Here is a 229,536-nt window from a genome sequence, read left to right on the forward strand (position 1 = left end):
CGCCGGTGCCGATGCCGGGCCGCCGGGTGCCCGTGTGGGCGCCCGGCGGCTTCGGGCGCACGGCGACGGGCTCGGTCACTCCTCCTCGGGCGCCGGTGTGCCCCGGGTGCGGCCGGGGGGAGGTGCGGCAGCCTGATGGGCGCGCAGATGCAGCACGTCGCCGACGAACAGGTCGTAGACGAGCGCGCCGACCACACCGCCGACGAGCGGTCCGACGATGGGAATCCACCAGTAGTGGCTGAACGAACCCGCCAGGGAACCCGGCAGCGCGAGATCGCCCCACCCGGCGGCATACGCGAACAGGCGCGGCCCGAAGTCGCGGGCGGGGTTGATGGCATACCCGGCGTTGGCGCCGTAGGAGATGCCGATGGCGCCGACGGCGAGGCCGATGAGCAGCGGCCCGAGATTGCCCTTCGGGGCCATGTTGCGCATGTCGACGATCGCCAGGATCAGCAGCAGCAGGAATGCGGTGCCGACGATCTGGTCCACGAGCGGTCCCCAGACGCCGCCGTGGAAGTAGGGTGCCGGGAAGGTGGCGAAGATGGAGAACGAGGCCAGGGTGTGCCCGTTGGTCTTCGGGCCCTGCGACGCCTGGTCGAAGGTGTTGATGGCGTCGTGGTAGACGGCGTACACCAGGGCGGCACCGGCGAAGGCGCCGACCAGCTGTGACAGCCAGTACGGTGCGACCTTCGCCCAGGGGAACCTGCGCCGGAGGGCGAATGCCAGTGTCACGGCCGGGTTGAGATGGGCGCCGCTGACACCACCGGCCACATACACGGCGAAGGCCACGGCGAACGCCCAGCCCCAGCCGATCAGCAACCAGTCGCCGGCCCCCAGGAAGAAGGTCGTGGGGCCCTCCGTCCGGCCGGAACCGGGCAGGGCCGCGACCGCCATGGCGACCACGCCGTCACCGAAGGCGACGATCACCAGCGTCCCCAGGAATTCCGCCAGGCACTCTCCCCACAACCCTCCGCGTCGCCGGAGGTGCGAGGGTTTGATCAGGGGCGGGATGTCTACGGCCATGTCGGCCCTCTCGACGAACGGTCCGGCGGATGAGCAGGCATGCCCGGCGTCGGGCGGCTCCGCATCACTCCAGGCGCCGACGGGCGGCCCGGGCGGCGGACGACGACGCCGTGCGTCACTGCTCAGTGTGCGCGCACCCGTCGGCGGGAGCCACTCGGCCGCGGCCGGTCACCGGACGCCACCCCACACCCCGTCAACTTCCTACACCACGCACACTCACCAGAGTGAAGGCCATTCGGGTGACACGTGTCGCGACCGGCACCCACGATGACCGGCCAATGTGCCGAAACCGGCCGGTGGCGGCGGCAGGGTGCACCGCCGATTTGGTGGCAACTCCGCGATGTGCGGACAAGACTGGTCCATGGCTTTTGTCGTCGAACACCGCACGATCCCGGACACCCGCCGTCCTGGACGACGGACGGCGCCGAACACCGCACACCTCGAGCCTCGAACACCGCACGATTCGAACAACGCTCGGTCCCGGGGACCGGCCGCATCGGCCGGCCGTTCTCGACCTTTCAGGGAGTTCGCATGGTGGAGAAGTCTGCCGACATCCTAATGCCCGGACCGGACGGATCCGCGATCACCCCGCGTGCGCAGCCCGCCCCGGCGGCGGCCGACATCGAACGGGAACTCACCGCCGTGCTGGCGGACCTCGTGCACGCCGACCAGGTCGGGCCCGACGACCACTTCTTCACCGATCTCGGCGCCAACTCCATGGTGATGGCGCAGTTCTGTGCCCGGGTCCGCAAACGGGAGGGCCTGCCGTCGGTGTCCATCAAGGACATCTACCGGCATCCCACGATCCGCGACCTGGCGGCCGCGCTCGCCGTTCCCGCCGACGCGCAGGCCCAGGCACCCGCCGACGCGCAGGCGCCGGCCGCCGAGGACGGCCGGCCGGAGCAGCCGGAGCATGCGGAGTCGGCCGCACCACCGCGCCGGGGGCAGCACCTGGTCTGCGGTGCCGCGCAGTCGCTGCTGTTCCTGGGGTACACGGGTGTCATCGGTCTGGTCACCGCCGAGGCCTACGAATGGGTGGCCGCGGCCGACGGCCTGTGGCACATCTATCTGCGCTCCCTGCTGTGCGGTGCCGCCGGATTCCTCGCCCTGTGCGCCGTCCCGGTCGCGGCGAAGTGGATTCTGGTGGGGCGCTGGACCCCTCGCGAGTTCCCCGTGTGGAGCTGGGCCTACCTGCGGTTCTGGATCGTCAAGTCGCTGCTGCACGCCAACCCGATGGTGCTGTTCGCCGGCAATCCGCTGTATGTGATGTATCTGCGGGCGCTGGGCGCGCGGATCGGCCGGGACGTGACGATCCTCTCCCGCTCCGTCCCCGTCTGCACCGACCTGCTCACCATCGGCTCCGGCACGGTGATCCGCAAGGACTCGCTCTTCCTCTGCTACCGGGCCCATGCGGGGCGGATCCAGACCGGCCGCGTCACACTCGGCCGGGACGTGTTCGTCGGCGAGCGGACCGTGCTCGACATCGACACCGCCCTCGGCGACGGAGCACAGCTCGGCCACTCCTCCGCCCTGTACCGGGGGCAGGAGATCCCGGCCGGGGAGCGCCGGCACGGGTCACCCGCCCAGCCCACCGAGGTGGACCACGTACGGGTCCCGCCGGCCCGCTGCGGCAGGCCGCGCCGCCTCGGCTTCGCCCTGACCACCCTGGCGCAGCTGATCCTGCTGTATCTGCCGCTGACCGTCGGCGGGGTGTACATGGTGTGCGCGGAGGTCCCCTCCCTGCGCGAGCAGCTGGACCCCGCGGCCCAGGGCGCCTCGGCCGCCGCACTCGTCGCGGACGCGCTGCTGGTGGCCACCGTGGTGTACTTCGGCGGCGTCCTGCTCGGCCTGTTCACGCTGTTCGGCGCCTCACGGCTGCTGCGTCTGGCCGTCCGCCCCGACCGGGTGTACCCGCTCTACGGCTTCCACTACGCGCTGCACCGCGCGGTGTCCACCCTGACGAACATCCGCTTCTTCACCTGGCTTCTCGGTGACAGCTCCTACATCGTCCCCTACCTGCGCGGCCTGGGCTACGACCTGTCCACGGTCGAGCAGACCGGCTCCAACTTCGGCACCGAGGTGCAGCACGAGACGCCGTTCCTGGTGAAGGTCGGCAGCGGCACCATGATCGCCGACGGGCTGTCCGTGCTGAACGCGGAGTACTCAAGCACCTCCTTCCGGGTGTCGCAGGCGACGATCGGGGCCCGCAACTTCCTCGGCAACAACATCGCCTTCCCCGCCGGTGCGCGCACCGGCGACAACTGCCTGCTGGCGACGAAGGTGATGGTCCCCCTCGACGGCGAGATCCGGCAGAACGTGGGGCTGCTCGGGTCGCCCTGCTTCGAGATCCCCCGGTCGGTGGAGCGCGACGCGCGCTTCGACCATCTGCGCACCGGTGCGGCACTGCGCCGCAGTCTCGCCGCGAAGAACCGTTACAACCTGCGGTCCATGGCACTGCACCTGACGGTGCGCTGGCTGCACACCGTGCTGCTGGCCCTGCTCGGCCTGCTGACCGCCGGCCTGTACGGCACGCTTGGGCACGTGGTGGTCGGCAGCTGGCTGGCGGTCAGTCTGGTCGTCAGCGCCGGCTACTACGTCCTGCTGGAACGGTGCATCACCTCCTTCCGGCCGCTGCAGCCGAAGCTGTGCTCCATCTACGACCCGTACTTCTGGTGGCACGAGCGGCTGTGGAAGGTGCCCGATCACTATCTGAACCTGTTCAACGGGACGCCGTTCAAGGCACTGGTGTGGCGGCTGATGGGTGTGCGCATCGGCCGCCGGGTGTTCGACGACGGCTGCTACATCACGGAGCGCACGCTCACCGCCATCGGGGACGACTGCACGCTGAACGCCGGCAGCAAGATCCAGTGCCATTCGCAGGAGGACGGCACCTTCAAGTCCGACCACACCAGGCTCGGCGCCCGCGTCACCCTCGGTGTGGCGGCACATGTGCACTACGGCGTGACGGTGGGCGACGGTGCGGTCCTGGCACCCGACTCCTTCCTGATGAAGGGCGAGGAAGTGGCCCCGGACGCGTACTGGGCGGGCAACCCGGCCGCCCCGGCCACGGCGACGGCGAAGTGAGAGAGGGTCATCGATGGGAACGCTCACGGCAGCGGACAGAGACTTCTGGGCCGAGGTGCTGACCGCCGGCGGTGCCACCGCCGTCCCGCGGTGGGCACGCGATCCGGTGCCGGGTGTGGCCGAACACGAGGAGCCGGTGCCCGAGGAGGTCGCCGGGGCGGTGCGTGCCCTGGCGGCCCGGACCGGGGTGCCGGCCCGCACGGTGCTGCTGGCCGCGCACGCCAAGGTGCTGGCGGTGCTCAGCGCGGACGAGGACGTGGTGACCGGCCTGGTCACCGGCACCGCACTCGCCCCGCTCCCCTGCCGTCTCCCGCTCGCCCCACGCACCTGGCGCGAGCTGCTCCTCGCCGTCCGGCGCGCCGAGACGGACCTGCTGACGCACCGGGACTTCCCCGTGGCCGCCCTGCGCCGGGAGCTGGGCCTGACCGGACCCGCCTACGAGGCGGTGTTCGACCCGGAGGACAGCGCACCCACCCTGCCCGAGGATGCCGTGCTGGCGGTGGGGCACCGCGAGCACAGCGGCCGCTGCGTGCTGCGGGTGCGGTACCGCACCGAGGTGCTGGACGCCCCTGCGGCGGCCCGGATCGCCGGGTATCACGTGGCCGCGCTCGGCCGGATGACCGCCGACGTGGACGCCGAGCACGCCGGGCAGAGCCTGCTGTCGGCGGCGGAGGTGCGTGCGCAGCTGGAGGACCTGGCCGGACCGCACCGCGAACTGCCTGACGCCCGCGCCCACGAGCTGTTCGAGCAGCGGGTGCGGGAGCATCCCGGCACGGTGGCCGCGGTGTTCGGTGAGCGTTCCTGGACGTACGGGGAGCTGAACGCCCGCGCGAACCGGCTGGCACGGGCGCTGCGGGCGCGCGGGCTGGGCCGCGAGGACGTGGTGGCCGTCGTCACCGAGCGGAACCTGGACTGGCTGGCGGCGGTGCTGGCGGTGTTCAAGGCCGGCGGTGTCTATCTGCCCGTCGAACCGCACTTCCCGGCGGGCCGCATCGCGGCGACGCTGTCGCGGGCCGGCTGCCGGCTGGTGCTGACCGAGCCCGGCAGCACCGCCTGCCTGGACGAGGCCCTGGCCACCCTGCCGGAGGACGTCGAGAAGCTGCTGATCGAGACCGCGTACGCGGAGGGGCACGCCGAGGACGACCTCGGGGTGGAGGTGGCCCCCGGGCAGCTGGCGTACATCTACTTCACCTCCGGCTCCACCGGGGAGCCGAAGGGTGCGATGTGCGAGCACGCGGGCATGCTCAACCACCTGTTCGCCAAGATCGACGACCTGGGGATCGGGCCCGGGACGGTGGTGGCGCAGACCGCCCCGCAGTGCTTCGACATCTCGCTGTGGCAGCTGCTGGCGGCTCTGCTGGTCGGCGGGCGCACCCTGCTGGTGGAGCAGGACGCGGTCACGGACATGGAGCGCTTCGTGGACACCCTGGCCCGCGGTCGGGTCACGGTGGCCCAGGTGGTGCCCTCCTACCTGGAGGTGCTGGTGTCGTATCTGGAGCGGCACCCGCGCGACCTGCCGGACCTGGCCTGTGTGTCGGTGACCGGCGAGGCGTTGAAACGGGAGCTGATCCAGCGGTGGTTCGCGCTGCGGCCGGGGATCCGGCTGGTCAACGCCTACGGTCTGACCGAGACGTCCGACGACACCAATCACGAGGTCATGGAGGCGGTGCCTCAGCGGGTGCTGCTCGGCCGTCCCGTGAACAACGTGCGGGTCTATGTCGTCGACACCCGCCTGAATCTGGTGCCGCTGGGCGCCCCCGGGCTGATCGCGTTCTCCGGGGTGTGCGTGGGACGCGGCTACGTCAACGACCCCGAACGCACCCGGGAGGCCTACCGCGAGGATCCCTACCGGCCCGGCGAGCGGCTGTACCTGGGCGGTGACTGGGGGCGCTGGCACCCGGACGGAAAGCTGGAGTTCCTCGGCCGCCGGGACAGCCAGGTCAAGATCCGCGGTTTCCGCATCGAGATCGGCGAGATCGAGAACACGCTGCTGCGGGTGCCGGGTGTACGGGACGGCGCGGTGGTCGTCACCGGACAGGCGGGCGGCAGTGCGCGTCTGGTCGCCTTCTACACGGGCCGGCGGCTCCAGCCCGAGGAGTTGCAGCAGGTGCTGGGGGCGGCGCTGCCCTCGTACATGGTGCCGGCGGCGTTCCACTGGCAGGAGGCGCTGCCGCTGACCGCCAATGGCAAGATCGACCGCAAGGCGCTGACCGCGCTGGCCGCACACGTGTCCGGCCCGGACACCGCCTCGCCGCCGGACGGCGAGGAGCAGGACCGGGCGCCGCGCACCCCGGCCGAGCGGAGGCTGGCAGCCGTCTGGGCGGACGTGCTCGGCGTGCCCCGGCACCGCATCGGCCGCCACGACCACTTCTTCGACTCCGGCGGCACGTCCTTGTCGGCGGTGAAACTCACCATCGCCCTGAACCGCGCGGTGTCCCTGCGGGACATCACCCGCCATCCGCGGCTCGCCGACCTGGCCGCGCTGCTGGACGGTCCGGCGGAGCGGCGCACCGGACTGCTGCAGCCGCTCGCCCGGCCGCGCGGCACGGCGCAGGGCACCCTGGTGTGCTTCCCGCACGCGGGCGGCAACGCGGTGAACTTCCAGCCGATGGCGGGCGCTCTCGCCGGCCGCGGCCTGGCGGTGTACGCCGTGGATCTGCCCGGCCACGACCCGGCCGCGCCCGACGAGCGGTTCGCGCCGCTGCAGCAGGTGGCCGAGCAGGTCGTCGACGAGATCGCCGGGCACGGGCTGCGGCGGGTGCTGCTGTGGGGCCACTCCGCGGGGACCGCCCTCGCGGTGGCGGCGGCACGGCTGCTGCACGCACGCGGGGTGGAGGTGCCGCGGCTGTTCCTCGGCGCGCAGCTGCTCGGCACGACCGCCGAACGGCGCGCCCACGCCGTGGAGTTGAAGCAGCGGAGCAACGCCGAGATCGCCGCCCGGCTGGCCGCGGACGGCGGGCACCGCGAGCTGGGCGAGCTGACCGCGGCGCAGGCCGAGCGGGTCGCGGCCGCCTACCGCCACGACTGCGTGGTGGCGGACCACTACTTCGCCGCCCTCCTGGACGATCCGCCCGCGGACAAGCCGGTCGCGGCGGTCACGGTGGTCGTCGCCGCCGACGACCCGCACACCGCCGGCTTCCGCGACCGCCATCAGGACTGGCGGCTGCTCGCCGACCACGTGGACCTGCACGAACTGCCCGCCGGCGGCCACTACTTCGTCCGTACCCGGCCGGCCGAGGCGGCCCGGGCCGTGCTGGGCGCCGCCGAACCGGCGGCCCTGTGACGACAACCACCGCAGCAACGGAAGGAAAACCGTGATGTCGTTCTCGTCCCCGGCCTCCCTGCTGGAGGTGGACCTGCGACCGGACAGGCCACCCGTCCTGCGGGTGGCCCCCCCGGCCGATCCGGCCGGCTGGGCGGCCGGACACCGCCAGGCGCTGCGCGCGCAGGTCACCGAGCACGGCGCGCTGCTGGTGCGCGGCCTGGGGCTGCGCGACAAGGAGCAGGTCAGGGCCGTGTTCGCCGCGCTGGCCGGTGACCTCATGGCCGAACGGGAGGCGTTCGCGCCCCGGACGCCGTACGGCGACGGGCTGTACTCCTCCACCGCGTGGCCGGACAACCAGCCGATGTGCATGCATCACGAGCTGAGCTACGCGCAGCGCGTGCCAGGTCTGCTGCTGTTCGCGTGCCTGACCGCGCCCGCCGAGGGCGGCGCCACGGGGGTGGCCGACGCCGAGGAGGTGCTGCGGGCGCTGCCGGCCGAGGTGCGTGAGCGGTTCGAGCGGGAGGGCTGGCTGCTCACCCGCAGCTACAACGACGAGATCGGCGCGTCCCTGGCCGAGTCGTTCGGCAGCGACGACCGGGAGACGGTCGAGAACTACTGCCGTGCCCACGGCATCGACTTCTCCTGGCGGCCCGACGGCACGCTGCGCACCCGGCAGCGCCGCCCCGCGGTGGTCCGGCATCCGGTCACCGGCCGCACCTGCTGGTTCAACCAGATCGCCTTCCTCAACCAGTGGACGCTGGCGCCGGAGGTGCGCGAGTACCTGGTCGACGAGTACGGCGAGGACGGGCTGCCGTTCAACACACGCTACGGCGACGGCGGCGAGATCGGCGAGGACGTCGTGGAGCTGCTCAACACCGTCTACGAACGTCACACCCGGCGCGAGCCGTGGCAGGCCGGCGATCTGATGCTGGTCGACAACATCCGCACCGCGCACAGCCGGGAGCCCTTCACCGGGGCGCGGGAGGTGCTGGTGGCCCTGGCCGAACCGCGTGTCCTGGCCGAGAGCCGCGCGCAGGAAGGAGAGCGGCGATGACCTCTGTGACCTCCCCCGCCACCGGGCCCGCCGCCGCGGGACCGGACCGCACCGTCCCGGCGTTCGCGGTGATCACCGGCGCGCAGGTGCAGCGGGCGCTGCACGGCCGGGAGAAACAGATCACGGAGCTGGTCGAGGCGGCCTACCGGCTGCACGGCGAGGGCCGGACGGTGAACCCGCCGTCGTACTTCCTCCGCTTCCCGGACCGGCCCGCGTCGCGGATCATCGCGCTGCCCGCCTCCGTGGGCGGCCAGGTGGCTGTGGACGGCATCAAGTGGATCTCCAGTTTCCCGGACAACGTGTCCTCCGGGCTGCCCCGGGCGTCGGCGGTGCTGATCCTCAACGACCCCGTCACCGGCTACCCGTTCGCCTGCCTGGAGAGTTCCATCATCAGCGCCACCCGGACCGCGGCCTCCGCCGCGCTGGCCGCGGACCGCCTCACCCGCACCCGGCAACGGCCCCGGCGCGTGGGGTTCTTCGGCACGGGCCTGATCGCCCGCTACATCCACACGTATCTCACCGGAACCGGCTGGAGCTTCGACACCGTCGGCGTGTACGACGTGTCCGCCGACAGCGCCGCCGGGTTCTGCGGGTATCTGCGGCAGGCCGGCACACCCGGCGAGGTCACCGTGCACGACGGCCCGGAGGCGCTGATCCGCTCCAGCGACCTGATCGTGTTCGCCACGGTCGCGGGCACCCCGCACGTCACCGAGACGTCCTGGTTCGCCCACCGCCCGGTGGTGCTGCACGTGTCGCTGCGCGATCTGGACCCGCGGATCCTGCTGGAGTCGGCGAACTTCGTCGACGACGTCGAGCACTGCCTGAAGGCGGAGACCTCCCCGCACCTGGCCGAACAGCTCACCGGCGGGCGGGACTTCCTCGACGGCACCCTCGACGACGTCCTGACCGGACGTGTCCGGCCGCCCGCCGACCGGACCATCGTCTTCTCCCCGTTCGGTCTCGGGGTCCTCGACCTCGCCGTCGGCAAGTACGTGCACGACGAGGTCGCCCGGACCGGCGAACTCCATGTCATCGACGACTTCTTCCACGAGCTGCGCCGGTACGGCTGATCGCCGCCTCGCCGGCTGATCGCCCCGTGTCCGGCCCACGCATCAGGAGGCCCTCGTGCCCGTCATCTCCGCACCCCACCACTTCAACGAAGGCCAGCTGTACGTCGATCTGAAGCCGATCATCGGGCGCTCGCTCTACCTGAAGTGCGAGGGTTTCAACTTCGCCGGCTCGATCAAGCTGAAGGCCGCGGTCGAGATGGTGGAGGCCGCGGAGCGGGACGGCCTGCTGACCAAGGACTCGATCCTGATCGAGTCCTCGTCCGGCAACCTCGGGGTGGCTCTCAGTGTGATCGCGGCCAGCAAGGGCTACCGGTTCCTGTGCGTCACGGACTCCCGCTGCAACCTGTCGACCAGGCTGCTGATGGAGGCGCTGGGCAGCGAGGTGCATGTCATCGCCGACCTGGACGCCAACGGCGGGTTCCTCGGCGCGCGGATCGACTATGTGCGGGCGCTGTGCGCCTCCGACGAGCGGTACGTGTGGCTGAGCCAGTACACCAACCCGGGCAACTGGCAGGCGCACTACCGCACGACGGCGCCGGAGATCGCCGCCCAGTTCCCGCAGCTGGACGTGCTGTTCGTGGGGGCGGGCACCACGGGCACCCTCATGGGGTGTGCGCGGTACTTCCGCGAGTGGCACCGGCCGGTGCGGATCGTCGCCGTGGACACCGTCGGCTCGGTGGCCTTCGGCGGCCCTCCGGGCCGGCGGATGATCCCCGGCCTGGGCATGAGCATGCGCCCGCCGCTGCTGGACGAGTCCTTCGTCGACGAGGTGATCCGGGTGGAGGAGGCGGACACCATCCGCGCCTGCCACCGGCTGGCCCGGCGGGGTTTCCTGTTCGGCGGCTCCACCGGGACGGTGGTCAGCGGCGCCAGCGGCTGGCTGGACCGTCACGGCTCCCCCGGCCTGACCGCGGTGGCCATCGCCCCCGACCTCGGCGAACGCTATCTCGACACCATCTACCAGCAGACCTGGCTGGAGGATCTCTACGGCGACCAGGTGCTCAGCGACGACGGCGACGGCAAGGCCGCCGGCGAGGACCGCGACGAGAGCGGGCGCGCGCAGGAAGGAAACAGCACCCTCGGCTCCCGGGAGGTCACGGCCGGCTCCGGGCGCGCGGAGTGTCCGTCCCGCCGGAGCGACGGACAGCGCCGCAAGGCCTGAATCGTGTCCGCGAAGTCGCGTCGTCCGCCCGCAGGGCGGACCGAGCGGCGTCCGCTGCGTCCTGGGGGCCCCGCTCGAAGAGTTCGAGGGAGCATGCCGGGCGTCGGACGGCAGACGGGACTTCACGGACACACTCTCGGGCCGGGGGCGCCGGCTGCTTCTCCAGCCGGCTTCCGGACGTTCCGCGGCCGGGCTCAGGAAGAGGTCCGGCCGGTCTCTTGCAGCCGGTTGCTTGCAACCGGAAGGTGAACCTGAGGGCGGACCGACAGGTGTGACCTGATCCGCCGGTTGCGTTCCGATCCAGCTTTTCGTGGCGCGCCGGCTCCCCGCAGGTGCTTCGGACGGCCGGCGTCGACGACGCTGTCGCAGACGCCGGACGGCCAGGTCGCTGTGCCCTGGCGGAAACGCCGTCGCACCCGCCGGCGCCTGCGGACGAGATGTTGTCTCGGTCGTCTGCCGAGAGCGCGGCGCGCCAGGCACGGGCGGCACCGGGCCGCTTCGGTCCGGCATCCCCGCCACGGGCGCAGCCAGTGCTCCGGTCAGAGACTCGGACTGCTCGAGGCGTTCCGTTCCTGGCGTTTCGACGCAGGACTTCACTCGCTTCCGGCGGCGCCTGTGCGAACCGCGTGATTCCGCTTGTGAATGAACACCTCTCAACTCTCGGTGCTGGACGGAAAACGGTTCGGATGGTGTTTCGGCCTGTCCGTACTATGCCTATGGGCGACCGCATGGTTACTTAATCGGGCCGTTACCAGCGGAGGGACGATCCATGCTGAGCACGTCCAGCGGCGAGACGCCGCAACCGAGGACCGGCCCGCTCACGACGCAGGCCACGGTCCGTACCCGGGTCGAGGTGCCGGTGCGCCGAAGTGACGGAAACTGGCGCACCGCCGAAATGGTCAGCTTCACCGGACTGGCCGACGGGCGCGAACACATTGCCGTGGTGTTCCCGTTCGCCCAGGCGGTTCCCCTGGTGCGGGTGCATTCGGAATGTCTCACGGGGGATGTGTTCGGCTCCGCTCGCTGCGACTGCGGACCACAGCTGACCGAGGTGGTCGACCTCTTCTCCGACCGCGGGGGCATCCTGCTGTACCTCCGGCAGGAAGGGCGTGGCATCGGGCTGTACAACAAACTCGACGCCTATCGGCTCCAGGACGACCGGGGCCTCGACACCTTCGCCGCGAACCGGGAGCTGAACTTCTCGGACGACCTGCGCGACTACCGCGTTGCCGCGCAGATGCTGCGCGCCCTCGGTGTGACACGCATCCGGCTGCGCACCAACAACCCCGACAAGGTCCACCAGTTGGAGAACTACGGCATCACCGTGGAGGAGGCCCTCCCCACGGGCGTCCACCGGACCGAACGCAATCACGAGTATCTGCGGGTCAAGGCCGAGCAGGGACACACCATACTTCTGGGGGAATCTTCGTGATCCAGCATCGCGGACCGATCAGTGGCATAGCCGCCTGGCGGAACGAATACGTGGCCACGGCCGGCTACGACAACCAGGTCATCTGCTGGGACCAGCGCACCGGACGTGCGGTGGCTCGCGCCTTCCACGACCACCTGGCCAACCAGTGCCAGTTCTCCCCGGACGGCAAGCACCTGCTGACCTCCTCCTCCGATTACACCGCCCGCCTGTGGACCGTGCCCGACCTTCGCCTGGTGGCGGTCTTCGCGGACCAGGAGGACGACGTGGAGATGTCCGTCTTCCATCCGCGCAAGGAGCTGATCGCCACCGCCTCCCGTGACCACCGGGTGCGGGTCTACGACGTCACCGGTCGGCTGCTCCACCGCTTCGAAGGACACACCGCCGACGTCATCTCTGTCGAATGGGTGCGGACCGCCGACGAGTTGATCTCCTCCAGCGACGACGGCACCATCAAGCGCTGGTCTCTGGAAACCGGCGGCTTGATCGCCGACCTGGACATGGACGGCGTGGAGACCGACACCGTCGCCATCTCCTCCTCCGGTACCGTCTTCGCCGGCAACGACGAGGGCCGGATCATCGTCGTCGGCCCCGGCGAGCGCAGGACGGTTCCCGCGCACGACGCGGGCATCAAGCGCCTGGTCCTCGACGATGCCCGCCACCTGCTGGTCAGCCTCTCCTACGACCGCACCATGCGCCTGTGGGACGTCTCCTCGGGGACACCTGATCCGCTCGACACCACGGCGCTGCCGGACGACGTCTGGCCTCGCTCGTGTGCCTTCGCCGGCGGCACCCGGCTGGTGTTCGCCACCTTCGGCGCGACGTACCGTGGGTACGACTACCGGACGCGCAGCTGGGACACGGCCGTGGTGCCGCCCACCGGAGGCGTCAACGCGGTGCTGCCGCAGGGCGGCGGCGCGACACTCACCGTCGGCGACGCGGGCGTGGTGAGGCGCGACGGCGAACCGGTGGCCGAGACCGGCAGCCTGTGCAACTTCCTCACTACGCTGGGCGGCCTGGTGCTCTCCGGCGGCCAGCTGGGCAAGGTGTTCGACGCGCTGACGGGCCGTGAACTCTACCAGCACCGCTCGCCGTTGAACTGTGGCGTCGCCTTCGAACGGGACGGCGACCGGTACGCCGTCGTCGGCGCGTACACCGGCGAGGGGCTGCTGCTGCGGCTGGCCGGCGACACCGTCGAGCACGTGACGGACCTGCCGCTGCACATCAACGCCGTCAAGAGCGTCGCGGTCTCCGGCGATCTGCTGTTCTCCGTCGCCGCCGACGCGTCCGCCACCTGGTACGACATCTCCGGCCTGAAGAAGATCGCCACCGTCGAGGACGCCCACGACAAGATCGCCAACGGCTGCGCGGGCCTCGGCGACGGCTGGTTCGCCAGCGTCAGCCGCGACCTGAAACTGCGGATCTGGAACCCCGACCGGACCGCACAGGTCCTGCCCACGCCGCACACCCACTCCATCAAGTGTGTCGCCGCCGACAGCGACGGGCGTCTGATCGCGACCGGCAGCTACAACGGCCGGCTGGCGGTCTACGACCGGGCCGACGGCCGGTGGACCACGATCGACCGGCCGACCACGGCCGGCATCTCCTCCCTCGCCTACGACGCGGCCCGCAAGGTCTTCGTCGCCGGCTCGTACGACGGACAGGTCTACACAGTCGCCGGCTGACCGGCGGCAGAAGCGGGGCCGCCGCCGGCAGCCCCGCACACCGCGCCCGGGATCTTGCGGCACCGGGCCAGCGCTGGGCCCGTGCACTCCTGGGCCTGCGCCCCTGCATCTCACGCACCCGCAGTGTGCCGTGCCCATGCGGCGACGACGCCTGGACACCGTCGCACTACCGGTACCGCCGGCGCGCACGGCCCGCTTCCGCCGCCCTGCCGACCCGCATTCCCACACAACAGGAACGATCACGCATGCCCAGCCACCGGATAGCCGACCGCTACTCCGTCATCCCCGCTTCCGTCCCGCCGGTCGACGCGTCGGCATACGCGGACGTGCTGCGCTCCGACTTCCGCGAGCATTACGCCCACGGGCGCGACGTCTGGACCGCCGAGGAGGCCATGCGCGAGGCACCACGCCTGCTGCTGCGCGCCCTCGGGGACCGGTCCGATGCGCACGTGCTCGACATCGGTGCCGGACACGGCCGCGACGCCGCCCTCCTGTACGCGGCCGGATGCCGGGTCACCGGCATCGACCTCGTCGAATCCCCCGAGTGGGCCGCGCTCACCGCCCGCAGCGAGGGACGGATGCGTTTCATGGTGTGCTCGCTGACAGACCTGGACGGCACGGCCGTGCACGATGCCGTGCTCGACAACGGCTGCCTCCACCACCAGCATCCCGACACCTACGGCCGGTATCTGCGCCGTGTCCGCGAACTGCTGCGTCCCGGCGGGCTGTTCACGGTGTCCGTGTTCCGGTCGGCAAGCGGTCCGGGCCGGCTCTTCGCCAACGAGGCGCAGCGCCTGTACCGGGAGTTCACCGAGGAAGAGCTGACCGGGCTGGTCGCCGCGAACGGCTTCACACCCGTCGACGTGCGGACGGTGCCGCGTGGGACATCCGGGCTGCACTATCTCGTCGGCACCTACCGCACCGCCGACGTGGACAGGGCCTCGGAGACCGGCTCCGGCGGCACGACGGCCGGGGACGGCGACCGGTGAACGGCGCACGCCGAGGCCGCGGCCGACTGTCCGTCCTGCTCACGGTGACGGCGACGGCCGCCCTTCTCCTGGGCGGCACTCCGTCTGCCACCGCCCGCTCCGGCGCTCGGCCGACCGCGGTGGCCGGCGAAGGCGTGTGGTCCGGTACCTGGGGCACCGCACCCGCGCCCGCGGCACCGGACGGTATCTCGCAGACCGGCTTCGACAACCGCACCGTTCGCATGATCGCGCACACCTCCGTCGGCGGTGAGGAGCTGCGGCTGCGGCTGTCCAACGCCCACGGCACGCGGGATCTGGAGCTCGGCCGGATCACAGTGGGCTTGGCGACCTCGCCCGGCTCGGCGGCCGCTGTCCCGGGCAGTCTCCGCCCGGTCACGTTCAAGGGCTCCCCGAGCACCATCGTGCCCGCCGGGGCGGAGACCGTCAGCGACCCGCTGCCCTACGACGTCCCCGGCGGAGCGGACCTGCTGATCAGCGTCTATCTGCCGGAGCCGACCGGCCCCGCCACCTGGCACTGGCTGGCCCAGCAGACCGCCTACCTCTCCGGGCCCGGCGATCACACCGACGACCCGGGCGCGGCGGCCTTCACCGGCACGGAGACCTCCTGGTTCTTCCTGACCGGCGTCGACGTGCGCGGCCCGGCCACGCGGGGCACCGTCGTCGCGCTCGGCGACTCGCAGACCGACGGGTCCGGCTCCACCCTCAACGGCAACGGCCGCTGGACCGATGCCTTCGCCCGCCGGCTCTCCGCCGACCCCGCCACTGCGCGACTCGGAGTGCTCAACAAGGGCATCGGCGGCAACCGCGTGCTGCGGGACGGAACCGAGACCGAGCGTCCGCAGCGCGGCACCAGCGCGCTCGGCCGGCTCGACCGGGACGTGCTGAACCAGTCCGGGGTGCGCGCCGTCGTGCTGTACGAGGGCATCAACGACCTCCAGCTCGCCCCGTACGCTTCCGCCGAGGAGGTCCTCGACGGACTGCGCACCCTCGCCGAGCGACTGCGCGCCCGCGGCATCCGCGTCGTCGTCGGGACGCTCACCCCGTTCAAGGACTCGCCGCTGTGGACGGCCGAGGCCGAGCGGCAGCGCATCGCCCTCAACACCGCGCTGCGCACCTGCCCCGCCTTCGATGCCGTCGCCGACTTCGACGCGGCCGTACGCGATCCCGCCGACCCGCAACGGGTGCGCGCCGCCTACGACTCCGGCGATCACATCCACCTCAACGACAGCGGCTACCGTGCGGTGGCCGACGCCGTCCCCACCGATCTGCTCGCCGCCGGCGACCCGGCGGCGACTGCTCCGCGAGCCGACGGGAGGCACGCATGACCGGCAGTCCGGTGATGGCCAACCCCAACACCCTCCCCGACCGGGCGGCGATGGGGCTGCCCGATCGCTTCGCGGCCCGTTCCGGCCCGTGGCCCGTGCGGGCCCACCGCGACCTGCTCGGCCTGCCCGCCGACGTGCTCGTCGGGATCGCCGAGGATCCCGGGCAGTCCTTCGAACGCCGTTGTGCGGCGGGGTACGTGCTCGGACTGATCGGTGATCCCCGCGTCCGCGGTGACGATCCCCCGATGGCGGACATCCCCGCCGGCCGTGTCCGGCTCGGCTCGGATCCGAGCGAGGTGGGCCGGGTGACGGACCGGTGGCGTCATGCCGGGGTCATCGAGGACTGGATCGCCAAGGAGTGCCCGGCTCACGAGGTGGACGTCCCGGCGTTCCGCATCGCCTTGTACCCGGTCACCAACGCCGAGTACCGGCGCTTCCTGGAGGAGACCGGAAGCTCCGCGCTGCCGAGTTCCTGGCGGTTCGGCTGCTATCCGGACGGACTCGGCAACCATCCGGTGTGGACGGTGCCGCCCGAGGCCGCCGACGCCTATGCCGCCTGGCTGGCCGAGCGCACCGGCCGCGGCTTCCGGCTGCCGACCGAGGCCGAGTGGGAGTACGCGGCGGCCGGACCCGAGGGGCGGGAGTTCCCCTGGGGCGACGCGTTCGAGCCGGACCGGGCCAACACCGTCGAACACGGGCCGCTGTCGACCACGCCCATCGGCGTGTACCCGGCTGGACGGTCGCCGTTCGGAGTCCACGACATGGCGGGCAACGTCGAGGAGTACACCGCCGACGACTACCGGCCCTACCCCGGTGGTGCCGCTGTCGCCGACGACCTGGCCGTCACCCGGGGTACCTACCGCGTCGCCCGGGGCGGCAGCTTCACCCGCTTCGGCGACCTGGCCCGTACCCGTCGCCGTCACGGCTGGTACGACCGCGCCATCTACGCGATGGGCTTCCGGCTCGCGGAGACGCCGTGACCGCCCCGGTGACGGGCCGGGAACCGGACGGCCGCGTCCGGCCGGCGTCGGCCGCGGAGGAGTCCGCCATGCGCCGCGCCGTGACGCCGGCCTCGACCGCTCCGGGTCGCACCAGCCCCAACCCCCGTCGTCGGATGCGTGATCCTCTGCGGCTGCGGCTGGACGAGGTGACCCGTCGTGGCGACGACGTACGGCTGCTGCTGCGCGCACGGGGCCTTACCGGCGGGGACAGCGGGCCGGAAGGAGGCGAGACATGAGCCACCGGGTCGCGGTGGTGTATCACAGCCGGCACGGCACCGTGCGCGCCCTGGCGGCGCTGGCCGCCGAGGGGGCGCAGCAGGCAGGTGCCGAGGTGCGGCTCCTGCGCGTCGCGGACGAAGAAGGCGTCGGCCACCGCTGGCCGGAGCGGGAGGCCGTCCAAAATGACGTGCTGTGGGCGGACGGGCTGGTGCTGGCCTGCCCCACCTATTACGGCAACGTGTCGTCGCCCTTCAAACGGTTCCTGGAGTCGACCTCGCCGCTGTGGCAGCAGGGGCTGCTCGCCGACCGGGTGGCGACCGCCATGACCGTCTCCGCCCAGCGCCACGGCGGCCGGGAGGCGACGCTGACGGCCCTGCATCACACCCTGTACCACTGGGGCTGCTGGGTGGCCGGGGCCGATCCGGCCGACCCGGTCACCCGGGCGGCGGGCGGAACACCGTACGGTCTGGCCGCCGACAACCGCCAGGGCGAGCCTGCCCCGCACGAACGCGCCGCCGCGCGCGCCCTGGGTCACCGCCTGGCCACCCTGACCGCCCGGTCCCGCGCCCGGTTCCTCGTGTCCCCGGCGTCGGCCGCCATGTCGGCGCGAGGGACGGACCGGCCCGCTCCCGAGGGCCGGACGGACGACGCCACAGCGGACGCACCGGTTCTCACCGGGCGGGCGGATGCCGGCGCGCCCCATGCCTCACTTCCCGGCGACGCCTCCCGTCCCGTCCGGCTCGCCGTCGTCCACCACGGGGAGGATGCCGCCGTCCGGGTCCTGGCTCAGGAGATCGCCGCAGCGGCGCGGGCGGTCGGGGCGCGGGTGCGGTTGCGCAGGGTGCCCGGCGGGAGCGGAGCGCCGTCCGCCGCATGGCTGGGACCCGCAGCACTGCCGGCCACCGTGGAGGACATCGCCTGGGCCGATGCCGCGGTGTTCGGTGCGCCGGTCCGGCTGGGCGTGCCGGCCGCGCCGCTGCTGGACTTCGTACAGGCGCTGGAACCCGCCGAGGGCGGTCGGGGTCCGCTGTGGGGCAAGGCGGCGGGCGGTTTCGCCGTCGCAGCGGCGCGGCACGCGGGGTGCGAGACGGCTCTGCTCGACCTCGGGCACATGCTGCTGCACGGCGGCGCGGTGCTGGTGCCGCCCGGCTACACCGACCCGTCCGTCAAAGCGGCGGGCGGCAACCCGTACGGCACGTCGCACTGCCGCTCCGAAGGCCCCCTGCCCACCCCGCAGGCCATGGCCGCCGCGGCTCATCAGGGCCGGCGCACCGCCCTCGCGGGCGACCTGCTGCGCCGTGCCCCGCGTCCCTCCCGCACCTCGCGGAGAAGCTCCGCGGACGCCGACACCAAGCCTGTGGGGCTCGTCATCCGGTCCACTGGAAGGAGCACGGCATGAGTGTGCGGCAGTACGACGCGATCGGTGAGACCTACGAGGGTTTCAAGACGCTGCCCCTGGCCCGCTACGCCGAGTCCGCCAGCTTTCTGGCGCTGCTGGGTGACGTGCGCGGCATGTCGGTGCTCGACCTGGCGTCCGGCACCGGCTTCTACACCCGGCAGATCAAACGTCTGGGGGCCGCCGAGGTACTCGGCGTCGACGTGTCCGCCGAGATGGTCGCCGCCGCCCGCGAGATCGAGCGGCGCGCTCCGCTCGGCGTGCACTACGCCGTCGCCGATGTCGCCGAACTTCCCGTTCCCGCACGGACTTTCGATTTGGCGAGCGCCGTGTACCTGCTCAATTACGCCGAGGACGCCGCCGAGATGGAGCGGATGTGCCGGGCGGTGCACCGCAGTCTGCGGGCCGGTGCCCGGTTCTGCGTGCTGACCCAGGCACCCGCCTTCCGCTTCGACGGCTCGTCCATGGCCAAGTACGGCTTCACGTACGAGCCGGTGGGGGAAGGCCCGATCGGTCCCCTGGTGCGCATCACGGCGCTGCTCGACCCGCCGGTGCGCTTCGTCACGTCGTACCCGCGCCGCGAGGTGTACGAGCAGAGCCTGCGCCGGGCCGGGTTCCGGGACGTGACGTGGGCGCCGCTGCATGTGTCGGAGGACGGTCTGCGTGACCGGGGCGCCGACTACTGGGCGGACTTTCTGGCCAATCAGCCGCTGATCATGCTCCAGTGCCGGGCCTGACCGCGCGCAACGGGGCAGGCGGAAGTCCTCGCCCGGCCGTGTCCGACGGCAGGGCGAGGACTTCCTTGTGCCGCCCGAGCGGCCGGGGCGGTCCGAGAGCGCGAGACGGGGGACGGATGACGCGCCCCGGCACGCCCCGGTTCATCTCCGGCGGCAGTCCAGGGGAGCCCCGCAGGGCGGGCCCGCGCGGGCGTGGGGCGGGGCCTTCGGCGACCGGTCCGGTGAAGCGTGCCGGGGGCCGGGCGTCCGGTGGCGGCAGTGCTCCGCCACGGCCCGCGCGGCGGAGCACTGCCCCGGCACGGTGCCGTCGGTCCCGTGGTGCCGGCACCGGCCGTTCCCGGACGTGGTGGCGGGCCGCGGTGCTCGGCCGGGCCGGGACACCGTCAGCCGGCCGCGGTGGCGGGCCGCAGGCGCCGGGAGAGCAGCAGACCGGCCAGGGCCAGGAGCGCCGTGAAGGCGAACAGCCCGGCCAGTGCCGTACGGGTGGTGGAGTCGTAGTGCTGGGCGATGGCCAGCGACGCGCCGCCGAGCCCTGCGACCACACCGGTGGCGAGCGTCTGGGCGAGTTGCAGCGCCCCGCTCATCTCGCCCTGGCGCTGCGCCGGTGCCTGCTCCAGGGTCTCCGTGGTCGCGGCGTTGAACGCCACTCCCATGCCGATGCCGCCGACGGCCCAGCCCACGACCGCGATCCAGGCGGGCAGCGACTCGGTCAGGATCGACAGGGCGATCACCCCCACTCCCAGCAGCAGGACGAGGAAGCCGAGGGCCACGCTGCCGGTGCGTCCCGCTGTGGCGTCCCGCTTGGCCTGCCAGGCCGAGCCGAGCACCCAGGCGATGGCGCCCGCCGACAAGCCGAGACCGGCCGCCCACGCGCTCAGTCCGCGCAGTTCCTGAAGGCCCAGTGGCAGGTACGCCTCGCTGCCGAAGTAGGTGCCGCACAACAGGGCCCGGATGACCACACCGGCCCCCAGCCCCGCGCGCACCGTCAGGGTTCCCTCCGGCGTGACCCGGCGCAGTGCCGGCAGGGCGACGGCGATGCCCACCACCGCGAGCACGACGAGCAGAATCAGGTTCTTCAGCAGCAGCGCCTGGAGCAGCACACCGGTTCCCACCGTCAGCAGCACCGAAGAGGCCAGCGGACCTTTCCACCACGGCTCGGCCGGCGCCGTCCGCCGATCGGCCTCCGGACGTTCCAGGCGGCGCAGCCCGGGCAAGGTGAGCAGCGCCGCGCCCGCCGCGATGGGCAGCATGAGCAGGAACACCGCGCGCCAGGTGGTGCCGTCTGCCAGCGTGCCCGCGACGACCGGGCCGATCAGCGACGGGATCGTCCAGGCCGAGGAGAGCAGGGCGAACATCCGGGCCCGCAGGTGCTCGGGGTAGGCCAGCCCGATGACCGTGTAGGCCATGGCCATCACGGCGCCCACGCCCAGGCCCTGCAGGAAGCGGCCCACCAGGAACAGCGGCCAGGAGGTGGCCGCCCCGGCCACCGCGCAGCCCACCGCGAAGACGGCCGTTCCCGCCGCGACCGGACCCCACGGGCCGCGGCGGTCGGCGGCACGTCCGGCGAGCACGGTGCCGATGATGTTGGCGAGCATCAGCGCCGACAGACCCCATCCGTAGGCGCCGAGCCCGTCGAGGCTCCGGGCGATGTCCGGCAGGACCGTGGCCACGCCCAGCGACTCGAACGCGACCATGCCCACCGACAGGATAACGCCCAGACTGAGCGCCTGGTAGGGACCGGAGAAGACGCTCTCGGTGCGCGCCGGGGCTGTCTGACTCCCCGTGCCTTCCGGTAACCCGCCGACGTGTCCAGACATGGTGTCACCTCACGTGAAGGATTTACGTTCCGATGCGGAACGGAATGATAAATATACTGAGGGCATGGTGACGACGCGACAAGAAGCCGCGGGTACCGCCCCACCGGCCGCACAGCGCTCGCGAGGACGGCCACGCGACACACGGATCGACGCCGCCGTCCGGAGCGCGGTGATGGAGATCCTCAACGAGGTCGGCTACGGCCGGCTGACGCTGGAGGCGGTCGCCGCACGGGCGGGCACCAGCAAGCCGACCCTGCGCCGCCGGTGGCGTTCCCGTCAGCACCTCGTCGTCAGCGCGCTCGTGCAGACGATGGGCGTCTCGCCCACACCCGACACCGGCTGCACGCACTGCGACCTCATCGCCGGGATCCGCACCCTGAGTCACGCGTTCACCACCACCGTCGGGCGGCGCGCGCTGCCCGCGCTGATCGCCGACCTCGCAGACGACCCGGAACTGGAATCGGAGTTCCTGAATCAGCTCTTCCACCCACGCCGCGCCGCCACGGCGGCCGCCCTGCGCAGGGGCATCCGGCGCGGTGACATCCGCCCCGACGCCGACATCGACCTGCTGCTGGACATGCTCGCCGCCACCGCCTACTACCGGGTGCTCTTCGGCCACCTGCCGCTCACGCCGAGCCTGGCCGAGGACGTGGTCGAGGTGGTCCTGGCCGGTGTGGCCACCCCGCAGTGGCGCAGTCGGCACGGTGCCTTGGACAGCGTCTGAGGGGGGCGGCGTCCGCATCCGGACGCCCGCTTCCGGACCCTGCTCCGGCCGCCCGGCCGTGCCGGCCGCGGGCGTCGCACGCCGCCGCGCGGGCCGCAGGAGCCGCGTCGGTCTGGCCATACAGACGAGGAAGGGAGTCACGTGCTTAGCCGCGACTGTGAACTGTCCGATTTACAAGGGGTTCTGGCCTCGGCCGCCTCGGGCGTGGGTGCCAGCCTCCTGCTGGAAGGAGGCATCGGGTCCGGCAAGTCGTACCTGGCGCGCACCGCTGTCAGAACCGCCCGCACCGGCGGACTGCACGCGGTCTCCCTCCGCGCCCGGCCGTCCGGCACCGCCCTGGCATGTGACGCGCTGCGCCAGCTGCAGCACGGCGTGGCGGCCGTGCCGTCCCCGGCGGACGCAGCCGCACGGCACACCGCGGGACGAGCGCACAGCCCCGAGGCCGCCGCCGACTGGCTCGACCGGTTCGTCGCCGCCCTCACCCCTCGGACTCCGGTGCTGATCGCCGTGGACGACCTGCACTGGGCCGACGAGGGCTCGCTGCACTGGCTGGAACACCTGATGGCTCGCCTGGAGGGGCTGCCGGTGGCCCTGCTGGCCACGATCACCCCCGGCCTGTCCTCCGCCCGCGACGACGGCCCCGGCCACGGCCGGAACGCCGCGCCGCCGGCGGACGACCACGCGGCGGGCGCAAGGGGCAACGGTGCCCGGGGCGTCGGCACCCACACCGAACGCGCCGCCGTCCTCGCCCGGGTCGTCTCCGACTTCCAGCAGCGCACCGTACTGCCCGGTCTCAGCCCGGCCGCCGTCGGCTACCTGCTGACCTCGTTCTTCGGCGGCCCCGTCGCCGACGCCGTGGTGAGTGCCTGCCACCGCGTCACCGGCGGCAACCCTCTGTTGGTCCACGCCCTGCTGCGCGAGCTGAAACGCGGCGGCAAAGCCGCCGGACCGACCTGCGAGCAGGTCGACCGCCTGGGCTCGGTGGAGATCGCGGAGACCGTCCTCGCCCGTTTCCGGGACCGGTTCCCCGCCGCGGGCCGGACTCTGGAAGCCGTCGCCGTCACCGGCCGTGCCGACAGCGACGCCGCACTGGTCGCCGACCTCGCGGGCATCCCCCGTCCCGAGGCCGCCGACATGCTCCACGCCCTTGCGCGCTGCGGGGTGCTCAAGGAGAGCGGCGGGGACGTCGTCTTCGCCCAGCCGATGATGCGGACCTCGTTCCTCGCCGCGCTGCCCCCGAGCGAACACGACCGGCTGCACACCGCTGCCGCCCGCGCCCTGCACGCCGCCGGAGCCCCCGCGCAGGAGGTGGTCCACCACCTGCGGCACACCCCACCCATCGGTGGACGCTGGGCCTACCGGCTGCTGTTCGACTCCGCCTGCGCCGCCCTCGCGCGCAACGACCTGAAGGAGGCTCGCATCCTGCTGGAGCGGTGCATCCAGGAGGGCGACGCGGGGGACCGGCCCGAACTGCTGCGCCTGCTCGGCTACGTGGACGTCGTCGCCGACGCCCCGGCCGCCGCCGTCCGGCGGCTGCGCACCCTGGAGCGGCCCTGCCACGGCGACGACACCACGACCCTCACCCTTTTGGTCAACCTCGTCCAGGCCATCGCCCTCGACGGCGACCTCGACGGCGCCGAACGCACCGCGCGGGCCGGGCTCACCGGTGTCGAACCCGTCGGCCCCGCCCAGGAACCGGCCGCGGGAGCCTTCGCGGTTCTCGGCGTGCTCGGCCTGCTCACCGGCCGGCAGCGCACGGCACCGTCCGTCCCGGCCGCCTTCGCCACCCGCACATCCTGGGTGCGCTGTGCTCAGGCCGCGCTGTCCGCACTCACCGCCCGTGCTCACAGTGGGCAGCGCGCCGAGGTGCTCCACCACGCCCGAGCCGGACTCCGGGAGCCCGTCTTCTCCGCCGACGTGCCCACCACGCCCCTGCGCCTGCTGCTCGCCCACCTGCTGTGCGAGGCGGGGGAGCACGACGAGGCGCTGGCGGCCTGCCGCAGGCTGGCCGCCGCGGCACACGCGCAGGGCGCCCGCACCATGGCAGCCCTCGCCGAGACCGTCCTGGCCATGTGCGGCTACCGGGCCGGGCGACTGTCCGAGGCGGCCAGGGCGGCCCGCTCCGCTCTTGCGGAGGGACCCCCCGGGATCTGGCTGGGCAGCGCCCTGGCCCGCTGCTGGCTCGGCGGCATCCTCGTGGAGAGCGGCGACCTGGACGGCGCCCGCCGGCTGCTGCTGGACAACCTGTCGCCGACCGACCTGCCCCAGGCGGCCGTGCCTGACCTGCTGTTCCACCGCGGCCGACTGCACGCGGCGCTGGGTCACACCCACGCCGGGATCGCCGACCTGGAGGAGTGCGGCCGGCGACTGCCGCGCAGCCCGCACGGCTACGACCGCCACCCGTGGCGCACGGCCGCCGCCGCCCTGTACGCCGACGTGGACGACCGGGCGGCAGCGAAGCGGCTGGCCCGCGAGGAACTGGAGCTGGCCCGCGCCTGGGGCGCTCCGCACACCGTCGCCACCGCGCTGCACACACTGGCCCTCATCACCCGGAGCGGGCACCGCTTGTCTCTGCTGCGCGACGCGGACGGGCTGCTCCGGGACTCGGGAGCGTGGCTGGAACACGCCCGGGTGCTCCGTTCGCTGGGCCACGAACTGCTGCGGCTGAGCAAGATCCGCCAGGCCCGCGAGCAGCTGCGTGCGGCACTCGCCCTGGCCGAGAAGTGCGGCGCCGGGCCCCTCGTCGACGGCTTGCGGGCCGATCTCACCTCGGCGGGCGCCCGGCCCCGGCGCGTCGAGACCGGCCTCGACGCCCTCACGCCGGCCGAATACCGCACCGCCGTGCTGGCCGCCGAGGGGCTGACGAACAAGGAAATCGCCGACCGCCTCTACGTCACCCGGCGCACCGTCGAACTGCACCTCACCCGCGTCTACCGCAAACTCTCCCTCTCCGGCCGCGCCGCCCTCCCCGCCGCGGTCGCCGGGCGGGTGACCGACCCGGACCGCCGGTCCCTGCGCCGCGTCGGCACCGACGGCCCGGCGAGTTCGCCGAAGACCGCTCGCCGTTCGACGAGACTCCGTCCGGCCTCCTGAGTGCCGGGCGGGGCCGTCAGCCGCTCGGCGAAGAGGAACGGGACCGCAAGGAGGCAAGCACCAGATCGACGCTCTGTTCGGTCAGCTGCGAGGTGACGGAGCCGTGGCCGAACAGAGCACGGTAGTACACGGGAGCGGCCAGGGCATCCAGGACGAACTCCATGTCGAAATCGGAGCGGATGTCCCCGCGCTCGGCCGCGGCGCGCAGGCGGCGCGCGGTGGAGGCGCGGCGGGGCTGGAAGACCGAGTCGAGGAAGTCCTGGCGCAGATCGGGTTGCCGGGCGAGATCCGCGACCAGAGCGGGCAGCACCCGGCTGACGCTCGTCGCCGTGAAGGCCTCGACCAGCGTTCCGACACCGGTGAGCAGGTCGGCCCGCAGATCACCGGTGTCCGGTGTCGGCTCGTCGCCGAGAGCCGAGGCGACGGCCGCCGCGACCAGGTGCTGCTTCGACGGCCAACGGCGGTAGATGGCGGGCCGGTAGACCCCCACCCGGGCAGCGACCTGGCTGATGGACGTCTCCGCGTACCCGACCTCTTCGAGCAGCTCGAGCGTGGCGCGGAGTACGGCCTGGTCGATCTGCGGGTCCTTCTTCCGGCCGGCCGTGCGCACGGCACGGTCCGGGTGTGTCGAGCTGCGTGGCACGAGGCTGCCTTCCGGTGCGATTCACGAGTACGTCCTGCTCAGTCTGCCGGGTCCGGCCGTCGTTCCCTGCCGGTCCGTGCCGAACGGTTCCGGGGGGAGCGATCCGCGCGGGGAGCCGGAGCCGCCCTCGCCCGGGAGCGACCTTCGAAATGATTCAGTACGTACTGTATCGTAATGCCGACCCTCTTCATCCTCAGATCGGACAGCGCCATGCGCCCCAGCTCCCCTGCCTTACCGCACCGGACACACCGGACTCCGGCGGTGAAGCCGCCCGCCCGCCGCACAGCCCTGTTCCTCGTGGCCCTCGTCCTGCTCGCGCTCAACCTGCGCGCGCCTCTCACCTCCGTCGCACCTCTGCTCAAGCCGCTCCGTGACGATCTGCACATCGGCGACACAGCGGTGGGCGTCCTCACTTCCCTGCCGTTGCTGTGCCTGGGCCTCTTCGCGTTCGTCGCGCCACGGCTCGGCCGCCGCCACGCCGCCCGCACCCTCCTGGCCGTCTCGCTCGCCGTCCTCGCCGTGGGCGGACTTCTGCGGGCCGGCACCTCACCCGTCGCGGTTTTCGCGGGCACCGTGCTGGTGGCGGCACCGATCGGGATCGCGAACGTCCTCATACCAGGACTGATCAAGCGCCGGTTCCCACGGGCCGTCCCCCGTGTGTCCGCCCTGTACTCGGGCGCGCTCACCGCCGGCGCCGCCGCGGGCCCTGCGGTGGCGGTGCCCCTCGCCGAGGCCACCGGATCGCCCTGGCGGGTCCCGCTGCTGCTGCTCGTGGTGCCTCTCGCGCTGGTGACCGCCGTGGTGGTCCTGATCGCTCTCGGCCGACAGCGGTACGACGGAGCCTCGGCCGCGTCGCCCGCCCTCGGCGGGGGGCCGTCGGCCCTGTGGCGCAACGCGCTGGCCTGGCAGGTGACCGTGTTCTTCGGTGCTCAGGCGCTGCTGTCGTACACCGTCTTCGGATGGCTGCCGACCATCTGGCAGGACCGAGGGACGAGCCAGGCATCCGCCGGACTCTCGCTGTCCCTGTGCAACGCCGTGGGCGTTCTGGGTGCCTGGCTGCTGGCCGTCTGCGAGCGGCACCTGCCCGATCAGCGGGCGGCCGGGGTCGCTGTCGCCTGCCTGACCGCCGTCGGCCTCACGGGAGTGGTGGCGGGGCCGCGGAGCCTGCTGTGGCCGTCGAACACCATTCTCGGGCTCGGACTCGGAGCCGGATTCGCTCTGGCTCTCAGCCTGTTCGCCCTGCGCTCACCCGATGCGCCGACGACCGCCGCGCTGTCTGCCATGGGCCAGGGCATCGGCTACCTGATCGGCGTAATGGGGCCCTTGGCGGCGGGGGCGCTGCACGACATCACCGGCAGCTGGGCCTGGCCGCTGGCCGCGCTGCTGCTCGCCTGCGCCGTGCAGATCACGGTCGCCTTTGCCGCCGGCAGGTCCCGGGTGATCGCCAGGGAACCGCGCTGAGCCGGTCTTCGGCGGCGGCACCTGGCGCTCTGGCCGACCCCGGCGGCGGACGACGACCCATGCCCGACGCCGTGACGGCACGGCGGACCGGCCGCGCCGGCGGGGGACCGGAGCACGCCGTGGCTCCGCCCCGCACCGACGGGCCGGTCCGCTGCCGGTGACGGTGCCGGGGGTGTCCCGACCGGATCGGGTCCGTCTTCGCCGACCCTGCGACAAGGGCACCGCAAGGATCACCGACAGGAGTCCTCGAGGCCCGGGTGACCGCCGTTGTCAGCCCTCGTACACCTCGGAGGCGGGGACGACCTCGCGGTGCGGTCCGCCGAGGACGACCTTGATCGCGCCCGTCTCGGCGGGGTGGGCGAACACCTCGTAGGCCTCCTCGATGCGCTCCAGCGGGAACAGGTGCGTGATCAGCTGCCCGGTGGGCAGCCGGCCGGTGGCGGCCATCTTCAGCAGCGTGGGTGTGGAGCGGGTGTCGACCAGGCCCGTGGTGACGGTGATGTTCTTGGCCCACAGCTCCTCCAGGTGCAGGGTCGCCGGCCGGCCGTGCACACCGACGTTGGCGATCCGGCCGCCGGGCCGCACCATGCGGGTGCACAGCTCGAAGGTCTCCGGCAGGCCCACCGCCTCGATCACCACGTCCGCGCCGAGATCGCCGGTGAGGTCGGCGACCAGCTGCTCGGGCTCCTCCCGGGCGTCGCACACCACGTCGGCCCCCAGTTTGCGGGCGATCTCCAGGCGGGTCGGTGCGACGTCCACCGCGACGACCCGCTCGGGCGCGAACAGCCGGGCGGTGGCGATCGCGGCGAGCCCGACCGGGCCGGCACCCACCACGGCCACGGTGTCCCCGGGGGCGACCCGGCCCGCGAGGACGCCGACCTCGTAGCCGGTGGGCAGGATGTCGGCCAGCAGCACGGCCTCCCGGTCGCTCACCGAGGCGGGCAGCGGGTGCAGCGACGTGTCGGCGAAGGGCACCCGCACGTACTCGGCCTGGGTGCCGTCGATGTGCCGGCCGAGCAGCCAGCCTCCGCCGCCCAGGCACTGGCCGTACATGCCCTCGCGGCAGAAGCGGCAGCGCCCGCAGGCGGAGATGCAGGAGATGAGCACCCGCTCCCCCGGCTGCACCGCCCGCACGTCGGCGCCGATCTCGACGACCTCGCCCACCGCCTCGTGGCCGAGGACCGTGCCGGGGCGCACCTCGGGCACGTCGCCCCCCAGGATGTGCAGATCCGTCCCGCAGATGGTGACGGTGTCGACCCGCACGACGGCGTCGGTCGGGTCCTGGACGTCCGGGTCCTGGACGTCCTGCCAGGCGGAGCGCCCGGGGCCCTGGAAGACGAAACCTTTCATGCCGATCTTCACCCTTTCGTCCGGCATCGTCCGGTAGCTCCAGTGTGGGCGCGCACGCCCGGATGCGCGCGGGCGGCGGCATGCCGCCGCGGGCGGGCCGGGCCGCGGCGGTGCCGTGGTGCGCGGCGGCGCGGCGCGGCGTGTCACGGCCGGGCAGGCGGGCGGACACGTAGAAGCAGCGCGACGGGGGTACTCAGGGGCTGGTCACGATGGCCTCGCTCGAAGGGATGTCCGGTCATGGCCGACGACACGAGCGGCTCCGTCCGCGACCAGGCGCGCCCGGCGGATCCGCAGGCGCGGGCGCACGCCGATCCCGCGCCGGTGGGCCTGGCGGGCCTCGCGCTCACCACCCTGCTGCTGTCCATCGTCAACACCGGCCTCATCGAGGAGACCGGTGCGCTGGTCCCCGTCCTCGGACTGGCGGTCTTCTACGGCGGTCTGGCCCAGTTCGTCGCGGGGCTGTTCGAGTTCCGCAGGGGCAACACCTTCGGCGCGACCCTGTTCATGTCCTACGGCGCTTTCTGGCTGTCCTACGGGTGGATCGTGCCGCACCTGCTCGGTTCCGGTGCCGTCGCGCAGAACACGCTGGGGCTGTATCTGCTCGGCTGGGCGATCTTCAGCGCGTACATGGCGGTGGCGGCGGTGCGGACGAGCGTGGTGATGCTGGGCGTGCTCGTGCTGCTGACGCTCACCTTCGTCCTGCTGGCCGTCGGGCAGTACGTGGGCGGAGTGTCACCGCATGTGACGGTCCGGTTGGGCGGCTGGTTCGGTGTCGCGGCCGCTCTGCTCGCCTGGTACGCCTCCGCGGCCGCCGTCATCAACGCCACCCACCGGCGGACGCTGCTGCCGACCGGGCCGCGTTGAGGCCTGCGCGCGGTACGCCCGCGCGGCCGCCGTCGCCGGCGGTGACGGTCAGGGCACCGGCTGCGCCGGCCGCTGTGAGGACCGCTCCGGCTGCGGCGCGAACCGGGTGCGGTACAGCCGGGCGTACCGGCCGCCCGCCGCGAGGAGTTCGTCGTGCGTGCCGCGTTCGACGATCCTGCCGGCCTCCACGACCAGGATGAGATCCGCGGCCCGCACCGTGGACAGCCGGTGGGCGATCACCAGTGCGGTGCGCCCGTGCAGCGCCTCGGTGAGGGCCTCCTGCACGGCGGCCTCGGAGACGTTGTCCAGGTGGGCGGTGGCCTCGTCGAGGATGACGACCCGCTGGCGGGCCAGCAGCAGCCGGGCGATGGTCAGGCGCTGGCGTTCGCCGCCGGACAGCCGGTAGCCGCGCTCCCCCACGACGGTGTCGAGGCCGTCCGGCAGCAACCGGACGAGGTCGTCGAGGCGGGCCCGGCGCAGCGCCTCCCACAGCTCCTCGTCGCCGGCCGTGGGGCGGGCCAGCAGCAGGTTGGCGCGCACCGTGTCGTGGAAGAGGTGCCCGTCCTGGGTGACCATGCCGACGGTGGCCCGCAGGGAGGCGGTGCTCAGGTCGCGCACGTCCGTCCCGCCGATGCGCACGGCCCCTTCGTCCACGTCGTACAGGCGCGGCAGCAGCTGGGCGATGGTCGACTTGCCCGCGCCGGAGGGGCCGACCAGGGCGACGGTCTGTCCTGGCTCGGCGCGGAAGGAGATGCCGTGCAGCACCTCGGTGCCGTCGCCGCCGTCCAGGCTCGCCACCTCCTCCAGGGAGGCCAGGGAGACCTTGTCCGCGGCCGGGTAGGCGAAGCGGACACCGTCGAACTCCACGGAGACCGGCCCGTCCGGCACCTCGCGGGCGTCCGGTTTCTCCTCGATCAGCGGTTTCAGGCCGAGCACCTCGAAGACCCGCTCGAAGCTGACCAGGGCGCTCATGATCTCCACGCGTGCCCCGGCGAGGGCGGTGAGCGGCGCGTACAGGCGGGTGAGCAGCAGCGCGAGGGAGACGACCGCGCCCGGCTCCAGGGTGCCGCGCAGGGCCAGCCAGCCGCCCAGGCCGTAGACCAGGGCCAGCGCCAGCGAGGAGACCAGCGTGAGGGCGGTGATGAAGGCCGACTGTGCCGTGGCGGTGCGGATGCCGATGTCACGGACCCGCGCGGCGCGGGCCGCGAACTGGGCCGACTCCTCCTCGGGGCGGCCGAACAGCTTCACCAGGGTGGCGCCGGGGGCGGAGAACCGCTCGGTCATCCGCGTGCTCATCGCCGCGTTGAGCGTGGCCGCCTCCCGCTGCATCCGGGCCATCCGGCGGCCCATCCGGCGGGCGGGGACCACGAAAACCGGCAGCAGGACCAGCGCGAGCAGGGTGACCTGCCAGGACAAGGTGAGCATCACGGCGAGCGTGAGCAGCAGGGTGACGACGTTGCCGACCACGCCGGACAGGGTGTTGCTGAAGGCGCGCTGGGCGCCGATGACGTCGTTGTTCAGCCGCGAGACCAGCGCTCCGGTGCGGGTGCGGGTGAAGAAGGCGACGGGCATGCGCTGCACGTGGTCGAAGACCGCGGTGCGCAGGTCGAGGATGAGCCCCTCGCCCAGCGTGGCCGACAGCCGCCGGCCGAGGATGCCGAGGGCCGCCTCGGCCACCGCGATCAGGGCGATGAGCAGGGCCAGGCGAACGACGGTGCCCTGGTCGCCCCGGGAGACGATGGCGTCGACGACGCGCCCGGCGAGCACCGGGGTCGCGACGGCGAGCAGCGCGGTCACCACGCCGAGGGCGACGAACCGGACGATACGGCGGCGGTGCGGCCGCGCGAAGGCCCCGATGCGGCGCAGCGTCGCGCGGGCCAGGGGGCGCTGCTCCTGCTGGGCGTACAGGACGCTGTGCAGCTGGGTCCAGGCGGTGGTCTCCATGCTCATGAGACCGACGCTAGAACCTCGAGCAATGTCGAGGTCAAGCGCCGGCGGAAAAGGAGGGCCTGCGCTCTTTTGTCCGCCGGCGCGCCACCGCACCGGCCGGTCTTCCCGTGGTCCGCGCCGGGCCGGGAGAGCCCCGCGCCCCGATCGTGGACAGGCCCGCGACCCGGTCAGGGAGAGGTCCGCCTGTCCGAGAGGCCCGCGTGTCCGGACTCACACCTTCGGGGCAGCCCGCCTGAGCGAACTGCCGTCCGAATACGGCAGGATGAGCGATCACGCCGGACACCGTTCCCGCCCACCGGCGGGACGGGACGGCGCAGCTCACGCATTCCGGAATCCGAACAGGTGACACCCGTGACACGACCTCACTTCCCGCCGTCGGCGGCCCGCCGCGCCGCAGATCGTCCGGGCGGAGGTGGCAGATGAACCGCGCCGTGACCTGGGACGACCTCGTCCTGGCCGGTATCTCGCTGGCCGCGGGGCTGGCACTGGCGTTCCTGTCGCGCACCCTGCTGCGGTGGCTCGCCAAGTACGCCAAGCGGACCCGCTGGAGCGGCGACGACGTCCTCGTCGACGCGCTGCGCACGGTGGTGCCGTGGGCGGCGATCGCCGCAGGCGTCGCGGGCGCGGCGGCCGCGCTGCCGCTGGCCCGGACCCTGCAGCACCATGTGAACCAGCTCCTGACCGTCTGGCTCATCGCCGTGGTCACCCTCTCGGCGGCCCGGGTGATCGCCGGCCTGGTCCGGACGCTGACCCAGTCCCGCTCCGGTGTGGCCGGCTCGGCCACGATCTTCGTCAACATCACCCGGATCCTGGTGCTCGCCATCGGTTTCCTGGTGGTGCTGCAGACGCTGGGCATCTCCGTCGCACCGCTGCTCACCGCCCTGGGTGTGGGCGGTCTGGCCGTCGCCCTCGCACTGCAGGACACCCTCGCCAACCTCTTCGCCGGCATCCACATCCTGGCCTCCCGGACCGTCCAGCCCGGCGACTACATCCGGCTGAGCACCGGCGAGGAGGGCTATGTCGAGGACATCAACTGGCGCCAGACGGCGGTCCGCCAGCTGTCCAACAACCTGGTCGTGATCCCCAACGGGCAGCTCGCCAAGACGAACATGACCAACTACACCCGGCCCGAGCAGAGCCTGACGGTGCTGGTGCAGGCCGGGGTGGGCTACGACAGCGATCTGGAGCACGTGGAGCGGGTGACCGTCCAGGTCGCCTCCGAGGTGATGCGCGAGATCACCGGCGCCCTGCCGGAGCACGAGCCGGCGATCCGCTTCCACACCTTCGGCGACTTCCGGATCGACTTCACGGTCATCCTGGGCGTCGGCGAGTTCAGCGACCAGTACCGGATCAAACACGAGTTCATCAAGCGCCTGCACAAGCGCTTCCGGCAGGAAGGCATCAGCATTCCGGCACCGGTCCGGACCGTGCAGTACCAGCAGGGCACGGCGGCCGTCCCGCAGCCCCGGCGCCCCGAGAACCAGCAGCTGCCCGCCTGAGCCTCGGTCCCGGCGGCGCGGGCCGGCCCGGACGGGACCGACGAGCCTGACGGGTCCGACGGGCCTGACGGGTCCGACGGGCCGGCCGGGCACGGGGTTCGGCCCTGTGCGCGGGCAGCCGGCCGGGGCAGCCGAGGCGGGGGGCGTCGCGTCCGGGCCGCCGTCGTCCAGCCGCCGCCCCGCCGTCTCCCGGCCGTTTCCCCGCCGTTTCCCCGCCGTCTCCGGCCGTTTCCGGCCCGTCTCGCGGCCCTGCCGGGCCCCGGCGCCGCCCGCTCAGGGCGCGTGGCCCCGGCCGCCCGGCCGCGCCCGTCGGCGGGATTCCACGGGATTCCGGTCCCCCGCGGCGGCTGCGGGCCGACCGCTGTCGAGCCGGGCCCGATCAGGGGATATCTTGATGTCGAGCAATGTTGCAGACGTGGAGCGGAGCACCCGGTGACTGACTCGACCATCATCTACACGCACACTGACGAGGCCCCGGCCCTGGCCACGTACTCCTTCCTGCCGGTGGTCCAGGCGTACGCCGCCAAGGCCGGTGTTGCTGTGGAGACCCGTGACATCTCGCTGGCCGGGCGCATCATCGCGGTGTTCCCGGAGTACCTGAACGATGACCAGCGGATCCCGGACGCCCTGGCCGAGCTGGGCGAGCTGGCCAAGCGGCCCGAGGCCAACATCATCAAGCTGCCGAACATCTCGGCCTCCATCCCGCAGCTCAAGGCCGCCATCGCGGAACTGCAGAGCAAGGGCTACGCGCTGCCGGACTACCCGGACGACCCGAAGACCGACGAGGAGCGCGAGATCCGCGCCCGCTACGACAAGGTCAAGGGCTCCGCGGTGAACCCGGTGCTGCGTGAGGGCAACTCCGACCGCCGTGCCCCGGCGTCGGTGAAGAACTACGCCAAGACCCACCCGCACCGCATGGGCGCCTGGACCGGCGAGTCCAGGACGAACGTGGCGACCATGGGCGCGGACGACTTCTGCTCCACCGAGAAGTCCGTCGTCATCGCCGAGGACGGCGCGCTGCGTATCGAGCTGAAGGGCGACGACGGCTCCACCACCGTGCTGCGCGAGTCCGTGCCGGTGCTCAAGGGCGAGGTCGTCGACGCCTCCGTGATGCGCGTGGCCGCGCTGCGCGAGTTCCTCGCCGCGCAGGTCGCCCGCGCCAAGCAGGAGGGCGTGCTGTTCTCCGTGCACCTGAAGGCCACGATGATGAAGGTCTCCGACCCGATCATCTTCGGTCACGTGGTGCGCGCCTTCTTCCCGAAGACGTTCGCCCAGTACGGCGAGACGCTGGCCGCGGCCGGTCTGACCCCGAACGACGGTCTGGGCGTCATCTTCAGGGGCCTGGAGAACCTGCCGAACGGCGAGGAGATCAAGGCCTCCTTCGACGCCGAGCTGGCCGAGGGCCCGGACCTGGCCATGGTCGACTCCGACAAGGGCATCACCAACCTGCACGTGCCCTCCGACGTCATCGTCGACGCCTCCATGCCGGCCATGATCCGCACCTCCGGCCACATGTGGGGCCCGGACGGCCAGGAGCACGACACTCTGGCGGTCATCCCGGACTCCAGCTACGCCGGTGTGTACCAGGCCGTGATCGACGACTGCCGGGCCAACGGCGCCTTCGACCCGGCCACCATGGGCTCGGTGCCGAACGTCGGCCTGATGGCGCAGAAGGCCGAGGAGTACGGCAGCCACGACAAGACCTTCGAGGTCCCGGCCACGGGCACCGTCCGCCTCGTCGACCAGAACGGGGACGTGGTGCTCGAGCAGGCGGTCTCGGCCGGCGACATCTTCCGCGCCTGCCAGACCAAGGACGCCCCGATCCGCGACTGGGTGAAGCTGGCCGTCACCCGCGCCCGCGCCACCGGCGACCCGGCGGTGTTCTGGCTGGACGAGAACCGCGCCCACGACGCCAACCTGATCGCCAAGGTCGAGCAGTACCTGCCGGAGCACGACACCGAGGGCCTGGACATCCGCATCCTGTCCCCGGTGGAGGCCGCCAAGCTGTCCGTGGAGCGCATCCGCCGCGGCGAGAACACCATCTCCGTCACCGGCAACGTGCTGCGCGACTACCTGACGGACCTGTTCCCGATCCTGGAGCTGGGCACCAGCGCCAAGATGCTGTCGATCGTCCCGCTGATGGCGGGCGGCGGCCTGTTCGAGACCGGCGCCGGCGGCTCCGCGCCCAAGCACGTGCAGCAGCTGGTCAAGGAGAACTACCTGCGCTGGGACTCCCTGGGTGAGTTCTTCGCCCTCGTGCCGTCCCTGGAGCAGTACGCGGCGACCACCGGCAACGCCCGCGCCGAGGTGCTCGCCGACGCCCTGGACCGGGCCACGGCGACCTTCCTCAACGAGGACAAGTCCCCGACCCGTCGCCTCGGCGGCATCGACAACCGCGGCAGCCACTTCTACCTGTCCCTGTACTGGGCGCAGGAGCTGGCCCGTCAGACCGACGACGCCGACCTGGCCAAGGCCTTCGCGCCGCTCGCCGAGACGCTCGCCGCCAACGAGCAGAAGATCGTCGAGGAGCTGCTGGCCGTCCAGGGCAAGCCGGCCGACATCGGCGGCTACTACCAGCCCGACCCGGCCAAGGCCTCCGCGGTGATGCGCCCGTCGGCCACCTGGAACGAGGCGCTGGCGTCCCTGAACTGACGCCCGCACCCGGACGCCGTCCGGTACCTTCCGCCGCCCCGGCCGCGCACCGCCCGGCCGGGGCGGTCCCGTCCGCGCGCCCGCCACGGGCGCGCCGTCCCCTGTTCGGAGCCGCCCGTGCCGTCCGCCGCCGCGGAGCCGTCCTTCGAGGTGCTGCCCGGTGCTCCCGCGTCACCGGTCGTGCTGCACGTACCGCACGCGGCACGCCGCATCCCGCCCGCCGTCCGCTCCGGCATCGCGCTGGACGACGCCGCGCTTCAGGAGGAGCTGGACCACATCACCGACACGCACACCGACCGGATCGCCGAGGAGGCGGCACGGCTGGCGGGCGTGACGCCGTGGCGGTTCGTCAACCGCCTGTCGCGACTGGTCGTGGACCCGGAGCGGTTCCCCGACGAACGGGAGGAGATGACGGCCGTCGGCATGGGCGCGGTGTACACGCGCACCACGCACCGCACCGAGCTGCGGCCCGCGGACACCGACCCGCGCCCGCTGATCGAGCGGTACTTCGAGCCGTACGCCCGGGCCATGGCCGAGACCGTGGCCGGCCGGCTCGCCGCGACCGGTCGTGCCGTGATCCTGGACGTGCACTCCTACCCCACGGCCGCGCTCCCCTACGAACTGCACGGCGACGGGCCGCGCCCGCCCGTGTGCCTGGGCACCGACTCCTTCCACACGCCGCCGCGGCTGCTGCGCCTGGCCCGCACGGCGTTCGGCGTCATCGGTGGGACCGGGCTGGACAGCCCGTTCAGCGGGACCTACGTGCCGCTGGACTTCTACGGCACCGACGCCCGTGTCGGCGCCCTGATGGTGGAGATCCGCCGGGACACGTACATGAGCGAGCCGGGCGGGCCCGCCGGGCCGGGCCTGGACCGGCTGGCGCGGGCGCTCGCGACCGTCGTCGACGGCGTCTCCGGCTGATCCCCGCCCGCCTCGGCGCCGCCTCCGGCTGGAGCACTCCGGCGCGACAAGCGTCCGGAGCGCGGTGAGGGTGGGTGTGTGACGCAGGAGATCACCACGCCCTCGCCCGCCCCGGCGGCACCTTTGCCGGTGCGGGACTGGCCGGCGCTGGATCTGGAGGGCACCGCGTTCGACCCGGTGCTCGCGGAGCTGATGCGCTCCGGTCCGCTGACCCGCATCCGCCTGCCGTACGGCGAGGGCTGGGCCTGGCTGGCCACCCGCTGGGACGACGTGAAGCTGATCACGAACGATCCGCGGTTCAGCCGTGCCGAGGTGACCCGCCGCCAGGTGACGCGGATGGCGCCGAACTTCGCGCCCCGGCCCGGTTCGCTGGCCTGGGCCGACCAGCCCGACCACAACCGCCTGCGCAAGCCGGTCGCGGGAGCGTTCACGGTGAGCGCCGTGAAGCGGCTGCGTCCCCGCGCGCAGGAGATCCTCGACGAGCTGGTGGACGGTCTTCTGCGGGACGGCCCGCCGGCCGATCTGGTCGAGCGGGTGCTGGAGCCCTTCCCCCTCGGCGTGGTCTGCGAGGTGATGGGCGTGCCCGCCGCCGACCGGCCGCGGGTGCGTGCCTGGACCCGGGAGATCGTCTCCACCAACGGGGCGGAGGCGGCCGGCCGGGCCAAGGACGCCCTGTACGGGTGGATCACCGCGACCGTGCGGGCCCGCGCGGACCGTGCGGGCGAGGACGTCTACGCGATGCTCGGCAAGGCGGTGGCGGACGGGGAGATCAGCGAGGAGGAGGCGGTCGGGCTGGCCGGGCCGCTGCAGATCGGCGGGGAGGCCGTCACCCACAACTGCGGGCAGATGCTGTATCTGCTGCTGACCCGGCCCGAGCTGATGGCCCGGATGCGCGAGCGGCCCGAGGCGCGCGGCGCGGTCCTCGACGAGCTGCTGCGCTACATCCCGCACCGCAGCAGTGTGGGCCTGGCCCGTATCGCCCTCGAGGACGTGGAGCTGCACGGGATCCGGATCGCCGCCGGCGACCCGGTCTACGTCTCCTACCTGGCCGCCAACCGCGACCCGGACGTCTTCCCCGACCCGGACGTCATCGACCCCGACCGGGACGCCGGCCCGCACCTGTCCTTCGGCAACGGCCCGCACTACTGCACCGGCGCGGTGCTCGCCCGGCTGCTCGCCGAGCTGCTGACCGACACCCTGCTCGACCGGCTGCCGGGCCTGAGGCTCGCGGTGCCGCCCGGTCAGGTCGCCTGGCGCCGGCGCACGATGATCCGCGGGCCGCGGACCCTGCCGGTCACCTGGTGAGGCCGGTCAGGCGCGCAGCCACTCGGTGACCACCACCTCCCCGCCCGTACGCAGCCGCAGCGCGAACGGGCCGGCGGGCGGTGCCTGGCCGGTGAAGCGGCCCAGCTCGTCCACGGTGAGCACGGTCACGGGCCCCGGTCCGCTGAGCACCTCGACACGGGCGGGCCGGGGCGGCAGCACCTGCCCCATCAGTCCGTCCTCGCCGACCTCCACGTCCACGCTCAGCTCACCGGCCTGGAAGGTCAGCATCCGCGGCACGTTCTCGGCGCCCCGGACCGGCAGGGCGTCGGTGAGCGAGTCGAAGGTCAGCTCGGCGACGCGGGCATCCAGGTCGTACAGGGCGTAGGCGTCCACGGCCACCTGGCGCAGGGCCTCCGGCACCGGATCGAGCACCGCGGCGGCCTGCCGCAGTTCCTCCTCCAGCAGGTCGTCCTCGAGTCCGCCGGCACCGGCGTCCTCGCAGTCGTCGTCGCGCTCCTCGCGGTCGTCGCGCGTGTCGTCGGTCATGTCGCCCCCCGTGCCTGAAGTCGTGCGCGCAGGCGCTTGAGACAGCGCTGGCGCAGCGGTCCGATACTGCCCACGGCGACGCCCAGTGCGGCGGACACCTCCTGGTAGCTCGGCGGCGGCGAGGCCATGAGCACCCGCAGCAGCCGGCGGCAGCGGTCGCCGAGCTTGTCGAACTCCTGCCACAGCCGGCGGATCCGCTCGCTCTGCGCGGCGGCCTCCTCCGAGTCCAGCACCGCCTGCTCCGGCGTGCTGTCCTGGCAGACCCGGTCCAGCAGCGCCGGATCGTCCGTCACCATCAGCCGGTTGAGGTTCTTGAGCGTCTTCAGGCACTCGTTGCGTGCGGTGCTCGCCAGCCAGGAGCCCGCCTTGTCGGGTTCCCTGATCCGCCCCAGATGCTGGGCGAAACGGAACCAGACCGTCTGATAGACCTCGTGGCCGTCGGCGTCGGAGAGCCGGTGGGCGCGCACCACCGACCACACCAGCGGTCCGAGCCCCTCCACCAGCGCCTTCCAGGCCGCCGCGTCCCCGTCGGCGGCCGACCGGACCAGCGCGCCGACCTCTGCACGTTCCACCGACTCACCCCTCGTGTACGACCTGTCATCGTACGCCGTCAGGGGGAGCGTCCCGCCGGTGATCATGCGGTCGGGGCGAGCCGGGTGACGGGCACCGGCCGCCAGGTCGGCGGGAGCAGCGCGGGTACGTGCGCCCCGCGCACCTCGGCGACGTCGGTGGTGGAGGCCAGGAGCTGACGGCGTGCCGCGCGCGGGTCGCGTTCCTTGTGGGCCGTCATGTGGGCGGCGACCAGGCCGGCGGCGACGGGAGCGGCGAACGAGGTCCCGCTCCACTGCGCGTAGCCCTCGAACATCACCCGGTCCGCGGTACCGCCCGTGTTCTCCCGCTCCTCGCTGAGCAGGCCGGTGTGGCGCGGGTGCCGGCAGGTGCAGACGTAGCGGAAGCCGAACCGGCAGCCGTCGTAGGTGGAGTGCTGGTAGACGTACGGCACGGGGGTGCGCAGCCCGGCCAGGACGCCGGTGAGCCTCTCACCAGGGGCGTAGGCCGTCACCCAGGGCCCGTGGTTGGTGAAGCAGGCGCCGAACTCGCCGTCGCTGCGCAGCGCGCCCACGGACAGGACCGCGTCGGCGTACTCGGGCAGCCCGGCGTAGGCGGCCGGCCAGAACGGGGTGGCCGAGGCGTTGTTGCCGGCGGCGGCGACCAGCAGGGTGCCGCGGTCGCGCAGTTCGCGCATGAAGGACTCGACGCCGAGCAGGCCGTCCACCCGGCCGTTGCAGGTGCCCGCGGACAGGCTGAGGATGTCCGGCCAGCCGTGCCGGTCGACGGCGTCGAACAGCCGGTGGCCGAACTCGGACTCCAGCACGGCGCCGGCGTCGTTCAGGCCGTTGCAGACGGTGATGTCGGTGTTGGGTGCGACGGCGGCGAGGAGGCCCGCGATGAACGTGCCGTGCCCGGCGTAGGGCCGCAGCACACCCTGCTCGTCCCGTTCCGCCGGCTGGGTCTCGCCCCGGACGTGGGCGAGCAGCTCGGCGGCGCGGTGGTCCTCGGTGAGACCGTTGTCGACGACGAGGACGCCGACCGCGGTGTCCGGGGCGTACAGCGTCGTGTCCGGCGCGGGGTTGAGTCCGGCGCCGAGCGGTGCGGGCACCGGCTCGTCGCCCGGGCAGGCGTTGACCGCAAGGTGCACCACGTGGTTGCGGCTGACCAGCGGCCGCCCGGCGCGCGCCTCGTGCTCGCGCAGGGCGCGCAGCGCGTGCCCGACGGCCGGGTCGCCGCTGTTGTCGCCGCGTGAGGGGTCGCCGACCTGGATGCGGGTGACGCCGGTACGGTTGGTCTGCGGGCCGGCCCGGCGCACCGGGGCGGGGTCCAGGTCGGGCGACGCGGTGAAGTGGGCCCGCACGGTGTCCTCCACCAGCAGGGCCTCCTCGCCGTCGCGGGCGAGCACCACTCCCTTCTCGTAGAAGAATTCGCCCGCGTCGTCCGGACCCATCGCCAGGGGGACATCGGGCATCGACCGCTGGATGTGGTCGAACTGCTCATGGAATCGCTGAGGCGCCAAGCCGGTGACCTCCCGTCGGTGCGGTGCGTCGTCATTCAGAGCCGCACGCCTCTGTCTTGATACAGCCGGTCCCCGCGCGGCGCACCCCCGGGCCGCGATCCGCATGCCGCGGCCGCTGCCGTGCCGGGCCCGGTGTCCGCGCAGGACGGCGTGGTTCCGGGCCCTGAACAGTGCCACTACCATCCGGTGGATGATGTCGGGAAGCGAATCGGTGCTCGAACTGCTGCCGATGGTGTTCGCTGACCCGGGCGAGGCGCTGGCACGGGCGCAGGCGCTGCTGCGGACCGGTCCGTCGCCCCTGGACGCCTCGGTGGCGCACCAGGTGATCGGGATCTGGCAGCGCGACTTCGGCGACCTGCGCCTCGCCCTGCGGCATCTGCGGCGGGCCCGTGCGCTGGCGGCGCGCGCCCGGTCGGCCGAACGCGAGGCCGATGTGCTGGCCACGCTCGGGGTGGCGCTGGTGCACGCGGGCCGTACCCGGCAGGGCCTGGCCGCCTTCGAGCAGGGCGTGGCGCGCGGCACCGGGCACACCCGGGCGCGGGTGCTGTACCGGCGGGCGTACGTGTGGTGGGTGCTGGGCCGGCACCGGGAGGCGCTGGAGGACGTGCGGCGTGCGGTGCCCGTGCTGCGCCAGGCCGGCGACGTGATCTGGACGGCGCGGGCGCTGACGCTGCGTGCCACGGTGCATCTGGCGCTGGGTGCGGTGGAGCGGGCGGACGCCGACTTCACCGCGGCGGAGGCGCTGTGGGACACCACCGGCCAGGAGCACGACAAGGCCGACGCGGTGGAGAGCCGGGGCCTGGCCGCGTTCCGGCGGGGCGACATCCCGGCGGCGCTGCGGCTGCTGGACGAGGCCGAGGAGCGCTACGCCAAGCTGGGCACCCCGACGTTCATGCTGAACATCCGGCGCTGCGAGGTGCTGATGGCGGCCGGGCTGGCGCCGGAGGCGCTGGCCGAGGCGGACGGGGCGATCGCCGAACTGGACCGGCTGGGCGGCCAGTCCACCCGCAAAGCGGAGCTGCTGCTGGTGGCGGCGCGGGCCGCGCGGCTGACGGAGGATGCGGACACGGCGACCGCGCGTGCGGCGCAGGCGGTGCGGCTGTTCGCCGGGCAGCGGCGCGCCTGGTGGGAGACGCACGCCCGGCTGGTGCTGATCGAGGCACGGGCCGCGTCCGGGCGCCGCTCCGGGCGGCTGGTGGCGGACGCGGCGGCGGTGGCCGAGGGGCTGGCGGCGTTCGGTTCGCCGGCCGCGCCGGAGGCGTCGCTGCTCGCGGGCCGGATCGCGCTGGCGCTGGGGCGGCCGGCCCAGGCGGAGCGGCATCTGGCGGTGGCCGCGCGCAGCCGTCTGGGCGGGCCGCCGCTGGCCCGTATCACCGGCTGGGCGGCGCAGGCGCTGCGGGCGCGTGCGGCCGGTTCGAACCGGGGCGTGCTGGAGGCGTGCCGGCGCGGCCTGGACGTGCTCGACGACCACCGGATGACGCTGGGCGCCTCGGAGCTGCGCGCCCGGGCCACCGCGCAGGGTGCCGAACTGGCCGCGCTGGCCCAGCAGGCGGCGCTCGCCTCGGGCCGGCCGCGGCGGCTGCTGACGTGGAGCGAGCGCTGGCGGGCCACCGTGCTGTCGGCGCCGCCCACCCGGCCGCCGGCCGATCCGGCGCTGCTGAGCGGTCTGACCGCGTTCCGGGAGATCGCCGCGCGGGCCGAGCAGGCCCGCCGGGACGGTCACCCGGTGCCGGCGCTGGAGCGGGAACAGCGGCGCCTGGAGCGCGAGATCCGTTCCCGCACCCTGCATCTGCGCGGGGAGGCGCCGGGCGGCGGCGACCGGTTCGACGCCGGGCGGCTGCTGCGGCGGCTCGGCGAGACCCGGCTGGTCGAACTGGCCGTGGTGGACGGACAGGTGCATGTGCTGCTGTGCGGGCAGGGCCGGGTGCGGCGCTTCACGGCCGGCCGGCTGGACCGGGCGGTCGCGGAGGCCGAGCATGTGCAGGCGGGGCTGCGGCGGCTGGCGCACCCGGGTGCGCGGGCCCGGCTGCCGCTGGTGGAGGCGGCCGGCCACCGGCTGGAGGAGCTGCTGCTGGGCCCGGCCGTCCGGCATCTGGGCACGGGTCCGGTCGTGGTGGTGCCGCCGGGCTCGCTGCACCGGGTGCCGTGGGCGCTGCTGCCGTCGCTGCGGGAGCGGGTGGTGAGCGTGTCGCCGTCGGCGAGCAGCTGGCTGCGGGCCCGGGAGACCGAGCCGCCGCCGGGCGGCCGTACCGTGCTGGTGCGCGGCCCCGGCCTGGCGACCGGCGGGGCCGAGGTGCCCGAGCTGGCCGGCCGGCACGGCGCGCCGGTCGTGCTGGAGAAGGACACCGCGCACGTCGCGCGGGTGCTGCGGGAGCTGGACGGGGCGGAGCTGGCACACATCGCGGCGCACGGCGCCTTCCGTGCCGACAGCCCGCTGTTCTCCTCGCTGACGATGGCGGACGGGCCGCTGATCGTGCACGACTTCGAGCGTCTGACCCGCAGCCCGTACCGGATCGTCCTGTCCTGCTGCGACACCGCCCGGTTCGCCTCGGTCGGCGCGGACGAGCTGCTCGGCCTGGTCACCGCGCTGCTCCCGCTGGGCACCGCAGGGGTGGTGGCGTGCAGCGCGCCGGTCAACGACGAGGCGGTGGTGCCGCTGATGCTCGCCCTGCACAAGGGGCTGGGCGCGGGACTGTCGCTGGCCGAGGCGCTGCGGGACGCGCGGGCCGCCCTGCCGGCCGACGCCACCCATCAGGCCACGGGGTGGGCGTTCACGGCGTTCGGGGCGGCCTGAGCGCGTCCCCGGCCCGTGCACCGGCGTGCCGGGCCGGGCCCAGGCTGCTGCCGCTCAGGCGGAGTGGGCGAGCAGCTCGGGCAGTGCCGCCCGGTCGCCGGAGCCGAGCCGGGTGTAGGCGCTGTGCAGATGGTTGCCGACGGTGCGCACGGACAGGGTGAGGCGTTCGGCGATCTGCCGGTTGCTCAGCCCGGCCGCCGCCAGGGCGACGATCTGCCGCTGCCGGCCGGTGAGTTCGCCGAGCACCAGACAGGCGAGCGCCGGGGTGCGGGCGCCGGGGCAGCGGCGGGCGAGGGCGAGCGCGCGCATCCGGGAGCGGCGGGCGGCGGCGGGGTTGCGGTGGAGGCGTGCGGCCTGGGCGTGCGCCTCGGCCGCGAACAGCAGCAGGCCGCGCCGCTCCAGTTCCTCGGCCGCCCGGTCCACCGCGGCGCCGTCGCCGCGGGCCAGGGCCTCGGCGTGCCGGGCGAACGGGCCGTGGCCGTGCAGGCGCTCGACGGCCCGTTCGGGGGCGCCGAGGCGGACGGCGTCGTAGAGGGAGGCCGGGTCGGTGTCGTCCACGCATCGCAGGGCGCCCGCCACGTCGCCGGAGGCTGCGGCCCGCCAGGTCGCGGCCCGCGCCCCGGACGCCGCCGTGCCGTCCTCGGGCACCGTCTGGCCGCACTGGGCGGACGCCAGGACCAGTTCCGTCCCGCACCCGGGGTCGCCCGGTGCCGTCCGCAGTCCCTCGCGGGCCCAGGCGACGGCCTGCCGCAGCTCGCCCCGCAGCCGGCACAGCCGGGCCCGCACGGCCGTGTACCCGGCCGGGACCGGCACCCCGTGCTCCACCAGCCACTCCCCCACCGGTGCGGACACGTCGCGCACGTCACCGCGGTCGATCGCATCGGCCAGCGCGGCCTGTTCGGCGTGCAGGGCGTGCTCGTGCCGCCGCGGGTCGCGGCCGAGGCGCCGGGCCCGCAGCACGCCTGCGGCGGCCCGCAGCGCCGGTCCGTGCAGCGGGTGGGCGAGCCGGACCGTGCCGTGCTCGTCGGCCCGGACCAGGCCCTCGGCCTCCAGGTCCTCCAGGATCCGCAGGTCGGCACCGTCCGTGTCGAGCGGCAGCGGCTCGGCGAAGGCGAGGCGTTCGAGCATCTCCCGCTCCTCTGCGCGGGCCCCGTCCAGGACACGGGCGGCCCGGTCGCGGACGGCGTCGGTCAGCGGCAGCGGCCCCCGCCAGGACCGGACGCCGGTGTCCTCGTCCCGGGCGAGCAGCCCGCGCCGGGTCAGCGCGCCGAGCAGGTCGCGCAGCAGCCGCAGATCGCCCTGGCACAGCCGGTGCAGCCGGTGCGCGGTGAACGGCTCGACGTCGCCGCCGGCCCCGGCCGCCACCAGCCGGCCGGTGTCCTGCGAGGGCAGCGGGCGCAGAGCGAGGCGGGGCAGCAGCTCGCCCGTCCACAGCCGCTCGATCGCCTCGGGCACCTCGGTGTCGTCGGCTGCGACGACCAGCAGCCGGGTGCGGCCGTGCACGGCGAGCTGGTGCACCAGCGCGGCCGAGGCGTCGTCGAGCAGGTGGGCGTCGTCGACCAGCAGCAGCCGCGTCCCGGACAGCAGCCGCAGCGCGCGGGGCAGGGTGACCGGCCCGGGCATCAGGTGCGCGAAGGCCGCGAACGGGATCCGGCGGGCCGCGGGCGTCCCGGTGACGCGGGCCCAGTCGGTGCCGCGGACGGCCTCCAGCACCAGTCTGGTCTTGCCGCGGCCTGCCGGTCCGGTCACCACCAGGCCGGGCCGGCCGGCGGCCACCGACCGTCGGATCAGGTCGAGTTCGTCCGCCCGCCCGGTGAACGGCCAGGGCTCGTCGAGGGGGTGTGCATCACGGTGGTCGTAGGTCTTCACACCAGACAGACCCCGGCTACTCAGTTTTGATACAGCCCGACTTGAGCAGCCCTCGGCTCAGGCGCCGGGGACGGGCCGGCGACAAGCTGGTGTCACAGCCGCCACTGCGGGCTGCCGGTGCGCACGTCGGCCGCGGTCCGGCACCGGGGGACCTGACGGGGCCGCCACCTCTCGGGGGAGGGTGACGGCCCCGTCGGGGTGCCGGTCCGGCCGGCCGCACCGTGCGGTGCTCAGTGGCGGCGCCGCCATTCCTCGGCCGGCAGCCGTAGGAGCGCACCCGGTCGGCGTGATCGTGGTGATGAGCGGCTCGTCGGCGTCCGTGGCCTCCTGCGGCTGCTCCAGCTGGTCGGCGACGCGGCCGGGCGAGCCGGTGACCTGCGTCTCGACGCGGTCCGCGACCAGCTGCCGCTCCTCCTCGGTCCGGACGTGGCGGCGGGCCTCGTCCGGCACACCCGCACCTGCGCGCCCTCGCCCGGCACCGCGTGCGCCTGGAGCCCGTCCGGTAAGCGGTAGGTGCCGGCGAGCAGCGCCAGGATGTCGTCGATCCGCCCGGCGTACTCGGGGGGCCGGGCGCCGGGCTGTGTCAGCGGCCGGCGGACGGTGTGGCGGGCTCGGCCGGCGGCAGCACCGGCGCCCAGGCGAAGGGCGGGTCGGGTATCTCCGTGCGCAGCACGGGCGCCACCTCGCCCTGGAACAGCTCCAGGGACTGCCGGTGCCGTGCGGGGCCGAGCCCGGCGGCGTCCGCGGGGACGTGCAGCACGGTGTGCCCGAACTGCTCGTGGTAGCGGTGCACCTTGTCGACGACCTGCTGGGGGCTGCCGATGAGGGCGGAGCTGCGCTCCACGAAGTCCTCCAGCGTCTCGAAGACGACGGGCCGTCCCGCCTTCCTCTGGTAGGCGAGATCGCTCTCGAAGACGGGGCGGTAGGCGGCCAGCGCCTCCTGGGAGGTGCGGGCCACGCACAGGCCGGCCGAGCCGGCGCCCACGGCGATGTGCGCCGGGTCGTGCCCGTAGTGCTCCCAGCGCCGGCGGTAGTGGCGGATGAGCTCGGCATACGGCTCGGCGGGGTGGGTGACGTTGGCGGAGAACAGCGGGTCGCCGTAGCGGGCGGCCAGGTCCACGCTCTGCCTGCTGGTGGCGCTGCCGTGCCAGACCCGCACGGGCTGCTGGTAGGGCCGCGGCCACACCTCGGCGTCCTTCAGCGGCGGCCGGAACCGGGTGTCGGCGGTCACCTTCGACTCCCGCCACAGCCGCCGGAACACCTCGTAGCTCTCGGCGTTGCGCTCCCACTGGTCCTCGGGGGTGACGTGGAACAGCTCCCGCTGGGCCGTGCCGTTGCCCTTGCCGATGATCATCTCCAGCCGTCCGCCGGAGAGATGGTCCAAGGTGGCGTAGTCCTCACAGGCGCGCACCGGGTCGAGCAGGCTCAGGGTGGTCACGGCGGTGAACAGCCGGATGCGCCGTGTCAGGGCGGCGATGTGGCTGAGCACCACCGTCGGCGCGGAGGACAGGAACGGCCACTCGTGCCGCTCCCCCACGCCGAAGCCGTCGAAGCCCAGTGCCTCGGCGAGCTGTGCGCTGCGCAGCACTTCCTGGAAGCGCTCCTGGGGGGACATGAGGACGCCGGTGACCGGGTCGGGCCGGTTCACGATCAGGGTGATGGCGAGGAACTTCACGACGCCGCCCGCTCGGTGCGCGCCTCGTCGGGGTGGGCGAGGCCGAGGTGGTCGCGCAGGGTGGTGCCCTCGTAGTCGGCGCGGAAGACGCCCCGTTCCTGCAGCAGCGGCACGACCTTGTCGGCGAAGGGGTCGAGGCCGCCGGGGGTGATGTGCGGGACCAGGATGAAGCCGTCGGCGGCGTCGGCCTGCACGAACTCGTTGATGGTACGGGCGACGGTCTCGGGGGATCCGACGAAGGTCTGCCGGTTGCCGGTGTTGATCACCAGGTCGCGGATGGACCAGTTGTTGGCCTCGGCCAGTTGCCGCCACTCACGGGCGACGGCGACCGGGTCGCGGTACATGCGGACCTGGGCGCGTCCCTTGGCGATGTGGTCGTCGCCGACGACCGGGTCGACGTCGGGCAGCGGCCCGTCCGGGTCGTAGGCCGACAGGTCGCGGTTCCAGACGAACTCCAGGTGCTTGAGGGCGGTGGCGCCGCTGACCTGCTTGCGGCGCACCTCGCGGGCGATCTCCTCGGCCTCGGCGTCGGTGTCGCCGAGCACGAAGGTCGCGGCGGGCAGGATGAGCAGCTGGTCGGGGCGGCGGCCGTAGGCGGCGAGGCGGGACTTCACGTCCTTGTAGAAGGCCTGGCCCTCGCGCAGGGTGGCGTGCCGGCTGAAGATGGCGTCGGCGCCGGCGGCGGCGAACTCCCGTCCCTCGTCGGAGTCGCCGGCCTGGAAGATCACCGGGCGGCCCTGCGGGGAGCGCGGCACGTTGAACCGGCCGTGGATGTCGAAGTGCTTGCCGCGGTGCACGAAGGCGCCGGCGCGGGCGTCCTTCAGGAAGGTGCCGGTGGCTTGGTCGGCGACGATCTCGTCCCCGTGCCAGGAGTCGAGCAGTTCGTTCGCGGTGGCGAGGAACTCCTTGGCGCGCGAGTAGCGCTCCTCCTGCGGCAGGAAGCCGCCCCGGCGGAAGTTCTCGCCGGTGAAGGCGTCCCAGGAGGTGACGACGTTCCAGGCGGAGCGGCCGCCGGAGAGATGGTCCAGGCTGGCGAACTGGCGGGCCACCTCGTAGGGCTCGTTGAAGGTGGAGTTGATGGTGCCGGTCAGGCCGAGCCGGTCGGTGACGGCGGCGAGCGCGGCGAGGACGGTGAAGGTGTCGGGGCGGCCCACCACGTCCAGGTCGTAGATCTTTCCGCCCTGTTCGCGCAGGCGCAGCCCCTCGGCGAGGAACAGGAAGTCGAACTTCGCGCGTTCGGCGGTGCGCGCGAAGTGGACGAAGGAGGAGAACTCGATGTGGCTGCCGGCGGCGGGGTCGCTCCACACGGTGGTGTTGTTCACGCCGGGGAAGTGGGCGGCGAGGTGGATCTGCTTCAGCGGTGTGCTCATGGTGCGGTCTCCAGTCCTGGTGGAAGTCGCTCGGGCGGTCAGGCGACGGCCTTCGCGTAGCGGTTGGCGGGGCGGGCGAGACCGAGCAGGCCGCGCAGGGTGGAGGCTTCGTAGGTGTCGCGGAAGCGGCCGCGGCGCCGCAGTTCGGGCACCAGGTCGCGGCCGATGCGGGGCAGGTCGTGGCCGGCCACGGCGGGGCGCAGCCGGAAGCCGGTGATCCCCTCGGCCGCCAGCTCCTCGATCACGTCGGCCAGCTGTGCGGCGGTGCCGGTGACGATGCGGGCGTCGCTGGTGTACGGCTGTCCGGCGAGCGTGTCGAGCCGGTCGCGGCGGGCCTCGGCCCGGGCCTGGCTGTCGTCGAGGAAGACGACGAGGTCGGCGAAGACGTGCAGGGGCTCGTCGGCACGGCCGGCCGCCTGCTGTTCGGCGCGGATTCCGTCGACGATCGCGCGGGCCTGTGCGGCGTCGTGCGGGGTGACGTAGCCGATGTCGGCCTGGCGGGCGAGGAGCCGGTAGGGGACGGTGCCGTGGGCGAGGGCGGTGACCGGCGGCTGTCCCTGGGGCGGGCGCGGGGTGATGGAGGGGCCCTTGACGCTGAAGAACCGGCCGTGGAAGTCGATGTAGTGCAGCTTGTCGCGGTCGATGAACCGGCCGGTGGCCACGTCGCGGATCTCGGCGTCGTCCTCCCAGCTGTCCCAGAGCCTGCGCACCACCTCCACGTAGTCGGCGGCCTCGTCGAACAGCTCGGTGAGGGTCTCCTGGGCGGCCGGGCTGTCCCAGGTGTCGATCCGGGGGACGGTGCGCCGGCCGAAGTGGGCGGCCTCGTCGGGCCGTGCGGAGATCTGCACCCGCAGCCCGGCGCGTCCGGTGCTGACGTAGTCGAGGGTGGCGATCGCCTTGGAGATGTGGAACGGCTCGGTGTGGGTGGCCACCACGGTCGGCACGAGGCCGATGTGCCGGGTCAGCGGGGCGACGCGGGAGGCGATCAGAACGGCGTCGAGCCGGCCGCGGACCTGGTCGGTGCGGTCGTCGGGCTCGAAGCGGTGGGTGGACTGCGGGCCGAGGCCGTCCTCGATGGTCACGAAGTCGAGCAGGCCGCGTTCGGCCTCGGCGACCAGGTCGGCCCAGTAGCCGGCGGTGAACAGCTCACGAGGCCGGGACACCGGTTCGCGCCACGAGGCCGGGTGCCATCCGGTGCCGTCCAGGGCCGCGGCGAGATGCAGGTGAGAGTCGGTCGATGACACGGGGGGGTGCCTTTCTTCGGTCGTCTGCGGTGGTGTGAGGCGGTCGGTCGTCTGCGGTGGTGGGCGCCGGTCTGCGGCGGCCACCGTGAACTCCGGTGTGACGATCAGGTGTTGTCCAGGGGCAGTCCCGGCGGGTCGACCTGGGCCCGGGTCACGGCCTCGTCGGAGAGGTTCCAGGCGGCGAGCCACTGCGCGTACTGCCCGTTGCCGATGAGGTGGTCGATGGCGGCGGCGACGGGCTCGGCCAGGCCGCTGCCCTTCTTCGCGGTGGCCGCGATCAGCCCCTGCAGGGTCTCGCCGGCGCCGGAGAACGTGCCGGCGCTGCGGGTCGCGCGGGGTGTGCCGGCGGTCTGCCGGACGTGGTAGGAGATGCCGGGGTTCGGGCCGAGATAGGCGTCGATCTTCCCGCCGGCCAGGGCGAGGTAGGTGCTGTTGGAGTCCTGGAAGTACTTGACGGTGAGCTTCTTGCCCTCCTTGGCCAGCTTGGCCTTCCACTCCAGCAGGATCCGCTCCTGGTTGGTGCCGGAGCCGACGGCGACGGTCTTGCCGGCCAGGGCGTGGTAGTCGCCGCTGAAGGTCCAGGTGCTCGTCTTCGGGACCTCGAAGGCGAGGTTGTCCTTCCGGTAGGAGGCGAACTCGTACTTCCGCTTGCGTTCCTCGGTGTCGGTGACGTTGGAGAAGGCCACGTCGGCCTTGCCGCTGTCGAGCGCGACGAACATGTTCTCCCAGGTGGAGTTGCGCAGTTCGGGCTTGAGTCCGAGGACGGCGGCGACCAGCCGGCCGAGGTCGGGTTCGGCCCCGGTCAGGGTCTTCTGGTCGGCGCCGACGTACGCCAGCGGCGGAAAACCGGACGGCAGTGCGCCGACCGCGATGACGAGCGTGCCCTTCTTCCGTACGGCCTCGGGCAACCGGCCGTGCAGTTCCTTCACCTCGGGCACGGTGAGCGTGGTCTGCCGGGCGGCCCCGTTGGACAGGCGTCCCACGGTGACGGTACCGGGTGCCCCGGCGCCGGCCGTGGTGGCGGCGTCGCTGTCGCCTCCGCACGCGGTGAGCAGCGCGGCGAGGCACGCAGCGGCTGTGGCTGCCGTCAGGGCGCGCGAACTTCGGCGGTGGGGTCGGCGGTTGGGCATGGCTCGTCCTCGGGGTCGGTGGTGCGGTGACGGAAGGGGTGCGGACGGTGCGGGGTGCGTGCCGTCCGGCAGCCGGCGGTGCGGCGGGCGGCCGGTCATACGGCGGCCTCGCGGCGGATGCGGGCCCGCAGGCCGCTGAGCGCTGCCCGCAGCCGTTGCGGCGGTGTCGGCGGCAGGGCGCGCCGGCCGCCGCGGGCGTGGTGCCGTTCGACGTAGTACTGGACGACGGAGACGGCGCTGGTCAGGATCAGGTACCAGACGGTGACCACCAGCAGCAGCGGCACGATGTCGCCGGGATAGGTGGAGCCCATGGTCTGTGCCGCGCCGAACAGGTCGAGCAACGAGACGTAGAAGACCAGCGACGTGCTCTTGATCAGGCCGATGAGCTGGTTGACGTAGTTCGGCACGATGCTGCGCAGGGCCTGCGGGAAGACGATCCGGGTGAAGCGGCGGTACCGGGACAGGCCGAGGGCGGCGGCCGCCTCGTACTGGCCCTGGTCGACGGAGAGGATGCCACCGCGGACGACCTCGGCGGCGTAGGCCGCCTCGTTGAGGCTGAGGCCGACGACGGCGACGACCATGTCGGTGGCCAGCCGCGATTCGTCGAAGCGGAAGAAGGCCGGCCCGAACGGGACACCGATGCTGAGCGTCCGGTACAGGGCGGAGAAGTTGTACAGGAAGATCAGCACCACGATCAGCGGGACGGACCGCAGGACCCACACATAGGTCCAGCCCACGGCCCGCAGCACGGGGCTCGAGGACAGCCGGGCCAGGGCGATCACGATGCCGCCGAGCAGGCCCAGCACGGCGCTGAGCGCTGTGACCTCCAGGGTGATGACCAGGCCGTCGAGGATGGCCGGGCGCAGGAACCAGTAGCCGAACCGGTCCCACTGGTAGAAGGGGTTCGTGGCCAGCCCGTGCACGAACTGGGCGAGCAGCACCAGCACCACCGCGGTGGCGATCCACCGGCCGAGGTGACGCTGGGGCAGGACGCGCTGGACGGCGAGGGGCGGAGTGGACGGTACGGCGCCGGGCTGTGCCTCGACGAGGGGCACGGCGGCGCCGGGTGTTTCGCTCATGGAGGGGCTCCGGCGGGGTCGGACACCCCCGACCGGGCACGGATGCCGCGTTCGCGCGCCGTCCCGCGGCGGCGGCCGGGGCCGGCACACAGGAGCGGGCGCGCGGTGCGGCGCGAAGGTCAGGGGTGGGCGGAGAGCCGCACGCCGCGGCGGCGCGGCGCGGCAGGGACGTGGCTCAAACGGGCTGCGGGACGGACGTCAGCCCAGGCGGCGGGCACGGCCCGGCGCGGTACACAGTGCGCTGCTGACGCGGAGCAGGTCGACGGCGCGGTCGGCCACGAGCAGACGTGGGGACGGCGCGACACGGCCCGGGGTGCGCCCGGCGGCCGTCCGGGAAGCTGCGTCCATGTCCGTCACCTGTCGTGGGAGAGGCCTGGCGTCCACTGCGGCCCTGTGTGTGCCCGCAGCGGTGTCCGGGAGTGAGGCCCGGTACGGGACACGGGTGCCCCGCTGACCTTTCTGGGCCGTAAGTAAGTCAGGTGTGCGCTGGAAAGTCAACGCCGGGTCCACCTGGTGGACCCCCCTCAGGCGCGCCGGGTGTCGCGGGCGCCGCGGGCGTGGGCGGCCCAGTCGAGGATCTGCACGGCCGCGCCGGCCGCCTCCAGGCCGCGACAGGCCGCGCGGTGCCGGCGGGCGATGCCGACGAGGTCGAGGTGGGCGCCGAAGGCCGGGTGGGCGGTCAGCCGGCGGGCGTGTGCCCACAGCGCGGGGTGGTCGGCGATGCGGTGCACGGCGGCGGCGTCGAGGTGGTGGCGGTGCACGGTGTCGAGCTGCACCAGAGTGGCCCAGGCGGTCACGTCGGCGGCGGTGAGCCGATCACCGGTCAGGAAGTTCCGGCCGTCCAGGCGCCGTTCCAGTTCGTCCAGCGCGCACAGCAGCAGCCGCAGGGCCGCGGCGCGCTCGGCGGGGCTGCTGTCGGCCTGTCCGGCACGCTGGGCGGCCTCGTCGATGTCGTGGGTGCACAGCCGCTCGACGGCCTCGATGTCCGCCTCGGCGCCGCACGGGTACAGCGGCGCCCGGCCGTCGCCGAAACACCGGTCGAGGTCGCGCAGGATGTCGGGGGCGTGGTTGCTGACGATCCGCCCGGACCAGTCGTCGGCGAGCACCGGGGCGAGGGCCGGTCCCGGGTAGTGGTGAGCGCCGGCCTCGTACAGCGGGCGCAGTGCGGCGTGCCCGCCGTCCGGACAGTCGGGCACGGCGGGCAGTTCGACCAGCGGACAGGTGTCGCCGACGCCGAGCAGGCTGTGCGTGACGGCGATCCGCAGGCCCTGCGGACAGGCGGTGGACACGTGCAGGCGGTAGCGGCGCGGAACGACCCAGTGGCCGCTGCGCGGATCGTCTTTGATGCGGCCCCGGAAGACCGGGGTGGGCTCGGCGGAACGGTGGACGGCCGGCGGTGTGACGGACATGGGTCTCCCCGGGTACGGCACGCGCGGGACAGGCGTGCGGGTCAGACGGTGGAGGGTGTCTCAGCCGCTGCGGCCGGCGGCACTGCCGGGGCGCGGCTCAGCCGAGGCGAGGCCCTGTCACGCAGCGAGCGGACAGCGGACGACAGGGCCGGAGGAAGAGCTCAGCGCACTGCACACACGCAGCAGGTCGATGTGGCGACGGCAGGTCAGCAGGAGCGAGAAACGCGGCGCACGGCCGGCCCGGCCGGCCCTCTGCTCACCACTCCCCATGATTCCCTACCCGTTCACTAGGATTCCTCCATGGAGTGTCGATCCGCCGGGTGACGCAGTCAAGGGGAGATCTCGGTCTGCGGACGGCGGCGACTCACCGGGTGTGGTGCACCGGCGGTCCGGCGGCCGCTTCGCGTCCCGTGCCTCGCCCGGGTGCCTGTCGCTCGGGCTGAGCGGTGCCCCGGCCGGCGCGGACACCGGCGCGACCGGCGGTGGCGGTGACGATGTGTCCGACACCTTGCGCGCCCGGTGGCGTGCGGGGTGCTGGAGAAGCGGGCCGGCGAGGTCGCTGCCGCACGACGTGCTGGACGACGACCGGATCACCGCGGCACAGCAACCGTGCGACAGCCGTGTGTGTACCGTGACCTGGCACCGTCCGGTCCGCAGCATCGCCTCCCGGCCCGGCACGGTGGTCTCCGCGTCCACCGGTGAGGCCCTGCGGCTGGGCTTCGCCGGCCTGTCCGGGACCGGAGGTGTCACTCAGCCAATCACCGTCCGGCTCGGCTGACGGGAGGCAAGAACACCCGAAGGGCCGTACCGGACGGTTCCGGACACGGCCCCTCGGGCTGACGAACTCTCACGAGTCGGGACGACAGGATTTGAACCTGCGACCCCTTGACCCCCAGTCAAGTGCGCTACCAAGCTGCGCCACGTCCCGATGCGCTCCCGCGGTGGCCCGCGTGATCGCGCGCCCTCACACTACCGCACTCGAGCGGGTGCTCCGGTCACGCGGTGCGCGACGCCGCGGCGGCGGTGTCCTTGGTGTCCTGCTCGGTGTCCGCGGCTTTCGCGTACGCCAGGAAGTCGTCGACCATGCGGTGGAACAGGGTGGCGAGCTGGCGCAGTTCTTCCGCGGACCAGCCGGACAGGGCGGCCTCCATGCCGCGGGCTCCGGCCTCGCGGATGCGGCCGATGGCGTCGCGCCCCTGCCCGGTGAGCCGGATCCGCTGGGCGCGGCGGTCGTCGGGATCGGGGACGCGGCTGACGTAGCCGGACCGCTCCAGCTGCTGCACCGTGCGGGTCACATGCGAGGCCTCCACCCCGAGGCGGTGGGCCAGCTCGCTCGGCCGCTGCGGGGTGCAGTCGGCGATCTGGCGCAGCAGTGCGACCGCGGCGCGGTCCAGCGGCACCCCGGCCAGGCCCATGAGTCTGTCGTGCTGCCGGGCTCGCGTGCTCAGGTAGGTGATGCGGGTCAGTGCGCGCTCGATCTCGGCCACTTCGGCGGAGACGGGGCCGGGGGGCGGCGATGCAGTGGGCATATACCCAGGCTACCATGTCGTTGCGTTGCGCAAGTATTTGCGACTGCCATGAGCAGCCGGCCGGGACGTCGGGTGTCCGGGGTCCCGGCCGTGTCCGTGACCAGCCGTGTCCGCCGGGCGGCGGGGCGTGCTCAGCGGCGGTGGTATGCCGGTGAGGGAACCTTTTCGACCGGGACTCCGCCGGAGGCGAGACCCAGCACGGTGAGGACGGGCTGCGGCGGGCCCGCGGGCGCGGTGCCGTCGGACAGGACGGCGAGCGCCAGGGTGTTGCTGCCGCGGGGGTCGAGGATGCCGTTGGGCAGGACGAAGGTGTGCTGGGGGCCGACGTCATTGACGTACTGGCCGAGGTTCCAGCCGTTGAGGAAGATCTGCACCCGGTAGGGACGGGACGGATCGTCGGTGAAGGTCAGGCCGAGCGAGGCGTCGGTGCCGCGGTCGACGGACAGCCGGAACTCGGTGCGGTACCAGGCCACGCCCTGCCGGGTGTGGGTGTGCGGCAGGGTCACCGGCTGCCACGACCGGTCGGGGTAGCCGGGCAGATGCCAGCCGTGGCGTTCACCGTACAGGCCGCCGGTGTTGAGCGGCCCGCGCACCGGGTCGGCGGCGGCCGCGCCCTGGATGCGCCAGGTCAGCGGCGTGCCGTCGAGCGTGGCGGCGGTCAGGCCACGCGCCGATGCGAAGGCGTCGTCGGCGCCGCCGTCCTCCGCGTGGGCCATGCGGCGCACCAGCACGGCGACCGTGTGCGGGCCGGGCCCGCGCAGATCGGCGGGCACGGTGAAGGTGGCCGTGTCGGACCAGGTGCTCCGGGTCGCCTGGTCCGCGGTGGGCACGGGCAGCCGGTGGGTGCCCAGCGGCCGGCCGTCCCACCAGGCCATCAGCAGGCCGAGGGTGCCGGCCTGGTAGGTCAGCAAGAGCGTCCGCGCGTCGCCGGCGTCGGCCACTTGCGCCCGGTACCAGACGTCGCCGTAGTGGAAACCGTAGTCGTCGGCGAACAGCACGGCGGGCTGGCCGGCGGGCACCTCGGTGGTGCTGTGGCTGGTGGTCAGGTCGCAGACCCGCCAGTCACGGTCGTCGAAGTCCGGGGCGGCCTCGGGGTTCTCGGGGGCGTAGCGCCAGCCGGTCAGGCCGGGCAGCAACACGGCGGGCGGGCCGGCCAGCCGGCTGCGGGCGGCGAGGCCGCCGAGGGCGGTGGCGGTGACGGGGACGTGCCGGCCGTTCCACCGGACCGTGCGGATCCGGGACGGCGACCAGACCGTCAGCTCGCTCGGGGCAGTGGTGTCGCCGGTGAGGTGGACGGTGGTGCCGGTGATCCGGGCGTCGCGCACCAGGGCGGGCCCGCTGACGAGCACGGCGGCGGCGTCCGTGCCGCGGGGCCAGAGCGTGGCCACCGCGGTGTCGTCGGCCAGGAACAGCAGCAGCGGCACGTCCTGCCCGCCGCCCTCGATGCGGACGCGGGTCAGCCCGTCCAGGTGGGCGTTGATCCGCAGGGTGCCCGCCTCCGCGTCGTGCACCGCCTCGGCGCTGCCGCCGGCCGTCGACACGGTGGGCCGGGTGCGGCAGTGCAGGACGACCTCGACCGGGTCGCCGGGGCGGCCGGTGAGGACGGCGAGGTCCCGCACGGGGCCTCTGGCCTGCCACATCGGCTGGGCGGTGGTGTACAGCAGGGAACGCCGGCCCAGGGAAAGACCGGTGGCCAGCATCGTCATGTCTTTCGCGGCGACCCGCAGTCCGCCCTCCCGGACCGGGACGGTCCGGGTGCCGGCCGTCGTGGTCACCGGCAGGGTGCAGGTGAGGTCGCGGCCGGTGTCGTTGCGCAGGAAGTACACGTGCGCCCCGGGGCCGGAGGCGGTCAGGTGGTAGACCCGCACGTCCGCCTCGCTCGCAACGGTGTCCTCGGCCCGCTCCAGCCGGGCCAGTTCCGGGAAGGAGGCCAGCATCGAGCCGGTCTGCTTCATCGGCGGGATCTTGGCGGTGAGGTTGCGGGCCTCGTCGAAGGCGGCCCCGTAGTCGTAGGAGGTGTAGACGACGGGGGCGGGCTGCCAGCCCCAGGAGGTGCCGCCGAAGGTCATGTACACGTTGTGGATGCTGATGCCGTTGGCGAGGTTGGTCAGGTAGAAACGGCGCTCGTAGGCCGCGTCGCGCTCCGCCCGCGAGCCCTCGTAGCCCTTCCCGCCGAAGACGGCCCCGCCCCAGCAGTCGAACCAGCCGCCCGCGAACTCGGCTAGGAATCCGGGGGTGTCGGGGCTGGCGGTGGAGCCGCCCTTGGGGCCTCCCGGCCCGAAGAACCCCCAGTCCGGCGGGTTGCCGCTCGCGGACGGATAGCCGTCGAAGGCGTACAGGTAACGGCCGCTCTCCTCCCCCGTGGAGAAGGACCCGGGGACCCAGTAGCCGTTGCGTCCCTTGTCGTTGTGGAACAACGGCACGTCGATGCCGTCGGAGCGGACCTTGGCGTACAGGTGCGCCATGTAGTCCCGGCCGGTGGCGCTGGTGACATAGGAGGCGTACTCGTTCTCCAGCTGGTAGAGCACGACCGTGCCCCCGCCCTTGGTGTACTGACGCGGCTCGATCACCGCGTCGACCGCGGTGAGCCACTCGTCGGCGTATCTGAGGTACTCCGGGTCGCTGGTGCGTGCGTGGCCGCGGGTGACGGTCAGCCAGCCGGGGAACCCTCCCCCGTCGGTCTCGGCGTTGATGTACGGGCCCGGCCGGGCGATGACCCACAGCCCGGCCTCGGCGGCCATGTCGAGGAACCGGCCCAGGTCGCGCACGCCGGTGAAGTCGTAACGGCCGGGCGCCGGCGAGTGGTAGGCCCAGGAGGCGTAGATCGACACCGCGTTGTAGCCGCTCGCGCGCATCTTCTGCAGCACGTCCCGCCACAGCGAGGGGCTGGGCAGCCGGAAGGGGTGCATCTCCCCGGACCACAGGGGGACCCGGCGTCCGTCGATCAGGAGCGAGTGGCGGTCGAAGGCGACGGTGTGCCGTGCGGCACGCGCGCCGCCGGCACCTCGGGCGGGGACCGGCTGTGCGGACGCGGTGGCCGGCAGGGCGGCGGTGAGAGCCGCGGCGCCGGTCAGGGCGGTGAAGGCGCGACGGGACAGTTCCACGGGTCGTCTCCTCGGTGACGTCGGCGGCCGCGGACCGGGCATCCCGGCCGGGACGGCCGATCCGGTCGGTGCGGAGGACGTGCGGTGCGGTGGCGGTTTCGTGCGGCGGCGGGGGCGTGCGGTGCTCCGCGCGGGAAGGCCGGGCCGGCCGGCGGCAGCGGTGGCGGGAGATCACCACCTCTCCCCGCGTTCGAACAGGAATCAACGAGATTCAACGCGCCGGAGGATAATCACGCCGCCGAGGGAGGCCGTCAACCGGTCTGCCGCAGATGCCGCCGATTGAAAGCGTTCAGAACGATCACCAGTCGACTCGCCGGCACCGCCGGGTGGCGGTCTTCCGAGCAGCCGAGTCCGGAGCACCGATCGGCTCGGCACCCTGTTCAGGCGCCCGGGTGTGTCCTAGGCTCCGCTCTGAATCGTTCCAACGACCCTCGCGTTCCCGCGCTCCGTCCGCGGGGACCCGGCCCGCCGGTGCGTGCCGTCCCGCCGCCGCCCGTCACCTGCCCGCCCCGCCCACCGCCTCGCCGCCCTCAGGAGGAACCCATGCCGTCCCGCCGTCACGCGGTCATCGGTCTCGGCCACCGTGCGCAGCTGTACGTGGACGCCCTGCTCGGCGACTGGAGCGACACCGGGCGGCTCGTGGCGTTCTGCGACACCAACCGCACGCGCATGGCCTACTACGCGGACCGCGCCCGGGCGGCCGGGCATCCGGGCGTGCCCTGCTACGGTCCCGAGGACCTGGACACGGTCCTCGCCTCCGCGGACACCGTCGTCGTCACCTCCCCGGACGCCACGCACGCCCGCTATGTGTGCGCCGCCCTGGACGCGGGTGCCGACGTGGTGGTGGAGAAGCCGCTGACCGTCGACGAGGCGGGCTGCGCCCGTATCGCCGAGGCGGCCGAGCGCAGCGGCGGGCGGCTCACCGTGGCGTTCAACTACCGTTACTCGCCGCGCAATGCGGCGGTGCGGGCGCTGCTGGCCGAGGGACGGATCGGCGAGGTGACCGCCGTGCACTTCGAGTGGATGCTGGACACCGTCCACGGCGCCGACTACTTCCGCCGCTGGCACCGGCGGCGCGCGAACTCCGGCGGTCTGCTGGTGCACAAGTCCACGCACCACTTCGACCTGGTGAACTGGTGGCTGGGCAGTCACCCGGTGCGGGTCTTCGCCCAGACCGACCGCCGCTTCTACGGGGACGACGGCGCCGGGGCCGCCCGGTCCGCCGCGCCCCGCCCGCCGCGCGCCCACCGGGCGCCCACGCTCGGCCGTGATCCGTTTCTGCTGGACCTGAGCGCCGACCCCCGGCTGAAGGCCCTCTACCTGGACGCCGAGCACGAGGACGGCTACCACCGCGATCTGGACCCGTTCGGCGCGGGTGTCGACATCGACGACACCATGTCCGTGCTGGTCCGCTACGGCAACCGGTCGGTGCTGACCTACTCCCTGACCGCCTACGCCCCCTGTGAGGGCTACCGGGTGGCCGTCACCGGCACCCGGGGCCGGCTGGAGCTGGAGGTCTGCGAACGGCGCTGGACACCGCCCGGCACCGCGCTCGATTCCACCGCCGCGGGCGGGCAGGACGGGGAGCACGAACGGCTCACCGTGCAGGAGCACTGGAAGCAGCCGGAGGAGATCCCGATCGTGCGCGGCGAGGGCGGCCACGGCGGCGGGGACGCCCTCATGCTCGACGACCTGCTGCGCGGCACCGGCGACGACCCGCTGGGCCGCCGGGCCGGCTACCGCGACGGGCTGCGCAGCGTCCTGACCGGCATCGCGGCCGACCGCTCGGCGCGCACCGGATCGCCGGTCGCCCTCACCGACGAGGGCACCCGGCTGGCCCCGGCCACGGAAGCGGAGGCGTCCCGGCCGTAAGGGGACCTCGGTTCCGGCGGGCGGGCAGGACGTCACGAGCGCACCGCGCCAGGCCGCGGGGCGAGGACTGCCTCCAGCGCGTCGTCACCGCTCCCGCGGGCGGCAACGTGCCTCAGGCCGGTCCTGGTCTTCTTCCATGGCGGCGGTTTCAGCGGCGGCGGCGGTCTGCTCGGCTGGTACGACGGCGCCGCCCTCGCCGCCGAGGGCGACGTGGTGGTCGTACGCCCGAACTACCGGCTCGGTTCGCTTTGCTACCTCGTCCTGGACGGCGTCGGCGAGGGCAACCTCGGCCTGTTCGACCAGCTTCAGGCGCTGCGCTGACTCCGGGACCGCATCGCCGGGTGGGAGCGGGGAACCGGACGACGTCACCGTGTTCGGCCAGTCGGCGGGCGCCCTGTCGTCCGGCTGCTGCCTCAGATGCCCGAGGCGCGTGGCCTGGTCCGCCGGGCCGTGCTGCGGAGCGCGCCACCGGAGTACGCCTGCCGCTCCGTGGCCCGAGGCCCGGGTGACCGGCGAGCTGTTCGCCGGCCTGCTGGGCGCGGGCCCGTGCACCGCGCCCGTCGCGGACGCCAGGGGCGGCCTGGGCGGGGCGCCGATGCTCGGCGACACCGGCTGGGCGGACGTCGAGGCGCTGGGCCGGGCCGTGCGCGCGGTGTTGATCCGCTGCGCGCGGACCGGCGAGCCGGGCCGATGCCCGAGCCCCTGGTGCCGGTCGGGCAGGTGGCCGGCTCCGCAGACTCGGACCGGTGCGGGAACACCGGCCGGCCCGTCACCGGCGGGCTCAGGCGTCCTCCGTGACAGCGGCGCGGGCCGGTGCGGGCAGCGGGGCCGCACCGGGCCGGCGGTAGACGTACGGCGGCGCGACGGCCCGGTCCGCCTCGGTCTGCTCGCGCACCAGATGGTGGTCCGGGGACAGCGCGCAGGCCGGGTCGGTGCGGGCGGCGTCGCCGGTGAGAGCGAAGGCCTGGCAGCGGCAGCCGCCGAAGTCCTCCTCGCGGCGGGGGCAGCCGCGGCACGGGCCGGTCATCCAGTCGGTGCCGCGGAAACGGTTGAAGGCCGGGGAATGCCGCCAGATCCAGGCCAGCGGGTGGTCACGGACGCCGGGCGGGTCCAGGCCGGGGATCGAGGCGGCGGCCGGGCACGGCAGGACGGTGCCGTCCGGGGCGACGGTGAGCGAGACCGCTCCCCAGCCGCCCATGCAGGGCTTGGCCACGCCGTCGAAGTAGTCGGGGACCACCCACACCAGGTCGGTTCGGCCGGCGAGCTGCTCCCGGCGGCGTTCCACGGTCTGACGGGCACGGGCCAGCTGGTCGCGGGTGGGCATCAGCGCGGCCCGGTTGAGCAGGCCCCAGCCGTAGTACTGGGTGTTGGCCAGTTCGACACGGTCCGCGCCCCAGGCCACGGCGAGGTCGAGGAGGGCGTCGACGGCGTCGAGGTTGCCGCGGTGGAGCACGACGTTCAGGCCGAGCGGCAGCCCGGCACGGCGGACCAGCCTCGCCGCGTGTTCCTTCGCGGCGAAGGAGCCTGCGCGTCCGGCGATGCGGTCGCCGGCCCGGGGGTCCGCGTGCTGGACGGACAGCTGGACGCTGCGCAGTCCGGCCGCGGTGAGCGCGGCCAGCCGGGCCTCGTCCAGTCCGGTGCCGCTGGTGACCAGCTGGGTGTAGATGCCGGCGTCCTCGGCGGCGGCCACGATCCGCTCCAGGTCCGGGCGCAGCAGCGGCTCGCCGCCGGACAGGTGGGTGTGCACGACGCCCAGCTCACCGGCCTGCCGCAGCACGTCCTCCCACTCCTCGGTGGTCAGCTCACGGGAGCGGCGGGCGAGGTCGAGCGGGTTGGAGCAGTAGGGGCAGTGCAAGGGGCAGGCGTGGGTGAGTTCGGCGAGCAGCGCCCACGGGGGCGGGGGCGAAAAGGCGGAGGGGGCGGTCATGTCAGCCAGCCCTCCCGCCGGAGGCTGTCGAGGAAGGCGGGGACGGTCGCGGCGACCGGTGCGCCGGGGAATCGCTCGGCCAGTTCGCCGACGATGCCCTGCACGGTGCGGGTGCCGTCGCACAGGCCGACGACCGTGCCGCCGCTGCCTTCGAGGACGACCACACGTTCCGGCAGGACCAGCAGATCCTTGCCGCGCACCGGGTCGTGACGGAGCCTCAGCGCCGGGGCGAGCGCCGGACGCCAGCCGGACGCCGCTTCCGGTGTCACACCCGCTCCCGCGCGCCGCTCCGCGGGCTGCGGGCGTCCTGCCGGGTGTGCTGCTCCACCGCGTCGAGCAGCGCCCAGAGCACGTCGCACTTGAAGGACAGCGCGGCCAGGGCCTGTTCCTGCTGCTCGCAGGTGCGGGCCCACTGAAGGACCAGGTCCAGTGCCTCGGTGCTGTCCCGCCGGCCCTGGTCGACGCGGGCGCGGAAGTACGCGAGCCCGTCCGGTGCGATCCAGGTGTAGTGGCGTTCGAACGCCTCGATGCGCCGGAGCATCAGGTCGGGTGCGGTCAGCTCGGTGAGCGAGGCGGCGACGGCCTCCAGGGGTGAGCGCAGCCTGCAGAAGTTGACGTAGCCCTCGACGGCCATCCGGACACCGGGCAGCACGGTCTCGCCCGACAGCAGAGTCGCGCGGTCGAGGCCGGCCGCCTCGCCGAGCCGCAGCCAGCGTTCGATGCCGCCCTCGCCCTCCCGGCGTCCGTCGTGGTCCTCGATGCGCCGCAGCCACATGCGCCGCAGTCGCGGCTCGTCCAGCTTGGCGACGATCAGCGCGTCCTTGACGGGGATGTGGCGCTGGTAGTGGAAGCGGTTGGCGATCCAGCAGCGCACCTCCTCCTTGCTGAGGTCGCCCTGGTGCATGCGCAGGTTGAACGGGTGGCGGTCGTGGTACCGCTCCTGGCCCACGGCGCGCAGGCGGGCCTCGAACTCGGTGCGGGTCCAGGGTTGTACCGGCGGGGCGAGGGTCGTGGTCACAGCTCGATCACCATGGTGTCGTCGGCCACCTCGAGGCCCAGCCGTGCGAGGTGTTTGTGCTCCGGCGCGGCGGGGTCGAGGAGGGGATTGGTGTTGTTCAGGTGGGTGTACAGGCAGCGGCCGGGCAGCGTGGCGAGGATGCGGGCGGTGCCCTCGGGGCCGTCGATGGGCAGGTGGCCCATGCCGGTGGCGGTGCGGGAGGAGATGCCGGTGCGGCGGGGTTCCTCCTCGTCCCAGAAGGTGCCGTCGACGATGACGCAGTCGGCCTCGGCAGCGGCCCGGTGCAGGGCGTCCGGCCAGGCGGCGACAGCCGGGGCGTACAGGGCGGTGCGGCCGGTGGCCGGGTCGTGCAGCCGCAGCGCGACGACCCAGGCGTCGTGGCCGGGTGCGCCGGCGGCGTAGCGCGGGCGTTTGCCGGAGACGGGGACGGCGCCGATCCGCACGCCGGATCCGGCGGGATCGAGCGGCACGGTCCTCCGGGTGTCCAGCTCCCGCCAGATCACGGTGGTGTAGGGGGTGAGGACCTCGCCGAGCCGCAGACGTTCCTCGACGGCCTCGCGCACCGGGGCGGTGGCGGCGATCTCCAGGCGGTCCGCCTCGCGCAGCCGCCACAGGCCCAGCGTGTGGTCGAGTTCGGCGTCGGTGAGGACGACCCCGGCGACCGGTGTCTGCCGGGCTCCGGGTCCCGGGTGCAGGTCCGGGTGGGCCTCGATCTGGTCGCCGATGTCGGGGGTGGCGTTGACGAGGTACCAGCGGCCCTCGCCGACGCGGACGGCCAGCGAGGCGTGCCGGCGGCGGCGTCCGGGGTGGGCGCGTGCCCCGGAGCATCCGGGGCACGCGCAGTTCCACTGGGGGATGCCGCCGCCGGCCGCGGTACCGAGTACCCGCAGCAGCATGCCGGGGCTAGCGGACGCTGAGGGAGTAGGCGGTGACCTCGAGCGCGGTGTCGACGACCGTGTATCCCGGTGTCTGCCACGCGCTCGGGGCGGCCTCCTCGCCGGCGGTGCCGGCGGGCTGCTCCGGTTGTCCGACGACGTCGGTCATGGTGCGTGCCTTCCTTTCTGACGACGGTGGGTGGTCACCTCCCGGTGCGGGAGGGGTCTGTCACGTGACGGTCACCCGCAGCAGGAGGTCCTTCCCGGTGCCGCGGTCGCTGGTGCCCAGCCAGAGCGTGCGGGAGCCGGGGACCTTGGCCAGCGCCCGCAGGCGGCCGTAGGTGCCGTTGTAGTGGGCGGTCGGCGTGCCGACGTCCTGGCCGGTGGAGTCGAGGGGCAGCCGCCACAGCCGGCGGCCCTTGAGCGTGGAGACGTACAGGACGTCGTCGACGACCGCGATCTGCGCGGGCACGCCGCCCTCGTCGGGTTTCCAGACCATCTTCGGGTTGGTCATGCCGGCGACGGAGCAGGAGCCCTCGCAGGTGGGCCAGCCGTAGTTCTTGCCCGGTTTGATCAGGTTGAGTTCGTCCCAGCGGTTCTCGCCGATCTCGGTGGACCACAGCCGTCCGGCCTTGTCCCAGGCGAGTCCTTGCACGTTGCGGTGGCCGTAGCTGTAGACCCGGTTGCCGAACGGGTTGCCGGGTGCCGCGGCGCCGCTCTTGGTGATCCGCAGGATCTTGCCGTTGAGCGACTTCTTGTCCTGGGCCAGGGTGCCTTTGCGGGCGTCGCCGGTGGCGACGTACAGGTACCGGTCGGGTCCGAAGGCGATGGTTCCGCCGTTGAGCTGGGTGTCCCGGACGATGCCGGTCAGGACGGGGGTGTAGCCGCTGAGGCGGGTGCCGTCGAAGCGCATCCTGACCACGCGGTTGTCCTGCCGTGTGGTCTCCATGAAGAACACGTCCTGGTCGCTGGTGCCGTTCCAGGTCGGTGACACGGCGACACCGAGCAGGCCGCCCTTGTCCTCCGTCTCCTTGTCCCACACCGCGTTCGGCACGGTGCCGGCCTTCTGCTTGCGGCCGTCCGGGCCGATCTTCCAGACCACGCCGGTGTTGCGTTCGGTGACCAGCGCCGTGGTGCGGCCGGGCAGGAACGCGATGCCCCAGGGCGTCGTCAGGCCGTCCGTGAGCGTGCGGATCGCGGCCGGTGCGCCTCCCCCGCGAGGTTCGGCGGGAGTGCCTTCGGCCGTCGCGGGCGGGCCGGCGGTGCCGACGGCCGTGAGGGCCGCGGCCGCGGTGAGCGCGGCGGTGCACGGACGGATCCGAATCACCGCCGAATGCGCCGAGCGTGACATCCTGTTCTGCCTTTCCTGTCGTGGCGCGGCCGTGTGCTGCCCGACGGAACCGACACGGCCGGCTGCGGTACGGGGCTGCTCGAAGGACGCGCGCTGCGCGGCGACGCGGCGGACCCGGGGGAAGACGGAGGGTGGGTCCTGGGCCGTGTCCGTGACGTCCCGTGCCCCGGGCGATGACCGCCGCGCCGCGTTGTCCCCGCCGGCGGGCCGTTTCCCGCCGGCGGGACTGCGGACAGCAGTGAGCTTGCGGGCCGGTGTGCCCGCCACCGGTCCACCGGGGCCGAGAGGTCCCTCCCACGAGTGACCCGGGGTGGTGCGGAAGGGTGTCCGGTCGCGGCTGCCGGGGCCGTGCGCCGCCGACCCGGCTCGGGCCGCGGGTGCGGCGGTCGGGGTGCCGGGCCGAGGCAGTCGACGAACCGGACGGAGGGGACCGGGCCGCCGTCCGGGGCGACGGCGGCGTCGCGGGCCGGACGGCTGCGCAGCGTCTCGGAGTTGGTGTCCGCGCCGCTGAGCCCGCGCCCGTGCTCCCGCTCCACCGCCCACTCGCACGCGGTGAACCGGTGGTCCTGTGCCCGCCCGGTCAAGGCCGGGCTGTCGTCGGCCGGTCCGTCGCCCGCCGCGCCCAGAAGGCCGAGGTCCACCGCGGTCGATGCCGTCACCGGAGGGCCGGGGACGGCGAACGCACCAGGAGCGCACACAGCCACGGCGGTCACGGCGGAGCCGGCCACGGCCGAGGCGCCGCCACGCAGCAGCCTCCGGCGGCTGACCGGACGCCCGGCCCACCCCGCTCTGCCATAATCTTCTTCTTTCCACCGATTCATTACTTTTCTGCACGTTTCCGTTGTCCGGTTGAAGGAGGGCCGTGACCGGTTTCACCGAGACGCTCCGGCACCTGGCGGTGGCGCAGAAGCCCGCCCGGGGAGTGCCGGCCTACACCCTGTTCGTCAACCGTCCGGCCGGCCGGGTGCTGGCGGCGCTGGCGCTGCGGGCCGGGGCGACACCCCATCAGGTGACGGTGCTCGGCGCCCTGTTCACCTTTCCCGCGCTGGCCGCCGTGGCGCTGGTGCGGCCCGGGCCGGTGCTCGCGGTGTGCGTCTGCGCGGCCCTGCTCGTGGGGTTCGCCCTGGACTCCGCGGACGGCCAGCTGGCCCGCGCGCAGCGCTCGGCCGCCCCGTCCGGAGAGTGGCTGGACCATGTGCTGGACTGCGCCAAGACCGTCACCGTCCACCTGGTGGTGGCGGTGGCGTTCCACCGGTTCTTCTCGCTGCCGAGCCCGGCCCTGCTGCTCGCGCCGCTGCTCTTCGCGCTGTCCGCCGTGGTGCTCTTCTTCGGCGGGATCCTGGCGGAGCAGCTCAAGCGGCGCACGGCGGTCCCGGCACCGGCGGGGGCGGCGCGGCTCGCGGACCGGCCGGCACCGGTGCTGCGGTCGGTGCTGCTCCTGCCGGCCGACCACGGCGTGCTGTGCCTGGCCTTCCTAGCTCTGTGCCGTCAGCAGGCCTTCCTCTCCGTCTACTGCGCCCTGCTGCCGGCTCACTGTCTGCTGTGCGCGGCCTTCCTGGTCAAGTGGTTCCGGGAGCTGCGCCGCCGGGATCTGCGGCGCCCCGGTGCGGCAGAGCAGCTCCAGGGAGCTGCGCAGCAGTGAGCTGGAGGTGTGCGCGGTGTACGGGAAGTAGACGACGTCGACGCCGAGCTGTGCGAAACGCCTCTCCAGCGCCTGCCACTTGGGCGTCCCCTGCCAGTCGTCCCCTTTGAAGATGATGTGGAAGCCGATCCGCTTCCACATCTCCACCTTGTCCTCCTCCGACTCGACGACGGCCATGTCGACGCAGCGCAGGCTGTCGACGATGGCCAGCCGTTCGGCGAGCGGGACGACCGGCGGTCTGCCCTTGAGACGTTCGACCAGCTCGTCGGAGACGACCCCGGCGATCAGCCGGTCGCAGTGGCGGCGCGCCCGGCGCAGAAGGGTGAGGTGCCCGATGTGGAACAGGTCGAAGACACCGGGCGCGTATCCGATACGGGTCATCCGGCCGTCTCACCCCGCCGTGCGGGCCGGTTTCGACGGCACGGCCACGCGCAGGGCCGGGGACCGCGGCGAGGTGTTCGTGCCGTCGGTCACCTCGATCCGGTACTCGTGGCGGGTGCCGGCGTCCACGGTGTCGGTGTAGCTCATCCACGGGCGGTTCCAGAAGGCGGACGAGCGCACCTGCCGGGAGACGAGCCGGCCGTCGCGGTAGAGGAGGTAGGTGAGCGAGGCGTCGTCGCGGTCCCACGAGGCACGCCAGCGCAGGGTGACCTGTCCGGCCCTGGCCGAGGACACCGACAGGGCGGGGGTCTGGGGCGCCCCGGTGTCGGGGCCGGCGGCGAAGCGGGTCAGCCCCTGCTGGGGGACGCCGTTGACCCGGGTGAACTCGCCGCCCACCCACAGCACACCGCGCTCGACGGCCAGGGCGCGGGGGCCCACCTTCTCCCCGATCCCTTCGTCGGTGTCGGGGAACCAGTGCAGGATCCTGCTGTCTTGCGGCGACTGGGCGAGCAGGTGCTGCCGGTCGCCCCGCTCGGGGAACCCGCCCGGGGTCGCGGAGCAGTTGTGTGCGTGCGAGGCGCTGTACAGGACGCCTTTGTAGGGCAGGACGGCCTGGGTGGCGCCCAGGCAGGTGTCCTTCCACACCATGCGGTCGCCGGCGACGGTGCCCGCGATGCGGCCGTCGAAGACGCCGTCACCGCGGCCCTCGGCGGCCACGTAGAAGCGGGTGCCGTCCTGGGCGAGGGACTTCACCACCGACCGCGGCGGCAGCCAGCCGGGGTAGGTGCGCACGGTCGCGCCGCTGGTGGCGTCGAGGGCGGCCAGGGCGTGGGCGGGACGGCCGCCCACCGTGTCGAAGTCTCCGCCGGCGTACAGCTTCCTGCGGGAGGGGACCGCGGACAGGGCGCGCACCGGGGCGTCGGTGTCGGCGCGGAACGCCAGCAGGGAGCCCGCGGGTGCGAGGGCGGCGAGGTGCCGTCTGACCTGGCCGTCGACCCGGCCGAAGTCGCCGCCGAGGTAGACGGTCCGGTCCGAGACCTCGATGGCCCTGACCGTGGCGGACACCGCCGGCCTGAAGTCCTTGCGCAGGGTGCAGTCGGCCGTGTTCAGAGCGACGGCGTTGGCCACACCGGTGGAGCCGGCCCGGCTGAAGGAGCCGCCCACGTACAGCACCTTGCCGTCCGGCGAGGCCTTGAGAGCGCGGACGGTTGCCGCGCCGCCCGTGAACGACACAGCGCACGGCAGCAGCGCACCGGTGACGGCGTCGAACGCGGCGAAGTTGTGCCGCGGGACCTGCTTCTCGCCCGGTGCGGCACCGGCCGGCCGGACCGAGTCGAAGGTCCCTCCGACGTAGACGACACCGTTCGCGGCAGCCAGGGACCAGACGATGCCGTCGGTCTGCCAGGTGCTCAGCGCATCGGCGGTGAACGCCGGGGCGGGCCCGGCGGCCGCCGCGGCGACGGGTGAGCCCGGCAGGGCGGCGGAGCACAGTACGGGAGCGGCGACAGCCCAGCAGGCCGCCCTCCGCGGGGATCTTCTCAGGCGCAATGGACACCCCGGATGACAGTGGTGCGGGTGAGGCGCTGCGAGTGGCCCACGGATGCGCCGGGTCGGGACGGCCCTGTCCCTCGCCGGGTCTCAGGCGACGCGGCGGCGCAGAACTCCGGCCAGCTCGATCACTCTCAGCAGCCTGCGATACCGCCACAAAATAGTACCGAACAGACACATTCCCCAAGCCAGTGCGACGGCGAGTCCTGACGGGGTGTCACCTGCCAGGGTCCGGAGGGTCGCCGGCACCGTCGCGACGGCCAGTGCGGCACCGAGAGCGGCGGCATAGCCGCGGTCCACGGTCGTGAAGCCCAGGCGCAGCCGGACGAGCAGGGCGGCCGAGACGTTCTCCACGACGACGGCCGCCCCCCAGGACACGGCGGCACCGAGGACTCCCCACCGGGGCACCGTGAGCAGCCCGGCCGTCAGCTGCACCGCGAACGCCGCCGCGGTGACGGCCAGATGCCAGGAGCTGCGGCCGGACATCAGCAGCACCGTCTGGGCGTTGCCGACCGCGACGTTGACCATCGCCGCCGCGCACAGCACGACCAGGGCGGCCGCCCCGTCGCCGAACTCCGGGCCGAAGGCCGACAGCACGGTGCGCGGGAAGCCGACGACGAACACGAACACCGGCCAGGAGAAGAGCACCACCCAGCAGGTCGAGACGCGGTGCAGATGGCGCGCCTCGGCGAGGTCGCCGACCGCGATCAGCCGGCTGAGCTGCGGTGCGACCGCCATCCGCACGGCGAGCTGCACCAGGGTGCCCGCGGTGACGACCCGTCCGACGGCGGTGTAGACGCCCGCCTCGGCGCTGGTGGCCAGCGCGGACAGCAGGACGACACCGACCCAGACCGCGCTGAAGTCGAAGACGGCCGAGACGGCGCGGGGGGCCGCGAACCTCCAGAAGGCACGCCAGGGGACGGCGCCGCGCACGGCCGGGTGGTCGGTGCCGCGGGCGGCGCGGTTGCGGCGCAGGGCCAGCCAGGCGGCCGCGGTGCCGGCCAGGGCGGGTAGCAGCCAGGCCGCGGCCAGGGAGAGCATGCCGGGCGCCAGCCAGATCACCGGTACGGCGATGAGCACGCGCAGCACGGGTTTGCCGATCTGTTCCACGGCGACGAACGGCACCACGGTGCCGTGGCCCTGGTTGGCGCCGAGCAGGACCAGACCCACCGTGGCCACGGGCAGGAACAGACCGAAGAGCCGCATCAGGGTGACCGCGTCGGACGCCGGCAGGTGCGGCAGGAGCGTGGTGGCCACCGCGGGACACAGCAGCAGCGGCAGGGCCGCCGCCGTACTGGTCACGACGGCGGGCGTGAGGGCCGCACGCAGCAGACCCCCCACCCCGCGTCCGCCGCCGACGGCGATGTCCCGGGAGACGAAGCGGACCAGCCCGGTGTCGGCGCCGAGCTTGCAGGTGTGGCTGAGGATGGTGAACAGCGCCACTCCGGTGAAGACGGCTCCGGCCCCCTGGGCTCCCAGGGCGCGGGTGATCAGGCCGACGAGGACGAAGGCGAAGACGGCGTTGACCGCGGAGCCCGCCACGCCCCACCAGCCGCCCCGTGCCGCGGCAGCGACCCCGCTCGGGGCGGTGGCCGCCCCGGGAGCGGCGGCGGTCACGGGTGCGGCGGTCACCTGCGGGCGGCCGTGAGCGTCTCGTCCTGCGCCGGCAGCGTCACCACCGGGCTGTCCGGCGGGGTCGTCGCCGGGCGGCGCGCGGTGCGGGAGCGCAGCGCGGCCAGGGCGGAGCGGAGACGGTCCGGCCGGCGGTCCCCGTCGAGCACGGCGCCCAGGAGGGTCCCGCCGGAGCAGTCGATCAGCTCCGCGGCCCGCCGCAGATCCTCCCGCCGGGTGGTGCCGAGGCCGGCGACCAGCAGGACGCCGTCGACACGCTGGGCGGCCGAGAGCGCGTCGGCGTGCTCCAGGAGCGGGCGGGCGAGGACGACCGTGGTGCGCGCCTTCGATGCGGCCGGCAGCCGGTGGACGGTGCCGGTGCCGTCGCCGGCGCGGCAGGCGAAGTGCCCGGCGGTGCCGGCGTCGACGAGGCGGCTGCCCTCGGGCAGGGCCGGCTGTCCGGACGGGCGGGCCTCGTCGGGAAGCAGGGGCAGCCGGGCGGTCACCGGGGGCGTGTCGGTGTCGGCGTCCACCAGCTGCACCTCCCGGCCGCACTCGGTGAGGGCCGCGGCCAGGTTCACGGCGATCTCCTCGGTGGCCGCATCGCGCCGGGGGGCCACGACGAGGATGCCGCCGGGGCCCCCGGAGGACCCGGTCCGGTGCAGCCGGTAGGCCAGGGCGCGGTGGCTCTCGGCGCGGTCGCCGCCGCGGTGGCCGACCTTCAGCAGGCCGGGCTCGCCGCCGGGTTCGTCGCCGGGTTCGGCGGGCAGCAGACCGAGCACGGGGGTGCGCAGCGCGGCCCGGACGTCCCCGGCCGACCTGACCCGGGTGTCCAGGGCGGAGCACAGCCAGGCCAGCAGGATGCCGAGGGCGATGCCGCTCGCCCCGCCGAGCGCGAGCAGGGCGGGCCGTCCGGGTCCCGCCGGCCGGGTGGGTACCGCGCCGTGCCGGACGACGTAGCCGCCGTCGGTGTCGCGGGACTTGATGTCCACCATGCGCCGGTGCAGGGTGTCCAGTTCGGTCTGCAGGGCGCGTTGGACGGCCTCGCCGGTGTTCTTCTGCTCCTTGGCCTGCTGCACCGCCTGGATCTGTTGTTCGACGCTGCGGCCGGCCCGCTGTGCGGCGGCCTCGTTGCGGACCTTGCGGTCGGCCAGGTAGGCCTCGGCGAAGGCGTCGGCTCCGCGGGCCGCGCGGCGCGGTGAGGAGTCGGTGAACTCGAAGCGCAGCACCTGGGACTTGGGCCGGTGGGTGATCCGCAGGTGCTTGCCGAGCGTGGCCGCCTCGCCGGCGGGCCGGCCCAGCGTGCGGGCGGCGCGGGCGGCGACCGAGGCGCCGGCGGCGATCTGCTGCTCGGTGCCCATGCTGATCTGGTTGTCGGCGGCCACGCTGACGGTGCCGAACGGGTCGGCGGTGGAACGGACGAGGACCTCGCTGGCGGAGGTGTAGACGGGGGCGCGGCCGAACGCCAGGGCGGCGCCGCCCAGCAGCCCCAGGGCGACCCCCAGGGCGATGGCGGCGCGGTGGCACAGCAGCCGGCGCAGCTGGTCGCGCAGCTGGTCCGGCTCGTCGTACCGGTCGGGGACGGGGTTGGGGCCGGTCACGGGTGCCCTCCTGTGGGGGATCGGTGCGAGGCGGTCGGGTGGGGCCGGCAGCGCCGGTGTCACGGCCCGCGACGCGCGGGCGGCGGGCGCGCTGATGAGCAGCGGGACGGCCAGCAGCAGTGTCAGCGGGCCGACGATGCCGAGCAGGCTGCCGCGCAGGAAGACCATCTGGTAGAAGGCGAATGCCGGGACCAGGCACGCCGCGAGGGTGCCCGCCCGGTCGCGGAGCCGGTGACGCACGTCGTCCATGCGGCGGCCCGCCGCGCCGAGGAGGAAGAACACGGCGGCCACCGCCGGCGGACCGGCCCACAGGTAGCTCTCGATCCACAGCGGCGCGGAGAGGTTCTGGAAGTCGTAGCCGGCGTAGCGGGCCAGCGCGATGCCGGTGTCCTCGGGCTTGTCCGGCCACACCGCGCGCGGCACCCAGAACAGTGCCGGGCCCAGCACGTCCAGCGGGGCGAGACCTCTCTCGTGCGCGTAGTCGATGCCGGTCTGCACCTGCTGGAAGGCGTCGTAGTCGCCGTTGGTGGTGAACTGTGCGGTGAGCGAGACGACGGACAGCTGCTCCCGGTCGCTGTAGCGGAAGTAGTCGCTGTACGGGAAGGCCAGCAGCACGGTCGCCATGAGGCCGGCCGCGACCGCGCGGAAGGCGCGCGGCCGGTTCGTCCGGGGCACGGCGAACAGCAGGGTCAGCAGGACCGTGCCGATCCAGAACCGCGGGGTGCTGACCGGGTTGTTGACGACGGCGTTCAGGGCGAGCAGCAGCGGCAGCAGCAGCCGGCGCAGGGCGCGCAGCAGCCGGTCGCCGCCGGGCGCGCACGGCACCAGCAGCAGGCCCAGCAGGGCCCAGAACGCGGGCACGGACAGCGACCAGTGGCGCAGGGCGGACAGGAAGGCGCCGTCGGAGCCGTCGGCCAGGCCCGACTCGCGCAGGGCCTGGCGGCTGGTGAACCAGACGGCGAGGCCGCCCGGTTGGCGCGGGATCAGCACCACGCCCAGGGCGAGCGCGCATCCGCACAGCGACAGCAGGCGCCAGGGCGCCAGGCGGCGGGAGAGCAGGAGTTCCACCGTGCCCGGCGCGGAGGAGAGCGGTCCGGCCGTGCGGCGGCGCTCGCGGCGGGCGGCGACGGCCGACCCGGCGCTGTGGGCGAGCAGCCCGAGTTCCACCACGGCCACGGCCGTGAGCGCGGTCGCCTGGCCGGTCCGGTAGCCCCACGGGTAGGTGTCGCAGGCCAGCTGCGCCAGGGGCGCGAGTCCGAGCCAGACGTAGGCGAAGACCCAGAACCCGAGGGCGACGAGCCGGACCTTCGGCGCGGTGAGCACGCGGACGAGGGCCGCACCGCTGTGTGCGACCACCACCGTCTGCAGGGCGAGCGGCAGCGACGGATGCGCGCCGTCCGACAGCAGGACGGTGCCCGGCAGCAGCACCAGCAGCGCCACGGACCAGAGGCATACCGCCGTCACGCCGCCGGTGCCGTCGCCCGGAGAACGCCGCGGAAAGGGATGTTTCACCTGAAAGGTCATCAAGAGGGTTATAGCGCTCGCATACCGGCGAACCGCTCAGGCACGCAGAGCCGCACCCCCGGGGGACCGCATGCACCGCACCGTCATCGGGTGACGCACACGGCCAAGCGGCGCGCCCTGCGCCCCATTTCATGACATATATGCATTGATGATGCCCACCAGATCAGAGGATCTCCGGACGAAGGAGTGACCCATGGGCAAGCAGGTGGACGTCGTCGTTGCCGGTGCCGGGGGATTCATCGGCGGTCATCTCGTGGGCACCTTGCTGGACCAGGGGCTGACCGTCCGCGCCATCGACAACAAGCCCCGGCACGCATGGCACCAGCTGCACGAGGGCGCCGAGAACGTCACCGCCGACCTGTCGCTGCTGGAGCACGCGCGGGCGGCCGTCCGGGGCGCACGGCAGGTGTACATGCTGGCCGCCGACATGGGCGGCATGGGCTACATCGAGAACAACAAGGCCGCCTGCATGCTGTCGGTGCTGATCAGCACGCACATGCTGAAGGCCGCGCACGAGGAGGGCGTGGAGCGTTACTTCTACTCCTCCTCCGCCTGCGTCTACGCGGCCGGCAAGCAGACCGACCCTGACGTCACCGCGCTGCGCGAGGAGGACGCCTACCCTGCGCAGGCGGAGGACGGCTACGGCTGGGAGAAGCTCTTCTCCGAGCGCATGTGCCGCCACTTCACGGAGGACTACGGGCTGGTCACCCGGGTCGCCCGCTACCACAACGTCTACGGCCCCCACGGCACCTGGACCGGCGGGCGGGAGAAGGCGCCCGCCGCGGTGTGCCGGAAGGTGGCCGAGGCTGCCCTGTCCGGCGACCACCGGATCGAGATCTGGGGCGACGGCCGGCAGACCCGCTCCTTCATGTACATCGACGACTGCCTGCACGGCACACGCATGATCATGGACGGGGACAGCGGCGTACCGGTCAACCTCGGTTCCTCGGAGCTGGTGAGCATCAACCAGCTCGTCGACCTCGTGGAGCAGATCGCGGGCATCCGCTGCGAGCGCCACTACCGGCTGGACGCCCCGCAGGGCGTGCGCGGACGCAACTCGGACAACACCCTGATCCGCGAGCTGTACGGCTGGGAGCCGTCCATTCCGCTGATCGACGGGCTGGAGCGCACCTATGCCTGGGTGTACGACCAGGTCAAGCGGGCCCACCAGTGACTCTGCCCTTGCTGCGAGGACACACGAGCCGATGAGGATCCTCGTCCACGACTACAGCGGCCACCCGTTCCAGGCCCAGCTGAGCCGGGAGCTGACGCGCCGCGGTCATGAGGTCGTCCACTCCACGTGCACGGCCTACGTCTCCGGCAAGGGCGACCTCGCCTCCGGCATCCGCGGTCTGCGCTTCGCCACCATCGGCGACGGGGTCGAGCTGCGCAAGGAGGCCTATGTGCGCCGGCTCGGCCAGGAGACCCGGCTGGGCTGCGAACTGGCCCGGCAGGTCGCCCGCGTCAGGCCCGATGTGGCCCTGCTGTCCAATCTGCCGGTCCCGGTGCTGGTGGTCACCGCGGCCGCGCTGCGCGCGCTGCGCATCCCGTGGGTGCTGTGGCACCAGGACGTGACCGCGGTCGCGCTGAGGAGTTTCGCCGCGGCCGGCATCGCCCGGTCGATGGGCCTGGCGGCCACCGTCCTCGGCGCGGGCGAGAAGTGGGCGGCGCGCCGCGCCGCGGCCGTCGTGGTGATCGCCGACTCGTTCGTGCCGGTCCACGAGCAGTGGGGCACCGCGGGCAAGGTCACCGTGGTGCCCAACTGGGCGCCGCTGGACGAGATCACGCCGGTGCCACGGGCCAACGCCTGGTCGGCACAGCACGGTCTGGACGGGGTGCCGACGCTGCTGTACTCGGGCACGCTGGGGCTGAAGCACAACCCGGTGCTGCTGGTGCGGCTCGCCGAGCGCCTGCGCGAGCAGGGCAGTCCGGTGCGGCTGGTCGTCGTCAACGACGGCCCCGCGGTACCCGTGCTGCGCAAGGCCGCGGCGGAGCGGGGCGTCGACCTGACGCTGCTGCCCTTCCAGCCCTACGAGCGGCTGCCCGAGGTGCTCGGCAGCGGGGACGTCCTGGTGGTCCTGCTGGACCCGGACGCGGGACAGTACTCGGTGCCGTCCAAGACGCTGTCCTACCTGTGCGCCGGGCGGCCCGTGCTCGGCCTGATGCCCGCGGACAACCTCGCCGCGCGGCTGCTCCGCCGGGCGGGGTCGGCGGTCTTCCCGCCCGAGGAACGGGCCCTGGAGGACGCCGCCGCCTGGGTGCGCACGGTGCTGTCCGACCCGGCGCTGGCGGAGCGTCTGGGCAAGGAGAGCCGCGCCCTGGCCGAGCGGGAGTTCGCCCTGGACGACTGCGCCACCCGCTTCGAGGAGATCCTCCGCGGGGTGTGCGGGGCGGGCGCGGACCCTTCGCGGCCCTGAGCGCGCGGCCGGGCCGACAGTCCCGGCGGCCGATGGGCCGCCGGGCACCCGGTCCCGCGCCCCGCCGCCGGCCCGCCGGTCGTGTGCGATCGGGCCGGCGGCGCCGGAGAATCAGGCGGCAGGCCTGGGGGCGGCTGCCTCCTGCCGTGAGCCGGTCGTCGTACGGTCCGTGTCCCCCGGGGCATCCGGTCCTGCCGGTTCACCCGCGCACGCGCCTCGGTAGATCTCCTCCAGCCGGTCCGCCACGGCGCCGATGGAGTAGAGGTCCTCGACCACGCGGCGCCCGGCCCGCGCCATGCGAGCCCACAGCTCCGCGTCCCCGAGCAGCCGGCACACCGCCGCCGCCAGGGCCGCCGGGCTGCCGTCGGTGACCAGGGCGGCGCCGCGGCGTTCCAGCTCCTCGGCGATGCCGCAGGTGTCGGTGCAGACCACGGGGGTGCCGGCGGCCAGCGCCTCGATCAGGGTCATGCCGAACGGCTCGTTCACGCTCGTCAGCACATGGACCGCGGCCTCCCGGTAGGCCCGCCGGGCCGCGTCCGGGTGCAGCGGGCCGCCGTAGCGGACCACGCCCGCGGGCGCCCGGTCGATCAGCCGGCGCACGGCGGGCAGCGAGCCGTCGTCCGGGCCGTACAGGGTGAAACGCGCCTCGGGCATCGTCCGGTGGACCAGGGTGGCCATCTCCACGAAGACCTCGGGGCGTTTGCGCGGGTGCAGCCGGGCCAGGAACAGCACCTGCGGAGGGCGCGACCGGTGCGGCTCCGGTTCGGGTGCGTCCGGCCGGATGCCGTTGGGCAGCACGGGCAGCGGCGGTCCGTCCCCGCCAAGCACCCGCGCCACGAGCCGGCGTTCCTGCCCGGTCAGCACGCAGCAGGCGCGCGCCCGGCGCAGCAGCGGCAGATACAGCAGGTCGAAGAGCCGGACGGGCAGGGTGGTGCGCGGTTCGACCATGCCGTGGGTCTGGGCGACGCACGGCACGCGGCGCAGCGCGGCGACGGCGAGGGCGGCGAGGGAGACCAGATCCCGGCCGGCGTGGACGTGCACGACGTCGGTGTCCTTCATGGCCCGCCACAGGTCACGGGGGAGCAGGGGGTGCAGCAGGCCAACGCAGCCCCGGGCCGGCAGCAGCGTGCGGGCGGGACGGGAGCGCAGCGGAACGTCTCCGATGCGGTCCGGTGCCCGGCCGCTGCCCCGCCACAGCGACAGCAGCGTGACCTCGTGCCCGCGTGCGGCCAGCTCCTGCGCCTGGGCGACGGCGACGCTCGGCGGGCCGCCGTAGATGCCGTCGTCGCTGATCAGGGTGACCACGTGCAGCAGTCTCATGCCGTGCGTCCCTTCGTCGTCAGGACCGTGCCGGGCGGCAGGTCCCGGTGGGCCACGGCCCCGGCGCCCACCACCGCGCCCCGGCCGACGGTCACGCCGCGCAGCACCACGGCGCGGGCCGCGACCCAGCTGCCCGGCTCCAGGCGGATGGGGCCGTTGTCGAACTCGAAGGTGGGGCTACGGCGTCGATGGCTGCCGGTGCACAGCAGCGCGCCCTGGGAGACGCAGCAGTCGTCGCCGATCGTGACGGGTTCGAGGTTGAGGATCCAGGCGTCCTCGCCGATCCACACGTCGTCGCCGATGGCCAGCTTCCACGGCCAGTGCACCCGCACACCGTGCCGGATCAGGACGCGCTGTCCGACGCGGGCGCCGAAGGCGCGCAGCAGCGCCGGCCGCCAGCGGGCCGGGCACCACCATTTGACGAAGACGAGGTGGAGGACGGCGAACCAGGCGGCCTGCACGAGGAGCGGGCGTCCCTTGTCGTAGCCGGCGCCGGTGAAGCCGCGCAGGTCGCGGTCGACGACCGGGGCCGTCACCGGTGGATCGTCACCGGGCCGCGCGGTGGCTGCGGTCTGCGCCATGGCAGTGTCCCTTTCCGAGGGCCGAGGCGTTGGGCATCCGTGATCCTCCTTCTCCCGGGGACGCGACCGGCCCGTCCGGCGGGCGTGTTGGCGGCAGCGCTGCCCGGATGGCGGAGCGTCAGTAGGCGCCCTGGCCGCTGAGCACCGCGCGGACGGTGCGGGCCATGACCTGCGCGTCCAGCGCCGGGGACCAGTTGTCGACGTAGCGCAGGTCGAGCGAGACGGTCTCGTGCCAGGACAGGTCCGACCGTCCGCTGACCTGCCACAGCCCGGTCAGGCCCGGCTTGACGCGCAGCCGGCGCATCTCCACCGGGTCGTACTGCACGACCTCCTCCGGCACCGGAGGACGCGGACCGACGAGGGACATGTGGCCGAGGAGGACGTTGAACAGCTGGGGCAGCTCGTCCAGGGAGTAGCGGCGCAGGAAGCGGCCCAGGGGGGTGACGCGGGGGTCGCGGCGCATCTTGAACATGTGGCCGTCGTGCTCGTTGGCCGCCGCGAGCTGCTCCTTCATGCGGTCCGCGTCGACCACCATGGTGCGGAACTTCCACATGGCGAAGTGCGTGTTGTCCCGGCCGACCCGGATCTGCCGGTAGAACGCCGGGCCGGGCGAGCTGAGCCGCACGGCGAGCGCCAGCGCCAGCAGCAGCGGCGCGAGCAGCACGATCAGCACCAGGGCACCCACCCGGTCAACGGCCGCCTTGACCACCGCGGGCACGCCGCGGCTGATCGGGGGCGCGATGTGCAGCAGGGTGAGCCCGGAGGCCGAGGTGAGCCGCATCCGGCGGCGTGCGACCTCGACGATGCCGGGGAGCACGGCGATCGGGCACCCTCGGTCGTGCACCGCCCAGGACAGCCGGCGCAGCCGCTGGCCCGACAGGTGCGGTCCCGGCACCACGAACACCAGGTCGGCGCCGACGGCGTCCACCGCCTCCAGCACCGGCCCGGCGTCCTGCTCGGCGTGCTCCGGCTCGGTGCGCGGCAACCGCACGTACACCGGGGCGCCGGAGAGCACCTCCTCCTCGCCGACCGGGCAACAGGCCACGACCACGTACTCGTGGTCGGTGCGCTGGGCCAGCTGCTCGACCACGACGTCGATCGCCGTGCTCTCACCGACCAGCACGACGTGGCGCAGGGCCCGGCCGTCGCGGCGGGCGGCCAGGAGGTGACGGTGGATCACCGTGTGGCATGCGGCGGTGAGGACCAGTGCGGGGATCAGGGCCGTGAAGGTGTCGGCCGGCACGCTGTCCAGTCCGCACAGCACGCGCAGCGTCGCCAGTGCGCCGACCAGCAGCAGCCAGTCCTTCAGGACGGCTCCCAGACCGCCGCCGTCGCCCCAGGCGGCCGAGGTGTAGCGCTTGGCGGCCGCCCGGATGAGCGGCCACGCCAGGGCGGCGGCGGATACCAGGTGCTCGGGGCGGGGTTCGCGGACCTCCGCGATCGCCGCCGCGACCGGCAGGGCGGCGCCCGTCAGGTCCCCGCCTACGGACAGCGGACCGTACCAGCGTGCCTGGGTTCCTTCCGGACGTGCCGGCCGGCGCGGCACGGAGACCGGCGCCTGCCGGGATGCCGCGGTTCTGAAGGGCCGCATGCTTCTCCTCAAGAAGCGGTGAGGTCGGTCAACCGGCGTGGCACCTTCGCCTGTTCACGTGCAGAACACGCCGTCAAGCGATGTTTATATCAGGGGATAGACATGTATGTCCGATTTACTCACCCATGCTTGGCTGGTGTTCCGGGCGGCGCGCCCACGGCGACGGAGGGGATGGTGCGGCACGCCCGTCACCGGGCGCCTCCTCCCCCGCCCATGGTGGGCGGACGCACCCCTGTACCCCGAACTATGGTGTCCCAGCACATACGCCTCTGATCTGTGCGTTCCTACCGTGTGGCGACACGCACACGCCCCGTCGAACGCCAGGAAGTGGTGCCGATGTCCTCCTCCGCGACCGCTCCCCCAGCCCCGTCCCGGCTGCCCCGCATCGTCGCCGCCAGCCTCATCGGGACCACCATCGAGTGGTACGACTTCTTCCTGTACGGCTCCGCGGCCGCGCTTGTGTTCAACAAGCTGTTCTTCCCGGAGTCCGACCCGCTGGTGGGAACGCTGCTGTCGTTCCTGACGTACGCGGTCGGATTCGCGGCACGGCCGCTGGGCGCGCTGGTGTTCGGGCACTACGGCGACCGGCTGGGACGCAAGAAGCTGCTGGTGCTGAGCCTGCTGATGATGGGCGGCGCGACCTGCGCCATCGGACTGCTGCCCACCCACGCCGGCGTGGGCACCGCGGCTCCGCTGCTGCTCACCACGCTGCGGCTGATCCAGGGGTTCGCGCTCGGCGGTGAGTGGGGCGGCGCCGTGCTGCTGGTGTCCGAGCACGGGGACCCGCGGCGGCGCGGCTTCTGGGCCTCGTGGCCGCAGACCGGCGCACCGGCCGGGCAGCTGCTGGCCACGGGAGTGCTGTCGCTGCTGACGGCCGTGCTGTCCGACCGCGCCTTCGACAGCTGGGGCTGGCGCATCCCGTTCCTGCTCTCCGGTGTGCTGGTGGTGGTCGGTCTGTGGATCCGGCTGTCGGTGGACGAATCCCCCGTCTTCCGGGAGGCATTGGCGCGCGCCGAGGCCCGCAAGGCGGCGCAGCGCGGCTCCGGTGACGGCGAGGGGACCGAGAAACTGCCGCTCGTGTCGGTCCTGCGGCACCACTGGCGCGATGTGCTGGTGGCGATGGGCGCCCGGATGGCCGAGAACATCAGCTACTACGTGCTCACCGCCTTCATCCTCGTCTACGCCACCACCGCCGCCGAGGTGTCCGACCAGACCGCGCTGAACGCGGTGCTGATCGCCTCCGCCGTGCACTTCGCGGTCATCCCGGCCTGGGGTGCCCTGTCGGACCGGCTCGGACGCCGGCCGGTGTATCTGCTGGGCGCCGCCGGGGTCGGGCTGTGGATGTTCCCGTTCTTCCGGCTCACCGACACCGGCGACTTCGGCCTGCTGGTCGTCGCGGTGACCGTGGGCCTGGTGCTGCACGGCGCCATGTACGCCCCTCAGGCAGCCTTCTTCTCCGAGATGTTCGCGACCCGGATGCGCTACTCGGGCGCCTCCATCGGCGCGCAGTTCGCCTCGGTCGCCGCGGGCGCGCCCGCCCCGCTGATCGCGACGGCTCTGTTGTCGGACTACGGCTCCGGCACCCCGATCGCCCTGTACGTGATCGGCGCGGCGGTCCTGACCCTGATCGCCGTGGGTGCCGCGAAGGAGACCCGGCACCGGGACCTGGCCGCCGTCGGACCCGCGGACACCACCGCGGAGGCGCCCGCGCCCGCCACCGACGCGCGTCCCGCCTGACCGGCGGCTCGCCCGGGTCCCCGGCGCGCCCGGCCGGTTCAGGTGCCGCCGGGCGCGCCTGCGTGCGCTCGTGCGTCCGCCGGGCCGCTGTGCGCCGCTGCGGACAACCGGTGCAGGCGCAGCGCGAGCTGGATCTCCAGGGAGCGTTCCGGGCTCTGCCAGTCGTCGCCGAGGAGGCGGGCGACGCGGTCCAGGCGCTGGGCGACGGTGTTGACGTGGACGTGCAGGGCGTCCTTGGTGCGTGCGGGGCTGCCGCCGCTGGCGAAGTAGGCCTCCAGGGTGCGTATCAGCTCCGTGCCGCGGCGCCGGTCGTAGGCGACGACCTGGCCGATGGTGCGCTCGACGAACCCGGCGACGTCCCGGTCGCCGGCCAGCAGCAGCCCGAGGAAGCCGAAGTCCTCGGCGGCGGCCCCGTCCTTGGTGCGACCCAGCAGACGCAGTGTCTCCAGGCAGCGCCTCGCCTCCGCGTAGGCGGCCGCGGCGGTCTCGGGATGTGCGGCCAGGTCGCCGACGGGGGCGGAGGCGCCGACGGTGACCGCCTCGTGCACGGCCGTGCCGAGGTGGTGGGCGGTGCGGCGGGCGAGTTCGGTCGCGCCGGTGCCGGGCGGCAAGGGCAGCAGCAGGGCGGTGCCGCCGTCCCGGGCGACGGCCAGGCCGTGCCGGGTGGCGGCCAGGTGGGAGGCCGCGGACCACAGGCGCCGTCGGGCGGCGGCCTCCCGTTCGGCGTCGGCGGCGCACAGGTCGAGGCGGGCGGCGAGCAGGACGTGGGTGGCGTCGAGGTCGGCGTCGAGCCGGGCGGCGCGTTCCCGCAGCAGGCGTGCGTCGTGGGCGCGGGCGTCGAGCAGGTCGTCCAGCAGTTCGCCGCGCACCCGTTGTTCGGCCTCGGCGGCCGAGCGCCGGGCGAGCAGCAGCAGGGAGGTGACCATCGCGGCGCGTTCCAGGGTGCGCTGGTCGACGGGGTCGAGGTCGCGGTGGCCGCTCAGGACGAGCGCACCGAGCAGTTCGCCGCCGGCGGTGACGGCGGCGATCCAGTCGTCGCCGTGCCGCACGGCGTGTCCCTCGGCCCGGGACGCCTCCAGGGGACCGGCCGGTGCGGCTGTGGTCTCGGTGAACTCGACGGTGCCGTCGAGGACCTGGGAGACCGCGGCGGCCACGTCGTGGACGCCGCCGCCGCGCAGCACGAGCTCGGCGAGCCGGTCGTGGACGTCCGAGGCGCGTTCGATGACCGCGCTGCGGTCGCGGATGATCTCGTTGGCGCGTTCCAGGTCGGCGAGGGCCGCGCGGGTTTCGGTGAGCAGGTTGGCGCTGTCGATGGCCGCGGCGGCCAGGGCGGCGAAGGATCTGAGCAGGGCGATCTGCTCGCGTTCGAAGACCCGTGCCCGGCGGTCGGCGGCGAACAGGACACCGATGACGTGCTGTCCGAGCATCAGCGGGACGCCGAGGATGGCGACGAGTCCCTCGTCGCGCACGCCGGCGTCGATGGTGCCGGTGTGCTGGAAGCGGGCGTCGCGGAAGTAGTCCTCGGTGACGTAGGGGCGGGCGGTCTGGGCGACGAGGCCGCCGAGTCCTTCGCCCATGCCCAGGCGCAGCTGCTGGAAGCGTGCGGAGACGGAGCCCTCGGTGACGCGCATGTAGGTGTCGCCGCGCGCCGGGTCGTTGAGGGTGAGGTAGGCGACGTCGGTGCCGAGCAGGCTACGGGCGCGCTGCACGATGGCCGTCAGCACGGAGTCCAGGTCTCTCAGGCCCGCCAGGTCGTGGGCGGTGGCGAACAGGGCGGACAGTTCGGCCTCGCGGCGCCTGAGGCCGTCCAGCTCGGCGCGTACGCACAGCGCGAGCCGTTTGGCGTGGTCGAGCGCGGCGATCCACGCGGCCGGCCGGCCCTCGGCGCGGGCGAGCAGCACCGGCTGCTCGAAGGCGGCGGCGGGTGCGCCCTGGGCGAGCAGTTCGAGGAACGGCGCCCCGGTGACGCCCTCCGGCAGGGCGGCGTCGTGGTCCGCAGGCGGTGTGGCGCCGTCGGCGGGCGGCACCGCCGGGCCGGGCGGCGTCGGCACGCCCTCGGCGGACGGTGGCGCCTCGGCCGTGAGGCGCCCGGCGGAGTTCGGCTGATCGCTGGACATGCCCACAGGATTCCGTATGGGTGCGGTGTCCGACGAGGCCTGTGGAAAACCCCGCGACGGGCGCCCGGGGGCCGGTCCGCGGGGCAGGTCAGTGGGCGGTCCAGCCGCCGTCGAGCACCAGGGACGACCCGGTGATGAAGGAGGCCTGCGGCCCGCACAGATAGGCCACCGCCTCGGCGACCTCCTCCGGTTCGATGAGCCGCTTGACCGCGCTGTCCTGCAGCAGGACCTCTTCGAGCACCCGGTCCTGCGGGATGCCGTGGGTGCGTGCCTGGTCGGCGAGCTGCTTCTCGACCAGCGGGGTGCGGACGTAGCCGGGGTTGACGCAGTTGGAGGTGACGCCGTGCGGGGCGCCCTCCAAGGCGGTGGTCTTGGACAGCCCCTCCAGGCCGTGCTTGGCCGCCACATAGGCCGATTTGTAGGCGGAGGCGCGCAGGCCGTGCACCGAGGAGATGTTGACGATCCGGCCCCACTTTCGCCCGTACATGTGCGGCAGGGCTCCGCGGATGAGCCGGAACGGCGCCTCCAGCATCACGGTCAGCACCGTGTGGAAGACCTCCGGCGGGAACTCCTCGATGGGGCGGACCAGCTGGATGCCGGCGTTGTTGACGAGCACATCGGTGCCGGCGGCCGCCTGCTCGGCGGCGTCCAGGTCGGTCAGGTCGAGGACGACCGGTTCCAGGGATCCGGCGAGCGGTCCGGACTGCTCCACGAGTGCCGTCAGGCCCTCCGCGTCCCGGTCGACAGCCCTGACCGTGGCCCCCGCGGCGGCCAGCCGGAGCGCGCAGGCGCGGCCGATGCCGCCGGCGGCGCCGGTGACGAGCGCGGTGCGGCCGGTGAGGTCGAGCGAGGGGTCGCGGGGGGCCGGGTGGGCGGAGTGGGGGCTGAGCGTGGTCATGCCTCGACCCTAGGCAGCGCCCCCGCCTCACCACATATGGGCGCCACCCATACTTCAGTCATAAGGCGTGGTGTCGAACCATGTGGGCGCGTCGGAGAGGGCCTGCTTGATCCGGAACAGCCCGAACTCGTGCAGGTCCGGCAGTGCGTCCACCGCGAACCAGCCCACTTCCAGCGACTCGTCGTCGTTCACACGCGCCTCGCCGCCCACGGCACGGCAGCGCACGGTGATGTCCATGTACTGGCAGACGTCCCCGTTGGGGTAGGTCATCGGTTCCAGTGCCTGGACGAGCACCACCCGCTCGGCCACACAGCGCACGGCGGTCTCCTCGTACACCTCACGCACCGCGCACACGGCCGGCTGCTCACCCGGATCCGGGATGCCCCCGATCACCGACCACTTGCCCGTGTCGGAGCGGCGGCCCAGCAGGACCCGTCCCTCGTCGTCGAAGACGACGGCGGTGACCCCCGGCAGCCAGAGCAGGTGGTTGCCGACGGACGCCCGGATGGTGCGGATGAACTCTGGAGTGGCCATGGACCGACCCTATCCGGCTGCCGCCCGGCCTCAGGGAGCGCACGGAGACGTTCGCACGGCGTGCGGTGACACGGCCGTGGCGCGCCGTCGGCGCACACCCGCCCCGATCGCCGCACCCAGACCGCCCGCGGCGAGGAGCACGAGGACGCCCTCCGGGAGCACGCCCAGATCGGTGGCGGGCGTGGTGGAGGAGCGCAGCGGCACCTTCTGCACCAGGTAGGCGGGCACGAACATGCCGGTCCGCTGGGTGATGCGGCCGTCCGGCATGATGATGGCGCTGACCCCGCTGGTCACCGGGACGGTGACGGTCCGGCTGTGCTCGACCGCGCGGATCCGGGACATGGCGAGCTGCTGGTAGGTCATCTCGCTGCGGTCGAAGGTCGCGTTGTTGCTCGGCACGGAGATCATCCGGGCGCCGTGGGTGACGGTGTCCCGCACCGCCCAGTCGAAGGCGGCCTCGTAGCAGGTGGCCAGGCCGATCCTGGTGCCCGCGACGTCGAACACCCCGGGTTCGGTGCCCCGGCTGAAGTCCTGCCGGACCATCGACGTCCAGTTCTTGTTGATCGCGCCGACCAGCGAGCGCAGCGGCAGATACTCGCCGAACGGCTGGATCTGCCGTTTGTCGTAGGTCTGCACGGGGCCCTTCACCGGGTCCCACAGGATCTGCTCGTTCAGCAGTTTGCCGTCCCGTTCCACCACGCCGCCGACGGAGACCGGCACGCCGACGGCCTTGGCCGCCTGGTCGATGACCAGGCGGGCGTCGGGGAAGGCGAAGGGATCGATGTCGGAGGAGTTCTCCGGCCAGAGCACGACGTCGGGCCGGGGCACCTTGCCGGCCTTCACATCCGCCGCCAGCCGTTCGGTCTCGCGCACGTGGTAGTCGAGCACCGCCCGGCGCTGGGCGTTGAACTCCAGGCCGGCCCGCGGGACGTTGCCCTGGATCACCGCGACCGTGAGGGTGCCGTCCTCGGCCGTGTCGCTGACCAGGGTGCGCGCGGCCAGGGCACCGGCCACCGGCACGGCCACGCACAGCAGGGCCGCGGCGGCCGCCGTCCGGCGTACCGCACGGGTGCGCCGGGCGTGCGCCGCGAGCCGTACCACCTCGTACAGGCCGAAGCCGCACAGGACGACCCCGAAGCCGAGGACGGGTGTGCCGCCCACCGCCGCCAGCGGCAGGAACAGGCCGTCCGCCTGGCCGAAGGCGATCTTGCCCCAGGGGAAGCCGTGAAACGGCACCCGGGCGCGTGCCGCCTCCCCGGCGATCCACACCGCCGCGGCCCACACCGGCCAGGCGGGCAGCCGTGACACGGCGGCGATGCCGACGCACGCGAGTGCGACGAAGACCGCCTCGGCCGCGACGAGCGCCAGCCACGGAGCCGGACCGACCTCCACGCTGGTCCACACCAGCAGCGGCAGCAGAAACCCGAGGCCGAAGAGGTAACCGAGGCCGAACGCGGCCTTGAAGCGGCGGCCCCGCAGCACCCGGCCAAGGACGGCGAAGGCCGGCAGGGCCAGCCACCACAGCGTGCGGGGCGGGAAGCTGACGTACAGCAGCACCCCGGCCAGCACCGCGGCGGCGGCCGGGGTGAACCGGGCCAGCCGGGCGCCCCAGGAGGCGGGGGCCGGCCGCGCGGTCACCCGGTCCGGCTCGTCGACAGTTGGCGCGGTGACACTCACCCGGGGAGTGTACGGCGCTGACCTGGGCACCGGCAGATGCGGTCGTCGCACACCCGCACGGCACGCGCGGCACGGGGCGCATGCGGCTTCACCCATTGCGCACGGAACGTCCACAATGCGGTCGGCAGCCGCTACGGTGATCCCAGGCCCTGATCGCCGCCGGGCGAGGTGTGCGCACGGGGGCCGGGTGCACGGGTCGGGGGCGACCGGATACCAGCAGCGGGGGGCGAGGTGCGGTCCACCGGGAGACCGTCCGCGAACGGGACGGACGACGCACGACGGACATGCCGGCGCCGGCGCGCCGGACGCCGGGGGAAGCGGCAGACGCGGGGCCGGGCCCACGGTGACGCGGGAGGGGCGGTCCACGGCAGACCGGACGCCACCGGGCGGGACGCCGGCCGTGAGCGGCGCACCAGCTCGGACGCGGCCGGCGTGCTGGTGCTCGCCGCCTGCGCGGCCTGGACGCTGATCACGGGCGCGGTGCACCAGGGCCGTCCCGAGGGGGTGCTGCTCGCGGTGCTCGCCGTGGCCGCCGGCTACGCCTGCGGGCGTATCGCGGGCGCGCTGCTGCCGGTGGCGGCACCCTGCGCCGGGGCACTGGCGGGGGCCGCGCTCGTGGTCACCGGGCCCGGCCTGGCCGCGGGACCGCGGCCGACCGCTCCCCTGGGTCAGGCGGGTGCCACCGCCGCCGTGCTGACCCTGGCCACCGGAGTGGCCTGCTGCGCCGCCTGGGCCGCGTCCGCCCCGGCGCTGCGGCTCGGGCTGCACCTCCTGGCCGTCGCGGTCGCGACGACGGCGGTCGTGGCCTCGGCCGGCGCGGTGATCTGCTGCGCCGGGGTGCTGCTCGGCTCGCCGGCCGTCGGCCGCACCCGGCACCGGGGTGCGGTCCTGACGGGCCTCGCCGCGGTGCCGGTCGTCGTGGCCGGGGCGATCTGGGCGCTGGCCGCCCGGGCGCTGCCCGGCAAAGCGGCCGGGGCACTGGCGGACTGGCTGACCGGGCACCGGGTCGGGCTGTGGCAGGAGGCGCTGGGCCTGGTGCACCGCCACCCCGTCGCGGGGGTCGGACCGGGCCGTTTCGCGGACTTCAGCACGGTGGCCGCACCCCACCCGCTGCCCGACGGCACCCCGCACTCGGCCCTGTTCCAGCAGGCGGCCGAACAGGGGCTGGTCGGCGTGGCGCTGTCGGCCGCGGCCTGTGTCTGGGTGATGCACGCACTGTGGCGTTCGGCGCGCCCGACGCCCGTCGTGCTCGCCGCGGGGGTCGCGCTGACCGTGGTGGCGTCGGTCGCTCTGCTGGGCGACGCGCTGAGTTTCACCGCGGTGCCGGTGGGCGCCGGTCTGCTGGCCGGCATGGCGACGGCGCGCCCGCTCACCGAGGAGACGGGCGCGCTGGAGAGCGCCTGAACCGCCGGGGAGGGGCGAGGCGGGCGGTCAGATCCGGCCGGCGGCCGTGGGCCGCAGCCGGTCCCTGATCACGCGCACGGCCGACTCGGCGTTGTCGATGGTGATCGTGAACGTGTGACCGTCCCACAGCCGCAGCACGATGCCCTCGCCGCGCCGTACGACGACGGCGGTGCCCTTCTCCGGCCGCCACCGGTAACCCCAGCCGCCCCACTGGCAGGGGGTGACGTGCGGCGTGAAGTCGGCGCCCGCCACCTCGTCCAGCGGGATGCGCCGGCGGGGCACCCCGATGTGGCCGCAGCGGATCTCCAGGCACTTCTGGTCGACCTTCACCGCCACATGGACGAAGGCAAGGGTGCCGAAGAGGACCAGCAGTCCGGCCGCGATGCAACCCACCACGGACATCACCAGCGGTGCGATGCCCGAGGTCCAGGCGGAGGACACGGCGAGCTGGATGCCGAGGGCCAGGCACGCGGCGCCGACGAGGGCGAGCAGCCACTGGACGCGGTTGGTGGCCCGTCCGGTCCACACGTCGGGCTGCGGGCGCTTCTCGCTGCGGGAGTCGTCCCTCATGTGAACGAGGTTACTCAGGTTTCGCCGCGCGGGGTGGCCTGTCGCACATGTCCGTGACCGCGAGTGCGGGCCGGGTTCCGGACCGGGCGGTGTCCCATGGGCCGCCCGTGGTTCTGGCGCTCCGGCCCGCGCGCCAGGTGGCGGGCGGGTCAGCCGGCGGGACTGACCGTCCGGAGCAGGCGGCCCTCCGCATAGGACAGGGCGGGGGCGGGCAGCGGGCCCTCCTGCCCGTTGAGGAGCACGGTCACCGTGCCCTCGTCGCCCGCCTCCGGGTCGGGGGCGGCGCCGATGCGACGCAGCGCCTGAGCGGCGACGGCGCGGGCCGAGCCGCACAGGACGGGCAGCGGGCGGCCCGGCCGCCGCACCGCGGCACCGATGCGTTCGGCGACCAGCTCGTAGTGGGTGCAGCCCAGCACGACGGTGGCCACCTCCTCGGGGGTCAGCTCGGCGGCGGCCCGGATCGCCTCGTCGACCGCCGTCTGGTCGGCGCACTCGACGGCCTCCGCCAGCCCCCGGCAGGGCACCTCGGTGACCTGCACCCCGGAGGCGAACTCACGGATGAGGTTCTTCTGGTACGCGCTGCCGGTGGTGGCCGGGGTCGCCCAGATGGCGACCGGTCCCCCGCCGGCCGCGGCCGGCTTGATCGCGGGCACGGTGCCGATCACCGGGATCCCCGGCTCCAGAAGATCGCGCAGGGTGCTCAGCGCGTGCACGGTCGCGGTGTTGCAGCCCACGATCAGCGCGTCCGGCTCGTACGCGGCGGCGGCCTCGGCGACGGCCACGGCACGCCGGGTGACGTCCTGCGGGGTGCGCGGCCCCCAGGGCATGCCCGCCGGGTCCAGGGAGAGCACGAGATCCGCGTCGGGGCGCAGGCGCCGTACCGCGGCGGTGGCCGCCAGCAGGCCGATTCCGGAGTCCATGAGCGCGATCTTCACGGGCCCACGATAGACGATCACCGGACGATCACTTCGGTGTGCTCCGCGGCCGTGGGGCAGACTGCCGGGGTGAGCGTGATCGTATGGATTGCCGTGGCATCGCTTCTCGCCTGGCTGTGGCTGCTGCTCGGCCAGGGCTTCTTCTGGCGCACCGACGTCAGGCTGCCGCCGGGCCGGGACCCGGACCCGGGCGACTGGCCGGCCGTGTGCGTCGTGGTGCCCGCGCGGGACGAGGCGGCCGTGCTGGGCGAGAGCCTGCCGTCGCTGCTCGCGCAGGACTATCCGGGGCGGGCGGAGATCGTACTGATCGACGACAACAGCTCGGACGGCACCGGCGAGCTCGCCCGCGACCTGGCCCGGCGCTGCGGCGGACTGCCGCTGACCGTGGACACCCCCGGCGAGCCGCCCGCCGGATGGACCGGCAAGCTGTGGGCCGTGCGGCACGGCATCGAGCTGGCCCGCACGCGGCGGCCCGAGTACCTGCTGCTGACGGACGCGGACATCGCGCACGCCCCGGACAGCCTGCGCCGGCTGGTGGCGGCGGCCCGTGCGGGCGGCTACGACATGGTGTCGCAGATGGCCCGGCTGCGGGTGGAGAGCCTGTGGGAGCGGCTGGTCGTGCCGGCGTTCGTGTACTTCTTCGCCCAGCTGTACCCGTTCCGGTGGATCGGCCGCCGGGGCGGGCGGACCGCGGCGGCCGCGGGCGGCTGCGTGCTGCTGCGCGCCGGGACCGCCGAGCGGGCACGGATCCCGGAGGCGATCCGGCACGCGGTGATCGACGACGTGGCCCTGGCCCGGACGGTCAAACGCCTCGGCGGGCACATCTGGCTGGGACTGGCCGACCGGGTGGACAGCGTGCGCCCGTACCCGCGGCTGCACGATCTGTGGCGGATGGTCTCGCGCAGCGCCTACGCGCAGCTGCGCCACAACCCGCTGCTGCTGCTCGGCACGGTCGCCGGTCTGGCGCTGGTGTATCTGATGCCGCCGGCGGCCCTCGTGGCGGGCGCGGCGGCGGGCAGCGCGGCGACGGCCGCCGCCGGCGGCGCGGCCTGGCTGGTGATGATCGTCACGTATGTGCCGATGCTGCGCTACTACCGGCAGCCGCTGTGGCTCGCTCCGCTGCTGCCGTTCACGGCGCTGTTGTACCTGCTGATGACGGTGGACTCGGCGGTGCAGCACTACCGCGGCCGGGGCGCGGCCTGGAAGGGCCGCACCTATGCGCGTCCGGACACCGTGCCGGAGGAGGGCTGAGTCTTCGCCGCGCCGGACCGGGCGGTGCGCTGCGGCAGGCACGATCGCGGCCGGCGCGGGCGAAAGCGGGCCGCCGAGTCACGTGCGGCCCGGTGTCCGGTCCGGCGAGGTCCACCGGCAGCGTCTCGGTGACCCGGCCGCCCGCCTCCCGCCTGCCCTCGTGGCCGACCGCGCCGGAGGGGTGCAGCGGCTGGTCGCAGAAGACGACGTCGTCGTCGCCGCGTACCGCTTCCGCCCGTCAGCAGCGGCGCCGAGGTGTCCACGCCGGGGACGCCGGGGCCGGAGCGCCGGCCCGCCTCGACGCCCAGGGCCGTCGTGGGCACCGGCGTGTTCGCCCCGTTGAGCAGGACTTGCTTCCCCCCTCGCGTCCGGGCCCGGCGGTGCGCCGGAACACCTCCGGCCGGCCTGTGCCCGCCCGGTTCCGGTGCCCGCGAGAAGGTGCCGGCGCCCCTCTCCGGACGGCCTCAACCCGGTGAAAACCAGCCCTTTACACGATCCGAACGCCAAGCGCCGCCCCTTTTTGCCAACTTCGCTCGCATTGGGGATCCCACGCCACCGCCAACACGGGAAACAACCCTCTTATCGGTCTCCCCAACCAGCACATCGTGGGCTTAACTTATGTGGCATGACCTCCCCCCGCTCCACCTATGGCGGCTATTACTCCGCCTCTTTTCCGGAGACTCCGATCTACGACTCGCTCGTCGCCGAGCGCGGCACCCCGCAGATCGCCCCGATCCGGGTGCCCGCGCCTTACGACACCGGCAGCCATCTGCCCGCGCTGCCCTCGGCGGCACCCGCCCTGCCGGCACCGGCGGTCCAGCCCGTCCCCGGCTACCCGCAGGCACCGCAGCCCGCACCGCTGCAGCAGGCGCCCGCCCCGTACATCCCGCAGCAGCCCTCCGTGCCGCGCGGATACCCGGGCCCGCAGCAGCACGTGCCGCAGCGCCCGATGCCCGGCGGCACCGGGTACGAGGCGATGCGGCCGGCCGCGCCCCGGCCGGCTCCGGCGCCCTACCAGGACCCGTACCAGAACCAGCAGTACCGCGGTTACTGACACGCACCCCGGCCCTCCGTGCCGCCTGGCAGGATGGGGCCATGGAGCACGTCGAACTGCGGTCGCTGCACATACACCCGGTCAAGGCGTTCCGGGCCGTCGGGCTCGAGGAGGCCGTCGTGGAACCCTGGGGGCTGGCCGGGGACCGGCGCTGGGCGCTGATCGACGACGGGGGAAAGGTCGTCACGCAACGCCGGCATCCGCATCTCGCACTCGCCGCCGCCGGGCTTCTGCCCGGCGGCGGTCTGCGTCTGTCCGCACCCGGGCAGGAACCGCTCACGGTGCCCGTGCCGCCGCAGGGGACGACCGTGACGGTGGACGTGTTCGGCGACAAGGTGGAGGCCGTTCCGGCCGGCTCCGCCGCCCACGCCTGGTGCAGTGCCTATGTCGGCGAGGACACCAGGCTGGTGCACATGGACGATCCCGCCACCCGCCGGTCCGTCGACCCCGCGTACGGGCGGCCGGGCGAGACGGTCGCCTTCGCCGACGGCTACCCGCTGCTGCTCACCTCGCAGTCCTCGCTGGACTCCCTCAACGCGCTGATCGCCGAGGGCGACCGGCCCGAGGAGGGCCCGCTGCCGATGGACCGGTTCCGGCCCAGCGCGGTCGTGGCCGGGGCACCTGCGTGGGCCGAGGACGGCTGGCGGCGCATCGCGATCGGCGAGGTCGTCTTCCGGGTGGCCAAGCCGTGCGGACGGTGCGTGGTGACCACCACCGACCAGACCACCGCCGAACGCGGCACGGAACCGCTGCGCACGCTCGGCCGGCACCGCCGCTTCGGCAGCTCCCTGGTCTTCGGCCAGAACTTGGTGCCGGAGTCGACCGGCACCCTCAGGGTCGGCGACCCGGTGACGATCCTGGAGTGAATTGCCCGACGACCGCCGGGAAGCGGAGGGTTTGTTTCCGTCGGCTTCCGTCGGCGGGAACCCGCGGTCCGGCGGAGTCGTTGAGACGGCTGAGAGTTCCCTGAGAATTCCCGGCCGGCGGAAGATGTCTCCGCCCGGCCGGGTCCGCGGGCGAAGGGCTCCGCCAGGGTTTCGCCGCCGGGCGAGGAGGGGGGTGCGGGCCGTGCAGGCGATCAGCGGTCTGTGGCGCTGGCGAGGCAATCCGCTGCGGCGCACGACGGATCTGGTCGAGTCCTGGGTGGCCTTGGCGGCCCTGCTGCTGTGTCTGGTCGCCGCTCCCGTGATCGGTGCGTTCGCCGGCGCCGCCACCGAGGACACGTTGCAGCGGTCGGTGCGCCAGCAGCGCCTGTCCCGGTACGCCGTCACGGCCACCGTGGTCGAGGAGTTGAACCAGCTCTCCCCCGATCCGGACCCGGAGATCTCCACCGGGCGGGAACTGCGCCACCGCGTGCTCGCCGACTGGACCGCCCCGGACGGCACACGGCACCGCGGCCCGCTCGGCACCACCCTGAAGTCCCCCCGACGGGGAGACCGTTTCCCGGTGTGGACCGACCGGCAGGGGCACCCGGTGATGCCGCCCCTGGACTCCGCCACGGCCACCTCCCACGCCGTCCTCGCCGGACTCGGCACGGCCATGCTGACCGCGGCGGCCGTGGAGGGTCTGCGCCGGCTGATCGTCTGGCGTCTGACCCGCCGGCGCCACGCGCGCTGGGACCGGGCCTGGGAACGCACCGGTGGGGACTGGGGCCGTACGGGAACGGGCAGTTGACCTCGGCCGGACTCCGGTCAACCTGCCCCCGGAACGCGCGCTACGGTGGACCGGCCGACCCGATCGGCAACGACCCGCGGACGAGCGAGTTCGTCAGGACGACGAGGTGGGGACACAGCAACGCCATGGCACAGGGCACGGTCCAGGTGACGCACACCGGCACGTCGCGGTGGCGGCGCCGCACTGGTGAGTACGCATCTCTCGCTGCGGCCCTGGAGGCGGCGGCGGACGGTGACGTCCTCACCGTCGCCCCGGGGACCTACCGCGAGAATCTGGTCGTCGAGCGCGCGGTGACCCTGCGCGGCCCGGAGGGCTCCTCCCCCGGCTCGGTGCGCATCGCTCCCGCGGACGGGGTGCCGCTGACCGTGCGCGCCTCGGCGGTCCTGCAGGACCTGCACGTGGAGGGGCAGGACGCCACCGCCCCCGCGCTGCTGGTGGAGGAGGGCGCGGCCGAGCTGCGGAACGTGCGGATCGTGACCCGGTCCGCGACCGGCGTGGAGGTGCGCGGCGGCGCCCGGCCGACGGTGCGGCAGTGCACGGTGGACAACCCGGCCGGCATCGGCATCGCCGTCCTGGACGGCGGCGGCGGGGTGTTCGAGGAGTGCGAGGTCATGGCCGCCGGTCAGGCGGGTGTTGCCGTGCGCGGTGGCGCGCATCCACGGCTGGAGCGCTGCCGCGTGCACCATGCCTCGGGCGCGGGCCTGACCGTGACCGGGGACAACTCCGCGCTGGAGGCGGTCGGTTGCGAGATCTACGAGATCAGGGGCACCGGGGTGCAGATCACCGGCCGGGCCGCCGCGCACCTGACCGACTGCGAGGTGCACCGCACCACCGCCGACGGCGTCACCCTCGACACCGACGCGGTGCTCACCCTCGCCGACTGCCGGATCACCGACATCCCGGAGAACGCGGTGGATCTGCGCTCGCGTTCGGTGCTGACGCTGACGCGCACCACCGTGCGCCGGTTCGGGCGCAACGGCCTGTCGGTGTGGGATCCGGGCACCCGGGTGGACGCCAACCAGTGCGAGATCTTCGACAGCACCGGCGACTATCCGGCCGTGTGGGTCAGCGACGGCGCCACGGCGATCCTCGACTCCTGCCAGGTGCACGACGTGCCGGACGCGCTGTTCGTCCTGGACCGGGGTTCCCGTGTGGACGTCGTCGACAGCGACCTGTCTCAGGTGCGCAACACCGCGGTCTCGGTGAGCGACGGCGCCATCGCGCAGCTCGACGACTGCCGGATCAAGGAGGCGGCCACGGGCGCCTGGTTCCGTGACCACGGCAGCGGCGGCACGCTCAGCAACTGCACCATGGACGGCACCCAGACCGGCGTGATCGTCACCAAGGGCGCCGACCCCACCATCGAGCGGTGCACGGTCGACTCCCCCTCCGAGGCCGGTTTCTACGTCTCCGCCGGGGGCCGCGGCAGCTTCCTGGGCTGCCGGGTGACGGGCAGCGGCGGCTACGGCTTCCATGTGATCGACGGCTGCCGTGCGACGCTGCGCAAGTGCCGCACGGAGCGGTGTGCCCGCGGCGGCTACGAGTTCGCGGACGGCGGGCCGGACGCGACGGGGTCGGGCCCCGTGGTGGAGGACTGCAGCAGCGACGAGAGCGGCGGCGTGCGCCTTCCGGCGGCGGCCGAGACCGCGGTGCAGACGGTCACCCCGTCCCCGGGTCTGCTGGGCGCCATCCCCGGGCAGCGCACCACCGAGCAGGAGCCGCTGCTGTCCGCCCCCGCACCCGAGCCGGAGCGGCCCGCGCGCACGGCGCGGGACGTGCTCGGTGAACTCGACGCGCTGGTGGGCCTGGAGGACGTCAAGCGCGAGGTCCGCGCCCTGACGGACATGATCGAGGTGGGCCGGCGCCGGCAGCGGGCCGGTCTGAAGGCCGCCTCGGTCAAGCGGCATCTGGTCTTCACCGGATCCCCGGGCACCGGCAAGACCACGGTGGCCCGTCTGTACGGCGAGATCCTGGCCGCCCTGGGCGTGCTCGAGAAGGGGCATCTCGTCGAGGTCTCCCGGGTGGACCTGGTCGGCGAGCACATCGGCTCGACCGCGATCCGCACCCAGGAGGCGTTCGAGAAGGCGCGCGGCGGGGTGCTGTTCATCGACGAGGCGTACACGCTCTCCCCGGAGGACGCCGGGCGTGACTTCGGCAAGGAGGCCATCGACACGCTCGTGAAGCTGATGGAGGACCACCGGGACGAGGTCGTGGTGATCGTCGCCGGGTACACGGCGGAGATGGAGCGCTTCCTGTCCGTCAACCCCGGTGTCGCGTCCCGTTTCTCCCGCACCATCACCTTCGGCGACTACAGCCCCGGGGAGCTGCTGCGCATCGTGGAGCAGCAGGCCGAGGAGCAGGAGTACCGGCTGGCTCCGGGAACGGGCGAGGCGCTGCTGAAGTACTTCACCGAGCTGCCGAAGGGCGTCTCGTTCGGCAACGGCCGTACCGCGCGGCAGACCTTCGAGGCGATGGTGGAGCGGCACGCGGGCCGGGTGGCGCAGCTCGACGACCCGGACACCGACGATCTGACGCTGCTCTACCCCGAGGATCTGCCGGCGCTGCCCTGAGGCCCGGCGTCCAGCCGCTGCCCGGTGCCGGGCGGCCGGGAGCCGTCCGGCTCGGTGTGCTGCCCGGTGCCGTGGCGCGGCGCCGGCACCTCGGCCGCGAGGCGGTCCAGCAGCTGCCGGCGCTCCTGCGCGAAGGCCGGGTCGGCCTGGTAGTCGCCGTGGCCGAGGATCGGCTCGGGCAGCGGGTGCCGGGCGGTGCGGCCGTAGACCAGGGGGTCCTTCAGCGGGGCACGGTCCACGGCCGGGCCGCAGTCCTCGGGCAGGCGGATGGGGCCGCCGATGGGATCGGTGAGCCGGTACAGGTTGCGCCAGCAGACGATGTCGCGGTGCAGGCTCGCGAGGGCCTCCTGCCCGAAGTGGGCCGGGAACCAGCGGCCGTAGAGCCGGGTCAGCGGGGAGCCGTAGGTGAGCAGCGCGACCCGCCGCCGCACGGAGGGCGGCAGCTGCCAGGCCGCGGCGGCGACCAGCACGCTGCCCTGGGAGTGCCCGGACAGCACCAGTCGGCCGCCCGTGGCCCGGGTCCAGGTCGCCACCCGCCAGGTCAGGTCGGGCACCACGCGCTCGGCGTAACAGGGCGGGGCGAAGGGGTGGGCGGCGCGCGGCCAGAAGGTGCCGACGTCCCAGAGGATGCCGATGGTGCGGCGTGCGGAGGCGCTTTTGTAGGCGCGGCGGCCCCAGGTGACGAACGCGAGGAAACCCAGCCCTATCAGCCAGGATCCCAGCGCCTGCACGGTCTCGGCCGCGCCCGCGACGAGGGCCGGTGCGCCTGCGGCGGCCCGGGCCGGGGTGCGGCCCGTGAGCAGGGCGCCGGCCACGGCCGCGACGCCCAGCAGCAGGGTGACGGCGGCGACGGCACCCGCCACGAGGGGTGCGTCGTCGGTGAGGGTCGCCATCGCGCGGACGCGGGCGATCTGGCGGGTGCGCTGGGCGTCGGGCGCCTCGCCCGGGTGGTCGCGGGCGACCGCGGCGCGTTCGGCACGGGCCCGCCGCAGGGTGCGCCCGGCCAGCCTGCCGCACAGCACCAGCAGCACCAGCAGCAGCGGGGGGATGACCGAGGCCTGCCAGGTCAGCAGGACCGGTGGGCCGGGCAGGAAGGTGCCGGTGCCGTCCAGCCAGTCGGACACCCGCTGGGCGACGCCGCCGGTCATGACGCCGCCCAGGGCGCAGGCCAGCATCGCGACCACCGGCCCGCCCAGACCGCGCAGCGCGACCGCGGGGGCCGGGGCGGCCGTCTTTCCGTCCTGCGCGGTGCGGGACGCCGGCCGGTGGGTGCGGTACAGCAGGTGTGCCACGACGGCGAGGACCACCGCCAGAAGGCCCTGCACCAGCGTCAGGGCGGCGAAGACGACGTCCGCCTGGAGCCGGCCGGCCGACCGCCAGCCGGGGCGGGACCAGCCGGCGTACAGCGCGGCGAGCACGAGCAGCAGGAGGGCGGCGAGCGGGAGCTGCCGCACGAGGTGCCGGTCGATCCGGCGGTCCAGGCGGTTCTCGCTGCGGCCGCGCCGGCACACCGCGCTCACCACGACGCCCGCGGTGACGGCCAGAGCTGCCTGCAGCAGCCAGCCCAGGACGTCCAGCACGACCGGGCCGCCGGGCCGGCGGTCGGCGTGCGCGGCGGGCACGGCGAGGGCGGCGGCCACGGTCAGCAGCCCGGCGGCGGTGTGGGCGGCGCGCAGCCGGGCCACGAGGCGGCGGCCGTACCAGAAGCCGGGCCGGGCGAGCGCCCCGCCGCCGCTGTCCTCCTGCCGACCGGAGTCGGTGGGCAGGGGCTGCTGGGACTCGTAGGCGTTCCAGGTGCGGTGGGACAGGTACCACAGCAGGGCGGTCAGGGCGGAGGGAACCAGCGCGGCGAGGACGAGTCTGCGGCCGGGGGTGCTCCACCAGCCGCCCTCGGCGGGCGAGAGGAAACCCAGCCAGGAGTGGCGGGCGGCGCACGCGCGGGTGCCCGCGCACTGCCAGGCGACCAGGTCGAGGGCGACCTCGCAGGCGGCGGCGACGAGCAGTACGGTCAGGGTCAGCCCGCACAGGCGGACCAGCAGACCGTACAGGCGGACGGTGCGGCGGTGCCCGCGGGCCGAGGGCCGCATCCAGTGGGCGAGGTTGACCACCATGAACGGCAGCAGCAGCAGCCACAGCGCGCGGCTGCTGTTGCCGGAGGTGAGGTTGGACCAGACGTAGGCCTCGGGCACCGGGGCGTCGCGGTGGCCCTCGGGGCGTGTCTCGGCGTCGACGTCGTCGGCCCGCCGGTAGACGGCGGCGGTGTCGTCGCCGGTGATCCGCACCGGGCAGGGGTGGTCGAGCATCTCCTGGGGTGTGGTGCCGCCGACGCCGTGGACGAGCAGTTCCACGGCGGGCCCCGCGGGGCCCGCCGACGCGTCGGCCGTGTCCGGCACCGGCTGTGCGTCCGGCTGCCGCTGCGGAGATTCCACCGTCTGCGCCTCCCCCGTGATGCGCCGCCTCGTCTCCGTGATCGTGTGATCGTGAGGTCAGGATCTCCGCCGCCGGCAAAGGACACACCTGTTCTCACGGAATCTCCCCGATCCGTGTGACGAGCACACCGTGCGACGACGGCCGCGGGCGGCCGGTACCCGGCCCGGCGCCGCGACCACGGTGGGCGGCGTCTCAGGGCGGCCGCGCGGACGGCGGCCGGTCGCTGAAGCCGCGTGCCGCAGGCAGGCGATGGCGTGGACGGACGGCGCGCCATGAAAGGATGGGAGTGTCCGCGCACCGGTGCCCTGGTGACAGCGCTCACCACCAGCGGGTGCGTCCCGGGCGTGTCGGACACCGGCGGAGGCGAAAGGAACCTGAGCCACGTGAGCGAGAATCAGAACCTCCTCGCGGAGCAGCGGCGCGCCTTGATCCTGGACGAGGTCCGGCGCCGCGGCGGGGTCCGGGTCAACGAGCTGACCCGGAAACTGGGTGTGTCGGACATGACCGTCCGCCGCGACCTGGATGCGCTGGCCCGGCAGGGCGTGCTGGAGAAGGTGCACGGCGGTGCGGTGCCGGTGGTCGAGGCCAGCACGCACGAGCCGGGCTTCGAGGCGAAGTCGGGCCTGGAGCCGACCGCCAAGGAGGACATCGCGCGGGCGGCCGCGCAGCTGGTGGCGCCGGGGTCGGCGATCGCCCTGTCCGGCGGGACGACGACGTACGCGCTGGCCCACCACCTGGTGGACGTGCCGGAGCTGACCGTGGTCACCAATTCGGTGCGGGTCGCCGACGTCTTCCACGCCGCCCAGCGCACCTCCGGGCCTCGGCAGGGTGCGGCCACGGTGGTGCTGACCGGAGGGGTGCGCACCCCGTCCGACTCGCTGGTGGGGCCGGTGGCCGACCAGGCCATCGCCACGCTCCACTTCGACATGCTGTTCCTCGGCGTGCACGGGATATCGGTGGAGGCCGGCCTGTCGACGCCGAACCTCGCCGAGGCGGAGACCAACCGGCGGCTGGTGCAGTCCGCGCGCCGGGTGGTCGTGGTCGCCGATCACACCAAGTGGGGTGTGATCGGGCTGAGTTCCTTCGCCTCGCTGGACCGGGTCGACACGCTGGTGACGGACGCCGGACTGCCGCCCGAGGCACGTGCCGAGGTCTCCGAGTATCTGCGGCTGGTGGTGGCCGGCGAGTCCGGGCAGGACGCGCGGGACTGAGCCGCCGTCAGCGGCCACACCGTCCCTCCGGGAGACCCTGTGCGGCTCGTCGGCCCACCGGGCCAGGGCGGCCGGCACCACGGTGACGCGGTGGTGCTCCGGCCGCGCAGGTCCTCTCCTCAGCCCGGCCAGGCCCCGCCGGCCAGGAAGGTGTCGATCGCCGCGGCGTACGGGGTGATGTCCAGGCCCTGCCCGGCGAGCCAGGCGTCCGAGTAGTACTTGTCGAGGTAGCGGTCCCCCGGGTCGCACAGCAGGGTCACCACGCTGCCCTGGCGGCCTTCGGCGCGCATCTCGGCGACGATCCGCAGGGCGCTCCACAGGCCGGTGCCCGTGGAGCCGCCCGCCTTGCGGCCGATGACGTGTTCCAGGGCACGCACGGCGGCGACGGCGGCGGCGTCCGGCACCCTCATCATCCGGTCGATGGCACCGGGCAGGAAGCTCGGTTCCATGCGCGGCCTGCCGATGCCCTCGATGCGGGAGCCGCGGTCGCAGGAGACGTCCGGGTCGCCGGTGACCCAGCCTGCGAAGAAGCAGGAGTTGTCGGGGTCGGCGACGCAGATGCGGGTGTCGTACTGCATGTAGTGGACGTAGCGCGCCAGGGTCGCGGAGGTGCCGCCGGTGCCGGCGGTGGCGACGATCCACGCCGGCTCGGGGAAGCGTTCCAGCCTCAGCTGGCGGAAGATCGACTCGGCGATGTTGTTGTTGCCGCGCCAGTCGGTGGCGCGCTCGGCGTAGGTGAACTGGTCCATGTAGTGGCCGCCGGTCTCCGCCGCGAGCCGGGCGGACTCCTCGTACATCGTCCGCGGGTCGTCCACGAAGTGGCAGCGGCCGCCGTGGAACTCGATCAGGCGGCACTTCTCGGCGCTCGTCGTGCGGGGCATCACCGCGATGAACGGCACCCCGATCAGCTGGGCGAAGTACGCCTCGGAGACGGCGGTCGAACCGCTGGAGGCCTCGATCACGGGGCGGCCGGGCCGGATCCAGCCGTTGCACAGGCCGTACAGGAACAGCGAACGGGCCAGGCGGTGTTTGAGGCTTCCGGTGGGATGGGTCGACTCGTCCTTGAGGTACAGGTCGATGCCCCAGTCCTCGGGCAGCGGGAAGCGCAGCAAGTGGGTGTCGGCCGAGCGGTTGGCGTCGGCCTGGACCTTGCGGACCGCCTCCTTCAGCCAGGTCCGGTAGGCGAGGTCCGTGCGGTCGACGTCGAGGGTGTCGCCGGTCCGGCGCTGGTCGGTGGTGCTCACGGCAGGACTCCTCAAGGGTGGGCGCCGGCGGCGTGTCCGCGGCCGGGGCGCCCCCGATGATAGACACCTGGAACACGCTTCTCACCTGCATAAACAGCTCTTTGGGCAGGTCAAAGGCAACCCTGGGGGCGCCCGCCGGGCGCGTGGGCGGCGCACGGCGCGCACGGACGGGAGCGCGTGTGTGCGCATGCTCCCGTAACACCGCTCAGCGCGCGGTCCGCACGCGCTGGTGCCTCGGCGGCCGGGGGCGGCAGACTGCGCCGCGCGGGACGACTCCGCACACGACCGCGCACGGGCACGCCGGACGGGCCGGGCAGGAGTACATGCGAGATCACGAACGACCGCACGACGAAAGGCGCCACGAAGTTGCGGCGCTGAACCCCTTGCGTCACTCTGGTCTCACGTCACTCTGGGTTTACCGGCGATAACGCTGCGAACCAGCCCGCCGGCCACGACAGCAGGCGGCAGTGTCACGCAGGCGTCCTGCTGCATTCGAAACGTCGTGTTCTTCCGGACCTCAAGTCGGGGAGTCGCAGCCGTGACCAGTCACCCAAGCAGGCACTGCACGGTGGAGCTCCAAGCCCTGCCGTCGCGGATCGGCCAGGTCCGCAGAATCGTATCGGCGCACTTGCGCTACTGGAATCTGGACGCTCTGATCGACCGGGCCGCGCTCGGTGTGACGGAGTTGCTCACCAACGTCCACCTGCACGCCCAGCCCGACAAGCTGTGCACCGTCCAGCTCGAGCACTTCATGGACCGGCTGACCGTCTCCGTGCACGACCACGATCCGCGGCTGCCGGTGGTGGAGGACCTGGGGCACGTCGCTCCGCTGGCCACCGAGGGCCGGGGGCTGGCGATGGTGGCCGCGATGAGCGAGAGCTGGGGCGCCCGCCCGGACGGGGACCGCGGGAAGGTCGTGTGGTTCACGCTGCCGGCCTCGGGCCATCCGGTCACGGTGCCGGGCCGGGTGCTGCGGCCGGCGGCCGGGGAGCAGCCCGTGCCCGGGCTCGCCGGCGTGGGAGCGGAGACCGCGCTCGACGGCTCCCGTCCCGCCCATGCTCCCGCCCGGTCCGCCGTTCCCGGCTGACCGGGCGGTGACCGGGCCCGCCGGGCGTCACGGCCCGGCGGGCGTCACGGCCCGGCGGGCGTCACGGCCCGGCGGGCCGCGGGGCGGTGGAACGCTGCGCGCGCGTTCCACCGCCGGTGACGCCGGTCGGCTCACCCCGCCGACCCGGAGCAGGTACCGGCCGTCGCCCAGCGCCTCGCAGCGCAAGGAGGTCCGGCGCCACTGGCCGATGCCCGCGTTGCCCGCGTCCTCGCAGGCCTGGGCCGACGGGCAGACGCCGGCGGGAACGGCCGCCGGGTCGTGCGAAAGCCGTACCGGAGTTGAGGGCCACACCGCCGACGACGGTGGCGGCGAGCGCCGCGGACACGCACCGCCTCCTCACCATGGGAACCCTTCTGAACGCCTGTCACGAGTGATTGCGGTACCAGGACGGCGTCTTCGGGGCGGAGGCGTCGCGCAACCGTCCGTTGCCGGCCACTGCGTGCGAGTCCCACCGGAAAGCGCGCACGTCCGGCCGATGTCCATGGGGTGACGTGAGAAAGGGGTGAACGGCGCGGCCCGCCCGCAGCGGAACGACACCTCGGCACGGTCCCCGTGCGGCCTGCCGGCGCATGCTCTCGGTCACCCGCGTCCGGCTTCTCAGGTGAGCACCGCCAGGGGGTCGTCGAGGACGGGCTGCCAGGCCAGTTCGGCGGCGCCGACCAGGCTGTTGTGGCTCAGCGTGCAGGGCAGGACGGGAACGGCGCCGCTGCGCCCCCACAGGCTGCGGCCGGCGACGACCGCGCGCAGACGGTCCGGGTCGGCCTCCAGCAGGGTGCGGTGCAGTCCGCCGAGGACGATGCGGTCCGGGTTGAGGATGTTGACCAGCCCGGCCAGTCCCAGGCCCAGACGGTCGATCAGGGCGGCCACGGCGTCGCGGACGGCCGCGTCGTCGCGGTGGTTGCGGACGAGGTCGTCGGCCTGCCGCAGCAGGGACACCTCCGGGCCCGGTTCGCGGCCGGCGGCGGTCAGGAGGGCCAGCGGGTCGGTCTCCACGTCCAGGCAGCCGCGGTTGCCGCAGTGGCACGGGCGGCCCTCGGGGTTGACCGTGAGGTGCCCGACCTCCAGGGCGAGCCCGGAGCTTCCGGTGTGCAGCCGGCCGTCCAGGACCAGCGCGCCGCCCACGCCGCGATGGCCGGTGGCCACGCACAGCAGATCGCGGGCGCCCCGCCCGGCGCCGTGCCGGTGCTCGGCGAGCGCGGCCAGGTTGACGTCGTTCGCCGCGAACGCCGGGCCGGTGATCCCGGCGGCCCGCACGCACTCCTCGAAGATCCGCCTGACCGGCGCGCCCACCGGCCAGGCCACGTGCAGCGGGTTGAGGGCCAGCCCCTCCGGCTCGGCCACCGCGGACGGCACGGCGACCGCGGCCCCGACACAGCGCCGCCCGGTGGTGCGCAGCAGTCCGGCACCGGCCTCCACGACGGCGCCGAGCACCTGTGCCGGATCGGCGTCCACGGACAGGCGTCCCGGCGCGGTCGCCACGATCCGGCCGCCGAGACCGACCAGTGCCGCGCGGAATCCGTCGGCGTGCACCTGCGCGGCGAGGGCGACGGGCCCGTCCTCGGCGATCGACAGCCGGTGCGAGGGGCGGCCCTGGGCGCCGGCGGCCGCGCCCGGCCGGGCGTCCACCCGGATCAGGCCCAGCGCCTCCAGTTCGGCGGCCACCGCGCCGGCCGTCGCCCGGGTCACCCCCAGCTCGGCGGTCAGCACGGCCCGCGTGGGGGCGCGTCCGGTGTGCACGAGCTGCAACGCGGGGCCGAGCGCACCGCGCCCTCGGTCCAGCCGCGTCCTGGAGGTGGTTCCTTCCCCCGCTGCCCGGGGGTCCGCCTTGCCGCTCATGAGGGCGAGTCTGTCATGATCCGCAGGCAGGGCGGCCCGCAGCCCGTGCCCGTGGGACGTGACGGCACGCCCGGGAGCCGCCCGCTACAGGCCGCTCACCCGCAGCGTGATGTTCAGCCGTCCGGCCAGGCCCAACTCCCTTGGCCCGGTGTTCGCGTGGATCCGGGGCACGCCGTGGTACGCGAACCGCGAGGGTCCGCCGAAGACGAACAGGTCGCCGCTGCGCAGCTCGATGTCCTGCCAGGGCCTGCCGCGGGTGCGGGTGTTGCCGAAGCGGAACACACAGGTGTCGCCGAGGCTGAGGGACACCACGGGGGCGTCGGAGTGCTCGTCGCTGTCGCGGTGCATGCCCATGCGGGCGTCGGCGCCGTAGAAGTTGATCAGCGCTATGTCGTACACCGCGTCGCGGGCCGCTGCGGGGCCGAGCGTCTCGCGCACCGCCCGCCGGCCCAGCTCGCCCAGCCAGGCCGGGAAGGGCTTGACCGGGGCGCCGTCGCCGTCGACGACGGTGCGGGCGTAGCCGTACGGGTACCAGTGCAGCCCGAGGCACACCTGCCGGGCGGTCATGGTGCCGCCGCCGGGTGTGCGCACGGTGCGCAGGCCGGCCGGCGGACGCGCCCACTGCCGGCAGGCCTCCAGCAGCTGCCGCTGCCGGGCCGGCTCCAGCCAGTCCGGCACATGCACCGCTCCCGGCGCCGGCTCGGTGCGGCCGCGGGGGAACAGCTCGGCGTCCATGTCTCCCATACTGCCCCGGCCGGGCCGGCCGCCGTCCGGCGGTCCGGAGCCGGGGCTCCGCTAGCCTGGACGGACGATGAACGACCCGATGACCACCCCCTGGGGCGAGCTGAAACTGTCCCGTTTCCCCGAGGACCCGCGCGACCGGCTGCGTGCCTGGGACGCCTCCGACGCGTACCTGCTGGAGCATCTGGCCGGCCAGCCGGTCGGTCTGTCGGGGAACGTGGTGGTCCTCACAGACCGCTGGGGCGCCCTGGTGACCGCGCTGGCGGCGCACCGGCCGGTGCAGATCACCGACTCCTGGCTCGGGCAGGAGGCGACCCGCGCCAACCTGGCCCGCAACGGCGTCGAACCCGGCGCGGTGGAGCTGCTCACCACCCAGGACGCCCCGCCGGAGCGGATCGACGTGCTGCTGGTGCGGGTGCCCAAGAGCCTGGCGCTGCTGGAGGACCAGCTGCTGCGGCTGGCGCCCGCGGTGCACGCCGGCACGGTCGTCGTGGGCACCGGCATGGTCAAGGAGATCCACACCTCCACGCTGACGTTGTTCGAGCGGATCCTGGGCCCGACCCGGACCTCGCTCGCCCGGCGCAAGGCCCGGCTGATCTTCTGCACCCCGGATCCGTCGCTGCGGCGGCCCGGCAATCCGTGGCCGCACACGTACACGCTGCCTCAGGACGTCGGTGCCGTCTCCGGCCGGACGGTCGTCAATCACGCGGGGGTGTTCTGCGCGGACCGGCTCGACATCGGCACACGTTTCTTCCTGCGTCAGCTGCCGAAGGCGCCGCGCGCCCGGCGGGTGGTGGACCTGGGCTGCGGCAACGGCGTGGTCGGTCTGGCGATGGCGCTGACCGCGCCTCAGGCCGAGGTGCTGTTCACGGACGAGTCGTTCCAGGCCATCGCCTCGGCCCAGGCGACGTACCGGGCGAACGACGTGCCGGGGCACGCCGAGTTCCGGGTGGGCGACGGGCTGTCGCAAGTGGCGGCCGGCAGCGTGGACCTGGTGCTCAACAACCCGCCGTTCCACTCGCATCAGGCGACGACGGACGCGACGGCCTGGCGGATGTTCACCGGGGCGCGGCGGGCGCTGCGCCCCGGCGGCGAGCTGTGGGTGGTGGGCAACCGTCATCTGGGCTATCACGTCAAGCTGCGCCGGGTGTTCGACAACTGCCGGCTGGTGGCGAGCGACCCGAAGTTCGTGGTGCTGCGCGCCGTCAAGAGGTGACCGAGCCGGTCCTCGCGTCGCGGCCCCGGCCGGTCAGCGGGGTGCGGCCGTCGTCCGCGGGGTGCCGATCACGCCGATGAGACGGGCCACCTCGGCGGCCATCGCCTCCCGGCCCTGCGTGAGGTAGCTCCGGCAGTCGACCGCCTCCGGGCGGGCGGCGAGGGCGGAGCGGACGGCGCGGGTCAGGGCCGCGTTGAGGGCGGTGCCGACGTTCACCTTGCCGATGCCGCCGGCGACGGCCTGGGCGAGTTCGCCGTCGGGCACGCCGGAGGAGCCGTGCAGGACGAGCGGGACGTCCAGGGTGTCGGCGAGCCGTTTGACGAGGTCGTGGTCGAGCGCGGCGGTCCGCTCGGTCATGGCGTGCGTGGTGCCCACGGCCACGGCGAGGGCGTCCACCCCGGAGGCGGTGACGAACGCGTGCGCCTCCCCCGGGTCGGTCCGGGCGCCGGGGGCGTGGGCGTCCAGCGAGGGCCGGCCGTCCTTGCCGCCGATCTGGCCCAACTCGGCCTCCACCCACAGCCCGTGGGCGTGCGCCCAGTCGGCGGCGCTCCGGGTGCGGGAGAGGTTCTCCGCGTACGGCAGCCGGGAGGCGTCGTACATGACGGAGCTGAAGCCGGCGTCGGCGGCCTGCCGCAGCAGGTCGTCGCGCTGGACGTGGTCCAGGTGCAGCGCGACCGGGACGGCGGCGTGCTCGGCGGCGGTGACCGCGGCCCGGGCCAGCGGCAGCAGCCGCCCGCAGCGGAACGCGACCGTGTTCTCGCTGACCTGGATGACCACGGGCGCGCCGGCCTGCTCCGCGCCGGCGACGACCGCCTCGATGTGTTCCAGGGTGATGACGTTGAAGGCGGCGACGGCGGAGCGGGCAGCGGCGGCGGCGCCGACCAGCTCACCGGTGGCTGCAAGCGGCACGACCGGTCCTTTCGAGGGTGGGGGCAGGGGGTCGGGGCCAAGGTGTCAGGGGGTGAGGACGACGGAGCGGGTCAGGTGGCGCGGCCGGTCCGGGTCGAGTCCGCGGGACGCGGCGACGGCGAGGGCGAGGCGCTGGGCGCGGACCAGTTCGGCCAGCGGGTCGAGGCCGCCGTCGATCCACATGCCGCCGGTGGCGCGCACCTGGTCCGCCAGGCCGTCCGGGGCCGGGCCGAGCATCCAGGTGGCGGTGCCCCTGGTGGTGATGCTGATGGGGCCGTGCCGGTACTCCATCGCCGGGTAGGCCTCGGTCCAGGACAGGGAGGCCTCACGCATCTTCAGGGCGGCCTCGTGGGCGAGCCCGACCGTCCAGCCGCGGCCCAGGAAGGTGAACTGGGTGCAGCCGGGCAGTCCCTCGGGCAGCGGCTCGGCCAGGGCGGTGCGGCCGTCGGCGACGACGGCGTCGGTGTGCAGGCCGAGGTGGGCGCGCAGCAGGGTCAGCGCGGTGGTGGCGAACCGGGTCTGCACGACGGAGCGTTCGTCGGCCCAGTCCAGCACGACCACGTCGTCGGCGGCGTCCATGACCGGTGTGGCGGGGTCCGCGGTGACGGCGGTGGTGCGCGTCCGGCCCTTCGCCCTGTCCAGCAGGTTCAGGACTTCCGTGGTGGTGCCGGAGCGGGTGAGGGCGACGACGCGGTCGTAGGAGCGGTGGTGTGGGAACTCCGAGGCGGCGAAGGCGTCGGTCTCGCCCTGCCCGGCGCTCTCGCGCAGCACGGCGGCGGCCTGGGCCATGTAGTACGACGTCCCGCAGCCGACGATCGCCACCCGTTCCCCCGGGGCCGGCAGTGCGGTGCGGTGTCCGGCGGCCTCGGCCGCGACGCGGGCCCAGCACTCGGGCTGGCTGGTCAGTTCGTCCTCGGCATGGCTCATGGCAGCCCCTTCGCCGTGTGATTGTTCGTGCACGATAGCCACTGGTTTCGAGCAGGTTCAAGCATCTTGACGGCGCATGGGTGCGTTAGGGTCGCGAAGAAGCAGGAAACGGAGGCCACCCATGTCGCGCGACGCCCGCTGGAAGGCGCTGCTGGAACTCCTGGTCGAGCGGGGCCGGCTGGACGTCGAGGAGGCGGCGGCCGAGCTGGGCGTGTCGGCCGCGACGATCCGGCGGGACTTCGACCGGCTCGCCGAGCAGCAGATGCTGATCCGCACCCGGGGTGGCGCGGTCGTGCACGGGGTCTCCTACGAGCTGCCCCTGCGCTACAAGACAGCGCGCCGGGCCTCCGAGAAGCAGCGGATCGCCCAGGCCGTCGCCTCTCTGGTGGCTCCGGGCGAGGCGGTCGGCCTGACCGGCGGGACGACCACCACGGAGGTGGCCCGTGCCCTGGCCGTGCGTGAGGACCTCGCCTCGGGGTCGCCGGCCCTGACGGTGGTGACCAACGCGCTCAACATCGCCAACGAGCTGGCCGTGCGGCCCCAGTTCAAGATCGTGGTGACCGGTGGCGTCGCCCGCCCTCAGTCGTACGAGCTGATCGGCCCGCTGGCGGACGGTGTGCTGGGGCAGATCACGCTGGACGTGGCGGTGCTGGGCGTGGTGGCCTTCGACGTCACCCACGGTGCCGCGGCCGACGACGAGGCGGAGGCGGCGATCAACCGGCTGCTGTGCGAACGCGCCGGCCGTGTGGTGGTCGCCGCGGACTCCAGCAAGCTCGGCCGCCGTGCCTTCGCCCGGATCTGCACGGCCCGGTCGGTGGACACGCTGGTGACGGACACGGCGGCGACGCCGGACGCCGTGCGCGGCTTCGAGGACGCGGGGATCCGGGTCGTCACCGTCTGAACCACCGCTGCCCGCACCGCCGCCGCGCCCAGCGGCACGACCGCGTCCGCGCGGGATCGGGGCCGCGGCCGGGCCTCGCGCGGCCCTCGACCCGCACCTGCCGGCGGACACGACCGGCATGCCCCGGGTGTGTCCGGGTGCGCCGCGGCACCTCGGCACCTCGCGGCCACGGGCGCCTCCTGCGTCGCGGAGGCCCGGACTCTCCCCTGGGGGCACACTGGCAGTAGGCCGTCCGTGCTCACGAGGGGGTGTCGACGGTGACACGTCGCGCGGGAGTGTGGCTGTGGCGATGGCGGCGCAATCCGCTGCGGCGGACCTGCGACGTCGTCGAGGGATGGATCCTGCTCGTGGCCTGGGTCCTCGCCGTGGCCGGCGGTCTGGTGGCGGGTCTGCTGACGGCAGGCGCGATCCAGCACAGCGCGGAGCAGGCCCGCGCGCGGAGCCAGCCCGTGCGGGCCGTGGTAGTCCAGGAACCGCCCGGGGATTCCGCCCGGCCGACGAGCAGCGCGCTGGTGTGGGGCACGGTCCGGTGGACCGACCCGGACGGCTCGGCCCACACCGGACGGACCCGGATCCCGGCCTCCGCGACCCCCGGCGCGCAGCTGACGGTGTGGACCGACGGACGCGGCACGCTGACACACCCGCCCGCCTCCGCCGCCGACACCGCCTTCCAGGCCTGCCTGGGCGGTCTGTGGGCATCGGCCGCCGGCGCCGGGCTGGTGATCGGCGGCACCAAACTGGTCCAGGCCCGCCTCGACCGGCGCCGCTTCGACCAGTGGGAGGAGGAATGGGCCCGCGTGGACGCGCAGTGGCGGCGGAAGACCGGCTGACGCCCACGCCCCTCCGCCCGGCGGCTGCGCGCCCCGGCGCTCTTGCCGCCGCCTCCGCGCGCCCGTAGCCTCCTTTTGTGCCGCCACTGAACAAAGTCCGTTCGCACAGCGCCGTGCCGGACCGCGACCTGAGCCGGCTGCGGGCCGTGCTCACCACGTTCTTCGCCCTCGACGGTTTCGTCTTCGCCGGCTGGGTCGTCCGCATCCCCGACATCAAGCACCAGGTCCACGCCTCCGCCGGATCGCTCGGCCTGGCCCTGCTGGGCGTGTCCGCGGGCGCCGTCGTCACGATGACTCTCACCGGCCGTCTGTGCCGCCGTTACGGCAGTCACCCGGTCACCGTGGTGTGCGCCGTGCTGCTCTCGCTCAGCGTGGCCCTGCCGCCGCTGACCCGCTCGGCCCCGGCCCTGGCCGCCGTCCTGCTGGTCTTCGGCGCCGCGTACGGCGGCATCAACGTCGCCTTCAACAGCGCGGCCGTGGATCTGGTGGCCGCACTGCGCCGGCCGGTCATGCCCAGTTTCCACGCGGCCTTCAGCCTCGGCGGCATGGTGGGGTCCGGGCTGGGCGGACTGGTGGCCGCACACCTGTCCCCCGCCCGCCATCTGCTGGCCCTCGCCGTGACCGGCCTGCTCGTCACCGGCGTGGCGGGGCGCGCCCTGCTGCGGCGGAAGCCCCCGGCACCGGCACACGGACACACGGCGGCGGACCGAGGCCGGGCCGGGCCCGCCGAGGACACGCATGCGGGCCGTGCGGGAAGCCGCGGCGTGGTGTTCGTCCTCGGGCTGGTCGCCCTGTGCACGGCGTACGGCGAGGGTGCCATGGCCGACTGGGGTGCGCTGCATTTCCAGCAGGACCTGGGGGCCTCACCGGGCGTGGCGGCGGCCGGTTATGCCTGTTTCGCGCTGGCGATGACGATCGGCCGGCTGTCGGGGACCGCTCTGCTGGAACGACTGGGCCGCACCCGGACGATCGTCGCGGGCGGTTGCACCGCCGCGGCCGGCATGCTCCTCGCCTCGCTCACCCCGTCCGTCGGGGCGGCGTTGCTCGGGTTCGCCGTGACCGGGCTCGGGCTGGCCAACCTCTTCCCGGTCGCCGTCGAACGCGCCGGTGCCCTGGCCGGCCCGAGCGGCGTCGCGGTCGCCTCCACCTTCGGCTACGGCGGCATGCTCCTCGGTCCCCCGGCGATCGGCTTCATGACCGACTGGCTGTCGCTGCCGGCCGCGCTCACCAGCGTCGCCGTCCTGGCCGCCGTCGCCGCCGCGATCGGGCTCACCACCCGTCGGACCGCCGGCCGGTGACGGCCCGGGTGCCGGCGGAACCCTGCCGCGCCCCGTGCGATGTCCGGCACACTCCCTGTCATGAAGACTGTGGGGACTGCCGAGCTGCTCGGCGCGCTCGACCGGGAGGGACGGCTGCTGGCCGAGGCGGCCGAGGCGGCCGGCACCGACGCGCGGGTGCCGCCCTGCCCGGGCTGGAGCGTGCGGGACCTGCTGCGCCACACCGGTGTGGTGCACCGGTGGGCCACCGCGTTCGTCGCCGATGCACACACCGCGCCCCGCCCGATGGGCGATCCGCCGGACCTCGACGGCACGGACCTGCTCGCCTGGTACCGGGCCGGCCACCGCCGCCTGGTCGACACCCTGGCCGAGGCACCGGACGACGTACGGTGCTGGACGTTCCACCCGGCGCCGGTTGCGTCGCCGCTGGCCTTCTGGATCCGGCGGCAGGCGCACGAGACGGCCGTCCACCGCTTCGACGCGGAAGCGGCACGCGGCGGCGCCGTCACGGCCGTGGACACCGGTTTCGCCCTCGACGGCATCGACGAGCTGCTGCGCGGATTCCACGCGCGGTCGCGCAGCAAGGTGCGCACCGCCGGGCCACGTGTGCTGCGGGTGCGGGCCACCGCCAAAGGCCGCCCGGGCACCGGCAGTGACGGCTCGGGTGACGACACCGGCGGTGCCACGCTCGCGGTGTGGACGGTCCGGCTGTCGCAGGATCCGCCGGTGACCGTCCTGGACGCGTCCGAGGACGCGGACGCCGAACTCACCGGTCCCGCCGGCCGGTTGTATCTGGCGCTGTGGAACCGTGTGCCGGTGCCGGCGGTGACGGGCGACGCCTCGCTCGCCGCACTGTGGCGGGACACCTCGGCGATCGTCTGAGTGCCCCGGGTGTGCCCGCATGACGGCCCCGGTGCGCAGCTCACGGCGTCGGCGCCCGGCCAGGTGTGCGGCGCCGGGGTGTGTGACTCGCTCCGCCGGCCCGGACGAGCCGGTCCGGCTCATGCCCCGGCCGTCCCGGCAGGAACGGCCCAGGCGCGGATCACGAAGGGCCGCGACACCACGGTGACGGCGACCGAGCACGCCGCCGCGGCCGTGATGGCCGCGGCAGGACCGGTGTACTGGGCGACGCCGCCGGCGATCGCGGCGCCGATGCCCTGCCACGCCATCCGGCCGGCGGACTCGACTCCTTGCACCTGTCCCTGGACCGGTTCCGGGGTCAGCGCGAGAAGCTGCTCCTGCAGCGGCAGGGTGGCGGCGAACCCCGCACTGGCGAGGAACACCGCGGCCGTCGCCACCGGCACCGGCGGATGGACGGCGAACAGCAGGTACGGCACGGCGAGCAGCAGACGCAGCGCGAACGCCCAACGGCGCCGCTGCCCGGCGGTGAGCAGGCGCCCGACCGTCAGGTCGCCGAGGAGCATGCCCGCCGATCCGGCGGCCAGCAGCGCGCCGGCATGTCCGGGCGCGTAGGAGAGGAACAAAGCCTCGCAGCCGACGATCAGGCCGTTGGGGACCCACAGGTTCAGCAGCAGCGCACGCTGACCGGAGTGGGAGAAGAGCGCCACGTTCGTGGTCCAGGTCTGGCGCGGCCCGGGGCGACGGACCGGACGGATCGAGTGGTTCCGCACGGTCGCCGCCACCACGAGCAGTCCGGCCGCGGTCAGGGCCGTCGCCGTGACGAAGACTCCCTGCGGGGTCAGGCAGCGCAGCAGCACGGCGCCGACCGCGTAGCCGATGACCGACATACCGCCGGAGGTGATGTTCATCAACGACCGTGCCAGGGCGTACGCACAGGACGGCACCACCTCGGCCAGGAGCCCCATCCGTGTCCCGTTCTGCAGGGACTGGAAGAACCCCAGCACGAGGAGGAGACCGAACCGGACGACGAGCGGCAGTCCCGGTATCGCCTGCGCGGCAACACCCGCGAGTGCCACGCACTGGAGTGCGACCAGGGTGCGCCGAGGACGGTTCCCGTCCGCGACGGACATCAGTGTCAGCGCGCCGAGCACCGTCGCGAAGGTGGCGCCGTACATGCTCACGGCGGTCAGGAACGGAGACGCGGTCTGCCGGCTGACCAGCGTGCCGAGCGCGAAACCCGACAAGGTGCTCGCGGCGACCGACAGTGTGAAGCCGGCGTACAGCCCGGCGAACTCCCGGTTGCGGAGCAGGGCGCGGTAGCTGGTGGTGGGAGGTGCGCTGGATGCGGACGAGGACGTGTCAGAAGGCATGAAAAAAGCCTCCGTGCGCTCCCGTTGGGGCGCCGAAGGCGAGCGGGGTCAGCATAGCAGCTGTTCGGTGTGGCGGCGGGCGCGGGCTGGAGGGGCTCGCGCCCCCCTTGGCATGATCTCCAGCCCCTGCGATCATCAGCAGGCCTGTGCGGAACGCTCAGTTGACGGCTGCGTCGCCGAACCGCGTCGTTCTCGGTGTGGGTTGCCGATGTGTGCCGCGCCGGTCGGCCACCGCAGCCGACGGGCGCATCCGCCCCGACCGGCATGCGGTGAGCGCACGTCGAGGCGGTGTGCACCTGCGCGGTCGTCGCCCGGGCCGTCGTCGCGGGTGTCGTCAGCAGGCCAGACCCACTCCCTGTGCCAGCCGGAGCGCAGCCTGCCGGAAGAACGGCTCCCGGTGCTCCACCACGCCGTGGAACTGTCCGAACACCTCGAAGCCGATCAGGCCGAACAGCTGCGCCCAGGCGGCGACGAGCGCGGCGACCGCCTCGGGCGGCAGGTCGGGGGCGAGGTCGGCGGCCATCCGCGTGGCCTCGGGGTGCAGGTCGGCGGGCAGCGCGGGTGCGGAGAGGGTGCCGTCCCGGTGGGCGTCGCGGGCGATGGCGATGAGGAGCAGTCCGACCCTGGAGGCCGCCTGGACGGTGGTCTGCGGTGCGGTGTAGCCGGGGACGGGTGTGCCGTACAGCAGCGCGTACTCGTGGGGGTGAGTCATGGCCCAGGCGCGGACGGCCTCGCACACGGTCGTCCAGCGGTGCAGCGGTCCCGCGTCGTGGACCTGCTTCTCGGCCGTCTCCGCCGCCGCGCCCAGGGAGTCATAGGCGTCGACGATGAGCGCGGTCAGCAGCTCGTCGCGGCTGGGGAAGTACCGGTACAGCGCGGAGGAGACCATGCCGAGCGCGCGGGCCACGGCGCGCAGGGAGAGTTTCGCGGCTCCCTCGGCGGCGAGCTGCCGGCGTGCCTCGTCCTTGATCGCGGCGGTGATCTCCGTCCGGGCCCGGGCCCGGGCGCCTTGTGCGGTGCTCATGGCGGCAGTCTCGCACACCGGCGGAGCACTGCACACAAGCAAGATCACGGAACACGGACGAGAGCAGTGCTCTTGCTATGGAGCACTGCTCAATGCAGACTGGAACACGGAGAGAGCACTGCTCTCGCATTCGTCGCCACTTCTGTGGCCGCACCCTTGGGGGTCACCATGACGTCGTCGCCGTACTACCGCGAGGCCGGCCCGCTGACCGCACTGTTCAACCGAGCCGTCGGCCGGCTGGCCCGGTACGGGCTGAGCCTGGCGGGCAGCGCGGAGCTGACCGTACGGGGCCGTGTCAGCGGCACACCGCAGCGCCTCCCGGTCAACCCGCACACCCACGAGGGCGCCCGGTACCTGGTCTCGGCGCGCGGCCACTCGCAGTGGGTGCGCAACATGCGGGCCGCGGGCGGCGGCGAGCTGCGCGTCGGACGGACGGTGCGCCCGTTCCGCGCGGTGGAGGTGCCCGACGCCGAGAAGGTCCCGGTGCTGCGGAGCTATCTGCGGCGGTGGGGCTGGCAGGTCGGCACGTTCTTCGACGGCGTCACGGCGGCCTCCTCCGACGAGGAGATCGCCCGGGTCGCCGCCGACCACCCCGTGTTCCGGATCACGGTCACGCAGTGACGCATGGCGCAGCGACCGTCCGGGGCGGGGGCGGCCACCGCGAGAGGGGCGTCCCGCTGGGAGAAGGGGCGGCGTTCCGCTGTGAACGGGGGCGTCACCGGCACAGGCGGCGGCGCCCCGGCGACGACGGCGCTGGTCAGGACGCGGCCGTCTCCCGACCGTCCTGCTCACCCCGGGCCTGGTGTTCCTCGGGCCCGGCCTCGGTCGCGGGCCGCCGGTCCAGCACCGTCAGGGCACGCTGGGCCACGGGGTGGGTGCGCACGATCTCCGCGAGGGTGGTGGAGCCCTGGGTGATGTCCCGGAAAGCCCGCCAGGCCGGGCGGAAGCCGGTCAGCGCGGCGTGGAACAGGCCGGGGCGCCGCTGGTACACGGCCAGCATGCGCTTGCCGACGGACATCTCCACCCCGAGACCGGCCTTGAGGGCGAAGGCGTAGTTCAGGGCCTGGCGGCGGGCGTCCACCGCATCGTGCGCCTCGGCGATCCGGACCGCCCACTCCCCCGCGAGCCGCCCGGACCTGAGCGCGAAGGAGATGCCCTCACGGGTCCACGGCTCCAGCATGCCCGCGGCGTCCCCGCACACCAGCACCCGTCCGCGGGACAGCGGGGAGTCCTCGGTCCGGCAGCGGGTCAGGTGCCCGGAGGAGATGCGCGGCTCGAAGCCCGCCAGGCCCAGGCGGGCGATGAAGTCCTCGAAGTACCGCTTGGTGGCGGCGCCTTCGCCGCGGGCCGAGATCACACCGACCGTCAGCGTGTCGCCCTTGGGGAACACCCAGCCGTAGCTGCCCGGGATGGGGCCCCAGTCGATCAGCACACGTCCGCGCCAGTCCTCGGCGACGGTCTCGGGCACCGGGATCTCCGCCTCCAGGCCGAGGTCCACCTGGTCCAGCTTCACCCCGACGTGGGCTCCTATCCGGCTGGCACTGCCGTCGGCGCCGACCACGGCCCGGGCGAGCACCGTCTCACCGCCCTGCAGCACCACCGCGACCGTGCGCCGGTCCGGCACCGCGGCCCCGTGCTGCTCGACCCGCGAAACGGTGACGCCGGTGCGCAGTTCGGCGCCCGCCTTCTGCGCGTGCTCGACGAGCTGCTGGTCGAACTCCGGCCGGTTGACGAGGCCGAACAGCATCTGCTTGGAGCGGCGGGTGCGGGTGAACCGGCCCTCCAGGGAGAACGTCACCGCGTGCACCCGGTCCTTCAGCGGCAGCTCGAACCCGGGCGGCAGCGCGTCCCGCGAGGGACCGATGATCCCGCCGCCGCAGGTTTTGTAGCGGGGCAGCTCCGCCTTCTCCAGCAGCAGCACGCGCCGTCCGGTGACCGCCGCCGCGTAGGCGGCCGAGGCCCCCGCGGGTCCCGCGCCCACCACGACGACGTCCCACACCTGCCGCACGTCGTCCGCCGAAGAGTTGCCGCTGCTCACGTTCGTCCACCGCTCCAGATCAAGCCGACTGCCTCACCCCGCGCTCCCGGCTTCGCGCGAGCAAGGGGGTACCCCCATCTGTCCCACGCATCCTACGGCGGTCGCGATCACAGGCCGCTGTGGGAGGATCGGCGGATGCGTGCGCGGCTCAGGGGGGCGCGCCTACGCTGACACGACCATCCTGAACACCGCGGTGCTCACCCGGCGTCCTCCGGGCGCTGCCGAGCACGCCGACGCACCTACGAGGAGCGTGCCCATGTCGTCGCATCCGGTCGCCGAGACCGTCGCCGCCCTGCTGCCCAGGGCCCGGCAGGAGCTGGCCGAGCTGGTGGCCTTCCGGTCGGTGGCGGACTTCGCGCAGTATCCCAGGAGCGAGAGCGAGGGCGCGGCGAACTGGATCGCCGACGCGCTGCGCGCCGAGGGTTTCACGGACGTGGCGCTGCTCGACACCCCGGACGGCACGCAGTCGGTGTACGGCCACCTGCCCGGCCCCGAGGGCGCCAAAACGGTCCTGCTGTACGCCCACTACGACGTGCAGCCGCCGCTGGACGAGGCCGCGTGGACCACCCCGCCGTTCGAGCTGACCGAGCGGGACGGCCGCTGGTACGGGCGGGGCGCCGCCGACTGCAAGGGCGGCGTCGTCATGCATCTGCTCGCCCTGCGCGCGCTGAAGGCGAACGGCGGCATACCCGTCAACGTCAAGGTGATCGTGGAAGGTTCGGAGGAGCAGGGCACCGGCGGTCTGGAGCGGTACGCCGAGCAGCATCCCGACCTGCTCGCGGCCGACACCATCGTCATCGGTGACACGGGCAACTTCCGGGTGGGCCTGCCCACCGTCACCACCACGCTGCGCGGCATGACGCTCGTCCGCGTCCGGATCGACACCCTCGAGGGCAACCTGCACTCCGGTCAGTTCGGCGGTGCCGCCCCGGACGCGCTCGCGGCGCTGATCCGCACCCTGGACTCGCTGCGCGCCGAGGACGGCTCGACGACCGTGGACGGCCTGCCCGCCGACGCCGCCTGGGACGGCCTCGCCTACGACGAGGAGCAGTTCCGCGCCGACGCCAAGGTGCTCGACGGAGTCGACCTGATCGGGTCCGGCACGGTCGCCGACCGCCTGTGGGCCCGGCCCGCGGTCACGGTCCTCGGCATCGACTGCCCGCCGGTGACCGGCGCCACCGCGTCCGTGCAGGCGAGCGCCCGCGCCCTGGTCAGCCTTCGGGTGCCGCCGGGGCTGGACGCCACCGAGGCCACCAAGCTGCTCCAGGCCCACCTGGAGGCGCACACGCCGTGGGGAGCCCGGGTGCGCACCGAGCCGGCCGGCCAGGGCCAGCCGTTCCGCGCCGACACGGACAGCCCCGCCTACCGGGCGATGGCCGAGGCGATGGCGGTCGCCTACCCCGGCGAGCAGCTGCAGTACGCCGGCCAGGGCGGCTCCATCCCGCTGTGCAACACCCTGGCCGCGCTCTACCCGGAGGCGGAGATCCTGCTCATCGGCCTGAGCGAGCCGGAGGCCCAGATCCACGCGGTCGACGAGAGCGTCTCGCCCGAGGAGCTGGAGCGCATGTCGGTCGCGGAGGCGCTGTTCCTGCGCGCCTACGCGGGTTGACCCGGGCGGCGTCGGGCCGGGCGGCATCGACCCGGGCGACTGCGCACTGGCCGCCGCCGGTCCTAGAGGACTGGGAGCGGCCGTACCACGCGCGTGCCGTCCGGCTCCTGCCCCCGGGCGAGCCGGCCCGGCCCGCATGAGGCGCGGCATCCGGGCCCACGGGCGTACGGGATACGGGCGCAGCGGATACGGCCGTACAGGTGTACGGGCGCTGCGTGCCTGGGATTCAGCCGACCGGGACTCCTGCCTCCAGGTACACCGCGGCGGCCCGCTCACGGGCCCGCAGGGCCCATCGCAGCCGTGCGTAGCGGACCGGCGGCAGCAGGGCCTCGGCCTCCTCCTCGGTGACGAAGCGCCATTCGCGCAGCTCGGGTCCGGGCAGCAGCAGCCGGCTCACTGCGGCGGAGTCCAGCCGTCCGCCGTCGAAGAGCAGACGGAGGCCGCCGAAGCCGGGGGGTGCGGGCCGCTCCCAGTCGACGACCAGCAGCCGGGGCACCTCCTCGAGCCGTATCCCGGTCTCCTCGGCCACCTCGCGCATCCCGGCGCGGGCCGGAGCCTCGCCGGGCTCGACGACACCGCCGGGGAACTCCCAGCCGGGTTTGTAGGTGGGGTCGACGAGCAGCACCCGGTCCTGTTCGTCGAAGAGGAGCACCCCGGATGCGACGGTCTCGGCGGTGGGTTCGGGGGTCTGCACGATGTCGCAGGGCGCCACGGCCCCGGTGCCGACGGCCTCGGCGATGCGGACGGCCGTCTCGTACGGGGTGAGCGCGCTGGTGTCGATCAGGTGGGCGTCGGCGGCGAGCCAGGACGCGAGGGCGGCCCGGTAGGGCTCGATGTGGTCCAACGCCCACTGACGCAGCCGCAGGTCGCCGTCGGGCAGGTCCGGCGGTATCTCCCGCCCGGCTATCCGTTCCCGGAGGATCGTTTCGGCCGGGGCGAGGAGTATGTGCCGGACACCGATGCGGCGGGCCGCGAGGCCCCCGAAGATCTCGTCGCGATAGTCCTGGCGGAGCAGGGTCATGGGGACCACCAGGGTGCCGCCCAGCTCCGCGAGCAGCGCGGCCGCCGTGTCGATCACCAGCCTGCGCCAGATGGGCAGGTCCTGGAAGTCACCGACCTCGGCGAGATGCTTGGGCGGCAGCAGATGGTGCGTGAGGGCGCCGCCGATGACCTCGGGGTCGAAGAGCGTGCTGTTCGGGATCAGCTCGACCAGTTCCCGTGCGGTGGCGGTCTTGCCCGCACCGAACGTTCCGTTGAGCCAGACGATCACGCCGTCCCCCTCGTGTGTTGACCCCCAGTGGCTTGCCCGCTCCACCCTGCCACGGAAACCAGCCCCAGTTGAGGGCACCGCGCACACGACGGCGCCGGCACCCCGGACGGGATGGCGGCGCCGTCGTGTTCCTGGCCCTCAGCGTCCCTGGGCCTGGCCGTCGTTCTGTGCGGTGAGCTCGTCGCCGACGACATGGTCCACGGTGCCCACGGCGTCCTTGACGGTCAGATCGACGAGGGCGTCGCGGTCCTCGGCGTGGGAGGGGGAGACGGCGGCCACCACGAAGCCGGTGGCGAGGGAGGCGAGGGCGAGCATGCTGCGCTTCTTCATGCCCGGTCAACGGCTCAGAGCGGCATCGGTCACGGTCCGGCGCGCCACGCCGGCAGCCGACAGGGCACGGCGCATGTCCTTCTTTCCAACACACTCGCACAGCTACTACCGTGACCGCACACAGAATGACGTGGGCATGTAACCCCGTCGTCGTGAGCCCGGAGGTGCGTTCCATGCGTCACCCGTCCACGCGTCCCCGCCGCCGAAGACTGCTCGGAGCCCTCACCGCGTCGCTGCTCGCCCTGGCCGGCACGGCCCCCGCGGCCGTCGCCGCCGACCGGCACCCGCCGGCCGCGGACGGCGGACCGTCCGCCGCGCCCGCTCTCGCCGACGGGCTGGCCCTGACTCCGCCCATGGGCTTCAACAACTGGAACGCCACCCACTGCGGCCCGGAGTTCGATGAGGCCATGGTCGAGGGCATCGCCGACCTGTTCGTCACCTCGGGCCTGAAGGACGCCGGCTACGAGTACGTCAACCTCGACGACTGCTGGGCGCTGCCCTCCCGCGACGCCGACGGCAAGCTGGTGCCCGACCCGGCCCGCTTCCCGCACGGCATCAAGGCCGTCGCGGACTATGTGCACGCCAAGGGCCTGAAGCTGGGCATCTACACCAGCGCGGGCACCAAGACCTGCAACAGCGCCGGATTCCCGGGCGCGCTCGGCCACGAGTACAGCGATGCCGAGCAGTTCGCCGAGTGGGGCATCGACTACCTGAAGTACGACAACTGCAACAACCAGGGCGTCGACGCGAAGCAGCGCTACACCACGATGCGCGACGCCCTGAAGGCGGCGACCGCGAAGACCGGCCGCCCGATCGTCTACAGCATCTGCGAGTGGGGCGAGAACAAGCCCTGGGAGTGGGCCGCCGACGTCGGCCACCTGTGGCGCACCACCGGCGACATCAGCGACAGCTGGGCGTCGATGCTGTCCATCCTCAAGAAGAACCTGCCGCTGGCCCCCTACGCCGGTCCCGGCCACTGGAACGACCCGGACATGCTGGAGGTCGGCAACGGCGGCATGACCGACACCGAGTACCGCACCCACTTCTCGATGTGGGCGGTCATGGCGGCACCGCTGCTCATCGGCACCGATCTGCGCAAGGCGACCCCTGAGACGCTGGACATCCTGGGAAACCGTGAGGTCATCGCCGTCGACCAGGACCCGCTGGGCAAGCAGGGCACGGTCGTCTCCTCCGAGGGCGGACGCTGGGTCGTCGCCAAGGAGATGCGGGACGGCAGCCGCGCGGTGGCCCTGTTCAACGAGAGCGACACCGCGCAGCGCATCGCCACCACCGCCACGGCCGTCGGCCTGCCCGCGGCCGGCGGGTACACCCTGCGCGACCTGTGGCAGCACCGCAGCTCCCACACGGCCGGGACGATCGCGGCGACCGTGCCCGCGCACGGCACCGTCCTGGTCCGGGTGCGGGCCGACCGTCACTGGGCGGGGAAGCCGCCCGCCGTCGAACTAGGCGTCGACGGCCTGCCCCTGGTGGTGGCCGGCGACACGACGACGCTCACGTCCACGGCGACCGACCTGGGCCGCATCCCGGCCCGCGAGGTCGCCGTGTCGCTGACCGGCCCCGAGGGCTGGACGCTGCGGGCGCGCACCCCCGACCGTGCCGCCACGGTGCCGCCGGGCCGCACTGTGCGCACCGCCTGGGCGGTCACCCCGCCGAAGGACGCGCAGCCCGGTCCGTACGACCTGACTCTGACGGTGCGCCACCGGGCGCCGGACGGCCGGACGGTGTCGGCCGCGCTGCTGCTCACGGTTCCGGTGGTGGTGCCGCCGCCCACGGGCACGTCGTACCTGAGCGATCTGCCGTGGATGTCGGCCACCAGTTATTACGGCCCCGTGGAACGCGACACGAGCAACGGTGAGCGCCCCGCGGGCGACGGGCACCCGATCACCATCGGCGGCACCGTGTACGCCAAGGGCCTCGGTGTCCACGCGCCGAGCAGCGTGACGTACTACACCGGCGGGGCCTGCACCGCGGTCACCGCGGAGGTCGGCGTCGACGACGAGAAGGACACCAAGGGCACCGTCGCCTTCGAGATCTGGGCGGACGACACCGAGGCGGCCTCCACCGGTGTCCTCACCAACGCGATGCCCGCGCAGCACCTCGAGGCGGACGTGACCGGGGCCCAGGTGGTGCGGCTCGTGGTCACCGACGGCGGGGACGGCACCGACTCCGACCACGCCGACTGGGCCGACGCCCGGCTGACCTGCTGAGCCCGGCCGGGCGGCCCCTCGCGGGCCCCCGGCCGTGCGCGGGTTCAGGAGACGGCGGTCGCCGTGTCCGCCCGGCGGGCCAGCGCCGCGGCGGCCGCCCCGACCAGACCGGCGTCCGTGCCCATCCGGGCGGGCACGACCTGAAGCTGCTGGACGAACGACAGGGTGGCGTAGTCGCGCAGGGCGCGGCGCAGCGGGGCGAACAGCACCTCGCCCGCCTTGGCCACTCCCCCGCCGATCACCGCGATGTCGATCTCCACCAGCGTCGCGGTCGCGGCGATGCCCGCGGCCAGGGCCCGCGCGGCCAGCTCGAACGAGGCGAGGGCCACCGGGTCGCCGGCCCGGGCGGCGGCGGCCACCGCGGCGGCCGAGGTGTCGCCGTCCGGGCCGGGCCGCCAGCCCATCTCCACGGCACGGCGGGCGATGTTCGGGCCGCTGGCGATGCGCTCCACACACCCGCGCGCCCCGCACGGGCACGCGTCGCCGTCCAGGTCGACGCTGATGTGGCCGATGTGCCCGGCGTTGCCCGTCGGACCGGGGTGCAGCCGGCCGCCCAGGACCAGGCCGCCGCCCACACCGGTGGAGACCACCATGCACAGCGCGTCGTCGTGGCCGCGGGCGGCGCCCTGCCAGTGCTCGGCGGCCGTGATCGCCACACCGTCGCCGATCAGCTCCACGGGCAGCCCCCCGGCCGCGGCACGGGCCCGCTCCACGAGCGGATAGTCGCGCCAGCCCGGCACATTGACGGGACTGACCGTACCGGCGGAGGCGTCCACCGGGCCCGCGCTGCCGATGCCCAGGGCCGTGGCCCGCGCCCACAGCGGCGACCGGGCCAGCCGGCCGAGCACCTCCTCCACCGCCCCCATCACGGTGTCGCCGTCCTCCTGCGCGGGCGTCGCGCACTGGGCGCGCACCAGGATGTTGCCGTGGCCGTCGACCAGCGCTCCGGCGATCTTGGTGCCGCCGATGTCCAGCGCGGCCACGAGGTCGGTGTGCATGTCGTGTCAGATCTCCCCGTACACCAGTGGAAAACCGAAGGCGGGCGCAGCCGGCCGCGCGGTAGGGACGCGGTCCGGAGTGTGCGCTGCACAGTCTCTCGCGCGTATGACAACGTTGTCCAGGCTCTATGCTCGACGCCACATCCTCATACGCGTGAGGGACCCGACGCACCCCACCGTGGACGACTCACCTCCGCGGGCCGACGCACCCGCGGACGACAGGAATGGACGCCGCATCGTGCCAGGAACCGCCAGCCGAGCCGACCGCCCCGCCGACCGCCCCGCGGCCCACGCCGGATCCCGCTACGGCAACCGTCCCACCATGAAGGACGTGGCGGCCCGCGCCGGTGTGGGGCTCAAGACCGTCTCCCGTGTGGTCAACGGCGAGCCCGGGGTCACCCCGGACACCGAGCGGCGCGTCCAGGAGGCGATCCAGGCGCTGGGCTTCCGCCGCAACGACAGCGCGCGTGTGCTGCGCAAGGGCCGCACGGCGAGCATCGGACTGATCCTGGAGGACCTGGCGGACCCGTTCTACGGCCCGCTCAGCCGCGCGGTGGAGGAGGTCGCACGCGCCCACGGCGCGCTGCTCATCAACGGCTCCAGCGCCGAGGACCCCGCACGCGAGCAGGAACTCGCGCTGGCGCTGTGCGCGCGGCGGGTGGACGGGCTGGTGGTGATCCCGGCCGGCGACGACCACCGGTATCTGGAGCCGGAGATACGTGCCGGGGTGGCCATGGTGTTCGTGGACCGCCCGGCCGGGCGGATCGACGCGGACGTGGTGCTCTCGGACAACTTCGGCGGCGCCCGCGACGGGGTGGCACACCTGATCGCGCACGGCCACCGCCGCATCGGTTTCATCGGGGACATGCCGCGCATCCACACCGCGGCCGAGCGGCTGCGCGGCTACCGGGCGGCGATGGAGGACGCGGGGATACCCGTGGCCGAGAAGTGGATCTCACTGGGGGCGACCGACCCCGAGCGGGTGCGGCGGGCCGCCGAGGAGATGCTGTCCGGGCCCGAGCCGGTCACCGCCGTGTTCACGGGCAACAACCGGGTGACGGTGACCGTGATCCGGGTGCTGTCCCGGCATCCGCGCCCGGTCGCCCTGGTCGGTTTCGACGACATCGAGCTGGCCGACCTGCTCCAGCCGGGTGTCACCGTGGTCGCCCAGGACGCGGCAGCCCTGGGCCGCACCGCGGCCGAACGGCTCTTCCTGCAGCTCGACGGCGACGGCACTCATGTCGCCCCCGAGCGCATCGAGCTGCCGACGCGGCTGGTGATGCGGGGGTCGGGCGAACTGCCGCCCGTGGAGTGAGCGCACCGGGCTGGCCATGACCACGCCGGGTGCGTGCGTCACGGCCACGGGCGAGGCGCGGTCACCGGCCGCCGGCCGTCAGGGGTCGCGGCGGCCGGCGAAGCGCTCCTCGAAGTCGAAGCGCAGATCCTCGACGGGTTCGCGGGCGAGCTTGGCACGCACCCGGGAGTGGACCGGCTCGGCCAGATCGCCGGAGAGGCCGAGGACGGCGGCGAGGGACGCCGCGTCCGGGGCGTGCGCGTCGAGCGCGGCGAGGGCCGCGTCGCTCCCGGAGCGGACGGTGCCTGCGGTGAAGACGTCGGCGGGCACGTAGACGGTGTGGACGGGCTGCCGGCTCGCCCGGGTAGGGCTGCGATGGCGAGTTGCGCAGGGGCGGCCTTGCGGAGGCACGACGCACGGCGCACACCTCCGCCGGCCGCCGTGCACAGCACTCGGCCCCGCCGAACCGGAGCTCGGCGGGGCCGGGGAGAGCCTGCTGCCCGGGCACGGACCGGCGGCGCCGGTGCGCGTGCCGTGCGGGGCCCGGGCGTGTGCGACCGGAGGGTCAGCCCTTGCGAGCCTTGATCTCCTCGGTCAGCTGCGGGACGACGTCGAACAGGTCGCCGACGACACCGAAGTCGACCAGCTCGAAGATCGGCGCCTCCGGGTCCTTGTTGACCGCGACGATGGTCTTCGAGGTCTGCATGCCGGCCCGGTGCTGGATGGCACCGGAGATGCCGTTGGCGATGTACAGCTGCGGCGAGACGGTCTTGCCGGTCTGGCCGACCTGGTTGGTGTGCGGGTACCAGCCGGCGTCCACCGCGGCACGCGAGGCACCGACGGCCGCGCCGAGCTCGTCGGCGAGGGCCTCGATGATCGCGAAGTTCTCGGCGCCGTTGACACCGCGGCCGCCGGAGACCACGATCGCGGCCTCGGTCAGCTCCGGCCGGCCCGTCGACTCACGCGGCGTACGGCCGGTGATCTTCGTGCCGGTGGCCTTCTCGGAGAAGGTCACGTTCAGGGCCTCGACCGTGCCGGCGGCCGGCGCGGCCTCCGCGGGGGCGCTGTTGGGCTTGACGGTGATGACCGGCGTGCCCTTGGAGACGCGGGACTTGGTGGTGTACGAGGCGGCGAACACCGACTGCGTGGCGACCGGGCCGTTGTCACCGGCTTCCAGGTCGACGGCGTCGGTGATGATGCCGGAGCCGATCCGCAGCGCCAGGCGGGCGGCGATCTCCTTGCCCTCGGCGGAGGAGGACACCAGGACGGCGGCCGGGGAGACCTGCTCGTAGGCGGCCTGCAGCGCGTCCACCTTCGGCACCACCAGGTACTCGGCGTACTCGGGGGCGTCGTGGGTGAGTACCTTGACCGCGCCGTGCTCGGCGAGGGTGGCGGCGGTGTCGGCGGCGCCGTTGCCGAGGGCCACGGCGACCGGCTCGCCGATGCGGCGGGCCAGGGTCAGCAGCTCAAGGGTGGGCTTGCGGACGGCACCGTCCACGTGGTCGACATAGACGAGGACTTCAGCCATGGGACTTCTTCTCTCCTGCTGATGAGGGTGCGGGACGGACAGGCGAACTGCGGGCTGTCAGATGAACTTCTGGCTCGCGAGGAACTCGGCGAGCTGCTTGCCGCCCTCGCCCTCGTCCTTGACGATCGTGCCCGCGGTGCGCGCCGGACGCTCGGCCGCGGACTCGACCACGGTGCAGGCGTTCTCCAGACCGACCTCGTCGGCCTCGATGTCCAGGTCGGACAGGTCCCAGGACTCCACCGGCTTCTTCTTCGCCGCCATGATGCCCTTGAACGACGGGTAACGCGCCTCACCCGACTGGTCCGTCACCGACACCACCGCGGGCAGCGAGGCCTCCAGCTGCTCGGAGGCGGTGTCCCCGTCCCGGCGGCCCTTGACGACCCCGTCCTCGACCGACACCTCGGACAGCAGGGTCACCTGCGGCACACCCAGCCGCTCGGCGAGCAGCGCCGGGACGACACCCATGGTGCCGTCGGTGGAGGCCATGCCGGAGATCACCAGGTCGTAGCCGGCCTTCTCGATGGCCTTGGCCAGCACCAGCGAGGTGCCGATGGCGTCGGTGCCGTGCAGGTCCTCGTCCTCGACGTGGATGGCCTTGTCGGCACCCATCGACAGCGCCTTGCGCAGCGCGTCCTTGGCATCCTCCGGGCCCACCGTCAGCACGGTGACCTCGACGTCGTCGTCGGAGTTCTCCGCGATCCGCAGCGCCTGCTCGACCGCGTACTCGTCCAGCTCGGAGAGCAGACCGTCCACGTCGTCCCGGTCGACGGTCAGGTCATCGGCGAAGTGCCGGTCGCCAGTGGCGTCGGGCACGTACTTCACAGTGACAACGATCCTCAAGCTCACGCCGGCTCTCCTACTGCATCGTCATTTCGGGGGCTGCCTTCCTGCAGGCAGCATAGGCGCCCGAAGCGGCTGATCCCGGTCGGGGCGGCAGCGCGCTCCGACGGGAAACATTACTCGCCAGTACACCCAGTTCATTCCCGCTAAGCAAGCGCTTTGAACTGTGACCTTCGCAACGCAGCGTAACCGGAACCGGACATGCACCGCCCGCCTGCGCACAGAGCGGGACCAGCCGGTCAGTCCCGCAGGGAGGTGAAGCGTCCCTGGTGGTACAGCAGAGGGCGGCCGCGGCCCGCCGAGGCGCCGTGGACGATCTCCGCGATCACGATGCGGTGATCGCCCGCGGGCACCCGTCCGGTGATCCGGCACACCAGCCAGGCCAGGACCCCGTCGAGAACCGGCACGCCCTCGGGACCGTCGTGCCAGACGGTGGGCGCACCGAAGCGGTCGGCACCGCTGCGGGCGAAGGTGGCCGCCAGATCCTCCTGGTGCTCGCCGAGTATGTGCACCCCGACGTACTCGGTGCCGGCGACGGCGGGCCAGCTGGAGGCACCGGTGCCGATACCGAAGGAGATCAGCGGTGGTTCGGCGGAGACGGAGGTGAGGGAGGTGGCGGTGAACCCGGCCGGTCCCTGCGGGCCGCGCGCGGTGATCACCGCGACGCCCGCCGCGTGCCGCCGGAAGACAGAGCGCAGCAGACCCGGCGAGCCGGGCTGGGCGGGTACGGAAGCGGCGCCGGGCGAGCGCCGGGCCGTGCCGGTACCGGAGGTCACACCGCCTCCCCGAGGGCCGCGATGACGTCGACCGTGCGCGGCTGTCCGGTGGCCCGCCGCACGATCCGGCCGCCGGCGTCAAGGACCAGCACGGTGGGGGTCTTCACGATGTCCAGTGCGCGCACGAGGTCCAGGTGTGCCTCGGCGTCGATGTCGACGTGTGCGACGCCGGGCACCATCCCGGCCACTTCGCTCAGCACCCTGCGGGTGGCGCGGCACGGGGCGCAGAAGGCGGTGGAGAACTGCACCAGCGTGGCACGCTCCCCCAGTGTGCGGCCCAGCTCGGCCTCACCCAGCCGCGTGGTCTCGTCGCGTTCGCGCACCCGAACCCTCTCCCGTCCGCCGCACCCGCGGCTCAGCTGAACACCGGCACCGCACTTCAGCGTGCGCCCGGCCGCGAAGATTCCCGCCCGCCGCCGCACCGGCACCGATGCGGTGAACAACTCCGCGCCGGCGCGTCTCCGGGCCGGCATGACGGCACGCCTCGACGGGGCCGGCCGCGGGGCGGTGAGGCACGGCCGGCCACGGATTCGGGGGTGTTCATGGTCGCGCTCGGGGTGCGGTCCGGCCTGTTCGCGGTGATCGTGGTGTCGTCGATCGCTGTGGTGCTGCGCCGCCGCACCAGGGCCAAGAGAACGCGGACGGCCTGCTCGTCGAGCAGGACGCCCGGCCGCGTGCACGGGAACACCGCACGTCCTACGCCTCGTTGACGGCCCACGACTCGGTGCCGGCCATGACCGACCTGTACCGCCGGCAAGAGGTGTGCCGGCTGCCGGCCTCGCGGAGCCCCTTGCCATGCACCACGCGCTCGCGGGGCCCGCTCCCGTGCGCCACACGGACAACGGACCCCGCGAACAGGTCCGCACGCACACGCCCTCAGACGCGCGCCATCTCTTCCTTCAGCGCCGCGACGAAGGCGTCGACGTCGCTCTCCGTGGTGTCGAAGGAGCACATCCAGCGCACCACGCCCTCGGTCTCGTCCCAGAAGTAGAACCGGAACCGTTTCTGCAGCCGCTCGCTCACCTCGTGCGGCAGCTTGGCGAAGACGCCGTTGGCCTGCACGGGGTAGAGGATCTCCACGCCGTGCACGGCGCGGACACCCTCCGCCAGCCGCTGCGCCATCCCGTTGGCGTGCCGCGCGTTGCGCAGCCACAGATCCTTGGCGAGCAGCGCCTCCAACTGCACCGACACGAAACGCATCTTGGAGGCGAGCTGCATGCTCATCTTGCGGATGTGCCTCATGCGGCGCACGGCGTCCTGGTTGATGACGACGACCGCCTCGGCGAACAGGGCGCCGTTCTTCGTCCCGCCGAGCGAGAGGATGTCGACACCGGCCGCGTTGGTGAAGGCGCGCATCGGGACGTCCAGCGAGGCGGCCGCGTTGGCCAGCCGGGAGCCGTCGACGTGCACCGCCATCCCGCGCTCGTGGGCGTGCTCGCAGATCGCGCGGATCTCCTCGGGCGTGTAGACGGTCCCCAGCTCCGTGCTCTGAGTGATCGACACGACCTGCGGCATGGCCCGGTGCTCGTCCTCCCAGCCGTACGCCTGCCGGTCGATCAGCTCGGGTGTGAGCTTGCCGTCCGGGGTGGGCACGGTCAGCAGCTTCAGGCCGCCCATCCGCTCGGGCGCGCCGCCCTCGTCGACGTTGATGTGCGCGCTGTCGGCGCAGATCACCGCACCCCAGCGGTCGGTGACCGCCTGGAGCGCGACGACGTTGGCACCGGTGCCGTTGAACACCGGGTACGCCTCGGCGGTGGCGCCGAAGTGGCTGCGGACGACGCGCTGGAGGTGCGCGGTGTACTCGTCCTCCCCGTAGGCGACCTGGTGCCCGCCGTTGGCCACGGCCAGCGCGGCGAGCACCTCCGGATGGGCCCCGGCGTAGTTGTCGCTGGCGAAGCCGCGGACCTCGGGGTCGTGATGGCGGCGCGCGTCGGTCTTCGGGGGGTTCACGGCTCCTCGGTCAGCCACAGGCGTTTTCCGTTCACTTCCGCGGCGGGCCTGCTCCAGACGTCGACGACGGCCTCGGCCAGGTCCTTGACGTCCGTGAAGCCCGCGAACTTCGCGTTGGGGCGCTCGGCGCGCATCGCGTCGTGCACCAACGCCTTCACCACCAGGATGGCAGCCGCGGACGTCGGCCCTTCGGCGCCCTCCGCCTTTCCGGCCTTGCGGAAGTAGTCGGCCATGGCCAGCGTCCAGGCCTCGGCGGCGGCCTTGGCGGCGGCGTAGGCGGCGTTGCCCGCGGTGGGTCTGCTGGCCCCGGCGGCGCTGATCAGCACGTACCGGCCGCGCTCGCTGCGCTGCAGCGCCTCGTGGAAGGCCAGCGAGGTGTGCTGCACGGTGCGGACGAGCAGCAGCTCCAGGAAGTCCCAGTCGTCCAGGCTGGTCTTGGTGAAGGTCTCGCTGCCGCGCCAGCCGCCCACCAGGTGCACCAGGCCGTCGACACGGCCGAAGTCCCGCTCGATGTGGGCGGCCCAGTCACGGGCGGACTTCAGGTCGAGCAGGTCGACGACGTCCCCGATCACGGTCGCGCCGCCGCAGGCGTACCGGGCCGCGTCCACGGCCTGGGAGAGCCGCTCGGGGTCGTTGTCCGCGCCGACCACGGTGGCCCCCGCCTCGGCGAGCCGGAGCAGCGCCGCCCGGCCGGCGGGTCCGCCCGCGCCGGCCACCGCGATCACCGCACCGCTCAGCGGCCCGTTGCCGTTCCTCATCGTTCCCTCCTGAGCACGCTTGTCGGTGCGCCCGCTCACGCGGCGCCCCGCTCGGCGCCGTGTGCCGTGATCTCCTCGGTGGAGGGAGCAGCCCTGCCTGCTTCAGGTTCCACCAGATCCTGCGTCGAATCGTCGATCACGCCGTAGATCTTCATCGGAGGCGGAGTGTATTCGCAAGATGCTTCGGTCAACTCGTGCGGACCTTCGCTTCGGAGGCGGTCGCGCTCACGCCGTGCGTGAACCGACGGCGGCCGGGCCGGACGACGATCCAGCCCCGCCCTCGCACTCGACGTGGTCATGCTCGTGCCACCCCTTGAGCCGGCCCAGCTTGTCCCGCAGCACCTGAGAGCACGCCCGGTCCACTGCCCGAAGCGTGCGTCCTCCTGCCAGGATGCCTGCGACTCGCATCCCCTGCTCGTCGGAGACGGCGAGCGGGGTCCTCACCGCGTGTTCGCGGTGCCGCTGCGGCTCGCGGCCTCGCAGGGGCTCGACCGCACCGGCGGTCACATCCTCGACGACACCGTGATGGCGGTCGGTGGCGACACATACGCCGAAGGCCGCGCCGTGTCCTCCTGCGACGGCTCCGGCATCGAGACTCCGACCAGATGACGACGTCGCACGGCGGCTGTGGCAGCCGACTGTCCGCAAGCCGCGACACGCCGCGCCGCCCCCGCCTCGGGCGGGCCCCGCCTTCCGGTGAAGGCCCGCCCGGGCGGTCAGGACGTTCAGGCGGCCAGGACGTTCAGGACGCCTTGCGGCCGGCGCCGTCCTGCTCGGAGTCCGGGGCGGTCGCGCGGATCCCCTTGGTCGACGCGATCACGTGCTTCAGCTTCCTGGACAGCGCCTCGTAGAACATGCTCAGCGGGAACTCGTCCGGGAGCACCTCGTCGACGAGCTTGCGCGGCGGCTGGGTCAGGTCCAGGGCGTCGGGGCCCTTGGCCCACACCGAGCCCGGGTGCGGGGCGAGGTAGCGGGAGACCAGCTCGTACCCGGCGAACCAGTGCACCAGCTTGGGACGGTCGATGCCGTCGCGGTACAGCCTCTCGATCTCCGCGCACAGCTGGTTGGTGACCTGCGGGGCGCGCTCCCAGTCGATGGAGAGCTTGTTGTCCCGCCAGCGCACCACGTCGTGCTGGTGCAGGTAGGCGAAGAGCAGCTGGCCGCCCAGGCCGTCGTAGTTGCGCACCCGCTCACCGGTGACCGGGAAGCGGAACATCCGGTCGAAGAGCACCGCGTACTGCACGTCGCGCGCCTGCGGGACGCCCTCCTTGGCGAGCTGCACGGCCTCCTTGAAGGCGGTCAGATCGCAGCGCAGCTCCTCCAGGCCGTACATCCAGAACGGCTGGCGCTGCTTGATCATGAACGGGTCGAAGGGCAGGTCGCCGTGGCTGTGGGTGCGGTCGTGGATCATGTCCCACAGCACGAAGGCCTCTTCGCAGCGCTTCTGGTCGTGGACCATCGCGGCGATGTCCTCGGGCAGGTCGAGGCCCAGGATGCCGACGGCGGCGGCGGTGACCCGGCGGAAGCGGGCGGCCTCGCGGTCGCAGAAGATACCACCCCAGGAGAAACGTTCCGGCGCCTCGCGGACGGCGACGGTCTCCGGGAACAGCACGGCGGAGTTGGTGTCGTAGCCGGCCGTGAAGTCCTCGAAGGTGATGCCGCAGAACAGCGGGTTGTCGTAGCGGGTGCGCTCCAGCTCGGCCAGCCAGTCGGGCCAGACCATGCGCAGCACGACCGCCTCCAGGTTGCGGTCCGGGTTGCCGTTCTGCGTGTACATCGGGAAGACGACCAGGTGCTGCAGGCCGTCCACACGGTTGGCGGCCGGCTGGAAGGCGAGCAGCGAGTCGAGGAAGTCCGGGACCTGGAAGCCGCCGTCGGCCCAGCGGCGCAGGTCCTGCACGAGCGCCGTGTGGTAGGCGGCGTCGTACGGCAGCAGCGGCGACAGCTCCTCCACGGCGCCGATCACCCGGCGCACGGCCTCCTCGGCCTCCTGGCGGGCCGGAGCACCCTCCGCCTCGAAGTCGATCGAGCCGTCCTTGGACTGCCAGGGCCGGATGCGCTCCACGGCATCCTTGAGCACGGGCCATGCCGGGTGCTCGACCACCCTGACTTCCGGAGGATTCTTCTCCTCCGCACCCACCTGCACAAGAATTTCCGTCATGTCCAACCCTCCACAGGAGATGCTCTCGCACTGCGACCGTATACGCGCAACCTTTCTCTCAGCAAGGGCTTGATCAGAAAATCGTCCTGCGAATGGCCTTGACGACCGCCCATCTTCCCGCCACTCCCCCGAGCGACGCCCACCCGGACTAGCCCACTCGGGTGAGGGTCGGCCGCGTGTGCGGAGGCGGTCACCTGAGCCGGGCCCCCAGGGGCGGCGATACGCGCACCCGGGTCAACCGTCCGGAAGGCGCGCCCACCCCGGGGTGAGCTAGAAGCCGCCCGGGTCCTGGTGAGCCGGGCCATCACCCCGAGCACTTCGCGCAGTGCAGGGTCCGTCGCACTCCGTCACCGTTAGGCTGCGGCACTGCCGCGTGGACGACGAGGTCCCCGAGGTCCGCGTGCGTCACGAGCCGCCGTCGACGAAAGCGAGTTGAACCTTGAACTTCCTTACCATCGGTCACCGCGGAGTCATGGGTGTCGAGCCCGAGAACACCCTCCGGTCCTTCGTCGCCGCCGAGCGGGCCGGCCTCGACGCCATCGAGCTCGACCTGCATCTCAGCAAGGACGGCGCACTGGTCGTCATCCACGACGCGGAGGTGGACCGCACGACCGACGGCAGCGGCGCCGTCGCCGACAAGACGCTCGCCGAACTGCGCGCCCTGGACGCCGGGCGCGGCGAGCGGATCCCGGTGTTCGAAGAGGTGCTCGACGCGGTGCGGGCGCCGCTGCAGGCCGAGATCAAGGACGTGGCGGCGGCCGAGGCGCTGGCCGAGGTCATGCACCGCCGCGACCTGGTCTCCCGGGTGGAGGTGCTGTCGTTCCACGACGAGGCGCTCACCGAGATCGCCCGCCTGGTGCCCGGCGTGCGCACCGCGCTGGTCGCCGACCGCTACGGCACCGAGGTCGTCGGGCGGGCCCGCGCGGCCGGCGCCGGCACGCTGGTGCTCGACATCCGCCGGCTGACCCTGGAGATCGTCGAGGAGGCCCGTGCCGCGGACCTGCGCGTCATCGGCTGGGTGGTCAACACCCTGGACCAGCTGCGGCTGGCCCGGGCCTTCGAGCTGGACGGGGTGACCACCGACCAGCCGGAGATCAAGCGCACCAGCCGCTTCACGGCGTGAGGACCTCCGGCCGCCGCCCCGGTGTGAGCCCGATCGGCCGCCGCCGTCCCGGTGCACGACCCCACGGACGCCCTCCCCGTGCGAGGGCGTCCGGCCGCTTCCCGCCCGCCGTTACGCCAGCTCCTTGACGAGCAGCTCGAACTCCAGGTCGTCGCGGAGCGGGATGCCGAAGCGCTCGTCGCCGTACGGGAAGGGCGTCCTCTTGCCCGTGCGGCGGTAGCCACGGCGCTCGTACCAGGCGATCAGGTCCTCGCGCACGGAGATCACCGTCATGTGCATCTCCCGCACACCCCACCTCAGCCGTGCCTGCCGCTCCGCCTCCGCGATGACGCGCTTGCCCAGACCTGTGCCCTGCAGAGCCGGACTGACAGCGAACATGCCGAAGTAGGCGTGGTCGCCGCGGTGTTCCAGCTGGCAGCAGGCGACCACCCGGCCGTCTCGCTCCACCGTGAGCACCGTGCTGCCGGGCGTCTCGATCGCGGCCCGCACACCCTCGGCGTCGGTGCGCTGCCCGTCGAGGATGTCCGCCTCGGTGGTCCACCCGGCCCGGCTGGCCTCCCCGCGGTACGCCGACTCCACCAGCGCCACCAGGGTGTCGACGTCGGCAACGGTGGCGTCACGGAAGGTGAGGTCGGTGGCGGCGGTGTCCATGGAACAGCCTTTCGGTCACTCGGGCGCTGGGCAGCACCGAGCCTAACCTCACCGCCCTGACCGGCCTTCCCGCGCCCCCTGGCGCGCGGCACCGCGCCTGTCCCTCGCGGGACGGACGAGAAGGCGTCCAGCCGCATACCCGGGCGGGCGCGCCGCCGCCGGTGGCGGCGCACGCGCCGGCGCCGCGCGCCGGTCCTCCCGCGGACGGCAGAACTGCCCCTAGGCTCCGCCGCATGGTGCATGTTCTGAGCAGCCGGATCCTGCTGCAGCCCACCGACCCCGAGCGCTCCCGCGTCTTCTACGGCGAGCAGCTGGGCCTGCCCGTCTACCGCGAGTTCGGCACGGGTCCGGACCGCGGCACCGTCTACTTCCTCGGCGGCGGCTTCCTGGAGCTGTCGGGGCGCCGCGACGACGCCCCGCGCTCCCCCGCGGCACGGATCTGGCTCCAGGTCGCGGACGTGGCCGCGGCGCACGAGGAGCTGCGTGCCAAGGGCGTCGGGATCGTGCGGCCGCCGGTGCGGGAGCCGTGGGGGCTGATCGAGATGTGGATCGCCGATCCGGACGGTACGCCCCTCGTGCTGGTCGAGGTGCCGGCGGACCATCCGCTGCGGTTCCGGCCGGGCATCTAGGTTCCGGCCGGGCATCGGAGTTCCGGCCGGGCATCGGAGTTCCGGCCGGGCGTCCAGGAACGTCCAGGGCATGCGGCGGGCGGCTTCCGAGGGCTCTGCCCCGCAGCGCGGACGGCGCCGGACGCGGGCTCCGCGGCGGGGCGCGGCCCGGTTCCGCGCGTGCACGGCGCAATTCCCGGCCAGACGATCTCCGCTGGCCACCGTCGGTGACGAAGGCTAGCGTTCCCGTGAGGGCGAGCTTGCCGGAGGATGCCATGGAGTTCGACAAGCCGGTGATCGGCGGTCCCTGCTGGGCGGAACTGGGCGCCAGTGACCTGCGAGCCGCCAAACTGTTCTACGGGGAGGTGTTCGGCTGGCAGTGCGGCGAGCCGGATCCCCGGCCGGAACTGCGCGGCTACACCGTCGCACGCCTGGCGGACGCCGCGGTCGCCGGACTCGGCCCTCTCTACCGGCCCACCCAGCCGGTGGCCTGGAACGTGTCCTTCGCGGTGAGCGACGCCGACGCGGTCACGAACAAGGTGGTGCAGGCCGGCGGGACGGTGATCCGCGGGCCGATGGACATCTTCGACGAGGGCCGGCGGACCGTCGCCCTCGACCCGTCCGGCGCCGCCTTCCAGCTGTGGCAGGCCCGGGAGTTCGCCGGCGCCCAGGTGTTCAACCGGCCCGGTGCACTGGGCTGGGTCGAGCTGGCCACCCGGGACGTCAAACGGGCCCGGGCCTTCTACGAGACGGTGTTCGGCTGGAGCGTCAACACCTCGGAGTGGTACACCCAATGGGGCATGCACGGCATGGACTTCGGCGGCGTGACGGCGCTGCACCACCGCTTTCCCGTGGATGTGCCGCCGCACTGGCTGCCGTACTTCGCGGTGGAGGACGTCGACGCCACCACCGAGGTCGCCGTCCGGGCCGGCGGCCGCGCGCTGCAGGAGCCCACCAACGTCGAGGGCGGGCCGCGCCTCGCGGTGCTGCGGGACGGGCAGGGTGCCGCCTTCGGCATCTATCAGACGGAGGAAGAGCAGGACGAACAGGACGAGGCACAGCAGGAGGCCGGCACCGGGGAGCGGCACGGATAGGCCGTGTCCGCTCGGACCGGGCCGGACACGGGGTGCGGTCCGGCGGTCGGGCCGTGTCCGGATTCCCGGGCGGGTCAGAGCCGCAGCGCCCCGGCGCGGCCTTCCAGGCGGCCCAGCAGCTCGGACAGCAGCGCGGCCAGTTCGTCGCGGCCGTGGGAGGCCAGGCCGGCGAGGACGGACCGTTCGTAGGCGAGCTGCTCGGGCAGCAGTCCGTCCACGAGATCGCGTCCGGCGTCGGTCAGGCGGACGTGGGCGACCCGGCGGTCCCGGGTGTCGCCGCGGCGTTCCACCAGTCCGCGTTCGGTGAGCTGTTTGAGCCGTTTGGTGACCGCCGCTCCGGAGGAGAAGGTCTCCCGCGCCAGTTCCCCCGGGGTCAGTTCGTGTCCGGTGCGCCGCAGCGCGCCGAGCAGGTCGAACTCCGGACGGCTCAGACCCGCCCGGCGCAGCGGCGCGTCCTCGGCCTGCTGGAGCAGCGCGGCGCACCGGTTGATGCGTCCGATGATCTCCATGGGGGCGGTGTCCAGGTCGGGGTGGACGGCCCGCCACTGACGGACAACCGTGGCGACGGTGTCGTCGGGCCGGCCCTCCCTCTCCTCGGTCGCCGGTGAGCCCGGGGCTCCGACCGTCTCGTCCGCCCTGCCCGCCGTCGCGGATGCCTGCCGTCCGTCGCGTGCCGTCATGGCCGTGCGTCCTCCGTGATGCTCCCCGTGTTCGCCTCCGGGGCGTGCGGACCCAGGCGGCGTACCGTCGCGGCGAGCGTACGGTGTCCGCCTTCCTCGGTGCGCATGACCTGCTCCTGGGGCAGCGAGCGCGGCCACCACTCCCCCGACGCGGCGTCGGCGGTGGCGCGCAGCTCCACGAGTGCGTCGGCCAGCCGCTGCCGGGCGGCGTCCAGGGCCGCGGGCTCCGGGCGTTCCTGGGCGAGCAGACGCGCGGCGTGCTCGCGGGCGGTGTCGGCGGCGGTGAGCGCCTGCCGGACACGGTGCCCTGCCTTGCGGTCGACGACGACCAGCGCGGCGGCGAACCCGACCAGCGCGCCCACGAGGGTGTCCGCGACCCGCTCGCCGATCAGCTCGCCCGCCGGCTGGGAGCCGCCGAACTCGCTGACCAGCAGCGCCATCGGGGTGACACAGAACGAGCCGAGCCAGTAGTTGCGGCTGATCAGGGCCTCGGCGCCGAAGGCGCACGCGAGGAGGCACAGCACGAGGGCCACCTCGCTCCGGTGCACGAGGGGGCTGAGGGCGGCGAAGACGAGGACGCCGACGACGTTGCCGACGACACGCTGGATGCTGCGGTTCCAGGTGTGGCCGAGGTTGACCTGGTGGAGGGCGGCGGCCGTGACCACGGCCCATGCGGGACGGCCGATGCCCAGAACGATGGAGGCGTACCCGGCGAGCGCGCAGCCCAGCGCGGTGCGCACGACGAACGGAGCGAGCGGGGCGAGCCTGCCGCGCCAGGGGCGGTGGAGTCCGGCCGGTGCGGTGTGCGCGCCGAGCGGGTCCTCGCCGGCCTCGGCCGCCCCGACGAGGACGGGCGGCACGGTCCTGGCGGTGCTCAGCTCGTGCGCCCAGGCGCGCAGGGCCCCGGGGTCGGTGTCCGCGGGTGCGGCGAGCGCGACCTCGGCGCGGATCAGCAGCCGCTCCAGGGCGCGCCGCTGCGGGGTGCGGGCGCCCGCGGCCCGCAGGGTCTGCCAGGCCGTCCGCACGGCGGCGGCCGCGGCGGCGGGCGCCCGCTGGTGGCCCTCGCCCGTGCCGCGGGTGGCGGCGTACGCGCCGGCCGCGCGCAGCGCCCGCGCGGCGACCCGGCGTTCCGGGCCGTACGGGCGCGGCAGCCCGGGCGCCATGCCGACCGCCCACGCCCACGCGGCCGCGGCCAGGGTGAGCCCCACATGGCCGGGGACCTGCTCCAGCTGCTGGGGGACGAAGAGCGAGCCGGAGGTGATGAAGGTGAGCACGACATTGCCCGGCGGGCCGATCCGGGTGGCGTCGCACAGTGCCTTCTGCACGGCGGCCATCAGCGCGCCGACGGTGACCAGGACCCACGGGTCTGTGGTGAACGAGGCGGCGAGCAGGGCGAGTGCCAGTCCGCCGACCATGCCGAGCACCACCCAGGCCAGGACGCGGGCACGGGCGCGGTAGGGACGGTTGTGGGCATACAGGGCGCACAGCGACCCGGGCATGGTGTAAATGGCCAGATCGAGCCGGCCCAGGGCGAGCAGCGTCAGGGCGGGCGGGGCCTGGGAGACGACGACGCTCAGCGCGGGCTTGAACCAGATGTCCGAGGGGCGGCCGGGCCGCAGCACACCGGCCGGCGCGAGGCACCGGAGAAGACGGGATGCGGAGGTCGGGGTCGCGCTGCTCATGCCTGCAACCTTAACAGGTGTTTTACCAGTAAAAGATTCGCTCAGGCCTCCGGAGCAGGGCGTGGGGCGGGCACGGTGGACGACGCGGGAGCGTCACGCGCTCTCCGCGTGCCCCTCCGTGCCCCCGTGCGCTCGTGTGCGCGCTGCGTGCCGCGGGCATCGCTCGAACGACAGACCGGGCGCCGTGGGGGCTCCGGACCGTCGAACGGGGAGGTGGGGGGTGCAGGCGACGGCCGCACTGAGCTGGCCGCTGGTCGCGCTGTGCACGGCGACCGGGACCTACTGTCTGCTGCGGATGCGCAGCCAGGTCGCCGAGCAGCGACGGACGGCGGGCGGCGAGGCCCTCATGGGGTTCGGGATGGCCGCCATGGCCGTACCTGCGGCGGCGTTCACGCCGCCGGGCTGGGTCTGGTCGGTCTGCGCCGCCGTCTTCGGCGCCACCGCGCTGCACGACCTGTGGCGGGCGCGGAGGAGTCCGCACCATCTGCATCACCTGGTCGGGGCGGGCGCGATGGTCTACATGTCCCTGACGATGGCCGGCGCGCCCGGCCCCCACCACCACATGCACGGCGGGTCCGGGACACCCGTGGTCACCGGCGTCCTGCTGCTCTACTTCGCTGGGTACGTCCTGCTGTCCGGTGTCCGGCTCATACCGGCTGCCGGTCCCGCCGGGGCTGGGCCGACAGCGGGCACCGGCGCCGCAGACGGGGGCGGTCCGGGCTGGGGCGACCGCCCGGAGCTGGCACGGGCCTGCCGCCTGTCGATGGGGATGGCGATGGTGGCGATGCTGCTGACCATGTGACGGGCGGCTGCGAAGGGTGCCGACTACACCGGTCTCAGGCAGGCACGCGCAGGAACGACGCAGCGCACCGCGCCGTAATCTGTGTCACTTCGCCGCTCGGGTGCGCACCCATGAGCGCGGGGCCGCTCTTATGGTGCTCGCATGATGGTCCCCGCGGTGCTGTTGCTGCTCGGTGCCCTCACCGCCGTCGCTGCTCCCCGTCTGCTCGCCCGGGCCGACTGGGCGGAGCGGGAACCGGTGGTGGCGCTGTGGGTGTGGCAGTGCGTGGTGGTCGCCGTCCTGCTGTGCTGCGCGCTGTCGATGACCTTGAGTGCGGCGGCGGCCTGGCAGGCGGTGCGCGGTCATGTCTTCGCGCCGGCGCCGCGCGGGGTGGTGGAGGCCTACGCCTTCGGCACGCCCGGCGCCTGGGCGCCCGTCACCGCGGTGACGCTCGCGTGCGGTGCCGCGTGGAGCGCGGCGATGCTGGTCCGCGAGATCGTGCGGGCCCGGGCCCGGCGACGGCGTCGGCGTGCCGAACTCCTCGAGCGGGCCCCGCTGCTGCCCGGCGAGGAACCCGGCACGGGCCGGCTCGTGGTGCTGGAGAGCGACCGGTCGGAGGCCTGGTGGCTGCCCGGCACGGCGCCCCGGCTGGTGGTGACCACGGCCGCGCTGCGCCGGCTGAAGGGACGGCAGCTGGACGCCGTGCTCGCCCACGAGCAGGGGCACGCGCGCGCCCGGCACGACTGGCTGCTGCACTGCTCGGCCGCGCTGGCGGAGGGTTTCCCTCAGGTGCCGGTGTTCGCCGCGTTCCGGGACGAGATGCACCGCCTGGTCGAACTCGCCGCCGACGACATGGCGTCGCGCCGCTTCGGCCGGCTGACCACCGCGCTCGCGCTGGTGGAACTGAACGAGGAACGGGGGGTGTTCGGCCCCTGCCCCGCCGCGCAGACGCAGGTGCCGCAGCGCGTGCACCGCCTGCTCACGCCGTGGGACCGGCTGCCCGCGCTGCGGCGTCTGCGGCTGACGGCGGTCGCCTCGCTGGTGCCCGCCGTGCCGGTGCTGGTGGCCGTCGTGCCGGGGCTGCGGGCCCTGGGCTGACACCCGGCCGGCCGACCAGAGAAGACGGACGCGGGACGTGCTGCCGCCCGGGCCGGGACGGGACGGACCGGGGCCGGCCGGCTCGCGTGGGGACCGGCGAGGCCGTGCGTCCCGTTTCCGCTCCGGCGGATCCCGTCGGCGGATCGCTCCCGCGGATCCCCCGTTCGCGTGTCCGGCCGGTCGCACGGTTTCACCCGCGGGCGGCCGGTCAGGATCGCGGTATGCGTCCCGCGTCCGTCACCTCCGCGCCCGCGCCGGCCCGTCCCCGCGGGCCGCGGTCGCCCGTCTGCCGCGCCCTGTGGATCCTCGCCGGGTGTTCCGCCGTGCTGTGGGCCCTGGTCGCCGTGCGGTGGCCGCCGCTGATGCGATGCGACGAAGCGGTGGCCCGCGCCTTTCACCGCTGGGCGGTCACCGATCACGGCACGACCCACGTCGCCCGCTTCCTCACCGACTGGGTGTGGGACCCGCTGACCATGCGGCTGCTGTGCGTGGCGGTCGCACTGGGGCTCGCCGTGCGCCGGCCGGCCAGGTTCGACGCCCTGTGGCTGGTGGCCGCCACGGCGCTGGGCCTGCTGCTGCAGTACGGGGTGAAGGCGGCGGTCGGCCGGCCGCGCCCCGTCTGGCCGGACCCGGTGGACACCGCCCGCCAGGCGGCCTTCCCGTCGGGGCACGCCATGACCGCGGCGGTGGTGTGCGGGCTGCTGCTGTGGCTGCTGCACCGTCACGGCGCCGGGCGCGCGCTCTGGCCGGCGGCCGTGGTCCTCGCCGGGGTCTCGGTCGTGGGCGTGGGGCTGACCCGGGTCTGGCTGGGAGTCCACTGGCTCTCGGACGTCGTCGGCGGCTGGCTGCTGGGCGCGACCGTGGCAGCCGCCGCGGCGGCTGTGCACGATCCGGCGCGAAAGCGGTGGCCGGCGAAGGTGTTGTAGGCGACGATGCTCCCCATGCTCGCTGTCCTCTTCGACTTCTCCGGCACCCTCTTCCGCATCGAGTCCGCCGAGTCCTGGCTGAGCGCCGTGCTGGACGCGGCCGGTCTGGCACTCGACCCCGCGGCGCTGGCCGGGACGGCACGCGCCCTGGAGGAGGCCGGGGCGCTCCCCGGCGGGGCACCGCCCCGCCGCGTCCCGGACGACCTGGCCGAGCTGTGGCGGATCCGGGACCGCAGCGCCGAACTGCACCGGGCCGCCTACACCGGTCTGTCCCGGCGGGTGCCCCTGCCCGATCCGGCGCTGCACGACGCGCTGTACGAACGGCACATGACGCCGGCCGCCTGGTCCCCCTACCCGGACGCCCTCGGAGTGCTGCGCACCCTGCGCGAGCGCGGGATAGCGGTGGGTGTGGTCAGCAACATCGGCTGGGATCTGCGCCCGGTGTTCCGGGAGCACGGCCTGGACCCGTATGTCGACACCTACGTCCTGTCGTACGAGCACGGCATCCAGAAACCGGACCCGAGGCTGTTCGAGAAGGCCTGCACACGGCTCGGCGCCGACCCGCGGCAGGTGCTCATGGTGGGTGACAGCCGCCACGCGGACGGCGGGGCGTCGGCTCTCGGCTGCCGGGTGCACTTCGTGGACCATCTGCCGGTGGCCGAGCGGCCGGACGGACTGCGGCCGGTGCTGGACCTGGTGGGCCGGCCGGACTGAGCCCAGGCGCCGGCCGCCGTGGGGCGGGCGTCGCCCCTGAGCGACGGCACACGGCCGCCGGAGGCGACGAACGGCTCGTCCCGGACAATCCCCCGCATTGCCCGAGACGAGCCGACGCGCCGACCAGCCCCGCGCCGGGGTGGCCGACCCGAGTATAGTTGGCTGGCAGCCAGTCAATGCAAGGAGTTACACCGTGTCCCCCCGCAGCGCCTCGGCGAATGAAGAGTTGCGACAGCGTTCCCGGGAGCGGCTGCTGCAGGCGGCGGTCGAGCTGGTGGGTGAGCGCGGCTACGACGCGACGACCCTGGGCGACATCGCCGACCGGGCCGGATCGGCCCGCGGACTGGTGTCGTACTACTTCCCCGGCAAACGGCAGCTGGTCCAGTCCGCCGTGCACCGCCTGATGCATCTGACACTGCAGGAGGCACTGGAGCGGGATCCGCACACCGAGGACGGCCGGGAGCGGCTGGCCCGCGCGATCGACGCGATCCTGGGACTGGCCCGCGACCGACCGGTGCTGATGCGCCAGCACATGGCGGGCATCCTGCAGGCCGAGGGGTTCGTGCAGTGCCCCGAGCAGCAGCGGCTGTCCCATCTGCTGCGGGACACCGTCGCCCGGAACGGCTCCTTGGACGTGGACGCCGACTATCGCAAGCTGCGCTCCCAGCTCATGGGGGCGGTCTACACGGCGCTGATCCCGGGTGCGCCGATGCCGGTGGCCGCGCTGCGGGCGGAGCTGTTCGAACGCTACCGGCTCGACTGGCGTCTGGGTGTGCCCCCGGGCGACACGAACGACGAGAAGAAGGACGGCGGCCCGGGCGGCCCGGGCACCTCCCGCACCGGCGCCGCCGGAACCTCGCGGCGGCCGACCGGACGGCCGGAGCGGTAGGGGCCCGGGCGCTGCCGGGCGTGGTGCGCGGGCGGGCGACACGCCCGCCCGGCGTCTTTCCACTCCCGCGCGGGGTCGCCTGCTGCCATGCTGGAGGCATCAGCGATCTCCTCCGACCGCCGGGGTAAGGAGTTCCGCCGTGCTGCGTGTCGCCGTCGTCGGCTCGGGGCCGAGCGGGTGCTACACCGCTCAGAGCCTCGTCCAGCAGGACTCCTCCGTACGCGTCGACGTCCTGGACCGGCTGCCGTGCCCGTACGGGCTGGTGCGCTACGGGGTGGCGCCGGACCACGAGAAGATCAAGTCCCTGCAGAACAGCCTGCGCACGGTGCTGGAGCACGAGCGGGTCCGCTTCCTGGGGTGCGTGCAGGTCGGCGGCCCCGGCGGGCTGCCGGTCCGCCGGCTGCGCGAGCTGTACCACGCGGTGGTGTACTGCGTGGGCGCCGCGGCCGACCGCCGTCTCGGCATTCCGGGCGAGGATCTGCCGGGGAGCTGGTCGGCGACCGAGTTCGTGTCCTGGTACAGCGCCCACCCGGACGCGGTGGACGCCGGTTACCTGCGAGGCGTGCACAGCGCCGTGGTCGTCGGCGTGGGCAACGTGGCCGTCGACGTCGCCCGCATGCTGGCCCGCCGCCCCGAGGAGCTGACCGCCACCGACATGCCCGAGGCGGCCCTGGCCGCACTGGCCGCCGGCACGGTGCGCGAGATCCACATGGTGGGCCGGCGCGGCCCGTCCCAGGCCCGCTTCACCACCAAGGAACTGCGCGAACTGGGGTCCCTGTCCGGTGCCGGGGTCGTCGTGGATCCCGACGAGCTGGCTCTGGATCCCGCGTACGCCGACCCTTCGGGCCTTCCCGCCGCCCAGCGGCGCAATGTCGAGGTGCTGCACGGGTGGGCGGCCGCCCCGGCGCGGGGTGCGGAGCGCCGTGTCCGGCTGCGTTTCTTCCTCCGGCCCGTCGAGGTCCTGGAACGGGGCGGCCGGGTGGCGGGCGTGCGGTTCGAGCGGACGGTGCCCGACGGGCAGGGCGGCATCACCGGGACCGGACGGTACGAGGACGTGGCCGCGCAGTTGCTGCTGCGCTCGGTGGGCTATCGCGGCGTTCCGCTGGACGGGCTGCCGTTCGACGCGGTCACCGGCACCGTGCCGCACAAGGAGGGGCGGGTGCTGCGCGACGGGGCGGTCGCTGCGGGCGAGTACGTGGCCGGGTGGATCAAGCGGGGGCCGACCGGTGTGATCGGCACCAACCGGCCGTGCGCGAAGGAGACGGTGACGTCGCTGCTCGCCGACGCGCCCGCGCTCATGCGGGTACAGGTGCCCGAGGACGCCGTGGCGGTGCTGCGCGCCGACGGTGTGGAGCCGGTCGAGTGGGACGGCTGGCAGGCGATCGAACGCGCCGAGGCGCGGCTCGGGGCCTCGCTGGGGCGCGGTGTGGTCAAGCTCCCGGACTGGGATTCGCTGCGGGCGGCGGCCGCCGGCCGGGACGTCTGACCGGGGCGCCCGTGCGCGTGCGGCCCGGCGGGCCCGCTCAGCCGGTCGCGGTGCGCGCTGCCTGCCGGGCCGCGGCGTCGAGCACGCTGTCGATCAGGCCGGGGAAGAGCGTGTCGAGGTCGTCGCGGCGCACGTCGTTCATCTTGGCGGTGCCCCGGTAGACCTGCCAGATCACCCCGGCCTCGCGCAGCACCCGGAAGTGGTGCGTGGTGGTCGACTTGGAGACCGGCAGGTCGAAACAGGAGCAGGACAGCTCCCGGCCGGCCTCGGCCAGCCGGCGCACGATCTGCAGCCGCAGAGGGTCGGACAGCGCGTGCAGGACGCCCTCCAGGCGGATGTCCTCCCGCACGGGGTGCGGAAGGGCACGGCTGCCGGCAGCGGGAACGGTGACGGTCACAGCGGGCTCCACTTCGTACGGACCTTCCATGGTACGAAGGACGTCGTAGTTTGACATCTGCCGTACTATGACGACTATCGTACTAGCTTGCCATCGGTCCCGTAACGATTGGAGCCCGACGTGAGCGCGCTCTTCGAACCTCTCACCCTGCGCCAGGTCACCTTCCCGAACCGTGTCTGGATGCCCCCGATGTGCCAGTACTCGGCCGCGCCCGAGGGCCCGGAGACCGGCGCTCCGACCGACTGGCACTTCGCCCACTACGCGGCCCGCGCGGCCGGTGGCACCGGCCTGATCATCGTGGAGGCCACCGCGGTCTCCCCGGAGGGCCGGATCTCCCCCTACGACCTGGGCATCTGGAACGACACGCAGGTCGAGGCGTTCCGCCGGATCACCGGCTTCCTGCGCGGCCAGAACACGGTGCCCGGCATCCAGCTGGCTCACAGCGGGCGCAAGGCGTCGACCGACCGCACCTGGAAGGGCGGCAACCCGGTGGGGCCCGAGGAGCACGGCTGGCAGCCGGTGGCGCCGAGCCCGGTGGCCTTCGACGACAAGCACCCCGTCCCCACCGAGCTGAGCACCGACGACATCCGTGACATCGTCGACCGGTTCGCGCGGGCCGCCCGCCGGGCGCTCGCCGCGGGCTTCGAGGTCGCCGAGATCCACGGCGCCCACGGCTACCTCATCCACGAGTTCCTCTCCCCGCACTCCAACCACCGCACCGACGCCTACGGCGGCTCCTACGAGAACCGGGTGCGCTTCGCACTGGAGGTCGTGGACGCGGTCCGCGCGGTGTGGCCGGAGGACAAGCCGCTGTTCTTCCGCATCTCCGCCACGGACTGGCTGGAGGAGGGCGGCTGGACGGCCGACGACACGGTGCGTTTCGCGGCGGAGCTGCACGCCCACGGCGTGGACCTGCTCGACGTCTCCACCGGCGGGAACGCGGCCGGGGTGCGTATTCCGGTCGGCCCCGGCTACCAGGTTCCTTTCGCCGCGCGTGTCAAGGCCGAGACGCCGATGCCGGTCGCCGCGGTCGGACTGATCACCGAGGCCGGCCAGGCCGAGAAGATCCTGGTGAGCGGCGAGGCCGACGCGGTCCTGGTGGGCCGTGAGCTGCTGCGCGACCCGTACTTCGCCCGGCACGCGGCCCGCGAGCTGGGCGGCGACGTGCACGTGCCGGTGCAGTACCACCGCTCCGTCTGAGCCGGAACGGCGTTGCGCGCGGCCCCGAGCCGCGCGCAAGGCCCCGTCGGGCGGGGGCGCCGGCCGTCACCGTCCGGCCCGCTCCCGCCCGACGGCCGCCAGCCGTTCCACCGTCCGCTCCATGCCGGGCAGGACCCGCTGGCCCGCCAGCGCCAGGGCGATCGCCGCGATCACACCGGTCCAGGCGACGGGGCCGAGCGGGCTGCAGCCGAAGAGGCGGCTGACGCCGGGCGTCTGGACCACCGCGATCAGCACCAGCGCCGAGCCGAGGGACGTCACCCGCACCAGCGGGCTGCCCCGCCGGTCCAGCAGGGTCTGGGCGAGCTGGGTGCCGACCACCCCGCACAGGGCCATCGTCCCGGAGCGGCGTGCCGTGCCCGGGGTGAAACGGCCGATCAGCCAGGCCGTGACCGCGCCGAGGCAGGTGGTCAGGGCGCGGTGACGGATCTGCCGGATCAGCGGCTCGCCGAGAACCCCGCCGGCCGCGTCCTCGGGCGAGGTGGCCCTGGCCTGCCCGGCGTCCTCCTCGGGGGTCACCGCCACGGCCATCGCCGGGAACAGGTCGGTGAACAGGTTCACCATGAGCATCTGCCGGGTGGACAGCGGCGCCCTGCCCGACAGCAGGGTGCCGAGGATGCCGAAGCCGACCTCGCCGGCGTTGCCGCCGATCAGGATGGCGATGGCGTCCGCGACGCTGTGCCACAGGGCGCGGCCCTCGCCGATCGCGTCGATGAGGACGGTGAGGTCGTCGTCGGTCAGCACGATGTCGGCGGCGTTGCGCGCGGCCGCCGAACCGCGGGCGTTGATGCCCACGCCGATGTCGGCGGCGCGGATCGCCGCCGCGTCGTTGGCGCCGTCGCCGACCATGCCGACCACCCGGCCCGCGTCCCGCAGCGCCTCCACGACCTGGAGTTTCTGCTCGGGCGCCACCCGGGCCACCACACCCGCGTCCCGCAGCATGCCCGCCCGCGTCCGCCGGTCGGCCGCGGCCAGTTCGTCCCCGGTCACCACGGGGGTGTCCTCGGCCCAGCCCAGTTCGGTGGCGATGGCCTGCGCGGTCTGCGGATGGTCACCGGTGAGCATGACCGGGCGGACGCCCTCCTCGTACAGGCCGTGCACCAGGGCGGTGGAGGTGTCGCGGGCCACGTCGGACAGCCCCAGCAGACCGGTGAACTCCAGCTCGTGCAGCGGCTCTTCGAGGACGTCGGCGTCCTCCTCGGAGTCGTCGAGCCGCCGCTGCGCCACCGCGAGGATGCGCAGTCCGCCTCCGGCCAGCGTCTGCGCCGCCTCGGAGGCGTCCGGGGTCGGACCGGGGCAGGCGGGCAGGACGGTCTCCGGGGCGCCCTTGACCACGAGGATGCGCGGACTGCCGTCACCGGTGCGGCCGACGGCCGCCGCATAACCGCGGGCGGCCTCGAAGGGCATGCTGTCCCGTTCCGTCCAGTCCGGGTCGGGACCCGCGGCGGCGAGCACGGCCTCATCGGTGGCGTGCACGGGCCGGTCCGACCCGCCGGCCGGCCGGGGGCAGGCCCGGGCCGCCACCCGCAACACGTCCGCAGCCTTGCCGTCCGTCGCCGCGTGCACCGCGCCGCCGGCGTCGGCGACCCGCACCACCCGCAGCCGGTTCTCGGTGAGCGTGCCGGTCTTGTCGAAGCAGAGCGTGTCCATCCGGCCCAGCGCCTCCAGGGTGCGCGGGGTGCGCACCAGCACACCGCCGCGGCTGAGCCGCCGGGCCGCGGCCAGCTGGGCCACCGTCGCCACCAGCGGCAGTCCCTCCGGCACGGCGGCCACGGCGACGGAGACCCCGCCGCTGACCGCCTCCCGGACGGGGGTGCCGCGCAATAGGGCGAGACCGGTGACGGCGGCCCCGCCGGCCAGCGTCAACGGCAGCGCCTTGCCGGTCAGTTCCTGCAGCCGGGCCTGGACACCGCCGGCCGGAGGCGTACGGGCGGCCAGGTGCACGGCACGCGCGGCCTCGGTGTCCTCCCCGGTGTCCACCACCACGCCGCGCGCCTGCCCGGCCACGACCGTCGTGCCCTCGAAGACCATGCAACGCCGGTCGGCGACGGCCGCGTGCGGTGTGGGCGCGACCTGCTTGTCCACCGGCAAGGACTCGCCGGTCAGCGCGGACTCGTCGACCTCCAGGCCCTCCTCCCACAGCAGGCGCGCGTCGGCGGGCACCACGTCGTCCACCGTCAGCTCGATCACGTCGCCGGGCCGCAGCCGGCCGGCGTCGACGGTGCGGGCACCGGCGTCCTTCGGCACCAGCCGCGCCCTGCGCTGCTGGTCGGCGAGCAGCCCGGACAGCGCCCGCTCGGCGCGCAGCCGCTGGAAACCGCCGATCAAGGCGTTCAGATCCAGGGCGCCGACCACGAGCAGCGCGTCCATGACGGAGCCGAGGATCGCCGACGCGGCCGAACCGACCGCCAGGACCGGGGTGAGGGGGTCGTGCAGTTCGCCGCGCACGGCCCGGCCCAGCTGCACCGTCCAGCGCGCCGGGGCCATGACCGGTTGCCGGGAGACGGCACCGGCCCGCTTGCGCAGCCGGGCGGCCGCCTGCCCGAGCCCGGCCGGTTCGGTCTCCTCCTCGTGGGAGAGGCGCTCGCGGGCCTCGCTCGTGTCCAGCTCGTGCCAGTGCACACGCGGACGCGGATGCGGAGGACGGGCGGCGACCACACCGAGCGCGGCACGCGTGCCCGACAGCAGGGCGACGGCCGCCGCCACGTCGACCGGCGCATGCCGCAGCCCGGGCAGCACCGGCCGGCGCCCCCGCTTCGAGGAGGACTCGCCCACCGCGACCAGCAGTCCCGACAGCGCGGCCCCGGAGCGGGCGAGGACCTGCGCCCGGCGTCCCACACCGCGAGCCGCCGGGACCGCGGTGAGCAGCCGCCACACATCCGGCAGACCGTGCAGGGCCAGCAGGTCGGCGCTCCAGTAGACCGCGCCGTCGCCGTCGGTGAGAGCGACGGCGATGTCGCTCCCGTGCAGCCCGGCCGGAACAGTGCGGTCGCCGCCCGGCCTCACCCGGGCCACTGTGAGCACCGCACGCCGGCCGTCGCCGCGCAGCAAGTGCACCACGTCGTCCAAGGGACGGCGGGCGTCGGCCACCTCGTCGGCGAGACCGACGAGATCCTCCAGGACCGGATCGTCCACCAGGACGACCCTCAGTCCGGCACGCCGCGCCGCATCCAGGACGGGCTCCGCCCACGGGTCGAGGTCGCCGTGCACGGTCCGCAGCGCACTGGGGTGCAGGACAAGGGTGCCGGTGGTCTCCAGCCGGCGCAGTCGCTCCGGGTTCCGCACCAGCACCCCGGTGCGCGCCAGCAGGGCGCTGAGCACGCTGTGGAAGACGGCGGGCCCGTAGCGGGCCGCCTTGGGCGAACCCGCCAGCACCGCCTCGGCCGCCTCCGACCCCGAGTGCTTGACCAGCAGCGTCGCCGCCGCGCCCGCCAGACTGCCCGCCGAGGCGTGATCGGCGTACTCCTGCGCGGGAGACAGATGCAGCGGGGGCCGCGGGGCAGGGTCCGCGGCGACACGGAAGCGGTCGGGGTCGCACAGACGGTCGTGCAGCCGGTCGAACGCGGCAGCGCGGGCCACCGTGTCGGTCAGCTGGCAGGCCCGCAGCGTCCCGTCGAGCACCAGAGCGACCGGGGTCTGCCCGGCACCGTGGGCGGCGGCGTTCGCGCAGGCCATCGCCAGGTCCATACGGCTGCCGCCCAGCCGGTCGCGCAGCCAGGTGCCGAAGTGCGGGTTCTCGCGCAGCAGGGTCACCGCGGCCGTCACCGCGCGCGGTGACGGCGGAAGGCGCAGCGCGGAGGCGGTGAGCGCCACGACGATGCCCAGCGCGTCGGCGGCCAGCGTCGCGACGGCCGCCCGCACCCCGGCGGGATCGGCCGGATGGGTCGGCTCCTCCGGATCGCCACCGGACGCCAGACCGTGCCGGGCGGCCAGACCGGCCGCGTGCTCCACGATCTCGTCGACGACCTCGTCACCGGTGGCGGCCAGGACCAGGCGGCCCAGTCCCTGGTCCCAGTACGCGAACAGCACATCGGGATGGTCCGCCAGCGCGGCGGCCACACGGTGTGCCACCTGCTCGACGCCTCCGGCCCGGTGCACCCGCTCGGGCTCGGCGGCGTGCAGGGCGAGGTGCGCGCGGGCGCCGGAGCGCCAGGGCGCTGTCGCGCCGGTCAGCGCCCCTCGGGTGACGTGTGCGACCCGTACCGCCACATCTGCGCCGCGCACACCGGCGCGTGCCGTCCCGGCGAGCGCCCCGGCAGCCTTGCCCACCGCCGGAGCACTCGCCCGCACGACCCGCCGGGAGGCGGCAGCCGGCGTCGTCAGCAGACCGAGCACCATGGGCTCTCCTCCGCGTTCACGTCCACCGCGTTCACGTTCCCGTGTCCCGGTTCTCGTTCCCGTGTCCCGGTTCTCGTTCCCGTGTCCCGTCAGCGGGTGGTGCGGCCGGGCCGGGCGGTCGGGCCGAGAGGCCCGGTGGCCGCCTGCCCCGGGGTCTGCCTGCGGGAGACCCGTGTCGCTGTGGGCTTGTCCGGGTGCTGCGTCTCTGCTACGTCACCAGTGGTACCGGACTCCGGGCCGGTCTCGGGGCCGCCGCCGGGTGCCGTGGCCCCGCTCTGCTGTTCCGCCGTGGACTGGTCGGGTTGCCCGACGTGGACGGACCGGTCCGTGGCTTGCTCCTGCGCGGTACGTTCGGGCCGGGGCTGGGTCAGCCAGGCCACGGCCGCACCGGTCAGTGCGACGGGCCACTCCACCACCCCGGCGGCCGCGAGAACTCCGGCGCCCGTGTAGACCGCGATCCGCCGTCCTCGCGGCGACACGGCACCCACCTTGTCCAGCGTTTCGTGCGCGGCACGCCCCGCCACCCCGGCACCCGGCACCTTGCGCAGCACCCACGCCGCACCGTGCAGGGGCGCCTCGAGAAGCGACGTCGTCTTCTGCTCGTTCCGCTCGGCCATGACTTCCCTCGCGTGTAGTGTGATCCCTTCGTGTCCGTTTCCCGGGTGCCCGCGAGTGTGCTGGTCATCCCGGTGGTGTGGGCGCACGTTGCCTGCGGCGTTGGTCGTTCGGGGCACGTGGAGGCACGGGCACACCGGCGCTACGGGTGCGGGGTGGGGCCGGGGCGGGCGAGGTGCGCGGGGCTGGGGCGGGGTGCAGGCCCGGCACCGCTGTGGTGGTGGGGCAGGGCCCCTGCACAGGCCAGGTGCCATCCCCCCGCGTGCGCGGGGAGCAGTTGCCCAGGCCCGATCCTCGCCCGGCCCCCTGCATCGTCAGCGCCCATCCGGCCCCGGACCCGCACCCCGCCCACAGCCCTACCGCCTACCGGAACAACCCCCCAGGCACCGCATCCGCCAGCACCCCATACCCCTCGGGATTGAGGTGCAGCCAGTCCCCGTCCTGCAGGTCGGCCCGCAGGCGGTTCGGTGCGGCGGGGTCGCGGACCGAGCGGTCGAAGTCGATCACCGCGTCGAAGTGTCCCTTGGCGCGGATCCAGCGGTTGACCGCCTGGCGTGACTTCTCCCGCTCGCCGGCCGGGTCGTCGTACTGGGTGTTGCCTCCGAAGGGCAGCAGGGTGGCGCCGTAGACGCGGATGCCCTGGGCGTGGGCGCGGACGACGATCTGCTGGTAGGCGGCGATGAGATCGTCGGTGACGCGTCGCTGGGCCGCCGGTGTGGCGTCGGCGGTGCCGATGTCGTTGACGCCCTCGAAGACGATCAGCCAGGACACGCCGCTGCGTGCGAGCACGTCCCGGTCGAGCCGGGCGAGGGCATTGGGCCCGAGGCCGTCGTTCAGGACGCGGTTGCCGCCGGCGGCCTGGTTGAGGACCGCGAGGTGGGAGGTGGCGGGCCGGGTGCGGAGACGGTCGTAGAGCCGGTCGGTCCAGCGATTGTCGCCGTTGGTGGTGGAGCCGCGTCCGTCGGTGAGGGAGTCGCCGAGGACGGCGACGGCGCGGGTGGCGGCGTTCGCCAGGACCTCGACGTCGCTGATGAGGTACCAGTGGTCGACGGCGGTCGCGCCGGGCAGGTCGGTGTCCGCGGTGTGGTCGCCGTGGATCAGGTACGACGTCGTGCGGGAGCCCGGGTGCGAGGTCAGGGCGAGCGACTGCTGCCCGTCCGCCAGGTAGGCCGTCACGGTGAGGCGGCCCGCGGCCGGCAGGTCGACGTCCAGCGGGTCGGAGACGACCTGCGCGCCCACGGGGACGGTCGTCGACGTCCTGCCCGAGAAGGTGACGCGGCGGATCGTGCCGGGCTCGACCGCGCTGACGCCGGCCTTGCCGCCTTGGGGGCGGGCCACGGTCACGGCGGTGAGCGGCAGCGGGGTGTCGCCGTAGGCGTTGGAGAAGCGCAGCCGCAGCGTGTGACCGCCGGCCGAGACACGCAGCGTCTGGCGGACGGTGGTGTCGACCAGAACGGCGTCGTCGCCGGTGAAGGGGGCGGGCGGCAGGTTGGCGGGCTCGGTGAGCTGCGGCATCGCCGTCCAGGTGTTCACCCAGTGCGGTGCGGCTGGTGCGCCCGGCGAGGCGGCGGAGGTGCGGCCGTGCGGACCGCGCACCAACCCGGTCACGGCGGAGGCGGTGACGGCGAGCCCGAGGACGAGCACACAGACGGCGACGAGGTCGGCGATGCGGGATCTGCTGCGAGGGGGTTTCACTGGCCTCCTCCGGGGCGCTGGGCATACGCGACGGCGCGTGGCAGAGGCGGGGCTCACGGCGCGCCGGGCACGGAGTACCCGGCTCCGTCCCGGCACGGCGCGGCGGCCGCCGCGCCCGCATGGTGGCATGGACACACCCGCTTTGGAAGCGCTCCCACATCACTTCCGGTGCGCAAATCGGCCAGGGTGAGATGACCGCACACAAGGCGTTGACCAGAAAGCGCTTACCCTCTACGGTCCGTTCATAAGCGTGACCCACAGCGCACGCAGACGCACCCGGCACCGCTACACGCATGCAGATCACCCTCAGGGCGTTCTGCATACCGAACGTCTTTCATGCACGAGAACACTCACCCCGGGCTGCGGGCACCCCGTGGGCGCACCCGCCCGGGATTCTCCGACACGAAAGGCACACCCGAGATGACATCCACAGCCAGCCGGCTCGCCATGAGGCGCACCGTGATCGGCGCCACGGCCGCACTCGGCGTCTCGCTTGCCATGTTCACGACAGGAGCACCCGCGCAGGCCGCCTCCTGGCCCACCCCCACCGGAAGCCAGGCGGTCACGAAGACCATCAGCGTCTCCGGCACCAAGGACTACGGCATGGTGCGCCTGTACGGCAGCGGAGACCTGGGCACCGGCGGCCAGGACGAGGACCAGGACCCCCTGCTGGAGCTGGCCGACGGCGCCGTGCTGAAGAACGTGATCATCGGCGCGCCCGCCGCCGACGGCATCCACTGCCTGGGCAGCTGCACGCTGCAGAACGTGTGGTGGGAGGACGTCGGCGAGGACGCGGCGACCTTCAAGGGGTCCTCGTCCTCGGCCGTGTACACCGTCACCGGCGGCGGCGCCCGCAAGGCCTCGGACAAGGTGTTCCAGTTCAACGGCGCCGGCACGCTGAGGGTCACCCAGTTCCAGGTCGAGGACTTCGGCAAGCTGGTGCGCTCCTGCGGCAACTGCACAACGCAGTACCGCCGCACGATCTCCGTCAGCGACGTCGACGTCACCGCCCCCGGCAAGGCGATCGTGGGCATCAACCAGAACTACGGCGACACGGCGACCCTGAGCGGGATCCGCATCCACGGGGACAGCTCGAAGAAGATCAAGCCGTGCGTGCGCTACGAGGGCAACGACGACGGGGACGAGCCGACCGAGATCGGCAGCGGCCCGGACGGCACGTACTGCCGCTACTCGTCGTCCGACATCAGCTACGGCTGACCGCCGTCAGTCACGGCTGACCGTCGCCGCCGGACACCGCACCACCGGGCCGGACACGCCGCTCACCGGCGGGCCCGGCCCAGCATCTCCTCGGTCAGCCGCTGCCGGTGACCGGTGTAGGCGGCGCGCAGCGCGGGCCCTGGCCAGTCGTCGGGCAGCAGGTCGGCCGGCAGGACCGGGTCGGCCAGCAGGAGGCGCACCACGGCCGCCAGCACGGTGAACCGCTCGGCCGGGTGGCGGGCGTCCGCGACCCGGGCAAGCAGGGCGTGCGCCGTGGCCGCCCATCCGGCGAGGGGCCACAGTCGTGCGGCCAGGTCGTGGGCGGGTTCCTCGGGCCGCGCGGTGAACCGGCCGACGGAGCGGGTCACGTCGTCGGGCCAGGGACGCAGCAGATTGGCCGGGCGCACCCAGACGCCCTCGCGGAGTTCGGCGAGCCGGAGCGCACCCAAGTGCGCCCGCAGTTCGGCCCGTTCGGCGGGCCCGCGCCCGGTGGCCGTCACCACGGCCATCTCCCACTCCCCGCTCCAGCGACGCGTGCGCGGGTGCACGGCCGCGTCCTGGCGCCGCTGGCGCTCCAGCAGCCGGTCGCTGAGGCCGTAGACGCCGTCGGCGCGCCGGAGATCGCCGGCGGCCACCATACGGCTCAGCGCAGCCCGCAGGGTGGAGCCGCCGATACCGAAGGGCTCGACGGCCCGCAGCAGATCCTTCACGGGCAGCTCGGGCGGGTGGGTGCCCAGCAGCAGGCTCAGCACCACGGACCGCGCGGACAACGGGCGCAGCTCGACCGCGGCGGACTTCGGGGAGGCGTTCATGGTCACGTACTGTACGGCGGCGCGTATTGCATCATTGCTACGGCCGCAGCCGGGGTGCAACACTGACGGGCATGGCCTCTCCTCTCGCACGCGAACGACAGCAGCAGCGGCCGCAGGACGGCCCGCCCGTCTCCGCCGGGCCCACCCCCGCGTCCGGCGGCACCCACGAGGTGACCAACCAGCCCCCGCCCCTGTCCCCGTACGACGCCGCCGACGACGCGGCCCTCCTGGAGGGGCTGCGCCGGGAGGGCGCCGGGTGGGCCGAGGAGCAGGTGCGGCGGCTCGGCGGGCTGGCCGGCAGCCCGGAGGTGCAGGAGTGGGCGGAACAGGCCAACCGGCACGAGCCGGAGCTGCGCACCCACGACCGTTACGGCCACCGCATCGACGAGGTCGACTTCCATCCCAGCTGGCACGATCTGATGCGGACCGCGGTCGGCGAGGGCCTGGCCGGCGCGCCCTGGGCGGACGAGCGGCCCGGCGCGCACGTCGCCCGCACGGCCGGCGGGCTGGTGTGGGGGCACACGGACGCCGGGCACCTGTGCCCCGTCTCGATGACCTACGCCGCCGTACCGGCCCTGCGCGCACAGCCGGACCTCGCCGCCGTCTACGAGCCCTTGCTGACCGGCCGGGCCTACGAGCCGGGCCTGCGGGTGCCGGCCGACAAGCCGGGCCTGCTGGCAGGCATGGGCATGACGGAGAAGCAGGGCGGCTCGGACGTGCGCACCAACACCACGACGGCCACCCCGACCGCCGAGCCGGGGGTGTACACGCTGCGCGGCCACAAGTGGTTCACCTCCGCGCCGATGTGCGACGTCTTCCTGGTGCTGGCGCAGGCGCCGGGCGGGCTGTCCTGCTTCCTGGTTCCGCGGGTGCTGCCCGACGGCAGCCGCAACCCGTTCCGCATCCAGCGCCTGAAGGACAAGCTGGGCAACCGTTCCAACGCCTCCTGCGAACCGGAGTTCGACGGAACCGTGGCCTGGCTGGTGGGGCCCGAGGGGCGCGGGGTGAAGACCATCATCGAGATGGTCAACTGCACCCGGCTGGACTGCGTGATGATGTCGGCGGCGCTGATGCGCAAGACGCTCGTCGAGGCCAGCCACCACGCACGGCACCGCCGGGCGTTCGGCGCCCTGCTGTCCGACCAGCCGCTGATGCGCAACGTGCTCGCCGACCTCGCCCTGGAGTCGGAGGCCGCCACCACCCTGACGCTGCGCCTGGCCGGCGCGGCGGACCGGGCGGTGCGCGGGGACGCGGCGGAGACGGCGTTCCGGCGGATCGCGACCGCGGTGGGCAAGTACTGGGTCACCAAGCGGGGCCCGGCCTTCACGGCGGAGGCACTGGAGTGCCTGGGCGGCAACGGCTACGTGGAGGAGTCCGGCATGCCCCGGCACTACCGCGAGGCGCCCGTGCTGTCGATCTGGGAGGGCTCGGGCAACGTCAACGCCCTGGACGTGCTGCGGGCGGTGGGGCGTGAGCCGGGCACCGCCGAAGCGCTGTTCACCGAGCTGGAGCTCGCCCGGGGCGCCGACGCCCGTCTGGACGCGGCCGTGACCCGGCTGAAGAACGAGCTCGTCGAGGCCTCCCCGCTGCGGGCGCGCCGACTGGTGGAGCTGATGGCGCTGACCCTGCAGGCCTCGCTGCTGGTCCGGCACGCCCCGTCGTCCGTCGCCGACGCCTTCTGCGCGACCCGGCTGGGCGGCGACTGGGGTCACTGCTTCGGCACGCTGCCGGACTCCGCCGACGTCACGGGCATTCTGGCGCGGGCCCTGCCGGGGACGGTCTGATCCGGGCGGGCGCCCGCTCGGGCGCCGAGTACGACCGTGGCCGCCCGCTTCGGGGCACCGGGAGCGACCGGGCCGCGTGATCGGCCGACTCCGGCCGCCGGTCGCGCGGCGCCCGTCCGCCGCCGCGCCCCGTGCCCCGGGAACGAGCGGGACGCCTCGTCACGCCGAGCCGACCAGGCCGCGGCCACCTGGGACGACACCGCCGGGACGGTGACTGTCAGTGGCGCGGTGCACACTGAGCGTCATCCGGACAAGGGTGTCCGGACGACGATCGTGTGGAGGTGACCGGCATGACCGAGGTACTGCTGGCCGTGGGCACCCGCAAGGGCCTGTTCATCGGGCGGCGGCGGGGTGGCGCCTGGGAGTTCGACGACCGTCCCCGTTTCCCCGCCCAGGCCGTCTACGCGGTGGCCATCGACACCCGGGGCGCGGTGCCGCGGCTGCTGGCCGGCGGGGACAGCGCGCACTGGGGTCCGTCCGTGTTCCACTCCGACGACCTCGGCCGCACCTGGGCGGAACCGCCCCGGCCCGCAGTGCGATTCCCCGAGGACACCGGGGCCTCGCTGGAACGGGTGTGGCAGCTGCACCCGGCGGCCGCGGAACCGGACGTGGTCTACGCGGGCACGGAGCCCGCCGCGCTGTACCGCTCGGAGGACCGCGGGGAGAGTTTCGAGCTGGTGCGGGCCCTGTGGGAGCACCCCACCCGATCGCAGTGGGTGCCGGGCGGCGGCGGTGAGTGCCTGCACACGGTGGTGACCGACCCGCGCGATCCCCGGGCCGTCACGGTCGCCGTCTCCGCCGCCGGGGCGTTCCGCACGACGGACGGCGGGAAGAGCTGGGCACCCTCCAACTCCGGGGTGTCGGCGGTGTTCCTGCCCGGCCCGGACCCGGAGTTCGGGCAGTGCGTCCACAAGATCGCACGGGACGCGGCCGACCCGGACCGGCTGTATCTGCAGAACCACTGGGGCGTGTACCGCAGCGACGACGGCGGCGCGCACTGGACGGACATCGGCGCGGGCCTGCCCTCCACGTTCGGTTTCGCGGTCGCCGCGCACCCGCGCCGCGGCGACACCGCCTATGTCTTCCCGGTCGAAGCCGACACCGACCGGGTGCCCGCCGGCCACCGCTGCCGCGTCTTCCGCACCACGGACGCGGGCAAGAGCTGGGAGCCGCTCGTGGCCGGCCTGCCCCGCGCGGACCACTACGGCACGGTGCTGCGGGACGCCCTGTGCACGGACGACGCGGACCCGGCCGGGGTGTACTTCGGCAACCGCAACGGCGAGGTGTACGCCTCGGCGGACGACGGTGACACCTGGCAGCAGCTGGCCGCGCACCTGCCGGACGTGCTGTGCGTCCGCGCGGCGGTGGTGGGGTGAGGCCTGCGGCCCGCGCCGGCGGCGTCCGCGTGCTCCAGCCCGGCCCGGGTCCGGTGACGCCGCGCGATCCGGCCCGTCGGCCCCCGCCCGTGCACGGCGAACCGCCACCCGGTGATCCGGACCGGACACCCCCGCGCAAGATCGGTCGCCACCGGTCGGTGTGCGGACACCGCTTGATCACCTCACGCGTCGCGGCAGTAGGGTGACGCCCGTGGCACCACGACCCTTGCATGAAATCGTCGAGCCGGGCTGGGCGAAGGCCCTGGAGCCGGTGGCCGGACGCATCGCCGCGATGGGCGACTTCCTGCGCGCGGAGATCGCGGCGGGACGCACCTACCTCCCGGCCGGGCAGAACGTCCTGCGGGCCTTCCAGCAACCCTTCGACGACGTGCGGGTGCTGATCGTCGGCCAGGACCCCTACCCCACCCCGGGGCACGCCGTGGGCCTGTCCTTCTCGGTCGCACCCGAGGTGCGCCCGCTGCCCGGCAGCCTGATCAACATCTTCCGGGAGCTGACCGCCGACCTGGGCGTGCCCCAGCCGTCCAGCGGCGACCTGACGCCCTGGACCCGGCAGGGCGTGCTGCTGCTCAACAGGGCTTTGACCACCGCCCCGCGCAGACCCGGAGCCCACCGCGGCAAGGGCTGGGAGGAGGTCACCGACCAGGCGATACGGGCGCTCGCGGCGCGCGGCAAGCCGCTCGTGGCGATCCTGTGGGGCCGTGACGCCCGCACCCTGCGCCCGCTGCTGGGCGACGTGCCGTGCGTGGAGTCGGCCCACCCCTCCCCCATGTCGGCCGACCGCGGCTTTTTCGGCTCGCGCCCGTTCAGCCGGGTCAACGACCTGCTCGTCCGGCAGGGCGGCCGGCCCGTCGACTGGCGCCTGCCGTGACCGGCGAGGCGCCGGGCGGCGCGCAGGAGGAAGCCGGGTTCCTCGCCGTGGACTCCGGCGGCTCCGGGCTGCGGGTGGTCGTCGGCGTCCCCGGACGCGGGGCGCTGGCCCAGCGGTCGTCCAAGGAGCCGGTGCGCACCGGCTCCCGGGGCATCGACCCGGAGCATCTGATGCGGCAGCTGGTGCCGATGGCCGCGTCGCTGGCGGCCGAGACCGGCGTGGAGCGGCCGGCGACTGCTGTCGTGGGCGCCGCCGGGCTGGCCACGCTGGGCGACGCCCTGCGCGCCGAGCTGCCCGGTCTGCTGGCCCGCGAACTCGGCGTGCGGTCGGTCGCGCTGGCCGCCGACGCGGTCACCGCCTACGTCGGCGCGCTCGGCCCGCGGCCCGGAGCGGTGCTCGCCGCAGGCACCGGTCTCATCGCGATCGGCACCGACCTGACCCGGTGGCGTCGGGCGGACGGCTGGGGCCATCTGCTGGGCGACTGCGGCAGCGGCGCCTGGATCGGGCGGGCCGGGCTGGAGGCCGCGCTGCGCGCCCACGACGGACGCGACGGCGGCTCGGCGGCACTGCTCGCCCGCGCCGAGGAGATGTTCGGGCCGATGCCCGAGCTGCCCGGCCGGCTGTACCCGCGCACCGACCGTGCCGCGGTGCTGGCCTCCTTCGCTCCCCAGGTGGCCGCCTGCGCCGCGGACGACCCGGTCGCGGCAGGTGTGCTGCGCGCTGCGGCCCGGCACATGGCCGAGTCGGCCGCCGCCGTCTGCCCCGCCTCGGGCGAGCCGCTGATCGCGCTCACTGGAGGCCTGTTCAAGATGGGCGAACCTCTTCTGGCACCGCTGGAGCGGGAGTTGACGGCGCGGCTGCCGCAGGCCCGCCGGGTCACCGCCGAGGGCGATCCGCTGCACGGTTCGGTGCGCATCGCCACCGAGCTGGCACGCGGCACACTCGCCCTGCCCGCGGACGAGAAGATGCTGTACATGCCTGCTGGACACGGCGGTTGACGGGAACCGGAGATCCGGGGAACGTATCCCGCCCTACGGGGCACACCACCGGATCCCGGCCTTCCGGTGATCCGTCAGACAAAACCGGACGGAAACCGTTCACCTGCACCCTCCCCGAACAGCAGGCCTGAGAAAACCAGTAACATGCGGCGCCATGAGCTCCCCCACTGGGCCCGCGTCCGGCCTGCCAGTACGAATGCCGCGCCCCCGCCAGCCCGGACGGCACCGCCGCCCCGAACCGCTGGCCGCTCCCGAGGGCGCGCCCGCGCTCGTCCTCGCGGTGCCAGGCACGACCGGCACCGCCACGCGCAGCCTCGCCGAGGAGGTCGTGAGCATCGCGCGCTCCGAGCTGCCCGGCCTCGACGCCCGGATCGGGTATGTCGACGGGGACGGCTCGGAGTTCCCCAGCGTGCAGTCCGTGCTCTCCCGCGCGGCCGACGACCGCACCGCCCGCTACGAGCAGGCCCTGGCCGCCGGTGTGGAGGCCAAGGAGCCCGAGGGCCCGGTCGCGATCGTCGTCCCGCTGCTGGCCGGTCCGGACAGCGCGCTGCTGCGCCGCATCCGCCAGGCCGTCATGGACAGCCGCGTCGCCGCCGAGCTGACCGATGTGCTCGGCCCCCATCCGCTGCTCGCCGAGGCGCTGCACGTGCGCCTGTCCGAGGCCGGTCTGGCCCGCGCGGACCGGGCCCGCCTGTTCACGGTGACCACCGCCGCCGACGGCATCATCCTCGCCTCCACCGGTGGTGAGGAGGCCGTGCAGGCGGCCGGGATCACCGGCATGCTGCTCGCCGCCCGCCTCGCGGTGCCGGTGATGTCCGCGGCACTGGATCAGGAGGGCTCGATCGCGACCGTCGCCGAGCAGCTGCGGTCGTCCGGTTCGCATCAGCTGGCGCTGGCGCCGTACCTGATCGGCCCGGAGATCGAGGCCGAGGTGATCGAGCGGGCAGCCAAGGAGGCGGACTGCCCGGCCGCGGAGCCCCTCGGCGCCTACCCGGCGATCGGCAAGCTCGCGCTGGCCAAGTACACCACGGCGCTGGGCATCACCCCGCAGCAGCCGCAGGGCGTACCGGTCCGCTGACCCGTACGGCCCGTGCGTGCGGTGCCACGGGGCCGTACGGACGCCGCACATGCCCTTGAAAGGGCCCGCTCCGGCCGACTCGGCCGGAGCGGGCCCTTTCCGCATCCCTCGGGTGTGCAGCGGGCGCAGGGGTGCACGCGGGCCTCACGGGAGGCCGGTGCGTGCGCGTTCAGCCGAAGACCACGCAGGACGCCGCCGTCACCCCGACCGCCCCGGCCCGCTCCGGGACTCCTGTGTGTGGGTCGACGGAGAACCAGGTGACGTCGCCGGAACGCTCGTTGGCGACGTACAGGAAGCCGTCGCACCAGGCGAGCGCCCGCGGCCAGCGACCGCCGCACGGCACGGTCGTCACCCGCTCCAGCCGTTCACCGCCGGCCGCGACGGCAAAGACGGTCAGCACGTCCTCGCCGCGCGTCGCGGTCCACACGAACCGGCCGTCGGGTGCGACGACGACCCCCGAGGGGTAGGCGTCACCGGCGGGTGCCTGTGCCAGGACGGGTGTCTCGGTGAGGGGCTGAAGAGCGCCGGCTTCACGGTCCCAGTGGCAAAGGGTGATCGAGGGCGTCAGTTCGTTGACGACGCAGGCGTGCCGCCCGTCCGGGAAGAAGGCCAGGTGACGGGGACCGGAGCCGGGACGCAGCGCGATCTCCCGGTGCAGCGTGAGCGCACCGCCGGTGAGCGTGCACACCCGCACGGAGTCCGTCCCGAGGTCGACGCTGACCACCCAGCGGCCGCTCGGGTCCGGCTGCACCTGATGGGCGTGCGGACCGCGCTGCCACCGCTCGTGCGGACCCGAACCCGTGTGCCGCAGCACCGCACTGGGGGCGGGGGCGAGACGGCCGTCGGCGCGGACGGGGACGGCGCTGACACTGCCGGAGCCGTAGTTGGCGGTCAGGACGTGTCCGCCGACCACGCTGAGATGGGTGGGGCCGCTGCCGCCGACCCGCACCGGAGGGCCGGTCAGCTCCAGCGTCTCGCCCTTCACCCGGTATGCGGCCACCGCTCCCTCGGCCGTCTCGCTGACCGCGTAGAGGGTGCCGCCGTCGGGCGCCAGGGCCAGGTAGGACGGGTCGAGCACATCGTCCACGCTGCTCAGCAAGGTCAGTGCGCCGTCTCGTCCGGCCACGGTCGCGGTGACCACTCCGGGGCCTCCCGCCGCCGTGAACGATCCGATGAACGCCCGCCGCCCGCCGCCGTCTGCCACCTGCGTCCCCTCTCGTCGACCCGCTCGGGGCCGACGCTAGCAGCCGGGCAGCACGGTGCGGCCCAAGCCGGCGGGTGTCCGGCCTGTCGCACGTCCCTCGCTGCGGTCGCACAGGCCGGCCTCGCGGACAGGGCCCGTCCGGGGCGCTACCGGCGTTTGGGCCTGCCGCGTCGTGCGCTCTGGGCGCCCCGTACGCCCCGGCCGCCGTACGCTTCCCTGGCGCCGGAGGTGCTCCTGCCGCTCTTGGCGGTGCGGGAGCCGCCGGCGCGGGTCGACGCGCCCGCCGCGGGCTTCTGCCGGGCGCTGCGCGGGCGGCCGTCCGGGGACTGCTCCGTGGTCCGGGGCCGTCCCCGGGTGCTGTTGACCGTGCGGCCGCGGACGACCCCGATGAAGTCGTCGACCAGGTCGGTCGTGGCCTCCTGCGGCCAGGCCAGCGCGACGCTGGACTGCGGGGCGTCCACGACGGGGCGGTAGGTGAGGTCGCGGCGGTGGTGGAGACGGGCCAGCGACTGCGGGACGACGAGCAGACCGACCCCGGCGGCCACCAGCTCCACGGCGTCCGCGGTGGTGGCGGGGCGTTCGAAGGCGGGCTCCCCGGGTGGCTGCTCCCAGCCGAGGACGTCGTCCAGGGGGTGGAAGACCACCTCGTCGGCCAGGTCCGCCAGCGTGATCTCATCGGCGGCCGTCACCAGGTGGTCCTTGGGGACGACCACGACCGTGGTCTCGGTGTAGAGCGGGATCGCGTGGAAGTACGTACGGTCCACGGGGAGCCGGACGATGCCCGCGTCCGCCGCGCCGTCGCACAGTACCCCGCAGGCGCCGGCGGCGGGGACCTGGACGAGTGCGAGGGGGACGTCGGGGTAGCGCTCGCTCCAGATTCGCGCCCACTTGCCGGGCGTCGCCCCGGGGACGTACGCGAGCCGGAAGGTGGGGGAGATCTCCGAGCCTGTCACCCGGCCAGGGTACCCGGCCCGCCCGGCCCCTTCTCCCCCGGTCGTGCCTGCTCCGTGCGGCCGGCCGCCGTGCCCGCCTCCCGTGGCCGGGACCTCACCCGTACGGCCGATAGGCTGGGGACCATGAAGTCGCACCCGAGCACCCAGACGATGAAACCCGCCACCGCGGCGAAGAAGCTGGGTGTGTACCTGCCCGCCACGCCCGCCTCGTTCCAGGAGGGCATGGTGACGCGTGACGAGCTGAACCGGCTGCAGGCCGATCCGCCCGAGTGGCTGCGGGAACTGCGACGCAACGGCCCCCATCCGCGTCCGGTGGTCGCGGCCAAGCTGGGGGTGTCCATCGCCGGTCTCGCGCGCGGCGGTGTCACCGAGGCGCTGACCACACAGCAGATCGAGGCTTTGAAGCAGGAGCGGCCCGAGTGGCTTCAGAAGGAGCGCGCGACGCAGGCCGAGGTCCGCAAGGAAGCGGCGCGCCTCAAGAAGCGGAACGCCGAGCGCGCCCGGCGCGCGGCCGAACGCACCCGGCAGGAGGACGCGCGGTCCGTCTGACATCACGGTGAGCTGCTGGCACAGCGCACCCGCGCGGTGCGCCGCGCGCCCCGGACACGCGGCGGCCGGGACGGCCCGGCCGGTCGTGCCCCGGGCCGGGGCCGTGATGTGCGCCGGTCAGGCCGCACGGGCGGCGCTGTGCTCCCTGTGGTCATGGTGGATGGATGTGCCCGAGCCGGTCAGAGGCACACCGGTGCCTCCGTGCCGGACGGCGACGATCTCCGCGGCGATGGACACGGCGGTCTCCTCGGGGGTGCGGGCCCCCAGGTCGAGGCCGATCGGGGACCTGAGCCGGGACAGCTCCCGCTCACCGAGGCCGGCCTCGCGCAGCCGCCGTTCCCGGTCGGCATGGGTGCGGCGCGACCCCATGGCGCCGACGAAGGCGACGGGCATCCGCAGCGCTTCTGTCAGCAGGGGGATGTCGAACTTGGCGTCGTGGGTGAGCACGCACAGCACGGTGCGCGCGTCGGTCGGGGTGCTCCGCAGGTAGCGGTGCGGCCAGTCGACCACGACCTCGTCGGCTTCCGGGAAGCGTGCCCGGGTGGCGAAGACCGGGCGGGCGTCGCACACGGTCACGTGGTAGCCGAGGAACTTGCCCGCCTTCACCAGCGCCGCGGCGAAGTCGACCGCCCCGAAGACGATCATGCGGGGCGGCGGCACAGTGACCTCCACGAGCAGGGTCAGCCCGCCGGGGCAGTGCGATCCGTCCTCCGAGATCTCCACGGTGGCGGTGCGGCCGGCGTCCAGCAGGGCCCGGGCCTCGGCCCGCGCCGTGCGGTCCAGTTCCGCCGCGCCGCCCAGGCCGCCCTCGACGGTGCCGTCGGGCCGCACCAGCAGTGCCGTGCCGAGCAGCTCGCCGGGACCGCGCACGACGCGGGCGAGGGCGGCCGGCTCGCCGCCGGAGGCGGCCCGCAGCGCGGCCCGCAGCACCGGGCGTGCCGGGGCCTGCGCGAGGACCGGCACCACCATGACCTCGATGGTTCCGCCGCAGGTCAGTCCCACCGCGAAGGCGTCCTCGTCGCTGTAGCCGAACCGCTGCACGACCGTGATGCCGTCCTGCAGCGCCTGTCGGCACAGGTCGTAGACCGCTCCCTCCACACAGCCGCCGGAGACCGAGCCGACGGCGGTGCCGTCGCTGTCGACCGCGAGGGCTGCGCCGAGACCGCGCGGTGCGCTGCCGCCGACGGCGACGACGGTGGCGACCGCGAAGTTGCGGTCTTCCTCGATCCACTGGTGCAGTTCCTCGGCGATGTCAAGCATGCGGTACCTCTGCGGCGGCCTGCAGGACTCGGTCGGGCCGGATGGGCAGGTGACGGTGACGCACACCGGTGGCGTGCCAGACGGCGTTGGCGATGGCCGCGGCGGTGCCGACGATGCCGACCTCGCCGATGCCCTTGATCCCGATCGGGTCGTCCGGGTCGTGGTCGTCCACCCAGTCGGCCTCGACGAACGGCACATCGGCGTGCGTGGCGACGTGGTAGCCGGCGAGGTCGGGACCGTACAGGCCGCCGCTGGCCTTGTCCCGGACGGCTTCCTCGTGCAGGGCCATGGAGATGCCCCAGGTCATGCCGCCGATGAGCTGGCTGCGGGCGGTCAGCGGGTTGACGATGGTGCCGGCCGCGAAGATGCCGAGCATGCGGCGCACCCGTACCTCGCCGGTGGCGACGTCCACGGCGACCTCGGCGAACTGGGCTCCGTAGGAGTGCCGTTCCTTGCCGGCGAGAGCGCCGACGGCGGCGGTGGTGTCGGAGCGCACGGTGATGCCCTCCGGCGGGATGTCCGTGCCCAGCGCCAGCCGCTCGCGCAGTTCGGCGGCCGCCGTCTGCACTGCCCACCCCCAGGAGCGGGTGCCCCGGGAGCCGCCGGCGAGCATCGCGGGCCCGAAGTCGCTGTCGCCGATGTGCGTCCGGATGCGCTCGGGCGGCACCTCGAGCGCGTCGGCGGCGATCAGGGTCAGCGCGGTCCGTGCGCCCGTGCCGATGTCGGCGGCGCCGATGCGCACGGTGAACGTGCCGTCCGCCTCCGCCGTGACGGTGGCGGTGGAGGGCCCGGCTCCGGCGGCGAAGGATCCGGCGGCGGTGCCGGTCCCGAGCAGCCAGCGTCCCTCACGGCGCACTCCGGGCCGCGGGTCCCGGTCGGCCCAGCCGAACCGGCGGGCGCCCTCGCGGAAACAGGCGGCGAGGTTGCGGCTGCCGAAGGGCAGTCCGGAGACCGGGCCGCGCTCGGGCTCGTTGCGCAGGCGCAGCTCGATCGGGTCCAGGCCGGCTTTCTCGGCGAGCTCGTCGATCGCGCATTCCAGTGCGAAGGAGCCGGGTGCCTCGCCCGGGGCCCGCATGTACGTGGGTGTCGGGACGTTCAGCCGGACCAGGCGGTGGGCGGTGTGGTGGGCGTCGGCGTCGTACATCACCCGGGAGGGCATGGTGCTCGACTCGACGAAGTCGTGCACGGGCGAGGTGAGGCTCAGCGAGTGGTGCTCCAGGGCGCGCAGCCGGCCGTCGGCGTCCGCGCCGAGCCGCACCCGCTGCACGGTGGGGCTGCGGTAGCCGGTCAGGTAGAACATCTGACGGCGTGTCATGACCACGCAGACCGGGCGCTGCAGTTCGGTCGCGGCCATGACGGCGGCCACCTGGTGGACGCGCACTCCCTTGCTGCCGAAGCCGCCGCCGACGTGTTCGGAGACGACCCGCACGGAGGCCGGGTCGAGCGAGAACAGGTTGGCCAGTTCACCGACGACCCAGAAGGCGCCTTGGTTGGAGTCGACGAGTTCGAGCCGGCCGCCGTCCCACCGGGCGGTCGCCGCGTGCGGCTCCATCATGCTGTGGTGCTCTTCGGGGGTGGTGTACTCGGCGTCGACGACGAAGGCGGAGGCGGCGAGTTCGGCTTCCAGGTCGCCCTTCTCCGTCGTCGCCGGCACGTAGCCCTCCCCCGGGACGGTGTCCGTGCGTGCCGGGGAGAAGTCGATGTCGTGCGGCTCCTGGTCGTAGTGCACGACGAGCGCTTCGGCGGCCTCCCTGGCCTGCTCGGAGGTCTCGGCGACGACCAGGGCGACCGGCCAGCCCAGGTGCGGCACCCGGTCGTCCTGGAAGACGGCCAAGGTGGGGTCGGGCTTGCCCAGCATGCCGACGTAGTCGGTGTTCACCCGGGGGGCGTTCTCGTGGTGCAGGACGGCGAGGACGCCCGGCATGGCGAGGACGGGCTCGGTCTCGATGGACCGGATCCGGCCGTGGGCGACGGTGGAGAGCACCAGCCAGCCGTGCGCCAGGTCGGCGAAGGGGATCTCTCCGGCGTAGCGGGCGGCGCCGGTGACCTTCTCGCGGCCCTCCACGCGGGTGTGCGCGGTGCCGGTGCGGCCACGGAAGGGGGTGCGGGTCGTGGTCGTGGTCATCGGGCGGCCTCCTCGGCGAGTTCGGTGAGCACGGCCACCACGAGGTTGCGCATCAGAGTCACCTTGTATCCGTTGTCGGGCAGCGGTCGCGCCTCGGCGAGTTCGGCGTCCGCGGCGGCCGCGAACGCATCGGCGTCGGCTCGTGCCCCGGTCAGTGCCTGTTCGGCCGTGCGCGCCCGCCACGGGCGGGAGGCGACCGCGCCGAAGGCGAGCCGCACGTCGTGCACGACGCCGTCGCGGACGTCGAGCGCGGCGGCGACCGAACCGATCGCGAAGGCGTAGGAGGCGCGTTCGCGCACCTTGCGGTAGCGGGAGTGGGCGGCGACCGGGACGGGCGGCAGCTCGACGCCGGTGATCAGCGCACCCTGGGGCAGGGCCGTCTCCCGGTGCGGGGTGTCGCCGACCGGCAGGTAGAAGTCGGCGAGCGGCAGCCGGCCCGGCCCGTCGGCGGTTTCGTAGGTGACCACGGCGTCGAAGGCGGCCAGGGCGACGCCCATGTCGGAGGGGTGCACGGCCACGCAGTGCTCGGAGGCGCCGAGGATCGCGTGGTTGTGGTGCACTCCGTGGACGGCGGGGCAGCCGCTGCCCGGGCGGCGCTTGTTGCACGGCCGGCTCACGTCGGTGAAGTAGCCGCAGCGGGTGCGCTGCAGCAGGTTGCCGCCGACGGTGGCCATGTTGCGCAGCTGTCCGGAGGCTCCGGCGAGCACGGCCTGCGCGAGCGCCGGGTAGCGGCGGCGGACGTCGGGGTGCGCGGCCAGGTCGCTGTTGGTGACCGTCGCACCGATGCGCAGGCCGCCGTCCTCGGCGGGCTCGATCCGGTCGAGCGGCAGATCCCGGACGTCGATCAGGCGGGCGGGCCGCTCGACGCCGTTTTTCATCAGATCGACGAGGTTGGTGCCGCCGCCGAGGAAGCGGGCCTCGGGGTCGGCGCCCAGCAGCGCCACGGCACCGGCGACATCGTGGGCCTTGTGGTAGGTGAACTCTTTCACGCCGCGGCCTCCTCGCCCGCGGTGGTGCGCACGGCACCGTCCTGGTCCGTGGGTTGCGCGGCGCGGGCGACGGCCTGCACGATCGACACATAGGCACCGCAGCGGCACAGGTTGCCGCTCATCCGCTCGCGGATCTCCTCCGCGGTCAGCGGTGGCGGGCCGGCCTCGGGGCGCACGTCCGCGGTGGCCGCGCTCGGCCAGCCGGCCGCGTGTTCCTCGATCACCGCGACGGCGGAACAGATCTGTCCGGGCGTGCAGTAGCCGCACTGGAATCCGTCGAGGTCGAGGAAGGCCTGCTGCACCGGGTGCAGGCGCTCGCCGTCGGCCAGGCCCTCGATGGTGGTGATCTCGCGGCCTTCGGCCGCCACCGCCAGCTGCAGACATGACACGGCCCGGCGCCCGTCGATCAGGACGGTGCAGGCGCCGCACTGTCCGTGGTCACAGCCCTTCTTGGTTCCGGTGAGATCCAGCCGCTCGCGCAGGGCGTCCAGGAGTGTCGTGCGGTGGTCGACGGAGAGCGTGTGTTTCTCGCCGTTGATGTGCAAGGTGATGGTGCCGGAGGTCGGCGAGGGTGCTGATTCCATGATCGGCTTCTTTCGCGTATCCAGGGGGAACACGGCGGCCCTTGTCGCGGGAAAACGTCAGGAGCGTCGGAGAAGGGGGGAAGCAGACGGACAGATCGGCAAGCCCATTGCACGTGGCGGAAAAGCACACTCCACCACTATGGTGAATGCGAAGTGGACAGCTGTCCACTGTGAGACTCAACCTACCCGGACAGCTGTCCGCTTAGCAAGGCCGGGCGGACGATCGCGCCCGAAGGGAGGATCGGTGGCGGAGAAGAGGGGCGCCCCCCGGCGCTCGGACGCGCAGCGCAACCGCGCCACCATCCTGGAAGTGGCCGTGGCCGAACTGACCCGGTGCGCGGACACACCGCTCAGCGTGATCGCGAGGAAGGCGGGCGTCGGGCAGGGCACGTTCTACCGCAACTTCCCCAACCGGCAAGCACTCGTCATCGAGGTGTACCGGCACGAGATGCAGCAGGTCGCCGACAGCGCGGCCGAGCTGCTCGCCTGCTACGAGCCCGACACGGCGCTGCGCACCTGGATGGACCACCTGGCCCGGTTCGCGATGACCAAGGCCGGCCTCGCGGACGCGATCCGCCAGGCCACCTGCTCGCCCGGCAGCCCGGCCAAGCCGAGCCATCTGCCGGTGGCCGCCGCGGCCGAGACCCTGCTGCGTGCCAACGAGGAGGCCGGGACCATCCGCCCGGGCGTGACGGCCGACGAGTTCCTGCTCGCCATCGCGGGACTGTGGCAGATCGATCCGCAGGGCGACTGGCAGACGCGCGCGACCCGGCTGCTGGACATCGTCATGGACGGCCTGCGCGCGGGCGCACCGGGACGCTGAGAGCGCGCCCGCCCACCACTCACGCCGGGGCATGCCCCGAGAAGCCGTCGCCGCACGCCCGGCGCACAGGCGGCCGGCGAGGCTCGCTAGACGGCGCGGACTGACGACGCAGACCTGTATCACCCCGCGAGCACGCGCATGCGCTCATCCAGACGCGTGCACCGGTCACACGCGTGCACCGGCGCACCCGCAGGGGCGGAAAATCCGGTCGACAGCGCCCACGACGCCCGGCACAGTGTGACCCGACATGACGAGCAGTGAGCTGTGGAGCCGTGAGGCCGCCGAGCGCTACGACACCGAGGAGACCGGGATGTTCTCGGCCGCCGTCGTCGGTCCGACCGTGGACTTCCTCGCCGAGCTCGCCGGCGACGGTCCGGCCCTGGAGTTCGCGATCGGGACCGGACGGGTGGCCGTCCCGCTGAGGCGACGCGGCGTACCGGTGACCGGCATCGAACTGTCCGAGCACATGGCAGCGGTCCTGCGGCGCAAGGTCGACGAGGAGACACTGCCGGTCACCATCGGCGATATGGCGACGACCGTCGTGCCCGGCGCGTTCACCCTGGTGTACCTCGTGTACAACACGATCTCGAATCTGCTCACCCAGGACGAGCAGGTCGAGTGCTTCCGCAATGCCGCCCGCCATCTGCTGCCGGGCGGCCGCTTCGTCGTCGAGCTGGGGGTGCCGCCACTGCGGTTCCTGCCGCCGGGACAGACCGCGGTGCCGTTCGACGTCTCCGAGCGGCATCTCGGCTTCGACACCGTCGACCCCGTCGCGCAGCTTCTCGTCTCCCACCATTTCACCCGTGACGGGGACGACGGCCGCTACCGCCGCGAGGCCTCACGGCACCGGTACGCGTGGCCGGCCGAGCTGGACCTGATGGCGCGGCTGGCCGGGCTGGAGCTGGAGCGACGCGTCGCCGACTGGGACGGGACGCCGTTCACCCAGGACTCCGGGAAGCACATCTCCGTGTGGCACAAGCCGGCCTGAGCGCCAGCTGCAGGCGTCGCGACGCGCCGCGGCGTCCGGTGACCCGGCGCCGTGGCCGGCCGCACGGCGACGCGGACGTGCCCAGCTCCACCGGATCACCGGCCGGCAGTCCGACCGGCCGTGCGCAGCGGAAGCCACGTGTCTCTCGCCACAAAATGCCCGGTTAGGGAGGATTGAACTCCTCCATGCGGTTTGATTATTGCTGCTGCTCCTGCGGCGGCCTGCTCCAGGAGTTGTACAACCAGCGGCATGGGAGAAGCGGTTGATCACGGCACGTGCACGACGCACCGGGCTCATGACCGGGGCCGGCGCACTGGGCGCCGTCCTGGCACTGAGCGCCCTCGGCGGTACGAGCGTCGCCGCCACCGGCGACGACGACCCCGGGTCCCGCCCGGCGGCGCAGAGTCCGGCGCCCCAGAGTCCGCCCGCACAGCCCCCCACCCAGGACGCCTCCGATGCCCGGATACAGATCACGCCGCAGCAAGGCACCCACGGCGTCGGGGTCGACGACCCGGTGCAGGTGACCGTCGCCGACGGCACGCTCACCAAGGTCACCATGACCGCCGTCGCCACCGGTGAGGAGGTGGCGGGCACCCTGTCCGCCGACGGCACCTCCTGGCAGGCGACCGGCCCCCTGCAGCGGGCCACCCGGTATCAGATCGCCGCCGAGGCGCAGGACGCCGAGGGCCGTGCCGTCGACTCCTACGCCACGATCACCACCGCTTCCCCGGCCAACGACTTCATCGGGCACGTCTCCCCCGAGGACGGCTCGACCGTCGGCGTGGGCATGCCGGTGTCGGTCAGCTTCCCCCAGGCGATCCGCGACAAGGCCGCCGTGGAGTCCGAATTCCAGGTCAGCTCCAGCAGCGGCCAGCAGGTCGTCGGCCACTGGTTCAACGACTACCGCCTCGACTTCCGCCCCGAGAGCTACTGGAAGGCCGGCTCCACCGTCACCGTCACGATGAGGTCGCACGGTGCGGAGAAGACGGTGACGTTCAAGGTCGGCCGGAGCCAGATCAGCACGGTCGACGCCCGGACCAAGCAGATGACCGTCGTACGGGACGGCAAGACGGTCAGAACCGTCCCGGTCACCTCCGGCAGCCCCGAGCACCCGACGTACAACGGCCAGATGGTGATCTCCGAGAAGTACCGGCAGATCCGCATGAACGCCGCCACCGTCGGCATCACCGACAAGGACGGCAAACCGGCCTACAACATCGCGGCCGTACCGCACGCCATGCGGCTGACCGATTCGGGCACGTTCATCCACGGCAACTACTGGGGCGCCGACTCCGTCTTCGGCTCGGTCAACACCAGTCACGGCTGCGTGGGCCTGAAGGACGTCGCGGGCGGCGGCGACGACCAGCAGCCTGCCGCGTGGTTCTTCGACAACTCGATGATCGGTGACGTCGTGATCGTCAAGAACTCCTCGGACACGTCCAAGCTGGCACCGGGCAACGGCTACAGCGACTGGAACATGCCCTGGAGCCAGTGGGTCGCCGGCAGCGCCACCCGCTGACCCGCGCGCCGCTGACCGGGCAGGGGCTCGGTCGCCGCACGAACGGCGCCCGGCCGATCCGGTCCGTTGTCCAGCCCCTCGGATGCGGACACCCACCGTGCGCGGCATGCCCGCCGGCCCGCGCACCCACGACAGGTGAAACACCGGCCCGGTCGGCCCGTATCCTTGATCCGGAAATCATCCGGAGGAAGGACCCATGGGCCGGCGGCGGACCGTCACCAGCGTGCAGATCGCCCGTGAAGCGGGGGTCGCGCAGTCGACGGTGTCCCGTGTCCTCAACGGCGGCAGTGTGTCCGAGGAGACCCGGCGGCGGGTGCTGGACGTGGTCGCCAAGTACGACTTCCAGCCCAGCCAGGCGGCGCGCAGCCTAGTGGGGACGCGTTCCGGGCTGATCGGCGTGGTCATCCGGGATCTGACCAACCCGTTCTACCCGGTGATGGTCAAGGCCGTGGAGCGTGTGCTGCACCAGCAGGGGCTGCGCCTGTCACTGGTCACGGACGTGATGACCCCGGAGGAAGGCCTGGCGTTGCTGCGCCGCGAGGGTGTGGACGGAGTCGTGTTCGCCTCCGCGATCCAGAACGATCCGCTGGCCCATCGCATGCTCAAGCACGGCATCCCCGTGGTGCTGTGCCACCGCACCCTGGAGGACTTCCCGGCCGACCAGGTGGAGGCGGACAACGCCACGGCCGGCCGGCTGGCCGCCGACCACCTGCTGGACCTGGGGCATCGTCACTTCGGGATGGTGTGCGGCTCGGCCGGGGCGAGCACGGCACAGCAGCGCGGTGCCGCGTTCCGCGACCGCCTGCAGGCCCACGGCGGCCTCACCCTGACCGAGGTCGACGGGGACTACGACTACGCCACCGCCTACGACGCGGTGCGCACGCTGCTGTCCGGTGACCGGCGTCCGACCGCGTTGTTCTGCCACAACGACATCATGGCCTACGCGGCGCTCAACGCCGCCGCGGCCGCCGGTGTGCGGGTGCCGGACGAGCTGAGCGTGGTGGGCTGCGACGACGTGCCGCTGTCGGCATGGGAGCGCATCGACCTGACCACGGTGCGCCAGCCCCTGGAGCGGATCGCCCAGGTCGGCGTCGAGCTGCTGGTGCAGCGGCTGGACGAGCCGGATCTGCCGCCCCGGCGCGAGGTGCTGCCGGTGGAGTTCGTCGAGCGTTCGACCACCGCTCCGGCATCCCGCGTCTGACAACACCTCTTGACGCCTTGCCCGTCCGCCCTTCATGCTCTGGATACGTATCCATTGGATACGTATCCATCCCCGAGCGAAGGAGACGGGCGTGTCCCGCACCCTCAAGGCCGCCACCACCTCGTCCACGGCCCCGTCCGGCAACGACAGCGTCGGGCAGGCCGTCCGTGAACTGATCGCCGACGTCCGCGCGCGGGGCGACGCGGCGGTCCGCGAGCTGTCGGCACGTTTCGACGCCTGGGAGCCGGAGTCCTTCCGCCTCGACGAGGCGCAGCTGCAGAAGATCATCGGCACGCTGGATCCCCAGGTCATCGAGGACATCAAGACCGTCCAGGCCAATGTCCGCCGCTTCGCCGAGGCGCAGCGGGAGTCGATGTCGGAGATCGAGATCGAGACCGCGCCGGGTGTGTTCCTCGGCCACCGCCACCTGCCGGTCCAGTCCGTCGGCGCCTACGTCCCGGGCGGCCGCTACCCGCTGACGGCCTCCGCGCACATGACGATCGTGACCGCCAAGGCCGCCGGTGTGCCGCGTGTGATCGCCTGCACGCCGCCGATCCGCGGCGAGCTCCCCGCCGCGACCGTGGCGGCGATGCACCTGGCCGGCGCGGACGAGATCTACCTCCTCGGCGGTGTGCAGGCGATCGCCGCGATGAGCGTCGGCACCGAGACGATCTCCCCGGTCGACATGCTCGCCGGGCCGGGCAACGCCTATGTGGCCGAGGCCAAGCGTCAGCTCTTCGGCGAGGTCGGCATCGACCTGTTCGCCGGGCCCACGGAGATCCTGATCGTGGCCGACGACGAGGCCGACCCGTTCATCGTCGCCGTCGACCTGCTCTCGCAGGCCGAGCACGGCCCGGACTCCCCCGCCGTGCTGGTCACCACCAGCGAGCGGGTGGCCACCGAGGTGCAGCGGCACATCGAGGAGATCCTGCCCGGCCTGCAGACCGCCGACATCGCCGGCCCGGCCTGGCGCGACCACGGCCAGATCATCCTGGCCGACGACCTGGACGAGGCCTACCGCATCGCGGATTCCTTCGCCTACGAGCACGTGCAGATCCTCACCGCCGACCCGCGTGAGGCGCTGGAGAAGATGCACGCCTACGGCGCCCTGTTCCTCGGCGAGGGCACCTGTGTCTCCTACGGGGACAAGGTGATCGGCACCAACCATGTGCTGCCGACTCGGGGCGCCGCCCGCTACACCGGGGGCCTGTGGGTGGGCAAGTACCTGCGTACGGTGACCTACCAGGAGGTGCGCGACGCCACGTCGTCCGCGGACCTCGGGGTGCTGTGCGGACGTGCCGCCCGTGTCGAGCTGTTCGAGGGCCACGCCCGCTCCGGCGACGCCAGGGCGGCGAAGTACGCGGGTGTGCCGCTGGACTGGACCGACCACTACGCCGAGACGACGCGCGCCTGAGACGGCCGCCCCGCCCCGCTCCTCCCGATCAACGGAGATCACATGCCCACCGCCGCTACCCCGACGCCGGAGCAGATCCGCCGTCGATCCCTGCAGTCCGGCACCGTCGGTGCGATCGTCGAGTGGTACGAGTACACGGTCTACGGCGTCACCGCCGCGCTGGTGTTCGGGCGCCTGTTCTTCCCGGATCTGTCGCCCGGCATCGGCCAGATCGTCTCGCTGGCCACCTTCGGTGTGGGCTTTCTGGCCCGCCCGGTCGGCGCCTTCGTCGCGGGACATCTCGGAGACCGGATCGGACGCAAGTCCACGCTGATCCTCACCTTCTCGGTCATGACCGCGGCGACGGCGGCGATCGGCCTGGTGCCGGCCTACCGCCAGATCGGCGTGGCGGCGCCGCTGCTGCTGTGCGTGCTGCGGCTCGCCCAGGGGTTCGCGGTCGGCGGCGAGTGGGGCGGGGCGGCCATCGTGGCCGTGGAGAACGCGCCGCGCGAGCGGCGCGGGTACTTCGGGGCGTGGCCGCAGATCGGTGTGTCCGCGGGTCTGCTGCTGGGCACGGCCGCGGTGTCGTTCGCCTCGTGGGTCTCCGGTGACGCCTTCGACCAGTGGGGATGGCGGCTGCCGTTCCTGCTCAGCGTGATCCTCGCCGGCATCGGCTTCTCCATCCGGCTGCGGGCCACCGAGAGCCCGGCCTTCCTCGCGGAGAAGGCGAGGATGGACGCCGAGCTGGAACGCCGCAAGGCGCCGGCCGCGATCCTCTTCCGCGACCACCGCAAGCCGCTGCTGATCACGGTGTTCGGCCGGTTCGCGGAGGCCGGGAACTACTACCTGTTCACCACGTTCATCCTCTCCTACGTCACCAGCACGCTCGGCGTCCCGGAGCGTTACGGCCTGACGGCGTCCATGATCGGCGCAGCCGTGAACATCGTGATGATCCCGGTGTTCGGGGCGGTGTCCGACCGCATCGGCCGGGTGCGGACCTTCCTCATCGGCGGCGCCCTGATCGTGATCACCACCTGGCCGGTCTTCGCGCTGGTCCACACCGGGCGGCTGTGGGCGATCGTGGGCGGGGTGGTCCTCTTCCTCGCCCTGGGGCACGCCATGGTCTACGCTCCCCTGCCCGCGCTGTACTGCGAGATGTTCCCCACGTCGGTGCGCTACTCCGGCATCTCGGTCGGATACCAGGCGGCCTCGATCCTCCTCGCGAGCTTCACCCCCGCCCTGGCCAGCGCGATGGTGCTGTGGGCCGACGGGAGTCTGTGGATGGTCGTCGTCTTCGCGATCGTCACGACGCTGATCGCCATGGTGGCGATCGCCTTCGCCCCCGACCGCCGGGACCGCGAGCTGGACGAGATCGACGCCCTGGGCACACACCGGCGGGACACACCTGCCGTGGCGTCGTCCCGCCCCTGAGCGGCGCCGTGCACATACGGCCCGGGCACGCGCGGACGTGCCCGGGCCGTATGTGCCGTCGTCGGTGCGACGCCCCCTGTGCCGTCAGGCCGTGAACGCCTGGTGCAGGGCGTCGAGGCCGTCGCGGTAGATGCCGGTGAACAGCTCGACCACCTCCTCCTCCGTGGCCCCGTCGGGGACGAACCGTCCGGACCACTGCACTTCGGCGATGTCGTCCCGGCCGGGGACGGCATGGACCCGGAGGGTGGAGAGGTAGCCGGTGACGGGGAAGGGAGCGTCGAGGATCGCGTAGCTGTAGTGGCGCTCGGCGTCGTCGAAGTGCACCAGCCGTTCGACGATCACGTCGCCGTCCGGGTTCTCCAGCCGGCGGACCCGGCCGCCCTCCAGCAGGGTGCTCTTGGGGATGTAGGGGAGCCAGTCGGGCAGGGAGCCGAAGCCGCCGATGAGGTCCCACACCTTCTGCGGCAAGGCCGGGACGATGCGGCTGACCGAGGTCGATGCCATGGTCGTTGCTCTTTCTGTGGTGTGTGCGTGGCGCGGTGGCCCGGCGGCCGCCGTGGGCCGTGCGCCGTGCAGCGCCGCTGAGCGCACGGCCGGGCGGCCGCCGGGTCAGGGTGGGGTCAGGCGCCCTCGGGGAGCGGGGCAGCGGGGCTGACCAGGCCGGCGGCGCGGAGTTCGTGCCAGAACGCGGCCGGGATCTTCTCGGTCAGCGCGGCGGTGTCCTCCGCGATACGGCTGGGGCGGGTGGCGCCGGGGACGACGGCGGCGGCCGTCGGGTGGGCCAGGGAGAACTGCAGGGCGGCGGCCTTGATGCCGACACCGTGCTTCTCGGCGAGGGCCTTGAGCTTGCCGACCCGCTCGACGATCTCCGGGGGTGCCTGCTGGTACTCGAAGTGGGCGCCGCCGGCGAGGACGCCGGAGCTGTAGGGGCCGCCCACGACCATGTCGACGTTCTGTTCCTGGGCCATCGGCAGCAGGCGCTGCAGGGCGTGCTCGTGGTCGAGGAGGGTGTAGCGGCCCGCGAGGAGGAAGCCGTCGGGCTGCGGCTCGTCCAGGGCGAGGGTCAGCTCGATGGGTTCGGTGCGGTTGACGCCCAGGCCCCAGGCCTTGATGACACCCTCGTCACGCAGGCGGGACAGGACGCGGAAGGCGCCGGTACGGGCTTCCTCGAACTTCTGCAGCCACAGGTCGCCGTGGAAGTCCTGGGCGATGTCGTGGACCCAGACGATGTCGAGGCGGTCGACGCCGAGGCGGCCGAGGCTGTCCTCGATGGAGCGTTCGGTGGCCTCGGCGGTCCACTCGTGCAGCATCTTGTTCGGGTTGCCGTGCTCGAACAGCCCGCCCTTCTCCCCGAAGTCGCGGGCGCCCTCCTCCAGCTCGTCGAGGATCACCCGGCCGACCTTGGTGGACAGCACGTAGGAGTCGCGGGGCTTGGCGGAGAGCACCTGACCGAGCCGGGTCTCCGCCAGACCGGCCCCGTAGAAGGGGGCGGTGTCGAAGTAGCGGATGCCCTGGTCCCAGGCGGCCTCCACGGTGGCGAGGGCCTCGTCGTCGGGGATGGCGCGGAACATGTTGCCGAGCGGTGCGGTGCCGAATCCGAGTCGGCCGGGAAGGATTCCGGAAAGTGACATGACCAGCTTGCCTCTGCGGGTGTGAGGGGTGCCGGTGGAGTGTGCCCGTCCGTGCGCCGGCGGCGTCGGCGGCACCGGAGCACGGACAGGCAGCGCATCACCGGTCGGACAGCGCCCACATAGATGCGAGCGCCGCTTACATGCGTCGACAATAATTGCTTACGCGGGCTAATGCAAGGTGTGCCCGCAGACGTCCCCGACAGGCGTGTACCCGGCCCGGGTGTGAGCGGCTCGTCGCATGTCCCTTCCTCGGATCCCTGCGTCTCCGTGCCCGGGAGCCGCCTCGGCGGCGCGGGCAAGCACAGCCGCACGCCCGACAGGCGAGCAGCTGTGGAGCGTGGTACGCATGCAGTGAGGAATCGAGAGGTGTCGCCATGGACATCGGGCGACCAGGCCGGACCGGAACGCGAGCGGCGGTGCCGGCCGAGGACGGGCATCACCTTCCGTGCTGCGATGCCGTCACCTGCGAACTCACCGGCACAGCGGGTGGCGAGCGTCCGGGACGGCACGTGTTCCGGCCGTCCCGGCCCGGATGTGCCGGCCGCCGGGCGCGCCCCGGACACGTCCGGAAGGCGGTGACCACGGCCGACGACGGCCGGGCCGAGAGCTTCCCGCGCGGCTCCGTGAACGGACACACGCCCGCGGCGCCGACGGGACACCGGCGGGACGGTCCCGGCTTGCACCGTCCCTGCCGGGCGGATCCGGCGTGCCGAGCGAAAGCACCCCGTGAGGTGGGACATGACGTCAGCGACCACGGATCCGGTGGAGGAGTTCCGCCGGCTGTCCGACGACGACCCGGAGCTGCGGGCCCACGGCGCGTATTACTCCTGCACCTTTCTGCTGGACATGGAGGACCACCGGTTCCTGGTGCGCATGCACCGGGGACGGGTGGAGGAGCTGGTCACCGACCCGGAGCCGCTGACCGCCTACGACTTCGCGATCCGCGCGAGCGCGGACACATGGCGGGGTTTCAGCCGGCGGACGCCACCGCCGATGTGCCACGGCATCTGGGCCGCCACGTTCCGGCGAGGAATGCGTCTGGAGGGCGACCTGCTCGTGCTCATGCAGAACCTGCGGTGCGTGACCCGTCAGCTGGAACTGCTGCGTGTGACGGGGCCACTCGTCCCGGCCCACCGGGACACGGCCTCTTCCGACTCCTGAGGAGGTGCCATGGCCGTCGGAAGGATCTCTCCGGTGACGGGCCACTACGTCGGCATCGAGGTGGAGGGCGTCCAGTACCGGGTCTTCTACCTGGAGAACGGCACGGGCCAGCCACTGGTGTGCCAGCACACCGCGGGCTGCCACAACCATCAGTGGCTGGGACTGCTCGAGGACGAGGAGATCACCGGCCGCTACCGGGTGATCGCCTATGACCTCGCACGGCACGGCAAATCCGATCCGCCGCTCGACCGGGAGTGGTGGAAGGAGGAGTACCGGCTCACCGCGGACCACTTCACCGCGTTCATCGTGGCCTTCTGCGACGCTCTGGAGCTGGAGGAACCGATCTTCATGGGGTCCTCCTTCGGCGGCAACGTCGCGCTGCAACTGGCACTGCGGCATCCCGACCGGTTCAAGGCCGTCATTCCCGTGGAGGGAGCCGACTACGCCCCCGGCTTCTACCTCGACTGGTGGCAGCACCCCCATGCCAACGCCGCCCAGGTGTGTGCCAGCGGCGTGTGGGACCTCATGGCACCCCAGTCGCCGGAGCACGACCGCTGGGCCACGTGGTTCTACTACACCCAGGGCTCGGAGGCGTTCAAAGGCGACCTCTACTTCTACTCCGTCGATCACGACCTGCGGGGGCGGCTCGGCGAGATCGACGGCGAACGCTGCCCGGTCGTCATGCTCACCGGTGAGTACGACTATCTCACCACCCCGGAGGACGGACGGCGCACCGCGAACGCGATCCGGGGAGCGGAGTTCATCGAGATGCGGGAGATCGGCCACTTCCCGATGAGCGAGAACTACCCGCGCTTCGCCCAGTACCTCCGGCAGGCGCTGCAGCGCATCGAACAGCGCACCGGCGGATAGCCGGATGCGGACCGGTGCGACGGTGCCGGGCCCCGGGTGCCGGCACCGTCGCACACACCCGGCTGTGCGCGGTGGACCGGCCGCCGGCAGCACATGTGAGGAGTGCACCACCGATGAAGATGGATCTGAGCGGACGCAGGGCCCTGGTCACCGGCTCCACCTCCGGCATCGGCGAGGCGACGGCCGAGTCGCTGGCCGCCGCGGGCGCCGACGTCGTGGTCAACGGGCGAGATCCCGATCGTGTCGCCCGCACCGCCGGACGGCTCGGGGCCACGGGAGTCACCGCGGACGTCGGCACCGCGGAGGGCGTCCGCACCCTGACCGAGCAGGTGCCCGACGTCGACGTCCTGGTGAACAACGCCGGGGTGTTCGCCACCCAGCCGGTCTTCGAGATACCCGACGCGGAGTGGATGCGCTTCTTCGAGGTCAACGTGCTCTCGGGGATCCGTCTGGCACGCCACTACGCTCCGAGGATGGTGGAGCGCGGCTGGGGCCGGATCGTGTTCGTCAGCAGCGAGGCCGGGATACAGACACCCACGGTCATGGTGCACTACGGAATGACCAAGACGGCGCAGCTGGCGGTGTCCCGCGGGATGGCGCAGGAGGTCGCGGGCAGCGGCGTCACGGTCAACTGTGTGCTGCCCGGGCCGACCTTGAGCGCCGGCGTGCGACGGATGTGGGACGAGCTGTACCCGGGTGTCGACGCCGCCGAGCAGGAGCGGAGATTCGTCGCCGAGGGCCGGGCCGCGGATTCCCTGCTGGGGCGCCTGATCCGTCCGGAGGAAGTGGCCCGTCTGATCACCTATCTGGCGACGGACCACTCCTCGGCGACCACCGGCTCCGCGCTCGGCGTCGACGGCGGCATGGTGCCCACCATCTGTCCCTGAGCAGGCGCGGAACACGTGTGCTCCAGCCGTGGGCCGGCCGCCGGGTGCGGCGGGGCGCCCGGGCGCCCCGCCTTTGGCGTCCGCGCCGCATGCCGTGTCAGGAGACGGTCCAGCGCTGATTGGCGGCGTACGAGCAGGTGTAGAGCTGGACCGGGGTGCCGTTGCCCGTGCCGGCGGCGTCCAGGCACAGGCCCGACTGGACACCGACGATGGTGCCGTCGGAGTTCACGCGCCATTTCTGGTTGTCGCCGCCCCAGCAGCTGTAGATCTGGATCCGGGTTCCGTTGCCGGTGCCTCCGGCGTCCAGGCACTTGTTGCCGTAGATCCTGAACTCGCCGGCGTCGGTGTAGGTCCACTGCTGGTTGGTGCCGCTGTGGCAGTCGTAGAGCTGGACCTGGGTGCCGTCGGCGGTACCGGCGTTGACCACGTCCAGGCACCGGCCCGACGCGGCGTTCTTGATCTGTCCGGACCCGCCGTCCGCCGGAGGTTCGCCGGAGGAGCCGCCGTTGAGTGCGTCGAGAACGGCGGAGTAAGCAGGCTTCTTGCTGCCGTCGCCGTTGAACAGCAGCGGGGTGTCACCCGACCGCCAGGAGTCGGTGTCGCGCACCCCCCAGACGGTGATGCCCAGGCAGCGCGAGACGGCCAGGCAGTCATTGACCACGTTGGCGTACGTCGTGGGCGAGGCACCCTGGATGTCGAGCTCGGTGATGGCCACGTCGACACCGAGCGCGGCGAAGCTCTGCAGGGTGGTGCGGAAGTTGCTGTTGTAGGGGCTGCCGCTGTTGAAGTGCGACTGGAAGCCGACGCAGTCGATCGGTACGCCACGCTGCTTGAAGTCGCGGACCATGTTGTACACGGCCTGGGTCTTGGCCCAGGTCCAGTTCTCGATGTTGTAGTCGTTGTAGCAGAGCTTGGCGGACGGGTCGGCGGCGCGCGCGGTGCGGAAGGCGACCTCGATCCAGTCGTTGCCGGTGCGCTGCAGGTTGGAGTCCCGCCGGGCTCCTGAATTGCCGTCGGCGAAGGCCTCGTTCACGACGTCCCACTGGGCGATCTTGCCCTTGTAGTGGCTCATCACGCCGTTGATGTGATCGATCATCGCCTGGCGCAGGTCACTGCCGCTCAGGCTCTGCATCCAGCCGGGCTGCTGGGAGTGCCAGGCCAGGGTGTGGCCGCGCACCCGCTTGCCGTTCTGCACCGCCCAGTTGTAGACGCGGTCGCCGGCGGTGAAGTCGAATCGCCCCCGCTGCGGTTCGGTGGCGTCGATCTTCATCTCGTTCTCGGCCGTCACCATGTTGAACTCGCGGTTGGCGATCGAGGTGTACGTCGAGTCGCTCAGCTTGCCCGCAGCGATGGCGGTGCCGAAGTAGCGGCCGCTCTGGGCCGCCGCCGCGCCGAGCGTGCTCTCGGCGGCATGCGCGGTCGGCGGGGTGCTCAGTGCGGCGCCCACACCGAGGACGCCTGCGGCCAGCGCCCACAGCGCGCCGCGGATCCTCCGGCGGAGGACCGGTCTGGGAAGGGCGTGAGAGCCCATAAGTCTGCCTCCAAGGTAGACGTCACGGAACGAGCGCGGCGCAGGGGGAGACGTCGTCTGCTTCGACTGGGCGGACGAACGTGCCGGACCGGGAACCCGGGCAGCACGTGTGCACCGGCCACTGCCGTGGTGCGGACCTCGCTGACGTACAACGGCATGACGCGGGTGCTTCGGTACGCGGCTTCGTCGTGCGGCACGGGTGCTCGGGACCGACGTGGTTGCGCGGCTCGGTGCAGGGTCGGTTTCCCCGTCAGGATGATTGAGAATTGACGGTGTCTCGTCAACCCGATGGACGAAGAATCTTTCCGGCTTTCTTTCGAAACTTTCGAAACCTCATCCGGTCGAAGCAGCACCCCGGCGCAGCCTTCGTCACTCTTCGCGAGAAAGAGCCGCGGCCGGACGAGCACGGGCAGGACGTCTCCCCGAACCCCATGTCAACACAGCGTTCTGGCCGACTCACCGGCTCACCGACTCCAGGGGGACGGCGTCCGCAGCAGCAGTGTGCCGCCCCGGCGAGAGGATCCCTGTGCGGACGGATGCAGCGCCGGGGCTTGACCGGCGGCCTCCGTTTTCCTAGCTTGTGGCGTCACACCACCGGCAAGCACAACGAAACATTCGAGGCACCACGGCCGGCACCGCACCCGCTCCCGAGGAGGGCCTCCGTTGTCGTTCCACCGCTCGCTGCCGTTCCGCCCGAGACGCCTGTTCGGGGTCCTGGCACCTTTTCTGCTCCTGGCGGGTGTCCTGAGCACCCGGCCCGCCGGCGCCGCGACCGTCGTCCCGTACGACGACCTGGGTGGCATCGGCCGGCAGGCACAGCCGACCGACGGTCCCGGCACACATGGCTCGTGCGAGCTTCCGTCCGCCTACCACTGGACCTCGACGGGCGCCCTCGCCCAGCCCAGGTCCGGATGGGTCTCGCTCAAGGACTTCACCGTCGTCCCCCACAACGGCAGACACCTCGTCTACGCGACCACGCACGACACGGGGACGAGATGGGGCTCGATGAACTTCGACCTGTTCGACGACTGGCCGGAGATGGCCACGGCCCGCCAGAACGCGATGAACAGCCCTGCCGTCGCACCCACGCTCTTCTACTTCGCACCGAAGAACATCTGGGTGCTCGCCTATCAGTGGGGCGGGAGTGCCTTCTCCTACCGGACGTCGAGCGATCCCACCGACCCGAACGGCTGGTCGTCCGAGCAGGTGCTGTTCTCCGGGAGCATCACCGACTCCGCAACCGGACCCATCGACCAGACGCTCATCGGTGACGACACCCACATGTATCTGTTCTTCGCCGGTGACAACGGCAGGATCTACCGGGCCGGCATGCCGATCGGCGACTTCCCGGGCAGCTTCGGCTCGGCCTCGACGGTCGTCATGAGCGATGCGCGCAACAACCTGTTCGAAGCCCCGCAGGTCTACAAGCTCCAGGGACAGAACCGCTACCTGATGATCGTCGAGGCGATCGGCGCGCAGGGGCACCGCTACTTCCGTTCGTTCACGGCCACCAGCCTGGACGGCGCTTGGACACCCCAGGCCACGACCGAGAGCGATCCGTTCGCCGGCAAGGCCAACAGCGGTGCTTCCTGGACCGACGACATCAGCCACGGGGAACTGATCCGCACCACTCCCGATCAGACCATGACCGTCGACCCCTGCAGCATGCAGCTGCTCTACCAAGGGCGCAGCCCCGGCTCCGGCGGCGACTACGACCTCCTGCCCTACCGTCCGGGCCTGCTGACTCTGCAGCGCTGAGGGTCTTCACGCAGGGCCGCCACAGTGGCCTCCGGCCCGCGGGCCGGGCGGCAGCCGCGCATGTGCCGCCCGGTCCTGCGGCCCCGTCACCGCCGTGTCCCTCGTCCAGGGGCCCCCGCGAGGTCCGGCCGCGGGGAGTGACGGTCCGCCGGACGGGTCAGGACGTCGGCGTCTTCGTCCTCTCGTCCAGCATCTGCTGCATCATCTGGACCTGCGCGTACTGGTTGGCCAGCATGTCGGTCGCCCACGTCTGCAGGGTCTCGTCGGTGCCGTTGGCGAGCACGTCCGACAGCATGCCGATCGCGCCGTTGTGATGCTTGATCATCAGCCGCAGGTACTGCACGTCGAAGGCGTCACCCGTGGCCGCGCTCAGCTGGTCGAGCTCCTCGGGGGTGGCCATCCCCATCATCTCGACCATCATCGGATCCTGCAGCATCTCCTCGTATGCCTGCTGAGGGTCCGTCTTCTCCAGGCCGTTCCACTCCTGCCACGACTGCATCATGTAGATCTCGAGACCCTGCTCGACGTCGATGCGGTCGGCGAGCGCCAGCACATCGCTGTCACCGGACCTGGAGGGGGCCATCCGGCTCAGGATGAGCGCCTGCTGGTGATGCGGGATCATCATGGCGACGAACTTCACATCGGCGTCGTTCGCCGTCACTTGCGGGTGCGCTGACGCCGGGACAGGCCCGGCCGCCGCGGCCGCGGGCATGTGCCCGGTCTGCGCACTGGCGGACGTGCCGGCGACGCCGAGCAGGCAGACTGCCGTCAGCAACGTGCTTGCGACGTGGCGGTATCTCACTGTGCCCCTGTTCCCTTCTGCCTCGCCACGCGGCGCCCCGGGAGCCGCCCACGCGACGGGCCGGACGTGTGGCGTGCTGCGTGTGTGGGTACGGTGCGGCCCCGGCGTGCATGCCGCCCGCCGGGGCCATGGGCGGAATCAGGGCTTGTAGACGTACTGGGTCTGCGGGTTCATGAAGTCCAGATGGACCCGGTCGGCGCTGTTCGGCGCACCGGTGAGCCGGAGCACGTCCAGGCCCTTGGTGATGTCGCTGGAGTAGATGTAGCCGTTGTACCAGTACGCCGACCAGGATCCGCCGATCTGCAGGGTCTCCTTGGACAGCGGGCCGCGCTCGAAGTAGCCGATCTCCTTCGGGTGGTCGGGGTCGGTGAAGTCGATGACCGACACGCCGCCCTGGTACCAGGCCTGCACCATCATGTCGCGGTGCCTGGCCGGGATGAGCGAGCCGTTGTGGGCGACGCAGTTCTCGGTCTGCTGCTGCATGCGCGGGATCTTGAAGTAGCTGCGGAACACCAGCCGGCGGTCGTCGCCCTTGCCCTTGATGTCGTAGATGGCGTCGGCGCCGCGGTTCGGCCCGATCTCCTCGTTGCAGGTCGGCGCGCCTCCGCCGCCGAGCTCATCGGTGAAGACCACACGGTTGCCGTCGTTGGTGAACGTCGCCGAGTGCCAGAAGGCGAAGTTGTCGTCGGTGGCGCTGCTGATCACGTACGGCTTGGTGGGATCCGAGATGTCGATCAGAGCACCTTCGCCCATGCAGGCGCCGGCGGCCAGATCCTTCGCAGGGAAGACGGTGATGTCGTGGCAGCCCGCGGTGGCGCCCGCACCGCCGTCGGGGAAGAGCACGGGCGTGGCGACCACGGACGCGGAGTCCGGGTCGTGCAGGGGCACCTTGACGATCGAGATGGAGTCGTGCGGAGGCTGGCAGTGCGGGAACGTCGGGGAGGGGCCGTACGACGAGATGTAGAGGTAGGCCGTGTCCCGGCCGGCGGGAACGTACGTGTGCGTGTGGGAACCGCAGTCGGTCCGCACCGACTTCACGTACGTGGGGTGGCGCTTGTCGCTGATATCGAAGATGCGGATGCCTTCCCAGGCGTCAGCGTTGGCCGCATTGGAGTTCGTGCTCGTGCAGGACGGGTCCGACTGCGGGGTGTCGACCGACACGAACAGCAGCTTGCCGTCCTCGGAGACGGTCGGGTCGCCCTGGCCGCCGTTGCACGCGAACTGGGAGACGATCTCCGGCTTCCTGGGGTTCTTGATGTCGTAGATCGTGAACCCGGCGTAGGTGCCCTGGATGGCGTAGTCGCGGTAGAAGGCGAGGTCGCTGTGGGTGGCCTCGGCGAGCGGCCCCTGCCTCGGGATGTTCGCCAGGGGCTTGACGTTCGCGCTGTGCGATATTTCGTCGACGTCGAGGTCGCGGTCCTGAGCAGTGGACAGGCCGGCCACCCCGAACGATGTGAGCACGAGTACGCCGGCGAGTACGGCCGCCTTGAGTGCGCGGCGCGCTCTTCGCGCAAGTGTCGAGCCGTGCAACGCAGACCTCCTGTCCCGAGAGCGTTCCGGACCGACGCACTATAGTGGTGTTGTCATGATCACATCTAGCCATGGTCATGACACCCGACGCGTCTCGTGCTGCCGGTGGGTGGCGGCGGGGCCTTCGGCGGAAGGTGACGTGCCGTCGGCTGCCGCGGACGAGCCCGGGTCGCCGGGCCGTCCGAGGCGCCACCGGTTCTCCGGTGCCGCCCGGGCGGCGACCCGGCGAGACCCGTCAGCGGGCGGCGGCTCAGCCCAGGAAGCTCAGCCGGACCTGGCGGTTCGCGTTGTCGACGTTCGTGTCGACCAGGCACACCGACTGCCAGGTGCCCAGTTCCATCCGTCCGCCGAGGACCGGGACGGTGGCGTGCGGGGCGACGAAGGCGGGAAGGACGTGGTCGCGACCGTGGCCGGGGCTGCCGTGACGGTGCTGCCAGCGGTCGTCGGAGGGAAGCAAGGTGTGCAGCGCGGCGAGGAGGTCGTCGTCGCTGCCGGCGCCGGTCTCGATGATGGCGATGCCGGCCGTCGCGTGCGGCACGAAGACGTTCAGCAGGCCGTCACGGCCGTCGGCGGCCTCCCGCAGGAAGGACTCGCAGTCGCGGGTGAGGTCGACGACCCTCTCCCGTGAGCCGGTGGCGACGTTCAGCACTCGGGTCGTGAAAGCGTGTGGCATGCGTCCCATCCTGCTCGATCACCGGGAAGACACGCGCCCGGCCCACGGTTGGTGAAGGCGTGAACAGCACACGTGAGGTCGACGTGGTCGTCGTGGGTGCCGGTCAGGCCGGGCTGTCCGCCGCCTACCATCTGCGCCGCACGGGCTTCGAGCCGGAACGCGACTTCGTGGTGTTCGACCACTCCCCCGGTCCCGGCGGCGCCTGGCAGTTCCGGTGGCCGACGCTGACGTGGGGCAAGGTGCACGGCATGCACAGCCTGCCGGGGATGGAGCTGACGGAGGCGGACCCGGCGCAGCCGTCCGCACAGGTCGTCGCCGGTTATTTCGCCGCCTACGAGCGCGAGTTCGGTCTCCGGGTGCACCGCCCCGCGCATGTGCGGGCGGTACGGGAGGGAACCGCGGGACGGCTGCTGGTGGAGACGAGCCAGGGGCTGTGGTCGACACGTGCGCTGATCAACGCGACCGGCACCTGGGAGCGTCCCTTCTGGCCCCGTTACCCCGGGCAGGAGACCTTCCGGGGGCATCAGCTGCACACCGCTCAGTACAGGGGTCCCGAGGAGTTCGCCGGGCAGCGGGTCGTCGTGGTCGGCGGTGGCGCGTCGGGGACCCAGCACCTGCTGGAGCTGGCGCCGTACGCAGCCGCCACCACCTGGGTGACGCGCAGGCCGCCGCTCTTCCGTGAGGGCCCGTTCGACGAGAACGCCGGCCGGGCCGCGGTCGCGCTGGTGGAGGAACGGGTGCGGCAGGGGCTGCCACCGCGCAGCGTCGTCTCGGTCACCGGGCTGCCGTTGAACGACGCCGTCCGGCGGGGTCTTGAGAACGGCACCCTGCACCGGCTGCCCATGTTCGACCGGATCACCCTGGACGGGGTCGCGTGGCGGGACGGCCGGCATGTGGCGGCCGACGTCATCCTGTGGGCGACCGGATTCCGGGCCGCGCTGGCGCATCTGGCGCCGCTCGGGCTGCGCGAGCCGGGCGGCGGCATCCGCGTCCAGGGAACGCGGGTGGTCGCCGACCCGCGGATCCATCTGGTCGGCTACGGCCCCTCGGCGAGCACGATCGGCGCCAACCGGGCCGGACGCGCGGCCGTCCGGGACATCCGGCGCCTGCTGGCCGGGGAGACGGCCGCAGCGGCCTGAGGCGGAGCACGGGCCCTGTGCCGTGTGCCTGCTCAGGCGTCAGTCCGCCGGGTCGAGCCGGGCGTCGCGGCGGACCAGCGCGGCATAGCGGCCGCCCAGCTCCAGCAGTTCCTCGTGGGTGCCGCGTTCGGCGACGCGGCCGGAGTCGAGCACCACGATCTGGTCGGCGTTCCGCACGGTGGACAGGCGGTGCGCGATGGTGAGGGTGGTCCGGTCGGCGGACAGCGCGTCGATGGCCTCCTGCACGGCGGCCTCCGTGCGGGTGTCCAGGGCGCTGGTGGCCTCGTCGAGGATGAGGACCGGCGGGTCACGCAGGATGGTGCGGGCGATCGCCAGGCGCTGCTTCTCGCCTCCGGAGAAGCGGTGGCCGCGCTCGCCGACGACGGTGTCGTAGCCGTCGGGCAGGGACGCGATGTGGTCGTGGATCTGGGCCGCGCGTGCCGCCGCCCTCAGTTCCTCGTCGGTGGCGTCGGGCTTGGCGAAACGCAGGTTGTCGGCGACGGAGGCGTGGAACAGGTACGTCTCCTGGGAGACCACGCCGACCGCCCGGGCGAGCGTGTCGAAGTCGAGGTCGCGGACGTCGACTCCGTCGAGGGTGACACGGCCCCCGGTCACGTCGTACAGCCGGGGCACCAGGTAGCCGAGCGTGGACTTGCCCGCGCCGGTCGGGCCGACGATCGCGAGGCTGCTGCCGGCCGGAACGGTGATGTCGATGCCGTCCAGAACGGGGTCGCCGTCGCCGTCGTAGCGGAAGGCGACGTTCTCGAACCGGACCTCTCCCTTGACCTGGTCCAGGTGCACAGGCCGCTCGCGTTCGGTGATGTCGACCGGCAGGTCCAGGTACTCGAAGATGCGCTGGAAAAGCGCCAGGGACGTCTGGATCTGCACACCGGTCGACAGCAGGCTCACCGTCGGCCGGAACAGGCCCTGCTGGAGCGAGACGAAGGCGACGACGGTGCCGATGGAGACCGTGGGCCCGCCGATCTGCAGGGCCAGGCCCGCGGTCCAGTAGATGACGGCCGGCATGGCGGCCATGACGATGGTGATGACCGCCATGCGCCAGCGTCCGGCCATGTTGGAGCGCACCTCTAGGTCGACCAGGCGTTCGGACTCGCCGGCGAAGGACGCGGTGAGCGAGTCGGAACGTCCCATGGTGCGGCCGAGCAGGATGCCGCTGACGGACAGCGACTCGGTGACGATGGCGGCCATCGCCGCCATCTGCTTCTGGCGCTGCGTGGTGATCTTCTTGCGCTCGTTGCCGACGCGGCGGCTGATCCACACGAAGACCGGCAGCAGGAGCAGCGAGACGATCGTCAGCCGCCAGTCCAGGGCCACCATGGCGACGACCGTGGCGACCACGCTGGTCACATTGGAGACCAGGGAGGTGGCGGTGGAGGTGACGGTGGCCTGCATGCCGCCGATGTCGTTGGCGATGCGGGACTGCACCTCGCCGGTGCGGGTGCGGGTGAAGAACGCGAGCGACATGCGCTGCAAGCGCCCGTAGACGGCGGTGCGCAGGTCGTGCATGACCCGCTGGCCCACGGTCGTGGAGATGAGGGTCTGCAGGACGCCGAAGACGCTGGTGAGGACGGCGCTGAGGATCATCCCCGCGGCGAGCACGGTCAGCAGCCCGGTGCGGCCCTGCGGGATCGCGACGTCGAGGATCTCCTTCAGCAGGAAGGGTGTGGCGACGGAGACCAGCGAGGAGGCGCCCACCAGCAGGCCGACGACCGCGAGGCGGCCCCGGTAGGGCTTGAACAGGCGCAGGATCCTGCGGACCTGCCGGGGCTGGTCCTTGGCGTCCGCGGGCGGGGTCCAGGAGGGCGGGCCGTCGGGGTGCATGAGCTCCTACGGGGACGGGCGGGGCCGGCGTGCGCGGGTGTCGTCGGCGGGCGCGGCACGGACGCACGGCGTCGGTCGGGCTCAGGGATCGTAGCTCATACTTACCTATGTTCACAATGAACGAGGTCCTGATAGTGTTCCCGGCATGACCAGCCCCGACTCCGACGGCCTGCTTGCCGAGCAACTGCTGCGGCTCACCCGCCGGGTTCACCGCATCCAGAAACGCCATCTGGAGGAGCACGCCCTGGGCGTCACCCCCGCCCAGTCCCGGCTGCTGCGCACGCTTGCGCACTTTCCCGAGCCGCCCCGCATGGCCGACCTCGCTCAGGCCCTGGAGGTCGTGCCCCGTGCGGTGACCACGCTGGTGGACGCGCTGGAGGCGAGCGGCAAGGTGCGCCGGGTCCCCGATCCTGACAACCGCCGGGTCATCCGGATCGAACTGACTGACGACGGCCGTACAGATCTCCGCACCCTGCGCCACGCGCGCCGTACCGCCGCCGAGGAGATCCTGGCGCCCCTGACGGACGACCAGCGCCGGATGCTCGGCGGGCTGCTGGACACCCTGGTGGGCGCGGCGCCGGCCCAGGACCGGCGCTGCTGACGACGCGGCGCCCGGCACCGGGCCGGCGCCCGTAGGCGCGTGGAGCACGGCGTCCTCCAGAGGCGTCCGGTGCTTCCGTGGCGCCACGCCCCATGGCACGGGTCCACCGGCACCGGACCTGTCACGCGGGGCGCGAGAGGCGAGGCGGGGCAGCCGATCCGTCCTGCCGGTGCCGGGGATCGCGTCCGCCCTGCCGGTGCCGGGGATTGCGGCAGACGCTCGCCCGTGTCTCAGGCCCGCAGGGTGGCCTTGTCCCCCATCACCACCACGGGACGGTCCGCGGGGTCGAGCGTGCGCAGCAGATAGCGCATCGCCGATCCCGGGACGCTGACGCAGCCCAGCGTGCCGTCGCCGTGGTCCAGGTGCAGCCAGATGCCCCCGCCCTTGTCCTGCCCGAGGGGGCGGGTCGGGTCGTCCGGGCGGTTGCCCGGCACACGGTTGTAGTCGATGGCGATGACGTAGTCGAAGTCGTGCCAGTGGTTCTCGTCCCAGTAGTACGGGGTCTGGAAGGCCTTCTCGTCCTGAGTGTAGGGAAGCTTCGAACCAGGGTCGTCCAGCAGTCCCCCGGCGTCGGACAGCGTGAACACCCCCACCGGAGTGCGCTCGTCGCCCTCCCGGTGGTCGGTGCTCCAGCCGCGCTTGCCGTTGTGCGCCGGCCAGCTTCCGCTCACGTGCCAGACGTTTCCGCGCTTCTCGTACAGCACGAGAGTGGAGTCGGGCGAGTTCGGACCCTCGCCGTACACCGCGACGATCTGCCGGGTCTGCGCGGGGACCCGCTGCCACATGCGTTCACCGATACCCGGGATGCGGGCCGGCGGCGCCGGAGTACTGGGCTGCGCGGTTCCCGAAGGGCCGCCGTGTCTGGGGACGTCTCCGTGACGGGCCTCGGTCCGCGCGTCGCCGCACGCCGTCAGAGCCGACATCAGGACACCGCAGACCGCCGCCGCGGCCATCGCACGCCTTGCTCCGCCGTTTCGCATGCGTCCATGGTGGTCGCCGAAGGCATGACGATCTAATCGAGATTGGTCCGAACAGCCTTATCCGCCGCTCTTCTCCACCTGACGGGCATTCCGGTCCTGCTGCTCGAACGGTCGACGGCCGGCAGCCGACGCACCTCTCGGGCAGATCCGCGGAAAACCGTTTGCCCGGTGCCGCGTGCGCCGCCACGCTGTGACGGGCAGGTGACGGCTTGTCGCCCTGCATGCAGTGCGCCCCCTCCGCCCCCGATACGAGCCGTACTCCCGCACCAGAGCCCCAGGGACGACATGCGCATCCAAGACCTCCCGTATCCGGACCCGGGTGTGCCGGACGCTCGCTCGGGTCCCCGCTTCCTGTGGTGGCTGGGACGCCATCAGCTCCGCGGACAGCTGAAGTCGCTGGCGTGGGGACTGCTGCACTTCGCGTCGGTCTCCGCCCTGCCGTTCTGCGTCGGCCTCGCCGTCCAGGCCGTCCTCGACCGCTCCGGCGCGCGCCTGGCGCTCACGGGCGGACTGCTGGCGCTGCTGTGCGCCGGCAACGCCCTCGGCGACACCTTTCTGCACCGCGCCGCCGTCACCAACTGGATCACCGCGGCCGCCCGGGTGCAGCAGCTGCTGGCCCGCAAGGCCGCGGAGCTGGGCTCGGTGCTGACACGGCGGGTCGCCGCCGGCGAGGTGGTCACCGTGTCCACGGGCGACGTCGAGAAGATCGGCTGGTTCGTGGAGGCCGTGTCCCGGTGCACCGCGGCCCTGGTCACCGTCGTGCTGGTCTGCGTCGCCCTCGTCGTCTACCAGCCCGTGCTGGGTGCGATCGTCGCGGCGGGCCTGCCGGTGCTGGCCGTGACGGTGCTGCCGCTGCTGCCGCACGCCACGCGCCGCGCCGATGTGCAGCGCGCGAAGGCCGGCCGGGCCACCGAGCTGGCCTCCGACACCGTGGCGGGACTGCGGGTGCTGCGCGGCATCGGCGGCGAGCAGCTGTTCCTCGACCGGTACCGCCGCGCCTCGCAGGAGGTGCGGCAGGCGGCCGTGCACAGCGCCCGCATGTGGTCCCTGATCGGCGCGATCCAGGTGCTCCTGCCGGGCCTGCTGCTGCTCGCGGTCGTGTGGTACGGCGTGCACCTGGTGCGCGGGGACCGGATCACCGTCGGGCAACTCGTCACCGTCTACAGCTCCGTGATGCTCCTCACCTATCCGCTGCGGCACGTACAGGAGATCGCCATGGCGTACTCGTTCTCCCGGCCGTCGGCGCAGCGGGCCGCGCGGGTGCTGTCCCTGCGACGGGCCACGGTGCCGGCCTGGCAGAACGACGAGTGCCACGGCGCTCCGGCCGGCCCGCACCCCCGCACCCCCGGACCGGACGGCCAGAGGGACGGGACGGAGGACGGCGGCCACAGCCCCCGGCCGACGCGCCCGGGCTTGTCCGGTGACCCGCCGGGCCTGTCCGACGATCCGACGGGCCTGTCGTCCGGGAATCCGCTGTCCGCGGACGTCTGTGTGCCGTCCGGGGATCTGCACGACCCGGCGACCGGGCTGCACGTGCCTGCCGGCCGGCTGACCGCCGTGGTGTGCGGGGACCCGGACGCCGCCGGCCGTCTGGCGGAACGCCTCGGCGGGCACTCCGGCGAACCGGGCCCCTCCGTCCTGCTGGGCGGTGTCCCGCTCGACACGCTGCCGCTCGACGTGGCCCGCACCGCCGTCCTGGTCCAGGACAAGGACCCGGTGCTGCTGTCCGGTTCCCTGCGCGAGCTGCTGGACGTGCCGGCCTCGGGCGGCGTCACCGCGCGGGCGGCGCTGGCCGCCGCACAGTGCGACGACGTCCTCGCCGCGCTGGCGCGGGGAACCCCGGGCACCGTCGACCCGATGGACGCGCGGATCACGGAACGCGGCCGCTCCCTGTCCGGCGGCCAGCGGCAACGTCTCGCCCTCGCCCGCTCGCTCGTCACCGATCCCGAGGTGCTCGTCCTGGACGAACCGACCTCGGCCGTGGACAGCCACACCGAGGCACGGATCGCGAAGGGGCTGCGCAACCTGCGTACCGGACGCACCACGGTGGTCTTCACCTCCTCACCGCTGCTGCTGGACCAGGCGGACCGCGTGGTGCTGGTCCACGAGGGCACGGCCGTGGCCGTCGGGGCACACCACGACCTGATGCGGACCGATGCCCGGTACCGGTCGGTGGTGACCCGCGAGACCGGCGAGGCGGCGGACGGGACCGGCAGGACGCAGCGGGGCACGGACACCGGGCAGACCCGGGCGCCGAGCGGTACGGCGGCCGGGGAAGTGCTGGAGGAGATGGAGGGAACCGCATGATCGGCGTGCCGCCACCCGCCTGCGACCCGGCGGCCCCGGCCGCGGCGCACACACTGCCCGTGGGCAGTGCCGCCACCGTGCGCGCCTATGTGCGGCAACTGCTGCGCCGCCACCGCCGTGACTTCGTGCTTCTCGTCACCGCCGACGCCGTCGCCGTGCTCGCCTCCATGGCGGCTCCCTGGCTGCTGGGCGGCCTGGCGCAGCGGATGTCGGACGGCAGGCAGGACCTGCGCCTGGGGGCGACCGTCTCGCTGTTCGTGCTCGCTCTGCTCGTCCAGGCCGTCTCCGTCCGCGAGATGCGGCTGCGCGGGGCGGTGCTCGGCGAGCGGATGCTCGCCGATCTGCGTGAGGACTTCCTCGTCCGGGCGGTCCGCCTGCCGCCGGGCGTCCTGGAGCGGGCGGGCACCGGCGACCTGCTCTCCCGCATCACCACGGACATCGACCGGCTCTCCGACGCGATGCGCGAGGCCGTGCCGCAGCTGACGATCGGCGTGGTGTGGGCGGCGCTGCTGCTGGGGGGCCTGGTCGTCACCTCCCCGCCTCTCGCCACGGCCGTGCTGCTCGCGCTGCCGCTGCTGATCGCCGGATGCCGGTGGTACTTCCGGCGGGCGCCGTCCGCCTATCGTGCGGAGGCCGCCGGATACGCCGCCGTGGCCGCCGCGCTCGCCGAGACGGTGGACGCCGCGCGCACCGTCGAGGCGCACCGGCTCGGTGCCCGGCGCGTCGCCCTGTCGGACCGCCGGATCAAAGTGTGGACGGGCTGGGAACGGTACACGCTCTGGCTGCGGTCGGTGCTGTTCCCGGTCGTCAACGTCACGCACGTGACCGTACTCGCGTCCGTGCTGCTGCTCGGCGGTGTGTTCGTGCTGCGCGGCTGGGTCGGTGTGGGCGAGCTGACCGCCGGTGCGCTCATCGCCCAGATGCTGGTCGACCCGGTGGGGCTCATCCTGCGCTGGTACGACGAGCTGCAGGTGGCACAGGTGTCGCTGGCACGGCTGGTCGGGGTCCGCGAGATCGAGCCGGACGCCGGGGACCCCGCGATCGTCCCGCGGGACCGTGAGGTGCGGGCGGACACGGTGTGCTTCGGCTACCGGCAGGGCGTGGACGTGCTGCGCGAGGTGACCCTGCGGGTGGCTCCCGGCACCCGGCTGGCCCTGGTCGGGCCGTCGGGCGCCGGAAAGTCCACCCTGGGCCGGCTGCTCGCCGGGATCTACGCGCCCCGCAGCGGACAGGTCACTCTGGGCGGTGCCGAGCTGTCCCGGATGCCCGCCGAGCACGTGCGCTGTCACGTCGCCCTGGTCAACCAGGAACATCATGTCTTCGTCGGCTCTCTGCGCGACAATCTGCGTCTCGCCCGCCCGGAGGCGACCGACGCCGAGCTGTGGGCCGCGCTCCGCGCCGTCGGCGCGGACGGCTGGGCCCGCGCCCTCGACGACGGACTGGACACCGAGGCCGGCTCCGGCGGCGCGGCGCTCACGCCGGCCCGGGCCCAGCAGGTCGCGCTGGCCCGGCTGGTCCTGGCCGATCCACACACCCTGGTGCTGGACGAGGCGACCTCGCTGCTCGACCCGCGGGCCGCCCGGCATCTGGAGCGGTCCCTGGCCCGGGTTCTTGCGGGCCGCACGGTGGTCGCCATCGCGCACCGGCTCCACACCGCACATGACGCGGACGTCATCGCGGTGGTCGAGGAGGGCCGCATCACCGAGCTGGGCAGCCATGAGGAGCTGGTCGCCGCGGGCGGCTCGTACGCGGCGCTGTGGCGCTCGTGGCACGGCTGAGGTCACGGGGACGGACGGCACGAGCACGCCGGAGCGGGGCGGGAGCGGTGCCGTCGGCGAGCGGGAGGGCGTGGGCCGGGCACGGGTGTGCCGGTGCGGGACGGCCAGGTGCCGGGGCTGTGCGCAGGGTCTCCGCAGGCGGGCGGGCCGGGCCGGGCCACACGGTCCCGGGGAACAGCGCCCGGCGGCAGTGCCCGGTGCGGACCCGGCGGGTCGCCGGACTGCCGTTGCGCGCTGCCGATCCGGGGTGAAAATCTGGAAAACGGCAGTGGTACGGGGAACGCCTGCGAGCCGTCCGGTTCGCCCGGCGAGGGCACTGCACCGCACGCCGCGGCCGGCCGCCGGCCGTGGCGGGAACGGGACCGTCCCCACCACCTGGAGGTATCCGTGGACAGCGCCGACGGCTGGGGTGACGACGTCTACCAGCCCGATTTGGACTCCGAGATCAAGGAAGACACGGGAGTGCTGGACTCGGAGGACACTCTCGAGTACGACGGCGTCGACGATCCCCTCGACCGTGGCTGGTCCCCGCCCGAGCGCCCGTGGGCCGTGGAACACACCGGTGTGACGGCCGATGAACGCCGGCGGGGCGAGACGCTGGACCAGCGTCTGGCCGAGGAGCTGCCCGACATGGCGGTTCCGGACGGCGACGGTATCGGCGACTGCACCGGCACGGACGGGGAACCCCTGGACCAGGAGGTGGGCTCCGCCCGCTCCGGCCGGCTCGTCGCACCCGACGAGGGTGTGCACGAAGACGAGGAAAGCGCTCTGGTCGCCTCGGACGTCGGGATCGACGGTGCGGCGGCCTCCGCCGAGGAGGCGGCGGTGCACGTCGTGGACGACGAAGGGCTGCGCGACTGACGCGGCCCCGGGTGCGACGCCGGCCCAGCCTCGCCCCTTCGGGCCGCTTCCATCGCACGAGGAGCACCCATGCAGCAGGACAAGCATCCCGCCTACCACCCTGTGGTCTTCCGTGACCGGGCCGCCGGCTACGCCTTCCTCACCCGCTCCACCGCGACCAGCGACCAGACCATCGACTGGGACGACGGGCAGACCTACCCGGTCGTGGACGTGGAGATCTCCTCGGAGAGCCACCCGTTCTACACGGGCAAGGCACGCACGGTGGACTCCGAGGGGCGCATCGCCCGGTTCGAGCGCCGCTTCGGCGGCCAGGAGCAGACGTCCGGCGGGAGCACGCCGGGCTGACCCCGTCGGGAAGGAGTCCCTCAGCCGACGTTCAGCGCGGCGACGCACTCCATGACGCCGAGCACCATGAACGCCGGCATCAGCACCTTCACCTCCACCCAGCTGCCGGCCTTGAACCGCATCGGCTTCGGCGTGCCGAGCGGGTACCAGCGCTTGCGGCGTATGGAGATCGGCCACAGGATCGGGCAGCCGGAGACCGTCAGCGCGTCCCCGATGTCGTGCACCAGCGCCCCCACCACGATCGGCAGGCCCAGCCACAGGTACTCCTGGCCCGGGAACAGCCACTGCGAGCCCTTGCCCGGCTCGTCGAGGACGCCGACGAGTATCCAGGCGCTCGTCGCCGCCAGCAGCCACACCAGGACATCGCTGCTGGAGCCGCGGGCCGCCCGCCACAGCAGGCCCTCGATGGCCAGCACCATGTGGACGAAAAGGATCACCAGCACCGCCCAGCGTCCGCCGGTGACCGCCAGCACGGAGAAGCCGGCGCCGATCAGCACCGCCCACACCCAGGTGTGCGTCAGCGTCCGGTGACCGCCGGAGCGGCGCGGGTCGCTCTTGGTGCGCGTGGCCTTGTACACGGCGTAGGAGAGCCGGTCGACGAACTCGCACAGGGCGCGCGATATCGGTCCGAAGGCCCGGGAGATCGTGGCGGGCTTGTGATCCAGGTCGGGGGCGAGTGCGGCGCCCGCGCAGATCAGCGCGCCGCTCAGCAGGACCGGCCAGGGCATCGGATGCCCCGCCGCCGCCGTGACGGCTCCCACCCCCAGCCAGGCCGCCGCGCCGGACAGTGAGTGTGCTGGTCCCATCATGGCTGTGTTCCGCCCCATTTCGTCTGCGCGGCAGGCCCGTTGGCCCGGTGCGCCGATGCTCCGTCGGCGAGACAGCGTAGCGGTCGTGATCTTCGCTGTGGCATCCGATTCCCGCCCGGACCGTGCGGCCAGGCAAGATGGGTGCGTGACCCTCATCGACCAGCTGCCGCCGACCGCCGACCCCGACGCCCTGTACGAGGCCTTCGACTCGTGGGCCCAGGAGCGGGGGCTCACCCTCTATCCGCATCAGGAGGAGGCGCTGATCGAGGTGGTCTCCGGGGCGAACGTCATCGTGTCGACGCCCACCGGATCCGGGAAGAGCATGATCGCTGCCGCCGCGCACTTCGCGGCACTCGCCCGGGACGAGGTCACCTTCTACACGGCGCCGATCAAGGCGTTGGTGTCGGAGAAGTTCTTCGAGCTGTGCAAGCTGTTCGGCACGGAGAACGTCGGCATGCTCACCGGCGACGCCTCCGTGAACGCCGACGCGCCCGTCATCTGCTGCACCGCCGAGGTGCTGGCGTCCATCGCGCTGCGCGACGGCAGGCACGCCGACGTCGGCCAGGTCGTGATGGACGAGTTCCACTTCTACGCCGAGCCCGACCGCGGCTGGGCCTGGCAGATTCCGCTGCTGGAGCTGCCGCAGGCACAGTTCGTCCTGATGTCTGCCACGCTCGGCGACGTGTCCTTCTTCGAGAAGGACCTCACCCGCCGCACCGGCCGTCCCACGGCGGTGGTGCGCTCCGCGACCCGTCCGGTGCCGCTGTCCTACGAGTACCGGCGCACCCCGCTGACGGAGACGCTCACCGATCTGCTGCAGAACCGACAGGCGCCGGTGTACATCGTGCACTTCACCCAGGCGCAGGCCGTGGAGCGGGCGCAGGCGCTGATGAGCATCAACATGTGCTCGCGCGAGGAGAAGGAGCAGATCGCCGAACTGATCGGCAACTTCCGCTTCACCACCCGCTTCGGCCGCAATCTCTCCCGTTACGTCCGTCACGGCATCGGGGTGCATCACGCCGGCATGCTGCCCAAGTACCGGCGGCTGGTGGAGAAGCTGGCGCAGGCCGGCCTGCTGAAGGTGATCTGCGGCACGGACACCCTGGGTGTCGGCGTCAACGTCCCGATCCGCACGGTGCTGTTCACCGCGCTGACCAAGTACGACGGCACGCGGGTGCGTACCCTGCGGGCCCGGGAGTTCCATCAGATCGCCGGCCGGGCCGGGCGTGCGGGGTTCGACACGGAGGGTTTCGTCGTTGCGCAGGCCCCCGAGCACGTCATCGAGAACGAGAAGGCGCTGGCCAAAGCGGGCGACGATCCGAAGAAGCGCCGCAAGGTGGTCCGCAAGAAGGCTCCGGAGGGCTTCGTCGGCTGGACGGACAAGACCTTCGAGAAGCTCATCGCCTCCGAGCCGGAACCTCTGACGTCCCGCTTCCGTGTCACGCACGCGATGCTGCTGTCGGTGATCGCGCGTCCCGGCAACGCCTTCGAGGCGATGCGGCGGCTGCTCGAGGACAACCACGAGCCGCGCAAGCAGCAGCTGCGGCACATCCGGCACGCCATCGCCATCTACCGCTCGCTGCTGGACGGCGGGATCGTCGAGAAGCTCGACGAACCCGACGCCGAGGGCAGGATCGTGCGTCTCACGGTCGACCTCCAGCAGGACTTCGCGCTGAACCAGCCGCTGTCCACCTTCGCGCTGGCCGCGTTCGACCTGCTGGATCCGGAATCCCCGTCGTACGCGCTGGACATGGTGTCCGTCGTGGAGTCCACGCTCGACGATCCGCGGCAGATCCTGGCCGCCCAGCAGAACAAAGCGCGCGGGGAGGCCGTGGCCGCGATGAAGGCCGACGGCGTGGAGTACGAGGAGCGCATGGAGCGGCTCCAGGAGATCACCTACCCCAAGCCGCTGGAGGAGCTGCTCGTCCACGCGTACCGCACCTACCGCAAGAGCCATCCGTGGGTCGGCGACCATCCGCTGTCGCCGAAGTCCGTGGTGCGCGACATGTACGAGCGGGCGCTGTCGTTCACGGAGCTGGTGTCCTTCTACGAGCTGGCCCGCACCGAGGGGATCGTGCTGCGCTACCTGGCCAGCGCCTACAAGGCGCTGGAGCACACCGTCCCCGACGACCTGAAGTCCGAGGACCTGCAGGATTTGATCGCCTGGCTGGGCGAGATGGTGCGGCAGGTCGACTCCAGCCTGCTGGACGAGTGGGAGCAGCTGGCCAACCCGGAGGAGGTGACCGCCGAGGAGGCCCAGGAGAAGGCCGACCAGGTCAAGCCGGTCACGGCCAATGCGCGTGCCTTCCGTGTCCTGGTGCGCAACGCCATGTTCCGCCGCGTCGAGCTGGCCGCGCTCGACCAGTTCGAGGAACTGGGCGAGATGGACGCCGAGTCCGGCTGGGACGCCGAGGCGTGGGGCGAGGCGATGGACCGGTACTGGGAGGAGTACGACGACCTCGGCACCGGTCCGGATGCGCGCGGCCCCAAGCTGCTGGTGATCCAGGAGGAGCCGGAGAACGGGCTGTGGCGGGTGCGTCAGATCTTCGACGACCCCAACGGCGACCACGACTGGGGCATCAGCGCCGAGGTCGACCTGGCCGCGTCGGACGCCGAGGGCCGGGCGGTCGTCCGGGTCACGGACGTCGGACCGCTGTGAGCCGCGTCCGCCCGGCACCGAAGGCGCATCCGGCCCCCGTAAGCCCCCACCGTTTCCTTGCGACCACAGGAGAAGCCCGCCCATGACAAATCCGGCCGAACGCCTCGTGGACCTGCTCGATCTGGAGCAGATCGAGGTCAACATATTCCGCGGCCGGAGCCCGCACGAGTCGCTGCAGCGGGTCTTCGGCGGCCAGGTGGCGGGCCAGGCACTGGTCGCCGCCGGCCGCACCACGGACGGCGAGCGCCCGGTCCACTCCCTGCACGCGTACTTCCTGCGCCCCGGCCGGCCGGGCGTGCCGATCGTGTACCAGGTCGAGCGGGTGCGCGACGGGCGCTCGTTCACGACGCGCCGGGTCACCGCCGTGCAGCAGGGCCGCACGATCTTCACGCTGACCGCCTCCTTCCACAAACCTGAGCAGGGCAGTTTCGAGCACCAGCTGCCGCCGGCCCGGGAGGTACCGGCCCCGGAGACGCTGCCGACCGTCCGCGACGAGGTGCGCGAGCACCTGGGAGCGCTGCCCGAGCAGCTGGAGCGCATGGCGCGGCGCCAGCCCTTCGACATCCGGTACGTCGACCGTCTCCGCTGGACCCCGGAGGAGGTGAAGGAGGCCGAGCCGCGCAGTGCGGTGTGGATGCGTGCCGTCGGACCGCTCGGTGACGACCCGCTGGTGCACACCTGCGCGTTGACCTACGCCAGCGACATGACGCTGCTCGACGCGGTGCGTCTGCCGGTGGAGCCTCTGTGGGGGCCGCGGGGCTTCGACATGGCGTCGCTGGACCACGCCATGTGGTTCCACCGGCCGTTCCGGGCGGACGAGTGGTTCCTGTACGACCAGGAGTCCCCGATCGCCATCGGCGGCCGTGGCCTGGCCCGCGGCCGGATCTACGACCGGCAGGGCCGCCTGCTGGTGTCGGTCGTCCAGGAGGGCCTGTTCCGCGCGGTGTAGGCGCCGGCCGTCAGGTACCGGAGCCGGTGCGCGGCGCGGGCGGAGGCGGCCACGATCATGTTGCGTGCCGCTGTCGCGTCGTGTGCCGATGTCGTGTCACCGGTGCCGAGCAGCCGGCCGAGCAGGGCGTGCGCATGCCGGACCGGGGCAGGCCGCACGGGCTCGTGCGGTGCGGTGCGCTGTCCGTGCCCGGCAGCACACGGGCGCTGCTCCTGCCGGGAGGGGCCGGTGTGCCGGGGCGCGGGCCGGCGGCGTCGCGCCTCGCGCACCGTCCGCTGCAGGTCTGTCCGGAGCCGTTCGATCTCGTCGGCGTCCTGCGCCGTCGTGATCCGCTCGACCAGGCGCGCGGTGGGCGAGCCCGGTGCACCATGCCCCGGCGGGAGCTGCCGCAGGCGGAGGAGACGGGCCCGTTCGCAGGGATCGGTGACCGTCTCCGACACCGTGACCGGGTCCAGCAGCGAGGCCGCGCAGGCCGCCCGCTCCCACGCGTCCTCGGCCTGGCGCAGCAGGCAGCGCAGATACCGTCGACGCCAGTTGCGGGCCCGCAGGTCCACACCCGCGTCCAGCTGATCGCGCAGGTGCTGGGGCAGCGGCTGCCGCAGCAGCGCGGCGTGCTCGGGGTCGCCGGCGAACAGGCGCAGCTCACCCACCGGATAGCGCCAGACGACGGACCGGTTCCGGGTGACGCGGAACGTCACCGGCACCACCAGTCCCAGGCGGGCCAGGCGGACGAACCTGGTGGGAGTCACTCCCATGAGCCGCGCGCCCTCCCGGGTGCCGACGGTGGTGAGCTGCTCGCGCAGGTGCCCCGGGAAGCGTTCCCGGTACCGCAGCCGTTCGATCTCGGCTCGGTCGACACAGCGGCCCCCTGAGCCCTCGTCGCGCCGGGTACGGATGTGACCGAGAAGGACGGCGATGTCGAACTCGTCCTGCCTCAGGCACAGTTCGCGTGCAGCCCGGCCCGGGCTGACGGTCGTTCGGTTCTGTCCCCGGGCCGGTCCGGACGCGGTCTTCGGCCCGTGCTCGATCGTGTCACCGGACATGTGCGCACCCCCGTGGTGTCGGTGGCTCGCGCCCGCTGCGCTCGCCTGCGACACACGGTAGATGCCGCCCGTGTTTCCCGCTCGAGCCTGTGGATAACTCCGCGGCAGCCACGAAAATCCTGGTCAGGACCGCTTCGGTAAGGTCTGCTCGGAGTGGCGGGCCGTCAGGTCGAGGTTGGTGCCGAGCCGGTTCACCAGCAGGGTCATCTCGTAGGCGACCTCCCCCATGTCGGCCTGGGAGCTGCTGAGGACGCACAGGCAGCTGCCCGCGCCGGCGGCCGTGACGAAGAGCACGGCGTCCTCGAACTCCACGATCGTCTGACGCACCGAACCCGCGCCGAAGTGGCTGCTGGAGCTTCTGGCCAGACTGTGCAAGCCGGAGGAGACGGCCGCGAGATGCTCGGCGTCCTCCCGTCGCAGTCCCGTGCTCGCACCCATGACCAGCCCGTCGCTGGACAGGAGCAACGCATGCCGTATGTGCGGCACGCGTGCGGTCAGCTCGTCCAGCATCCGGCCGGCTTCCTGCTTCTGCGCCATGTCGCGCCCTCCCCCTGTCGCATGTTCCCCCCTGGCCGGAGGATCTCCCGCAAGCCTTCCCCACAGCGGCGGCCGCGGCAAGCAGGATGGAGGCATGGCACAGAAGATGACCGACGAGGAATGGCGGGAGTTCGTCTCGTACGGCACCCGCACGGGCAAGCTGGCCACGGTCCGGGCCGACGGCAGTCCGCACGTCGCCCCGATCTGGTTCCTGCTCGACGGGGACGACCTGGTGTTCAACACCGGCAAGGAGACGGTGAAGGGACACAATCTGGCACGTGACGGCCGTATCGCTCTGTGCGTGGACGACGAGCGGCCGCCCTACTCCTTCGTCGTCCTCCACGGCCGGGCTCAGCTGTCGGAGGATCCGGCGGAACTGACGCGTTGGGCCACCCGGATCGGAGCCCGCTACATGGGCGAGGACCGCGCCGAGGAGTTCGGTGCCCGCAACGGGGTTCCCGGGGAGCTTCTGGTCCGGGTCCGTATCGACAAGGTGGTGGCGGTCCGCGACCTGGCGCAGTGAGCGGGCGAGTTGCCGTGCTCCTGCCGCTTTGCGGACGCCGGCGCGGTGTGCGCGGACGGTGGACCGGTCGTGCGCGGGGCGCACGACGAAGCCGCGTGTGCGCCATCATGCGGGGCATGAGCGAGGACCACGCACACATCCAGGAGTTCTTCACCGCCCGTGCCGCCGACTGGGACAGCAAGTTCCCGGACGACGGCCCGGCCTACGCGGCCGCGGTCGCCGGCCTCGGGCTGCGCAGCGGCGACCGGGTGCTCGACGCCGGGTGCGGCACCGGCCGTGCCCTGCCGGCGCTGCGGGCCGCCGTGGGCGCGTCGGGCGTGGTCGTGGGGGTCGATCTGACCCCGGCCATGCTGCGGGCCGCCGTGCGCGCCGGACGGCACAGGGACGGGTGGCTGCTGCTGGCCGACGTCGCCGCACTGCCGCTGCGCCCGGAGTCGTTCGACGCCGTCTTCGCTGCGGGGCTGATCTCGCATCTGCCGCGGCCTGCCGAGAACCTGCGGGAACTGCGGCGTGTGGTGCGGCCGGGCGGCATCCTGGCACTGTTCCACCCGGTCGGCCGGGCGGCCCTCGCGGCGCGCCAGGGACGGCAGCTCACGCCGGACGACCTGCGCGCGGAGCCCACCCTGCGGCCGCTGCTGGCGTCGGCGGGGTGGCGGATGACGTCGTACACCGACGAGGACGCCCGCTTCCTGGCGATGGCCGTCCGCCTGGACTGACGCGGGGCGGCGCTGGGGCCGCCCCGGGTCACGCCGACGCCCGCCGTGCGGCCGGTGTCCGCACCGGGCAGCCGCGCACACCGGGGACCGGCCAGGTGCCGAGGTCGGCCACCCGGTAGCCGTTCGGGACGGTTCGAGCGGTTCGAACAGATCCTTCGCATGGACCCGGTGGCGGAGGCGACGGAGATCTACCGTTTCGGCCCTGCCGCGCCTCCCTAGCGAATTGTCAGGTTTTACCGCGAGTAGCCGATTTCGCACCGGTGGTATCCGTCGCTGGCGGGGCGGCTCCCGCGCGGGCGGGCAGTCTGCGCGCCACGATCGTTTCGCCCCGTCCATACGGAAATCCGCAGGTCCGCGTTGTCGCGGGTGTCGTGACAACCCCCTGGCCCGGCCACTAGGGTGCGCGCCGTCGGACGAACCACGGGAGGCTCGGATGGCCGGGACGGACGAGGAGGCGGGCGCGGACGACGCGCTGTATGTGCTCACGGCTGTGCTGCTGACACCGGCGCAGTTCCCGAGCGTGCTGGGCGACGACTACCCGGAGGCCTGCGCGGCGCTCGGGCTGACGCCGCGGGCCGACGGATACGGCCTGGTGCTCGGTCAGGACGGCACCGGCGCCCGGTGGACGGTCGTCGTCGACGACGTGTCACTGGTCGCGGTGGCGATCGCCTCCTGGGACTGCGGCCTGGAGTACGACCTGTCCCCCGACGAGCGTTCGGTCGTCGCCGCCCTGCCGGGCTGGCCTCTCGCCGTCGCGGTGGCCGCGCCCGGCGTACCGGCACCGCACGACCCGGACCCGGAGGCCGGGGACGGGCCGCTGCTGTCGCCACCGGACACCACTGCCTGGGGTCCGGCGCAGCGCCGGCTGGGTGCCGACGAGATCGCCCTGCGGTGGGCTGAATGGCGTGACCAGCTCGACGACGACTCCTTCGCCCCGCCGCACGCCGCGGAGGCGGCCGGGACCGGTGAGGGCGCGGACGCCAGCAGTCCGGCGGCCGACGGTGACGACGCGGGGGACGGAGCCGGCCGGCAGGCGCCCGGGGGCACCAGCGCGGTGCGGCAGGTGCTGGCTCAGGCCCGCGCCTATCTGGACTCCCCGCCGCCTCCGGGCCGTGTGCGGTCCGCGTTCGCGCCGGGTGGCGCGCGGACGCTGCGCGCCGACGGCCCCGGATGGTCGATGGTGGCCCGCACCGACGACATCGCCTTCGTGCTGCTCGACGAGCGGCCCGGCGAGGTGCTGCCGGTCGGCCGGGGACCGGAGCTGCCCGGCCTCCTCGCGTCACTGGACAAGCTGGCGATGCGTCCGAGTTGACGGGGCGCCGGGCGCTGCGCCCTCGACGTATGTAGTGCCGCACCATACCCAGCACGAGGCCCGTATGGCGCCGACCCGTGGAGTGCGCGGTCGGCCCGCTCGCACGATGGGGCAGCTTCGGGCACCACCGCCCGGGCCGTTCCCGCTCCCTCTCCCCTGGAGGCCGTCGTGCGTCTGTCCCGAGGTGTCCCGCTCGTCGTCGCGGCACTGCTCACCGGTGCCGTCGCCTGGCCTGTCCCCGCGGCGGCCGCGACCGGCGCCGACGGGCACTGCGCCCGGCAGGAACAGCTCCGGGTACCGGGCGCCGCCCACCAGCACACCGCCTGTCTTCCCGATCTGACCACCACGGGACTGGACGGAACCCCGTACACGGACATCGCCGACCAGGCCGGGCTCACCGCGCAGGGCACCCGTATTCCCTCCGGCGTGCCCGGGGTGCAGATCGACGGCTACTTCCCGGATTCCTCGCGCTTCAACACCACGCACGGCTGGCAGCACGACAGCCAGTTCGTGCTCCGGCTCCCGGACCGCTGGAACGGCGGCCTGGTGGTCACCGGGGCACCGGGCACCCGGCGTCAGTACGCCACGGACAAGGCCATCTCGGATCAGGTGCTGGCCCGCGGCTACGCCTACGCGGCGACCGACAAGGGCAACAGCTCGGCCGACTTCTACCGCGACGGCACCCGGCCCGGTGACGCCGTCGCCGAGTGGAACGCCCGGACCACCCAGCTGACCCGGGCGGCCAAGCGTGTGATCGCCCAGCGCTATGGCCAGGCCCCGCGCCGGACGTACATGACCGGCATCTCCAACGGCGGCTATCTCACCCGCTGGCAGCTGGAGCATCATCCGGAACTGTACGACGGAGGCGTCGACTGGGAGGGCACGCTGTGGACGGCGGACGGCCCCAACCTGCTCACCTCGCTGCCCACCGCGGTCGCCCGGACCCTGGGGAGCGCGAGCGACGACGCCATGTACGCCGTGGGATTCGCGCGCGGCTCCGAGTTCCTGTGGCCGTACCACGAGCAGGCGTACTGGGGCGTGACGCAGAAGACGTACCGGGCCGAGTTCGACCCGGCCTACGACCCCTCCTGCCCGGGCGCCTCCGCGGGGAGCACGGCCCAGGCGATCCTCGCGCCCTGTGACTCCGATGCCGCCTACGACTACGCCGCGCGTCCCGGCGCGGTGCACCGGGCCGTGGCCCGGGTCTCGCTGACCGGACGGATCGGCAAGCCCTTGATCACGCTGCAGGGCGACCTGGACACCCTGCTGCCCATCGCGGCCGACTCGGACGTGTACACGCGGATGATTCAGGAGCGGGGACGCGGCGGGCTGCACCGCTACTACCGGATCGAGGGCGGCACGCACGTCGATGCGCTGTACGACAGCCATCCGGCTCGGCTGCGCCCGATCCTGCCGTGCTACCGGGCCGCGTTCGATGCGCTGGTGGCCTGGGTGGAGCGCGGACACCGGCCGCCTGCGGACCGGACCGTCACCAGGCCCGCAAGCGGTGATGTCGTCGACTCGTGTTCCCTGCGCACGTAGGTGCCGGCCCGTGGTGTCTCAGCGGCCGAGCTCCTTGCGTGTGACACGACGCAGGCGACGCCGCTGCCCGGGGTCCAGGGCGAGGTACGCGGCGGCCGGAACGCCCAGGACTATCAGGAGCGCGGCCCACCACGGCAGCCAGATCAGCAGAACCAGCCAGGCCACCACGCCGCCGGCGGCGATCTTCGCCTTCTTCGACATCTGTCGCCTCCTTCGCGGACACTGCCGCTCTCCCAGGAAAACGGCTGCGCCCGCCCGGCTGTTCCGGCTCGCGTCCCTGAGATGCCCCGGAGAAGCCCCCTGAGACGCCCCTGACGCGTGCCGGACCGCCGCCCCTACGGGACGCCCGGTCCACCGGACGGACGCAGCGCCCCACACCGCGCCCCGGGGAGACGCAGCACGATGGGGGCCGGGCCGCCTCGAGCCGCCCAGCACCCCCTCATGACGACGCAGGGAGTACGACCGCGCGTACCCCCTCGTCGCCCGGTTCAGCCGCGGGCGCCCAGCAGGTGGTCCATGGCGAGCTGGTCGAGGCGCTCGAAGGCCATGCCGCGCGCGGCGGCCGCGTCCACGTCGAAGTCCTCGTACGCGGTGCGGTCGGCCAGCAGGGCCTGCAGGCCGTCGGCCGCGGTGGGCTCGGCGAGCTGGTCGAGCCGGGCGGCACGCAGGGCCTCCTGGACCTCCGGGTCGGCACGGAAGGCGGCGGCGCGCTCCTTCAGGATCAGGTAGTTGCGCATGCACCCGGCCGCGGAGGCCCACACGCCGTCGATGTCCTCGGTCCGCGGGGGCTTGAAGTCGAAGTGGCGCGGACCCTCCCAGCCGGCGCTCTCCAGCAGGTCGACCAGCCAGAAGGCGGCGCGCAGGTCACCGGCGCCGAAGCGCAGGTCCTGGTCGTACTTGATGCCGGACTGGCCGTTGAGGTCGATGTGGAAGAGCTTGCCCGCCCACAGGGCCTGCGCGATGCCGTGCGGGAAGTTCAGGCCGGCCATCTGCTCGTGGCCCACCTCGGGGTTGACACCGTACAGCTCGGGGCGCTCCAGGCGCTCGATGAAGGCGAGCGCGTGGCCGATGGTGGGCAGCAGGATGTCGCCGCGCGGCTCGTTCGGCTTGGGCTCGATGGCGAACCGGATGTCGTAGCCCTGCGAGGTGACGTACTCGCCGAGCAGGTCGAAGGCCTCCTTCATGCGGTCCAGGGCCGCACGCACGTCCTTGGCGGCACCGGACTCCGCGCCCTCGCGGCCGCCCCAGGCGACGTAGACCTTGGCGCCCAGCTCGACCGCGAGATCGATGTTCCGGATGGTCTTGCGCAGGGCGTAACGGCGCACGTCGCGGTCGTTGGCGGTGAACGCGCCGTCCTTGAAGACGGGGTGGGTGAAGAGGTTGGTGGTGGCCATCGGAACGGTCATGCCGGTCGCGTCGAGCGCCTGACGGAACCGCTTGACGTGCGCCTCGCGCTCGGTGTCGGACGCCCCGAAGGGGATCAGGTCGTCGTCGTGGAAGGTCACTCCGTAGGCGCCCAGTTCGGCCAGCCGCTGCACCGCCTCGACCGGGTCGAGGGCGGGACGCGTGGCGTCGCCGAAGGGGTCCCGCCCCTGCCAGCCGACGGTCCACAGGCCGAAGGTGAACCTGTCCTCGGGGGTGGGCTGGTAGTTCATGCCGCGGCTCCTTGCTCGCTTGCGACTATTTCGTCAGGGCGATTTACAAATTAGTATGCCGAGCGCGTCCCTGGGAAGGGAGCGCGGAAGCAGAAACCGGGCCGGGCCGGGTCCGCACCCCGGGCCCACAGGCCCGGCATAGCGTGAAGCCGCAGGTCAGAGCCCCTGAGCCGGGAAAAAGAGGGAGAGCCGATGTCAGCAGCCGAGGGTCCGCTCGTCGTCGGTGTGGACTCGTCCACCCAGTCCACCAAGGCGCTCGTGGTCGACACGGCCACCGGCCGGGTCGTGGCGAGCGGCCAGGCACCCCACACGGTGTCCACGGGCGACGGCCGGGAGAGCGACCCGCGCCAGTGGTGGCAGGCCCTGTGCGAGGCACTGCGGCAGTGCGGCGAGGCGGCCCACGAGGCCGCGGCCGTGTCGATCGCCGGCCAGCAGCACGGCCTGGTCGCCCTGGACGACCGGGGCGAACCGGTGCGTCCGGCCCTGCTGTGGAACGACGTGCGCTCGGCGCCGCAGGCCCGCCGGCTGGTCGAGGAGCTGGGCGGCCCGAAGTTCTGGTCGGAGCGCGTGGGCAGCGTGCCGGGCGCCTCCTTCACGGTCACCAAGTGGGCCTGGCTGACCGAGCACGAACCTCAGGCGGCGCGGCGGGTGGCCGCGGTGCGCCTGCCCCACGACTACCTCACCGAACGCCTGACCGGTCAGGGCACCACCGACCGGGGCGACGCCTCGGGCACGGGCTGGTGGGCGTCGTCGACGGAGGCGTACGACGAGGAGATCCTCGCCCGGGTGGGGCTCGACCCGACGCTGCTGCCCCGGGTGGTGCGCCCCGGGGAGGTGGCGGGCACCGTGCGCGACGGCCACGAGGACCTGCCGTTCTCCCGCGGCACCCTGGTCGCGGCCGGCACCGGGGACAACGCCGCCGCCGCACTCGGCCTCGGGCTGCGTCCGGGAACGCCGGTGCTCAGCCTCGGCACCTCCGGCACCGTCTACACGGTGTCCGGGAACCGGCCGGCGGACCCCTCCGGCACGGTGGCCGGGTTCGCCGACGCGCACGGCGCCTGGCTGCCTTTGGCCTGCACCCTGAACTGCACGCTCGCCGTCGACCGCATCGCCGCCCTGTTCGGCCTGCACCGGGAGGCGGTCGAGCCCGGCGGCTCCGTCACCGTGCTCCCCTACCTGGACGGTGAGCGCACTCCCAACCTGCCCGAGGCCTCCGGGCTGCTGCACGGCCTGCGGCACGAGACCACGCCCGGCCAGGTGCTGCAGGCCGCCTACGACGGCGCCGTCCACGCTCTGCTGGTAGCGCTGGACCTGGTGCTCGACCAGGACGCGGACCGCACCTCGCCGTTGCTGCTGATCGGGGGCGGCGCCCGCGGCACGGCGTGGCAGCAGACGGTGCGCCGCCTGTCGGGCCGTCCGGTTCAGGTTCCGCAGGCCCGGGAACTGGTGGCGCTGGGCGCCGCCGCCCAGGCCGCGGGGCTGCTGACCGGGGAGGACCCGGCCTCGGTGGCCCGCCGCTGGAAGACGGCCGACGGACCGGTGCTGGAGCCCGTGGAGCGGGACGAGGCGACACTGGAAAGGATCTCCGGGGTACTCTCCGACGCGACCCCGCTGCTGGAGCGAGGGCCGCACAACCGCTGAGGGATCCCGTCTGCCGGACCTCCGGCGGACACGACCGAGGACGACGGAGGCATGACCGCACCGCTGCACGACCCCGACCCCGCCGGTCCCGGCCGGGCGCTGCCCGACACCCAGCAGGGCATGCGCCGCCGCAATCTGGCACGGGTCATGCACACCGTCAGCGCCGAGGGGCCGCTGTCGCGGGCGGCGATCGCCTCACGCATCGGGCTGACGCGGGCGGCCGTGTCGACCCTGGTCGACGAGCTGATCCGCTTCGGGCTGCTGCAGGAACTCGGCCCCGAGCGCCCGGTCCGGGTGGGCCGCCCCGGCTCGGCGCTGGCCGTCAGCGACCGCGGTCCGGCAGGTGTGGGCGCGGAGGTCGGGGTGGACCACCTCGCGGCCTGCGTGGTCGACCTGCGGGGCGAGGTGCGGGCCCGGGCGGTGCGGCACGGCACCAACCGAGGGCGGGCGCCCGAACCGGTGGCGAAGGATCTGGGCGCGCTGATATCCGAGGTCGTCGCCGAGGCCGAGCAGCAGGGTCTGCGGCCGACCGGCCTCGCGGTCGCCGTGCCCGGCCTGATCGCCCGGGACGGCCGCACGGTGGTGCGCGCACCCAACCTCGACTGGCACGGCACCGACCTCACCGCCCTGCTGCCGGGCCGTCTTCCGTCGGCCGTGGACAACGAGGCCAACCTCGGTGCGCTCGCCGAACTCTGGCTGGGCGAGGGCACTCCCCCCAACTTCCTGCATGTGTCGGCGGAGATCGGCATCGGTGCCGCGGTGGTGGTCGGCGGACGGCTGCTGCGCGGCACGCGGGGTTTCGCCGGAGAACTGGGGCATGTGCCGGTGGAGCCGGAGGGACCGGCGTGCCCGTGCGGCGGCCGTGGCTGCCTGGAGCAGTACGCGGGCGAGGAGGCCGTGCTGCGGGCGGCGGGACTCCCGGCGGGCGAGAAGGGCGTCGGCCTGCTCGCCCGCCGTGCCGCCGCAGGTGACGAGGCCGTCCGGCAGGCCCTGCGGCAGGCGGGCTGGGCTCTGGGTGTGGCGCTGACCGGTGCGGTGAACCTGCTCGATCCCGAGGCCGTCGTGCTGGGCGGCGCACTGTCCGCGCTCGCGCCCTGGCTGCTGCCGTCGCTGGAAGCGGAACTGGCCCGGCGCACCGCCGGTCCGGCCTGCCCGGTGACCGTCTCACGGCTGGGTCCCGAGGGACCGCTGCTGGGCGCCGCGCATTCGGTGGCGCGGGCCGTGCTGGACGACCCGGCGTCCGCTGCGACACCGGACTGACACACCCTCACTCCTCCGCAGTCTCTGCGGAATCGCACGTTCGAGTGGCCGAGTTGTCCACAATCCCGCGCTCGTCCACCGCCGCGTGAGGCCCTCTTCTGCCCAACGGCCGTCAGCCGTACCGTGGTTCGCGCGAGGCGGTGCCGCCGGACCGGTCCGGTGGCACCCGCATGGGACCGACGGGGGGACCGATGACGGGGGAAGACGAACACCGGGCCGGACAGCCCGAGCCGGACGAGGACGCACCGGACGAATCCCTGCGCGCCGCGACACGGGCCCGCGCAGGTGGCAGGACCGAGTGGCCGCATCACCCTGACCGGCATCCGCGACATCAGCCGTACGCACCCGGCCAGGCTCCGCACACCGGTGCCGGTCGTGCGCGAGACTCACCGCGCGATGTCCGTACGACCGTGCGCGACGACGACGGTGCCCACCGTCACCGCGCGCCTGCCGGCCTCCGCCGAGGCCTCGCCACTTCAGCCGAGCAGTCTCACGAGAAAGGGTCATCACTCATGGACCGGGCCGGACCTCAGCCCAGCCGGCGGCGGCTTCTCCAGGGCGCCGTCGCTCTCGCCGCCGTCCCCTACGCCCTGCTTCCCACCACACCAGCCATGGCGCGTCCCCGGCCTTACGACTACCCGTCGACGGAGTGGCAGCCTGCCAGCTCCTCCAACTACACGGCCGCGAACCGCCCCACGACCTATGCCATCGACCGGGTGATCATCCACGTCACCCAGGAGACGTACGCCGACACCCTTGCCATCTTCCAGAACCCGCAGAAGAAGGTGTCCGCGCACTACGTCGTCCGGTCCGCCGACGGACACATCGCCCAGTGCGTGCGCGAGGCGGACGTGGCCTGGCATGCGGGCAACTGGGACTACAACACGCGCAGCATCGGCATCGAGCACGAGGGGTGGGTGGACGACCCGTCCTACTTCACCGACGAGCTGTACCAGGAGTCGGCACGGCTCACGGCGGCGATCTGCGACCGCTACGGCATCCCCAAGGACCGGACGCACATCCTCGGGCATGCCGAGGTGCCCGGCGCGGACCACACCGACCCGGGACCGAACTGGGACTGGGCCCGCTACATGAGACTGGTCGACTCGGCCTGAGCCGACCGTCGTCGCAGGCAACGGCCGCCGGCCGCGGCACGCCCGCCGAGGCGGCTCGCCCGGCAGGCGGACAGCCCCTCGGCACAACGCGTGCGGCCCAGACGCGAGGGCACACGTGCGAAGCACCACCGGTTCACGACACGGAGACAGTGCGACCGGCTCGCGGCGTCCGGTGCGGGCGAGCGACGCCGGCGGAGCACCCGCGCAGCGGCGCCGGGCGGGTGATGCGGCGACGGGGTGCGCGTGCGGGCCGGCCACCGCGAGCCGGCGTGCCGTCCCCGGCGTGCGCAGCCTTCCCTGGCACCGCGTACCCGGACCGGAATGCGCACTGGAGCAGGACGACACGACCGGGCGGTCGCGGGGCGAGTGCTGAGCCGCCGTCGGCACCGGCCGGACACGGCCGGAGTCTCCCGGCCGGAGACCGCCCGCCGGGGGCGCCCGAAGGGGTGTGGTTTCCCGCCGGACGCCGCGTCGTCACGGTCCGTGTCCCGTTCCTGACGCGTGTTCTGATGCACTTGTGTGTGTCCATGCACAGGTGACGAAGCATCAGGGGTGTAGGTGGGCACTGCGACACACCGCGACAGGTGGTTCGGACGAGTGTTGACGGTCCTCCTGACGTGCGGCACCTTCGCCGGCACGTCCGTGGCCGGGGCCACGCCGGCCGGCAGTACACAGCGCTCGGAGAAGATCGCACCGGGCGTCGACTACCGCGACGTCGACCTCCGCACGGCGCGCGGGGTGGTCCGCGCCCATGTAGTCACCGTCGACCTGCGCGACCGGCACGTACGGATCGGACTGTTGCACCCGGGGAAGGTGGCGGCACGGCGCACCGTCTCCCAACTCGCCGACAGACAAGGAGCACTGGCAGGTGTCAATGGCGACTTCTTCCACATCAGCGAGACCCATCCGGGGGTGGCCGCGACCGGTTCGGCCGTGGGTCCGGAGATCGCCGACGGGCATCCGCTGAAGGCGGCTGTGCCGAAGGGGCAGCGGTTCGGTCCGGCCCTGCCGTCGGGGAGCACCACCGAGGACGTGTTCGGCGTGGGCACCGACCGCACCGCGCGCATCGACCGGCTGTCCCTGTCGGGCTCGGTGACCACCCCGGCGGGCCGGCTGAAGCTCGGCGGGCTCAACCAGTACGCCCTGCCCGTCGGTTCGATCGGCGCCTACACCGCCGACTGGGGCAGCGCCTCCCGTGCCCGGGCCACATGCGGCACGGACACCCGCAGAAGTGCCCCGTGCAGCAAGGACACCTATGAGGTGACGGTCAGGAACGGCCGGGTGGTGGCCACGTCCGGAAAACCGGGCAAGGGCACCATCCCCGCGGGAACGACGGTGCTGGTGGGCCGTGAGGCCGGCGCACGGCAGCTGCGCAAGCTGACCAAGGGTCAGTCCGTCCGGGTGGAACACCGGCTGGTGGCGGCGTCCGGTGTGCGGTACGCGTTCGCGATCGGGGGGTTCCCGGTGCTGCGGCACGGCGCCCCGCTGAAGGGGCTGGACACGAAGGCCACAACGGTGCGCACCGCGGTGGGCATCGCGAACGGCGGACACCGGCTGCTTCTCGTGGCGCTGGACGGCCGGCCGGCCTACCGCAGCGGTCTCACGGTGGCCGAACTCGCCGCCGAGCTGAAGAAACTGGGTGCGACGGAGGCTTTCGACCTGGACGGCGGGGGCTCCAGCACGCTGGTGGCCCGGCCCCGGGGGGCGACCAGGGTGAGTGTGCGCAACCATCCGAGCGACGGCGGCGAACGGGCCGTGCCGAACGGGATCGGCGTCTTCGCCGCCGGGTGAGCGCACCGTGGCGCGCACACCGGACCCGGCCCGGGGCTGAACGTGGCGGCGCCGGGACCGGGCCCCGCCGCAGGCGGTGCGGTACCGGACGACGAGCGCGCACCGCGCACCGCTCGGGGCACGTGCCGGCCCAGGGGCACTCGCCACCTCGGGCGTGCAGGCAGAGGCGCTCGCCGCCTCGGGACGCGCGTCGGCTCAAGGGCGCAGGCTGCTGACGATCTGGGCCGTGGCCGCGAGCCCTTCGTGGATGGTGGGGGCCATGCTGGTGCCGGCCAGGGAGAAGCCGAGCAGGACGCAGATCAGGGCGTGGGAGAACTTCAGTGCGCCGTTGCGCAGGAAGATGATCGCCAGGATCGCGAGCAACAGCACACAGGAGATGGAAATGGCCACCGTGAACCTCCTCCGCCACGCCCACTCGCGGCTTCAGGCGGCCAGTGTGGCGCAGCGGAGGGTTCGCCCCGGGGGACGACATGTCCGCCGAACGTGTGTTTCTGTGCAGGTTCGTCCGGTGGTCAGGGTCGCCCGGCGGGGTGGCCGGTCAGGGGGCCTGCAGGTCGACCAGGCCGGCCAGTGCCTGGTGGTGCGCGCCCGCGGTGCCGTAGGCGATCGAGTCGGCCTTCGCCCGCTTCAGGTACAGGTGAACCGGGTGTTCCCAGGTCATGCCGATGCCGCCGTGCAGTTGCAGGGCCTCCTCGGCCGCATGGACGGCGACCGGGGCGGCGTAGGCCTGGGCGACGGCGACCGCCACGTCGGCGTCCCGGCCGTCCTCGCCGTCCCGGCCGCGCGCCAGTGCGTCGGCGGCGGAGCGAGCGGCGGCGCGCAGACTCACGACCTCCAGCCACAGCCGGGCCAGCCGGTGCTTGAGCGCCTGGAAGCCACCCAGGGGCCGGTTGAACTGCTTGCGCTCCTTCAGGTAGCGCACGGTCTCGGTCAACGTCCAGTCGGCGATGCCCAGTTGCTCGGAGGCGAGCAGTCCGGCGGCGGCACGCAGGGCACGGCGCACGGCGGGGCCGGCGGCGCCGACGCGGCGTGCGGGAGCGCCGTCGAGCCGTACGGTGGCCACCGGCCGTGTCAGGTCGAGGGACACCTGGCCGTTGACGGTCGCCTCCCCCGCCTCCACGGCGTACAGACCGCCGTCGTCGGCGGGGACGAGCAGCACGTCGGCGACGGCCGCGTCCGCGATGCCGGTCAGCTCCCCGTGCAGGGTGCCGTCCGCGTGGCGGACCCTGGGGAAGGGGTCGCCGGGGGCCAGGTGCAGGCCGACCGCGAGGACGCCGATGGCGCGGCCGGAGGCGAGCCGGCCGAGCAGCTCGTCGTCGCCGCAGGCCAGCAGGGCCTCCGTGGCGACGACCGCGCTGCTGAGGTAGGGCACGGGCGCCACCGCCCGGCCCAGCTCCTCCAGGACCACGGCGGCCTCGCGGTGCGTGGCGCCCGCCCCGCCCCGGTCCTCGGGCACCAGCAGCCCGGCCAGTCCCATGGTGCCGGCGAGCCGTCGCCACAGGGCGAGGTCGTGCGGGGTGTCCGTCTCCGCGCGTGCGAGCACCTCGGCTGCCCGGCAGTGGTCGGTGAGCAGGTCGCGGACTGCGGAGCGCAGCGCCTCTTCCTCCTCGGTGTACAGCAGATCCGGCGGTGTGCTCATCGGGCCAGGTCCTTCCAGGCGACGTCCTTGTCGGTGCGCGGCTCGGGGGGCAGGCCCAGGACGCGCTCGGCGACGATGTTCAGCAGGATCTCGCTGGTGCCGCCCTCGATGCTGTTGCCCTTGGCGCGCAGGTAGCGGTAGCCGGCGTCCCGGCCGGTGAAGTCGACCCGTTCGGGGCGGCGCATGGTCCAGTCGTCGTACAGCAGTCCCTCGGCGCCGCGCAGTTCGACCTCCAGGCCGCTGATCTCCTGGTTGAGGCGGGCGAAGGCGAGCTTCATCGCGGAACCCTCGGGGCCGGGCTGCCCTGCGGCGAGCTGCTGGCGCAGCCGTTCGCCGGTGAGGCGCACCACCTCGGCCTCCACCCACAGTCTCAGCAGCCGCTGGTGCAGGTCGTGGGTGCGCAGGTCGGGGCGCTCGCGCCAGGTCTGCGCGACCTTGCCGATCATGCCGCCCTCACGGGGCAGGGCCGTACCGCCGATGGAGACACGCTCGTTCATCAGGGTGGTCTGCGCGACGCGCCAGCCGTCGCCGACCTCGCCGAGGCGGCGGGAGTCGGGGATGCGGACGCCGGTGAGGAACACCTCGTTGAACTCGGCCTCGCCGGTGATCTGCCGCAGCGGGCGCACCTCGACACCCGGGTCGGTCATGTCGCAGATGAAGTAGGTGATGCCCCGGTGCTTGGGGACGTCCGGGTCGGTGCGGGCGATGAGGATGGCCCAGCGGGCCAGATGCGCGCTGGACGTCCACACCTTCTGGCCGTCGACCACCCAGTCGTCGCCGTCGCGCTCGGCGCGGGTGCCGAGGGCCGCCAGGTCGGATCCGGCGCCGGGTTCGCTGAACAGCTGGCACCAGAGCTCCTCCCCGGTCCACAGCGGCCGCAGGTAGCGCCGCTTCTGCTCCTCGGTGCCGTAGCGCAGGATGGTCGGCGCGGCCATGCCCAGGCCGATGCCGATGCGGCGCGGGTCGTTGTCGGGGGCGTTCGCGGCCTGCAGTTCGTCGTCCACGACGGCTTGCAGGGAGCGGGGCGCGCCGAGGCCGCCGAGGCCCTCGGGGTAGTGCACCCAGGCGAGTCCGGCATCGAAGCGGGCCCGCAGGAAGTCGAGGCGGTCGGTGCTGCCGGGCGGGTGCTCGGCGAGAAACCGGCGGGTGCGGCGGCGCAGTCCGGCCGCGTCGAGAGGGCTGTCGGTCATGCGGCGGCTCCGTTGCGCAGTGCGGGCAGGACGACGATGCGGCCGGTGGTGGTTCCGTCGGCGACCCGCTGCACGGCGGCCGCGGCCCCGTCCAGCGGCACCCGTTCGCTCACCAGCGGGGTGATCGCACCCCGGGCGGCCAGGTCGGTGAGCTGTTCGTGGCAGTGCCGGATCAGTTCCGGGTTCTTGGTCTGGTACAGCCCCCAGTGCAGGCCGAGGATCGAGTAGTTCTTGACCAGGGCGTGATTGAGCGCCGGGGTGGGGATGGTGCCGCTGGCGAAGCCCACGACCACGATCCGGCCCTCGAAGGCGACGGTCTTGGCGGACTGGGCGTAGGCCTGGCCGCCGACCGGGTCGTAGATCACGTCGGCGCCGCGGCCGCCGGTGGCGTCCTTGACGGCGGCGATGACGTCCTCGGCGTGCCGGTCGACGACGACGTCGCAGCCCAGCTTGCGGGCGACGGCGGCCTTCTCCGGGCCGCCGACCACGCCGATGACGCGGGCTCCGGCCGCCTTGCCCAGCTGGACGGCGGCGCTGCCGACCCCGCCGGCGGCGGCGTGCACGAGCAGCGTCTCGCCGGCCTGCAGGCGGGCCCGGCGGTGCAGGCCGAACCAGCCCGTCTGGTAGCCGATGTGGAGGGCGGCCGCCTCCGCGTCGTCCAGGGCGTCCGGGGCGGGCAGGAGAGCGGTCGCGTCGGCGAGGGCGTACTCGGCGAGGGCCCCGTGGGGCAGCGCGGGAGTGGCGATCACCCGCCGGCCGTCCTCGGTCTCGCCGCACAGCTCCACGCCGGGGGTGAACGGCAGCGGGGGCCGGACCTGGTACTGGCCCCGGCACAGCAGCGCGTCGGGGAAGTTGATGTTCGCGGCGCGGACCTTCAGCAGCACCTGGCCGTCGCCGGGCGTGGGCCGCTCGGTCTCCTCCAGGCGCATCACCTCGCTCGGCTCGCCGTTGTCGTGCACTCGCCATGCCTGCATGCGCCGCCTCCACGGGACTGCGTAGCTCGGACCGGGTCGCAGGCATACTAAGCGGTTGCTTGCTCATGGGGAACCGTCTCGCGGTCACGAACGGCGGGGCCGCGTCCCCGCAGGCATCCGCTCGTCCTGCCGGAAGAGGCCGGGGGAACTCCCGCCGACGCCTGTCCCGCTGAGAGCCCGACCCCTGTACCCCGGCCGCCTCCCCTCCCGCGACACGTCGGCGCGGCGGTCGACGGCGAGCCGGCCGTCCACCGGACCCGACGCCGCCGTGGCCGCGCACACAGATCCGCAGCAGCGGACCGGTGGCCGCCCACGCGCAGGTGTGGATCGCCGGCCGGCGGTGCACCATGACTGCATGCTGCTCGCCCGGCTGGCCCAGGTGTCCCGGGAGGTCGCGGCCACCTCGGCGCGGTCCCGGAAGACCGCCCTGCTCGCGGAGCTGTTCCGGCAGGCGCAGCCCGAGGACGTGCCGGTGGTGATCCCGTATCTGGCGGGCCGGCTGCCGCAGGGGCGGCTCGGCGTGGGCTGGTCGGTGCTCGGCCGCCCGGTGCCGCCGGCCGCCGAACCCACCCTGACCGTGCGCGAGGTGGACGCCCGGCTGAGCAAGCTGGGCACGGTCTTGGGGCCGGGCGCGCAGGCCGAACGCGCGCGCCTCGTGGGCGAGCTGATGGGCGCGGCCACCGAGGACGAGCAGCGCTTCCTGCGCGGGCTGCTCACCGGCGAGGTGCGGCAGGGCGCACTGGACGCGGTCGCCGTCGAGGGGCTGGCCCAGGCGACAGGGGCGCCGGCGGAGCAGGTGCGGCGGGCGGTGATGCTGGCCGGGTCGCTGCAGGCGGTGGCGCGCGAGCTGCTCGCCGACGGCCCGGCGGCGCTGGAGCGGTTCCGGCTCACCGTGGGCCGTCCTGTGCTGCCGATGCTGGCCCGCAGCGCCTCCTCGGTGGCCGAGGCCGTGGAGAAGCTCGGTGCCTGCGCGGTGGAGGAGAAGCTGGACGGCATCCGGGTCCAGGTGCACCGGGACGGCGGCACGGTGCGGATCCACACCCGCACCCTCGACGACATCACCGGCCGGCTGCCGGAGGTGACCGCGGCGGCGCTCGGCCTGCCGGGCGAGCGGTTCATCCTGGACGGCGAGGTGATCTCCTTCGCGCCCGACGGGCGGCCGCGCTCGTTCCAGGAGACCGCCGGGCGGGTCGGCTCCCGGCTCGACGTGGCCAGGGCCGCGGAGCAGGTGCCCGTCTCGCCGGTCTTCTTCGACGTGCTGTCGGCGGACGGCCGGGACCTGCTCGATCTGCCGTTCACCGAGCGGCACGCCGAGCTGGCCCGGCTGGTGCCGGAACCGATGCGGGTGAGACGAACCGTGGTGTCCGGGCCCGCGGACACGGCGGAGGCGGAACGGTTCCTCGCGAGCACCCTGGAGCGCGGCCACGAGGGCGTCGTCGTCAAGGCGCTCGACGCCCCCTACAGCGCGGGCCGGCGCGGCGCGACCTGGCTGAAGGTCAAGCCGGTGCACACCCTGGACCTGGTGGTGCTGGCCGCCGAGTGGGGCCACGGGCGGCGCACCGGATACCTGTCCAATCTGCATCTGGGCGCCCGCACGGCCGAGGGCGGCCTGGTGATGCTCGGCAAGACCTTCAAGGGCATGACGGACGCGATGCTGGCCTGGCAGACCGAGCGGCTGCGGCAGCTGACCGTCGAGGAGCGGTCCTGGGGCTTGGTCGTCCGTCCCGAGCTGGTCGTCGAGATCGCCTACGACGGACTGCAGCGCTCCCCCCGCTACCCCGCGGGTGTCACGCTGCGCTTCGCCCGGGTGGTGCGCTACCGCGAGGACAAGCGCCCGCAGGAGGCGGACACTGTGGAGGACCTGCTGGCGGCGCATCCCGGGGTGCGGCCGTGAGCGGCACGCGCAGCCGGCGCAGCGCCGGGATCCTGCTGTACCGGCGCACCGGCCAGGAGGGCCTGCAGGTGCTGCTCGGGCACATGGGAGGCCCGCTGTGGGCCCGGCGCGAGCAGGGCGCGTGGACGGTGCCGAAGGGCGAGTACGACCCGGCCGAGCCCGCCCTGGACGCCGCCCGCCGCGAGTTCCGGGAGGAGCTGGGGCTCGCTCCCCCGGACGGGGAGGCGCTGCCTCTCGGCGAGGTACGGCAGCGCGGCGGCAAGACCGTGACCGTCTGGGCGGTCGAGGGCGACCTCGACCCGGAGGCGATCACTCCGGGCACGTTCACGATGGAGTGGCCGCCGCGCTCGGGGCGCACCCGGGAGTTCCCGGAACTGGACCGGGTGGCGTGGTTCGGCCTGGACCGGGCGCGCGAGGTGATCATCGCGGCCCAGGCCGCGTTTCTGGACCGCCTGGCGGAGCACTCGCTCTGAGGAGGCACCACGCGTTGCGGCCGCGGGCACGGCGCGCGAGGGTCGAGACAAGCCCGCTGCCAGGGAGGTCAGCCATGCCCATCGCCACGGTGAACCCGGCCACCGGGGAGACGCTGCGGACGTTCGAGGCCATGGACGAGGAGGAGATCGAGCGCCGCCTGCAGCTGGCCGAGGCCACCTTCCGCACCTACCGCACGACGTCCTTCGCCGAGCGGGCGCGGCGGATGCAGCGGGCCGCCGGTCTGCTGGACGACGACCAGCAGGAGATCGCCCGGACCATCACCTGCGAGATGGGCAAACCGGTCGCCCAGGCCCGCGCGGAGGCCGCGAAGTGCGCCAAGGCGATGCGCTGGTACGCCGAGCATGCCCAGGAACTCCTCGCCGACGAGGAACCCGCGGCCGCCGATGTGAAGGACTCCGGCGCGGTGCGGGCCCTGGTCCGCTACCGGCCGCTCGGCCCGGTGCTGGCGGTGATGCCGTGGAACTTCCCGCTGTGGCAGGTGGTGCGGTTCGCGGCGCCCGCGCTGATGGCCGGCAACGTCGGCCTGCTCAAGCACGCCTCGAACGTGCCGCAGACCGCCCTGTACCTGGAGGACCTGTTCCACCGCGCGGGCTTTCCCGAGGGCTGCTTCCAGACCCTGCTGATCGGCTCCGGCGCCGTCGACGAGGTCCTGCGCGACGAGCGGGTGCGGGCGGCCACGCTGACCGGCAGCGAACCGGCCGGCCGTGCGGTGGCCTCCACAGCCGGGGAGATGGTCAAGAAGACGGTGCTGGAGCTGGGCGGCAGCGACCCGTTCGTGGTGATGCCCTCCGCCGACCTCGACCGCGCGGCCCGGGTGGCGGTGACCGCCCGGGTGCAGAACAACGGCCAGTCCTGCATCGCCGCCAAGCGCTTCATCGTCCACACCGATGTCTACGACGCCTTCACCGAGCGGTTCGTGGCCGGCATGCGGGCGCTGCGCATGGGCGACCCGATGGAGGAGGACACCGACATCGGGCCGCTGTCCAGCGAGCGCGGCCGCGCCGACCTGGAGGAACTCGTCGACGACGCCCGGCGTGGCGGGGCGCGGGTACTGTGCGGCGGCGAGCGCCCCGAAGGCCCCGGCTGGTACTACCCCCCGACCGTGCTCGGCGGGGTCACCCGCGAGATGCGCATCCACCGTGAGGAGGCCTTCGGTCCGGTCGCCACGCTGTACCGCGCCCAGGACCTGGACGAGGCGATCCTGATCGCCAACGACACCTCGTTCGGACTGAGTTCGAACGTGTGGACCCGCGACGAGGAGGAGGTCGACCGGTTCGTGCGGGATCTGGAGGCCGGCGGAGTGTACGTCAACGGGATGACCGCCTCTCACCCGGCGTTTCCGTTCGGGGGTGTGAAGCGGTCCGGATACGGGCGTGAGCTGTCCGGACACGGGATCCGGGAGTTCTGCAACATCACCACCGTATGGCACGGGGCGTGAGCCTTCCGCGGCTACGATCGGTGCTGTGAACCGCGAAGTGACTCTCCCTCTGATCGTCGACAACCGCGGCGAGCTGCAGGTGGCCGCGGCCGACGTGAGCAAGCTGCTGCGGACGGTGGGCGGCCGGTGGCTGCGCCTGGTGGAGGCCGGGCAGGAGGGGCTCGACGAGGACACGGTGGCCGCGCTGACCATCGAGCTGGCCAAGCTGGCCGACCGGATCGACGTGGCCTGCATCGCGCACAGCAGCGGGGCCGCGTCCGGCTAGACCCCACGCCCCCTGCCCTGCCGCCCGCTCCTCGATCCGCTCCCGGGCCGCCCGCGGCTTTCCTGCACGGGCCCCGTCACCGCCCCGCGCGTCCGCCGTCGCCGCCGCGTACTGCCCCGTCACCGCCCCGCGCGGCGCCCGGCGCTCCCCCGTCACGACTCCGTCGGCGTTCCCCGCGGCGCCTTGCCGCGCCCGTCGCTCAGCCGGCTCCCCCGCATCGCACCCCGCGACCGGCCCCGTCGCTCTACTTCCGCCGTTCATCCCCTCCGTCCCCGCATCCGGGGGCGCCGCGCCGCTCGTCCGGCTGCCGCCCGGCCGTGTCCACGGCCCGCGCCGCCTGACCCGGCGTGCCTCGGCGGGCGGCACCCGGTGCCACGGCTTGGGCGCCGCCCGCACACTCCGACGAACGCCTCCGACCTGCGGCGATGCTGCCGTGTCAGCCACCGTGCCCGCTGCCGCGCACCCCGTCAGGACACCCTGCGGCGCCGTCCCGGACTCCCCGGAACGGAGTAGTCCCGCGAGAGATCATCGCTCTTCCGGGTGATCGTGGGTGGACCACCCTTCTGGGTGCACAACCCTCTGACCGGGGGGCTACCGGCCTTCCGGAAGGCGAAAGCAGGCACGGCTCATGGCGACTTTGTGCAGACCTTCGGTGTCCGTTCCAGAGCACGTGATCACGATGGAGGAAACGCTGGAGCTCGCACGCTCCCGCCACGCGGACCACCCGCAACTCCCGCTGGCCCTCCGGCTGATCGAGAACACCGGCGTGCGTACCCGGCACATCGTGCAACCCATCGAGGAAACCCTGAAGCACCCCGGCTTCGAGCAGCGCAACAAGCTCTACGAGCAGGAGGCGAAGGCCCGGGTCCCCGCGGTCGTCCGGCGGGCGCTGGACGACGCGGAGCTCCTGCCCACCGACATCGACGTGATCATCTACGTCTCGTGCACGGGCTTCATGATGCCCTCGCTGACGGCGTGGCTGATCAACGAGATGGCCTTCGACTCGACGACCCGCCAGCTGCCCATCGCCCAGCTGGGCTGCGCGGCCGGCGGTGCGGCGATCAACCGGGCCCACGACTTCTGCTCCGCGTACCCGGAGGCCAACGCGCTCATCGTGGCCTGCGAGTTCTGCTCGCTGTGCTACCAGCCCACCGATCTGGGTGTCGGCTCCCTGCTGTCCAACGGCCTGTTCGGCGACGGCATCGCCGCCGCCGTGGTCCGCGGCACCGGCGGCACCGGTGTCCACCTGGAACGCAACGGCTCGTACCTGATCCCCAAGACCGAGGACTGGATCGCGTACGACGTCCGGGAGACCGGCTTCCACTTCCTGCTGGACAAGCGGGTGCCCACCACCATGGAACCGCTCGCCCCCGCGCTGCGGGACCTCGCCAGGATGCACCGGTGGGACGCGTCAGAGCTGGACTTCTACGTCATCCACGCGGGCGGGCCGCGCATCCTGGACGACCTCAGCAAGTTCCTGCACGTCGACCCGCACGCGTTCCGGTTCAGCCGGGCCACGCTCACCGAGTACGGCAACATAGCCAGCGCCGTCGTCCTGGACGCGCTGCGCCGGCTGTTCGACGAGGGCGGCGCGCAGCACCAGGACCGTGGCCTGCTCGCCGGATTCGGCCCCGGCATCACCGCCGAGATGAGCCTCGGCACCTGGCAGGACGGAGGTGCGGCATGACCGCGGAGCCGCTGGTCGGCAAGGCGGCCGTGGACGAGGCGCTGCCCACGGGGCCGCCGGACGGGCAGACACCGGCCGCGTGCCCGCTCCTCACCGGGCAGGCGCCCGCCGACGAGGCCACCGCCGCCCTGCCGCCGGTGCGGTACTGGCCGGTGTTCGACCTGACCGGGGTGGACTTCGACCCGGTGCTGGCCGACCTGATGGAGCAGGGCCCGGTCACCCGCATCAAGCTGCCCCACGGCGAGGGCTGGGCGTGGCTGGTGACCCGGATGCGGGACGTCAGGACGGTCACCAACGATCCCCGCTTCAGCCGTGAGGCGGTGATGGACCGGCAGGTCACCCGGCTCGCCCCGCACTTCATCCCCTCCCGTGGCGCGGTCGGCCTCCTGGACCCGCCCGACCACACCCGGCTGCGCCGCGCGGTGGCGCCCGCGTTCACGGCGCGGGGCGTGGAGCGGGTGCGGGACAGCGCACGGCGGATGCTGGACGAGCTGGTCGACGCGCTGGAGGCGGCCGGTCCGCCCGCCGACCTCACCCGTGACGTGCTAGGCCCCTTCCCGATCGCGGTGATCTGCGAGCTGATGGGGGTGCCGCCGGCCGACCGGGAGGCCATGCACACCTGGACCCAGCTGATCCTGTCCTCCGCGCACGGCGCGGAGGTGAGCGAGCGGGCCAAGAAGGAGATGAGCGAGTACTTCGCCGAACTGATCGACGCCCGCGTCGACACCACCGGTGAGGACGTCGCCTCACTGCTCGGCAGAGCCGTGGCGCGGGGTGAGGTGACCGTGGCGGAGGCCGTGGGTCTGGCGGTGCTGCTGCAGATCGGCGGCGAGGCGGTCACCAACAACAGCGGGCAGATGTTCTACATCCTGCTCACCCGTCCCGAGCTGGCCGACCGGTTGCGTGCCGATCCGGCGATCCGCCCCGGGGCCATCGACGAGCTGCTGCGGTACATCCCGCACCGCAACGCCGTCGGGCTGTCCCGGATCGCGCTGGAGGACGTGGAGCTCGCGGGGGTGCGGATCCGGGCCGGCGAGGCGGTGTACGTGTCGTACCTGGCCGCCAACCGCGACCCGGAGGTCTTCCCGGATCCGGACCGGATCGACGTCTCGCGCAGCCCGAACCCGCATGTGGCGTTCGGCTTCGGCCCGCACTACTGTCCGGGCGGCCGGCTGGCCCGGATGGAGGCGCAGCTGCTGGTCGACGCCCTGCTGGACCGGCTGCCGGCCTTGCGGCTGGCGGTGCCGCCGGATCAGGTGCCGTTCCGCAAGGGCGCGCTGATCCGTGGTCCCGAGGCCCTGCCTGTGGCGTGGTGAGTGCGATGACGGCGACCGACGAACCCGTGAGGACGACGGCCGTGGATTCTCCGACCCCGCCGGTGGAGGGGCTGCTGGTGCCGCCCGGCCACGGCCGCGTCGTGGAGACACCCGCGCAGCGTGTGACGTTCAAGGTGACCGGCTCGCACTCGCGCATGGCCTCCACCTTCGAGGTGGAGGTCCCGCCGGGTTTCGACGTGGGCGCCCATGTGCACACGCGCAGCGAGGAGTTGTTCTACGTGCTGGAGGGCGAGCTGGACGTGCTCGCCTTCGAACCGCGGGTGCGCACCCCGGACCACTGGCAGTCGTGGGAGTCCCCCTCGGGGCGGCGCGTGGTGCGGGCGACCCCGGGCACGGTGATCGTCGTGCCCCCGGGCTGTCCGCACGCGTTCGCCAATCCGACGGAGACGCCGGCGAAGATGTTCTTCCAGGCCTCTCCGCCCCCCGACCACGAGCGGTACTTCGAGGAACTGCTGGAGATCCTGCGTGACGGGGGTCCGCCGGACCGCGAGGCCATCGAGGCGCTGCGCAAGCGCTACGACATCGAGCAGCTGACCCCGCTCCGGCACCGCTAGCGGACGACGGGGACGAGGGCCGGGGCGTGCGCGCCCCGGCCCTCGCACGGAAGCTCCCGGCCGGTCGCTGAGGAAAGGCCCACGGAGCGTGAAGGATCCGCCTCGCCCGGTGCCCGACGGGGGGCACGGTCTCACCGCGGTCACCCGAACGGCGGAACGTGACGGGCACCCGTCAGGGGCGCGGATGACGCTGGCTAGTGCCCCATCGAGGTCATCCCGAAAGGGGAAGCACATGCGCAACCGACGAATCCTCGCCGCCGCCGTCGCCGCGGCAGCCCTCGCCGGCGCCGGCCTGACCGGTGCCGCCACCGCCACCGCCGCCCCGCAGGGTGTGCCGTCCGTCGTCACCCCCAGCGAGTGCGAGCAGGGCGGCGGACGGGCCGCGATCGACGAGCCGGGCAACCTGTGTGTCGGCGGTACGCACGACGGCGAGCCGGTCGACTGAACCGCATCCGCAAGCCACCCAGCGCCCCGCGGCCCCGCGCCGCGGGGCGCACCCGCGCAGCCTGGACAGCCGCCTGGAGCAGACGGCAGCGGCCCTCCCGCGGGCGGGGAGGGCCGCGTCGCCGTGCACGGTCCGCTAGCGGATGGGCATGCCCGAGAGCGTGCGGGAGATCACCAGCCGCTGGATCTCGCTCGTGCCCTCGAAAATGGTGTATATGGCCGCGTCGCGGTGCATCCGCTCCACCGGGTACTCCCGGGTGTAGCCGTTGCCGCCGAGGATCTGGATCGCCTGGGCGGTGACCTTCTTCGCGGTCTCGCTGGCGAAGAGCTTGGACATCGAGCCCTCGGCGGACGTGAACGGCTTGCCGTTGATCGCCATCCAGGAGGCGCGCCACACCAGCAGGCGGGCGGCGTCGATCTGGGTGCGCATGTCGGCGAGCTGGAAGGCGACGCCCTGGTTGTCGATGATCGGCCGGCCGAACTGCTCGCGGGTCTTGGCGTAGTCGAGGGCGACCTCGTACGCGGCCCGAGCGGTGCCCACGGCCATCGCGCCGACGGCCGGGCGGGAGGCCTCGAAGGTGGCCATCGCCGCGTTCTTCACACGCTCGCCGCCCCTCTTGGCCTTCTCCCGGGCGCGGGCCAGGCGCTCGTCCAGCTTCTCCTTGCCGCCGAGCAGGCAGGAGCCGGGGACGCGCACGTTGTCGAGGATCACCTCGGCGGTGTGGGAGGCGCGGATGCCGTGCTTCTTGAACTTCTGGCCCTGGGACAGGCCCGGCGTGTTCGGCGGGACGATGAAGGAGGCGTGCCCCTTGGAGCCCAGCTCGGGGTCGACGGAGGCGACGACGACGTGGACGTTGGCGATACCGCCGTTGGTCGCCCAGGTCTTGGTGCCGTTGAGCACCCACTCGTCCTTGGCCTCGTCGTAGACGGCACGGGTGCGCATCGAGGCGACGTCGGAGCCGGCGTCGGGCTCGGAGGAGCAGAAGGCGGCGACCTTGACGTCGTTCGGGTCGCCGTACATCTGCGGGATCCAGGTGCCGATCTGCTCCTCGGTGCCGTTGGCGAGGACGCCGACGGCGGCCAGACCGGTGCCGACGATGGACAGGGCTATGCCGGCGTCTCCCCAGAACAGCTCCTCCATCGTCATGGGGATGCCCAAGCCGGTGGGGTCGAAGTACTGCTGGGCGTAGAAGTCGAGGGAGTAGATGCCGACCTTGGCGGCCTCCTGGATGATCGGCCAGGGGGTCTCCTCGCGCTCGTCCCATTCGGCGGCGGCCGGGCGGATGACATCGGCGGCGAAGCCGTGCAGCCAGTCCCGCACCTCCTTCTGCTCGTCGTTCAGCTCCATGGTGAACTCCGCCATGACCCCTCCAGTGGCACACCGGCTGTTACTTGCGGTAACCGTACTGTGTTACCGACCAGTAGGAAAAGTCAAATGCCGCATGATCCCGCAGGTCGCTGCGGCCCGTTCGAGGCCGGAGGGCCGGTTGGTGTTACGTTGCGCAGGCGTCACCGATTCAGCACGGGTGGGGAGAGCTCATGGACACCACGCAGCGCACCGACCGGCAGCGGTCCGCCGACCGTCGACGGCGCGAGCTGCTGGAGGCCGCCGACCGGGTGGTGCTGCGCGACGGCCCGCAGGCCTCGATGAACGCCATCGCCGCCGAGGCCGGCATCACCAAGCCGATCCTCTACCGCCACTTCGGCGACAAGGGCGGCCTGTACGCGGCGCTCGCCCAGCGCCACACCGACGCCCTGCTCGACTCGCTGCGGGCCGCGCTGGACGCGCCCGCGGAGCGGCGCGAGCGGGTGGAGTCCACGCTGGACACCTATCTCGCGGCCATCGAGGCCCGTCCGCAGGTCTACCGCTTTCTGATGCACCCGGCGGAGGGCGGCCAGGGCAGCGACCAGGGCTTCGACGTCGGCAAGCACTCCGCGCCGCTGCTGCGCCGCATGGGCGAGGAACTGGCCCAGGTCATCGAGGAGCGCCTGGACCTGGGGCCGGGCAGCCGGCAGCTGGCCCGGGTGTGGGGCCACGGCATCGTCGGCATGATGCACGCGGCCGGCGACTGGTGGCTGGGCGAGCGCCCCTGCTCCCGGGCGGAGCTGGTCCGCGGCCTCGCCGACCTGCTGTGGGGCCGCCTCGCCGCGGTCGACGACAAGACGGACAGCCCCGGGTTCTAGGCCGCGTCCACGGCATCGCGTCGTTGGCCCGCAGGCGGCACGGCCGGACGACGTCACCGGGCTCGCCGTCCCGGCCTGGTGCCGCGGACCGCACGCGCCGTCAGCCGCGCCTGCCCCACTCGGTCCTGGCCGCCCGGCGGAGCACCCTGCGCCTGCGCCGGTCGGGGAGACGGTCCACGTACAGCCGGCCGTCCAGATGGTCGCACTCGTGCTGCAGACAGCGGGCGAAGAAGCCCGTGCCGCGCACGGTGACGGGCTCGCCGGTCACCGTGAAGCCCTCCACCACCGCCTCGTCGTACCGCTCGGTGCCGGCCTCCAGACCGGGCAGCGACAGACAGCCCTCCGGGCCGCGCACCGCGACTCCGTCCACCGACACCAGGCGCGGGTTGACCACGTGCCCGAGGTGCCGCACGTCCTCGTCGTCGGGGCAGTCGTAGACGAACACGCGCAAGTCCTCGCCCACCTGGTTGGCGGCCAGCCCGACCCCGCGCGCCGCGTACATGGTGGCGAACAAGTCCTCGACGAGAGCGGTGAGTTCAGGACCGAAGGAGGTGACCTCGCGGCACGGGGCGTGCAGGGTGGCGTCGCCGAGCAGGGTGAGAGGCCTCACGCGCCCGCGTGCGCCCGGGATGGAGCGGTGTCGCATGGCGGCAAGGGTACGGTTCCGGTGGGCGACGGCCGGCGCGTGGCCCCTGGGACGGCGCCGGAACCGTGGTCGCCGTGACGGCGGCGGGATTCGGGAGCACGATCGGATCTCGATAGGCTGATGCCCACATCGCTGCCGGACGGCTCAGGCGCGGCGCGTACGCAAGGAGGATCGAGAACTGATGGCAGGCAACTCGGACCCGCTCACGCCGCGGGCCAAGCTGGCCGTGACCGCAGGCAAGGCGGTCGCTGCGGCATCGCGCGCCGCGGGGCGCGGCAGCGGTTCGGTGATCGGCGGCCGGGTGGCGCTCAAGCTCGACCCCGACCTGCTTCGCCGGCTTGCGCAGAACCTCGACGTGGTCCTGGTGTCGGCGACCAACGGCAAGACGACCACCACCCGGCTCATCGCGGAGGCGCTGCGGGCGGCCGGCCCGGTGGCCTCCAACGCGCTCGGCGCCAACATGCCCGCCGGCATCACCTCGGCCCTGGCGGGCGGCACGGACGCGAAGTTCGGGGTGATCGAGGTCGACGAGAAGTACCTCGCGGCCGTGGCCCGGGACACCGAACCCAAGTGCATCGCCCTGCTCAACCTCTCCCGCGACCAGCTGGACCGTGCGGCGGAGACCCGGATGCTCGCCGAGAACTGGCGCGAGGGACTGGCCGGGTCCAAGGCGGTGATCGTGGCCAACTGCGACGACCCGCTGGTGGTGTGGGCCGCCTCCTCATCCCCCAACGTGATCTGGGTGGCGGCCGGGCAGATGTGGAAGGACGACGCCTGGTCCTGCCCGTCCTGCGGCGGCGTGCTGCAGCGCCCGGGCGACGACTGGTACTGCCACGAGTGCGGCTTCCGCCGGCCCACGCCCAGCTGGGCGCTCTCCGGCGACCACGTGCTGGACCCGCACGGGTCCGCCTGGCCCATCCACCTGCAGCTGCCGGGCCGCGCCAACAAGGCCAACGCCGCGTCCTCCGCGGCCGTCGCCGCCGTCTTCGGGGTGCCGCCGCAGGTCGCCCTGGAGCGGATGTACCAGGTGCAGGCGGTCGCCGGACGCTACGACGTGGTGCAGTTCCAGGGCCGCGACCTGCGCCTGCTGCTGGCGAAGAACCCGGCCGGCTGGCTGGAGACCTTCTCGCTGATCGACCCGGCACCCGCACCGGTCATCCTGTCCGTGAACGCGCGCAGCGCCGACGGCACCGACACCTCCTGGCTGTGGGACGTCGACTACACCCGTCTGACCGGCCACCCGCTCTTCGTGCTCGGCGACCGCAAGCTGGACCTCGCGGTGCGCCTGGAGGTCGCGAACCAGCAGTTCCAGGTCTGCGACAGCCTCGAACAGGCCGTCCAGCAGGCCCCGCCCGGACGGATCGAGGTCATCGCCAACTACACCGCGTTCCAGGACCTGCGCCGCCGCGTCGGCAACTGACCGAAAAGGACGACGACTTCATGAGCGACAACCAACTGCGGGTGGTGTGGGTCTACCCGGACCTGCTGAGCACCTACGGCGACCAGGGCAACGTGCTCGTCGTGGAGCGGCGGGCCCGGCAGCGGGGCCTGGACGTGGCCCGTCTCGACGTGCGCAGCGACCAGCCGATCCCCACCTCCGGCGACATCTACCTGATCGGCGGCGGCGAGGACCGGCCGCAGCGGCTGGCCGCCGAGCGGCTGCGCCGTGACGGCCACCTGTACCAGGCGGTGCAGAACGGCGCGATCGTCTTCGCGGTGTGCGCCGGCTACCAGATCCTCGGCCACGAGTTCGTCAACGACCTCGGCCAGCGCGAGCCGGGCCTGGGCCTGCTGGACGTGGTGTCGATGCGCGGCGAGGGCGAGCGGTGCGTCGGCGACGTGCTGGCGGACATCGACCCGCAGCTCGGCCTGCCGCCGCTCACCGGCTTCGAGAACCACCAGGGCGTCACCCACCTGGGTCCGACGGCCCGGCCGTTGGCGCAGGTCCGCATCGGCCGGGGCAACGGCACGGGCGACGGCACGGAGGGTGCGTACAACGACACCGTCTTCGGCACGTACATGCACGGCCCGGTGCTGGCCCGCAACCCGCAGATCGCGGACCTGCTGCTGAAGCTGGCCCTGGACGTCAACGCGCTGCCGCCGGTCGACGACCACTGGTACGAGGCGCTGCGCCAGGAGCGCATCGCGGCCGCGCAGCAGGCCGCGTGACGCGGGCCGAGTGCCCCGGAGCGTGTGACGGCGCCCGCCCGGCAGGTTCCCGCGAGGGCTGCCGGGCGGGCGCCGGTGTGTGTGCGACCGCGGCCCCCGGGTCCGGGCGGCGGCCGCCTCAGGTGCTCGCGGAACCGGCCTGCCGGCACGCTGCCAGAGCCCGTCTGACGGGACGTATGCACAGGTGAGCAGGGCCGTCCAGCAGGCGGACGCACGGTGCTGACAGGGCCCCGGATGCCGCTAGGGTGGCGGGGATCGAGCCGGACAGGGCGGTCCGGTCCCCAGCCCCTGCGGAGAAGGTATATCGGGCTATGCGCATTGGTGTCCTCACGTCCGGCGGCGACTGCCCCGGCCTGAAC

188 protein-coding genes, 1 tRNA gene and 6 pseudogenes (1 of these 195 running past the window's edge) are annotated in these 229,536 nt (G+C 73.3%); 102 read left to right on the plus strand and 93 right to left on the minus strand.

Annotated features, from left to right (window positions below; genetic code table 11):
• Nucleotides 1-75: 75 nt before the first annotated feature.
• Nucleotides 76-1,023, minus strand: a complete 948-nt coding sequence (locus IE286_RS00530) for an MIP/aquaporin family protein (RefSeq protein ID WP_189794525.1) — start codon at nucleotides 1,021-1,023, stop codon at nucleotides 76-78.
• 531 nt (nucleotides 1,024-1,554) lie between these two features.
• Here IE286_RS00530 and IE286_RS00535 point away from each other — a divergent pair.
• From IE286_RS00535 to IE286_RS00590, 13 genes are all read left to right on the plus strand, one after another.
• A complete protein-coding gene (locus IE286_RS00535; protein WP_189794526.1) occupies nucleotides 1,555-4,107 on the plus strand; it encodes a Pls/PosA family non-ribosomal peptide synthetase in 2,553 nt (850 codons plus the stop codon).
• A 13-nt stretch (nucleotides 4,108-4,120) separates the two neighbouring features.
• Nucleotides 4,121-7,390 (plus strand): non-ribosomal peptide synthetase, encoded by a 3,270-nt coding sequence (locus IE286_RS00540; RefSeq protein ID WP_189794527.1) that lies wholly within the window; start codon nucleotides 4,121-4,123, stop codon nucleotides 7,388-7,390.
• A gap of 34 nt (nucleotides 7,391-7,424) precedes the next feature.
• On the plus strand, nucleotides 7,425-8,426 hold the full coding sequence (locus IE286_RS00545; RefSeq protein ID WP_189794528.1) for a TauD/TfdA family dioxygenase: 1,002 nt from the start codon (nucleotides 7,425-7,427) through the stop codon (nucleotides 8,424-8,426).
• Nucleotides 8,423-9,496: a 2,3-diaminopropionate biosynthesis protein SbnB gene (gene sbnB, locus IE286_RS00550; RefSeq protein WP_189794529.1), complete on the plus strand. Its 1,074-nt coding sequence runs from the start codon at nucleotides 8,423-8,425 to the stop codon at nucleotides 9,494-9,496. The genes IE286_RS00545 and sbnB overlap by 4 nt, the downstream gene beginning before the upstream one ends.
• 55 nt (nucleotides 9,497-9,551) lie before the next feature.
• The gene (sbnA, locus tag IE286_RS00555; protein WP_229861891.1) at nucleotides 9,552-10,658 is read left to right on the plus strand and encodes a 2,3-diaminopropionate biosynthesis protein SbnA; all 1,107 of its coding nucleotides are present in this window, start codon (nucleotides 9,552-9,554) and stop codon (nucleotides 10,656-10,658) included.
• A gap of 769 nt (nucleotides 10,659-11,427) precedes the next feature.
• Nucleotides 11,428-12,090 (plus strand): GTP cyclohydrolase II, encoded by a 663-nt coding sequence (locus IE286_RS00560; RefSeq protein WP_189794530.1) that lies wholly within the window; start codon nucleotides 11,428-11,430, stop codon nucleotides 12,088-12,090.
• Complete coding sequence (locus tag IE286_RS00565; RefSeq protein WP_189794531.1) at nucleotides 12,087-13,772, plus strand: WD40 repeat domain-containing protein; 1,686 nt, start codon at nucleotides 12,087-12,089, stop codon at nucleotides 13,770-13,772. The genes IE286_RS00560 and IE286_RS00565 overlap by 4 nt, the downstream gene beginning before the upstream one ends.
• Nucleotides 13,773-14,017: 245 nt before the next feature.
• Nucleotides 14,018-14,761 (plus strand): SAM-dependent methyltransferase, encoded by a 744-nt coding sequence (locus tag IE286_RS00570; RefSeq protein WP_189794532.1) that lies wholly within the window; start codon nucleotides 14,018-14,020, stop codon nucleotides 14,759-14,761.
• A gap of 221 nt (nucleotides 14,762-14,982) precedes the next feature.
• On the plus strand, nucleotides 14,983-16,086 hold the full coding sequence (locus tag IE286_RS00575; RefSeq protein ID WP_189794533.1) for an SGNH/GDSL hydrolase family protein: 1,104 nt from the start codon (nucleotides 14,983-14,985) through the stop codon (nucleotides 16,084-16,086).
• Nucleotides 16,083-17,066, plus strand: a complete 984-nt coding sequence (locus IE286_RS00580; protein ID WP_189794534.1) for a formylglycine-generating enzyme family protein — start codon at nucleotides 16,083-16,085, stop codon at nucleotides 17,064-17,066. The genes IE286_RS00575 and IE286_RS00580 overlap by 4 nt, the downstream gene beginning before the upstream one ends.
• 134 nt (nucleotides 17,067-17,200) lie before the next feature.
• Nucleotides 17,201-17,323 (plus strand): hypothetical protein, encoded by a 123-nt coding sequence (locus IE286_RS27540; protein ID WP_267969282.1) that lies wholly within the window; start codon nucleotides 17,201-17,203, stop codon nucleotides 17,321-17,323.
• Nucleotides 17,320-18,705 carry an NAD(P)H-dependent oxidoreductase gene (locus IE286_RS00585; protein WP_189794535.1) on the plus strand — a complete coding sequence of 462 codons (1,386 nt, stop codon included), beginning with the start codon at nucleotides 17,320-17,322 and terminating at the stop codon, nucleotides 18,703-18,705. The genes IE286_RS27540 and IE286_RS00585 overlap by 4 nt, the downstream gene beginning before the upstream one ends.
• A complete protein-coding gene (locus IE286_RS00590; protein WP_189794536.1) occupies nucleotides 18,702-19,439 on the plus strand; it encodes a class I SAM-dependent methyltransferase in 738 nt (245 codons plus the stop codon). The genes IE286_RS00585 and IE286_RS00590 overlap by 4 nt, the downstream gene beginning before the upstream one ends.
• Before the next feature lie 383 nt (nucleotides 19,440-19,822).
• On the opposite strand, the gene IE286_RS00595 is transcribed toward IE286_RS00590, so the two are convergent.
• On the minus strand, nucleotides 19,823-21,133 hold the full coding sequence (locus tag IE286_RS00595) for an MFS transporter (RefSeq protein WP_229861892.1): 1,311 nt from the start codon (nucleotides 21,131-21,133) through the stop codon (nucleotides 19,823-19,825).
• 295 nt (nucleotides 21,134-21,428) lie between these two features.
• Here IE286_RS00595 and IE286_RS00600 point away from each other — a divergent pair, with 295 nt between their 5' ends.
• On the plus strand, nucleotides 21,429-21,980 hold the full coding sequence (locus IE286_RS00600; RefSeq protein WP_229861893.1) for a TetR/AcrR family transcriptional regulator: 552 nt from the start codon (nucleotides 21,429-21,431) through the stop codon (nucleotides 21,978-21,980).
• A gap of 141 nt (nucleotides 21,981-22,121) precedes the next feature.
• The gene (locus IE286_RS00605; RefSeq protein WP_189794539.1) at nucleotides 22,122-25,073 is read left to right on the plus strand and encodes an AAA family ATPase; all 2,952 of its coding nucleotides are present in this window, start codon (nucleotides 22,122-22,124) and stop codon (nucleotides 25,071-25,073) included.
• Between the two features lie 16 nt (nucleotides 25,074-25,089).
• On the opposite strand, the gene IE286_RS00610 is transcribed toward IE286_RS00605, so the two are convergent.
• On the minus strand, nucleotides 25,090-25,716 hold the full coding sequence (locus IE286_RS00610; protein WP_229861895.1) for a TetR/AcrR family transcriptional regulator: 627 nt from the start codon (nucleotides 25,714-25,716) through the stop codon (nucleotides 25,090-25,092).
• Between the two features lie 261 nt (nucleotides 25,717-25,977).
• Here IE286_RS00610 and IE286_RS00615 point away from each other — a divergent pair, with 261 nt between their 5' ends.
• Entirely contained in the window at nucleotides 25,978-27,177 is a 1,200-nt protein-coding gene (locus tag IE286_RS00615) for an MFS transporter (RefSeq protein WP_189794540.1), read from the plus strand.
• Nucleotides 27,178-27,447: 270 nt separating this feature from the next.
• Here IE286_RS00615 and IE286_RS00620 read toward each other — a convergent pair whose 3' ends face one another.
• Complete coding sequence (locus IE286_RS00620) at nucleotides 27,448-28,527, minus strand: zinc-binding dehydrogenase (protein WP_189794806.1); 1,080 nt, start codon at nucleotides 28,525-28,527, stop codon at nucleotides 27,448-27,450.
• A 237-nt stretch (nucleotides 28,528-28,764) separates the two neighbouring features.
• Here IE286_RS00620 and IE286_RS00625 point away from each other — a divergent pair, with 237 nt between their 5' ends.
• Nucleotides 28,765-29,391, plus strand: coding sequence for an acetate uptake transporter (locus IE286_RS00625; protein ID WP_189794541.1), 627 nt, complete (start codon nucleotides 28,765-28,767; stop codon nucleotides 29,389-29,391).
• A gap of 48 nt (nucleotides 29,392-29,439) precedes the next feature.
• Here the strand turns inward: IE286_RS00625 and IE286_RS00630 are convergent, their stop codons facing one another.
• Nucleotides 29,440-31,335, minus strand: coding sequence for an ABC transporter ATP-binding protein (locus tag IE286_RS00630; protein WP_189794807.1), 1,896 nt, complete (start codon nucleotides 31,333-31,335; stop codon nucleotides 29,440-29,442).
• Nucleotides 31,336-31,760: 425 nt separating this feature from the next.
• Here IE286_RS00630 and IE286_RS00635 point away from each other — a divergent pair, with 425 nt between their 5' ends.
• The 4 genes from IE286_RS00635 (at nucleotide 31,761) to IE286_RS00650 (ending at nucleotide 37,718) form a co-directional block, all read left to right on the plus strand.
• A complete protein-coding gene (locus IE286_RS00635; RefSeq protein ID WP_189794542.1) occupies nucleotides 31,761-32,840 on the plus strand; it encodes a mechanosensitive ion channel family protein in 1,080 nt (359 codons plus the stop codon).
• A gap of 432 nt (nucleotides 32,841-33,272) precedes the next feature.
• Entirely contained in the window at nucleotides 33,273-35,492 is a 2,220-nt protein-coding gene (locus tag IE286_RS00640; RefSeq protein ID WP_189794543.1) for an NADP-dependent isocitrate dehydrogenase, read from the plus strand.
• A 117-nt stretch (nucleotides 35,493-35,609) separates the two neighbouring features.
• A complete protein-coding gene (locus IE286_RS00645) occupies nucleotides 35,610-36,413 on the plus strand; it encodes an N-formylglutamate amidohydrolase (RefSeq protein WP_189794544.1) in 804 nt (267 codons plus the stop codon).
• Between the two features lie 78 nt (nucleotides 36,414-36,491).
• Entirely contained in the window at nucleotides 36,492-37,718 is a 1,227-nt protein-coding gene (locus tag IE286_RS00650; RefSeq protein WP_189794545.1) for a cytochrome P450, read from the plus strand.
• A 6-nt stretch (nucleotides 37,719-37,724) separates the two neighbouring features.
• Here IE286_RS00650 and IE286_RS00655 read toward each other — a convergent pair whose 3' ends face one another.
• The 3 genes from IE286_RS00655 to IE286_RS00665 all read right to left on the minus strand — a co-directional run bounded on the left by IE286_RS00655 (nucleotide 37,725) and on the right by IE286_RS00665 (nucleotide 40,296).
• Nucleotides 37,725-38,225 carry a hypothetical protein gene (locus IE286_RS00655; protein WP_189794546.1) on the minus strand — a complete coding sequence of 167 codons (501 nt, stop codon included), beginning with the start codon at nucleotides 38,223-38,225 and terminating at the stop codon, nucleotides 37,725-37,727.
• Nucleotides 38,222-38,797, minus strand: coding sequence for an RNA polymerase sigma factor (locus tag IE286_RS00660; RefSeq protein ID WP_229861896.1), 576 nt, complete (start codon nucleotides 38,795-38,797; stop codon nucleotides 38,222-38,224). The genes IE286_RS00655 and IE286_RS00660 overlap by 4 nt, the downstream gene beginning before the upstream one ends.
• 62 nt (nucleotides 38,798-38,859) lie before the next feature.
• Nucleotides 38,860-40,296, minus strand: a complete 1,437-nt coding sequence (locus tag IE286_RS00665; protein ID WP_189794548.1) for a S8/S53 family peptidase — start codon at nucleotides 40,294-40,296, stop codon at nucleotides 38,860-38,862.
• A gap of 190 nt (nucleotides 40,297-40,486) precedes the next feature.
• On the opposite strand from IE286_RS00665, the gene IE286_RS00670 reads away from it, so the two are divergent.
• Nucleotides 40,487-43,090: a CHAT domain-containing protein gene (locus tag IE286_RS00670; RefSeq protein ID WP_189794549.1), complete on the plus strand. Its 2,604-nt coding sequence runs from the start codon at nucleotides 40,487-40,489 to the stop codon at nucleotides 43,088-43,090.
• A gap of 54 nt (nucleotides 43,091-43,144) precedes the next feature.
• Here IE286_RS00670 and IE286_RS00675 read toward each other — a convergent pair whose 3' ends face one another.
• From IE286_RS00675 to IE286_RS00710, 8 genes are all read right to left on the minus strand, one after another.
• Nucleotides 43,145-44,959: a LuxR family transcriptional regulator AbsR2 gene (locus IE286_RS00675; protein ID WP_189794550.1), complete on the minus strand. Its 1,815-nt coding sequence runs from the start codon at nucleotides 44,957-44,959 to the stop codon at nucleotides 43,145-43,147.
• A 583-nt stretch (nucleotides 44,960-45,542) separates the two neighbouring features.
• The gene (locus IE286_RS00680; RefSeq protein WP_189794551.1) at nucleotides 45,543-46,634 is read right to left on the minus strand and encodes an LLM class flavin-dependent oxidoreductase; all 1,092 of its coding nucleotides are present in this window, start codon (nucleotides 46,632-46,634) and stop codon (nucleotides 45,543-45,545) included.
• Nucleotides 46,631-48,004 carry an NtaA/DmoA family FMN-dependent monooxygenase gene (locus tag IE286_RS00685; protein ID WP_189794552.1) on the minus strand — a complete coding sequence of 458 codons (1,374 nt, stop codon included), beginning with the start codon at nucleotides 48,002-48,004 and terminating at the stop codon, nucleotides 46,631-46,633. The genes IE286_RS00680 and IE286_RS00685 overlap by 4 nt, the downstream gene beginning before the upstream one ends.
• Nucleotides 48,005-48,042: 38 nt before the next feature.
• Nucleotides 48,043-49,248: an LLM class flavin-dependent oxidoreductase gene (locus tag IE286_RS00690; RefSeq protein ID WP_189794553.1), complete on the minus strand. Its 1,206-nt coding sequence runs from the start codon at nucleotides 49,246-49,248 to the stop codon at nucleotides 48,043-48,045.
• A 104-nt stretch (nucleotides 49,249-49,352) separates the two neighbouring features.
• The gene (locus tag IE286_RS00695) at nucleotides 49,353-50,378 is read right to left on the minus strand and encodes an ABC transporter substrate-binding protein (RefSeq protein ID WP_189794554.1); all 1,026 of its coding nucleotides are present in this window, start codon (nucleotides 50,376-50,378) and stop codon (nucleotides 49,353-49,355) included.
• Between the two features lie 95 nt (nucleotides 50,379-50,473).
• A complete protein-coding gene (locus tag IE286_RS00700; protein WP_189794555.1) occupies nucleotides 50,474-51,457 on the minus strand; it encodes an amino acid ABC transporter permease in 984 nt (327 codons plus the stop codon).
• Between the two features lie 198 nt (nucleotides 51,458-51,655).
• The gene (locus tag IE286_RS00705) at nucleotides 51,656-51,805 is read right to left on the minus strand and encodes a hypothetical protein (RefSeq protein ID WP_168131165.1); all 150 of its coding nucleotides are present in this window, start codon (nucleotides 51,803-51,805) and stop codon (nucleotides 51,656-51,658) included.
• A 176-nt stretch (nucleotides 51,806-51,981) separates the two neighbouring features.
• Nucleotides 51,982-52,866, minus strand: coding sequence for a glutathione S-transferase C-terminal domain-containing protein (locus IE286_RS00710; protein WP_189794556.1), 885 nt, complete (start codon nucleotides 52,864-52,866; stop codon nucleotides 51,982-51,984).
• A 631-nt stretch (nucleotides 52,867-53,497) separates the two neighbouring features.
• Here IE286_RS00710 and IE286_RS00715 point away from each other — a divergent pair.
• A complete protein-coding gene (locus IE286_RS00715; protein WP_189794557.1) occupies nucleotides 53,498-53,644 on the plus strand; it encodes a hypothetical protein in 147 nt (48 codons plus the stop codon).
• A 76-nt stretch (nucleotides 53,645-53,720) separates the two neighbouring features.
• Here the strand turns inward: IE286_RS00715 and IE286_RS00720 are convergent.
• The 3 genes from IE286_RS00720 to IE286_RS00730 form a co-directional block, all read right to left on the minus strand.
• Nucleotides 53,721-53,794 (minus strand) — tRNA-Pro (locus IE286_RS00720).
• Nucleotides 53,795-53,861: 67 nt separating this feature from the next.
• On the minus strand, nucleotides 53,862-54,395 hold the full coding sequence (locus IE286_RS00725) for a MarR family winged helix-turn-helix transcriptional regulator (RefSeq protein WP_189794558.1): 534 nt from the start codon (nucleotides 54,393-54,395) through the stop codon (nucleotides 53,862-53,864).
• A gap of 131 nt (nucleotides 54,396-54,526) precedes the next feature.
• A complete protein-coding gene (locus tag IE286_RS00730; RefSeq protein WP_189794559.1) occupies nucleotides 54,527-57,499 on the minus strand; it encodes a glycoside hydrolase family 35 protein in 2,973 nt (990 codons plus the stop codon).
• Between the two features lie 543 nt (nucleotides 57,500-58,042).
• On the opposite strand from IE286_RS00730, the gene IE286_RS00735 reads away from it, so the two are divergent.
• Together IE286_RS00735 and IE286_RS26960 are read left to right on the plus strand one after the other, a co-directional pair.
• Complete coding sequence (locus tag IE286_RS00735; protein ID WP_189794560.1) at nucleotides 58,043-59,371, plus strand: Gfo/Idh/MocA family protein; 1,329 nt, start codon at nucleotides 58,043-58,045, stop codon at nucleotides 59,369-59,371.
• Nucleotides 59,372-59,536: 165 nt separating this feature from the next.
• A complete protein-coding gene (locus IE286_RS26960; protein WP_229861912.1) occupies nucleotides 59,537-59,692 on the plus strand; it encodes a carboxylesterase family protein in 156 nt (51 codons plus the stop codon).
• A gap of 460 nt (nucleotides 59,693-60,152) precedes the next feature.
• Here IE286_RS26960 and pqqE read toward each other — a convergent pair whose 3' ends face one another.
• Genes pqqE through IE286_RS00770 form a run of 6 tightly spaced genes read right to left on the minus strand, consistent with a single transcriptional unit; the run spans nucleotide 60,153 to nucleotide 64,518 of the window.
• Nucleotides 60,153-61,298, minus strand: coding sequence for a pyrroloquinoline quinone biosynthesis protein PqqE (gene pqqE, locus IE286_RS00745; RefSeq protein ID WP_189794561.1), 1,146 nt, complete (start codon nucleotides 61,296-61,298; stop codon nucleotides 60,153-60,155).
• Nucleotides 61,295-61,567, minus strand: a complete 273-nt coding sequence (gene pqqD / locus IE286_RS00750) for a pyrroloquinoline quinone biosynthesis peptide chaperone PqqD (RefSeq protein ID WP_189794562.1) — start codon at nucleotides 61,565-61,567, stop codon at nucleotides 61,295-61,297. The genes pqqE and pqqD overlap by 4 nt, the downstream gene beginning before the upstream one ends.
• A complete protein-coding gene (gene pqqC, locus IE286_RS00755; protein ID WP_189794563.1) occupies nucleotides 61,564-62,316 on the minus strand; it encodes a pyrroloquinoline-quinone synthase PqqC in 753 nt (250 codons plus the stop codon). The genes pqqD and pqqC overlap by 4 nt, the downstream gene beginning before the upstream one ends.
• Nucleotides 62,313-63,212, minus strand: coding sequence for a pyrroloquinoline quinone biosynthesis protein PqqB (gene pqqB, locus IE286_RS00760; RefSeq protein ID WP_189794564.1), 900 nt, complete (start codon nucleotides 63,210-63,212; stop codon nucleotides 62,313-62,315). The genes pqqC and pqqB overlap by 4 nt, the downstream gene beginning before the upstream one ends.
• Nucleotides 63,213-63,219: 7 nt before the next feature.
• Complete coding sequence (gene pqqA / locus IE286_RS00765) at nucleotides 63,220-63,360, minus strand: pyrroloquinoline quinone precursor peptide PqqA (protein WP_189794565.1); 141 nt, start codon at nucleotides 63,358-63,360, stop codon at nucleotides 63,220-63,222.
• A gap of 60 nt (nucleotides 63,361-63,420) precedes the next feature.
• Nucleotides 63,421-64,518, minus strand: coding sequence for a PQQ-dependent sugar dehydrogenase (locus IE286_RS00770; protein WP_229861897.1), 1,098 nt, complete (start codon nucleotides 64,516-64,518; stop codon nucleotides 63,421-63,423).
• 886 nt (nucleotides 64,519-65,404) lie between these two features.
• On the opposite strand from IE286_RS00770, the gene IE286_RS00775 reads away from it, so the two are divergent.
• Nucleotides 65,405-66,184, plus strand: coding sequence for a CDP-alcohol phosphatidyltransferase family protein (locus IE286_RS00775; protein ID WP_229861898.1), 780 nt, complete (start codon nucleotides 65,405-65,407; stop codon nucleotides 66,182-66,184).
• On the opposite strand, the pseudogene IE286_RS00780 reads toward IE286_RS00775, so the two are convergent.
• The 4 genes and pseudogenes from IE286_RS00780 to IE286_RS26965 form a co-directional block, all read right to left on the minus strand.
• A pseudogene (locus IE286_RS00780) lies at nucleotides 66,128-66,565 on the minus strand (FAD synthase family protein); the annotation flags it as partial. The gene IE286_RS00775 and the pseudogene IE286_RS00780 overlap by 57 nt on opposite strands.
• Before the next feature lie 9 nt (nucleotides 66,566-66,574).
• Nucleotides 66,575-68,113 (minus strand): fibronectin type III domain-containing protein, encoded by a 1,539-nt coding sequence (locus IE286_RS00785; RefSeq protein ID WP_189794568.1) that lies wholly within the window; start codon nucleotides 68,111-68,113, stop codon nucleotides 66,575-66,577.
• A gap of 90 nt (nucleotides 68,114-68,203) precedes the next feature.
• Nucleotides 68,204-69,730, minus strand: a complete 1,527-nt coding sequence (locus IE286_RS00790) for a lipopolysaccharide biosynthesis protein (protein ID WP_229861899.1) — start codon at nucleotides 69,728-69,730, stop codon at nucleotides 68,204-68,206.
• Nucleotides 69,731-69,741: 11 nt separating this feature from the next.
• Entirely contained in the window at nucleotides 69,742-72,765 is a 3,024-nt protein-coding gene (locus IE286_RS26965; protein WP_229861900.1) for a hypothetical protein, read from the minus strand.
• A gap of 277 nt (nucleotides 72,766-73,042) precedes the next feature.
• On the opposite strand from IE286_RS26965, the gene IE286_RS00805 reads away from it, so the two are divergent.
• Nucleotides 73,043-74,023, plus strand: a complete 981-nt coding sequence (locus tag IE286_RS00805) for an NAD-dependent epimerase/dehydratase family protein (RefSeq protein WP_189794571.1) — start codon at nucleotides 73,043-73,045, stop codon at nucleotides 74,021-74,023.
• A 31-nt stretch (nucleotides 74,024-74,054) separates the two neighbouring features.
• Nucleotides 74,055-75,266 (plus strand): glycosyltransferase family 4 protein, encoded by a 1,212-nt coding sequence (locus IE286_RS00810; protein ID WP_189794572.1) that lies wholly within the window; start codon nucleotides 74,055-74,057, stop codon nucleotides 75,264-75,266.
• 111 nt (nucleotides 75,267-75,377) lie between these two features.
• On the opposite strand, the gene IE286_RS00815 is transcribed toward IE286_RS00810, so the two are convergent.
• The 3 genes from IE286_RS00815 to IE286_RS00825 form a co-directional block, all read right to left on the minus strand.
• Complete coding sequence (locus tag IE286_RS00815; protein WP_189794573.1) at nucleotides 75,378-76,586, minus strand: glycosyltransferase; 1,209 nt, start codon at nucleotides 76,584-76,586, stop codon at nucleotides 75,378-75,380.
• Nucleotides 76,583-77,167, minus strand: coding sequence for a WcaF family extracellular polysaccharide biosynthesis acetyltransferase (locus IE286_RS00820; RefSeq protein WP_189794574.1), 585 nt, complete (start codon nucleotides 77,165-77,167; stop codon nucleotides 76,583-76,585). The genes IE286_RS00815 and IE286_RS00820 overlap by 4 nt, the downstream gene beginning before the upstream one ends.
• 118 nt (nucleotides 77,168-77,285) lie before the next feature.
• The gene (locus IE286_RS00825; RefSeq protein ID WP_189794575.1) at nucleotides 77,286-78,758 is read right to left on the minus strand and encodes a sugar transferase; all 1,473 of its coding nucleotides are present in this window, start codon (nucleotides 78,756-78,758) and stop codon (nucleotides 77,286-77,288) included.
• A gap of 336 nt (nucleotides 78,759-79,094) precedes the next feature.
• Between IE286_RS00825 and IE286_RS00830 the strand changes: the two genes are divergently transcribed.
• Nucleotides 79,095-80,495 (plus strand): MFS transporter, encoded by a 1,401-nt coding sequence (locus IE286_RS00830; protein WP_189794576.1) that lies wholly within the window; start codon nucleotides 79,095-79,097, stop codon nucleotides 80,493-80,495.
• Nucleotides 80,496-80,533: 38 nt separating this feature from the next.
• Here the strand turns inward: IE286_RS00830 and IE286_RS00835 are convergent, their stop codons facing one another.
• The 4 genes from IE286_RS00835 to lnt form a co-directional block, all read right to left on the minus strand.
• Nucleotides 80,534-82,612: a helix-turn-helix domain-containing protein gene (locus IE286_RS00835; protein ID WP_189794577.1), complete on the minus strand. Its 2,079-nt coding sequence runs from the start codon at nucleotides 82,610-82,612 to the stop codon at nucleotides 80,534-80,536.
• 88 nt (nucleotides 82,613-82,700) lie between these two features.
• Complete coding sequence (locus tag IE286_RS00840; protein WP_189794578.1) at nucleotides 82,701-83,510, minus strand: 3-hydroxybutyrate dehydrogenase; 810 nt, start codon at nucleotides 83,508-83,510, stop codon at nucleotides 82,701-82,703.
• Between the two features lie 54 nt (nucleotides 83,511-83,564).
• A complete protein-coding gene (locus IE286_RS00845) occupies nucleotides 83,565-84,044 on the minus strand; it encodes an NUDIX hydrolase (protein WP_189794579.1) in 480 nt (159 codons plus the stop codon).
• A 30-nt stretch (nucleotides 84,045-84,074) separates the two neighbouring features.
• Nucleotides 84,075-85,721 carry an apolipoprotein N-acyltransferase gene (lnt, locus tag IE286_RS00850; protein WP_189794580.1) on the minus strand — a complete coding sequence of 549 codons (1,647 nt, stop codon included), beginning with the start codon at nucleotides 85,719-85,721 and terminating at the stop codon, nucleotides 84,075-84,077.
• 432 nt (nucleotides 85,722-86,153) lie between these two features.
• Here lnt and IE286_RS00855 point away from each other — a divergent pair, with 432 nt between their 5' ends.
• Complete coding sequence (locus tag IE286_RS00855; protein WP_189794581.1) at nucleotides 86,154-87,125, plus strand: O-antigen ligase family protein; 972 nt, start codon at nucleotides 86,154-86,156, stop codon at nucleotides 87,123-87,125.
• Nucleotides 87,126-87,152: 27 nt separating this feature from the next.
• Here IE286_RS00855 and IE286_RS00860 read toward each other — a convergent pair whose 3' ends face one another.
• Nucleotides 87,153-87,695: a hypothetical protein gene (locus IE286_RS00860; RefSeq protein ID WP_189794582.1), complete on the minus strand. Its 543-nt coding sequence runs from the start codon at nucleotides 87,693-87,695 to the stop codon at nucleotides 87,153-87,155.
• Between the two features lie 149 nt (nucleotides 87,696-87,844).
• Nucleotides 87,845-88,630: a glutamate racemase gene (locus IE286_RS00865; RefSeq protein WP_229861901.1), complete on the minus strand. Its 786-nt coding sequence runs from the start codon at nucleotides 88,628-88,630 to the stop codon at nucleotides 87,845-87,847.
• 69 nt (nucleotides 88,631-88,699) lie between these two features.
• Between IE286_RS00865 and IE286_RS00870 the strand changes: the two genes are divergently transcribed.
• Nucleotides 88,700-89,881 (plus strand): glycosyltransferase, encoded by a 1,182-nt coding sequence (locus IE286_RS00870; RefSeq protein WP_189794583.1) that lies wholly within the window; start codon nucleotides 88,700-88,702, stop codon nucleotides 89,879-89,881.
• 103 nt (nucleotides 89,882-89,984) lie between these two features.
• Here IE286_RS00870 and IE286_RS26970 read toward each other — a convergent pair.
• Nucleotides 89,985-90,228 (minus strand): annotated as a pseudogene (locus tag IE286_RS26970) (Tellurium resistance); the annotation flags it as partial.
• Nucleotides 90,229-90,506: 278 nt separating this feature from the next.
• Here IE286_RS26970 and IE286_RS00875 point away from each other — a divergent pair.
• The 4 genes from IE286_RS00875 (at nucleotide 90,507) to IE286_RS00890 (ending at nucleotide 95,179) form a co-directional block, all read left to right on the plus strand.
• Entirely contained in the window at nucleotides 90,507-90,935 is a 429-nt protein-coding gene (locus IE286_RS00875) for a DUF6643 family protein (protein ID WP_189794584.1), read from the plus strand.
• A 41-nt stretch (nucleotides 90,936-90,976) separates the two neighbouring features.
• Nucleotides 90,977-91,801, plus strand: a complete 825-nt coding sequence (locus tag IE286_RS00880; RefSeq protein ID WP_189794585.1) for an MOSC domain-containing protein — start codon at nucleotides 90,977-90,979, stop codon at nucleotides 91,799-91,801.
• A gap of 202 nt (nucleotides 91,802-92,003) precedes the next feature.
• A complete protein-coding gene (locus IE286_RS00885; protein ID WP_189794586.1) occupies nucleotides 92,004-92,609 on the plus strand; it encodes an Rv1733c family protein in 606 nt (201 codons plus the stop codon).
• A 125-nt stretch (nucleotides 92,610-92,734) separates the two neighbouring features.
• Nucleotides 92,735-95,179, plus strand: coding sequence for a right-handed parallel beta-helix repeat-containing protein (locus IE286_RS00890; RefSeq protein WP_189794587.1), 2,445 nt, complete (start codon nucleotides 92,735-92,737; stop codon nucleotides 95,177-95,179).
• Here IE286_RS00890 and IE286_RS00895 read toward each other — a convergent pair.
• On the minus strand, nucleotides 95,149-97,482 hold the full coding sequence (locus tag IE286_RS00895) for a hypothetical protein (RefSeq protein ID WP_229861913.1): 2,334 nt from the start codon (nucleotides 97,480-97,482) through the stop codon (nucleotides 95,149-95,151). The two genes, IE286_RS00890 and IE286_RS00895, sit on opposite strands and share 31 nt — an antisense overlap.
• 510 nt (nucleotides 97,483-97,992) lie before the next feature.
• On the opposite strand from IE286_RS00895, the gene IE286_RS00900 reads away from it, so the two are divergent.
• On the plus strand, nucleotides 97,993-98,820 hold the full coding sequence (locus tag IE286_RS00900; RefSeq protein ID WP_189794589.1) for a DeoR/GlpR family DNA-binding transcription regulator: 828 nt from the start codon (nucleotides 97,993-97,995) through the stop codon (nucleotides 98,818-98,820).
• Nucleotides 98,821-98,939: 119 nt separating this feature from the next.
• Here IE286_RS00900 and IE286_RS00905 read toward each other — a convergent pair whose 3' ends face one another.
• Nucleotides 98,940-100,064, minus strand: coding sequence for a PLP-dependent cysteine synthase family protein (locus tag IE286_RS00905; protein WP_189794590.1), 1,125 nt, complete (start codon nucleotides 100,062-100,064; stop codon nucleotides 98,940-98,942).
• A gap of 538 nt (nucleotides 100,065-100,602) precedes the next feature.
• Here IE286_RS00905 and IE286_RS00910 point away from each other — a divergent pair.
• Nucleotides 100,603-101,151 (plus strand): ATP-binding protein, encoded by a 549-nt coding sequence (locus tag IE286_RS00910; protein ID WP_189794591.1) that lies wholly within the window; start codon nucleotides 100,603-100,605, stop codon nucleotides 101,149-101,151.
• Nucleotides 101,152-101,769: 618 nt separating this feature from the next.
• Here the strand turns inward: IE286_RS00910 and IE286_RS00915 are convergent.
• Nucleotides 101,770-103,008, minus strand: coding sequence for an ROK family protein (locus IE286_RS00915; protein WP_189794592.1), 1,239 nt, complete (start codon nucleotides 103,006-103,008; stop codon nucleotides 101,770-101,772).
• A gap of 84 nt (nucleotides 103,009-103,092) precedes the next feature.
• Complete coding sequence (locus IE286_RS00920) at nucleotides 103,093-103,743, minus strand: alpha-ketoglutarate-dependent dioxygenase AlkB family protein (protein WP_189794593.1); 651 nt, start codon at nucleotides 103,741-103,743, stop codon at nucleotides 103,093-103,095.
• Between the two features lie 88 nt (nucleotides 103,744-103,831).
• Here IE286_RS00920 and IE286_RS00925 point away from each other — a divergent pair, with 88 nt between their 5' ends.
• Nucleotides 103,832-104,965 carry a methyltransferase gene (locus tag IE286_RS00925; RefSeq protein ID WP_189794809.1) on the plus strand — a complete coding sequence of 378 codons (1,134 nt, stop codon included), beginning with the start codon at nucleotides 103,832-103,834 and terminating at the stop codon, nucleotides 104,963-104,965.
• A 33-nt stretch (nucleotides 104,966-104,998) separates the two neighbouring features.
• On the opposite strand, the gene IE286_RS00930 is transcribed toward IE286_RS00925, so the two are convergent.
• A complete protein-coding gene (locus IE286_RS00930) occupies nucleotides 104,999-105,874 on the minus strand; it encodes a class II fructose-bisphosphate aldolase (protein ID WP_189794594.1) in 876 nt (291 codons plus the stop codon).
• A gap of 45 nt (nucleotides 105,875-105,919) precedes the next feature.
• Nucleotides 105,920-106,801, minus strand: a complete 882-nt coding sequence (locus tag IE286_RS00935; RefSeq protein ID WP_189794595.1) for an SIS domain-containing protein — start codon at nucleotides 106,799-106,801, stop codon at nucleotides 105,920-105,922.
• 121 nt (nucleotides 106,802-106,922) lie between these two features.
• Between IE286_RS00935 and IE286_RS00940 the strand changes: the two genes are divergently transcribed.
• The 4 genes from IE286_RS00940 (at nucleotide 106,923) to IE286_RS00955 (ending at nucleotide 110,691) form a co-directional block, all read left to right on the plus strand.
• On the plus strand, nucleotides 106,923-107,702 hold the full coding sequence (locus tag IE286_RS00940; protein WP_189794596.1) for a DeoR/GlpR family DNA-binding transcription regulator: 780 nt from the start codon (nucleotides 106,923-106,925) through the stop codon (nucleotides 107,700-107,702).
• 257 nt (nucleotides 107,703-107,959) lie between these two features.
• Nucleotides 107,960-108,532, plus strand: coding sequence for an Rv1733c family protein (locus IE286_RS00945; protein WP_229861902.1), 573 nt, complete (start codon nucleotides 107,960-107,962; stop codon nucleotides 108,530-108,532).
• 113 nt (nucleotides 108,533-108,645) lie between these two features.
• A complete protein-coding gene (locus tag IE286_RS00950) occupies nucleotides 108,646-109,830 on the plus strand; it encodes an MFS transporter (RefSeq protein WP_189794811.1) in 1,185 nt (394 codons plus the stop codon).
• Nucleotides 109,831-109,890: 60 nt separating this feature from the next.
• Nucleotides 109,891-110,691: a maleylpyruvate isomerase family mycothiol-dependent enzyme gene (locus tag IE286_RS00955; RefSeq protein ID WP_267969280.1), complete on the plus strand. Its 801-nt coding sequence runs from the start codon at nucleotides 109,891-109,893 to the stop codon at nucleotides 110,689-110,691.
• Nucleotides 110,692-110,810: 119 nt separating this feature from the next.
• Here IE286_RS00955 and IE286_RS00960 read toward each other — a convergent pair whose 3' ends face one another.
• Nucleotides 110,811-112,040 (minus strand): MFS transporter, encoded by a 1,230-nt coding sequence (locus tag IE286_RS00960; RefSeq protein ID WP_189794597.1) that lies wholly within the window; start codon nucleotides 112,038-112,040, stop codon nucleotides 110,811-110,813.
• Between the two features lie 334 nt (nucleotides 112,041-112,374).
• A complete protein-coding gene (locus IE286_RS00965) occupies nucleotides 112,375-113,064 on the minus strand; it encodes a TetR/AcrR family transcriptional regulator (protein WP_189794598.1) in 690 nt (229 codons plus the stop codon).
• Between the two features lie 168 nt (nucleotides 113,065-113,232).
• On the opposite strand from IE286_RS00965, the gene IE286_RS00970 reads away from it, so the two are divergent.
• Nucleotides 113,233-113,685 carry a nitroreductase family deazaflavin-dependent oxidoreductase gene (locus tag IE286_RS00970; protein WP_189794599.1) on the plus strand — a complete coding sequence of 151 codons (453 nt, stop codon included), beginning with the start codon at nucleotides 113,233-113,235 and terminating at the stop codon, nucleotides 113,683-113,685.
• A gap of 136 nt (nucleotides 113,686-113,821) precedes the next feature.
• Here the strand turns inward: IE286_RS00970 and IE286_RS00975 are convergent, their stop codons facing one another.
• On the minus strand, nucleotides 113,822-115,102 hold the full coding sequence (locus tag IE286_RS00975; RefSeq protein ID WP_189794600.1) for a geranylgeranyl reductase family protein: 1,281 nt from the start codon (nucleotides 115,100-115,102) through the stop codon (nucleotides 113,822-113,824).
• 256 nt (nucleotides 115,103-115,358) lie between these two features.
• Here IE286_RS00975 and IE286_RS00980 point away from each other — a divergent pair, with 256 nt between their 5' ends.
• Nucleotides 115,359-116,711, plus strand: a complete 1,353-nt coding sequence (locus tag IE286_RS00980; protein ID WP_189794601.1) for a dipeptidase — start codon at nucleotides 115,359-115,361, stop codon at nucleotides 116,709-116,711.
• Between the two features lie 226 nt (nucleotides 116,712-116,937).
• Here IE286_RS00980 and IE286_RS00985 read toward each other — a convergent pair whose 3' ends face one another.
• Nucleotides 116,938-117,981: an NUDIX hydrolase gene (locus IE286_RS00985; RefSeq protein WP_189794602.1), complete on the minus strand. Its 1,044-nt coding sequence runs from the start codon at nucleotides 117,979-117,981 to the stop codon at nucleotides 116,938-116,940.
• 138 nt (nucleotides 117,982-118,119) lie between these two features.
• Nucleotides 118,120-118,311: a hypothetical protein gene (locus IE286_RS00990; RefSeq protein ID WP_189794603.1), complete on the minus strand. Its 192-nt coding sequence runs from the start codon at nucleotides 118,309-118,311 to the stop codon at nucleotides 118,120-118,122.
• A 173-nt stretch (nucleotides 118,312-118,484) separates the two neighbouring features.
• On the opposite strand from IE286_RS00990, the gene IE286_RS00995 reads away from it, so the two are divergent.
• A complete protein-coding gene (locus IE286_RS00995) occupies nucleotides 118,485-120,539 on the plus strand; it encodes an NPCBM/NEW2 domain-containing protein (protein WP_189794604.1) in 2,055 nt (684 codons plus the stop codon).
• Between the two features lie 44 nt (nucleotides 120,540-120,583).
• Here IE286_RS00995 and IE286_RS01000 read toward each other — a convergent pair whose 3' ends face one another.
• The gene (locus IE286_RS01000) at nucleotides 120,584-121,537 is read right to left on the minus strand and encodes an ROK family protein (RefSeq protein WP_189794605.1); all 954 of its coding nucleotides are present in this window, start codon (nucleotides 121,535-121,537) and stop codon (nucleotides 120,584-120,586) included.
• 238 nt (nucleotides 121,538-121,775) lie between these two features.
• On the opposite strand from IE286_RS01000, the gene IE286_RS01005 reads away from it, so the two are divergent.
• The gene (locus IE286_RS01005) at nucleotides 121,776-122,852 is read left to right on the plus strand and encodes a LacI family DNA-binding transcriptional regulator (RefSeq protein WP_189794606.1); all 1,077 of its coding nucleotides are present in this window, start codon (nucleotides 121,776-121,778) and stop codon (nucleotides 122,850-122,852) included.
• 84 nt (nucleotides 122,853-122,936) lie between these two features.
• Here IE286_RS01005 and IE286_RS01010 read toward each other — a convergent pair.
• From IE286_RS01010 to IE286_RS01040, 7 genes and pseudogenes are all read right to left on the minus strand, one after another.
• Nucleotides 122,937-123,188: pseudogene (locus IE286_RS01010) on the minus strand (DUF6986 family protein); the annotation flags it as partial.
• Between the two features lie 208 nt (nucleotides 123,189-123,396).
• Nucleotides 123,397-124,359 (minus strand): electron transfer flavoprotein subunit alpha/FixB family protein, encoded by a 963-nt coding sequence (locus IE286_RS01015; RefSeq protein ID WP_189794607.1) that lies wholly within the window; start codon nucleotides 124,357-124,359, stop codon nucleotides 123,397-123,399.
• 57 nt (nucleotides 124,360-124,416) lie between these two features.
• Nucleotides 124,417-125,205, minus strand: a complete 789-nt coding sequence (locus tag IE286_RS01020) for an electron transfer flavoprotein subunit beta/FixA family protein (protein WP_189794608.1) — start codon at nucleotides 125,203-125,205, stop codon at nucleotides 124,417-124,419.
• A 233-nt stretch (nucleotides 125,206-125,438) separates the two neighbouring features.
• A complete protein-coding gene (locus IE286_RS01025; protein WP_229861914.1) occupies nucleotides 125,439-125,900 on the minus strand; it encodes a flavin reductase family protein in 462 nt (153 codons plus the stop codon).
• 71 nt (nucleotides 125,901-125,971) lie between these two features.
• Entirely contained in the window at nucleotides 125,972-126,334 is a 363-nt protein-coding gene (locus IE286_RS01030; protein WP_372462514.1) for a TlpA family protein disulfide reductase, read from the minus strand.
• Between the two features lie 517 nt (nucleotides 126,335-126,851).
• Nucleotides 126,852-127,925 carry a threonine aldolase family protein gene (locus IE286_RS01035; protein WP_189794611.1) on the minus strand — a complete coding sequence of 358 codons (1,074 nt, stop codon included), beginning with the start codon at nucleotides 127,923-127,925 and terminating at the stop codon, nucleotides 126,852-126,854.
• Nucleotides 127,922-128,683 (minus strand): SDR family NAD(P)-dependent oxidoreductase, encoded by a 762-nt coding sequence (locus IE286_RS01040; protein WP_189794612.1) that lies wholly within the window; start codon nucleotides 128,681-128,683, stop codon nucleotides 127,922-127,924. The genes IE286_RS01035 and IE286_RS01040 overlap by 4 nt, the downstream gene beginning before the upstream one ends.
• A 447-nt stretch (nucleotides 128,684-129,130) precedes the next feature.
• On the opposite strand from IE286_RS01040, the gene IE286_RS01045 reads away from it, so the two are divergent.
• Nucleotides 129,131-129,292: a hypothetical protein gene (locus IE286_RS01045; protein ID WP_189794613.1), complete on the plus strand. Its 162-nt coding sequence runs from the start codon at nucleotides 129,131-129,133 to the stop codon at nucleotides 129,290-129,292.
• A gap of 133 nt (nucleotides 129,293-129,425) precedes the next feature.
• On the opposite strand, the gene IE286_RS01050 is transcribed toward IE286_RS01045, so the two are convergent.
• Nucleotides 129,426-130,844, minus strand: coding sequence for a DUF6421 family protein (locus tag IE286_RS01050; RefSeq protein WP_189794614.1), 1,419 nt, complete (start codon nucleotides 130,842-130,844; stop codon nucleotides 129,426-129,428).
• Between the two features lie 439 nt (nucleotides 130,845-131,283).
• Between IE286_RS01050 and IE286_RS01055 the strand changes: the two genes are divergently transcribed.
• On the plus strand, nucleotides 131,284-131,967 hold the full coding sequence (locus IE286_RS01055) for a glycerophosphodiester phosphodiesterase (RefSeq protein WP_189794615.1): 684 nt from the start codon (nucleotides 131,284-131,286) through the stop codon (nucleotides 131,965-131,967).
• Nucleotides 131,968-132,078: 111 nt separating this feature from the next.
• On the opposite strand, the gene IE286_RS01060 is transcribed toward IE286_RS01055, so the two are convergent.
• On the minus strand, nucleotides 132,079-132,618 hold the full coding sequence (locus IE286_RS01060) for a GNAT family N-acetyltransferase (protein WP_189794616.1): 540 nt from the start codon (nucleotides 132,616-132,618) through the stop codon (nucleotides 132,079-132,081).
• 233 nt (nucleotides 132,619-132,851) lie between these two features.
• Here IE286_RS01060 and IE286_RS01065 point away from each other — a divergent pair, with 233 nt between their 5' ends.
• Together IE286_RS01065 and IE286_RS01070 are read left to right on the plus strand one after the other, a co-directional pair.
• Nucleotides 132,852-133,247: a VOC family protein gene (locus tag IE286_RS01065; RefSeq protein ID WP_189794617.1), complete on the plus strand. Its 396-nt coding sequence runs from the start codon at nucleotides 132,852-132,854 to the stop codon at nucleotides 133,245-133,247.
• 254 nt (nucleotides 133,248-133,501) lie between these two features.
• Nucleotides 133,502-134,320, plus strand: a complete 819-nt coding sequence (locus IE286_RS01070; RefSeq protein ID WP_189794618.1) for a VOC family protein — start codon at nucleotides 133,502-133,504, stop codon at nucleotides 134,318-134,320.
• 74 nt (nucleotides 134,321-134,394) lie between these two features.
• On the opposite strand, the gene IE286_RS01075 is transcribed toward IE286_RS01070, so the two are convergent.
• Together IE286_RS01075 and IE286_RS01080 are read right to left on the minus strand one after the other, a co-directional pair.
• A complete protein-coding gene (locus IE286_RS01075) occupies nucleotides 134,395-135,000 on the minus strand; it encodes a MarR family winged helix-turn-helix transcriptional regulator (RefSeq protein ID WP_189794619.1) in 606 nt (201 codons plus the stop codon).
• The gene (locus IE286_RS01080; protein WP_189794620.1) at nucleotides 134,997-136,682 is read right to left on the minus strand and encodes an FUSC family protein; all 1,686 of its coding nucleotides are present in this window, start codon (nucleotides 136,680-136,682) and stop codon (nucleotides 134,997-134,999) included. The genes IE286_RS01075 and IE286_RS01080 overlap by 4 nt, the downstream gene beginning before the upstream one ends.
• A 220-nt stretch (nucleotides 136,683-136,902) precedes the next feature.
• Between IE286_RS01080 and IE286_RS01085 the strand changes: the two genes are divergently transcribed.
• From IE286_RS01085 to IE286_RS01110, 6 genes are all read left to right on the plus strand, one after another.
• Nucleotides 136,903-137,484 (plus strand): DUF5134 domain-containing protein, encoded by a 582-nt coding sequence (locus IE286_RS01085; RefSeq protein WP_229861903.1) that lies wholly within the window; start codon nucleotides 136,903-136,905, stop codon nucleotides 137,482-137,484.
• 141 nt (nucleotides 137,485-137,625) lie between these two features.
• Nucleotides 137,626-138,561 (plus strand): M56 family metallopeptidase, encoded by a 936-nt coding sequence (locus IE286_RS01090; protein ID WP_189794622.1) that lies wholly within the window; start codon nucleotides 137,626-137,628, stop codon nucleotides 138,559-138,561.
• 221 nt (nucleotides 138,562-138,782) lie between these two features.
• A complete protein-coding gene (locus tag IE286_RS01095) occupies nucleotides 138,783-139,487 on the plus strand; it encodes a phosphatase PAP2 family protein (RefSeq protein WP_189794623.1) in 705 nt (234 codons plus the stop codon).
• A 15-nt stretch (nucleotides 139,488-139,502) separates the two neighbouring features.
• Nucleotides 139,503-140,201, plus strand: a complete 699-nt coding sequence (locus tag IE286_RS01100) for an HAD family hydrolase (RefSeq protein WP_189794624.1) — start codon at nucleotides 139,503-139,505, stop codon at nucleotides 140,199-140,201.
• Between the two features lie 193 nt (nucleotides 140,202-140,394).
• The gene (locus tag IE286_RS01105) at nucleotides 140,395-141,090 is read left to right on the plus strand and encodes a TetR/AcrR family transcriptional regulator (protein WP_189794625.1); all 696 of its coding nucleotides are present in this window, start codon (nucleotides 140,395-140,397) and stop codon (nucleotides 141,088-141,090) included.
• 139 nt (nucleotides 141,091-141,229) lie between these two features.
• Entirely contained in the window at nucleotides 141,230-142,576 is a 1,347-nt protein-coding gene (locus tag IE286_RS01110) for an FAD-dependent oxidoreductase (RefSeq protein ID WP_189794626.1), read from the plus strand.
• 37 nt (nucleotides 142,577-142,613) lie between these two features.
• Here IE286_RS01110 and IE286_RS01115 read toward each other — a convergent pair whose 3' ends face one another.
• Nucleotides 142,614-143,003, minus strand: coding sequence for an ArsR/SmtB family transcription factor (locus IE286_RS01115; protein WP_189794813.1), 390 nt, complete (start codon nucleotides 143,001-143,003; stop codon nucleotides 142,614-142,616).
• A 90-nt stretch (nucleotides 143,004-143,093) separates the two neighbouring features.
• Here IE286_RS01115 and IE286_RS01120 point away from each other — a divergent pair, with 90 nt between their 5' ends.
• Nucleotides 143,094-144,173: an NADH:flavin oxidoreductase/NADH oxidase gene (locus IE286_RS01120; RefSeq protein ID WP_189794627.1), complete on the plus strand. Its 1,080-nt coding sequence runs from the start codon at nucleotides 143,094-143,096 to the stop codon at nucleotides 144,171-144,173.
• A gap of 66 nt (nucleotides 144,174-144,239) precedes the next feature.
• Here IE286_RS01120 and IE286_RS01125 read toward each other — a convergent pair whose 3' ends face one another.
• The 3 genes from IE286_RS01125 to IE286_RS01135 all read right to left on the minus strand — a co-directional run bounded on the left by IE286_RS01125 (nucleotide 144,240) and on the right by IE286_RS01135 (nucleotide 150,839).
• Nucleotides 144,240-148,529 (minus strand): cation-translocating P-type ATPase, encoded by a 4,290-nt coding sequence (locus IE286_RS01125; protein ID WP_189794628.1) that lies wholly within the window; start codon nucleotides 148,527-148,529, stop codon nucleotides 144,240-144,242.
• 89 nt (nucleotides 148,530-148,618) lie between these two features.
• Nucleotides 148,619-149,146 carry a hypothetical protein gene (locus tag IE286_RS01130; RefSeq protein ID WP_189794629.1) on the minus strand — a complete coding sequence of 176 codons (528 nt, stop codon included), beginning with the start codon at nucleotides 149,144-149,146 and terminating at the stop codon, nucleotides 148,619-148,621.
• 361 nt (nucleotides 149,147-149,507) lie between these two features.
• Entirely contained in the window at nucleotides 149,508-150,839 is a 1,332-nt protein-coding gene (locus IE286_RS01135) for an SGNH/GDSL hydrolase family protein (protein ID WP_229861904.1), read from the minus strand.
• A gap of 420 nt (nucleotides 150,840-151,259) precedes the next feature.
• On the opposite strand from IE286_RS01135, the gene IE286_RS01140 reads away from it, so the two are divergent.
• Nucleotides 151,260-152,057 (plus strand): pectate lyase, encoded by a 798-nt coding sequence (locus tag IE286_RS01140; RefSeq protein ID WP_189794631.1) that lies wholly within the window; start codon nucleotides 151,260-151,262, stop codon nucleotides 152,055-152,057.
• Nucleotides 152,058-152,119: 62 nt separating this feature from the next.
• Here IE286_RS01140 and IE286_RS01145 read toward each other — a convergent pair whose 3' ends face one another.
• Nucleotides 152,120-152,869, minus strand: coding sequence for a PaaX family transcriptional regulator C-terminal domain-containing protein (locus tag IE286_RS01145; protein WP_189794632.1), 750 nt, complete (start codon nucleotides 152,867-152,869; stop codon nucleotides 152,120-152,122).
• A gap of 71 nt (nucleotides 152,870-152,940) precedes the next feature.
• On the opposite strand from IE286_RS01145, the gene IE286_RS01150 reads away from it, so the two are divergent.
• The 5 genes from IE286_RS01150 to IE286_RS01170 all read left to right on the plus strand — a co-directional run bounded on the left by IE286_RS01150 (nucleotide 152,941) and on the right by IE286_RS01170 (nucleotide 158,994).
• The gene (locus IE286_RS01150; protein WP_189794633.1) at nucleotides 152,941-154,653 is read left to right on the plus strand and encodes an acyl-CoA dehydrogenase family protein; all 1,713 of its coding nucleotides are present in this window, start codon (nucleotides 152,941-152,943) and stop codon (nucleotides 154,651-154,653) included.
• A gap of 290 nt (nucleotides 154,654-154,943) precedes the next feature.
• Nucleotides 154,944-156,029: a WD40/YVTN/BNR-like repeat-containing protein gene (locus IE286_RS01155; protein ID WP_189794634.1), complete on the plus strand. Its 1,086-nt coding sequence runs from the start codon at nucleotides 154,944-154,946 to the stop codon at nucleotides 156,027-156,029.
• A gap of 211 nt (nucleotides 156,030-156,240) precedes the next feature.
• Nucleotides 156,241-156,918, plus strand: a complete 678-nt coding sequence (locus tag IE286_RS01160) for a uracil-DNA glycosylase (RefSeq protein WP_189794635.1) — start codon at nucleotides 156,241-156,243, stop codon at nucleotides 156,916-156,918.
• Nucleotides 156,915-157,916, plus strand: a complete 1,002-nt coding sequence (locus IE286_RS01165) for an N-acetylglucosamine kinase (RefSeq protein WP_189794636.1) — start codon at nucleotides 156,915-156,917, stop codon at nucleotides 157,914-157,916. The genes IE286_RS01160 and IE286_RS01165 overlap by 4 nt, the downstream gene beginning before the upstream one ends.
• Before the next feature lie 154 nt (nucleotides 157,917-158,070).
• On the plus strand, nucleotides 158,071-158,994 hold the full coding sequence (locus IE286_RS01170) for a sirohydrochlorin chelatase (RefSeq protein ID WP_189794637.1): 924 nt from the start codon (nucleotides 158,071-158,073) through the stop codon (nucleotides 158,992-158,994).
• Between the two features lie 169 nt (nucleotides 158,995-159,163).
• On the opposite strand, the gene IE286_RS01175 is transcribed toward IE286_RS01170, so the two are convergent.
• A complete protein-coding gene (locus IE286_RS01175; RefSeq protein ID WP_189794638.1) occupies nucleotides 159,164-160,198 on the minus strand; it encodes a lactonase family protein in 1,035 nt (344 codons plus the stop codon).
• Between the two features lie 146 nt (nucleotides 160,199-160,344).
• Nucleotides 160,345-161,151: a LysR family transcriptional regulator substrate-binding protein gene (locus IE286_RS01180; RefSeq protein ID WP_189794639.1), complete on the minus strand. Its 807-nt coding sequence runs from the start codon at nucleotides 161,149-161,151 to the stop codon at nucleotides 160,345-160,347.
• A gap of 123 nt (nucleotides 161,152-161,274) precedes the next feature.
• On the opposite strand from IE286_RS01180, the gene IE286_RS01185 reads away from it, so the two are divergent.
• A complete protein-coding gene (locus IE286_RS01185; RefSeq protein WP_189794640.1) occupies nucleotides 161,275-161,700 on the plus strand; it encodes a DUF5997 family protein in 426 nt (141 codons plus the stop codon).
• 117 nt (nucleotides 161,701-161,817) lie between these two features.
• On the opposite strand, the gene IE286_RS01190 is transcribed toward IE286_RS01185, so the two are convergent.
• The 4 genes from IE286_RS01190 to IE286_RS01205 are packed head-to-tail and all read right to left on the minus strand — an operon-like array spanning nucleotide 161,818 to nucleotide 166,658.
• The gene (locus IE286_RS01190; protein ID WP_189794641.1) at nucleotides 161,818-162,960 is read right to left on the minus strand and encodes an XdhC family protein; all 1,143 of its coding nucleotides are present in this window, start codon (nucleotides 162,958-162,960) and stop codon (nucleotides 161,818-161,820) included.
• Entirely contained in the window at nucleotides 162,953-165,085 is a 2,133-nt protein-coding gene (locus IE286_RS01195) for a xanthine dehydrogenase family protein molybdopterin-binding subunit (RefSeq protein WP_189794642.1), read from the minus strand. Before IE286_RS01195 ends, IE286_RS01190 begins: the two co-directional genes overlap by 8 nt.
• Nucleotides 165,082-166,074: an FAD binding domain-containing protein gene (locus IE286_RS01200; protein WP_189794643.1), complete on the minus strand. Its 993-nt coding sequence runs from the start codon at nucleotides 166,072-166,074 to the stop codon at nucleotides 165,082-165,084. The genes IE286_RS01195 and IE286_RS01200 overlap by 4 nt, the downstream gene beginning before the upstream one ends.
• Nucleotides 166,071-166,658, minus strand: a complete 588-nt coding sequence (locus tag IE286_RS01205; RefSeq protein ID WP_189794644.1) for a (2Fe-2S)-binding protein — start codon at nucleotides 166,656-166,658, stop codon at nucleotides 166,071-166,073. Before IE286_RS01205 ends, IE286_RS01200 begins: the two co-directional genes overlap by 4 nt.
• Nucleotides 166,659-166,902: 244 nt before the next feature.
• Here IE286_RS01205 and IE286_RS01210 point away from each other — a divergent pair, with 244 nt between their 5' ends.
• From IE286_RS01210 to IE286_RS01235, 6 genes are all read left to right on the plus strand, one after another.
• Entirely contained in the window at nucleotides 166,903-167,481 is a 579-nt protein-coding gene (locus tag IE286_RS01210; RefSeq protein ID WP_229861905.1) for a TetR/AcrR family transcriptional regulator, read from the plus strand.
• A gap of 247 nt (nucleotides 167,482-167,728) precedes the next feature.
• Complete coding sequence (locus tag IE286_RS01215) at nucleotides 167,729-168,469, plus strand: methyltransferase domain-containing protein (protein ID WP_189794646.1); 741 nt, start codon at nucleotides 167,729-167,731, stop codon at nucleotides 168,467-168,469.
• A gap of 295 nt (nucleotides 168,470-168,764) precedes the next feature.
• Nucleotides 168,765-169,988 (plus strand): L,D-transpeptidase, encoded by a 1,224-nt coding sequence (locus IE286_RS01220; RefSeq protein WP_189794647.1) that lies wholly within the window; start codon nucleotides 168,765-168,767, stop codon nucleotides 169,986-169,988.
• Between the two features lie 196 nt (nucleotides 169,989-170,184).
• The gene (locus tag IE286_RS01225; protein WP_189794648.1) at nucleotides 170,185-171,189 is read left to right on the plus strand and encodes a LacI family DNA-binding transcriptional regulator; all 1,005 of its coding nucleotides are present in this window, start codon (nucleotides 170,185-170,187) and stop codon (nucleotides 171,187-171,189) included.
• Nucleotides 171,190-171,280: 91 nt separating this feature from the next.
• Complete coding sequence (gene hisD, locus IE286_RS01230; protein ID WP_229861906.1) at nucleotides 171,281-172,603, plus strand: histidinol dehydrogenase; 1,323 nt, start codon at nucleotides 171,281-171,283, stop codon at nucleotides 172,601-172,603.
• A gap of 42 nt (nucleotides 172,604-172,645) precedes the next feature.
• Nucleotides 172,646-174,013, plus strand: coding sequence for an MFS transporter (locus IE286_RS01235; protein ID WP_189794650.1), 1,368 nt, complete (start codon nucleotides 172,646-172,648; stop codon nucleotides 174,011-174,013).
• Nucleotides 174,014-174,097: 84 nt separating this feature from the next.
• Here IE286_RS01235 and IE286_RS01240 read toward each other — a convergent pair whose 3' ends face one another.
• Together IE286_RS01240 and IE286_RS01245 are read right to left on the minus strand one after the other, a co-directional pair.
• On the minus strand, nucleotides 174,098-174,517 hold the full coding sequence (locus IE286_RS01240) for an SRPBCC family protein (RefSeq protein ID WP_189794651.1): 420 nt from the start codon (nucleotides 174,515-174,517) through the stop codon (nucleotides 174,098-174,100).
• 116 nt (nucleotides 174,518-174,633) lie between these two features.
• Nucleotides 174,634-175,644: an aldo/keto reductase gene (locus IE286_RS01245; protein ID WP_189794652.1), complete on the minus strand. Its 1,011-nt coding sequence runs from the start codon at nucleotides 175,642-175,644 to the stop codon at nucleotides 174,634-174,636.
• A 738-nt stretch (nucleotides 175,645-176,382) separates the two neighbouring features.
• Here IE286_RS01245 and IE286_RS01250 point away from each other — a divergent pair.
• The 3 genes from IE286_RS01250 to IE286_RS01260 all read left to right on the plus strand — a co-directional run bounded on the left by IE286_RS01250 (nucleotide 176,383) and on the right by IE286_RS01260 (nucleotide 178,562).
• The gene (locus tag IE286_RS01250) at nucleotides 176,383-176,805 is read left to right on the plus strand and encodes a hypothetical protein (RefSeq protein WP_189794653.1); all 423 of its coding nucleotides are present in this window, start codon (nucleotides 176,383-176,385) and stop codon (nucleotides 176,803-176,805) included.
• Between the two features lie 9 nt (nucleotides 176,806-176,814).
• Nucleotides 176,815-177,675 carry an alpha/beta fold hydrolase gene (locus IE286_RS01255; RefSeq protein WP_189794654.1) on the plus strand — a complete coding sequence of 287 codons (861 nt, stop codon included), beginning with the start codon at nucleotides 176,815-176,817 and terminating at the stop codon, nucleotides 177,673-177,675.
• A 113-nt stretch (nucleotides 177,676-177,788) separates the two neighbouring features.
• Nucleotides 177,789-178,562 carry an SDR family NAD(P)-dependent oxidoreductase gene (locus IE286_RS01260; RefSeq protein WP_189794655.1) on the plus strand — a complete coding sequence of 258 codons (774 nt, stop codon included), beginning with the start codon at nucleotides 177,789-177,791 and terminating at the stop codon, nucleotides 178,560-178,562.
• A gap of 97 nt (nucleotides 178,563-178,659) precedes the next feature.
• On the opposite strand, the gene IE286_RS01265 is transcribed toward IE286_RS01260, so the two are convergent.
• Nucleotides 178,660-180,093, minus strand: coding sequence for an endo-1,4-beta-xylanase (locus tag IE286_RS01265; RefSeq protein WP_189794656.1), 1,434 nt, complete (start codon nucleotides 180,091-180,093; stop codon nucleotides 178,660-178,662).
• A 759-nt stretch (nucleotides 180,094-180,852) separates the two neighbouring features.
• Between IE286_RS01265 and IE286_RS01270 the strand changes: the two are divergent.
• Nucleotides 180,853-181,851 (plus strand): annotated as a pseudogene (locus IE286_RS01270) (non-reducing end alpha-L-arabinofuranosidase family hydrolase); the annotation flags it as partial.
• Nucleotides 181,852-182,008: 157 nt separating this feature from the next.
• On the opposite strand, the gene IE286_RS01275 reads toward IE286_RS01270, so the two are convergent.
• The 3 genes from IE286_RS01275 to IE286_RS01285 form a co-directional block, all read right to left on the minus strand.
• Nucleotides 182,009-182,563, minus strand: a complete 555-nt coding sequence (locus IE286_RS01275; protein ID WP_267969626.1) for a DUF305 domain-containing protein — start codon at nucleotides 182,561-182,563, stop codon at nucleotides 182,009-182,011.
• A 228-nt stretch (nucleotides 182,564-182,791) separates the two neighbouring features.
• On the minus strand, nucleotides 182,792-184,114 hold the full coding sequence (locus IE286_RS01280) for an LVIVD repeat-containing protein (RefSeq protein ID WP_229861908.1): 1,323 nt from the start codon (nucleotides 184,112-184,114) through the stop codon (nucleotides 182,792-182,794).
• 319 nt (nucleotides 184,115-184,433) lie between these two features.
• Nucleotides 184,434-184,856, minus strand: a complete 423-nt coding sequence (locus tag IE286_RS01285) for a secondary thiamine-phosphate synthase enzyme YjbQ (protein ID WP_189794659.1) — start codon at nucleotides 184,854-184,856, stop codon at nucleotides 184,434-184,436.
• A gap of 59 nt (nucleotides 184,857-184,915) precedes the next feature.
• Between IE286_RS01285 and IE286_RS01290 the strand changes: the two genes are divergently transcribed.
• A complete protein-coding gene (locus tag IE286_RS01290) occupies nucleotides 184,916-185,995 on the plus strand; it encodes an NAD(P)-binding domain-containing protein (RefSeq protein WP_189794660.1) in 1,080 nt (359 codons plus the stop codon).
• Between the two features lie 39 nt (nucleotides 185,996-186,034).
• On the opposite strand, the gene IE286_RS01295 is transcribed toward IE286_RS01290, so the two are convergent.
• Nucleotides 186,035-187,837, minus strand: a complete 1,803-nt coding sequence (locus IE286_RS01295) for an ABC transporter ATP-binding protein (RefSeq protein ID WP_189794661.1) — start codon at nucleotides 187,835-187,837, stop codon at nucleotides 186,035-186,037.
• A gap of 145 nt (nucleotides 187,838-187,982) precedes the next feature.
• Between IE286_RS01295 and IE286_RS01300 the strand changes: the two genes are divergently transcribed.
• Entirely contained in the window at nucleotides 187,983-188,438 is a 456-nt protein-coding gene (locus IE286_RS01300) for a MarR family winged helix-turn-helix transcriptional regulator (RefSeq protein WP_189794662.1), read from the plus strand.
• A 230-nt stretch (nucleotides 188,439-188,668) separates the two neighbouring features.
• Here IE286_RS01300 and IE286_RS01305 read toward each other — a convergent pair whose 3' ends face one another.
• Nucleotides 188,669-189,223, minus strand: a complete 555-nt coding sequence (locus IE286_RS01305) for a L,D-transpeptidase family protein (protein WP_308115059.1) — start codon at nucleotides 189,221-189,223, stop codon at nucleotides 188,669-188,671.
• A 480-nt stretch (nucleotides 189,224-189,703) separates the two neighbouring features.
• Between IE286_RS01305 and IE286_RS01310 the strand changes: the two genes are divergently transcribed.
• The 4 genes from IE286_RS01310 to IE286_RS01325 all read left to right on the plus strand — a co-directional run bounded on the left by IE286_RS01310 (nucleotide 189,704) and on the right by IE286_RS01325 (nucleotide 194,709).
• A complete protein-coding gene (locus tag IE286_RS01310; RefSeq protein WP_189794664.1) occupies nucleotides 189,704-191,725 on the plus strand; it encodes an ABC transporter transmembrane domain-containing protein in 2,022 nt (673 codons plus the stop codon).
• Nucleotides 191,722-193,503: an ABC transporter ATP-binding protein gene (locus IE286_RS01315; protein ID WP_189794665.1), complete on the plus strand. Its 1,782-nt coding sequence runs from the start codon at nucleotides 191,722-191,724 to the stop codon at nucleotides 193,501-193,503. Before IE286_RS01310 ends, IE286_RS01315 begins: the two co-directional genes overlap by 4 nt.
• 387 nt (nucleotides 193,504-193,890) lie before the next feature.
• A complete protein-coding gene (locus tag IE286_RS01320; protein ID WP_189794666.1) occupies nucleotides 193,891-194,364 on the plus strand; it encodes a DUF5709 domain-containing protein in 474 nt (157 codons plus the stop codon).
• Nucleotides 194,365-194,433: 69 nt separating this feature from the next.
• Entirely contained in the window at nucleotides 194,434-194,709 is a 276-nt protein-coding gene (locus IE286_RS01325) for a type B 50S ribosomal protein L31 (protein ID WP_189794667.1), read from the plus strand.
• A 20-nt stretch (nucleotides 194,710-194,729) separates the two neighbouring features.
• Here IE286_RS01325 and IE286_RS01330 read toward each other — a convergent pair whose 3' ends face one another.
• Nucleotides 194,730-195,518 (minus strand): metal-dependent hydrolase, encoded by a 789-nt coding sequence (locus IE286_RS01330; protein WP_189794668.1) that lies wholly within the window; start codon nucleotides 195,516-195,518, stop codon nucleotides 194,730-194,732.
• Nucleotides 195,519-195,663: 145 nt separating this feature from the next.
• Between IE286_RS01330 and IE286_RS01335 the strand changes: the two genes are divergently transcribed.
• Both IE286_RS01335 and IE286_RS01340 read left to right on the plus strand, forming a co-directional pair.
• A complete protein-coding gene (locus IE286_RS01335) occupies nucleotides 195,664-198,177 on the plus strand; it encodes a DEAD/DEAH box helicase (RefSeq protein ID WP_189794669.1) in 2,514 nt (837 codons plus the stop codon).
• Nucleotides 198,178-198,259: 82 nt separating this feature from the next.
• Entirely contained in the window at nucleotides 198,260-199,126 is an 867-nt protein-coding gene (locus IE286_RS01340; protein WP_189794670.1) for an acyl-CoA thioesterase, read from the plus strand.
• Here the strand turns inward: IE286_RS01340 and IE286_RS01345 are convergent.
• Both IE286_RS01345 and IE286_RS01350 read right to left on the minus strand, forming a co-directional pair.
• Nucleotides 199,063-200,169 (minus strand): DUF6397 family protein, encoded by a 1,107-nt coding sequence (locus tag IE286_RS01345; RefSeq protein WP_189794671.1) that lies wholly within the window; start codon nucleotides 200,167-200,169, stop codon nucleotides 199,063-199,065. The genes IE286_RS01340 and IE286_RS01345 overlap by 64 nt on opposite strands.
• Before the next feature lie 123 nt (nucleotides 200,170-200,292).
• On the minus strand, nucleotides 200,293-200,706 hold the full coding sequence (locus IE286_RS01350; RefSeq protein ID WP_189794672.1) for a roadblock/LC7 domain-containing protein: 414 nt from the start codon (nucleotides 200,704-200,706) through the stop codon (nucleotides 200,293-200,295).
• 94 nt (nucleotides 200,707-200,800) lie between these two features.
• Here IE286_RS01350 and IE286_RS01355 point away from each other — a divergent pair, with 94 nt between their 5' ends.
• Nucleotides 200,801-201,229, plus strand: a complete 429-nt coding sequence (locus IE286_RS01355; protein WP_189794673.1) for a PPOX class F420-dependent oxidoreductase — start codon at nucleotides 200,801-200,803, stop codon at nucleotides 201,227-201,229.
• A gap of 116 nt (nucleotides 201,230-201,345) precedes the next feature.
• Nucleotides 201,346-201,945 carry a class I SAM-dependent methyltransferase gene (locus IE286_RS01360; protein WP_189794674.1) on the plus strand — a complete coding sequence of 200 codons (600 nt, stop codon included), beginning with the start codon at nucleotides 201,346-201,348 and terminating at the stop codon, nucleotides 201,943-201,945.
• A gap of 28 nt (nucleotides 201,946-201,973) precedes the next feature.
• On the opposite strand, the pseudogene IE286_RS27710 reads toward IE286_RS01360, so the two are convergent.
• Nucleotides 201,974-202,072 (minus strand): annotated as a pseudogene (locus IE286_RS27710) (oxygenase MpaB family protein); the annotation flags it as partial.
• 306 nt (nucleotides 202,073-202,378) lie between these two features.
• On the opposite strand from IE286_RS27710, the gene IE286_RS01365 reads away from it, so the two are divergent.
• Both IE286_RS01365 and IE286_RS01370 read left to right on the plus strand, forming a co-directional pair.
• Entirely contained in the window at nucleotides 202,379-203,257 is an 879-nt protein-coding gene (locus IE286_RS01365; RefSeq protein ID WP_189794675.1) for a hypothetical protein, read from the plus strand.
• 168 nt (nucleotides 203,258-203,425) lie between these two features.
• Complete coding sequence (locus tag IE286_RS01370; protein ID WP_189794676.1) at nucleotides 203,426-204,799, plus strand: tannase/feruloyl esterase family alpha/beta hydrolase; 1,374 nt, start codon at nucleotides 203,426-203,428, stop codon at nucleotides 204,797-204,799.
• An 18-nt stretch (nucleotides 204,800-204,817) separates the two neighbouring features.
• On the opposite strand, the gene IE286_RS01375 is transcribed toward IE286_RS01370, so the two are convergent.
• Together IE286_RS01375 and xylA are read right to left on the minus strand one after the other, a co-directional pair.
• A complete protein-coding gene (locus tag IE286_RS01375) occupies nucleotides 204,818-205,000 on the minus strand; it encodes a tail-anchor membrane protein (protein WP_189794677.1) in 183 nt (60 codons plus the stop codon).
• 287 nt (nucleotides 205,001-205,287) lie between these two features.
• Nucleotides 205,288-206,454 carry a xylose isomerase gene (gene xylA, locus IE286_RS01380; RefSeq protein WP_189794678.1) on the minus strand — a complete coding sequence of 389 codons (1,167 nt, stop codon included), beginning with the start codon at nucleotides 206,452-206,454 and terminating at the stop codon, nucleotides 205,288-205,290.
• A 192-nt stretch (nucleotides 206,455-206,646) separates the two neighbouring features.
• On the opposite strand from xylA, the gene xylB reads away from it, so the two are divergent.
• The 4 genes from xylB to IE286_RS01400 all read left to right on the plus strand — a co-directional run bounded on the left by xylB (nucleotide 206,647) and on the right by IE286_RS01400 (nucleotide 212,261).
• Nucleotides 206,647-208,095 carry a xylulokinase gene (xylB, locus tag IE286_RS01385; protein ID WP_189794679.1) on the plus strand — a complete coding sequence of 483 codons (1,449 nt, stop codon included), beginning with the start codon at nucleotides 206,647-206,649 and terminating at the stop codon, nucleotides 208,093-208,095.
• Nucleotides 208,096-208,146: 51 nt separating this feature from the next.
• Complete coding sequence (locus IE286_RS01390; RefSeq protein WP_189794680.1) at nucleotides 208,147-209,355, plus strand: ROK family transcriptional regulator; 1,209 nt, start codon at nucleotides 208,147-208,149, stop codon at nucleotides 209,353-209,355.
• Nucleotides 209,356-209,867: 512 nt separating this feature from the next.
• Nucleotides 209,868-210,470 carry an N-acetylmuramoyl-L-alanine amidase gene (locus IE286_RS01395; protein ID WP_189794681.1) on the plus strand — a complete coding sequence of 201 codons (603 nt, stop codon included), beginning with the start codon at nucleotides 209,868-209,870 and terminating at the stop codon, nucleotides 210,468-210,470.
• Nucleotides 210,471-211,067: 597 nt separating this feature from the next.
• Complete coding sequence (locus tag IE286_RS01400; RefSeq protein ID WP_189794682.1) at nucleotides 211,068-212,261, plus strand: phosphodiester glycosidase family protein; 1,194 nt, start codon at nucleotides 211,068-211,070, stop codon at nucleotides 212,259-212,261.
• A 195-nt stretch (nucleotides 212,262-212,456) separates the two neighbouring features.
• Here the strand turns inward: IE286_RS01400 and IE286_RS01405 are convergent, their stop codons facing one another.
• The 4 genes from IE286_RS01405 to IE286_RS01420 all read right to left on the minus strand — a co-directional run bounded on the left by IE286_RS01405 (nucleotide 212,457) and on the right by IE286_RS01420 (nucleotide 216,064).
• Complete coding sequence (locus IE286_RS01405) at nucleotides 212,457-212,651, minus strand: hypothetical protein (protein ID WP_189794683.1); 195 nt, start codon at nucleotides 212,649-212,651, stop codon at nucleotides 212,457-212,459.
• A 148-nt stretch (nucleotides 212,652-212,799) separates the two neighbouring features.
• Nucleotides 212,800-213,900, minus strand: coding sequence for an acyl-CoA dehydrogenase family protein (locus IE286_RS01410; protein WP_189794684.1), 1,101 nt, complete (start codon nucleotides 213,898-213,900; stop codon nucleotides 212,800-212,802).
• Nucleotides 213,897-215,090 (minus strand): acyl-CoA dehydrogenase family protein, encoded by a 1,194-nt coding sequence (locus IE286_RS01415; RefSeq protein WP_189794685.1) that lies wholly within the window; start codon nucleotides 215,088-215,090, stop codon nucleotides 213,897-213,899. Before IE286_RS01415 ends, IE286_RS01410 begins: the two co-directional genes overlap by 4 nt.
• On the minus strand, nucleotides 215,087-216,064 hold the full coding sequence (locus IE286_RS01420; RefSeq protein ID WP_189794686.1) for an NADPH:quinone oxidoreductase family protein: 978 nt from the start codon (nucleotides 216,062-216,064) through the stop codon (nucleotides 215,087-215,089). The genes IE286_RS01415 and IE286_RS01420 overlap by 4 nt, the downstream gene beginning before the upstream one ends.
• A gap of 355 nt (nucleotides 216,065-216,419) precedes the next feature.
• Here IE286_RS01420 and IE286_RS01425 point away from each other — a divergent pair, with 355 nt between their 5' ends.
• From IE286_RS01425 to IE286_RS01460, 8 genes and pseudogenes are all read left to right on the plus strand, one after another.
• Nucleotides 216,420-217,958, plus strand: a complete 1,539-nt coding sequence (locus IE286_RS01425) for an ATP-dependent DNA ligase (RefSeq protein ID WP_189794687.1) — start codon at nucleotides 216,420-216,422, stop codon at nucleotides 217,956-217,958.
• On the plus strand, nucleotides 217,955-218,431 hold the full coding sequence (locus IE286_RS01430; protein ID WP_189794688.1) for an NUDIX hydrolase: 477 nt from the start codon (nucleotides 217,955-217,957) through the stop codon (nucleotides 218,429-218,431). Before IE286_RS01425 ends, IE286_RS01430 begins: the two co-directional genes overlap by 4 nt.
• Nucleotides 218,432-218,505: 74 nt before the next feature.
• Nucleotides 218,506-219,891: an NADP-dependent succinic semialdehyde dehydrogenase gene (locus tag IE286_RS01435; protein ID WP_189794689.1), complete on the plus strand. Its 1,386-nt coding sequence runs from the start codon at nucleotides 218,506-218,508 to the stop codon at nucleotides 219,889-219,891.
• A gap of 25 nt (nucleotides 219,892-219,916) precedes the next feature.
• Entirely contained in the window at nucleotides 219,917-220,156 is a 240-nt protein-coding gene (locus IE286_RS01440; RefSeq protein ID WP_125497622.1) for a DUF6213 family protein, read from the plus strand.
• Between the two features lie 619 nt (nucleotides 220,157-220,775).
• Nucleotides 220,776-221,843 (plus strand): annotated as a pseudogene (locus IE286_RS01445) (type III polyketide synthase); the annotation flags it as partial.
• Nucleotides 221,840-223,159, plus strand: a complete 1,320-nt coding sequence (locus IE286_RS01450) for a cytochrome P450 (protein WP_189794691.1) — start codon at nucleotides 221,840-221,842, stop codon at nucleotides 223,157-223,159. The pseudogene IE286_RS01445 and the gene IE286_RS01450, both read left to right, overlap by 4 nt.
• Before the next feature lie 41 nt (nucleotides 223,160-223,200).
• Entirely contained in the window at nucleotides 223,201-223,734 is a 534-nt protein-coding gene (locus tag IE286_RS01455) for a cupin domain-containing protein (protein ID WP_372462531.1), read from the plus strand.
• A 232-nt stretch (nucleotides 223,735-223,966) separates the two neighbouring features.
• Nucleotides 223,967-224,179, plus strand: coding sequence for a hypothetical protein (locus IE286_RS01460; protein ID WP_189794693.1), 213 nt, complete (start codon nucleotides 223,967-223,969; stop codon nucleotides 224,177-224,179).
• 135 nt (nucleotides 224,180-224,314) lie between these two features.
• On the opposite strand, the gene IE286_RS01465 is transcribed toward IE286_RS01460, so the two are convergent.
• Nucleotides 224,315-225,541, minus strand: a complete 1,227-nt coding sequence (locus IE286_RS01465; protein WP_189794694.1) for an acyl-CoA dehydrogenase family protein — start codon at nucleotides 225,539-225,541, stop codon at nucleotides 224,315-224,317.
• 176 nt (nucleotides 225,542-225,717) lie between these two features.
• On the opposite strand from IE286_RS01465, the gene IE286_RS01470 reads away from it, so the two are divergent.
• Nucleotides 225,718-226,362: a TetR/AcrR family transcriptional regulator gene (locus IE286_RS01470; protein WP_189794695.1), complete on the plus strand. Its 645-nt coding sequence runs from the start codon at nucleotides 225,718-225,720 to the stop codon at nucleotides 226,360-226,362.
• Nucleotides 226,363-226,462: 100 nt separating this feature from the next.
• Here the strand turns inward: IE286_RS01470 and def are convergent, their stop codons facing one another.
• Complete coding sequence (def, locus tag IE286_RS01475) at nucleotides 226,463-227,008, minus strand: peptide deformylase (RefSeq protein ID WP_189794696.1); 546 nt, start codon at nucleotides 227,006-227,008, stop codon at nucleotides 226,463-226,465.
• A 181-nt stretch (nucleotides 227,009-227,189) separates the two neighbouring features.
• Between def and IE286_RS01480 the strand changes: the two genes are divergently transcribed.
• The 3 genes from IE286_RS01480 to IE286_RS01490 all read left to right on the plus strand — a co-directional run.
• Nucleotides 227,190-228,428: a MurT ligase domain-containing protein gene (locus tag IE286_RS01480; RefSeq protein ID WP_189794697.1), complete on the plus strand. Its 1,239-nt coding sequence runs from the start codon at nucleotides 227,190-227,192 to the stop codon at nucleotides 228,426-228,428.
• A 20-nt stretch (nucleotides 228,429-228,448) separates the two neighbouring features.
• On the plus strand, nucleotides 228,449-229,177 hold the full coding sequence (locus IE286_RS01485) for a type 1 glutamine amidotransferase (RefSeq protein WP_189794698.1): 729 nt from the start codon (nucleotides 228,449-228,451) through the stop codon (nucleotides 229,175-229,177).
• Nucleotides 229,178-229,488: 311 nt separating this feature from the next.
• Nucleotides 229,489-229,536 carry the beginning of a 6-phosphofructokinase gene (locus tag IE286_RS01490; RefSeq protein ID WP_189794699.1) on the plus strand. The gene runs 978 nt beyond the window's last position, so 48 of the gene's 1,026 nt are visible here — the first part of the coding sequence; the start codon lies at nucleotides 229,489-229,491; its stop codon lies beyond the right edge, outside the window.

Origin of the sequence: Streptomyces thermodiastaticus (genome assembly GCF_014656135.1) — a bacterium.
Lineage (GTDB): Bacteria > Actinomycetota > Actinomycetes > Streptomycetales > Streptomycetaceae > Streptomyces > Streptomyces thermodiastaticus.

What these genes read in the sequence shown, in the direction of transcription:
- IE286_RS00530 (WP_189794525.1), bottom strand. Translation starts at nt 1,023, where the DNA reads ATGGCCGTAGACATCCCGCCCCTGATCAAACCCTCGCACCTCCGGCGA.
- IE286_RS00535 (WP_189794526.1), top strand. Translation starts at nt 1,555, where the DNA reads ATGGTGGAGAAGTCTGCCGACATCCTAATGCCCGGACCGGACGGATCC.
- IE286_RS00540 (WP_189794527.1), top strand. Translation starts at nt 4,121, where the DNA reads ATGGGAACGCTCACGGCAGCGGACAGAGACTTCTGGGCCGAGGTGCTG.
- IE286_RS00545 (WP_189794528.1), top strand. Translation starts at nt 7,425, where the DNA reads ATGTCGTTCTCGTCCCCGGCCTCCCTGCTGGAGGTGGACCTGCGACCG.
- sbnB (WP_189794529.1), top strand. Translation starts at nt 8,423, where the DNA reads ATGACCTCTGTGACCTCCCCCGCCACCGGGCCCGCCGCCGCGGGACCG.
- IE286_RS00560 (WP_189794530.1), top strand. Translation starts at nt 11,428, where the DNA reads ATGCTGAGCACGTCCAGCGGCGAGACGCCGCAACCGAGGACCGGCCCG.
- IE286_RS00570 (WP_189794532.1), top strand. Translation starts at nt 14,018, where the DNA reads ATGCCCAGCCACCGGATAGCCGACCGCTACTCCGTCATCCCCGCTTCC.
- IE286_RS00575 (WP_189794533.1), top strand. Translation starts at nt 14,983, where the DNA reads ATGATCGCGCACACCTCCGTCGGCGGTGAGGAGCTGCGGCTGCGGCTG.
- IE286_RS00580 (WP_189794534.1), top strand. Translation starts at nt 16,083, where the DNA reads ATGACCGGCAGTCCGGTGATGGCCAACCCCAACACCCTCCCCGACCGG.
- IE286_RS27540 (WP_267969282.1), top strand. Translation starts at nt 17,201, where the DNA reads ATGCGTGATCCTCTGCGGCTGCGGCTGGACGAGGTGACCCGTCGTGGC.
- IE286_RS00585 (WP_189794535.1), top strand. Translation starts at nt 17,320, where the DNA reads ATGAGCCACCGGGTCGCGGTGGTGTATCACAGCCGGCACGGCACCGTG.
- IE286_RS00590 (WP_189794536.1), top strand. Translation starts at nt 18,702, where the DNA reads ATGAGTGTGCGGCAGTACGACGCGATCGGTGAGACCTACGAGGGTTTC.
- IE286_RS00595 (WP_229861892.1), bottom strand. Translation starts at nt 21,133, where the DNA reads ATGGTCGCGTTCGAGTCGCTGGGCGTGGCCACGGTCCTGCCGGACATC.
- IE286_RS00600 (WP_229861893.1), top strand. Translation starts at nt 21,429, where the DNA reads ATGGAGATCCTCAACGAGGTCGGCTACGGCCGGCTGACGCTGGAGGCG.
- IE286_RS00620 (WP_189794806.1), bottom strand. Translation starts at nt 28,527, where the DNA reads ATGAAAGGTTTCGTCTTCCAGGGCCCCGGGCGCTCCGCCTGGCAGGAC.
- IE286_RS00625 (WP_189794541.1), top strand. Translation starts at nt 28,765, where the DNA reads ATGGCCGACGACACGAGCGGCTCCGTCCGCGACCAGGCGCGCCCGGCG.
- IE286_RS00630 (WP_189794807.1), bottom strand. Translation starts at nt 31,335, where the DNA reads ATGGAGACCACCGCCTGGACCCAGCTGCACAGCGTCCTGTACGCCCAG.
- IE286_RS00635 (WP_189794542.1), top strand. Translation starts at nt 31,761, where the DNA reads ATGAACCGCGCCGTGACCTGGGACGACCTCGTCCTGGCCGGTATCTCG.
- IE286_RS00655 (WP_189794546.1), bottom strand. Translation starts at nt 38,225, where the DNA reads ATGACCGACGACACGCGCGACGACCGCGAGGAGCGCGACGACGACTGC.
- IE286_RS00670 (WP_189794549.1), top strand. Translation starts at nt 40,487, where the DNA reads ATGATGTCGGGAAGCGAATCGGTGCTCGAACTGCTGCCGATGGTGTTC.
- IE286_RS00685 (WP_189794552.1), bottom strand. Translation starts at nt 48,004, where the DNA reads ATGAGCACACCGCTGAAGCAGATCCACCTCGCCGCCCACTTCCCCGGC.
- IE286_RS00695 (WP_189794554.1), bottom strand. Translation starts at nt 50,378, where the DNA reads ATGCCCAACCGCCGACCCCACCGCCGAAGTTCGCGCGCCCTGACGGCA.
- IE286_RS00700 (WP_189794555.1), bottom strand. Translation starts at nt 51,457, where the DNA reads ATGAGCGAAACACCCGGCGCCGCCGTGCCCCTCGTCGAGGCACAGCCC.
- IE286_RS00705 (WP_168131165.1), bottom strand. Translation starts at nt 51,805, where the DNA reads ATGGACGCAGCTTCCCGGACGGCCGCCGGGCGCACCCCGGGCCGTGTC.
- IE286_RS00710 (WP_189794556.1), bottom strand. Translation starts at nt 52,866, where the DNA reads ATGTCCGTCACACCGCCGGCCGTCCACCGTTCCGCCGAGCCCACCCCG.
- IE286_RS00725 (WP_189794558.1), bottom strand. Translation starts at nt 54,395, where the DNA reads ATGCCCACTGCATCGCCGCCCCCCGGCCCCGTCTCCGCCGAAGTGGCC.
- IE286_RS00735 (WP_189794560.1), top strand. Translation starts at nt 58,043, where the DNA reads ATGCCGTCCCGCCGTCACGCGGTCATCGGTCTCGGCCACCGTGCGCAG.
- pqqE (WP_189794561.1), bottom strand. Translation starts at nt 61,298, where the DNA reads ATGACCGCCCCCTCCGCCTTTTCGCCCCCGCCCCCGTGGGCGCTGCTC.
- pqqB (WP_189794564.1), bottom strand. Translation starts at nt 63,212, where the DNA reads ATGCTGCTGCGGGTACTCGGTACCGCGGCCGGCGGCGGCATCCCCCAG.
- pqqA (WP_189794565.1), bottom strand. Translation starts at nt 63,360, where the DNA reads ATGACCGACGTCGTCGGACAACCGGAGCAGCCCGCCGGCACCGCCGGC.
- IE286_RS00805 (WP_189794571.1), top strand. Translation starts at nt 73,043, where the DNA reads ATGGGCAAGCAGGTGGACGTCGTCGTTGCCGGTGCCGGGGGATTCATC.
- IE286_RS00810 (WP_189794572.1), top strand. Translation starts at nt 74,055, where the DNA reads ATGAGGATCCTCGTCCACGACTACAGCGGCCACCCGTTCCAGGCCCAG.
- IE286_RS00815 (WP_189794573.1), bottom strand. Translation starts at nt 76,586, where the DNA reads ATGAGACTGCTGCACGTGGTCACCCTGATCAGCGACGACGGCATCTAC.
- IE286_RS00820 (WP_189794574.1), bottom strand. Translation starts at nt 77,167, where the DNA reads ATGGCGCAGACCGCAGCCACCGCGCGGCCCGGTGACGATCCACCGGTG.
- IE286_RS00825 (WP_189794575.1), bottom strand. Translation starts at nt 78,758, where the DNA reads ATGCGGCCCTTCAGAACCGCGGCATCCCGGCAGGCGCCGGTCTCCGTG.
- IE286_RS00830 (WP_189794576.1), top strand. Translation starts at nt 79,095, where the DNA reads ATGTCCTCCTCCGCGACCGCTCCCCCAGCCCCGTCCCGGCTGCCCCGC.
- IE286_RS00835 (WP_189794577.1), bottom strand. Translation starts at nt 82,612, where the DNA reads ATGTCCAGCGATCAGCCGAACTCCGCCGGGCGCCTCACGGCCGAGGCG.
- IE286_RS00840 (WP_189794578.1), bottom strand. Translation starts at nt 83,510, where the DNA reads ATGACCACGCTCAGCCCCCACTCCGCCCACCCGGCCCCCCGCGACCCC.
- IE286_RS00845 (WP_189794579.1), bottom strand. Translation starts at nt 84,044, where the DNA reads ATGGCCACTCCAGAGTTCATCCGCACCATCCGGGCGTCCGTCGGCAAC.
- IE286_RS00860 (WP_189794582.1), bottom strand. Translation starts at nt 87,695, where the DNA reads ATGAGGGACGACTCCCGCAGCGAGAAGCGCCCGCAGCCCGACGTGTGG.
- IE286_RS00875 (WP_189794584.1), top strand. Translation starts at nt 90,507, where the DNA reads ATGACCTCCCCCCGCTCCACCTATGGCGGCTATTACTCCGCCTCTTTT.
- IE286_RS00880 (WP_189794585.1), top strand. Translation starts at nt 90,977, where the DNA reads ATGGAGCACGTCGAACTGCGGTCGCTGCACATACACCCGGTCAAGGCG.
- IE286_RS00890 (WP_189794587.1), top strand. Translation starts at nt 92,735, where the DNA reads ATGGCACAGGGCACGGTCCAGGTGACGCACACCGGCACGTCGCGGTGG.
- IE286_RS00895 (WP_229861913.1), bottom strand. Translation starts at nt 97,482, where the DNA reads ATGCTCGACCACCCCTGCCCGGTGCGGATCACCGGCGACGACACCGCC.
- IE286_RS00915 (WP_189794592.1), bottom strand. Translation starts at nt 103,008, where the DNA reads ATGAGCGGCAAGGCGGACCCCCGGGCAGCGGGGGAAGGAACCACCTCC.
- IE286_RS00920 (WP_189794593.1), bottom strand. Translation starts at nt 103,743, where the DNA reads ATGGACGCCGAGCTGTTCCCCCGCGGCCGCACCGAGCCGGCGCCGGGA.
- IE286_RS00925 (WP_189794809.1), top strand. Translation starts at nt 103,832, where the DNA reads ATGACCACCCCCTGGGGCGAGCTGAAACTGTCCCGTTTCCCCGAGGAC.
- IE286_RS00935 (WP_189794595.1), bottom strand. Translation starts at nt 106,801, where the DNA reads ATGAGCCATGCCGAGGACGAACTGACCAGCCAGCCCGAGTGCTGGGCC.
- IE286_RS00940 (WP_189794596.1), top strand. Translation starts at nt 106,923, where the DNA reads ATGTCGCGCGACGCCCGCTGGAAGGCGCTGCTGGAACTCCTGGTCGAG.
- IE286_RS00955 (WP_267969280.1), top strand. Translation starts at nt 109,891, where the DNA reads ATGAAGACTGTGGGGACTGCCGAGCTGCTCGGCGCGCTCGACCGGGAG.
- IE286_RS00960 (WP_189794597.1), bottom strand. Translation starts at nt 112,040, where the DNA reads ATGCCTTCTGACACGTCCTCGTCCGCATCCAGCGCACCTCCCACCACC.
- IE286_RS00965 (WP_189794598.1), bottom strand. Translation starts at nt 113,064, where the DNA reads ATGAGCACCGCACAAGGCGCCCGGGCCCGGGCCCGGACGGAGATCACC.
- IE286_RS00970 (WP_189794599.1), top strand. Translation starts at nt 113,233, where the DNA reads ATGACGTCGTCGCCGTACTACCGCGAGGCCGGCCCGCTGACCGCACTG.
- IE286_RS00980 (WP_189794601.1), top strand. Translation starts at nt 115,359, where the DNA reads ATGTCGTCGCATCCGGTCGCCGAGACCGTCGCCGCCCTGCTGCCCAGG.
- IE286_RS00990 (WP_189794603.1), bottom strand. Translation starts at nt 118,311, where the DNA reads ATGAAGAAGCGCAGCATGCTCGCCCTCGCCTCCCTCGCCACCGGCTTC.
- IE286_RS00995 (WP_189794604.1), top strand. Translation starts at nt 118,485, where the DNA reads ATGCGTCACCCGTCCACGCGTCCCCGCCGCCGAAGACTGCTCGGAGCC.
- IE286_RS01000 (WP_189794605.1), bottom strand. Translation starts at nt 121,537, where the DNA reads ATGCACACCGACCTCGTGGCCGCGCTGGACATCGGCGGCACCAAGATC.
- IE286_RS01015 (WP_189794607.1), bottom strand. Translation starts at nt 124,359, where the DNA reads ATGGCTGAAGTCCTCGTCTATGTCGACCACGTGGACGGTGCCGTCCGC.
- IE286_RS01040 (WP_189794612.1), bottom strand. Translation starts at nt 128,683, where the DNA reads ATGAGGAACGGCAACGGGCCGCTGAGCGGTGCGGTGATCGCGGTGGCC.
- IE286_RS01050 (WP_189794614.1), bottom strand. Translation starts at nt 130,844, where the DNA reads ATGACGGAAATTCTTGTGCAGGTGGGTGCGGAGGAGAAGAATCCTCCG.
- IE286_RS01060 (WP_189794616.1), bottom strand. Translation starts at nt 132,618, where the DNA reads ATGGACACCGCCGCCACCGACCTCACCTTCCGTGACGCCACCGTTGCC.
- IE286_RS01065 (WP_189794617.1), top strand. Translation starts at nt 132,852, where the DNA reads ATGGTGCATGTTCTGAGCAGCCGGATCCTGCTGCAGCCCACCGACCCC.
- IE286_RS01070 (WP_189794618.1), top strand. Translation starts at nt 133,502, where the DNA reads ATGGAGTTCGACAAGCCGGTGATCGGCGGTCCCTGCTGGGCGGAACTG.
- IE286_RS01075 (WP_189794619.1), bottom strand. Translation starts at nt 135,000, where the DNA reads ATGACGGCACGCGACGGACGGCAGGCATCCGCGACGGCGGGCAGGGCG.
- IE286_RS01080 (WP_189794620.1), bottom strand. Translation starts at nt 136,682, where the DNA reads ATGAGCAGCGCGACCCCGACCTCCGCATCCCGTCTTCTCCGGTGCCTC.
- IE286_RS01090 (WP_189794622.1), top strand. Translation starts at nt 137,626, where the DNA reads ATGATGGTCCCCGCGGTGCTGTTGCTGCTCGGTGCCCTCACCGCCGTC.
- IE286_RS01095 (WP_189794623.1), top strand. Translation starts at nt 138,783, where the DNA reads ATGCGTCCCGCGTCCGTCACCTCCGCGCCCGCGCCGGCCCGTCCCCGC.
- IE286_RS01100 (WP_189794624.1), top strand. Translation starts at nt 139,503, where the DNA reads ATGCTCGCTGTCCTCTTCGACTTCTCCGGCACCCTCTTCCGCATCGAG.
- IE286_RS01115 (WP_189794813.1), bottom strand. Translation starts at nt 143,003, where the DNA reads ATGGAAGGTCCGTACGAAGTGGAGCCCGCTGTGACCGTCACCGTTCCC.
- IE286_RS01125 (WP_189794628.1), bottom strand. Translation starts at nt 148,529, where the DNA reads ATGGTGCTCGGTCTGCTGACGACGCCGGCTGCCGCCTCCCGGCGGGTC.
- IE286_RS01130 (WP_189794629.1), bottom strand. Translation starts at nt 149,146, where the DNA reads ATGGCCGAGCGGAACGAGCAGAAGACGACGTCGCTTCTCGAGGCGCCC.
- IE286_RS01140 (WP_189794631.1), top strand. Translation starts at nt 151,260, where the DNA reads ATGACATCCACAGCCAGCCGGCTCGCCATGAGGCGCACCGTGATCGGC.
- IE286_RS01145 (WP_189794632.1), bottom strand. Translation starts at nt 152,869, where the DNA reads ATGAACGCCTCCCCGAAGTCCGCCGCGGTCGAGCTGCGCCCGTTGTCC.
- IE286_RS01150 (WP_189794633.1), top strand. Translation starts at nt 152,941, where the DNA reads ATGGCCTCTCCTCTCGCACGCGAACGACAGCAGCAGCGGCCGCAGGAC.
- IE286_RS01155 (WP_189794634.1), top strand. Translation starts at nt 154,944, where the DNA reads ATGACCGAGGTACTGCTGGCCGTGGGCACCCGCAAGGGCCTGTTCATC.
- IE286_RS01170 (WP_189794637.1), top strand. Translation starts at nt 158,071, where the DNA reads ATGAGCTCCCCCACTGGGCCCGCGTCCGGCCTGCCAGTACGAATGCCG.
- IE286_RS01185 (WP_189794640.1), top strand. Translation starts at nt 161,275, where the DNA reads ATGAAGTCGCACCCGAGCACCCAGACGATGAAACCCGCCACCGCGGCG.
- IE286_RS01190 (WP_189794641.1), bottom strand. Translation starts at nt 162,960, where the DNA reads ATGCTTGACATCGCCGAGGAACTGCACCAGTGGATCGAGGAAGACCGC.
- IE286_RS01195 (WP_189794642.1), bottom strand. Translation starts at nt 165,085, where the DNA reads ATGACCACGACCACGACCCGCACCCCCTTCCGTGGCCGCACCGGCACC.
- IE286_RS01205 (WP_189794644.1), bottom strand. Translation starts at nt 166,658, where the DNA reads ATGGAATCAGCACCCTCGCCGACCTCCGGCACCATCACCTTGCACATC.
- IE286_RS01215 (WP_189794646.1), top strand. Translation starts at nt 167,729, where the DNA reads ATGACGAGCAGTGAGCTGTGGAGCCGTGAGGCCGCCGAGCGCTACGAC.
- IE286_RS01220 (WP_189794647.1), top strand. Translation starts at nt 168,765, where the DNA reads ATGACCGGGGCCGGCGCACTGGGCGCCGTCCTGGCACTGAGCGCCCTC.
- IE286_RS01225 (WP_189794648.1), top strand. Translation starts at nt 170,185, where the DNA reads ATGGGCCGGCGGCGGACCGTCACCAGCGTGCAGATCGCCCGTGAAGCG.
- IE286_RS01235 (WP_189794650.1), top strand. Translation starts at nt 172,646, where the DNA reads ATGCCCACCGCCGCTACCCCGACGCCGGAGCAGATCCGCCGTCGATCC.
- IE286_RS01240 (WP_189794651.1), bottom strand. Translation starts at nt 174,517, where the DNA reads ATGGCATCGACCTCGGTCAGCCGCATCGTCCCGGCCTTGCCGCAGAAG.
- IE286_RS01245 (WP_189794652.1), bottom strand. Translation starts at nt 175,644, where the DNA reads ATGTCACTTTCCGGAATCCTTCCCGGCCGACTCGGATTCGGCACCGCA.
- IE286_RS01250 (WP_189794653.1), top strand. Translation starts at nt 176,383, where the DNA reads ATGACGTCAGCGACCACGGATCCGGTGGAGGAGTTCCGCCGGCTGTCC.
- IE286_RS01255 (WP_189794654.1), top strand. Translation starts at nt 176,815, where the DNA reads ATGGCCGTCGGAAGGATCTCTCCGGTGACGGGCCACTACGTCGGCATC.
- IE286_RS01260 (WP_189794655.1), top strand. Translation starts at nt 177,789, where the DNA reads ATGAAGATGGATCTGAGCGGACGCAGGGCCCTGGTCACCGGCTCCACC.
- IE286_RS01265 (WP_189794656.1), bottom strand. Translation starts at nt 180,093, where the DNA reads ATGGGCTCTCACGCCCTTCCCAGACCGGTCCTCCGCCGGAGGATCCGC.
- IE286_RS01275 (WP_267969626.1), bottom strand. Translation starts at nt 182,563, where the DNA reads ATGCCCGCGGCCGCGGCGGCCGGGCCTGTCCCGGCGTCAGCGCACCCG.
- IE286_RS01285 (WP_189794659.1), bottom strand. Translation starts at nt 184,856, where the DNA reads ATGCCACACGCTTTCACGACCCGAGTGCTGAACGTCGCCACCGGCTCA.
- IE286_RS01295 (WP_189794661.1), bottom strand. Translation starts at nt 187,837, where the DNA reads ATGCACCCCGACGGCCCGCCCTCCTGGACCCCGCCCGCGGACGCCAAG.
- IE286_RS01300 (WP_189794662.1), top strand. Translation starts at nt 187,983, where the DNA reads ATGACCAGCCCCGACTCCGACGGCCTGCTTGCCGAGCAACTGCTGCGG.
- IE286_RS01305 (WP_308115059.1), bottom strand. Translation starts at nt 189,223, where the DNA reads ATGTGGCAGCGGGTCCCCGCGCAGACCCGGCAGATCGTCGCGGTGTAC.
- IE286_RS01310 (WP_189794664.1), top strand. Translation starts at nt 189,704, where the DNA reads ATGCGCATCCAAGACCTCCCGTATCCGGACCCGGGTGTGCCGGACGCT.
- IE286_RS01315 (WP_189794665.1), top strand. Translation starts at nt 191,722, where the DNA reads ATGATCGGCGTGCCGCCACCCGCCTGCGACCCGGCGGCCCCGGCCGCG.
- IE286_RS01325 (WP_189794667.1), top strand. Translation starts at nt 194,434, where the DNA reads ATGCAGCAGGACAAGCATCCCGCCTACCACCCTGTGGTCTTCCGTGAC.
- IE286_RS01330 (WP_189794668.1), bottom strand. Translation starts at nt 195,518, where the DNA reads ATGATGGGACCAGCACACTCACTGTCCGGCGCGGCGGCCTGGCTGGGG.
- IE286_RS01340 (WP_189794670.1), top strand. Translation starts at nt 198,260, where the DNA reads ATGACAAATCCGGCCGAACGCCTCGTGGACCTGCTCGATCTGGAGCAG.
- IE286_RS01345 (WP_189794671.1), bottom strand. Translation starts at nt 200,169, where the DNA reads ATGTCCGGTGACACGATCGAGCACGGGCCGAAGACCGCGTCCGGACCG.
- IE286_RS01350 (WP_189794672.1), bottom strand. Translation starts at nt 200,706, where the DNA reads ATGGCGCAGAAGCAGGAAGCCGGCCGGATGCTGGACGAGCTGACCGCA.
- IE286_RS01355 (WP_189794673.1), top strand. Translation starts at nt 200,801, where the DNA reads ATGGCACAGAAGATGACCGACGAGGAATGGCGGGAGTTCGTCTCGTAC.
- IE286_RS01360 (WP_189794674.1), top strand. Translation starts at nt 201,346, where the DNA reads ATGAGCGAGGACCACGCACACATCCAGGAGTTCTTCACCGCCCGTGCC.
- IE286_RS01365 (WP_189794675.1), top strand. Translation starts at nt 202,379, where the DNA reads ATGGCCGGGACGGACGAGGAGGCGGGCGCGGACGACGCGCTGTATGTG.
- IE286_RS01375 (WP_189794677.1), bottom strand. Translation starts at nt 205,000, where the DNA reads ATGTCGAAGAAGGCGAAGATCGCCGCCGGCGGCGTGGTGGCCTGGCTG.
- xylA (WP_189794678.1), bottom strand. Translation starts at nt 206,454, where the DNA reads ATGAACTACCAGCCCACCCCCGAGGACAGGTTCACCTTCGGCCTGTGG.
- xylB (WP_189794679.1), top strand. Translation starts at nt 206,647, where the DNA reads ATGTCAGCAGCCGAGGGTCCGCTCGTCGTCGGTGTGGACTCGTCCACC.
- IE286_RS01390 (WP_189794680.1), top strand. Translation starts at nt 208,147, where the DNA reads ATGACCGCACCGCTGCACGACCCCGACCCCGCCGGTCCCGGCCGGGCG.
- IE286_RS01395 (WP_189794681.1), top strand. Translation starts at nt 209,868, where the DNA reads ATGGACCGGGCCGGACCTCAGCCCAGCCGGCGGCGGCTTCTCCAGGGC.
- IE286_RS01410 (WP_189794684.1), bottom strand. Translation starts at nt 213,900, where the DNA reads ATGAGCACACCGCCGGATCTGCTGTACACCGAGGAGGAAGAGGCGCTG.
- IE286_RS01415 (WP_189794685.1), bottom strand. Translation starts at nt 215,090, where the DNA reads ATGACCGACAGCCCTCTCGACGCGGCCGGACTGCGCCGCCGCACCCGC.
- IE286_RS01420 (WP_189794686.1), bottom strand. Translation starts at nt 216,064, where the DNA reads ATGCAGGCATGGCGAGTGCACGACAACGGCGAGCCGAGCGAGGTGATG.
- IE286_RS01425 (WP_189794687.1), top strand. Translation starts at nt 216,420, where the DNA reads ATGCTGCTCGCCCGGCTGGCCCAGGTGTCCCGGGAGGTCGCGGCCACC.
- IE286_RS01435 (WP_189794689.1), top strand. Translation starts at nt 218,506, where the DNA reads ATGCCCATCGCCACGGTGAACCCGGCCACCGGGGAGACGCTGCGGACG.
- IE286_RS01450 (WP_189794691.1), top strand. Translation starts at nt 221,840, where the DNA reads ATGACCGCGGAGCCGCTGGTCGGCAAGGCGGCCGTGGACGAGGCGCTG.
- IE286_RS01460 (WP_189794693.1), top strand. Translation starts at nt 223,967, where the DNA reads ATGCGCAACCGACGAATCCTCGCCGCCGCCGTCGCCGCGGCAGCCCTC.
- IE286_RS01465 (WP_189794694.1), bottom strand. Translation starts at nt 225,541, where the DNA reads ATGGCGGAGTTCACCATGGAGCTGAACGACGAGCAGAAGGAGGTGCGG.
- IE286_RS01470 (WP_189794695.1), top strand. Translation starts at nt 225,718, where the DNA reads ATGGACACCACGCAGCGCACCGACCGGCAGCGGTCCGCCGACCGTCGA.
- def (WP_189794696.1), bottom strand. Translation starts at nt 227,008, where the DNA reads ATGCGACACCGCTCCATCCCGGGCGCACGCGGGCGCGTGAGGCCTCTC.
- IE286_RS01480 (WP_189794697.1), top strand. Translation starts at nt 227,190, where the DNA reads ATGGCAGGCAACTCGGACCCGCTCACGCCGCGGGCCAAGCTGGCCGTG.
- IE286_RS01485 (WP_189794698.1), top strand. Translation starts at nt 228,449, where the DNA reads ATGAGCGACAACCAACTGCGGGTGGTGTGGGTCTACCCGGACCTGCTG.